Raw genomic sequence first — 227,732 nt, 5'->3', positions numbered from 1 at the left:
ATAGGACGGATCGACACAGGCGTTCACGGGGAAACGAGTCGAATAGGTATTCCCAGCGAGATGAGATGCCGATGAAAACGTATCGAAGGGGCGCTTCCAACCGGCGCACCCAAGTGACGGCGATATTCGCGGGATTGGTGGTGTTGAGCGGCGTGGCGGGCGCGGGGACCGCCTCGGCCGCGCCGACGCCATCGCCCACGCCAGGGTTCGGCAGGCCGTCGCCCACCGCGGGCTCGAGCCTGCGTCCGCAGCCGACCAGGCAGACGACGCGGCCGACCGCATCACAGCCGACTCGCAGCGGGAGCCAGCACGGCGCCGCGCTGCCCGGCGTGAACCTCGGCCCGTTCGGTGCCGATTTCATCGGCATCAACCAGGTCGACGTGCTCAAGCTGCTGCCGCCGGGGCCCAACGCCTCGACCGGCTCGGCCATCATCGACTGCGGCACCAACCAGGGCGGCCACCACAACGGCGACAACTTCATCGCCGCCCCCGGGAAGGTCAACGGCGCCGAGCACCTGCACGACTACGTCGGCAACGATTCCACCGACGCCTTCTCCGATGACGACAGCCTCGCCGCGGCGGGCACCACCTGCAACCACGGGGACAAGTCGGCCTACTTCTGGCCGGTCATCCGCGTGCTCGACGGGCAGGTGCAGTCCGGCAGCAGGCCGCGGTCCAACGACGACGAGGGCGGCATCGACAACAGCAACCCGCCGAGCTTGGACCACAACGTCGGGTCGTTGGTGAAGCCGAGCGTCGCCAAGATCGAGTTCCGCGGCAGCCCGGTGCAGAAGGTCAACGCCATGCCGCCGTTCCTCAAGATCCTCTACGGCGACGCCAAGGTCAACGAGAACGGCTTCGCCAACGCGCGGGCCGCGTGGACCTGCTCCGGCTTCGAGAACCGCATCTCCAACAAGTACGCGGTCTGCCCGAACAACTCCAAGGTCACCAGGATCCACGACTTCCCGAGTTGCTGGGACGGCCGCAACACCGACAGCGCCAACCACCGCACGCACATCGTCTACCCGCAGCGCAACGGCTTCTGCCCCAGCGGGTTCAAGGCCGTGCCGCAGCTGCGGATCACCCTGGTCTACGACCTGCCCGCGCAGGTCGTCGCCAACCGGACGTTCGCGGTGGACGGCTTCCCCTCCGCCAAGCACAGCCCGTTCTCCGATCACGACGACTTCGCCAACGTGATGCCCCGCGCACTCATGCAGCAGGTCGTCGACTGCATCAACAGCGGTCAGAAGTGCCGCTAGGAGAACACCCGACCCAAGGAAAGGGCCGACCATGATCGGTTCACGCGTGCGAGCGGCAGCGGCGTTGCTGCTGCTCGCCGTCGCGGTTCCGGTGGCCGCCCCCGTGGCCGCCACCGCTCAGCAGGAACAGACGCGGGAGACGCAGTGGGGCCCGCTCACCCCGGCCGATGCCGACCTGGTCAAGAAGGTCCGGCTGGCCGGACTGTGGGAGGGCCCGACCGCGCTGGAGGGCGCGCAGCGCGGCACCGCCAAGCGCATCCGCGAGGTGGGTGCCGAACTGCACTCCGACCACGCCGCGCTGGACGACGCCACCTTCAAGATCGCCTCGCAGCTGGGCATCGAACTGCCGACCGAACCCACCGGCGACCAGGCCGCGTGGATGGCCGAGATCACCTCTCACCAGGGTGAGGCCTACGACAAGGCCTGGACCAACCGGCTCCGCGCCGCGCACGGCCAGATCTTCGGCCTGATCGCGCAGGTGCGGGCCAACACCCGCAACGAGCTCATGCGCAGCTACGGGCAGACCGCGAACAAGTTCGTGGACAAGCACATGCTGCTTCTGGAGAGCACCAACGAAGTGGACTACGGCGCGCTTCCCGTGCCGCAGATCCCCAGCGCCGCCCCCGCCGCCAAACCGGCTGACCAGCAGCAGCCGGATGTGGCGCCGAAAGCGGTGTCCGAGGAGACCGATTCCAGCCTTGGGATGCGGATCTTCTTCGGCGTGCTGGTGATCGCGGCGCTCGGCTTCGCCGTCGTCATGCTGCTCCGCCGCGTGCGACGCAGCAGCTGAAACCACAGGACCCTTCGGCAATTTCCGCACACACATCGAGGTGAGCACGCATACCAAAACTCATCCACTCCCATGTAGTACAAAAACCTAGAGAGTAATATGCGCATCACACTGAACAGCCGATTAGCGGCGTTGCTGGTTGGCGTGGTGGTGGTCTCTACCGGTTCCGGCCATGCCGTTGCCGCACCACAACCGTCTCCATCACCAGGGAGCACGGTCACTTCGTCACCGTCACCGACCGCGGAGCCAACGTCCGTTCCGTCGACCACGGCGGAACAGCCCCAGCATTCCGAGCACACCGCTGCCGCGGGGTTCCCGGGATTGAAACTGGGGCCGTTCCTGAACGATTTCATCGGAATCGAGAACATCAAGCCGCTGCGTTTGCTGCAGCCGAACCGCAACGCGTCCCGTGGGGTCGCGACGATCCAGTGCGGGCGCAATGAGAATGGCCACCACAACGGCGATAACTTCATCGCCGCTCCTGGCAAGCTCAACGGCGCCGAGCACCTGCACGACTATGTCGGAAACCTGTCCACGGATGCCTTCTCCACCAACGGCAGCCTGGTCAGGGCAGGTACCACCTGCAACCACGGGGACAAGTCGGCCTACTTCTGGCCGGTCATCCGCGTGCTGGACAACAAGTCCAACCGCAGCCAGGGCCTCGACGCCCAGCGCCGCGGTGGCGGTGGGGGCAATAACAAGGGTGGGGGCAACAACGGTGGGGGCGTGGACAACAGCAATCCGCCAAGCCTCGACCACAATGTCGGAACGCTGATCAAGCCGAGCCAGGTGAAGATCGAGTTCCGGGGCAGCCCCGTGGAGAAGGTGCGGCCGATGCCCGCGTTCCTGAAGATCCTCTACGGCGATGCCAAGGTCAACGAGAACGGTCCGGCCAATGCCCGTGCGGCGTGGTCGTGCACCGGTTTCGAGAACCGCATCTCCAACAAGTACGCGGTCTGCCCGAACAACTCCAAGGTCACCAGGATCCACGACTTCCCGAGTTGCTGGGACGGCCGCAACACCGACAGCGCGAATCACCGAACCCATATCGTGTACCCGCAGCGAAACGGCTTCTGCCCGCGTGGTTTCCAGGCGGTGCCGCAGCTGCGGATCTCACTGGTCTATGACCTGCCCGCTCAGGTCGTGCGGAACAAGACGTTCGCGGTGGACGGTTTCCCCTCCGCCAAGCACAGTCCGTTCTCCGACCATGACGACTTCGCCAACGTCATGCCGAAGGCCCTGATGGACCAGGTGGTGAATTGCATTAACAGGGGCCAGCGCTGCCGATAGAGAAGCAGGTGACCAGAGCGGTGAACGGTCCCGCCGAGCGATGCGTATCTATTACCAAAGCCAACGTTTAGGAGGACACCAGTGATCCGACTCAGCTGGCTCGGGATCGCTCTGGTCATCGGCACAGTCGCGGCTTTCGCACTGGTCTGGGCCGGCTCAAGCATCATCGGAGCTGCCAACCCGAATCCCGTCGCTCAGTCCGACAGCCTCTCCTCGTCCGAGGAGGCCGCGGTCCCCCGGCTGGCGCCGGAGGGCGAAGGTGCCGCTGAGAGCCCAGCGGCGGATGCCCCCGCGGCCGACGCGCCCGCAGGCAATGCGGAGCAGACCGGCCAGGGCAAGCTGATCGTCAAGGACCTGCCGCAGATGGGCCAGGTTGTCACCGATGAAAAGGGTTGGGTGCTGTACCGGTTCGACAAGGACACCCCGAACCCGCCCAAGTCCAACTGCGCCGACAAGTGCGCGCAGATCTGGCCGCCCGTCCTGGCCGAGGGAGGCACCCCGCAGCTTGAGGGTGTCGACCCCAACCTGGTCGGCACGGTGGCCCGTGAAGACGGAACACAGCAGGTCACCATTGGCGGCTGGCCGATGTACCGGTTCGCCAACGACCCGAAGCCGGGGGCGTGGAAAGGTCAGGCCGTGGGTGGCACCTGGTGGGTCGCCTCCCCCGACGGCACCAAGAACCTGACCTGCGTGCCTTCAGTCGCACCGCCCGCTCCCACGGTTCCGACCGGCGCTCCCCCCGCCGGTGAAGCACCCCAGGGCGGTGACAGCGGTAGTTACGACTACTGACCCCTCCGCACCGCCCGAATGAGAAGCGGTGGACCGGTCGCACCACGGACGCGACCGGTCCACCGCTTCTCTTGTGTTCGGTGCCGCTGCGTCAGACGCCTGCGGTCTGCTGGATCCAGTTGCGGATGGTGGAGCTGACCACGGTGTTGTAGCCGCCGAAGCCGGAGCCGTCGGTCGGCTTGTTGCCGATGGCGCACACGCCGATGAGCTCACCCGCCGTGTTGATCATCGGGCCGCCGGAGTCGCCGCCCGAGGTGTCGCCGTTGTTCCTGATGCAGGCGATGTCACCGAAGTTGTCGGCGCAGTCCAGCTCGGTGACGGTGCCGTTGGAGGTCTTGAGGTTCTCCGGCAGGTTCGTCCAGTTGGAGTTCTCATAACCCCACCCGTACACGCGCTCACTGTCGCCGACCTGGAGGCTGCCCTGGGCGGCGACCTTGAGGTAGGTGGCGTTCACGCTGGTCGCCAGCCTCAGCAGGGCGACGTCGTTGTTGCCGGGGGCGTTGATGACCTGGGCGACGTTGGCGGTCTGACCACCCGAGGAGCGGGTCAGCGAGCCGATGCGCACGTTCAGCGAGGGAGAGCCGACGCAGTGCTTGGCGGTGATCACGTACTGCGGCGCGATGATCGAGGCGGTGCAGCTGAACCGCGACCCAGTGTGCAGTGCGGCGATGTAGGGCACCGGCTCGGTGACCCGCTGTCCGCCGACGATGTAGGGGGTCGGTCCGTTGGCGGGCCGGTCGCCCTCGGCTATCGGACGCGTGATGGTGTCGCCGGGGTTCGCGGTGGCGGCGCCGACGAGGGACCCGAGGCCGAACACTGCGCAGACGGCGACCGCCGCCATACGAGACAGGGACTTCTTCACAGCACATCACTCCTAGTGAGGAGAACTCGCGCACGCTCGATCAGGGTGTTGAGCACACACGATGCAGGGATGCGCCGACGATAAAATGGTTTGCGACTCCCACACCAGGGATGGCGGCAATAAACAGCCCGCGATTTTAATTGTTTAATTACTGTTTCATGTCATGTTCGATAAATGAATTGTGCGCGGGAAATCCCGATGCGGTGGGCTGAATCGCCCGGCCCACCGCATCGTTGGCTGTCACCAGATGAACTGGACGTCCGGATGCTTCGGCGACGGCCCGGTGAACATCCCGGTGGGACGTCCGCGCAGGAACTGGTCGAAGAACGCCCCCACGTAGGCGCTCTGAGCGGCCAGCGACCGCTGCGGATCGATCGTGCCGATCACCGGCTCCACCTTCTCCGGCGGCAGGTTCAGCTTCTTCGCCAACTGCGGGACGATCGCCTGTAGGTCGCTGTAGCCCAGGTGCGCGGCCCCGCGCAGCAGCAGGTCCCGCTTCCAGGATCGCTGCTTGCCCCAGAAATCGCCCCATGACCGGTCGAACGTGGTGCGGTGAGTGTGATCCACCAGCTTGCCGTCCTGCGGGATCTGGCTGCCCATCAGCAGGAACGGCCGGTCCAGCCCGTGCTGGGTGACCTCACCCGGCTCGTACTTCCCGCCGCCGAACTCGGAGGACCAGGACATCGCCCCGTCCAGGTTGATGCCCGCCCGGAGCCTGCGGTCGTGGTGCATGGTCTCCCCCGCGGTGAACCCGCCGTAGGAGTGTCCGAACATGCCGACCGCGCCCAGATCCAGCGAACCGCGCAGTCCGTCGGGCAGCGGGCGCTGCTCCGCGTCGGGGTTCTCGCCGCGGTTGAGCCTGCCGAGTGTGTCGAGCACGAAACGGCTGTCACCGACACGGGCGTCGATGAACTTCTTCATATCGGCGGGTGTGGGCTGGGCGACGGCGGGCGCCTCCACCCGGCCACCCGGGAACTGCACGGCGGTCTCGAAGGTGTGGTCGATGGTGACGACCGCATAGCCGCGGGAGGCCAGTTCCTCGACCAGCACCGTGCCGTTGGCCCGCGGCCCACCGAAGCCCGGCGAGTACAGCACGACCGGACGGCCACCCGGCCTGCGATCCACCGCGGAGCCGACCTGACCGTGAGTGCGCGCGCCGGCCCAGTCGACGGAGTCCGCGGGCAGGCCCATCTCCTCGCCGAACCCGTCCAGCAGAGGTGCGATCCCTGGCTGCACCCAGGGGGCGACGGAGCCACCGGTGTCCTTGGTCGGGTACCAGACGCTGACCATCAGCTCACGCGGCCGGTCCGGCTTCCACGGATCTGGCCGAGACTTGTCGACCAGATGCAGTTCGGTGGTGCCGACCCGGCTGTGCCCGCTCGGTGCGGGCAGTTCGAACCCCACCCGGCTCGGCGCCGAACTCGCGACCGGCGCCGCAACCAGCGCAACTCCCAACGCCAACGCACCCGCGAGCAGCTTCCTTCTTCGCAACAAGACGATCCTCCCCCTGGTTCGGTGATCCATCCTGTCGCAGGACGTCGTTCCCGCACATCGTCCTCCGGACCGAGCGTGGGTCACCCTGGAGAATGAAATCGCACTGGCTCCCGCCTTCCGTCATCCGCATCCAGTGGCAATAGGGATTTATACAAAAAATCCATGAGCTGTACCGCGACACCCGGACAATGGATCACCGAAACGAGAAGTAATTCCTAAACGTCACCAAGCGCGAAACGGGATACCAGATCAGGAGTCAGCCGCACTCATCTCGGCCAATGCTCGTCGAGAAATCGGCGACTGTCAGTAGTAGGCCTGCCCGGGGGTCGCGCAATCAGTTCGTTTGAGTCGACTCGCATTGACTCCGGGATTGCGCATGCCAACGCTATGACCCCGGGCGCTCATAACGGAAGCATTAAGGCTCCACCTGAGCGCTAAATATTATCCTCCAGGGAGATTGTGATGACGCTTCTCCGCAAGATCAGCCTGCTCATGTTCAGCGCGTGCCTGGTGATCGCGATGCACCCAGGCGCAAGCGCGAAGGAGAAGGGCGGTCCGAGCCGGGTAATGGACGGGATCGTCCCCAACGAGTCGTACCGACTTTACGTCTCGGAAACCAACCTGTTCATGCTGGCGAAGAGCTGGAATCGAGACGACCCGGGTGATATCGACATCTGGCCACCGCCCAATCGCAATCCGGGGCACCCGCCATTCGAACAATGGAAGTTCATCGCCGTTCAAGGCCACAAGGACACCTACCTGCTGAAGAACAACGGCAGCGGGTACTGCCTGATCCACGACACCCGACAGAGAGACGACGCCTATGTCGTGCAGAAGAGGTGCATGACCGGGAATCAAAGCATGTGGTGGGTCGTCAAAAAGCTGGACGCCGAAGACCAGACCATGCGGCTGAACTACCACTCGATACCGGATCAGTACCTGGCGCCGGTCACGAGTCCGGCGGCGCCTGCGACTCTGATCGGTCTCCGGCAAACGGGAATCGGGGGCACGACCTGGCGATTTGAACTGGTGCTATGAGGCCGTGGGAGTTCGGGCGATGTTCATCAAGCCATTCCTCCGCCTGTCCGCCGCGATCCTCGCCTCGGCCGTGCTGACCTCCTGGTCAGGCACGCAAGCAGTCGCGGACGCGAAGACCACGATCAAATCGGTGCACAGCAGCCTCTGCCTTCGCGTGGACGACGCCAACGAAGAAGAGGACGTACTCACCCAAGGATCCTGCGCCTCCAGACTCAGGTCCTCCGCACCGTCGTGGCGTCAGCGGCGCCGTCGGGCGTCGGAGGGGGTGTAGCCGAAGCGGCGGCGGAACGACCGGGCGAAATGGGCTTGGTTGATGAAGCCCCAGCGGTAGGCGACCTCCGCGATCGTGAGGCCGTAGGACGAAGGTCCGGTCAGCTGGGCGTGGGCGCCGGAGAGACGACGCTCCAGGATGTAGCGGGCGGGGGTGGTGCCCTCGGTGAGGAACACCCGGCTCAGATGGCGTGGCGACACGCCCACCAGTGAGGCCACCGCGGCGACGTTGAGAGACGGCTCGGCGAGCCTGCGGTCGATACAGGCCTTCGCCATGGCCAGGGCCGACAGCCGGGTGGCGGAGCCTTCACCGTCCAGTCGGCCACCGACGAGCACCCGGAGCAGGTCCAGCGCGGTGTCCTGGGCGCGGTCGACGTCCACGGTGGACTGCGTGGTGTCCAGCAGCAGGTTGCGCAGAGCCGCCACGGAAATGGCCTCCTGGGTGGTGGCCGTCGAGAAGCTCAACGCGCCGGGGAGCACCGAGGCGGCGCAGCGCTCGGTGAACAGCGAGCGCGGGATGTCCACCAGCAGCTTGCGCATGGGGGTCGGGCAGCCGAAGAGGTAGGGCCGCGTCGTATCGCACAGCAGGATGTCGCCCGCCCGGACCTTGGAGGCGCCGTTGTGGTCGAAGTAGAGCGCCTCGCCCTCCAGCATGACGCTGAGGAACATCGAGTCCTTGGGCAGTACCTTGCACGCGTGCGGGGTGCGCTGCACGACGTGCTCGTTGCCGCGGATATCGGTCACCTGAAGCTCGCTGACACCCAGCCGGGTGGCGCTGACCAGCAGACCGTCGTCGGAGAAGGAGGAGCAGACCAGGCCGACGATGTCGACGGCGTTGTAGGACTCCCAGAACTCGATCCGCTGCGCGGGCGGGATCGGTTCGGTCGACACCTTCGACAGCACGACGGGTCTACCTGCGCTCATGCAGCCTCCTTGCCCAGAGCCGGACAACGAGGTTAGCCAGAACTGTCAGAAAAGTGCAGGTTCAGACCCCAATAATGATCAAACGTATATTTCACGCATATCTTGAACTTCAAGAGACCCGGGAGCCGTAGTCCCCGAACGGGTCGTCACGCTCGCGGACGGCTTGGCGGATGCCCACCTGGGCAGAACGGGCCACGAAGTCGCGGCCCTCCTGGGTGTGCCGGGCGACGCCGTCGAAGAAGGTGCCCAGGGTGCGACTGCTGGCGAAGCCCATGTTCTCCGCGGGCTGGTTGCACAGCATCTTCAGCATCTCAAGCTGGTTGCCCGGCACCCGTGCCATCCGGCGGGCCAACGCCGTGGCGTGCTCCAACAGCCGCTCCGCGGGCACGGTCTCCAGGATCAGCCCCAGGTCGGCGGCCTTGCGGGCCGGGATCTCATCCCCGGTCAGCAGGTAACGCTTGGCCTTCTCGAACCCCATCCGGTACACCCACATGGCGGTGGTCGGCGTGCCCCAGACCCGGGACGGCGGGTAGCCGAACACGGCATCATCGGCAGCCACGATCAGGTCGGCGCACAGCACCATGTCGGTGCCGCCCGCGATGCACCAGCCCTGCACCGCCGCGATGGTGGGTTTACGGGCGTACCACAGCTTGAGATAGACGTCCACGAACCGGGACATCTCGCGGTGGTCCATCACCGAGTCCCAGGTGACCTCCAGCTTCTGCTCGGCGGCCTGCAACCGCGTCGACCAGTCCAGGCCGTAGCCCGCGCAGAACGCCTTGCCCTCGGCGCGGAGCAGGATCACCCGCACCTCGGGGTCGTCATCGGCCTCGTCGATGGCCTTCGCCAACGCGTCCCGAAGCTCGAAGGTGATGGTGTTGTACTCCTCGGGCCGGCACAGCACGATCTCCCGCACGCCCTCGGCGGTCTGGGTGCGAATCGGGTCGGTCACGGGGTGGCCCTTTCCAGGATCGCGCGGGTGTCGACGCCGGTGGGCAGGGTGCCGAAGGCCGCGCCCCAGTCGCCGCTGAGCCGCGACGCGCAGAACGCGTCGGCGACGGCGGTGTGGCCGTGGCGGACCAGCAGCGAACCCTGCAGGCATAGGGCCATCCGCTCCACCAGCCTGCGCGCCCGGTACTGGATGTCGTTCAGGTCGCCGAACTCCTTGCCCAGCAGCGCGATGGCGTTGTCCAGCCTGCGGTCGGCGCCCGCCGCGAGGTTCACCTCGGAGAAGAAGGCCTCCACGCTGTCGGGCTGCTTGGCCATGGCGCGCAGCGTGTCCAGGGCGGCGACGTTGCCGGAGCCCTCCCAGATCGACATCAGCGGGGCCTCCCGGTACAGCCGCGGCAGGCCCGACTCCTCCACATAGCCGTTGCCGCCAAGGCATTCCAACGCCTCGGCCGCGTGCACCGGGCCGCGTTTGCACAGCCAGTACTTGGTGACGGCCAAGCCGAGCCTGCGGAAGATGGCTTCCTCCGCGTCACCGCGCGCCGCCCGGTCGACCGCACCGGCCAGGCGCAGGGACACCGTCACCGCCGCCTCGGCCTCCACGGCGAGGTCGGCCAGCACGTTGGCCATCGCGGGCTGGTCGATGAGGCGCTCGCCGAACGCCTTGCGGTGGGCGGCGTGGTGCACGGCCTGCGCGACACCCTGCCGCATGCCCGCGGCCGAGCCGACCGCGCAGTCCAGGCGGGTCATGTTGACCATCTCGATGATGGTGCGCACTCCCCTGCCCTCCTCGCCGACGAGCCAGCCCAGTGCGTCGTCGTACTCGACCTCGGCGGAGGCGTTGGAGCGGTTGCCGAGCTTGTCCTTCAGGCGCTGGAGGAAGAAGCGGTTGCGAGTGCCGTCGGGCAGCATGCGGGGCAGCAGGAAACAGGACAGTCCGCTGTCGGTCTGGGCGAGGGTGAGGAAGAAGTCCGACATTGGCGCGGAGGTGAACCACTTGTGGCCGGTGATCCGGTAGCTGCCGTCGGGTGTGGCCGCGGCGCGGGTGGTGTTGGCCCGTACGTCCGAGCCGCCCTGCTTCTCGGTCATCGACATGCCCGCGATGAGGCCGCTCTTGTCGGCCATCGTGCGCAACCCGAAGTCGTAGTTCCGCGCCGCGAGTTGCGTTTCGTACCGCTGCGCCAGTTCGGGGGTGGTGCGCAGAGCGGGCACCACGGCGTAGGTCATGGAGATGGGGCAGATATGTCCCGGGTCGACCTGGCCCCACACGAATGTCTTCGCGGCGCGTGCGACGTGGGCGCCCGGGGTTTCGTCCTGCCACGGCGTGCCGTGCATGCCCTGCTCCACCGCGACCGTCATCAGCTGGTGGTAGGCGGGGATGTACTCGACCTCGTCGATGCGGTTGCCGTAGCGGTCGTGGGTGCGCAGCACGGGTGGGTGCTCGTTGGCCAGCCGTCCCCACTCCTGGGCCTTGGCGCTGCCCGCCAGCCTGCCGAGGTCGTGCAGGTCGGCGGCGGCCCAGCCCGCGCCCTCGCGGCGCAGCGCCTCCAGCAGCGGCGGGTAGGCGGCGACGTCATAGCCGACCAGCGGCGGCACCTGGTTGGTCACCTCATGCGTTGTCGACATGCTCCACTCCCACTGCGCGCAGACTGAACGAGATCAACGACGGAATCAGGTCGGGTTCGGCGTGCCCGGCGGCCAGCGGCCCGACCAGCACCTCGCCCACCGATCCGACCAGGGCGGTCGCGGTGAGCGCGGCGTTCTGCGGCGGGATGTCCCCACGCAGCATGGCTTCGGTGACGACCTCTGCGATGAGGTCGGAGAAGGACCGGCGGAACACCAGCCGCTCGTGGTCGACGGCCGGGTCGACGGGCTCGGCGAGCAACGCGTACGCCAACCGGGGCGCCTTCAACGCGCGGCCCGCGAAGGTCTCGACCACCGCGACCATCCGCCGGATCAGGGTGTCGTGCAGCACCACGGCTCGCGCGACCGCTTCCACCTCGCGCCGCACCACGACCCGGAACACCTCGGCGACGAGTTCGGCCTTGTTGGGGAAGTGCCCGTAGACGGTGCCGGTGGCCACTCCCGCCCGCTTGGCCACCGCGGCGACCGAGCAGCCCGCGTAGCCGGACTCCGCGAGCAACGCGAAGGTCGCGTCCACGAGTCGCTCTCGGGTGGCCGCGAGTTTCGCGTCCACCGCCGCCGTGCGCCGATACGCCATGCAAGAAGTGAACCTCAATTCATTTCTTCCCACAAGACTCGCGCCTTACATGCCGTTGCGTTCATATAGCCACAGCAGTATGTTCTGGATCGTGAGCGAGACACTGGGAACCCACGGCAGCCGCCCGATGGTGCGGATCGAACGACGGCTGCCTCATCCGCAGCAGAAGGTGTGGCGGGCGATCACCGAACCCGAACAACTCAGCAAGTGGTATCCGTTCACCGTCACGCATCTCGACCTGCGCCTGGGCGGCAAGCTGAGCCTGGTCGGCGACGGCATCACCATGACCGCCGACATCGTGGAGCTTGACCCGCCGCGCCTGTTCGCCTTCACCGAGCACGCACCCGAGGAAATGCCGCGGGAGAGCGACGACCTGGTGCGCATCGAACTGATCCCCGAGGGGGACGGCACTCTGCTGATCTTCAGCCACGTCTTCGACGATCACCCCGCCGCCGCCAGCTACACCACCGGGTGGACCGGCTGCCTCGACGCGCTCGAACTCCTGCTCGCCGACCGCCCGATCGAGATCGACAACGATTGGGTGGGACTGCATGAACACTTCGTCGAGCGCTTCGGCTTGGGAAAGCCCTCGGTCGAGCGGACCGGCGCAGGCTGGGAGATTCGGTTGGAGCGGCAGTTCATGCGGCAGCCGGTGGACAAGGTGTGGGAGGCCCTCACCGAGTCCGCGTCCCCGATCGCGGGCGAGAACCCACCTGCGCCCTTCGCCCCCGGCGAGATCCCGGCGGGCCCGATCACCACGGTCAACGCGCCGCACGCGCTCGAGTTCGGCACCGAGGGCGGCCACGTGCGCTGGGAACTCTCCCCCGGTCCCGGTGGCGCCCGGCTGGTCCTGACGCACACCGGAACCTCCGATCGGCTCGCACCCGCCGACACGTGGGAATCGCACGTGTCCCGGCTCGCGGCCCGGCTACGATGACCCGAACGTGACATTTCGGGGCGTCGGCAGGCAATTCGCACTATGACCGGCCGCCGCCCCCGGGTCCGGGGGCGGTGCAGGCTGAACTTCTTCGACTACCTTGCGGCCCATTCGGACCGCATCGGCTTCCTGTTCGTCCAACATCTCGAGGCGGTGCTGCTCGCGGTCGGCCTCGCCACCGTCATCAGCCTCGGCATCGTGATCGCCACCGAGCGGCTGCCCGGCTTGCGGGCAGCGCTGCTGGCGATCTCGGCCACCATGCTCACCGTCCCGTCCTTCGCGTTGTTCGGACTGCTGATCCCTGTGTTCGGCCTCGGCGTCGCGCCGACGATCCTCGCGCTCACGGTGTACGCGGTGTTCCCGATCCTGCGGAACATGGTGACGGGTTTGGACACCGTGGACGCCTCGGTGGTGGATGCCGCCCGGGGCATGGGGATGAGCGCCGCGCAACGCCTGCGGAGGGTCCGGCTGCCGCTGGCCTGGCCGGTGATCCTCAACGGCATCCGGGTGGCGACGATCATGGCGGTGGCCATCGCGGCGATCGGCGCGGCGGTGCGCGGACCCGGCCTCGGGCAGCTCATCTTCCGCGGGCTGGCGCGCATCGGCGGCGCCAACGCGCTCAACGAGGTAGTCAGCGGTGTCGTCGCGATCGTGGCCGTGGCGCTGCTGCTGGACGCGGTGTTCCTGCTCATCGGCAAACTCACCACTCCGCGAGGTCTGCATGTCTGAGCCCGTCATGATCAGCCTGCGCGGCATCACCAAGCGCTATCCCGGCTCGGCGGAGGACGCCGTGCGGCCGCTGAGCATCGACATCGCGCAGGGCGAGTTCCTCGTGCTGGTCGGCCCGTCGGGCTGCGGCAAGACCACCACGCTGCGCATGATCAACCGGCTGGTCGAACCCTCCGGGGGCGAGATCTGGATCGACGGCCGCGACGTCACCCATGTCGACCCCGACCAACTGCGCCGCCATATCGGCTACGTCATCCAGCAGGTCGGGCTCATCCCGCACATGTCGGTGGCCGAGAACATCGGTCTGGTGCCGAAGATGCTCGGCTGGGACAAAACCCGCATCCGCGACCGCGTGGACGAGCTTCTGGAGCTGGTCGGCCTGGACGGTGCGACGTTCCGCGGACGCTATCCGAAGCAACTGTCCGGAGGCCAGCAGCAGCGGGTCGGCGTCGCCAGAGCGTTGGCGGCCGATCCGCCGGTGATGCTGATGGACGAGCCGTTCGGCGCCATCGACCCGATCACCCGGGGCAGGTTGCAGGACGAGTTCCTCAAGCTCCAGCAGCGCATCCGCAAGACCATCGTGTTCGTCACCCACGACATCGACGAGGCCCTGCGTCTCGGCGACCGCATCGCGATCTTCGACAAGGGGTCGCGGCTCGCGCAGCTTGCCACGCCGCTGGAGATCCTCACCGAACCCGCCGACGAGTTCGTGCGGTCCTTCATCGGCGAGGGCGCCGCGCTCCGCAGGCTCTCGCTGCTACGGGTGGGCGACCTGCCCGTGGACCCCACAGCGCAGGGTGCGGACGGAATCGAGATCGAGCCCGACGAGACGGTCTCGGCCGCGCTGGACAAGCTGCTGGCCGCGGGCCGCGACGTCGCGAACGTGCGTGGTCGCGGCAGCCTGACCCTCCAGGAAATGCTGTTGGCCACGGCGCGGAGCGAGACGGCGGACCGGCCGTGACCCGTGCGTTGGGCGGCAGCCCGGTGCAGATGGAGGCCGCGCCGAAGGCGACTTGGTGGCTGCCGGTGGTCGCCGGACTGCTCGTGGTGGGCACCCTCGTCTACCTCCAGGTCGCCGACCTCGACGCATTGGAAGCCCGCGCGCTGGCCACCGACGAGTTGCTCGCCCGCCTGTCGGAACACATCCGGCTGGTGATCGTGTCGACCGTGGTGGTCATCGTCATCGGCGTGCCACTGGGGGTGCTGCTGAGCCGCCCGGCGGCCCGGCTGCTGCGGACCCCGGTGCTCGCGGTCGCCAACGCGGGCCAGGCCATCCCGTCCATCGGCATCCTGGTGCTGCTTGCCCTGATCTATGGCGTCGGGTTCACCATGGCGGTGGTCTCGCTGGTGGTCTACGCGCTGCTGCCGATCCTGCGCAACACCCTGGTGGGCATCGCGCAGGTCGACCGGGCCGTGATCGATGCCGCAAAGGGAATGGGGATGAGCGCGCGGCGCATCCTGTTCACCGTCGAACTGCCGCTGGCCGTGCCGGTCATGCTCGCGGGCATCCGGGTGGCGCTCATCCTCAACGTCGGGGTGGCCACACTGGCCACTTACACCAACGCGGGCGGCCTCGGCAATCTGATCGAACGCGGCATCGTGCTCTACCGCATGCCGATCCTGCTCACCGGCTGCCTGCTGACCATCGCCCTCGCCCTGGTGGTGGACTGGCTGGCCGCCCTCGCCGAACGCAGGCTCCTCCCGAAAGGCTTGTGACCCATGCGCTTCCTGGCCGTGCTGCTGGTCACCCTGCTCGCGGGCTGCACCCTGGGCAAGGCGCCGACCCCGGACGTGTCCGCCGGGTCCCTGGCCACGGCGGGAAACCTGGCAGGCCTTCGATTGTCGCTGGGCGGCAAGGAGTTCACCGAGCAGCTTGTGCTGTGTGAGCTGACCGCGCAGGCCCTGGAGTCGACCGGGGCCGAGGTCGAGCGTTCCTGCGGGCTCTCCGGCACCAACTCCGCTCGCGCGGCACTGACCAGCGGCGATGTCGACATGTACTGGGAATACACCGGCACCGCGTGGATCACCCACCTCGGCGAGACCAGGACGGTCGGCGACCCGAAGGCGCTGTATGAGGCGGTCGCAGCGGGAGACCGGGCGCGGCACGGCATCGTCTGGCTGGACCCGGCACCCGCCAACAGCACCTACGCGGTGGCCGTGAGCCGGGAGAAGGCCACGGAACTCGGTGTCCGCACACTGTCCGACTACGCTGCGCTGGCCAGACGCGACCCGGCCAAGGCCAGTTTCTGCGGAGCCGCGGAGTTCTTCGGCCGCAACGACGGCTGGCAGGGCCTACAGGCCGCCTACGGGTTCGAGCTTCCCCGGTCGGCGACGTCCGAACTCGCCGCGGGGGTGGTGTACGACTCCGTCGACAAGGGCAATCCGTGTGTGTTCGGCGAGGTCGTCACCACCGACGGCCGGATCAAGGCGCTCGACCTGGTGGTGCTGGAAGACGACCGGCGCTTCTTCCCCGTCTACAACCCCGCCGTGACCGTCCGTGACAACGTGATCGCCAAGTCACCGCAACTCGCCGCCATTCTGAGGCCGGTTGCCGTTGCGCTGACCGACGACACGCTCCGGGCGCTCAACGCCGAAGTGGACGTGGACGGTTTCACCCCGGAGCAGACCGCCAACAGGTGGCTGCTGAAGATGGGATTCATCGGCCCCGGCTGACCGAGAGCGGCCGAGATGCCCACGAGCCACACCTCGAAGGCGTCTCGGCCGACAATTACGACATCATTCGCTGGATTTCGGTTTCGTCGCTCAGGCCTTGAAACTGCCGCTGCCCGAGGGCGCATGTGCGCCATGGCCCGATTTCACGACCGTACTCGGACCCATACAGCGCGCACCGCCGAATATCTGCACATCACCTGCCGTGTCGTTGACCAGGACGTGGGCGGCGGGGTTCAACACCGTGCAGCCCTTGGGGTTTTCGTACTTGTCCACCTTTTGGTAGTCGATCGAGAACACATAGACGTTGCCGTCGACGGGAGCTGCCGACGCAGTGGAAACCGAAAGCGCAAGCGCCGCAGCGGAAACAGCCGCCACGGCGGAAGCAATGTATTTCATCCCCGTTCAAATCCCTTCCATGGAAAGAACTTGTGCCCAACGCAGATTACCGATCGACAGCCTCCGCACCACTCGGGAAAGCGCATACCACTCGAAAGAAGTGCAATCCCGATAGCTACTTCTTATTACTCAGAATTGCGTCGATAGGTGGTCGAAATCGTGAAGTCCTTGCGCGGTCCCGCCACGTCGTAGGACACCAGGAACGTGTCGTGGTCGGGCAGCGCGTAGTGGCCGGTGTAGGTGTCGGGTCCGCACAGGTGCACATCGGTGGCCTCGGCCCCGTCGGCGGACGGGCGAAGGGTGTGCATGAGGCGGCCGTCGGGAAAGCGGATGCTGAGCTCGTCACCGTCGAGGACGTAGCGGTACTCGCGATAGGCGGGACCGGTGTAGCCGGAGTCCAGTGTGAGGGTGCCGTCCTCGCGGTAGTGCAGCTCGCCTGCGTCGACCGGCGCGAATCGGGCGATACCGGTCATCCTGCCCTGACCCGTGATCACGCGGTCGAACCGCCACTCGCCGGGCAGCGCGGAGAACAGCTGCCTCGCCGTCACCATGACACCTGACTCCCGGATAGCCGGACCTGCACCGATCGTAGCTGTCGGGCGGCCAGGGCCGGGTTCGCGCCGGGGCCGACGAGCCGGTAGTGCCCGGCCAGGACGGGGCCGTTCCACAGCTGCTCGTACCACTCCCCTGCCGGGTCCAACGGTGGCAGCACGCCTAGTTCGGCGGCCAGCCGGTCGGCGAAGCCCACGTAGTCGCCGTGCGGGAACTGCGGGCGCGGGCGGGCCTGCCGGATCGCCCGCTCGGCCTCGATGCCCGCCAGCATCGCCTCCGGGGTGGGCGGCGGCGCCTCGCCGGACAGCACGGCGACCGCCCAGCGCGCCTGTAGCTCGATCACCGCGAAGAACGGCCCGCGGTAGACGCCGACGAAGGCCAGTCCGGGCAGAGCGGGATGGAAGGTGCAGCCGTGCAGCAGCACCGGCTGAAGCCAGTCGTCGGTGCAGGAGATCGCCGCCAGCAGGGCGTCCGGCAACGGCAGCGACGGCCGGTACCCGGTGCACCAGATCACCGCGTCGCAGTCCACCGTCGACCCGTCCGCGAGCACCAGGCCGCTCGGGGACAGCGCCGACACCCTGCCGACCGCGGGCCGCAGCGCACCCGAGGAGATCACGCTGGGCAGCCGGTCCGAGGTGACCACATGGGGCGGCTCGGTCGACGACGGGTCCAACTCGAGACGCGGATCGAGTCGGCCGGGATTCCCGCCAAGCTCGTGATAACGCCGGTTCGCCGCGCGATTGGCCTCCACCGATGACAGCTGCGTGCGTTCGTGGCGACGCCGTCGAGTCATGGCGCGGAGTTCACGCGGCACCCCCTGGTCATAACGCGGCAGAATCCAGAACGGCCTACCGATAACAGCGGTTACCGCAACGCCTGCTTCGGCGAGCTCGCCCGCGATTTCGGTGCCGCTGAACGACATTCCCACCACGGCGACCCGCTTGCCGAGAAACGCATCGACCCCGCGGTAGGCGCTGCTGTGCAGGGAAACACCGCCGAATTCACCGGGCAGGTCGGGAGTCCAAGGCCGGGAGAAAACCCCGGAGGCGATCACCGCCGCGTCGAAGACCTCGCGGTGGACCCGACCGGATTCCGCCCAGGTCACCGCCCATCCCCGACCAACGGGCGCCACCTCCATGACGGTGCAGCCGTAACGGGGTGAGAGGCCCCTCGAATAGGTGGACAGATAGTGGTGAACCTCCCCCTGCCGGGGGAAATCCCGCGTTTCCTCGGGCCACGATTCTTCGGAAAAGGAGCACATCTGATACGACAGGTTCGTGGACATGCCCGGCCAGGCCGCACCCGTTTCCGGCCGCCAGACGCCGCCCAGCTCCCCCGTCCGTTCGAACAGCACCGGGCGCAGACCGGCCGCCGTCGCCGCTTTCGCCGTGGCCAGGCCCGCGGGCCCCGCTCCAATGATCGCCAGCCTCGCAGCCACCGCCCGAACTCCCCATTCCGCCGAAGCGCCACCCAACGGTTTCCCTCTGCTTACTTGGCCTTGGCGTTCCGGAAACGTGGGGGAGCAAGCGTGATCCCCGTGTCGCTCAATCCGGCCCGCGCAGGCGAATCGGCGGTGCCCCCAGCACGCGACCCCAAACGCCTGATGGCGGTCGTGATCGTCAGCATCACGGTGTTGTTGTTCGACGCCGCCGCCAACGTGCTGCCCTACACCCCCCTGTTCAGCGTGATCACCGTACAGCGTCTTGTGGTGCTGGCGGGCCTGGTCGCGGTGGTCGTCGCGGGTGCGCGGCTGCCGCAGTTCCGGACCCGCCTGGACATCCCGATCGCGCTGCTCGTCGTCGCGGCCACCGCGACCACGGTGCTGGGCGGGCGCACCGGAGCGCCGCTGCGCACGCTGCTGACCGCCATCGCGATCTACTACCTGGTGGTCGCGGGCCTGCGGATGTACCGGGGTGCGTGGCGCGCGGTGCTGCTGCTGGCCACGCTGACCGTCACGATCGCCTCCGCGGTGGCGCTGAGCCAGGTCAGCGCGGGTACCCCGACCGGCTTCTGCCGCAGCGGCATCATCGGCGACACGGCCTGCGAGCCCGGCACGCTGGTCCGCGCCATCGGCACCTTCGCCAACCCGAACCTGCTGGCCGCGTTCCTGGTGCTGTTCGCACCCGCCGCGATCCTCGCCGTGCGGGCGGTCGCCGACCGCACCGCGCAGACGGTGTTCGCCCTGCTCGCGGGGCTGGCCTACCTCGGGGTGCTGCTCAGCTTCTCCCGCGCCGCCTACGTCGCGGCGGCGGCGGGTGCACTGGCCGTCGGCTGGTACCGGCTGGTGCCGGAGGACCTCCGCAAGAAGCACGCCAGGAAGCTGGCCATCGGCGGCATCGCCACCCTGGTCGGCGTCACGACGCTGCTGGCCGTGCTGTCCAAGGCGGGCGCGGCGCTGGGTGTGCGCAACGAGGCTTGGTCGACCGCGGTGACCATCGCCGCGAACAACCCGCTGGGCGTGGGTCTCGGCCGGGCGGGCGCGGTGGTCAACGCCCGGATCGACGGCACCGAGGAGTTCGTCCACACCCACAACCTGTGGCTGAACTGGCTGGTCGAGGCAGGGGTGCTCGGCCTGATCGCGATGGTGCTGATCACGGTGGGCACGCTCGTCACCGGCATGGCGTTGGCCCGCCGCCAGTCGACGCTGGGCTTGGCCGCGTTCGCCGGTCTGCTTGGTTTCTTCCTGGTCTGCCTGGTCGACCACCCGTCGAACCTGAGCCGCATCCTGGTGGCGTTCTGGATGCTGCTGGGCATCCTGATGGCCGTGGCAGCGCCGACGTGGCGGCAGGCGGCCGACGAGGAGGAGAACGAGCAGCCCGACGTGCCGGTGCAGACACGGTCGCTGCCGAAGGACCCGGAGGTCACCCGGCCCATCCCGGCCACCCACGACCGGCTCACCGCGGCCGTGGCGGGGACGGCCCGACCGCCCTCACCGCGCCCACGCCGAGGCGACGCTCACCGGATCGGTTAGCAGGCCCACCCGAACGGCGCGTACAGCAGGCGTTCGCTGTGGTCTGCCGCGAAGATCGGCCGAGGTCCGACCTTGCGCCGATTCTCTGGGAGATCTGATGCGTACGCGTCTTGTCCTCGGCTGGCTCACTACCGCCGTCGCTCTGTCGTTGGCCGGACCTCTCGCCGCAGCCGAGGTGAGCCCGGCCCTGGTGCGGCCCGGTGAGATCTTCATGATCACCGACGACAAGCGCTGCAAACCCAACGGCATCCCGATGGCGGAATCGGACGCCTTCGGCAACACCACGCTGCGATGGGTGCAGGTCCAGGCGGGCGGCTATTACTACGCCACGGTGAAGCTGCCTGACGCCACCGCATCCGGCAACTACCAGGTCACGCTCCGGTGCGAGGTCGGCGGCGTCACGTTCGACGCGGGCACTCTCCGCGTGGGCGCCTGAGCCCTGATTCAGGGTTTGCGGGCCACCGCGCCGAAGTCGTTGACCCACTCCGGATGCTCGCCCACGTCCGCAGGCGACTCGGGATGCCATTCCGGGAGGTAGACCAAGCCCGGTTCCACCAGGTCGAAGCCGTCCAGCAGGGCGGCGATCTCGGCTCGGGAGCGGAAGGTCAGCGGGGTGGGCGTGCTTTGGGAGATCTTCTCCATCCTCGCGGCGCGTTCCGGCGGGCCCTCGTTGCTGACGTGCGAGAGCACGAGGTAGGCGCCCGGTGGCAGCGCCTGCCGGATGCGTCCTATGACCTCGGCCGCACCGTCGGAGATGAAGTGCATGAGCGCCACCGTGAGCACGGCGATCGGCTGGGTGAAGTCCAGCATCTCCCGCACCTTGGTGTGCCGAAGCACGGCGTCGATGTCGCGCACGTCGGCGAGCAACGCGGTGGCACCGGTGTTGCCCGCCAGGATCGCCTCGCTGTGCGCGACCGCCACCGGGTCGATGTCGACGTAGACCACGCGTGCCGTGGGGTCGGCGCGCTGGGCGATCTCGTGCACATTCCCGGCGGTGGGAATACCGGAGCCGAGGTCCAGGAACTGCCGGACGCCTTGGCCGATGAGGTAGCGCACGGCGCGGCCGAGGAACGCGCGGTTGGCGCGCATCACCTGCGGCAGCTCAGGCCAAGCCGCCAGCGCGAGCTTGGCGTTCTCCCGGTCGACCGCGAAGTTGTGGGCGCCGCCGAGGTAGTAGTCGTAGATGCGGGCCACGCTCGGCCGGTCGATGTTGATCTCACTGGGCGCCCAGGCGGGCCGTTCCACGTTTGCTCCCCATCAGCTGATTGAGCATGCGGTCGATCTCGGTCGGTGCGACCGCCTTGGCGAAGTGCCAGCCCTGACCCGCGTCGCAGGCCAGCGCCCGCAGGCGGGTGGCCTGCTCGGCGGTCTCGATGCCCTCCGCCGTGACGGTCAGGCCCAGTGAGTGGGCCAGCGACACCATGGTGCCCACGATGCGGGTGTCGATGGCGCCGCGCTCCGGTCTGCGCAGGCCTTCGACAAAGTCGCCCGCCAGCTTCAGGTTGTGCACCGGCAGTTGGCGAAGCTGCGACCAGTTGGAGTAGCCGGTGCCGAAGTCGTCGATGGCCACCCGCACGCCCTTGTCGACCACCGAGCTGAGCATCGCCACCGGGCCCTCGGGGCTCTGCATGACGGCGCTCTCGGTGACCTCCAACTGCAACAGTTCGGGGCTCAGGCCGCTGGCGGCCAGGGCGTCCACGACGTCGTCCAGCAACGCCCCCTCGGCGCACTGCCGCATGGCCACGTTGACGCTGATGAACGGTGCCTCGGCGTAGTTGTCGTGCCAGCGCTTGGCCTGAGCGCAGGCCTCGTGCAGCACCCAGCGGCCGAGTTGGACGATGAAGCTGGTCTCCTCGGCGAGGGGAATGAACTTGTTCGGTCCCAGCAGCCCCAGCTCGGGGTGCTGCCAGCGGACCAGCGCCTCGGTGCCGATGATCCGGCCGTCGTTGAGCGACACCATGGGCTGGTAGTCCAGGATGAACTCGTTGCGCTCCAGCGCGGCGCCGAGTTGGCCGGCAAGCTGGTAGCGCAGGAGTTCGCTGGCGCTGCGGTCCTCGTCGAACACCACCCACCGGCCGCGACCGTCGGATTTGGCCCAGTACATGGTGGCATCGGCCGCCCGCATCAGCTCCTCGGGATCGCTCTCGGCCGCCGAGCGCTCCACAATGCCGACGCTGCCGGACACCGACAGCCGGTGCCCGTCGATCTGGAACGGGGTGGACAGCGCGGCCAGGATCGCGTCGGCCAGCACCGTCAGCGGGCGAACCCCGGTCGAGTCCGTGATCAGCACGACGAACTCGTCGCCACCGATGCGGGCCACCAGGTGCCCGAAGTGGGTCACGCAGCGGTGGATGCGTTCGGCGGCGGCGACCAGCAGGCGGTCGCCGACGCTGTGCCCGAGGCTGTCGTTGATGACCTTGAAACCGTCCAGGTCCAGGAAGCACAGCCCGACGCGGCGCCCGTCAACGCCGGAGGCGCATACCTCCTCCAGCCGCTGGAACAGCAGCGTGCGGTTCGGCAGGCCGGTCAGAGGGTCGTGCAGTGCCTGGTGCTGAAGCTGGTCCTGCAGTTCGTGGCGTTCGGTGACGTCCTCGCCCATGGCGATGACGTAGGCGGGTTCACCGGTCTCGTCGTGCACCGCGGAGATGGCCAGCCGGGTCCAGCCGTAGCCGCCGTGGGCGCGGGTGAACCGCTTCTCCAGGTGGACGTGGGTGCGCTCGCCGCCGGTGAGCTGGCAGTACACCTCGTGCAGGACGTCGGGCACGTCCTCATGGTGGATGAACTCGATGACCGGGCGGCCGCGCAGCGCCTCAACGGGCTTGCCGAGCATGTCCGCCAACGCGGGGTTGACGTCGATCAGGTTGCCGTCGGTGTCGCCGACGGCGATGGCGATGCCCGCGCCCTCGAACACGGCCCTGAATCGCTCCTCGCTGGCTCGCAGCGCCTGTTCGGCGTCGTCGCGCGCGGTCAGCACGGCGCAGCGAATGGCCTCCTGCTCCTCCAGGATGAGGTGCTGGAGCGCGTCGCAGAAGCCGGTCGAGAAGGCGCCGACCAGTTGGGCCAGTTTCAGCGGCTCACCGGGGAGTTTGCCGATGACGGCGGCGCTGGCGCGCAGCGCGGCGGTCTCGGTCAGGCGAATGCCGATCAGCGCCTTGCCCGCTCGGTATCCGGGTACGTCGGTGAATGGCTCGGCGGTCAACGCCGAGGCCAGTTCGGTCAGCTGCCCGGTGAGAAACTCGGCCAGGCCGTTGCGGCCCAGCTCGGAGAACCCTGTGCTCTCCACGGCTGCGGCCCATTCCCTGCCCAGCTCGGAAAGCGAACCGCCTCTTGAGCCTACGCGTGAGCGAGGGCCGTACCCCGAGTGCGACCCCACCTCGGGCGTACGCGAGGTTTGCACGCCATGATTACTATCAGCATCCGGTTAGTCGCACAACCGAAGTATGGGGTTCACGACTATGTGGGTACCGCCCCGTATCGATACACATCCCAGTCTCGCAATCGAATTGGTTAATTCGTACCACCATTTGTATTCGATTCCGTTGGTTCTTGCGTTGGGCTGTCTGTCGTAACCGGTGGCCGCTCCGCCGCAGTTGGCCCGGACTGGGCTCCGCCGGATGGCGCAGGCGCCTCGACGGTCGAAGGTGCCGGTTCCGGGGTCGGTTCGGGCGAGGACTGCGACGTCGGCTGAGGGGCTGGTTCGGACGAGGTGGGTGCGGGCTGTGACGGCTCGCCCGCGGACTCCTCACGGGGGCTTTCGGTCGGCTCGGGTGCCCCCGATTCCGTCGGTTCCGGCTCCGCGGCCACCGAGGCGCCGGGCGCGCTGGTCTGGGGCGGGGCGGGCTGCTCGCCCGCCTGCCGTTCGTCGGCGGGTTCCGGCTGCTCTCCGGTGACGGCCTCGACGACGCTGTCCCAGAGGCTGCCGAGCAGGCTCTTGCTCTTCGTAGGCTCCGTGGTGTCCGCCCCTGCTGTTTCGGCGGCTGCCGCGGTGTTGTCCGCGGCGATAAGGCCGCCGATGAGCTGCTGCTGGGCACTGGCGATGTGCTCGGCCACGCTGGGTGAGAGCACCGGCGCCAAGCCGAGCAGGCCTGCGGCGACCAGTCCGGTCGCGCCGATGGCGACGCGTGCTCTCGACGTGCCCTTCGAGCGGTCCACTGTCCGGGCTACCTGGTCGACGGAGAACTCGCCGAACGCCTGGGTCTGCGTGGGCGGCCGCACCGGGTTCGGCGTGGCGGTGGTGATGAGCGTGGCGATTTCCCGGTCCAGGGTGTCGGGACGCGCGGCCAGTGCGGCGCCGAGAGCGACCGCGGCCTTGGGATCGGTGTCCACGGCCACCGGCACGCCGAGTTCGGCCGACAGCAACTGCGTGACCAGCGGGATTCGGGTGGAGCCGCCGACCAGCAGCATCGCCTCCAGGTCGCCCGGCTCCAAGCCTGCGGAGCCGAGGGTGCGGCGGACGACGGCGATGGTGTCCAGCAGGGCCGGTCGGATCAAGCCCTCGAACTCGCCCCGGACCAGGCGTTCCCGCGCGCGGACATCGGCCAGCAGCACCGGGATCACGGCCTCGGTGTCGGCCGAGAGCGCTTCCTTGGCCTCGGTGCACTCGCGACGCAGCCGGGCCACCTCCGCCAGCGTGATCGGATCGTCCGGGTCGAGGGCGTCGATGCCGGTCCGCAGCCTGTCGCAGACGTGGGCGAACACGGCGTCGTCGAAGTCCACACCGCCGAGCCGCTCCATGCCATCGGGCGTGCCGAGCAGGTCGAAGCCCTGTTCGGTGCTGCGCAGCACGGCGGTGTCGAAGGTGCCGCCACCGAGGTCGTAGATGCCCAGCGACCGGCCCGCGGGCACCGGGTGCGCGTCGCGGTAGCTGTGCGCCGCGGCCTCCGGTTCGGTGAGCAGCATCGGTTCGGGCAGGCCGTGGGCGGCGAATGCCCCGAGCAGCAGGTCCAGCTTGTGCTCACCCCAGGTCGCGGGGTAGGCGAGCGCGATGCGGCCCGGTTCGGCGCCCTCCTGCTGCCGGACGCGGTCGAGCACCCAGGCGACGACGGTGGCGGCCAGGTCGTGGGCGTGGCGCGGGGTGCCGTCCACGACCATCGGCGTGGCGTCGCCGATACGGCGCTTGAACTCCCGCACCACAAGCTCGGGTTCGGCCACCGCCCGCCGGGCAGCCGCCTCCCCCACCAGGACGGAACCGTCGCGGCCGAGTAGCAGCACCGAGGGCACCAGCGCGGTGGAGTTGCCCAGGTGCACAAGACCGCAGGTGCCGTCCGCCCTGGCCACGGCTGCCGCCGTGAACGTCGTGCCAAGATCGATGCCCAGCTGGTAAGTCATCGGTTTCCCCTCGTCTCACCAGCAAGGATCGCGCGTCGAGGCCGCTTTCTTCACGTTCCGCCGCTCCCTAATCGGCAGGTTAGGGAGGCCCCCTAACGAGCGCCGCGCCGATCCCCGCACGGGGTGGTCGGCGGAGGGGCCTGATCCCCGATGGCACCGGCAGTAGGTCTGCTTAGCGTCGGTGGGCACGCGGCTTGCCACTGGGGCACCGCCGATCAAGGAGATGACCGCCATGGTGAGCCTGCTCGAGTTCATCCTGAACCTCCTGCGCAGCGTCGACGCGCGCCAGGACTTCGAAGCCGACCCCGAGGGCGCACTGCGCGAGGCGGGTCTGGACGACCTGTGCCTTGCCGATGTGCACGACGCGATGCCGCTGGTGGCCGACGCGGTACAGCAGTCGCACCCCGAGGCACCGGACTGCCCGCCCAAGGTGGAGGCCTGTCCCGACAAGTCCGATCTGGACTGCTGCGTCGAGCAGATCAAGGTGATTACCCAGGTGTGGTCCTACGACTCGCACGACACCTACATCGACAACTCGGTGAACCAGAACATCTGGGCGCTGGGCGATGTGTACCAGGACTTCGACAACGACGTGGTCACCGGCGACAACAACCTCCTCGGCGATGACAACGTGCTCGGTGACAACAACCTGGTCGGCGACGACAACGTCGTGGGCGACGGCAACGCGGTCGGCGCGGGCGCGGTGGCCAACAACGGGAACAACAACAACTCGGCGACCACCGGCGCCGAGGCCAATATGGTCGTCGCGGCGGCGGCCGACAACGGCGGCGCGATCTCCGTGGGCAGCGGAATGGCGACCGGCTCGGCCGACGACAATTCCACCGATGTCGCGGTGTGGGGCTTCGGTCAGGGCAATGTGGCCGTCGCGGGCAACGGCGGCACGGTGAACCAGACCGGGACGAACGTCGACTCCCACGACACGGACAACTCCATCAACGATTCGTTCAACGACAACTCAACCCACGACTCCCACGACACCACCGGTGCGGGCGCCCAGGGCGGCGAGAACAACACCAACTCCCAGGACAACGACGGCGTGGACGACTCGATTCAGGACAACGACGGAATCGACGACTCGTTCAACTCGCAGGACAACGACGTCAACTCCGACAACACAACCACGACGACGACCACGACCACCAGCCACAACCACACTCACTCGCATGACCACGTGAATTCGCACAACCACAACGACGTGAATTCACACAACCAGGACAACGATCTGTTCGACTTCGATACCAACATCAACTCGTTCAACCAGGACAACGATGGGATCGATGACTCGTTCAACGACACCACGACCCAGAACGGCCTGTTGAACCTCGACGACTCGCTGAATCTGAGCCTATGAGTCGCCGTCCCGCTGGGGTCCGTCGAGTGGCGCGTTCGCTGACCGTGCCGTTGTCTTGGCTCGACGACCAGCGGAAACCGCCGGTCCCGCCGCATCCGTCCCCCGCAGCGGGACCGGCCACTTCGCCGGTGTGAGGGAGGAGCGAGGGTGAGCATCGCCGAACCGGTCGACCCGGTGCGTGTCCTGGACATCGCGCTTCAGGCCACCACCGCCTACGGCCGCGCCGATCTGGGCGCCCGGCTGGGCAACGTCCGGCGCCGAGTGCTGGAGCCCGATGTGAAGGTGCTGGTGGCCGGCGAGTTCAAGCAGGGCAAGAGCCGCCTGGTCAACGCGATCGTCAACGCACCCGTCTGCCCGGTGGACGACGACATCGCCACCTCGGTGCCCACCGTGATCCGCCACTCCCCCATGCCCACCGCCATGCTGGTCCCCAGGCAGGGAGCGCCCTCGGCGGTGCCGCTGGACGACCTGGCCGCGCAGGTGTCCGAGGCGGGCAACCCCGGCAACCGCGCGGGCTGGCAGCACGCTGAGATCGGCCTGCCGCGTACGGTGCTGGCCTGCGGTCTCACGCTGATCGACACACCGGGGGCGGGGGGCCTCGGCTCCGTCCAGGGCGCCACCACGATGGCCGCGCTGCCCTGGGCGGACGCCGTGGTGTTCGTCTCCGACGCCGCCGCCGAGTACACCGCGACCGAACTGGAGTTCCTCCGCCAAGCCGTCCGGGCCTGCCCGACCGTCCTCTGTGTACTGTCCAAGATCGACCGCTATCCGGAGTGGCGGCGCATCGCCGACCTCGACCGGGGCCACCTCGCCTCGGCGGGCATCGAGGCCGAGCTGCTCCCGGTGTCGGCCTCGCTGCGCACACACGCCGCGGAAACCGGCGACGCCGAGCTCAACGCGGAGTCCGGTGTGCCGCTGCTGGTGAAATGCCTGCGCGAACAGGTGGTCGGCCAAGCCGATGCCCTGACTCGCCGCTCGGTGCGCCAGGACGTGCTGACCACGACCCACGAGCTGCGCACCATGCTGTCGGCGGAGCTGTCCGCCCACCGCGACCCCACCCGCGCCGCGGAGCTCATCGGTGAGTTGGAGGTGTCCCGCGAGAAAGCCAACGAACTCCGCCAACGCTCGGCCCGCTGGCAGCAGACGCTGAACGACGGCATCGCCGACCTCACCGCCGACATCGAATACGACCTGCGGGACCGCCTGCGTCAGATCATCCGCGACGCCGAGTCCGAATTGGACAGCGTCGACCCGGCCGCGGTCGAGGAGGAGTTCACCTCCTGGATGCAGCAGCGCATCTCCACCGCCGCGTCCACCACGTTCCTGTGGGCCAACCAACGCGCCGAGTGGCTGGCGGGACGGGTGGCCGACCATTTCGCCGAGGACGGCCGCCGCGCGCTGCCCGAGCTTCGCCTGAGCACGGCGAGCACCCTCACCGGTTTCGCCGAGGGCTTCGCCCTGCCCGGCTGGGACCGCTTCGGGGCCGGTCAGAAGCTGCTGACCGGCATCCGCGGCGGCTACGGCGGCACCCTGATGGTCGGCCTCGTCGGCACCCTGATGGGCATGGCCCTGATCAACCCGGTCTCCATCGCCGCAGGCGTCGCGCTGGGCGGCAAAACGGTGCGGGAGGAGAAGAAACGCCAGCTGGAGCGCAGACAGCTCGACGCCAAGACAGCGGTGCGCCGCTACATCGACGACGTCATCTTCGGCGTCGGCAAAGAATGCCGCGACATGCTGCGCGAGGTGCAGCGCACCCTCCGCGACCACTTCACCGAATGCGCCGAGGAGCTCCACCGTTCCCTCACCGAGTCCGTCCAGGCCGCCCAGCAGGCGGGCAAAGCCGCCGCGTCCGAACACAAGACCCGCATCCTCGACCTGGAGGCGGAGCTCGACCGCATCTCGGCCCTGGAGGAACTGGCCGACCGGCTCTCCGCCCAGCCCCTGGCGGCCGTCCGATGAGCGCCCCCAACCTGGCCGCCGCCGTCCGATCGCTGCTCCGAGAGGCGATCGAGTTCTATGCGGACCTCCCGGATCAGGCCACGCTGCTGCGCCGCCAGTTGGACCGCATGGACGCTCCGCTGCGAGTCGCCATCGCGGGCAAGATCAAGGCGGGCAAGTCCACACTGCTCAACGCGCTGGTCGGCGAACAGATCGCACCCACCGACGCGGGCGAATGCACCAAGATCGTCACCTGGTACCACGACGCCGCGACCCCGCAGCTCACCCTCCACCTGTCCGACGGCACGCGCCGCAACCTGCCCGTGACGCGCAGGCGGGGCGCGCTGGCGATCGACCTCCAAGGCGCTGCTCCCGGCGATGTCGAACGCCTCGCGGTGGGCTGGCCGACGACAAGCCTGCGCAGCACAACGCTGATCGACACGCCGGGCATCGCCTCGACGTCGACGGCGATCTCAGCCCGCGCCACTGGTTTCCTCCAGCCCGTCGACGAGCCCGCCGAGGCGGATGCGGTGATCTACCTGATGCGTCACCTGCACGCGGCCGACCTGCGCTTCCTGGAGTCCTTCCACGACCGCGGCGTGGCGCGTGCGACCGCGGTGAACACCATCGCCGTACTCTCGCGGGCCGACGAGGTCGGCGAGGGCCGTATCGACGCGCTGGCCTCGGCCCGCACCATCGCCAAGCGCTACCGCGCCAACCCCAAGCTGCGCACGCTCTGCCAGACCGTGGTGCCCGTGGCAGGCCTGCTCGCCCAAACCGGCCGCACCCTGCACCACAGCGAATTCGTGGCGCTGGGGTCACTCGCCGCCGCACCGCGAGTCGAGGTGGACCGCCTGCTGCTGTCGGTGGACCGCTTCGCAGGCGACGCCCCATCGACGCTCCCGTCCGCGGACGTGCGGTCGGGTCTGCTGGACCGCCTGGGCATCTTCGGCATCCGCCTGGCGATCACCCTGATCCGCCAGGGCTTCTCCGACCCAGGGCTGCTCGCGGCGGAACTCATCCGTCGCAGCGGTCTGGAGGAACTCCGCTCGGTGCTGTCCACTCAGTTCACCGAACGCGCCGACCTGCTGAAGGCCCGTTCGGCCCTGCTCGCCGTGGACGCCGTGCTCACCGAGCACCCGAACCGCGAACTCCGCTGCAGGCTGGAGGCGGTTCTGGCGGGCGCCCACGAGTTCACCGAACTCCTCCTGCTGCGCAGACTCCGTACCGGAGAACTCCGCCTGCCCCGCCAACTCGCAGGCGACGCCGAACGCCTGCTCGGCGGCACCGGCGGCCAACCCGCGCTGCGCCTCGGCCTGGACACGTCGGCGGACGAGGCCGAAGTCCGCTCGGCGGCCCTCGCCGCGGTCTCGCAATGGCGTCGAACAGCGGAAAATCCGCTGTCCAACCGCTCAGCGGTGGAGACCGCCACCGCGATCGTCCGGACCTGCGAAGGCATCCTCGCCGCCCTGCCGACACAGCGTCGGTGACCGCCGCTGGTCCACCAGATGTCTTCTGCCGCAACAGATCCAGGAATTGCGAGCTGAGTTCCTCGGGCGGCGTGATGGACAGCTTTGCCTCCACCGCCAGCGCATTGCCGGTCAGCGTGATCTCGACGTAGCAGGCGACCTCGGCATCCCGCATCGGCCTGACAAGCGGAATGAGCTTTGCCGATGTCTGTTTGGTGAGCTCGCCGATCCCGTTGCCCTCGATGCTGACGGCGACGACGTGATTCAGCGACCGTGGCCCTGTGCGTTCGACGATGTCCAGCGTGCCGTAGTACGCCGCTTTACCAGGGACGTAGGCCCGGTTGATCAGCGGAACGAGGACATCCAGGTGCTTGTCCTCACCGGTCAGCTGGTACATCTTGCCTGCGGGAACCAGAAGGTTCGGGACATGTGTATTCAGTGAGTTCAGCACGATCACCTGGGCAGGCTCCGCCACGTCGAGGGAAACGCTGGCGATGAAGTCGCCGTCCTCCCGTGACCACCACAGCCTGGCCCGACAGTGCGCGGCACGCCGCCAACTTTCCAGAAGGTTGAGCGGGTATTGGTACCGCTCAGCGTCTTCTCTCGGCAGGTACCCGACGGCCCGCCCCTCCATAGACACCTTCACGGCGTTGCTGTCGTATTTGTTGTTCGGCTCCCTGCACAGTGCGGCGACAGTCTCAAGCTCTCCTCGCTCGGCTCGTCCCGCCAATGTGCGGAGGTTCGCGAAGTAGTGCGATTCGCCCCGCACCTCCTGACAGAAGTGGCCTCGGCTGCGCAGCAGGTAAGGCTCGGTGCTCAATGTGGGTATCGGTTCCGCAGGAGCCGACTGCACCAGAATGGGGATGGTCGGCGGGCTGCTATAGCCGCTGTCCGCCATGGCAAGCGTCGCGTGCAGGGAGGCGAAATCGCTCTGCTGATGGCGGAGGAAGGGAAGCCGGTATCGCCTGCCGTCGTAGGTCACGATATCCAAGCGCCCGTTGCTGAACAGACCTGCGGCTTTCAGGTTGACCTTGCCGATGGTCGAGGTATCCAGCTCGATATCCCCGCCCGTTCCGAGTGCGGCGCAGGCCTCCGGAGTTCTGGCCCGCACCACGAGTCGGCGTCCGCGCATCTCGACCCAGATGCCATAACCGTCCATCCGACCCCACTCTGTTCGTTGGTTCGCCTGCGCTCCTGTGTCGAACCGCGCGTGGTGCCGTTAGCAGCACGGCATGGCCTTCTCTGGACCGGAACCATTCCCAAGCCCAGCCGTGACCGAGGGCCGCTCACCTTTCGGCGAGGCGGTTTCGAAGGTGCGTGAAGAGCTCGTCGCGGCTGAGGCAACCCAGCCGTTGGCGCATGCGAGCGACGTGGTGTTCAACGGTCTTGGCGGAGATGAACAGCCGTTCGCCTATTTGCTTGTAGGTCAGGCCCGCGATGACCAACTCCGCCACCTCCAGTTCGCGCTCGCTCAACGCGGCGGGCTCATCGGTTCGAGCGCGTTGGTCGGGAACCGCCGCGGTGGTGGTGTGCAAGGCTCGCGCGCAGTTGAGGAGCTTGGTCATGGCCTTGCGGTCAGCGGTGCGGATCGCGGCTTGGCCCGCGAGTTTCGCGGCGTCCCAGGCCAGCCCGATCGCGCCGAGGGCGTGAGCGGCCGATTCGACCTCGTCGGCTCGGGCAGCGCCCGCAAGCACGCGCAGCCAGCACTGACCTGCCTGGGCCAGCGCCGCGCAAGCGCCGTCCGCGCTGCGCGACCTGATCAGTGCCATCGCGTGCTTCTTCGCGGCAACAGGGTCGTCGGCGGCGATGGCTGCCTGCAGCCGCAGCCACTCCAGCGGTGCCGTCCACAGTGGTGGTCGGCCGAGTCGGTCCAGCAGCGCCTCTGCTTCGGCCAACTGATCGGCCATCCAGTCGAGTTCGCGGAGTTTCGCGGCAGCGACCGCCAACTCGCCGATGGCTTGGAGGTTGTAGAGGTTCGGGGTGTTGCGGACCAAGGCTTCGCGGACTCGCGGCCACAACGCGCGCAGAGCGGCAGTGTCACCCTGGCGGCGGGCCAGACCTGCCTCGACCGCTCCGTGCAGCAGTTCGTCCCTGGCTTCCAGCCGGGTGCCGGACAGGGCGTCGAGGCGCCGTCGGACCTGGGTTTCGTTGCCGCGCAGCAGATCGACCATGCACCTCAGCAGCGCGTGGTGATTGCGGTGTGGTTGGCCGCCGAGATCCTGCGCCAACGCGCGATCCAGCACTGATCCCGCGATGGACAATTCTCCGCTGTTCATCGCGATCAGCCCGGCCAGCGCGGCAGGCGTCTCCGCCAGCAACACGGAGCCGCCGACGGGCTCCAGCAACGCGGCGGCCCTAGTCAGCTGGGACAGCGCTTGAGTCGGTGAACCATGGATGCCCGCGTGGATGCCCTGCGCGGTCAGACTCCGCGCGGCGGCGGCCAGGGTCGGCGGCGCCTTGGCGGCATTGTGTGCGAGCGCTGCCTTCGCGGCGGCCGGATCGCCGATGCCGATCAGTGTCGGCACCCCGTCGACGATGGCCGGGCCGAGACGGGCGTACAACTCCCCGCTGGTCGCAGGCAACCCGCGATAGGTGAGGACCGCGGCGGCCACCGTCGCCGCCTCGGCGAACTCAGGGGCCTGTGGCTCGGACAACACCCGGTTGGCCAGACGCAGCGCACCGTCGAGGTCTCCGGACAGCGCTGCGGCGACGGCGAGCTTGCAGGTACCGCGCCCCGCTGCGGTCGCCAGGCGCTCCCGGAGGCGTTCGGTCTGTGGGCGCGGTGTGAGCGCGAGGATCGCCCGCTGGGCCAGCGGCACCAACGCGCCGTCGGTGCCCATGAAGCCGGAGGCCAGCGCGCCGTTCCAGGCGTCGGTCGTCGGGTTCACCTGGTCAGGTCCGGCACCGTGGGAGAGGGCCAGCAGCAGAGTCCGCACCAGCGGTTCAAGGCGGTCCAGGTCCTGGCGGAACTGTTCCAGCAGGCCATCGGGCAGCCAAGTCCGCAGGTCATGGTCGGCGCGCGAAGCGAGGATCGCCCCCAACAGCCGGTCCACCAGCGATGGGACGCCCGCGGTCTGCTCGTACAGGACGTCCAGCCGGGCGGTGGGCAGCATCGTGTCCAGCGCGGCGGTCGCGCGGACCGCGACGCTTGCCCGGTCCAGGCGACCGAGCACTAGCGGCGGTCGGGCGCGGGTCAGCACGGCGCCCAGTTCCGCCAGACCCGCTGGGCTGGGCCACGGCCGGTAGGCCACGATCAGCCGCACCTCACCGACTGCGGCCAGATCGCAAAGCCGAGCCAGCTCCTCGGGTGGCAGCAGGTGAGCGTCATCGATCAGGAGGACGGCATCCGGGTCGACAGGGCGGACCGGGGCGGCCCGGAGGATCCGGTGGCCCCGAAGTACGGCCGCCACCGAGTCGAGCAGCGCGGTCTTGCCGGTCCCCGCAGGACCCACGACCACCGCCGACACCGCTTCGGCGGCGAGTTCGTCGAGGAAGCGCTGCGCTCGTCCACATCCGGCGAGCGCGATGCGCTCCACGGTGACCCGGCTCATTGCGCCCCCTCATCCCGCCTTCGAAGCCCCGCCTTGCGAAACCGGTATCGGCAGAATCCGGCCATACGTTAGGCCGTTTGGCCCAATAGTTACCTGACCGCTTTCCTTTCTGGGGCAATGCGAAATTGGGTGGTGCTCGAATAGAGCAATTTCCGTGACCCGAACGTGATTAGGACCCCATCATGGAGATGCGGGCAATGGGGCGGCCCGTGATAACGCCGACGAGACCGGGGGAATCATGAGGCGTTGGATCGTGGCGGCCGGAGTGGCCGTACTGCTGACGGGCTGCACACCGGGCACCGGCTCGGACGTGCCCGCAGACGGTGAGGCGCGGCCCGCCTCCGCCGAGGACCTGCGCGGCGCGCGACTGGACTACACCTACTTCACCGACGGGGCCGATGAGCAGGCCACCCGCGACCTGCTGGCCCGTTTCGAGGCGGAGACGGGCGCGAAGGTGAACCTCCGCCTGGTCGCCTTCTCCGACCACGAGCGCACGCTCCAGGCGCAGCTGTCCGCGGGCGACCCGCCGGATGTCGCCAGGGTCCTCAACATCCACCCGTTCGCCGACGCCGTGCTGGACCTCCGCCCGTACCTGAAAGACCCGAGCCTGAACACGGCGTTTCTCGACGCCGCGATGGCCCAGGCCCGTGGCCCGGAAGGCAAGCTCCTCGGGGTACGCAGCGACCTGACCATGAACGGGCCGCTGATCAACTTGGACCTGTTCGAGCGGGCGGGCCTGACCGTCCCCAGCCAGTGGACCTGGCAGGAGCTGGTGGCGACCGCGCAGAAGGTGCAGTTGGCCACCGGCACGCCGTATGCCATCGCGATGGACAAGTCCGGGCACCGGCTGTCCACCATGCTCAGCCAGTACGGCACGACGTTCTTCGGCGCCGACGGCAAGCCCGCGCTCGACGTCGACCGCACCGTACGGGCGCTGTCCCTGTTCACCGAGTTGCACAACAACAACTCGATGCCCAAGGACTTCTGGCTGTCGTCCGGGACCAGGTACAAGGGCGCCAACGAAATCTTCCTCGCCGCGCACGCGCCGGTGTACCTCTCCGGCAACTGGCAGGTCAGTCAGTTGGCCAAGAGTGCGCCGTTCCGGTGGGCCGCCGTGCCCAACCCGTGTGCCGAACGCTGCGGCGGCTTCCCCGGCGGGAAGTACACCGTCGCGTTCGAGGGCTCCGACCGGCCGCGGGCCGCCGCCGCACTGGTCGAGTGGCTGAACACAGCGGAGCACCAGAGCCAGTACGCCGCTCAGTCCATGTTCCTGCCCACCCGCAAGGATCTCGCCGAGAAAGGCATCACCTACCCCCAGCGAGGCCAGGACATGCGGGTGTTCCTAGACGACGTAGGCCGCACGCCGCCCGAGTCCTACACCACCGAGAGCTCGCCACTGTTCGCCCGCTCCGCCGATGCGCTGGTTGAGGAGGTGAGCAAGGCCCTGGCAGGCCAGAAGGCGGTGCCGGACGCGGTACAAGCGGTACGTGACCGGGTCGACCAGCTCTACCGGGACGCCAACCGATGAATCGGCGCGGTCCTCGATCGAGCAAAGTCCGCTCGATCGCGCCTTACCTCTTCCTGGCGCCGAATCTCGCGCTGTTCGGCGTGTTCGTGCTGTACCCGGCGCTGAACGGCTTCAACATCAGCCTCTACGACAGCACCAACGCCCGCACCTTCCGCTTCGTGGGCACCGACAACTACCGGGATCTCGTCGGCACCGATGCCTTCCGCAACGCCATCATCAACACGGGCGTGTTCGTGGCGTGTTTCGTCGTGGCCGCCACCGCGGCCGCGGTCGGGATCGCAGTCCTGCTGCATCGGGGACTGCCCGGTAGCGGCTTCTACCGGGCAGTCTTCTTCATTCCGGTACTCCTCTCCCCCATCGCGGTGGGGCTGGTGTGGTCATGGTTGTTGGAGCGCCAGGGCGGCTTGGTCAACACCGCCCTGGGCACCATGGGGCTGTCCCAACCGGGTTGGCTGGTCGAGCCGAACCTGGCCATGGGTGTGTCCGTCTTCGTCGCGGTATGGCTGCATGTCGGTCTGTATGCGCTCATCGTGCTGGCGGCCTTGCGCGCCATCGACCCCCGCACGCTCGAAGCCGCCACCGTGGACGGGGCGAACACCCGTCAGCGGCTCTGGTTCGTCACACTCCCGCAGATCCAGCCCAGTGTGCTGGTCGTCGCGATCGTGTCCACAGTGGACGGCTTCAAGTCGTTCGACTTCCTGTACACGCTGACCGGCGGCGGTCCGGTCGGCGCGACAACATTGCTGCTGCAATACATCTACGAGCAGGCGTTCAAATCACCCATCAGGTATGGCCTCGCGGCCGCGGGTTCGGTGGTGTTGTTCAGCGTCATTCTGGCGGTCACGATCGCCCAACTCGCGGCAGCCCGGCGCCGGGAGCTGCTGTGAGCAGGGGGCGAATCCTGACCTACGTCGTCCTCACCAGCCTGGCGCTGCTGGTGATCGTCCCCATCGCTTGGACCGCGTTGTCGTCGTTCAAATCGCCTGCTGAGCTCGCCCAGCGACCACCGGGGCTACTGCCGGATTCGTTCGCACCTGACAACTACGTGGATGCCCTGGGCCGCTTCCGCTTCTGGCTGTATCTGCGCAACAGCACGGTCGTCACCGTGCTGGCGACACTGCTCACCCTGATACTCAACGCGATGGCCGCATTCGGACTGGCCAAGTACCGGTTCCGCGGCCGCACCTTCGTCTTCGTGCTGATCCTGTGCACAATGATGATCCCGCTACAGATCATCTTCATTCCTGTATACCAGGTCGCCGCCGATCTTGGCCTGGTGAACACACTATGGGGTCTGATCATCCCGACGGTGGCAACTCCGACCGGCGTGTTCCTGCTTCGACAGTACATGTTGAAGATCCCCGACGACCTCATCGAGGCGGCGCGTCTGGACGGAGCCGGTGAGGTGCGCATCTTCGTCAGGATCATCCTGCCGCTGTGCGCGCCCGCGCTGGCCGTGCTGACGATCTTCTCCGTGGTCTGGCGCTGGAACGACTTCCTCTGGCCGCTGGTCATCGCCCAGGACGAACGCACCTACACCCTCCAGGTCGCGCTCGCCCGCTTCGCCGCCGAGGAGGTCATCCCCTTCAACCTGATCCTCGCCATGAGCACCTTGACAATGCTGCCGGTGATCCTGGTGTTCCTGCTGATGCAGCGCCACATCATCCGCGGCGCGGTGGGATTCACCCCCTAGACGTAGACGGCGAGGTAGATGACCACGACGGCAAGGATGTACACCGGATAGCCGATGCGTGCCGCCTTGGCCAGCTTGCGCTCGGCGGCGCTGAGTTTGGCGCTTGCCAGTCCCTTGCGCAGCATCGCGATCAAGACGCACGAGACCGCCAGCAGGATGAACGCGTAGTAGCCCCATTCCAACGCCACGGTGTAGTTGACCGACGGAAGTTGCGAGGTGACGTTGTTCAGCAGCACCGCGGTGCTGAGGATTGCCGTGACGCCCATTGAGACCGGGGCGGCGCCCTCCTTGGGCTTGAAGAACAGAGAAAGGTAGGTGACGCAGATCAGCAGCCCCAGCGGCAGCAGGCTTTTGAACAGGAACGGCGGCACATCCCGCGTGACCTCGACTTCGGATACGTACTGGCTGTAGAAGATGCCGGTCGCGGCGCCCGCGGCCTTGGGATCGCCGAGTGCGTCGCTGCTGCCCACGGTCTGCTGAAAGAACCGCGCTGCCTTCGCCTCCCAGTTGGGTGCCTTGTTGATCGAGGCGTTCGCGTCGGCGCCGCTGCGGAGGTAGTCCTCGGGCCGCTGGTTCAAGATCTCCTTGTCGGTGGCGTACACGACCTGGCTGCTGGTCTGCGTGCGGTTCTGCATGATGACGGTCAGCCGCTGGTGGTCGAAGGGGAAACTGCGGAAGTCGAAGCTGTTCTTGAACCGGTCGGCCACCCGGTAGAGGCGGTAGGTGCTGCCGTTCTCGGTCACGTCGCGCAATGGTGTGCCCAGCTTCAGATCCGGCTTGACCGCGTTGACGAACTGCACATCGGAGGCGACGTGGTCCCCGGTGTATTTCAACCACAGGAAGAAGTCGACGAAGTACGTCCCGTCCCTGGTGTCGACATCCCGCACCTCGTTGAGGTTGATTCCGGTCGATACCACTTGGCGCCTGGTCAGATACCGGTCGTTGACGGCGATGACCTCCCCGCTCGCCAGATCGGCGCGCAGTGCTTCATTCGACAGCGGCTCGTAGCCGGTGAGTTGGATCGGTGCGGAAACCCACTTCGTGCCGTCGCTGGTCACCATCGATACCGGCATCTGCGCCGAGCCGTTCGCGGTGAAGTACAGGGGTCCGAGCAGCGCCTGGAAGGCGTTCTTCCTGTCCTTCAACGCGGCCATGGAGTCCCGCAGTCGCTGCCGGTTCTCCGCCAGATGTTGGGCATCGAGATTCAGACCGGTCGTGCAGTGCAGGCCGACGTTGACCGCCTGCCTCGCTGTCGCGGCGTACCACAGCGGACGTGCGCCGTAGCGCTGCTCATAGCCATCCGCCCAGGCCAGAGCGGTACCGGACAGCGAGTCCGCAGCGAGTGGCGTCGCCATGTGGAGGTTTCGGGTCAGCAGGCCCGGCTGCGCCGTTTCCGTCTCCGCCGCCAGCAGCGTGTCGTGCATCGTCCTGCCGCCAAGGGCGTCGGTGCCCAGGATCGGTGCGGTGACGCCCGCCGACCGCAGCTTGCGGATCAGTTCGGCACCCATCCGCTCACGCATGGAAAGTACGATCGGGGTGGCCGGATCAAGCGTTGTGAGCTGCCTGACGGCGGCGTCGAGCATGGCGGGCATTCGGTCCGGCTCGTAGGAAATGCCGATGTCGGCCACGACCGTGCCGAACTTGCCGAACGAATCGGCGATGGCCTGCCGACCGGAGCGGCCGCTCTCGCTGTCGCCGTGGACGATCGCCGCCTTCGACGAGCCGAGGATGCGCGAGAGGTAGACCGCGAGGTAGTCGCCTTGGGTGCGGTTGCCGAAGGTGCTCCTGAAGTACCAGTCGCTCTCGTCGGTGATGCGTGACGAGGAAGCGGCGGGTGTGATCGCCGGGATCTTGGCCTCTCGGTAGATAGGCATCGCCGTGAGGGCGGTGTCGCTGATCCCGTGGCCGATGACGAACAGCACCTTGTTCTCGCGGACGATCTCCTGGGCGATGCTCTTGGCCTTGTCGACCCGGTCGGCATCGTCGTACACGAGCAGTTCGACGGGGCGGCCGTTGACGCCGCCGCTGTCGTTGACCGTGTCCAGGTGCATGCGGATGCTGCGTTCCATATGCGCCGAGGAGGTGGCGGACTCCCCCGTCATGCCCGCAACCAGCGCGACATACACCGGGTCAGCCCAGCGTTTGCCTGTGGTCAGCCAAATGCCCAGGGTCGTGAGCAGGATCAATGCCACCGCCGCCAAGCCGATCCACGGGCGCCACGCCGGCCGCTCGGCGGCGTGATTCCGCTTCGCGCTGTGGTCGGGCCTTGGCGGCTTGGCCAGGTGCACCACCTCGGCAGGCGGGCTCATGGGGTGCTCGCGAAGCGAGTTGAGCGCCCTGCGCGTCCAGGGATCGGGCACCAAGTCGTAGGCCTTGTCCAGGCAGTATCGCCGCTCGCCCTCATCGGTGACGACCTCGGCGAGCCAGCGCCAGGCAGGCTCGTAGTCGATGTTCTCGGTCAGCGCGCGTCCGAGTAGGCGCCGCGCCTCCGCGGGATCGGAATCCCTCCGTTCGAGCGCCAGATTGGTAAGGGAGATGGCGATGGTGTCTGGCTGCTCCGACAAGGCATCCTCCGGAGTTGATCAAGCACTGCCCGGAACGCTAGTCGGCCCCACCCACCACGATCGATACTGCCAGCTACGGGTCCGGGCACCGTCCGTAGTCAGATCCTCGCCTGGAAGCGGTTTCGGGGCGATCTCCGTGTGCTACTCCGAGGTGGTTAGGGAGGAATGCAACGGACCATTCGCGCGCACCTGCACTCGAGGCATTGGCTGCGGTTCACGAGCAGGGCTACTCACCGTTCAACCCGCCCGCGCGAGGCCGATCCCAAAGCGGTGGCGGTGCTGGGTGAGGGCGTGTTCCGGTCGGACATCCTGGTGACCAGCGGGCTGGACGATCGGAAGGACAGCTAGGGCGTGCTATAAGAGGCGCAGAAGCTGATGGCCAACGCGGTGGACGCGGAGCACTGCTTCTTCTCGACCTGCGGAAGCTCGCTGTCGGTGAAGAGCGCGATCATTTCGGTGGCCGGGCCGGAGGAGAAGCTGCTGGTCTCCCGGAACACGTACAAGTCGGTGGTGTCCGGTTTGATCATCAGCGGCGTGCATCGATCTGGGTGCATCCGCACTGGGACCGCGAGCAGGGCATCGCCCATCCGCCGGGTTCGGATGGTGTGCGCGAACATCCAAGCCGCACGGCTGGAGTCCTCTGTATTGGTGCGCGACTCCAAGAACCAATCGGGTCCGATGCTGGAGTTCGGCAGATCGGCTTGGATTGCCTTCCTCCGATTCACTACACAGGAGCTGGGCTCCTAGCCAGCGCCACCGCCAAGCCCATGGTGGCGGCCATGATCAGCAACTCCGCGCCGGCGAACCACACGAACGTAGTCGGCGGACCACCTGCGAGCACCGGGGGCAATGTCCTCGTGCGGTGCCACCAGCCGAAGAAGCCCAGAATCACCAGCGCCAGCAACTTGAACAGCACCAGCGTCCCGTACGGCGTGGTCCACATCGTCGGCGAAAAGCCCAGCTTCGTCCACGCGTTGAGCACACCGCTGAAACCGCAGGCGGCATAACACAAGAAAGCCAATGCGCTGTACGGCACCACGACCGCGGCCAACAGACCTGGACTGCGCCGCAGGTACACGGCGATCGCCACCAGCCCGCCGATCCAGATCGTCGCCGAAACGATATGCATCGACAGCGACACCATCGCCAGCGTGGCGTGCTCGCTGGATGACGAGTGCCCGCTGAACACCATCGGCAGCAGTCCGGCAATGCCCATCACGAGCAGCATCGCCAAGTGCGCCCGCGTCACCGCCAGACCGGCCAGGGACGCCAGCATCCCCGCCGCCGACGCGATCAGGATCAACGACGTCACCAGCGGCACCGCCAGCAACTCGCCCAAACCGATGTTGCGGCTGAACAGCGTGCTCAGAGGTTCGCCGTAGAAGTCCGACGCGGCCAGCGGCACCGACGCGATCGCAGCGGCCGCCCACACGATGGCCCAGCCCTCAGCCGCCGCACGCAGTCGATTCTGCGTGGCCACCGCGGCGGGGGTGTCGGGGAGCAGCAGCACCACCGTGAGCATCCCGACGGTGGCCACCGCGGCGACGTCCAGCACCAGCCGAAGGACCGGCAGGCCCCAGCCGGTCAATGCTCCCGCATCGGGCAGCCCGTCGACCGCGGGCTGCGGGCCACCGCCGGAGAAGTCCAGCGACAGCCCCAACACACCGACCGCCAGCGCGGCCGCGGCGATCGCCAGCCGGACCGAGAGGCCGGGTCCGCGGACCCGGCCTCTTCCTACCACGACCAACGCGGGGATCTCGCCGGTCCGTTCGTCAACCAGCATTGCGGCTACCCCGCCGCAGACCCCACACCACGCCGCCGATCACGACCAGCAGCACGGCGCCACCGACGAAGTACCACAACGCGTTCCCGCCGCCGCTGTCCGTCGACTCGGACGACGCCGCGGGCGTGGTGTCGGCGCTGCCGGTCTGCGTCGGCGCCACTGAACTACTCACCGGGACGGCGTCGTTGCCCGCCGCGGCCACGGTGAAGGTGAGCTTCCCGGTGATCGGGTGGCCGTCCGAGGAGACCACCCGGTACACGATGTTGTAGCTGCCGTTGGCCAGCTTGGCGACCGGCTGGGTCACCACAGCGCCCGCCAAAGCGGCCGTGCCCTGCTGGAAGCGGGCGGTGTTGGCGGCGTCCGAGATGACGATCGTCGGGTTGCTCACCACGTTGCTGAACGTCAGCTTGATCTCGGTGGGCACGGTGTCGACCGTGGCCTTGTCGGCCGGGTTGCTGGACTCCAACGCGTCATGTGCGAGCGCCGGAGCGGACAGGCCGATCAGGCTGAGCATCGCCAGGGCGCCGGCGGTGAGCAGCGTGAACAGCCGGAAGAGTGCGGTTCCCGTCACTGGTTCTCCTTGTACGACATGGTGTGTCTACTTGCAGCATTGTCCGAGGCGCCCTGAGTGCTGCCTAGGAGGAAAGCGGTGGCCGGTGGTCGCCCCTGCATACGGCCGCCGGCCACCGCCGGTTCAGTGGTTCATCCGGTTGGATGAACGAAGGCGACGACGATACCCATCGCTCCGTTGTCGCCCTTGTGCATCTTGTAGTGCGAATCCAGCTCGATGGTTTCGCCCTTGCGAACTTTTCCGAGGCCTTCCTTCGAACAAACACTCATGCGATCGATATGTCCCATGTAGGCGGGATCGTTTCCGTAACCGGCCATCGATCGGCATATCTCCTGCCCGGTGGACTTGTTGCGGGTGTAGATGCCGATCCCGCCGTCGTGCACGTGCCCGCCCATGGCCACGAAGTCGCCGGTGATGTTGGAAACCCACCGCCAAGTCTTGTGCGTCTCGCCGGGTCCGACCGCGTACTCGGAGTTGCCGCAGTTGGCGACGTCCAGCCAGACCGGGACGACTTCCTTGATGGCCGGGGTCTTCTCCACGTGCGTGACGGTCATCGTCACGTACACCTGCTGCGCCTTGTCCGCGACGCTCATCAACTCGAACAGGCCGGTCACCGGGCTGTCGCCGAGCTTGAGCGCGTAACCGGGCGGCATCGCACCCGAGGTGCGCTCGTTGCCCGCGGCGAACAGCCTGCGTCCCGCCAGCCCGATGCCGCCGAAGCGACCACAGGTGGGGTCGGTCTTGAACGGCTCGAACAGCACCATGTGGTGCAGCATCACTCCGGTGTTGTAGTTGGCCTTCGACCCGTCGGCGTAAACGATGTCCGGCTTCACGCCCGTGACGTAACAGGCGTTGAGGCCACCGCACGGCGAGTTCAGCGTGCCGCTGACGTAGGTGGACATCGCTCCGTGGTGGCTGGGGTGGTCGCCGGGCTCGTGCGCGCCGCCCTTGAACGGCTGCACCCCGAACGGACCCCACTTGATCACCGAGGTCTTGGTGCCATCAGGCTGCCGCGGACCCTCGACAGGCGGTGCGGCCGGAACACTGGTCGGCACGCTCGTCGGCGTCGCCGTCGGTGCGGGCTCGCTGGTCGGAGCGGGCTGGGTCTCCGACGGCGGCTGCGTGGGGGCAGGCGCGGAACTCGGCGGCTGAGTGGGAGCCGGATGGCCGGGGTGGCCGGAGTCAGCGAGGGCATTGACCCCGAAAACAGCGGGCATGGCCAACGCGACCGCGCCCACAACACTGATCACAACACGTTGTCTCTTCGATAACGCCGAAAAACGCATATCCGCTCCTGGCTGCATTGACAGCTGATATCGCCCTCTCCGCACACAACGAGCGGACCGCCGTGAGGTTCCTCCTTTCGTTTACCTGCCGGTGACATATTCGCGCCATCCCAGGCTTGTTTGCGGCAAAAAGAACACACTGCCCCAACTCGCCGCAGAACGCGAAAACGGGGTGAGCGCGGACTCGCGCTCACCCCGTCTCGATGTGGTGCTTACAGCGCCTTGACGGCCGCCAGGAGCTTCGTGAGTGAGTCCTTGGCGTCACCGAAGAGCAGCGTGGTCTTCGGGTCGTACAGGAGCTCGTTCTCGATACCCGCGAAGCCGGGGCGCATGGAGCGCTTGAGGAACACAACCGCGCCCGCCTTGTCGACGTCCAGGATCGGCATGCCGTAGATGGCGCTGCCGGGCTGGTCGCGTGCGGCCGGGTTCACCACGTCGTTGGCGCCGACGACGATCGCGACATCGGTGCTCGGCAGCAGCGGGTTGACCTCTTCCATCTCCTTGAGCTGCTCGTAGGGCACGTCGGCCTCGGCGAGCAGCACGTTCATGTGGCCGGGCATGCGGCCCGCCACCGGGTGGATGCCGTAGGCCACCTGCACGCCCTCGGCGTCGAGCAGATCGACCAGCTCGCGGACCACGTGCTGGGCCTGGGCGACGGCGAGGCCGTAGCCGGGCACGATCACCACGTTGCGGGCGTACTTGACCATGATCGCGATGTCCTCCGGCGTGCCGCTGCGCACCGGACGCTGGTCGCCGGAAGCGGCGGCAGCGGCCTTCGCGGTGAACGCGCCGAACAGGATGTTGGTCAGCGGGCGGCCCATGGCCTTGGCCATGGCCTGCGTCAGGATCGTGCCGGACGCGCCGACGAGTGTGCCCGCGACGATCAGCAGCGTGTTGCCCAGCACATAACCGGTGGCGGTCACCGCGAGACCGGTGAAGGCGTTGAGCAGCGAGATCGCGATCGGCACGTCCGCGCCGCCGATGGGCAGCACGAACAGCACACCCAGCACCAAGCCGACCAGCGACAGCGCGACCACCAGCTCGGTCGATCCGGTCGGCACCACGGCGATCGCCAAGCCGATCGAGGCGGCCGCGACCACGATGCTCACCCAGCGGCCACCAGGGAAGGTGACCGGGCGGGTGGTCATGATCTCCTGGAGCTTGGCGAAGGTCAGCATGCTGCCGGAGAAGCTGACGACACCGATCAACACCGAGAACACAGTGGCCGCCAGGAAGCCCGCCGACCCGTTCTCCGTGCCAAGGAACTCCGTGATCGCCACCAGCGCGGCGGAGCCACCACCGACGCCGTTGAACAAGGCGACCATCTGCGGGATCGCCGTCATCTTCACGCCGCGTGCGGCGGGGATGCCCACGATGGTGCCGAACACCACCGCGGCGATGATCGCCCACAGGTTCTTCAGCTCACCGGATGCCAGCACGGCGATCACGGCGATGGTCATACCGGCGGCGCCCACCAGGTTGCCCATGCGGGCGTACTTCGGGGTGGACAGGCCCTTCAGCGCCAGAATGAAGCAGAGCGCGGCGATCAGGTACGCCGCGTGGACCGCGGTTTCGCTCACTTGCCCGCACCTGCCTTCTGCTTGCCCTTGAACATGCCCAACATCCGGTCGGTGACCACGAAGCCACCGACCGCGTTGATCGTGCCCAGCACGACCGCGATCAGGCCGAGCGTCAGCTCCACCGGGTTGTCGGCGTGACCGGTGATCAGGATCGCGCCGACCATGATGACGCCGTGGATCGCGTTCGCGCCCGACATCAGCGGCGTGTGCAGGATCGCCGACACCTTCGAGACCACCTCGAAGCCGACGAAGACCGCCAGCACGAAGATGGTCAGCAGGTCGATTCCGGAGGTCATGAGCCGCTCCCCTCGATCAGTTCCTTGGTGGGCTCATGCCGGATCTCGCCTGCGTGCGTGACACAACAGCCCGCGACGAGTTCGTCGTCGAAGTCGGGGGCGATGACACCGTCCTTGGTCATCAGCGTCAGCAGGTTCGCGACGTTCTTCGCGTAAAGCTGGCTGGCGTGCACCGGCAGGCTGCTCGGCAGGTTCTGCACGCCGTAGATGAGCACGTCGCCGTGCAGGATCTCCTTGCCCGCGACGGACAGCTCGCAGTTGCCGCCGGTCTCCGCGGCCATGTCGACCACGATGCTGCCCGGCTTCATCCGCTCGACCATCTCCTTGGTGACGAGCACCGGGGCCTTGCGGCCCGGGATCGCCGCGGTGGTGATGACCGCGTCGGACTGGGCGACGTGCTTGCCGATCAGCTCGCGCTGCTTGGTCAGGAAGTCCTCGGATTGGGCTCCCGCGTAGCCGCCGGTGCCCTCCTGGGTCTCCAGCTCAAGCTCGACGAACTTGGCGCCGAGGCTGCGCACCTCGTCGGCCGCGGCCGCCCGCACGTCATAGGCCTCCACGACGGCACCGAGCCGCCGCGCGGTGGCGATCGCCTGCAGGCCCGCGACACCGGCGCCCAGCACCAGCACCTTGCCCGGCGCCACCGTGCCCGCGGCGGTGGTGAACATCGGCAGGAAGCGGTCCAGCCGGTCGGCCGCGATGAGCATCGCCCGGTAGCCGCCGACCAGCGCCTGGGAGGACAACGCGTCCATCGCCTGGGCGCGGCTCAGTCTGGGCAGCAGTTCCAGACTGAAAGCGGTCACCTTGCGGTCGCGCAGCACCTTGATGGTGTCCAGCGTCGCGCTCGGTGGCAGGAAGCTGATGGTGATCGCGCCTTCCTTGAGCCTGCCTGCCTGTTCAGGGTTCAGCGGCTGTACGGAAAGCACGGCATCGGCGTCCGCAATGGGGTCGCCGTCGACGATGTTCACCCCCACTGCGCGGTAGGCGTCATCGTCCGCATGGATGTGGCGACCCGCGCCTGCCTGGACCTCAACGGTCAGGCCTGCGCCCGTGAGTGCCCGCGCCACCTCGGGGACGCAGGCGACACGGCGTTCGCCCTCAGTTACCTCTGCTGGTATTCCGACCTTCACGCGAGCAACCTAGCTGAGACAACATGCCTCAGACCACACTCCAGGATGGTGACCACAGTGTGACGCTGGGTGCAGCAACATCATGTGCCTGGGTACGAAAGCGCTGGTCCGCCAGTTGGCATCAGAGTTATGACATTTCGGCGAACGCCGACCAAAGGTATTCGGCAGGGCCATCGCATCTCGCTTCATGAGACACATGTGGTGCACGTCGCCGGCACTATGGGTACACGGGGTGTGTCAGTGCCGGAGTCGAGGAGGACTACGCCATGTCACTGGTCAACCGCATCAAGAGCTTCCTGCGCAGCCCTAAGGGTCAGCAGTTGGTTCGCAAGGCCGAGCGTGTCGCCCGCGACCCGCGGGCCCAACAGAAGCTTCGCGACATCGTCGCCCGCCGCCGCAGGCACTGAAATTTCACTCGCGGCCGATGATCACCCGAATGCGCGACCAGGCAACGGAGCGGAGCCAGGGTAGGCCCACGTAGCGCACGAGCCACGGCTGAAACAGGCATGTCCTGTTTCAGCCGTGGTCGGTTCGGGGTCGTCCGACACTCAAACCGCCCAGAAACACGTACTTCCGCAAAACCTCGCAATCTTGCCAATGTTTTGGCACCGAGAAAATCGAGTCGATCGCTTGTACGCCCTCTTCTCGTCGGGCTTGCTATCTTGCGCAACGCACGATCAAGGGGGATTCATGAACGCATCAAAGCCGGCCATTTCTCGCCGCGCTCTGTTGGGAATGGCCGCACTCGCGCCATTGGCGGGGTGCACGGAGGGCGCGACGACCACTTCGCCCTCCACCCCGCCGACGAGTGCTCGTCACGATCGGCTGGCCGAGCTGGAACGGAAGTTCGACGCCCGCCTCGGGGTGTACGCCCTCGCCACCGGCGGGGGCGCCACGATCGCCTATCGGGCGGATGAGCGATTCGCGTTCTGTTCGACGTTCAAGGCGCTGGCGACGGCGGCGGTCTTGCATCGCAATCCGCTGTCGCATTTGGATACGGTCATTTCGTACACCCAAGACGATCTGCTGAAACATGCCCCGGTGACCCGCGAACACGTAGCCACGGGAATGACGATCCGTCAGCTTTGCGACGCCGCGGTGCGCTACAGCGACGGCACGGCGGGCAATCTGTTGCTCCGCGATCTTGGCGGGCCCGCGCGCCTCACGGAGTACACGCGCGGACTCGGTGACACCGTGACCAGGATGGATCGGATCGAGCCCGCGATCACGGAGGCCACTCCGGGAGACCCCCGCGACACGAGTTCTCCGCGTGCGTTGGGCACCGACCTCCACAAGATCGTGCTGGGCGATGCCCTGCCTGCGGACAAGCGCGGTTTCCTTCGCGATCTGCTGGAACGCAACACCACCGGCGGCCAGCGCATTCGAGCGGCCATTCCGCAAGGTTGGACGGTGGCGGACAAGACCGGGACCGGTGACTACGGCACCCTCAACGACCTGGCGGTCGTATGGCCTCCCAACGCCGCGCCGCTGGTCATCGCGATCATGTCCAGCAAGACCGCCAAGGACGCCGCCTACGACCAGGCTCTCATCGCCGAGGCCGCCGGGTACGTCGTGGACACGCTCACCTGAGTCTCGGCGGGTCTGCTTCCGTCCTCGCGGGTCTGCTTCCGTCCTCGCGGGTTGGCGCCGACGGCTTTCGGTCTTATGCGCCAGCTGGCATGGGGTCCTCGCGTCCCGCATCTCGGTCGAGCCGGATGCCACCGGTGTTGAGGTCCCCATAGTGATCGGCGCCGGGCCGGGCGCGCCGCGTTTCGGCATACCGACTTCCGATCGGGGTGTCCGCCGGCGAGCCGGGCTGGATCGGCGTATGGTCGATCATGTTGATCCTGGCATTGATCGTCGTGCTGGTGGCGATGCGCTAGTCGGTCCTGGTCAGACCCGACTGATAGGCGAAGACGACGAGTTGGGCGCGGTCGCGGGCGCCAAGTTTGATCATCGCACGACTGACATGGGTACGTACGGTCGCCGGGCTGAGCACGAGGCGTTCGGCTATCTCCTCATTGGACAGTCCGGTCGCGACCCACGAAACGATATCGCGTTCTCGCTCAGTGAGTTCATGCAACCGAGGGTGCGGCTTTGGCGCGGGCGCACCCTGGGTGAAGCGGCTGATCAGCCTGCGGGTCACCGACGGCGACAGCAGCGAGTCGCCCGCGGCGGCGGCGCGGACGGCACGCAGCAGGTCGGCGGGTTCGGTGTCCTTCAGCAGGAATCCGCTGGCGCCGCAACGAAGTGCTTCGAAGATGTATTCGTCCAACTCGAAGGTGGTGAGCATAACGATCTTGACGTCGGCCAGCTCCGGGTCGGCGGTGACCTCGCGGAGTGCGTCGAGGCCATCGCGATCGGGCATGCGGATGTCCATCAGCACCACGTCCGGGCGCGTGCGGCGGATGACGTGGACGGCCTCGCGACCGTTCTCGGCCTCGCCCGCGAGCTCCAGGTCGTCCTCGGTGTCGATGAGCACTCGCAGCCCGATGCGGACCAGCGCCTGGTCGTCGGCCAGTACGACTCGGATCATCACTCCCCCAGCGGCAACCGGGCGGACACCCGGAATCCGCCGTCGGCGGCGGGCCCGGCGTCCAGTGTGCCGCCAAGGGCGGCGGCTCGCTCCCGCATGCCCGCGATGCCGTGTCCCTCGTCGGCGGGTGGGGCGGTGCCGTCGTCGGTGACCTCGACGGTGAGGGTGTCCGAGGCGTAGTCGACCTGGACGCGGGCGTGCCGGGCGCCCGCGTGCCGGACGATATTGGTCAACGCCTCCTGCACGATGCGGTAACCGGCGAGTTCGACGGCGGCGGGCAGCCTGCGAACGCTGCCGCGTTGTTGCAGGACCACGTCCAGGCCTGCCCGGCTGGTGCCGTCGACCAGTTCGGGCAGCCGGTCAAGGCCGACCTCGGGCATGCGTGGCGCGCCTTCCTCATGGAAGGTCGCCAGTGTCATGCGGAGTTCGTCCAGGCTGTCCTTGCTGGCCTTGCGGATGGCTTCCAGGGCCGGTTTGGCCTGGTCGGGGCGGCGGTCCAGCACGTGCAGGGCGACGCCTGCCTGCATGCTGATCACCGAGAGGCCGTGGCCGACCACGTCGTGCACCTCTCGGGCGATGCGCAGCCGTTCCTCGGCGCGGAACTGCTCGCGCTCATGTTCCCGCGCTCGAGAGCGGGACTGGCGGAGGGTGCGGACCAGCACGCCCACCGCCAGCGGCACGATCAGCCAGCCCAGCCAGGGCAGGACGGCTACCAGGCCGGAGACGCCCGCGACGAGTTGAGAGAGGAGGAGCACCGCGACCGAGCCCACCCAGGCGACGAGCGAGTGCAGGATCGGCCGGTGCGCGGCGACCGTGTACATGGCCACGACCATGAGGACCAGGATCGGGCCGTAGGGGTATTCGATGGCGAGGTAGACGGCGACGGCGGCCATCACCACGGCGAGGGTGGTGGTCGGTAGCCGCCTGCGCGCGATCAGGGCGAGGCCGGTGAGGGCGAGCAGGCCGTAGGCCAGGCCGTCCAGCGGGGTGCGGGTGAGCTGGAATTCGCCTGCGCGCAGGGTGCCGAATACGACGAAGAACACCGCGACCGCCGCGGTGACCAGGTCGACGGTTCCGATCCGGAGGCCGCGCCGATGGGGCCTCGACGCCGCTGTCCGTGCCCGGACCGCGGAGATCGGGGTTCGCTGACCTTGGCTGCCGACTGACCTCATGAGCAGCGACGCTACTGCGTCGGGAGTGGTCGCGAATCCGATCACGGCGGTATCCGGCGTACGCAGGATTGCGTAGTCCGGTGCCGTTCCGCATCCGACGACGCGGCGCGGGTTTTCTTCGAGGCTGATCGCCGTGAGTCGAATTCAGTTGTCCAAGAAGAGCAGGCTGGCGCTGGTCACCCTGCATGTGATCGTTTCGGTCGGCCTGCTCGGGTCGGCGACCTCCATGCTGATCCTGGCCATGACCAGCGCCCAACTGGAGGACCCTGCCCTGCTGCGGGCGTCTGACTACTTCGCCTCGGTGCTCGCCCACTACGCGGCGGTGCCGCTGACGGTCTCGACCCTGGTCAGCGGGGTGGCGCTGTCGCTGTTGACGCCGTGGGGCCTGTTCCGGCACGTATGGATCGTGATCAAGCTCGTGCTGACCCTGGCCATCGGTTTTACCGGTGCGGTGCTGCTGTCGGGGGCGACCGCGGAGCTGGCGGCGGCCACCGAGGCGGGCACTGCCACGATCGAGCTGGTTCAGGCGACGAAGTGGTATGTGGTGAGGCTGGAGATCTTCCAGATCAGCGCCTTGATCGCGGCCACCGCGCTGTCGGTGTTCAAGCCGAAGGGCAGGATCGGCAAGCCCCGAACTATTGTCAGGCGGGAGCCCGTGGGGGCTGCTCGCTGAAGACGACCGGGGGTCCGCTCGAGATGCGCACGAAGGATCTGGCCTACATCGCGCTGTTCGCGGCGCTGATGGTCGCCACCTCGGTGGTACCGCTGATTCCGGTGCCGGGTATTCCGGCACCGATCACCTTGCAGAGCCTGTGCGTCATCCTGACCGGAGCGGTACTCGGCGCCCGTCGCGGTTTCCTAGCGCTGCTGCTGTTCCTGCTGCTGATCGCCATCGGCCTCCCGGTCCTGCCGGGCGGCCGAGGCGGTCTGGGGGTCTTCCTGGGTCCGACCGGGGGCTTCCTGCTGTCCTTCCCGATCGCCGCGTTGCTGGTCGGCTGGCTGACCGAACGGTTCTGGAGCCGCTACAACGTGGCGGTGGGCTTCGCCTGCAACATCCTGGGCGGCGTATTCCCGCCCTACATCATCGGCATCCCCTGGATGGCGGTGGTGGCCGACCTTCCCCTGCACAAGGCCATCTACCCCTCGGCGGTCTTCCTGCCAGGGGACCTGATCAAGGCTTTGGTGGCCGCATTCGCCGCGGTCGCGGTGAAACGTGCCTACCCGCTCATTGAACGAGACGGCTGATGTTCCGACTTTCCGACGTCGTCCACCGCTACGGTGCCCGCGAGGTCCTGTCCGGCATCGACCTCGCCTTGGACGAGCCCAGGATCGGCATCATCGGCGCGAACGGCTCGGGCAAGAGCACGCTGGTGCGGATGCTGAACGGTTTGGTGCTGCCGACCTGCGGAGCCGTGCGGGTTGACGGCCTGGACACCCGGAAGCAGGGTCGAGCGGTCCGGCGGCTGGTCGGCTTTGTCTTCCAGGACCCCGACACCCAGATCGTGATGCCGACCGTCGCCGAGGACATCGCGTTCGGCTTGAAGAACCGCGGGCTTTCCCGACAGCAGGTCGCCGAGCGGGTCCAGGAGACGGTGGTCACCTACGGGTTGAGTGAACTGCGGGACGCTTCGGCGCATCTGCTGAGCGGTGGGGAGAAGCAACTGCTGGCGATGGCGGCGGTGTTGGCGACCCAGCCGCGCGCGGTCGTGTTCGACGAGCCGACCACGATGCTCGACCTGCGCAACAAGCGCCGGGTCTCCAGGCTCATCGGATCGCTGTCCCAGCAGGTCATCGCGGTGACTCACGATTTGGAGCTGCTCTCGGGATTCGACCGGGTGATCGTGATCGACGGTGGTCGGGTGGTTGCCGACACGGTTCCCTCGGCGGCCATCGCGACCTATCTGGAACTGATGGACGCATGCTGAGCCTGTACCACGACAGCCCCTCTCCCCTGCACCGCCTGCCCGCGGGCCACAAGCTGGTCGCGCTGGCCGCCGCATCTACGGGGCTGTTCTTCGTGGGTGATCCCGCAGTGCTCGCGTGCGTGTTGGTCGCGGTGCTCGGCCTGCACGCGCTCGGGCGAATCCCCGCGCGCTTGGCGTTCGCCGGGGTGCGGCCCGCGTTGGTGATCGCTGTGGTGATCTTCGCCGGTCAGTTGCTGATCGCCGATCTGCGACTGGCCACCGCCGTGCTGCTCCGGCTGGTGCTGCTGGTGTTGCTGGCCAATCTGGTCACGTTCACCAGCCGCACGTCCGACTTGGTGGAGTTCGTCGAGCGGCTGCTCTCGCCGCTGCGGCGGTTCGGGGTCGCGCCGGAACGCGTCGGGTTGCTCGTCGCCATGACGCTTCGGTTCGTGCCGCTGATCCAGGAGAAGCTGGCGGAGGTTCGGGATGCCCAGCGGGCCAGGGGCAGGGGGGCCAATCCACTCGCGGTGCTACTGCCGTTGTTGATCAAGGTGCTGCGGATGGCCGATTCGGTGGCCGAGGCATTGGATGCTCGTGGGGTCGCGGATGCTCCTTCACCGCAACCCCACGGCAACCGGCGTTAGGCCAGAGGGGCGGGGAAGGCCACCGGACTGCGGTGGCCCGCTGCACCGACGGCGCGGACGCCGAAGAACACGTTGTCCTTCGACAGCTTGATCACCGCGCTGGTGACATTCCCGACCGAGATGACGTTGGTCCACTCGGGCTCGGTGGTTTCCCGCCACACGATCTCGTAGCCCGCCAGGTCGGACTCGGGGCCGCGGTCCCAGAGTAGTTCGGTGTCGTTACTCAGGGCTTGGGTGCGCACCTTGACGTTCTTGGGGGTTCCCGGTGCCTGGGAAAGGGACCACAACGCCGCGCCGTTGACCTTGGCGACGCGTGCGATGAAGGGGTAGTCGCAGAACTCGGGCAGGTCTCCGTACTGCTTGCCGTCCTCCACCCGCACGTCTTGGTGTTGGTGGGCGAAGTCCTCGGCGGGCTCGGTGAACCGCACCGCCGGGTACCCCTGTTCCAGGAACGGGATGTGGTCACCGCCGCGCAGGTACCGGTCGCGGCGGTAGATCACCCGAACCCGCATACCGGTCGCGGAGTTCTCCGCGGTGGAGCGGATGAACCGCGCCAACTGCCTGGTGGGCGAGTCGTTCTCGCCACCGATCGACAGGCGGATCTTCGCCTGCTCCGGAGTCTCGGAGGTGGGCACGCCCTCGGCGAAGAGGCGGATGGTGCGCGGATCCCTGGTCCCGTCATCGGCGGTGCTGCTGCCGACGATGTCGTTGGTGAACATCGCCTGGACGTCGACCTTGGCACCCTTGTACTCGGTGGCCATGTGCCGGGCGCCGAACAGGCCCTGCTCCTCCCCCGCCACCGCGGTGAACACGATGGTGGCCTTGGGTTTGCGGGTGGCCATGATGCGGGCGAGTTCCATCGCCACCGCCACGCCCGAGGCGTCGTCGTCGGCACCTGGTGCGTCGCTGGTGTAGTCGACGGGGTCGGTGCAACGCGAGTCGTAGTGGCCGGAGACGACGTAGACGCGTTCCGGGTTCGCGGAGCCTTTTAGTACCGCGCGCACGTTGGTGATCTTCACCTCGAACGGGATGCGCGGCGGCACCGGCTGCTGCACATAGGACTGCAACTCCACGGTCATCCGGCCTTCCGAGGCCGCGGCGTAACCCCGCATCTCCTGGAAGATCCAGTCCCGTGCCGCACCGATGCCCCGTTTGGGGTCGGTCTGGGTGGAGAGGGTGTGGCGGGTGCCGAATGCCGCCAGGGTGCGGACGATGCGCTCGATCCGGTCGGGATCGATCTCGCGCAGGATGGCCAGCAGTTCGGGGTCCGGGCGCTGGGGGCGTTCGGGCTTGCCCGGGCCCGTCGACTCCTGTCCCGCGGCTGTGCCGGTGAAGACCACTCCCCCGGCGGAGATCGACACTACCGCGGCCGAAGCGGCGAGGAACGCGCGGCGGCTGGGATGCAGGGATGACATGGTCTCGGTCTACGCCTCGACCGGAACCGCCACCATCCCCCATTCAGGCGCACGGCTTTGCGCGCTATGCCGTCCTGACCAGCTGATGTTGCCGCCGGTAGGCCAGTGGCCAACTGCCGAGGTCCTGGATGGGAACGCTTCCCTCCTGCGTCGGAATCCGCCGGTCTGTCGAGGAGATCATCACCACCGGCTTGCGGCAGTGACGCAGCACGTAGCGTGCCGTGTTGCCGATCAGGGGTGTTCTCCGCCGCCCCGAGCCGCCTGCCCCGGACGAGCCGATCACCAGCAACCCCGCTTCGGCCGCCGCCGCGACCAGCGCGGGCCCCGGGGCACCCTTCAGCATTCGGAACGACGCGTCCACCGTGCCCAACCACGGCGCGATCAGCGCGCCCGCCTCTTCCATCAGCTGCGTCGAATCATCCCGCACCTGCTCTCGAAGCTCCGCCGCCCGTCTGCCCGACCGCACGCAGACGATCTCCACCTGCAACGACCGCTCCTCGGCCTCGGCAAGTGCCCAACGAAGGGCGTCCGTTGCCGTCGCTGACCCGTCCCATCCGACCGTTGCCAACATCGGCTTCGCCGCCCTCCATAAGCACTGTGGAGCTGATGGTGACAGCAGGTCAACGAGACGACCACTGCCGAAAGCCCTTGAAAGCTGAACAGTTACGCATGGAGCGCCCGCCCCGGAACACCGCCCGCTCTGCATGCGACTCCGCAGTTTTGAACGCGTTCAAAACTGCGGTAGCGTTCGGATATCCGACGAGGGGGACTGACGTGAAGGTGGTACTGCCCGGAGGCACCGGGCATGTGGGCGGATTCCTCAGCCGGGCGCTGGCCGAGCGCGGGCACGAGGTCGTGGTGTTGACCAGACAGGCCGATCACCGGGTGGGCTCCGGCGTCCGCTGCGTGAGTTGGGACGGCCGCACGCTGGATGGGTGGGCAACCGAACTGGACGGCTGCGACGCGGTGATCAACCTCGCCGGTCGCAGCGTGAGCTGCCGTTACACGCAGGACAACCTGCGGGAGATGATGGACTCCCGGGTGCGGTCCACCCGTGTCATCGGCGAGGCCATCGCACAGGCGGACTCGCCGCCGCGGGTGTGGCTCCAGATGAGCACCGCGACGATCTACGCGCACCGCTTCGACGCCCCGAACGACGAGGCGAGCGGCATCATCGGCGGGGCGGAGACCGGTGTCCCCGGCTACTGGGCGTTCAGCGTGGAGATCGCCAAGGCTTGGGAACGCACCCAGCAGGAAGCGCCCACCCCCGGCACGCGCAAGGTCGCGCTGCGGTCCGCGATGGTGATGAGCCCCGACCGCGGCAGCGTGTTCGACATGCTGCACCGAATGGTGCGGTTGGGTCTCGGCGGCCCGGTCGCGGGTGGTGGCCAGTACGTGTCCTGGATCCACCACCAGGACTTCCTTCGCGCGGTCGACTTCCTGCTCGACGAGGGGCTGACCGGCCCGGTCAACCTCGCCGCGCCGAACCCGCTGCCGCAGCGCGAGTTCATGCGCGCACTGCGTGCGGCGAGCCGGATGCCGGTGGGCCTACCCGCGACCCGGTGGATGGCGGGGATCGGCGCGTTCGTGCTCCGCTCGGACACCGAACTGCTGCTCAAGAGCCGTCGCGTGATCCCAGGACGGCTTCTCGACGCGGGCTTCTCGTTCACCTTCCCGGACTGGCCGCAGGCGGCCCGGGATCTGGTGGGAGGTCAGACGAATACCTCGTCGAACAGGTCCAGCATCGCCCGCCAAGAGCGTTCATCGGACAAACGGTGATACGCGACGCCCGGCAGCGATCCCACCTGTTCCGCCCTCGGGTGCGTGAAGCTGTGTCCGGTGAGCCCGTAGATGTTCATCCGCCAGTCCACGCCCGCGGCGCGCATGTCCGCCTCGAACGCGGCGCGGTGCTCGGCGGACACGATCGGGTCCTCGGTGCCGATGCAGACCAGCACCTTGCCGCGGATGTTGACGCTGTCCTTCGGGCGAGAAGCCGTCAGGCCGGGGTGGAATCCGACAATCGCTTTGAGGTCGGCGCCCGCGCGCCCCATTTCGAGCACCAGCGTGCCACCGAAGCAGTAGCCGATGGCGGCGATCCGGTCGGGGTCGGTACGGGGTTCGGCGGTGAGGATGTCGAGGCCCGCCTGACCCAGCCGGCGAACCAGATCGAGATCGTCGCCAAGCTCGTTGAGCCGGACCAGCATGTCCTGCGGATCGTCATAGACGTGCCCGCCACCGTGGTAGTCCAACGCGAAGGCGACATAGCCCAACTCGGCCAAGCGATCGGGCCGGGCTCGCTGGACCTCGTCCAAACCGTTGCCCTCGTGCGCGATCAGCACCCCTGCGCGCGGGCCGGTCCCGTCCGGCACCGCCAGCCTGCCCTTGTAGGTCGTTCCGTCCACTTCGTACTCGACGTCGTGCGCCGTCACCATCGCCTGTCCCCCATCGCTCGTCGAGATCAACGCTAGGGGACCGAGGCACTCGTCGCCCGGTGGGTTCGCTGTGGGCTAATTCGGGACCTCCAACGCGGCGAGGGCTGCGGCCACCGCGGCCTGGCGCAACTCTTCGGGCTCGGCGTGGGGGAACTGGAACGTGCAGTCTTGGATCCCACCGAGCGCCACCACCGCGGCGACCGACTGGTCCAGCGTCGGCTCCGGTCCGTACAGCAGAGCCGCGAGCCGGCCCCGCCAGGCCAAAACGCGGTCGAGCATCCCCAACTCGACCAGTGTGGTGAGCTCGGCGAGCAGGAGGACGATCTCCGCGCGGTGCTTGTAGTGGAAGTCGAAGTAGCCCGCCAGCAGAGTCCGCGGATCCGCGGTGCCCAGAGACTCGTGCCGCACGACGAAGTCCTCGCCCGCGTCGATCAGCGGCTGCACGATGCTGCGGACCAGTTCCTCCCGCGAGGCGAAGTGGTAGTACAGCGCGGGTTTGGTGATGCCCAGCCGCTGGGCGATCTCCTGCAGGCTGGTCCGGTGCACGCCTTTCTCCGCGAAGAGTTGGCGGGCGACCTCCTGGATGCGCTGCCTCGTATCGGACACAAACAGGGATGATATTCGACTTAACGATCGGTAAGCTGAACCTGGAGGCTTACCTACCGTTAAGTAAGGGGGACTGATGCGGGTTCTGATCTCCGGCGCGAGCATCGCGGGCCCGGTGCTCGCGTACTGGCTGACCAGGTACGGCTTCACCGTGACGGTGGTGGAACGCGCACCCACGCTGCGCAAGACCGGCGGGCACGCCGTCGACCTCTTCCGGCCCGCCATGGACATCTCGGAACGGATGGGCGTGCTGCCGCGTATCGAGGCGATGTCCACGGGCACAGAGCGGCTGACGCTCCACCGGCCGGGCGCGCGGCGGCCGGTCCGGGTGGATCTGACCAAGATCTTCCAGGCCGCCTCGGACCGACACGTCGAGATCATGCGCGACGACCTCAGCGAGATCTACTACGACGCGACCAGGGACGACGTCGAGTACGTCTTCGGCGACTCGATCACGGCGATCTCCGAGGACGGCGAGGTCACTTTCGACCACGGCGGACCGCGCCGGTTCGATCTGGTGGTCGGGGCGGACGGGCTGCATTCCAACGTGCGGCGCCTGGTGTTCGGCGAGGAGTCACAGTTCAGCTCGTTCATCGGCGCCTACCTGGCGGTCCTCTCGATGCCCAACGAACTGAAACTCGACGGCGAGATGATCAGCCACCTCGAGGTCGGACGGATGGCGGGACTCTACGGCGCCCGGCACCTGGGGGACGCCCGCGCGGTGTTCCTGTTCCGCAGCGAGCACCAACTCGACTATCACCACCGCGACATCCCGCGGCAGAAGGAACTGTTGCGTGCGGCGTTCGAGGGCATGTCTCCCGAGGTGGATCGGTGGTTGGGCGAGACGGAGCGGACACCGACGTTCTACTTCGACTCGATCACGCAGCTACTCATGGACAGCTGGTCGCGCGGCCGGGTCACGTTGGTCGGCGACGCGGGCTACTGCCCAGGACCGGCAGTCGGCGGCAGCACCAGCCTTGCCGTGTACGGCGCCTACGTGCTGGCAGGCGAACTGGCCACGGGGGGCGGCGACCACGAGCGGGCCTTCCCCGCGTACGAGCGCACGATGAGGCAGGCCGTCGAGTTGAGCCGGTCGTTCGCCCGCGGATCGGCGAAGACGCTCATTCCCAGCTCGCGTTTCGGAGTGTGGTCGCTGGCGCAGGGAGCACGACTGGTCACGGCGCTGCCCGCCGGTTTCGCCCGCACTTTCGCCAAACTGAACCCCGCGGGCAAGCGGCTGCACAACTCGATGCCCGTGCACGATTATGCGGCGCAGGCGCTGATCAGGCGGTAGCTCCGGTGCCGGTCCGCGGGTGGGCGACCACCCGCGGACCGGATCCAGCTCAAGACGAACGCCGTGGGAGGCTCGGGCGATCTCCGCAGGCTTGCATGTTTCGTCCTTGTCCTTCCATGTCACTCGCGAGTGACCACCTTAGGCCCGGCCGCGGCGATGAGTCGGGTGTCGATTGACTCGACCCGGTTGTCGGGAGAAGAGCAGGCCACAGTTCGCCATCGCTAGTTGTCGACAAGTCCGCACCCCTGCTCGTGTGGCGGACCCGCTCTGGTGCTCCTCACCCACGCGCGCACGGCCGCGGCAGATCAAACCAAGTACGGGATCCAATGCTGGTTGGCACCACCGTTGCAGGGCCAAGCCACCACCCTGGTGCCGCCGTTTCCTCAGCATCGAGACAGGTGTTTGCGATTCGAGGCAGGCGAGAACCAGCTGACACCGATCGCACCTTCCGGCGCCACCCCACCACCTCGAGGCCGCCACCGAACAAATCTGCGTAACTACCCGGCAATCGCACGCCCCGAATGGAACCGCTACTTCCCAGACCTGCCCCTACCAAACGCACTGCCCAACATCCTGAAAACGAGCACACCCCCCAGGAGCAGCAGGCGCGTCGATGCGCCGCCGCGTTGACGAAGAGCATCACCGAAATCGAGAGGAAGCCCCGGATACCGGCCCTCGCTCATGAGTCCAACCAGAATTCGCCGGTATCAGCGAAAACTTGAAGAAATGTCGCCGACCGTGGTCCTCGGCCTCTTTTCGGGCACAGATTTGACTGCTGGAGCATGTCCGGATTGATTTCATTTCACACTGAAGTCACAGTACCTATCGCACCGTGTGTGTGATTGGCCGAGATCGGGTAGAAAGCACTGGTGGAGCGCGTGCGAACGGAGCTCTCGGACGGCGGGACGACCGCGTGGTGGGTGGCGGGCAGTCCGCCGCCGGTGGTGTGTGTCTCCGGTGCCGGTGTTTCCAGCCGTGAGCTGTTCCCGCTGCTGCGGGCGAACATCCGGCACGAGATGTGGAGTGTCGATCTCCCCGGCTTCGGCAGAAGCGAGCGATCTTCGCTGCCGCCCTCCCCCACCAACCTGGCGAGCAGCCTGCTGGAGTGGATCAGGGCACGGGAACTCGACCGGCCGTGTCTGCTCGGGCTGTCCTACGGCTGCCAGGTCGTGGTCGAGGCCGCGGTGACCGAACCGGGCCTGCTCGGCTCGCTGGTGCTGGTCGGGCCCACGGTCGACCCGGCCGCACGCTCCCTGCCCGCTCAACTGGCGCGGTTCATCCGCAATGGCCGACACGAGCCGTCGAGGTTGAACGCCGAGGTGCTCAAGGACTACCGGGACGCCGGGCTCGGCCGGGTGCTCGCCTCCTTCCGGGAGGCGCTGCGAGACCGCATCGAGGACAAGCTGCTCAGGGTCGAGCAGCCCGTGCTGGTGCTGCGCGGTGAGAAGGACCGGCTGGTCCCGCAGGACTGGGCGCGGCGGGCCGCCGAGATGATTCCGGCGGGCAGGCTGGCCGTTGTGGACGGTGCCGCACACACCGCGACGTTCTCCCGGCCGAGCGAAGTCGCCGCACTGCTGACAGAGTTTCTGTCGGGAGTGACATCGTGAAGCCAAACAGGACAGTTGCCTCATTCGACTCGGCGTCGGCGATGCTGCGCACGCTGGCGGGTTTCCTCGCGGGCAAGCCTGCACCGGCGATGCCGCAGGTTCCCGGCCCGGCGGAGCCAGCCGTCGGCACGGCGTTGCGGCTGGTCAACCGGCTACCCAAACAGTGGTCGGAGAAGGCCTATGCGGCCGCGGGCTGGGCCGAGGCGGTGCCCGCGGAGCAGACCGGGGAGATCCAGTCGGAGGAACTGGCGCGCTGGGTGGTGCGCCACTACCCGCGCAGGCAATACCCGGTGATCTTCGTGGGTTCCTCCAACGGCGCGATGATCCACCTGGCGGCGGCACTGGGAGCGCCGTGGCTGCCGCAGACACTGCTGATCCCGGTCCGCCGCCCCGATCTGGCACCGGACAATGTGGAGGGTGATCTCAACGCCTCCAAGGAGGCGGGCCTGCGGCTGCTCGCGGCCAACCCCGATCTGGTGCTGCACCATATGCACGACCCGAACCAGGACCGGCTGATGATCGCCGGGATGACGTACTTCCGCGTCAAGTGGCGGCAACTGCCCGAGGCCTACCGCGAGTTCCTTGGCAGCTGCCTCGCCCCGCACGGCGCGATCGTGATCGTCGACTGTGGACAGAAGTGGCCGACGACCAAGGTGGCCGACCGCTACCTGTTCCAGTTCGGCGCGGTGGGCGGGCTGAGCGCCAACGAGTACCGCAACGGCGGCGCCAGGGTCGCCGGATTCCTGGCCCGCTACGGCTCTCCGCTGCGGGCGTGGCATCCGCCACCCGCCGACGGCGAGAGCCCGGAGGCCGAGTGGGGCTTCGAGCACAGCCTCCGGCCGCAGTTGCTGGAGTTGGCGCGGCAGCGGGAATGCCAGGTACGGACGCTGTCCTTCGACACCCCCGACCGGCTCAGCCCGTCGGTGGCCGAGCTGTACCGGGCCTGGTACGCGCAGAGCGGCATGCCGACGAACCGGCTGCTGGTGGAAACGTTCCTGCTGATGGACCCGTACTGGGCGCTCCGGACGGCGTCGGTGCCGTACTGGCTGACGTTCAACACCGAGAACTCGGCGAGCGCCCTGCGGTCATACCTGAACTCCGCGAAGGCCTTCGACGAGATCCGGCTGATGCTGTTCTCCCACGGCACCGACTCGATCGGGCTGGCGCCCGCGGAGCGCTGGACCAGCCTGGTGCACCGCGCCACCCGCAAAGGGGTGCTGCTGGGCACCGACCTCAAGGCCTATCCGCGCGACTTCGCCTCGATCGTGCGGGCCAAGCACGCGCTGAGCCGGATCAGCGAGAAGTTCCCGCTGCCCGAGCCGCTCTCGCTGTCGGACGTGGACGAGTTCCTGAAGAACCGGCCGCGGATCAGCTGGGAGATCGACCAGTGACCGGTCAGTCCTCGTTCGCCTTGTCCGCGGCGGTCCAGGCGTACTGGAGGTAATCGGACACGCTGAGCACGGCGAACACCGACGCCCCCATCCGCGCCGCCCTCGGCGCGAACAGGTAGGTCGCGACCATGCCGCCCGCGATCCACATGCCGATGCAGAACGGGCAGGTCAACAGTTCGCCGACGGCACGTCGGAGGCCCTTGCCGCGGGGCTTCTCCTCGACCTCCGCCGCGGCGCCCTGCGCACCCTCGTATCGGGTGAACGGCGCCCGCAGGAAGCTGGTCACCTTGGCCTTGGTGACCAGCCGGGCCGCCTTGTGCGTGGCCACGCCCAGCAGCACGAGGTCACCGGGTGAGATGCGTTCGGGCACCCGCCCGGTGCGGGTGGCGATGGTCGCCACGCCAGCCGCGCCCGCCAGATAGGTGCCAGCCAGGATCACCCGACCGCGCATCGGGAAGTCCTGTCCCGGCGCGTAGTCGGTCCGCAGCGGCGTGACCTTGCTCTGCCCGTCGCTCTTGGCGCCCTTGACCGCCTGCGGCTTCCGTTCAGCCATCACTGTCCTCTCGCAGAACGCAGAACTCGTTGACTTCCGGATCGGCCAACACGATCCACGGCAGGCCCTGCGCCTCGTCGATCACTCGCGCGCCCAAGCCGACCAGCCGGTCCACCTCGGCCCGCTGGTCGCCGACGGCACGCACATCCAGGTGCAGTCGGTTCTTGCCCGCTTTGTCCTCAGCCACCGGTTGGAACACCACGATGTGCTCCTCCCCGGACTGGAGCTGCACGTAGGTCGTGCCGCGCTCGTCGGGCCAGCTGCGCGGCTCCGGCCAGTCCAGCACCTGCTGCCAGAATCGGGCCAACCGCTCGGGGTCGCGGCAGTCCACCGCGGTCGCGATCAATCGGCTCACCATGACGACGGGATGCCCTGACCTCCTCGCGGGCAAACCGTTTGCCGCCCTGGTCCGCCTGCGGCCACGCTGAGCGGCGTGCATGAAAAGACTTCGGACCTTTGTGGAAGATCACTACCGGTGCAAGCTCGGCGAGGCTGAACCGATCCTGGACGCGGGCGACGACTGCCGGCTTTGGCGGGTGTCCGACCTGGTGGTGCGGCTCTCCCCCACCTGGCGCACGCTTGCCGAGCTGCGCTGGGCACACGGACTGGCCGCGGCACAGCAGGAGCACCTTCCGGAGCTGGTCGCCGCGCCGCTGGCGTCCGCCTCCGGTGAGCTGGTGCTCGAATCGCCGGACGGTCCCCTCACGGTGTGGCCGCATGTGCCGGGTGGGCACCTCGACCGGGAGAATCCGACGCTGCGTGACCAGGCAGCCGTCCTGCTGGCGAGGCTGCACCAGACCGGTGTCGACCCGGGTCCGAGGCCCGCGAGCAGCCCGGACGCGCCGTTCAACACACACGTCGAGGTGTCGTTGGACGACGTCGACGATCCCGACCTTGACGCCGAGTTGGCGGGCGGCACGGATGGCTGGCCGAGTGGGGCGCTGCACGGCGACTTCTATCGCCGCAACCTGCTGTGCGCCGACGGCCGGATTCGCGGGCTGATCGACTGGGACGAGGCGCACCACGCGCCGTACGTCACCGAGCTTGCGTTCGCGACGTGGGAGTTCGGCAAGCTGCCCAACCGGGACGGGCTGGTGCCCGAGCGCGCCGAACGGTTCCTGGACGCCTACCTGCGGGCGGGCGGGCCGGAGTTCCCGAGGGCGTTGATCGTGCCGCTGATCCGCGCCGGGCTGCGGGACGAGGTGCTGCACAGCCGCCAGTACAACGCCACCGGGCAGTACTGGGACGGCGAGTACGAGGCCTCGCTTGTCACGGCGTTCTGGTCGCTGAGGCGGGTGAGGCAGGATTGAGGGCATCATGACGCTCACCGACGCGATCCCAGCCGACGCCGACCCCGATGCCCTGTTCGACGCCTTCAGCCAGTGGACCGAGAGCCGCGGCATCAGCCTCTATCCCACGCAGCAGGACGCGTTGATCGAGTTGGTGTCGGGGGCACACGTCATCCTCAACACGCCGACCGGTTCGGGAAAGAGCCTGGTCGCGACGGGGGCGCACTTCGCGTCGATGGCCAGAAAGGGGCGGAGCTTCTACACGGCTCCGATCAAGGCGCTGGTGTCGGAGAAGTTCTTCGCGCTGTGCGAGACCTTCGGCGCGGCCAACGTGGGCATGCTGACCGGTGACGCGAGCGTCAACCCGGAGGCGCCGATCATCTGCGCCACCGCCGAGGTGCTGGCCAACATCGCGCTGCGCGAAGGCGACCGCGCCGCGATCGACTGCGTGATCATGGACGAGTTCCACTTCTACGCCGAGCCCGACCGCGGCTGGGCGTGGCAGGTCCCGCTGATCGAACTCGGGTCGACGCAGTTCCTGCTGATGTCGGCGACGCTGGGCGACGTCTCCCGCTTCGAGGAGGACCTCACCCGCCGCACTGGACGCCCCACCGCGGTGGTGAGCTCCGGCGACCGGCCGGTGCCGCTGGTGTTCAGCTACGTCAAGACTCCGCTGCACGAGACCATCGAGGAACTGCTGGAGACCAATCAGGCGCCGGTGTACCTGGTGCACTTCACCCAGGCCGCGGCGGTGGAGCGGGCGCAGGCGCTGATGAGCATCAAGGCCGCCAGCCGCACCGAGAAGGACGCCATCGCCGAGCTCATCGGTGGTTTCCGATTCAGCGCGGGCTTTGGCAAGACGCTGTCCCGGCTGGTGCGGCACGGTATCGGCGTGCACCACGCGGGCATGCTGCCCAAGTACCGGCGCCTGGTCGAGCGGCTGGCGCAGGCCGGGCTGCTCAAGGTCATCTGCGGTACCGACACCCTCGGCGTCGGCATCAACGTGCCGATCCGCACTGTCGTGTTCACCGGCTTGAGCAAGTACGACGGCGTGCGGACCCGGCTGCTCAAAGCACGCGAGTTCCACCAGATCGCGGGCCGGGCGGGCCGCGCCGGGTACGACACCATGGGCACCGTCGTGGTGCAGGCGCCCGAGCATGTTGTCGAGAACGAGAAGGCACTGGCCAAGGCCGGGGACGATCCGAAGAAGCGGCGCAAGGTGGTCCGCAAGAAGCCGCCGGAGGGCACCGTCGGGTGGGGCGAGCCGACCTTCGAGCGACTGATCGCCGCCGAGCCGGAACCGCTGACGTCCAGCTTCACGGTCAGCCACGCGATGCTGCTCAACGTCATCAACCGGCCCGGCGACGCGTTCCTCGCGATGCGCAAGCTGCTCACCGACAACCACGAAGACCGCAAGGCGCAGATCAAGCACATCCGGCGTGCCATCGCGATCTACCGCGCGATGCTGGCGGCCGGGGTGATCGAGCGGCTGCCCGAGCCGGACGAGGAGGGCCGTCTGGTCCGGGTCACCGTCGATTTGCAGTTCGACTTCGCCCTCAACCAGCCGCTGTCGCCGTTCGCGCTCGCCGCGGTCGACCTGCTGGACCCGGCGAACCCCGGCTACGCGCTGGACGTGCTGTCCGTGGTGGAGTCCACATTGGACGATCCACGGCAGGTGCTGTCCGCCCAGCAGTTCAAGGCTCGCGGCGAGGCCGTGAACCAGATGAAGGCCGACGGCATCGAATACGAGCAGCGGATGGAGCTGCTGGAGCAGATCACCCACCCCAAGCCGTTGGAGGAGCTGCTGGGGGTGGCGTTCGAGAGCTACCGGCGCGGCCACCCGTGGGTCGCCGACCACCGGCTGTCACCGAAGTCGGTGGCGCGGGACATGTTCGAACGCGCCATGACGTTCAGCGAGTACGTCGCGTTCTACGGCCTGGCCCGCTCGGAGGGGCTGGTGCTGCGGTACCTGGCTGACGCGTACAAGGCGGTCCGGCAGACGGTGCCGGACGAGGCCAAGACCGACGACCTCAACGACGTGATCGAGTGGCTGGGCGAATTGGTGCGGCAGGTCGACTCCAGCCTGCTCGACGAGTGGGAGAAGCTGCGCGAGCCCGGCGCGGAGATGCCGACCTCGGTGCCGGTGGACGACCGCCCGCCCGCGGTCACCCGCAACATTCGTGCGTTCCGGGTGCTGGTGCGCAACGCGTTGTTCCGCCGGGTGGAGTTGGCCGCGCTGCGCCGCTGGGACGAACTCGGCGAGTTGGACGCCGAGTCGGGCTGGGACGCCGAATCGTGGTCGGCGGCGATGGCGGAGTACTTCGCCGTGCACGAGGACCTCGGCACCGGGCCCGAGGCCAGGGGGCCGGAGTTGTTCATGGTGGAGCAGCAGCCGGGCAAGTGGCTGGTGCGGCAGATCCTGGACGACCCGGCGGAGGACCGCGACTGGGCGATCACCGCCGAGGTCGACCTGGCCGCCTCCGATGAGGCGGGCACGGCCGTGGTCCACCTTGTCGACGTGAGCCAGAGCTAGCGGTCGCAGGCGGCGAAAGCCCGCGACCGGTCAGGGCTCCACGAGGTCGGCGACCTGGAGATCCTGACGCACCCGGAGGTACCGCGGCGGTTCGCGGAAACGGCCGTGGCAGAACGAGGCCGAATCGGATTGGACCTCGACCACGATTCGCGGTGCCACCGGCACGTAATCGCCGACGAAATCGTTCGGCGAGATCTCCATTTCCACGCCCGAGCGACCGCGGGGGTCTCGCAATTGCCTGCTCAGCTCCATTTCGGAGCCCCTCGGCAATGGCAGCGACAGCCCGGCGACGCGCAGCCTGCCCGAGGAATCGGGCCGGGCCAACACCAGTTCGCGGGGGTTGGACACACTGCCGCGGACGCCGATCACCACCGCGTCGGTGGTGTGCCTGCTGCCGACCTCGATCCAGCCGCGGCGGCCAGCGCGATACGGCGAATCCAGTGCCTTCGCCATGACACCGCCGATACCGGCGGACTGTTCGTCGACCCAGCGCAGCGCGGCGCCACGGCGAACCGTCATGGGCATTACCCGAAGATGCGGTTCGAATCCGGAGACGACGGCCTCCACGATTCGCCGCCGATCACGGTATTGCCGGGGCCGGAGATCCTCGTTGTCGACCGCGAGGACATCGAATACGACGTAGCTCAGCACCACATCCTCGGACGGGGCCTGTAGGGCGGAGAAATCGGGACGACCATCCCGGAAAGCGACGATGATTCCGTCGCATACCACGTCGCCGAGGCGCCTGCCAGCGGAAACGATCGTAGGAAAGCGACCGGCGAGATTGCGTCCCGACCTGGCTTGCACCACGCCGGACCGGGAGAACAACACGGCGCGCCAGCCGTCCAGCTTGGGCTCATAGGCCCAACTGCCCAGCTCCGGAACAAGCCACTCCTCACGAGAGAGCGCGACCTGCACCGGCGGTGACAGAACCGCCATGCGTCTGTCCTCCTCACTGCCGCTTCGCCACAGTGTCACCCAACATCGGCCGCGCCGCCCGCAATGGCGCGATGATGCGTTCCAGCCGTGGGTCGACCCTCAACTGTTCCAGCGTTGCCCGCAGTGGGAATAGCCAATTTGGGTATTCCGCAACCGTGCCCGGCAGATTGGGCTGACGGCGTTGACCGATGACGTCGTACGGCGCAGCGAGCAATAGCCTGCACGGTGTTCTGCCGAGCAAACCGTGAATCGCCGTGATCACGGATTCCTCGTCGTCCTGGCCGTCGGCGAGCAATCCCTCAGCTCTAAGCAATTCGACCAGTTCCGCGACTTCGGACTCGGCCTTCGCCCGCTCCTTCTCGACGTCGTCGAGCAAATCAAGCTCCGCCCTGGCCCGAACCTGTTCGCCCGCCAGGAATCCCGGTGCCGTCGGCAGATCATGGGTGGAAATGCTCGCCACGGCCTGCTCCGGCCAGACCGTGGGCGGCTGGAGCTTTCCTTCGTCGTCCCGCTGGAACCACAGCACGCAGGAGCCGAGCATGTTCCGCTCGTGGAGGTCCTCGCGGACGCCGTCCTCCACGGTGCCGAGGTCCTCGCCGATCACCACGGCGTCCGCCTGCGCCGCCTCCAGCGCGAGGATGCCGAGCATCGCCTCGGCGTCGTAGCGGACGTAGGTGCCCCGGGTCGGCGGCTCGCCCGGCGGAATCCACCACAGCCGCCACAGGCCCATCACATGATCGATCCGGATGCCGTCGGAGTGCGCGAGCACCGCGCGCAGCATGTCGCGGTAGGGCGCGTAACCGGTGGCGGCCAACCGGTCGGGCCGCCACGGCGGCAGGTTCCAGTCCTGGCCCTTCTGGTTGAACCCGTCCGGCGGCGCGCCGACGGTCACGCCGCCCGCCAGCACGTCCTGCAGCGCCCAGGCGTCGGCGCTGTCCGGGTCGACGCCCACCGGCAGGTCGTGCACCACACCGACCGGCAGCCGCGACGCCGCCGCGCGCACGTCGCCGAGTTGGGCGCGGCACAGCTGCTGGAGCCAGCCGTGCAGGGCCACCCGCTCACCGAGTTCGCGCCGGGCCGCGGCGACCTCGGGCGAGGCCGGATCACGCAGTGCCACCGGCCAGTCCCGCCAGCGCCCGCCGTGGCGTTCGGCCAGCGCGCAGAAGGTGGCGAACTCCTCCAGCGACGGGTCCAGGTCCACCGCGCCGTCGAACAGCAACTCCAATGCGGACAGCTTGGCCGTCCACACCCGGTCGTAGTCGATCAGGTCCTCGGCGCCGACCGGCGGCACCCGCAGTTCGTCCACCTGCCGCCGCACCGCCTCGGGTGCGCGGCGATAGGCGTCGGTGTCCTCGATCCGCAGGTACAGCGGGTTGTGGAAGCGGCGGCTGGACGGCGAGTACGGCGAACGCTGCACGGGATGCACAGGAGTGACGGCGTTGAGCGGGTTGAGCAGCACGAGACCGGCACCCTGGTCGGCGGCGAGGCCGACGAACTCGCGGAGGTCGCCGAGATCGCCCATCCCCCAGGACCGTGCGGATTGCAGCGCGTACAGCTGGAGCATCCAGCCCCAGGCGCGGGGCGGCTGGGGCAGCGCCTTGGGCACCACCACGACGGTGTGATCACCGTGCTCGCTGTGTCCTCGGTACCAGCCCAGCGGCAGGTCCACGGTCGACACGGTTCCGACGCCGTCGATGTCCAACGGCGCGGGGAGCTTGCGCGGCACGCCGTCGGTGACGATCAGCGTGGGCGGCAGGCTGCGCTGCTTGCGGGCCCGGACCTGCGTCAATGCCTCGCGGATGGCGGCGGGACCGGCGGCGTCCACATCCAGTTGCGCCAGCACGGAGATCACGACGTCTTCTTCGACGTCCACCCGCTGTCGGTTGCCGTCCTCGTACCAGGTGGCCACCCCATGCGCGGCGGCAAGCTCGATCAGCCCCTCGTCCATGGCTGCCGATTGTGCCCGAGGTGTGCCCGCGAAGTTGGTCATCCGCCCGCCCGGTAGACTCTTTGCACTACGGCAAACAATAGGCCACCCACGGAGGAAACGCATGGTCGGACAGCGGTTTCGAGGTATGCCGCTAGTCGGATTTGCGATTCCCCGCGGCCTCGCCGAACTCCCGGAGACCACGCAGCAGGGCCTGCCTGCCCTCGTCGCTCATCTCGGCCAGCACGCCGACCAGTTCGTCGCGCCGCGCTTCCCCGAGCCGTTGCAGAAGCCGCTGGCCCTCCCTGGTCAGCGCCAACTCCACCTCGCGGCGGTCGGTCGCGCCGACGGAACGCAGCAGCAGACCCGCCGCCTCGAGCCGGTCGCAGAGCCTGCTCGCCGAGGAGGGGATGGCGCCGAGTTCATCGGCGAGGCCACCGAGGTTGATCGAGCCGTGCCGCTCGATCACCAGCAGCGCGCGCAACTGAGGCGGCGACACCTTGGGGTGCATGCTCTCGGAACTTCTGCCCCACAGGATGACGAGCGCCTCCGCAGCACCCTCCACGGCCGTCACCATGTCGGTTGCGAGGTCGTCCTGCCGTCCCAGGGCCATACTCCACTCAGGGGGCTGTGATGTCCAAGGTCGCACCCCAACGGGCACTAGCATCCGCAGCGGAGCGTGCCATGCTGACCGTTCCAGCGCACGATATTGCAGAGGCGCTGAAAGACATTCTCCATGTTCACTACCACGCAAGCGACGTCGAGGTGTACCTGGCAGATTACCGGCTCGCCGCTCTCGAACCGGTGATCGATCCCTCCAAGGGCCGCTGCTCGCCCGACGAAGGGCCTGCCGGCCAGGCATTTCGCGACCAGGTTCCGGTGGCGGAGGACGGCAATCGGCTCCATCTCCCGATCACCGTGCGTGGTGACCGGCTGGGGGTACTGCGCCTGACGCTGCCGACAGCGCGGCAGGACGCGGAACTTCTCGAGTTGGCCGATGCTGTCGGTCATGCCTTGGTCGTCGCGGAGCGTGGCACCGATGTGTTCCGCCGGGTGCGTCGGGCGCAGCGGCTGACGTTGGCCGCGGAGATGCAGTGGGAGCTGCTGCCCGGCCGCGGTCTGGAGTACCCGGAGTTCCGGCTGGCGGCGCATATCGAGCCCGCCTACGCGGTGCGGGGTGACAGCTTCGACTGGGCCTGCGATGCCGACCAACTCACGCTGACCGTCACCAACGGCATGGGCGAGGGTGTGGACGCGGCGCTGCTGTCCAGCCTGGCGATCGGGGCGATGCGCAACGCCCGCCGAGCCGGGGTGAGCCTGGCGGACCAGGCCGCGCTGGCGGATCAGGCCGTGTGGGCGCAGTACGGCGGCGAGCAGCACGTGTCCACGCTGCTGCTGCGCTTCGACCTGGCCACCGGCCGGGTGTCGGCGGTAGACGCGGGCTCGCCCGAGGTGTGGCGGATCCGCGGGGACCGCATCGACCAGCTCAGCCTGGACCGGCAGCTTCCGCTCGGCATGTTCGACAGCACCCTCTACGTCGAGCAGGAGCTCAACGTAGAACGCGGGGACCGGCTGTTCATCCTGACCGACGGTGTGTACGAGGCCGCGGTGGAGAGCGGACGCTACGGCGACCAGGCATTGGCCAAGGCGTTCACGGACACCAAGCTGCTGCCGCCCGGCGAGGCCGTCCGCAGACTGCTGTCCGACCTGATGTCCCAGCGCTCCGACACCGAACCCGAGGACGACGCGGTCGCGGTCTGCCTCGACTGGACCGGCAAGTCCGACTGACCACCGCAGGTCAGAGCCCGTGAGTAGGCACCGAGGTGAGGCCTCGGTACCTACTCACGGGCTCTGGCTCGTCGGAGGTCACTCCGAGCAGAGCGTGTCGAACAGTCCGGTGATCTCCATGACCCGCACGGCCTGGGGCCGCGGGTTGATCACGCGCATGCGCACGCCCGCCTCACCCGCCCGCTGGGCGCCCATCACCAGGGCCGACAGGCCGGTGGAGTTCAGGTAGGACACGCCTGCGAGGTCCACCCGAACGGCTTGCCCCTCGAGCAGCGCCTCCAGCAGAGCGGTCTGCAACTCAGGGGAGGTCTCCAGGTCGACCTCGCCCTCCACGGCCAGGAGAACACCATGACCGTTCGCCTGGCTCCGGCTGATTCTGATCACGTCGCACCCCTGTCGGTCCCAATATTTGCCTTGTGGCAACTACTTTGCCTTACCATCGAGGCTCCGGCCAAATTTTCAGGCGATTGGGCGCACTGGGATCGCTCCCATCACCCGGAAGCTCGGTTAGCGTTGGTCGGGCGGCCCGCAGCGAAGCGTGCCAACAACGCGAGACCAAGTCCTGAGAAGGAGCACGTCATGCGGCCGTGGCCTGGCCACGCGTACCCCCTCGGCGCCACCTACGACGGCGCAGGCACGAACTTCACGCTGTTCTCCGAGGTCGCCGAGCGGGTCGAGCTGTGCCTGTTCGACGAGGAGGACACCGAGTCCAGGGTCAACCTGTACGAGGTCGACGGCTTCGTCTGGCATGGCTACCTCCCCGGTGTCTCGCCCGGCCAGCGCTACGGCTTCCGGGTACATGGTCCCTACGATCCGGCCGCGGGCCACCGCTGCAATCCGAACAAACTGCTCATCGACCCGTACGCGAAGGCGACGACCGGCAAGCTGACCTGGGACGAGTCGCTGTTCGGCTACCACTTCGACGATCCGGGGAAACGCAACAACCTCGACTCCGCCCCACATGTACCGAAATCGGTGGTGATCAACCCCTTCTTCGACTGGGCGACCGACCGTCCGCCGCGGACGCCTTACCACGAAACGGTGATCTACGAGGCCCATGTCAAGGGCCTGACCATCAGCCACCCGGCCATTCCGGCGGAGATGCGCGGCACCTACGCGGGGCTGGCGCATCCGGTCATGATCGACCACCTGACCGCGATCGGTGTGACCGCGGTAGAGCTGATGCCTATACACCAGTTCATCACCGATCACCACCTACACGAACGTGGCATGTCGCAGTACTGGGGTTACAACACGCTGGGCTTCTTCGCTCCGCACGCCGATTTCTCCTCCACCGGAAGCCGTGGCAATCAGGTGCAGGAGTTCAAGGCCATGGTTCGCTCGCTGCACGAGGCGGGCATCGAGGTCATCCTGGACGTGGTCTACAACCACACCGCCGAGGGCAACCACATGGGCCCGACGCTGTCCATGCGCGGCATCGACAACGCCACCTACTACCGGCTGGTCGAGGACGACCCTCGCTTCTACATGGACTACACCGGCTGCGGAAACTCGCTGAACGTCCGCAGCCCGCACACCCTCCAGCTGATCATGGACTCGCTGCGGTACTGGGTCACCGAGATGCACGTCGACGGCTTCCGCTTCGATCTCGCCGCCGCGCTGGCCCGCGAGTTCTACGATGTGGACCGGCTGTCGGCGTTCTTCGACATCGTCCAGCAGGACCCGGTGATCAGCCAGGTCAAGCTGATCGCCGAGCCTTGGGACGTCGGCCCCGGTGGCTACCAGGTCGGCAACTTCCCTCCCTTGTGGACGGAGTGGAACGGGTTGTGGCGAGACACCGTCCGCGACTTCTGGCGCGGTGAACCGGGCACCCTTGGCGAGTTCGCCTCCCGGCTGACCGGCTCCTCCGACCTGTACCAGGACGACAGCCGCCGCCCCCACGCCTCGATCAACTTCGTCACCGCCCACGACGGGTTCACGCTGCGCGACCTGGTGTCCTACAACAACAAGCACAACGAGGCCAATGGCGAGGGCAACCGGGACGGCGCCGACGACAACCGCTCCTGGAACTGCGGCGTCGAAGGACCGACCGACGACGAGGCGGTCGTGCGGCTGCGGGAGCAGCAGTCCCGCAACTTCCTCGCGACGCTCTTCCTTTCCCAGGGCGTGCCGATGCTGCTGCACGGCGACGAGATAGGCCGCACCCAGCGGGGCAACAACAACACCTACTGCCAGGACAGCGAGCTGGCCTGGGTGGATTGGGAACACGCGCCCGACGGCAACGATCTGCTCGCTTTCACCGCCGCGGTGGCCCGCCTGCGGCGCGACCACCCGGTGTTCCGCCGCAGGCGGTTCTTCTCGGGCCGCCCCGTCCGCAGGCGCGAGGAGGAGACCAGGGACATCGCCTGGTTCATGCCCAACGGCGAGGAGATGAGCGACGAGGACTGGGAGTCGGGTTTCGGCCGGTGCATCGTGGTGTACCTCAATGGCGATGCCATGTCGGAGGTCGACACCCGAGGTGAACGGGTCACCGATGATTCTTTCCTGTTGTGTTTCAACGCCCACGATGGGGACATCGACGTGGTGGCGCCGGGAATCTCCTACGGCGAGAAGTGGACGGTCATGCTGGACACCGCGACCGGCGAGGTGCTTGGTGCGGGCGGTGGCGTCGTGACGGGCGTGATCGCGGGCGACCGGCCGACCGAGCCGAGGATCGTCGGCGCGGGTGGCAGATTCGTCGCGCCGGCTCGATCATTGGTCGTACTGCAACGCACCGACTGAAAGGTTCGGTTGTGCAACGGTCCGCTGTGCCCAGTTCCACCTACCGGTTGCAGTTCGGCGGCGAGACCGGGTTCGCCCGCGCCGCCGAACTCGCGACGTACCTGGACCGTCTCGGCGCGGGCGCGCTGTACGCATCGCCGCTGCTGCAGGCCTCCCCCGGCTCCACCCACGGCTACGACGCGGTCGATCCGACGAAGGCCTCCGACGAGCTCGGCGGGGAGTCCGCCCGCGCGGAGTTGGCGTCCCGGCTGCGTGAGCTGGGGCTGGGGTTCGTGGTCGATATCGTGCCCAACCACCTCGGCGTCGCGGTGCCCGCGGCGAACCCCTCGTGGTCGGATGTGCTGCGGCACGGCCGGGAGTCGCGATACGCGGGGCATTTCGACATCGACTGGTCACGTGGGCCGCTGCTGATCCCGATCCTCGGCGCCGACGATGACGAGTTGGCCGTCGAGGGTGATGAGCTTGTCTACCACGAGCACCGCTATCCGCTCGCTCCCGGCACCGGCGAAGGGTCCGCGCAGGAGGTGCACGAGCGGCAGCACTACCGGCTGGTGTCCTGGCGGCGCGGCAACACCGAACTCAACTACCGGCGGTTCTTCGACATCACCACGCTGGCTGCGGTGCGGGTGGAGGACCCCGCGGTGTTCGAGGACAGCCACCGCGAGATCTTGCGGTGGGTGGGCTCCGGCGAGGTGACGGGCCTGCGCGTGGACCACCCCGACGGCCTGTCCGACCCCGGCGCCTACGTGCGCCGCCTGCGGGCCGCCGCGCCATCGACCTGGCTGGTGGTGGAGAAGATCCTCGGCGCGGGCGAGTCGCTGCCCGCGTCCTGGCCGTGTGACGGCACCACCGGCTACGACGCGCTGCGCGAGGTGTGCGGGTTGTTCGTCGACCCGCTCGGTGAGCAGCCGCTGACGATGCTGGCGGAGGAACTGGGCGTGCCCACCGACCTCGGCGAGGTGGAGCTGACCGCCAAGGCGTTCATCGCCGAGCGCATCCTGCGTGCCGAGGTCGACCGCATCGCGCGGCTGCTGCCGTTCGAGGTGGACAGCGTGGAGGCCCAGCGCGCCGTCGCGGTGCTGCTGATCAGCTTCCCCGTCTACCGCAGCTACCTCCCCGAGGGCAGGGTCGACCTGGAGACCGCGATCGCAGGCGCCGTGGAGGAGTACCCGCACCGCGCGTCGCTGGTGCGTCGCATCGGAGAGGCCCTGCTGGCCGACCCGCACGGTGAGCTGGCGACCCGGTTCCAGCAGACCTCGGGCATGGTGATGGCCAAGGGCGTGGAGGACACCACGTTCTACCGCTACACCAGGTTCGCCGCGCTCAACGAGGTCGGCGGCGCCCCCGACCTGTTCGGCGTCGAGCCCGCCGAGTTCCACACGTTGGCCGCCGCCCGCGACGCCGGGTGGCCGCACGCCATGACCGCACTGTCCACTCACGACACCAAGCGCTCCGAGGACGTCCGCGCCCGACTCGCCGTGCTGTCGGAGCTGTCGGCGGAGTTCGCCGACGCCGTCGCGGGCTGGACGGAGCGGTGCGGGCTGAGCGAGCCGACGCTGAACCTGCTGGCCTGGCAGAGCCTGGTCGGGGCGTGGCCGATCAGCCCAGAGCGGATGACCGCCTATCTGGCGAAGGCCTCCAAGGAGGCCAAGCTCGCGACCTCCTGGACCGACGGCAACCCCGATTTCGACGCCGAGGTCGCGGGCTGGATGGACCGGGTGCTCGCCGACACCGACCTGGTCGCCGCCCTGGAGCGCTTCGTGGCGGCGATCCGCGTGCCGGGTTGGTCCAACTCGCTGGGCCAGAAGCTGGTCCAGCTCTGCTCACCGGGCGTGCCCGATGTGTACCAGGGCACCGAGCTCTGGGACTTCTCCCTGGTCGACCCCGACAACCGCCGTCCGGTGGACTTCGCCCTCCGCGAGGCCCTGCTGTCCCGCATCGACGAGGGCCTGCTGCCGCCGGTCGACGACACGGGCGCGGCGAAGCTGCTGGTCACCGCGCGTGCTCTGCGCTTGCGCCGGGAACGGCCAGAGCTGTTCACCGGCTACCGCCCGCTGCGCGCCGAGGGCCCGGCCGCCCGACACGCCGTCGCCTTCGCCCGCGGCGCGGGCAGCCAGCTGGTCGCGGTCGCCACCCGACTACCGGTACGCCTGGGCGCCACCGGCGGCTGGCGCGACACGGTGCTCCCGCTGCCATCCCCCACGGGCTGGACCGACCTGCTCACCGGCACCACGATCGACACCCCCGCACCGCCGCTCACCGAGTTGCTGGCCCGTTACCCCGTGGCGCTGCTCGTCCGCGCTTCCTGACCATTCACAGCTGTGTTGTGGCGCTGAACCGTTCGTGAACGGCCTGCCTGCTCACGCCGAGGGCGGCGCCGATGGCCGACCAGGAGAGGCCGCGTTCGCGGGCTGAGGAGACCGCGCGGGTGGTGAGCGCTCGTTGCCAGCCGTCGACCTCGGCGAGCAGTTTCAACGCCGCTTCCGGCTGGCTGGTCAGCAGGATCTCGAGCTGCTCCCGAAGGACGTCGGATTTGACCTGGAGCCAGCCTGGCGGCTCGGTGTTGAGCAGCGGCATCGCGTGGGCGCGCCACCACTGCTCCTCCGCAGCGCGACGGCCGTCCTCGTCGGCAGGCAGCCGGTGTTCGTCGACCCATCCGCATGCGCAGGCGGCGGCGTAGCCCTCGACCTGCCGGGTGTGTGGGGTTGCGCGGACTACGCCGTTCGGCACCAGCGCCGCGACGAAGCCTTCGTGTCCGGGCAGTGACTCGATGATTCCATCCATGCCGTCAAGGTAACCGAACATCCTTGTCAAGGAATCTTGACGCATAGGAGTTACGGTCAGGAGGTACTCCCAGCGGGCTTCGCGGCGGCGGTCAATCGATCGTCCGATGGTGGGTTGAGACCGGGGTGGGCAGGATGGAAGACGTGGATCTTCGGGTGTGGGCGCCGCACTGTGAGCGGGTGCGAATGCGCCTCAAGGGGCAGGATCACGACCTCTGGAAAACGCTGGACGGCTGGTGGCTGCCGCGCACCAGGATCTGGCCGGAGCACGGCGCCGACTACGGCTTTCTGCTGGACGACGACGAGCAGGTGCTGCCCGACCCGCGGTCGGTCTGGCAGCCCGACGGGGTGCACGGGCTGTCCCGGCATTACGACCACGCCCGGTTCGACTGGACCGACGACGGCTGGACGGGGCGGGCGCTGCCGGGTGCGGTGCTCTACGAACTGCACATCGGCACGTTCACCCCGGGCGGCACCTTCGACAGCGCGATCGAGCGGCTGGACCATCTGGTCGAACTGGGCATCACGCTGGTCGAGGTGATGCCGGTCAACGCCTTCGACGGGGACCGGGGCTGGGGCTACGACGGCGTGCTCTGGTACGCGGTGCAGGAAAGCTACGGCGGGCCGGACGGGTTCAAACGGTTCGTGGACGCCTGCCATGCTCGGGGCCTCGGAGTGGTGCTCGACGTGGTCTACAACCACCTCGGGCCTTCGGGCGCTTACCTGGACCGGTTCGGACCGTACTTCGCGGGCAGCAACATCTGGGGCAACGCGCTCAACCTGGACGGTCCGCACTCCGATGTGGTGCGCCAGTACGTGGTGGACAACGCGATGGGCTGGTTCCGGGACTTCCACGTCGACGGGCTTCGGCTGGACGCGGTGCACGCCCTCAAGGACAGCAGGGCCGAGCACATCCTGGAGGACCTCGCGATCGCCACCGACAGCATGTCGGTGCACCTCGGGCGGCCGCTGACGTTGATCGCGGAGTCCGACCTCAACGATCCGCGGCTGATCACCAGCCGGGATGGCGGCGGGTTCGGTTTGGACGCGCAGTGGTGTGACGACATCCACCACTGCCTGCACGTGGCGCTGACCGAGGAGCGGCACGGGTATTACGGTGACTTCTGGTCGCTGGACACGCTGATGCGCACCATGCGGCAGGCCTACTACCACGCGGGCGGCTGGTCCTCTTTCCGCAAGCGCTCGCACGGCAAGCCGGTGGATGTGCACAGCACGCCGGGGCACCGGTTCATCGCGTTCCTGCAAAACCACGATCAGGTGGGCAACCGGGCGGTCGGGGACCGGATGTCGGCCACCGTCTCGCCTGGCCTGCTCGCCTGCGGTGCGGCGCTCGTGCTGTGCTCGCCGTTCACGCCGATGATCTTCATGGGCGAGGAGTGGGGGGCGCGGACGCCGTGGCAGTTCTTTGCCGGGTTCGACGACCCGGAACTCGCCGAGGCGGTGCGCACCGGGCGGCGGAAGGAGTTCGCGGAGCACGGCTGGGGCGAGGCGGACGTGCCCGACCCGATCAGCAGGGACACCTTTGAGCGGTCCAAGCTGGACTGGTCGGAGCAGGACCAGGGCATGCACAAGTGGTTGCTGGACATCTACCGGTCGCTGATCGCGCTGCGACGCAGGCATCCCGAGTTGTCGGACCCCCGGCTGTTCCGGATGGACACCGACTTCGACGATGACGACCGATGGGTCATGCTGTTCCGCGGGCAGCTTCGGCTGATCTGCAACCTCGGCCCCTACACCCAGAACCACTCCCCCAACGGCAGCGATTCGGACCTGCTGCTGGGCTCCTCCGACGAGGTCGTGATCAACGACTCCGGGCTGTACGTGCCCGCCGAGTCGTTCGTGATCATCCGCGACTACTAGTTGGCTCCTTCGTCCGGTTTGACGTAGGTCGGGTGCAGGTGCACGGGCTGCTTGGCGGCCCGTGCTCGGGCTCGGAGATTGAGGAACTCCACGAAGATCGAGAAGGCGATGGGGCCGTAGACGTAGGCCTTGGGGATGTGCTGGTCGAAGCCTTCCGCGATGAGGCTGCCGCCGATCAGCAAGAGAAAGGCCAGGGCAAGCATCTTGACGGTGGGGTGGCGGCCGACGAAGTCGCTGATGGACCTGGCCGAGAACAGCATGACGATCATCGCGATGACCACGGCCGCGATCATGATGCCCAGTTCCTCCACCATGCCGACCGCGGTGATCACCGAGTCGAGGGAGAACACCACGTCGAGCAGCAGGATCTGCACGATCACGGCGGCGAACGAGGTGACCTTGCGGGCTGCGCTGTGTTCGGCGCCCTCAAGTTGTTCGTGGATCTCGTAGGTGGCCTTGACGAGCAGGAACAGTCCGCCCAGCACCAGGATCAGGTCTCGGCCGGAGATCTCGTGGCCGAACACCGAGAACAGCGGCGCGGTCAGGCCGATCACCCAGGACAGCGAAGCCAGCAACAGCAGGCGGGTGATCAAAGCCAGCGACAGACCGAGGACGCGCGCCCGCTGCTGTTGGTGCGTGGGGAGCCTGCCTGCGAGGATCGAGATGAACACGATGTTGTCGATGCCCAGCACGATCTCGAGCAACAACAGCGTTGCGAAGGCAATCCACAACTCGGGACTGAGCATCCATTCCATGACTGCGATCTACCCCATCATCGGTGGTTTCGCACGTCAAGGTCACCCTTCGGAGGTCAGTTACAGGCTTTGAGCAGGCGGCACACGGCGTTTTCGATCCGGACGCGGTTGTCCTCAGAGGACAAATCGGTGCTGCCGAGGCGGCGCAGGGTGCCCGCGATGCTCTTGCCGCGCTCCCACTGGCGGAACACTCTGGGGTCCACATAGGACTTCCGGCAGACCGCGGGGGTGTTGCCGAGGTGTTCGGCCACCTCCTTGATCACCGCGGTCTCGACCCGTTTCACTCCGCGTTTGGAGGTCGGCGGTTCGCCCGCGTCGGCGAAGGCGACGGCGGCGAGCACCGTGGCGTTCCAGGTGCGCAGGTCCTTGGCGGTGAACTCCTCGCCGACGCACTCCTTGAAGCGGGCGTTGATGTCCTCGGCGCGGACCTCGCACCAGCCGCGGTCGCCGTCCCGGTAGCGGAGCAGCCGGTCGCCGCCGTCCTGGTTGCGCAGCATCGCGGCCACCACCTTGGCGAGTTCGGCATCCTCCAGCCGCAGCACCCGGTCGATGCCGCTCTTGGCGGGGTAGGCGAACCGGATCGCGTCCCCGCTCACGGTGACGTGCTCGCGTTGCAGGGTGGCCAGCCCGTAGCTGCCGTTGTCCTCGGCGTACTCCTCACCGCCGGTGCGGAACACGCCACGGTCCAGCATCAGCAGCGCGGTGGCCAGCACGCGTTCCCTGGTGAGCCCGCGGCCCGATAGTTGTTCGCGGGCGGCAGCGCGGAAGTCGGCGAGCTTCGGCGCGAGTTGCAGCACCCGGTCGTGCTTCTCCTCGTCCCGTTCCTGCCGCCACCGCTCGTGGTAGAGGTACTGCCGCCGCCCGGCCACGTCGTAGCCGACGGCCTGGATGTGGCCGTTGGGGAACGGGCAGATCCACACCTTGCGCCAGGCGGGCGGGATGGCCAGCGACTGGACGCGCTCGATCACCTCGGGGTCGTCGACGGTGTCGCCGTCGGCGTCGAGGTAGCGGAACCCGCGGCCCTGGCGGCGTCGGAGGATGCCCGCGCCGGAGAGGTCGCTGCGCCTGAGTCGCATGCTGACCTGATACCCGGCGCGTTGAGCAGGCATTCCTGCTACAGGCGGCGGCCCGCGAGCCAGGTCTCCTCCACCTTGGTGGTCCAGAGAGGACGGGCACCCTGGGCGAAGATGTCGTTGTCGATGAAGGCGAAGTCGGCGTACCGCCCCGGCTCCAGCGAACCGATGAGGTGCTCTTGGTGGGCGGCGTGCGCGGCGTGCACGGTGTAGGCGCGGAACGCCTCCCGCACGGTGAGCCGCTGATCGGGCAGCCAGCCGCCGGGAGGCTGGTCGCCGTGGTCGGTGCGGGTGACGGCGGCGTGCATGCCGTGGAAGGGGTTCGCCGAGGAGGCGGTGAAATCCGATCCGGCGGCCAGCACGGCGCCCGCGTCCAGCAGCGCCCGCCAGGCGTACGCGCCGCGCAGCCGTTGCGGGCCGAGCCGGTCACCGGCCATGTTCATGTCGTCGGTGGCGTGGCCGGGCTGGATGGAGGCGATGACCCCGAGTTGGGCGAAGCGCGGGATGTCGGCGGGGTCGAGGACCTGGGCGTGTTCGATGCGGTGCCGCCGGGTGCCGCGCGGGATCGCGGCGAAGGCGTCGAGAGCGAGCCGGTTGGCGCGGTCGCCGATGGCGTGCACCGCCACCTGGTAGCCGGCGGCGATCACCTGCTCCATCTCGCCCCGCAGGGTGGCCGCGTCGGTGAGCAGCAGCCCTGAGTTGGCGGGGTCGTCGGTGTAGGGGGCGAGCAGCGCGGCGCCTCGGCTGCCCAGCGCCCCATCGGCGCGCAGTTTCACGGTCGCCACCCGCAGCAGGTCGGCGGCCATGCCTTCGGTGCGGGCCTGGGCGCCGAGTTCGGTGAAGGCCTCCATGCGCAGGAACGCGTTGATCCGCACGGTGAGCCTGCCCGCGTTGGCGCGGTCGCGCAGCACGCCGTAGTCCATGGCCGAGGTGGCGGCGTCGCCGACCGAGGTGATGCCCAGCGAGTTGAGGTGCTTCTGCGCCAGGTCGAGCCAGCGGCCCAGTTCCTCGGGTGTCTGGGCGGGCAGCTTCGCGGTGATCAACCTGGTGGCGTTGTCGACGAACACGCCGGTGGGGGTGCCGTCGGGCAGCCGCTCGATGTGGCCGCCTTCGACGTCCGGGGTGTCCTTGGTGACGCCCGCCAACCGCATGGCCTCGGTGTTGGCCCAGCCGGTGTGGTTGTCGATCCGCATCATCCAGGCGGGCCGGTCGGCCACCGCGGCGTCGAGTTCGGCGGCGGTCGGCGGTCTGCCGAGCTTCCACACGACCTCGTTCCAGCCGCGGCCGCGCACCCACGGGCCGCTGTCCTGGGCGGCGTAGCGCCGGATGATCTCCTGCGCCTCGGCGAGTGTTTTGGCCTGCGCGAGGTCGGCCTGGCTGAGTTTGGCGCCGAGGTTCATCAGGTGGCCGTGGGCGTCGATCAGCCCGGGGATCAGCACCCGGCCGCGACCGTCGATCCGCCTGATGTCGGTGGGCGGCGCGTTGTCCAGTGCGACCACGCGCCCGTCGGGTCCGACGTGCAGCCGGGAGAATTGGCGCAGTTCACCGCCCGCGAAGGTGTAGCCGCGCAGGTTGTCCAGGAACAGCCCCTCCGGTGGGGTCCCGCGGCAGCCCGCGAGCACGGTGGTGGCGCCGACGGCCTTCAGGAACTGGGCGCGTGTCCACATGCCACAGATCACCTCCCGGGTTACAAAGAGGGTGCCCACATCCCGGTGGCCGCGGCTACCGGCATACGGTGGTACCGCCGGGGAGGCGCGATGATCCTGCTGGCCCACCTGTCCGATTTCCACCTGGGCGCCACCGAGGAATCCGTGGGGCGAGCGGCGCGGGTGATGGACTTCGTCAACCGGCTGCCGGTGGACGTGGTGCTGGTGACGGGCGATATCGCCGACCATGGGGCGATCGCCGAGTACGAGCAGGCCAGGACGCTGCTGAACTCACCGCATCCGGTGCTCACCTGTCCGGGCAATCACGATGTGCGTGGCCCGTTCCGCAAGGCACTGCTCGGTGAACCGGAGGACGACTCGCCGGTCAACCGCATCCACCGCGTCGCCGGGGCGGTGTTCGCGATGTGTGACTCCAGCGTGCCCGGCGAGGACCACGGCCTGCTGGCGGACGAGACGCTGGAGTGGCTGTCACGGGAGTTGGCTGAGGTGCCGAGCGAGACGCCCGTGTTCGTGTGCTTTCACCACCCGCCGGTGCTGCTGCACAGCAACCGGCTGGACGCGATCCGGCAGCGGGGAGCGGATCGGCTGGCTCGGGTGGTCGACGGTGTTCCGAACATCGTGGCGTTGCTGTGCGGTCACGCGCACACGCCCGCCGCGACCACCTTCAGCGGCCGACCGCTGCTGGTGGCACCCGGTGTGGTGACCACGCTGCACCTGCCGTGGGAAGGCGACGAGGAACTGGACGCCGAGTTGCCGCCCGGCCTGGCGTTTCATGTCTTGGACGACGAGCGGCGCCTGACGACCCACTACCGGGTGGTGCCGTGACGTGGAAGAGCGCGGCACGTGACCTGCCCTGGTTGGCCACGTGCCGCGCTCGGACTCGGGTGTCAGTGCACTGAGCGCGGCATCGGCTGTGCCTGCCGCTGCTCGCCGACGCTCGTCTGCTGACCGGCGTGGCGGCCCTCTGCGAACTCTTCGACGAGCTTGGCGCAGAACGCGTCGAGGTCGGCGGGCTTGCGGCTGCTGACCAGGCCCTGGTCGGTGACGACCTGCTCGTCGACCCATTCGGCGCCCGCGTTGCGCAGGTCCGTCTTGAGGCTCGGCCACGACGTGATGCGGCGACCGCGGACGACGTCGGCCTCGATCAGCGTCCACGGCCCGTGGCAGATCACGGCGACGGGCTTGCCCTGCACGAAGAAGTCCTTGGTGAAGCCGACCGCCATCGGGTCGGTGCGCAGGAAGTCGGGGTTCGCCACGCCGCCCGGCAGCACCAGCGCGTCGAACTGCTCGACGTCGACTTGGCCGACGGTGCCGTCGACGGGGAACTTGTCGGCCTTGTCCAGGTGGTTGAAGGCCTGGATCTCGCCGGTCTTGGTGGAGATCAGCTTCGGGGTGCCGCCCTCGTCCTGGACGGTCTTCCAGGGCTGGGTGAGCTCTACCTGCTCGACGCCCTCCGGCGCGACGAGAAAGGCCACGGTGACGCCATCGAGTCGTCCGGCCACGGGAATCGTCCTCCTCGGATTCGTTACCACTTTCGGCCGCTGGGTACCCCGTTTAGATGGCTCAATCACCGGATCCCACACCTGAGACCACGCCCGGGCTGGAACCAGGCGGTGGGGTGCCGCCCGGCGAGACACCGCCCGCGGAGGGCAGCGTCTCGGGGCTGTCCCACCGCGAGGAACCGCCCCCGCCACGATGGGTGTCGCCGCTGGTCATCGGCCTGCTCGTGCTCCTGGCGCTGCTGGTGTCGGGCCTGATGCTGGGCAGCGCCGCAGGCTATTTCGGGTGGCCGTGAGGTCCGAATAAGGGGCAGTGGCTCGGGTAGCCGAGAAGGAAGCACATCAGCGATTGGGGTACGTCATGCGACTCACCCGGTTCCGTGAACTGGCCGATCTGGACGGCCCGTTCGCGAGTGTGTACCTGGATGCGACGCATGCCGGCGAGGACGCGGCCAAGGAGGACGAACTGCGGCGACGCAGCGTCCGCGAACAGCTCCGGGATCAGGGCGCCGACGAGTCCGCCATCGACGCGATCGAGGCGGCGTTGCGTGACAGCGACCCGCCCGAGGGAATCGCGGGCCGAGCGCTGGTGGCAGCCCAGGACCGCGTGCTGGTGGACGAGTTCCTGCCCGAGCCGCCGCCGGTGGCCTCCGCCGAGGTCGGGCCGCTCCCCCGGCTGCTTCCGCTGCTGCGCTCCGAGTTGGATCGCCCGCCCGCGGTGATCGTGGTGGTGGACCACCGCGGCGCCGACCTGTACACGATGAGCGGCAACGAGCCCGCGCACCGTGAGGGCGAGGTTGTCGGCGACCAGTACCCGGTGCACAAGACGCCGGGCGGCGGGTGGGCGCACCGCAGGGTCCAGCAGACCGTCGGGCAGACCTGGCAGCACAACGCCAGGCAGGTCGCCGAAGCGGTGGAGAAGCTGGTGCGGGAGATCGGCGCGACCATCGTCGTGCTGTCCGGACCCGCCGAGGCTCGCGCCCTGCTGCACGCCGAACTCGCCGAGGACCTCAACGTCACCGAGATCCCGGGCGGCGCCCGCAGGGAAGGTGGCGACCTCGACTCGGTACTCGCCAAGACGGCCGAGGTGGCGGGCAGGCAGGCGGGTCGGAACCGGGCTGCCGCCTTCGAAAAGTTCCGGGCTTCCCTCGGACGACACGATGGTCTGGCCGTAGAAGGTATGAAAGCCGTTTTGGGTGCACTGCGGGAAGCCAAGGTCGAGACCGTGCTCATCGACCCCGACCGCCTGCCCGATGAGGAAGCGGTCGTGGGCCCGCGTCCCGAGCAGCTGGCGGGTGACGCCGAGACACTCCGTCAGCTGGGCGTGGACCAGCCGGTCACCGCACCCGTCCAAGACGTGATCATCCGGGCGGCGGCCGGTACCGGCGCATCCGTGGAGGTCATGCGCAAGCAGGAACTCATCGATGGCGTCGGTGCGGTTTTGCGGCATTCCTGACCGGATGTGTAGCCCGGTTCGAGCCGCAGCCGGTTGCATGGAGAACCGGCGGTAGGAGGTTGACGATGGAACGAGGCAGCAGCAAGCACGGCCCTCGGCAGGACGAGGCCCTCAAGCACGACGTCGAGGGCATGATCCGGGCTAATCGCCCGATGACGAGGGAGGAGTGGAAGGACCCGGAGCCGCCCGCCGACGACGACCCCGACCTGTTCGCCGGTGACGGCAAGACCGTCTACCGCGGCTTGGACTAGTCCCCAGCCACCGACCGGCCGCCGCGCTTCCCGCGTGGCGGCATCGGTGGAGTGCTGAGCCCGATCAGCCCGCGGTCACCACGGGGTCGTGGTGGACGGGGAAGTTGACCGAGTTGGCGATGAAGCAGAGTCGATGCGCCTCGGCGTGCAGATCGCCTGCTTTGGCGACCATGCCGGGGTCCGCCACCGTCACGTGAGGGCGAAGGGTGACCGAGGTGAAGTGGCCGCCCGTCTCGCGGACCTCGACCATGGTGCCGCTCGCATCGTCGCGGTAGTCGGTGACGACCACGCCCCCGGTGGCGCACAGGTGCAGGTACCAGAGCATGTGGCACTGGGAGAGCGCGGCGACCAGCAGTTCCTCCGGGTTCCAGCGGCTGGGTTCGCCGCGCAACGCCGGATCGGATGAGCCGTCGATGGCAGGCTTCCCCTCGGCGGTGACGGCGTGGGCGCGGTCGTAGGAGCGATAGTCGCTAGTGCCCGTTCCCCGGTTGCCGGTCCAGGTGACAGTGAGCCGATAATTGTGCTCGCGTGGCATGCATTCCTCCAGGCCAGGCCGGTTTTCGGCCCCTTTTGGGTGACAGCTCCATCGGCTCACCCGATCGCCGCAGTGCCGTTCCCCGCACCAAACGTTACTTTCGTTGGACACAGGGTTATCCACGGCAACAACCCCCGTCGATACCCAGGCCATGGACAGTGTGAACGAAAGTGGCTCCTTGGTGCCCGAGGGTTTCTGGGAGCGGGACGATGTGAAGGCCGCGCTGGTCGTGCAAGACATCGGCGGGGTCTACCGATTGCTCGTCGCAGTCGGGGTTTCGCAGCGCAAGATCGCCGCGCTGACACAGCAGTCGCAGTCGGAGGTCAGCGAGATCATCAAAGGCCGCGCTGTGCAGTGCTACGCGGTGTTGGTCCGGATTGCCAAGGGTCTAGGCATCCCCCGCGGCTACCTCGGTGTTGGGTTCGATCCGGAGGTCGATCCGGACAAGGGGGGTGAAGAGGAGGACGAGGACGTGCAGCGACGCATGCTGCTGAAGGCTGCAACCGGCGCGGCATTCGGCGCCATGATCGACTTTGGCTCCGGTGATCTCCCGCCTTGGAAACACTCCACACCGGATACTCCCGTTCCCAACCGCATTGGGCTCTCCGACGTACAGCGAGTGGAAGCAACCATCAAGGCTGCTCGCGGAATCGACTTCGCACAGGGCGGCGGAGCGATCCGGCATGTCGCGCTGGCCCAAATGCGGCGAGCGCGAGCGCTGCTCACGGCGCACTGTTCCGATCCCGTCCGCCGCCACTTGCTGCATGCCACCATCGATGCACACCAGCTCGCAGGCTGGACCTCTTTCGACGTCGGTTACAACGGCGACGCGCGATACCACTACATGAGGGCACTTGAGCTCGCCAAAGAAGCGAACGACGACGGGTTGACCGGGTTCCTGATGTACTCGGCGGCACGCCTCGAACTGGACAACGGGGCACCAGGCGCAGCGCTCAAAATCCTGGAGCTTGGCGCTTATCCGGCCGAGGCCAGCGGAGACCGCAAGCTGCGGGCCATGATGGGCGCCTATCGAGTGCGTGCATACGCCCAACTCGGCAGACTTGATCTTGCCGGTGAAGCCCTCAAGTTCACCAAGATCTTGTTCGACAAACCCTGGCAGGAGTCGCGCTGGGGAGCGTTTTTCGATAGCGGCGAACTGTATGCCACGGAGGCGGCCTACCACTCCTACAGTTCGGAAGGCGATCCGGCCAAAGCAGTGATGCTGTATCAAACCGCAGTAGACATGAAAGCCGCGCCGCCGGGTCGAACTCAGATCTTCCTCAACATCAGCCTGGCTACAGCTTTGCTTCGCGCAGGCGAAATCCGCAAGGCGTTGATCATCGCGCAGCCAACCATCGAGGAATGCGAGAAGCTTCGATCCCATCGGGCGATCCGGCGTCTGGACAAACTTCGAGAAGAGGCCGCCAAGCGCCAGACTTCGGACTGTCAGGATCTGGTGTTCCAGATAGATCAGTTGCAGGCTTGAATCCCGTCAGGGCCGCACCAGGAGGGGGACCAATTCCTTCACGACCTGGGTCAGCGGCTCCGTGGTGCGTTGGGCGCGGCAGAGGATGACCGCGCCCTCGATCGCGGCGATGGCCAGCGTGGACAGCCGGGCGGCGCGGTCGCTGGCGAACCCCCGGCCAACAAGCAACTCGCGGAAGCTGGCCTGCCAGCGGGCGAAGATCTCGCGGACCGCCTCCGCCGCCTCCGGCACCTCGTCGCGGTTGTCGACCGACACCGCGACCACGGGACAGCCCGCCTGGTAGTCGGTGGCGACCAGCGACTGCTGCCAGAACTCGACGAACTGCCGCAGGGCGCCCGCAGGGTCGCCCTTCGCGGCCGCATCCTCCACCAACGCCGCGATGTAGTCACCTGCCAGCCGCACGGCGCTGACGATCAAATCGTTCCGGCCGCCAGGGAAGTGGTGGTACACCGAGCCGCGCGGCGCCCCGCTATGTGCGAGCACCGCGTCGACCGTGGTTCCCGAGACCCCGCGCTCGCGCAGCAGCGTGATCGCGCTGTCCAACATCCGGCGCCGCGTGTCCCCCGGCTTGCGACTCATGCCAATCCTTCCCGACCGCTCTTGACCAGGATTATGTCATACCCCATAGTTACCAGCGAGTAGCCAACTGTGGAGGGTGTCATGCCGCTGATCGATCTGACCGTGCCCGCCGGTGCACTTGAAGCCGGGGTGGTGCAGGAGTTGCAGGAGGAGCTCGCGGGCGTCCTGCTGGCCGCCGAGGGCGCTCCGGACACGGAGTTCTTCCGCGAGATCACCTGGGTCTACCTGCACGAGGCCAGGCTGTCCGTCGGCGGCCGGGCCGGTGCCGCGGCGCCACGCTTCCGGGTGGACATCACCGTCCCCGCGGGTGCGCTGTCCCAGCGCCGCAAGGAAAAACTGATCGCCGACGTGCACCAGGCGGTGGCCAAGGCGGCGGGCATCGAGGACAAGCCGGAGGCCCTGCTGCACATCTGGACGCTGATCCGCGAGGTGCCGGAGGGCAACTGGGGCGCGGGTGGCCAAGTGGTGCAGTTTGCGCAGCTCTTGGAGCTGTCGAAGGCTGAGCGGCACAAGGTCGCGGGCTGAGGTGGCATCGGGTCGTGAGTGCAATCGCTGCACGAAGCACTCACGGCTCGACGGGTGGCAGGGTGAGCAATACGGGACCTTTGGCCCCTCTTGCGTCACCAATGACACAGCCGCGTTCCTCCTCGGAGGCCGAGGACTAGCATCCTTGGCGACTTGAAGAATTCACGAGGAGGAGACACTCGATGGCCAAGGCCCCGGTCAAGGTCGCCGTCACCGGCGCAGCCGGACAGATCGGCTACGCCCTGCTGTTCCGTATCGCGTCCGGCCAGCTGCTCGGCGCCGATGTGCCGGTACAGCTCCGCCTGCTGGAGATCCCGCAGGCACTCAAGGCCGCCGAGGGCACCGCGATGGAGCTCGACGACTGCGCCTTCCCGCTGCTGTCCGGCATCGAGATCACCGATGACGCCAAGAAGGCCTTCGACGGCGCCAACGTCGCGCTGCTGGTCGGCGCACGCCCCCGCACCAAGGGCATGGAGCGCGGCGACCTGCTGGAGGCCAACGGCGGCATCTTCAAGCCGCAGGGCGAGGCCATCAACGCGGGCGCGGCCGAGGACATCCGGGTGCTGGTGGTCGGCAACCCCGCCAACACCAACGCCCTGATCGCCCAGGCGCACGCCCCCGACGTGCCCGCCGAGCGCTTCACCGCCATGACCCGCCTTGACCACAATCGCGCGCTGTCGCAGCTGTCGGCCAAGCTGAACGTGCCGGTCTCCGAGATCAAGAAGCTCACCATCTGGGGCAACCACTCCGCCACCCAGTACCCCGACCTGTACAACGCCGAGGTCGGCGGCCGCAACGCCGCCGAGGCCGTGAACGACGAGGCCTGGCTGCGCGACACCTTCATCCCCACCGTCGCCAAGCGCGGCGCCGCCATCATCGAGGCCCGCGGTGCCTCCTCCGCGGCCTCCGCCGCCAACGCCGCCATCGACCACATCCACGACTGGGTCAACGGCACCCCCGAGGGCGACTGGACCTCGATGGCCATCCCGTCGGACGGCTCCTACGGCGTCCCCGAGGGCCTGATCAGCTCGTTCCCGGTCACCTGCAAGGGCGGCAAGTACGAGATCGTGCAGGGCCTGGAGCTCAACGACTTCTCCCGCGAGCGCATCGACGCCTCCGTCGCCGAACTCGGCGAGGAGCGCGAAGCCGTCAAGCAGCTCGGCCTGCTCTAGGACACACCGGCGAGTGGTGACCGAAGTAGGAAAGTCGGTCACCACTCGCCGATAGAGCTGCCGCCCCGGCGACCGGACCAATATTGAGTGCTAACCACCCGAACGATTCCTGGCGTTCGGAGCAGTCAGCGGCTGCACTGGGAAGTGCCATTATCGGGCTAGGCGGAGGCGGCGATATGCTCGACATACAGGCCCTGGATGCTCTGAAATTCCAAGGCGATCCGCTCGCGGACGCTGTGATCGGCGACCTCGTGGCCAGTGGTCGAATCAGGGTGGTCAACGAGGTGCTGGCCCACTTCCGGGACAACGACCAACCCATCCCGGAGCAACTGCCGGATTCGGTGCGCGCCTACCTGATCGCGACCGACGCCCCACCCGCGTGGGCCGATCTCGACCGAGTGGCAGATGCCTACGAGTTCTTCGTCGACGACGGGATGCACGTCGCCTCGGTGCTGTCCTTCGGCGCGATGGTGAACTGCTACGCCCAACCCCGGCCCTCCCGGGTTCTGGCGCTGACCCATCGGCTCAACCAGCCGCACCGGCGGCTGTCGGAGACCTCCCAGTTCGTGCTCAACCTGATGGCCAGGGAACCGTTCGGCTCGGGTGGGGCGTTCGTGCCCACCGTCCAGAAGACCCGGCTGATCCACGCCGCGGTCCGGCACTTCATCACCGCGTCCGGCCAGTGGGATGTCGAGGCCGACGGCGTACCGGTGTGCCAGCAGGACATGCTCGGCGCGTTGCTGATCTTCTCGGTGCAGGTCGTCAACGGGATGCGGCGGATCGGCATCTCGGTGACCGACGCGGAGGCGGAGAGCTACTACTACGTGTGGCGGGTGACCGGCGCGATGCTCGGCATCCCGGCCGAAGCCATGCCGGAAACCCTGGCCGAGGCCGAACGGCTCAACGCCGAGTTGGTCGAGGCGAGCTACGGCCCCTCCCCGGACGGCATCGAACTGACCCGCAACCTGCTGGAGCTGTACCAGCGGATGGTGCCGGGAAAGGCGTTCGACGGGGTGGTGGCCGCGATGGTCCGCCAAGTGGTGAACCCCGAGGTCGCCGACTGGTTGCGGGTGCCGCGCTCGCGCGGCTGGAGCCGCACGGTCCGTGCGGGCACCCACCTGATGCGGTGGCTCGAACGCAGCGAGGACCGCAACCGCGTCGCGACCACCATCCTGGACAAGGCGAGCAGCATTCTGCTCGGCGGCAGCGTGCGCACCCTCACCAACGGCCAGCCGACCGCGTTGAACATCCCGGCCGATCTACGGGAGAAGTGGCTGGCGGCAGGTGTCTGCCCGGTCGCGCACTCGGCGGCCGCACAGCTGCCCTGACCGGATTCGGCAGCCTCAAGCACCTGCCGGGACGCGGTTCAGGAACCTGACCGGCTCAGGTTCCTGAACCGACCTCGGGTCAGGGGAGTTTGGGCTCGGCGAGAGTGGCGATCTCCTTGGCCGTCTGGCAGGCCTTGGCGGTGTCCTCGCCGTTCTTGGCGAAGAACTCGGCGTAGGTCTTGGCGCTGGTGGACAGCGAGATCGAGCAGGTGCCCTTCTGCTGGATCTCCTCCACCTGCTCGCCCTTGTGCTTGCCGATGCTGATCTCGGTGGTCTTCGGGTACTTCTGCAGGTCGGAGACGCCGCGCTTGTCGTCCAGGGTGATGATCACCAGGGTTTCGTCGGCGCCCCACTCGCAGGCACGGGTGCCGCCGTAGTCGGCGGCGGTCTTGCCCTTGAGGTTGCGCTTGGCGGCCTCCTCGTCGGACATCAGGTCGCAGGCCTTGAGCTTGCCGATCGGGCTGTCCTCCGGGCCGGGTTCCTCCGACGGGGGCGGCTGGATCGAGGTCTGCTCGGAGTCCGGCGGTGCGTCGGCCTGGTTCTGCCCGCAGCCTGCCATGGTCGCCGCGGCCAGGATCATGGCCAGCGCCGCAACTGTCTTTCTCACGGTCGTTCGAACCTCATGCTTCTCCCCCCGCTGCCTGTGGATGCCGGGTAGCCTGCGTGCCCGAGCGGCACAAATCAAGAAGCGGCGTCCAAATCGACCCTGGCCGCATTGAGCAACGCGGCGCCCATCGCGTCGAAATCCGCTAGTCCGACGGCATCCAGGGTGTCCTCCGGCAGGGCCAGCACAGTGACCGCCAACCCGAGGAAGAAGGCGTCCAGCAGCCCGGAGGCGCGGGGCATCTGGGCCAGTCCCGCCGCCTTCTGGAGCGCGACGGCGGACTCGGCGTTGGCCTTGGCCATCTCGCCGACGGCGTGCTGGAGGGTGGGCCTGCGCACGCCTTCGAGATACAGCTCGAACAACGCAAGGAACTGGGTACGGCCGATGCCGGTGGCGCGCATGAGCATCGCGCGGTACAGCTGCACGATCTCGGCGGTGGTGACCTGCTGGGGGGTGAGCTCGCGGAGCCGGTCCACCGCGACCCGGTGCTGGTCGGCCATCCGCCAGGCGACGGCCTCCAGCAGGGATTCCCGCGAGGGGAAGTAGTTCTTGGTGGTGCCCAGCGGGACGTCGGCCTCCCGGTCGACCGCGCGGTGGGTCAGGCCACGGCTGCCCTCACGGGCCAGTACCTCGATCGCGGCATCCGCCAGGAGCCCGCGTCTCGTGCCGCGCTCGGCCATCTATGCTGGTCACTCCCCAACTGTCACAACAGCCACACCAGGCACTCCAGTCCCACCCTAGCTTTGGTACCACATGTGTGGTGATTTGGGGTCGATCTTGGTAAAGACTCGCGCATATGCGTTCCGGGCAGCCGCGGGACACCAGTACGGTTATGCCCGAAACGCAACGCGTCGGGAGTTGATAGATGCACGATGGGCAGACGCCACGGCTGACCCGCCGCCTCGGCACCGTCGACGCAGTCGTGATCGGTCTGTCCGCCATGATCGGCGCAGGCATCTTCGCGGCCTTCGGACCCGCGGCCGCCGCGGCAGGTCCGTGGATGCTGCTCGCGCTCGCGCTCGCCGGTCTGGTGGCCTACTGCAATGCGACCTCGTCCGCCCGGCTGGCCGCGCTCTACCCGGTTGCGGGCGGAACGTATGTCTATGGGCGCCAACGGCTTGGTGACTTCTGGGGCTACCAGGCGGGCTGGTCGTTCGTGGTGGGCAAGACCGCAAGCTGCGCCGCGATGGCGCTCACGGTCGGGCACTACCTCTCCCCCACCAACTCCAAGCTCCTCGCGGCCTGCGCCATCACGGTGCTGACCGGCCTCAACTACTTCGGCGTCCGCAAGGCCGCCTGGCTGAGCAGGCTGCTGCTGACCCTCACCCTCGTCGCGCTGGCGGTGGTGGCACTGGCGACGCTGGGCGGCGGAGAGGTCGATCTCGGCAGGCTCGTCGGCGCGGGCCACCCCGACCCCGGCGGGCTGTACGGCCTGTTGCAGGCCGCGGGCCTGCTGTTCTTCGCCTTCGCGGGCTACGCGCGGATCGCCACCCTCGGCGAGGAGGTCCGCGAGCCGGAACGCACGATCCCGAAGGCGATCTCCCTGTCGCTGGGCATCGCGCTCGGCGTGTACGCGGTCGTGGGTGTCTCGACGCTGCTGGCGGTCGGCCCGGACGTGCTGGCGGTCGCCGATGCCCCGCTGGTGGCGGCGACGATCGCCGGTGAGTTGGGTTTCCTCGGCCCGGTGGTGGCCATCGGCGGCGCGATCGCGGCGCTGGGTTCGTTGTTGGCGCTGATCCTCGGCGTGTCCCGCACCGGTTTCGCGATGGCCCGCGACGGTCACCTGCCGCGCTGGCTGAGCGCGGTGCACCCGCGGCACGGGGTGCCGCACCGCGCCGAGTTGGTGGTCGGCGTGCTGGCGGTGGGGCTTGTGCTGATCGCGGACCTGCGCACGGCGATCGGGTTCTCCTCATTCGGGGTGCTGCTGTACTACGCCGTCGCCAACGCCGCCGCCCGCACGCTGACCGACGCCGAGAACCGGCCCGCACGGTGGGTGCCGGTCGTCGGTTTCCTCGGCTGCCTCACGCTGGCCGCCACGCTGCCGGTCAAGGCGGTCGTCGCGGGTGCAGCGGTTGCGGTGATCGGCGCAGCGGTGTGGTGGCTGCGATCGGCGAAGATCGAGCCGAACCAGTCCGAGCGCGGCGTGCCCAGCGCCTGAACGAGGAGCGACACATGTCCAACGGCTTCGGCGAGCACATGCGGGAACACCTGGCCAGGGTCGGCGAGCACAACGCCTCCGCCGTCGCGGCCGCCGCGAAGCTCGCCCTCCAGTCGATCACCTCCGACGGCCTGATCGTGGCCGCGGGCTCGGGTCACTCGCTGTGCGGCGCGGCCGACGCCTTCCACCGCGCGGGCGGGTTGGCCTGCATCTACCCGATCTACCACCCGGACCTGTGGCCGATGACCGGCGCGGCCGCCGCGACCGCCGCCGAGCGCCGCAGCGGAAAGGCCGCCGAGGTATTGGGGGACTTCACCTTCTCCGCCCGCGACCTGCTGGTGGTGTTCTCCAACTCCGGTGTGAACCCCTACCCCGTGGAACTGGCCGCTCTCGGCCGCGCCGCGGGTGCCGAGGTGATCGGGGTGACCTCGCTGCCCGCCGCCGCGGCCGCACCGCGCCGGTCGGACAGCACGCTGGCGGAGCAGTCGACCATCGTGTTCGACACGCTGGTGCCCGCGGGGGACGCCGCCTATCCAGCGGATCAGCCGGTCACCGGTTCGCTGTCGACGCTGAGCAACGCCTACCTCTGGAACCTGCTGCTGACCTCGCTGCACGACCTGGCCGCGGCGCAGGACGTGGTGCTTCCGCTGTGGCGCAGCTCGAACGTGCCCGGCGGTGACGAGTTCAACCAGTCGATGCTGGACCGCTATCGCCCGCGGATCCCGCAGTTGTAACCGTTCCGTGGCCCGCCACTGGATCGGTGAATGTCAATCTGGATGCATGAGGGATGACAGCTGCCTGTACCGAGGCGAGTTGGCCAACGTTTTCGAGCGGGCCGCGGACGAGCTGATCTGCCGGTTCCACCCGCGCCAGCCGCTGAACGACATCGTGCACTGCGTCGAGAGCCGCTATGCCGCCTTGGCGGCCTCGGCATCCATACACACCCACCTCGCGGTGCTGGCCCGCAGGCAGTGCGCGGAGCAGCTAGCCGCTGAGGGCGTGTGCGAGACGGGCTGAGTCTGCGGCGATCACCGATGGTCCGGCAGACTGTTCGCCATGGCGCTTTCCTATGCGAGCGGCGTGTCGGACACTCCCCTGCTGGGCGAGACCATCGGCGCGAACCTGGAACGCGCGGTCGCCCGCTTCGGTCACCGTGAAGCGCTGGTCGACGTGCCCAGCGGGCAGCGGTGGACCTACGCCCAGCTCGACCAGGCGGTCGACCGGCTGGCCAGTGGGCTGCTCGGGTTGGGCGTCGAGAAGGGCGACCGGATCGGGATCTGGGCGCCGAACTGCCCGGAGTGGGTGCTGACGCAGTACGCCACGGCGAAGATCGGCGCGGTCCTGGTCAACGTCAACCCCGCCTACCGCAGCCACGAACTGTCCTTCGTGGTCAACCAGTCCGGCATGCGGATGCTGATCAGCGCGGTGAGCCACAAGGGCAGCGACTACCGCGCGATGGTCGAGCAGGTCCGCGGCTCCTGCCCCGACCTGCACGAGGTGGTCTACCTCGGCTCGGATGCCTGGTCGGCGCTGAGCACCGCCGTGTCCGAGGACGCCTTGGAGCAGCGGGCGGAGACGCTGTCCTTCGACGACCCGATCAACATCCAGTACACCTCGGGCACCACGGGCTTCCCCAAGGGCGCCACCCTGTCGCACCACAACATCCTGAACAACGGCTTCTTCGTCGGCGAGCTGATCGGCTACTCGGAAGAGGACCGGGTGTGCCTGCCGGTGCCGTTCTACCACTGCTTCGGCATGGTGATGGGCAACCTCGGCGCGACCTCGCACGGCGCCTGCATCGTCATCCCCGCGCCGAGCTTCGACCCGGTGGCCACGCTGCGAGCGGTGCAGCAGGAGCGCTGCACCTCGCTGTACGGGGTGCCGACGATGTTCATCGGGCAGCTGGACCACCCCGAGTTCGCCTCGTTCGACACCAGCAGCCTCCGCACCGGGATCATGGCAGGCTCGCCCTGCCCGGTGGAGGTGATGAAGCGGGTGGTGCGCGATATGCACATGGCGGAGGTGGCGATCTGCTACGGCATGACCGAGACCTCGCCGGTGTCCACCATGACCCGCATCTCCGACGACCTGGGCCGTCGAACGTCCACCGTGGGCACGGTGATGCCGCATGTCGAGGTGAAGGTCATCGACCCGGCCACCGGAACCGTGGTGCCGCGCGGCGAGACCGGCGAGCTGTGCACGCGCGGGTACTCGGTGATGCTCGGATACTGGGACCAGCCCGACAAGACCGCCGAGGCCATCGACGCCGGGCGGTGGATGCACACCGGCGATCTGGCCACAATGGACGATGAGGGCTACGTCAACATCGTGGGCCGCAGCAAGGACATGGTGATCCGCGGCGGTGAGAACGTCTACCCTCGGGAGATCGAGGAGTTCCTCTACGGCCATCCCGACATCGCCGACGTCCAGGTGATCGGCGTGCCGGACACCCGCTACGGCGAGGAGCTCATGGCCTGGGTGATCATGCGCCAAGGCCGGACGCCGCTCACCGCGGAGGCGCTGCGGGAGTACTGCGCGGGGAAGCTGGCGCACTACAAGATCCCCCGCTACGTCCACGTGGTCGAGGCATTTCCGATGACGGTCACCGGCAAGATCCGCAAGGTGGAGATGCGCGAGGCCGCCGTGGACATCCTCGGCCTGCACGACGCCGCGGCGGTACGCAACGCATGAGCAGGCTCGGCCCGCCGATCGACGTCCGCCCGCTGCTGCCCACACAGCACAACGCTTTTCTCGACCTGCTGCGTGGGCTCGACCGGGAGGACTGGGCTCGGCCGACCGCCTGTCCGGGATGGACGGTGCGGGACATCGCGGCCCATGTGCTGGGCGACCAGCTTGGCAGGCTGTCGATTCACCGGGACGGCTTCCAGGCACTGCACCCGCGTGATGGCGAGGAGTTCCCGGCTTTCCTGCACCGGATCAACGACGAGTGGGTGACCGCCGCCCGCAGGCTCAGCCCATCGGTGCTGATCGAGTTGCTGTCCGCCAACGGCGCCATGGTGGTGGAGTTCCTGAGCGGCCTCGACCCGGACGGGACCGCGTGGCCGGTCTCGTGGGCAGGGCCGGAGCCCGCCCCGGTCTGGCTGGATGTGGCCAGGGAGTTCACCGAGTACTGGACGCACCACCAGCAGATCAGCGAGGCGACGCACCGGCCGGGGCTGGTCGACGCCGAGTTTCTCGGTCCGGTGATCGACACGTTCATGCGGGCGCTGCCACACACCCTGCGGAACGCCGACGCCCCGGTGGGCGCGGCCGTGGAGGTTCGGGTCACCGGACCGGGCGGCGGTGTGTGGAGCTGCCGCCGTACGCCGGCGGGCTGGTCGCTGGGGGACGCCCGAACCCCGATCGCGGTGGTGCGGTTGGACTCCGACACCGCGTGGCGCCTGTGCACCCGCGGGATCAGCCCGGCTCAGGCCGCGCAACGGGCCGAGACCAGTGGCGATGCGGGGTTGGTTTCGGCGGTGTTGGAGATCGTGTCGATCATCTACTGAGGCAGGCCTGCACATCCCACACCGGCGAACCAAGTGCGGCGAACTCGGTCCGCCAGGTGTTGATGGGCATCGGTTGCACCGTGCCCGGATTCGGGGCGGCCGACTTCGACAGAAGCGCTGCGGCGCAGGCAGTCAGCTCCCGATCGGCTTTCCCTCGCCTGCGAGGACCGAGCCGTCGGGCGGGATGAACGCCGGGCTCACGCGGACGTCCACCGGGCTGTCACCGAACTGGGTGGCATGCAGGTCGGCGTAGCGCCCACCCGCCTCGAGCAGTTCGGTGTGGGTGCCGCGTTCGACCACCTCACCGTGCTCCACCACCAGGATCTGGTCCGCGGCGCGGATGGTCGACAGCCGGTGGGCGATCACCAAGGCGGTGCGACCCGCGAGCGCCTCGTTGAGCGCTTCCTGCACGGCTGCTTCCGATTCGGAGTCCAGATGCGCGGTGGCCTCGTCCAGAATCACCACCCGCGGCTGGGCGAGCAGCAGGCGGGCGATGGTGAGCCGCTGGCGCTCACCCCCGGACAGGCGGTAGCCGCGCTCCCCCACCACCGTCTCCAGCTGATCGGGCAGCGAGCGGACCAGCGTCTCCAGCCGGGCCCGGCGCAGGGCGTCCCACAGGTCGTCGTCGGTGGCCGTCGGACGCGCGTAGCGGAGGTTGGCGCGGATGGTGTCGTGGAAGAGGTGTCCGTCCTGTGTCACCACCCCCACCGTGCGGCGGATGGTGTCGAAGGACAGGTCGCGAACATCCACGCCGGACAGGCGGACGGCACCGGAGTCGGCGTCGTAGAGCCTGGGCAGCAGCGCGCCCATGGTGGACTTGCCCGCGCCGGAGGAGCCGACGATGGCGACCAGTCGGCCGGGCTCCACGCGGAAGTCGATGCCGTGCAGCACCTCCTCGCCGCCGCGGCCGTCGAGGACGCGGACCTCCTCCAGCGAGGCGAGGGAGACCTGGGTGGCCGCGGGGTAGCTGAAGCGCACGTTGTCGAACTCCACCGACACGGGGCCGTCGGGAAGCGGCTTCGGGTCGGCGGGCTCGGCGATCGAGGGCGGGAGGTCGAGTACCTCGAAGACGCGCTCGAAGGACACCAGCGCCGTCATCACGTCCACCCTGGCGTTGGCCAGTGCGGTCAACGGCGCGTACAGGCGGGTCAGCAGCAGCGCCAGGGCCACCACGGTGCCGGTGGCCAGTTCGCCCTGGATGGCGTACCAGCCGCCGAGGCCGTACACCAACGCCAGTGCCAGCGAGGACACCAGGGCGAGAGCGGCCATGAAGACGCGGGTGGCCATGGCGGTGCGGATGCCGATGTCACGCACCTTCGCGGCCCGGTCGGAGAACTCGGTGACCTCTTCGTCGGGGCGGCCGAAGAGCTTGACCAGGGTGGCGCCGGGCGCGGAGAACCGCTCGGTCATCTGGTTGTTCATCGCGGCGTTGAGACCCGAGTGCTCGCGGGTCATCGACGCCATCCGCAGGCCGACCCAGCGGGCGGGCAGCACGAACATCGGCAGCAGGACCAGCGCCAGCAGGGTGATCCGCCAGGACAGGGTGAGCATCACGGCCAGCGACAGCGCCAACTGGATGACGTTGGTGACCACGCCGGACAGGGTGGAGGTGAAGGCGCGCTGGGCGCCGATCACGTCGTTGTTCAGGCGGCTGACCAGCGCGCCGGTGCGGGTGCGGGTGAAGAACGCCACCGGCATGCGCTGGACGTGCTGGAACACCGCGCGGCGCAGGTCGAAGATCACGCCCTCGCCGATATGCGCCGAGAACCAGCGCTCGACGAGGCTCAGCGCGGCGTCGGCCACCGCGATACCGGCGATCAGCAACGCCAGCGTGATGACCACGCCCGCGTCGCCGCCGACCTCGATCGCGGTCACCACGCGGCCCGCCAGCACGGGCGTGGAGACCGCGAGCACCGCCGACACGATGGTCAGCAGCAGGAACATGACCAGCGACCGGCGGTGTGGCCGAGCGAAGGCCAGCACCCGGCGAAACGTACCGGGCGCCACCCGCTGCGGTCCTTCTGCCCGCTGTGTGAGGCCGTACAGAAGCGACCAGTTGCCGGTCATGTCACGCCTTTCCCAGCTGAAGCTCTACAGCTGAGTAAACACCGGCAAACGGCGCGTTCTTCCCCGGGGCGCTACTCCCGCTTCGGCGCCAGGAGACTCGCGAGCTCACCCAGCCTGCGCAGCTGAGCCTGCCGTTCGGCAACCAACTGGTCGCCATAGGCCGAACCCGCGGCGGCCGCGTGCAGCAGCCGCAGCGTTTCCGACGTCGCGCCGGGCAACGGGGCGAGCACGCTGGTCACCAGTGCGTCCACCGCCTGGTCGAGTTCGGCGGCGGGGACCACGGAGTTCGCCAGACCGATGCGCAGTGCCTCATCAGCGGGCACCCGTCGTCCGGTCAGGCAGATCTCCACGGCGCGGGCGTACCCGACGAGGTGCACCAGCGGCAGCGTGCCGCCGAGATCGGGCACCAGGCCCAGCGTCGTCTCGGCCATCGAGAACTTGGCGTCCTCGGCCACGACACGCAGGTCGCAGGCCAGCGCGAGCTGGAAACCGGCCCCGATCGCGTGGCCGTGTACGGCCGCGATCGTGACCCGTTCCGGTGCGCGCAGCCAGCTGAACGCCTCCTGGAACCGCGCGATGGCCGCCTCGGCCTGTGCCGCGGGTTCCAGGGCCAGCGCCGCCAGACCCTTGTTGCCGTCGAAGCCGTCCAGGGTGAACAGCCGCTTGTCGAGACCAGCGGAGAACGCGCGACCCGCGCCCTTGACCACCACCACCCTCACCTCTGGACCCAGGCCGTGCCCGATGGCTCTCAGCGCCTCCCAGGTATTCGGCGTTTGGGCGTTGAGCACGTCCTGGCGGTCCAAGGTGATCGTGGCCCGCTGGTCCTCGACCTCTAGGCGGAGACCACCCCGGTCGAGCAGCTCCTGATCGACTATGTCGCCTGCCTGGGGTGCAGGCGTTGTGTGCTGAGTCAGTTGTGCCTACTTCTTCTTGGTCCTGGTGGCTCCGCCGCGGCCCCGCAGGGTCACGCCGGACTCAGTGAGGACCCGGTGGACGAAGCCGTAGGAACGTCCCGTATTCTCTGCAAGTGAGCGAATGCTCGCGCCCTTCTCGTACTTCTTCTTCAGGTCAGAGGCCAGCTTGTCTCTTGCGGCGCCGGTAATGCGGGCGCCCTTCTTGAGGTCAGCCACCATGCTCCGCCTTCCTACCGAGCAGGTTGGGCCACGAAAGCCCCTATCAGCCGCAATGATCGAACACGAACCGCAGAAACGCCAGACGATCACCCAAAATCACGCTAACTAGCTCGCGTGTCAGGCTGGCGTTACTGGCTGTCAGGATCAGTACGGGGCTGTTCGGCGGATACCGCAGGGCCAAGAAGACCTCGATCACCCTCTGTTGACCTGCACCGGGCGAGTTTCAGGCCAATTGGACCAACTCAAGGTAGTCGGCCGACCAGTGATCCTCCGTGCCATCCGGCAAAAGGATCACTCGCTCGGGTTCCAACGCCTCCACCGCACCCGGGTCGTGAGTGACCAAGATCACTGCACCTTCGTACCGGCGCAGGGCATCCAGCACCTGTTCGCGGCTGGCGGGGTCGAGGTTGTTGGTCGGCTCGTCCAATAGGAGGACGTTGGCCGCGCTGGACACCAGGCCTGCCAGCGCGAGCCTGGTCTTCTCGCCACCCGACAGGGTGCCCGCGGGCTGATCCAGCTGCTCGCCGGTGAACAGGAAGGTGCCCAGCAGGTTCCGCAGCTGCTGCTCCGGAGTGTCCGGGGCGGCGTGCCGGATGTTGGACCACACGCTGGCCTCATGGTCCAGGGTCTCGTGTTCCTGGGCGTAGTACCCGACCCGCAGGCCGTGGCCGGGAATGACCTCACCGGTGTCGGGCTTCTCCTTGCCGCCGAGCAGGCGGAGCAGGGTGGTCTTGCCCGCGCCGTTGAGGCCCAGCACCACGACCCGGCTGCCGCGGTCGATGGCCAGGTCAACGCCGGTGAAGATCTCCAGCGAGCCGTAGGACTTGGACAGGCCCTCCGCGGTGAGCGGGGTCCGCCCGCACGGCGCGGGTGAGGGGAAGCGGATCTTGGCGACCTTGTCGGCGACCCGCACCTCGTCCAGGTTGGACAGCATCTGCTGGGCGCGCCGCGCCATGTTCTGCGCAGCCACGGCCTTGGTGGCCTTGGCGCGCATCTTGTCGGCCTGCGCCATCAGCGAGGAGGCCTTCTTCTCGGCGTTGGCGCGCTCGCGCCGCCTGCGCTTCTCGTCGGTGGCGCGGGCGTCCAGGTAGCGCTGCCAGCCCATGTTGTACAGGTCCAGCTCGCTGCGGGTGGCGTCGAGGAACCACACCTTGTTCACCACGGCGGCCAGCAGCTCCACATCGTGGCTGATCACCACGAGGCCGCCGTCGTGGCCCTTGAGGAAGCCGCGCAGCCAGGTGATCGAGTCGGCGTCGAGGTGGTTGGTGGGCTCGTCCAGCAGCAGCGTGGTGCCGGATTTGCCGCCAGCGCCGGACTCGGAGGCGGCGAAGAGGATGCGGGCCAGCTCGATGCGGCGGCGCTGACCGCCGGACAGGGTGCGCAGGGGCTGGTTCAGGATGCGCTCTTCCAGGCCCAGGTTGGCGCAGATGCGCGCGGCCTCGCTTTCGGCGGCGTAGCCACCCAAAGTGGAGAAACGCTCCTCCAGGCGCCCGTAGCGGCGCACGGCGACGTCCCGCTCGTGGTCGTCCACGAGCTCGGCCATCGCGGTCTGCGCCTTCTCCATCTCACGGAGCAACTGATCCAGCCCGCGGGCGGAGAGCACGCGGTCCTTGGCGACGACGGAGAGGTCGCCCTCGCGGGGGTCCTGCGGGAGGTAGCCGAGCTCGCCGGAGCGACGCAGGTCACCGGCGTAGGGCTCGCCCTCGCCCGCCAGCACCCGCAGCGAGGTGGTCTTGCCCGCGCCGTTGCGGCCGACCAACCCGATGCGGTCACCCGGTTGGATGCGCAGGTTGGCGTCGGCGAGCAGAATGCGCGAGCCTGCGCGCAGTTCCAGGCCTGTTGCTGAGATCAAGGGAAGACTCCGGGGATCGCGTGGTCGGGGGCGGCGGCGTCCGGCCCACCGCCCGTAGACGGCGGGCGTGCTGGCGGCTTAGCTCGCACGGACCACGTGAAGAAGTATACGGGCATCCTTCGAGTGATTTTCCGGGCCGGGTTCCTCGATCAGCTCTGAGGTAAATGGGTGGCGGCATGCGCTTGCCCGCGAGGAGCATCGGGCGCATGGGGATCAAGGTCACGAAACTCAATCCGGCGGAGCTGCACAAGACACCGGGATATCACCACATCACGATCGTCGAGGCCGGTCGGACCGCGTATCTGGCGGGCCAGATGCCGCTCGCCGCGTCCGGCGAGCTGGTCGGCGGGGATCTCGCGGCGCAGATCGACCAGACGGTGGCCAACGCGGTGACCGCGCTGGCCGCGGTGGAGGCGGGACCGGAGGACGTGGTCCGCACCGTGATCTACGTCGTCAGCGGTGACGCCGACGTGTTGGGCGCGGCCTGGGACCGGTTGCTGGCCTCGCCGCTGGCGGCTGCGTTCACCTCGGCGAGCACGCTGCTCGGCGTTTCGGCGCTGGGTGTGCCGGGGCAGCTGTTCGAGCTGGACATCACGGCGGTCCTGCCGTGAGCGACGAGCTCTGCTACCTGCCCGCGCTGGAGGTGCGCGAGCTGATCGCACGCGGCGAGGTGACCTCGTATGAGGTGACGCGGACGCTGCTGGACCGCATCGAGGTGGTCAACCCGGAGCTGAACGCCATCGTCGCGGTCCGGGCCGAGTCGGCGCTGATGGAGGCTCAGGCCGCCGACGACACACCGGAGGAGCGGCGGGGCCCGCTGCACGGGGTGCCGTTCACGGCGAAGGACTTCCTGGAGACGGCCGACCTGCCCGCGACCGGCGGGTCGGCGGCGCTGGCCGGGCAGGTGCCGGGCTTCGACGCGGTGGCGGTGACGCGGCTGCGGGAGGCCGGGGCGATCCTGGTCGGCAAGACGAACATGTGCGAGTTCGGGCTGCGGCCGACCACGGAGAACCTCGTCTACGGCGCCACCCACAACCCGTGGAACCGCGCCTACAGCCCCGGCGGCTCCAGCGGCGGTTCCGCGGCGGCGCTGGCCGCGGGTCTGTCCTTTCTGGACCTCGCAGGGGATGGCGGCGGCTCCTGCCGGATCCCCGCCTCGGCCTGCGGCGTGGTCGGCCTCAAGCCGACACGGGGCCGGGTGCCCGCCGCGCCGTCGGCGTACGAACACTGGTCCGGCCTTGGCACGCTCGGACCGATCACGCGGACGGTGCGGGACGCGGCGCTGATGCTGGACGTGATCGCCGGTCCGGTGGTCGGCGAGCCGTACGGGCTGCCGCCCGCGGAGTCGTTCCTGTCGGCCTGCGACGACGAGGTGCGCGGGCTGCGGGTGGCGTACACGACGAAGGTGGAGCACCTGGACCCCGAAGTGCGGGCGATCTTCCTGGACGGGCTGGAGGTGTTCCGCGGGCTCGGGATCGACGTGGTGGAGGCCGATCCGGGGCTGGACGGGCTGCTGGAGCCGTTCACGACGGTGGCGGCGGGCAACGCGGCGGCGATCGGGATTCAGCTCGGCCCCGAGCTGCTGGGCAAGCTGGAGGACAGCACCGTCGCGCTGATCGAGCGGGGCCGCGAGCTGTCCGCGGGTGACTACTGCGCGGCGCTGCACCGGCTTCGGATGCGGGCGGCGCAGATCCTGTCGTTCTGGACGCGGTTCGACGTGCTGCTCACGCCGACGCTGACCCAGCCACCGCCGCTGAGCGGGGCGATGCCCTCGCGGCCGGACCTGGAGAGCCGCTGGCGGGAGTACGGGGAGTTCATGGCCTTCACCTATCCGGCGAACATCACCGGCCAGCCCGCGATGTCGGTGCCGTGCGGGCACACCCGCGAGCTGAACCTGCCGGTCGGCCTCCAACTGATCGGCGCACCCGCCAGGGAGGACCGGCTTTTCGCACTCGCCGCGGCCTTCGAGGCGGACAGCACAACACAAGGCTGACGCACGGTCGGCCCCGGCCAGGTTCGCCTGACCGGGGCCGACCGTCATTCAGGTGGTCAGACGCCCCACTTGGTGACGGTGAGGGTGTAGGTGGAGGTGCCCACCTTGCCGTCGGCCGAGGTGGCCTTGATCGTGATGGTGTAGGTGCCGGGCGCGGTCTGGAAGTTGGTGAACAGCCAGGCGTTGCTGGTGCCGCCCTGGGCGATGCTGCGCGGGTTGAAGCTGACCTGGGTGCCCGCGGGGGCGCCCTCGGCGGACAGCGTCAGGTTGCCGGTGCCGCCCTGGGCGGTCACCGAGAACTGCGCAAGCTGTCCCTGCTGGACGGTGCCCGAACTCGACGACGGCGTGACCGCGACGCCACCGCTGGGCGCTCCGTCGCCGACGGTCAGCGTGAGGTTGGCGGTGACCCGCTGGCCGCCCGCGTTGGTGCCGGACACGGTGACCGCGTGGTTGCCCTTGGGTGTGTCGGCGGCGGTCTCGAAGGTCACCTTCGCGGTGTCACCGGAGTTGATCTCGGCGGGCTGGAAGGTCGCCTTGGCGCCGGTCGGGAGGCCCGCGGCGGACAGGGTGATCTTCTCGGCGCCACTGGCGCCCTGCGTCGTCTTCACGGTGGCGGAGATGTGCTGACCGGGCTCCACCTTCAGCGTGCCGGGTTCGACGGTGACCTTGTACTCGCCGGGGGCCGGGTCGGTGCCGCCGACCTGCTGCTTGACCCAGTCGCCCATGTCGTTGTCGAGACGGCCGTAGATGGAGTACCACTTGAAGTCCGAGCGGCTCCACGAGCCGACGCCGTAGACCTTGCCGTCCACGATGAACGGACCGCCGCTGTCGCCCTGGAGGATGGTGACCCGTCCGTCGGAGTAGCCGGAGCAGATCATGGTGGCGGACTTGAACCCGGCGCCGACACCCTGGCACTGCTTGTCGCCGTCCACGATGGGCAGGCTCGCCTTGTCGACGGTGACATCGCGAGTGTTGTCGGCGTGGTCCTTCTTGCCGTAGCCGACGCCTACGCCGGTCTTGCCGGGCGCGGCGCCGCCCTTGTCGGCGGAGGTGGCGAAGCTTGCGTATTTCCCGCCGCGGACCGGGATGTCGTCGGCGGTGGTGATCACGGCGACGTCGTAGCCCTGGTCGAAGTTGACGTACTTCGGGTGCTTCTTGTACTCGACCACCTTGGTGTCGAAGGCACCGGTGGTGATCTTCAGGTCGTCGGTGCCGTACCGCATGGACTTCTCACCGGCGGCGTCGGCGCAGTGCGCGGCGGTGAGCACCTTCCGCGGCGCGATGACAGCGCCGGTGCAGGACTGGCCTTCCGGCCGAGTGCCGCCCGCGCGCAGGCCCGCGATGATGAAGGGGAACTCGTCTACCGAGGAGTTCTCGCCCTTCCAGTAGTAGGGGATCGGGCCGGTCTCCTTCGGCGACTCGCTGCCCTCGAAATTCGCCGCGGGCGCATTGGCCTCGGGCATTGCGGTGGCGATGGTGGCGACGAGCGGGGCAATCAGCGCGGCGGTGAGCGCGGCGATGCCCAGATAGCGCTTGCTGGGTTTCACGAGTTGTTCCTCTTCTCGTGGCAGGGGTGATCGCGGTGGTGCGACAGGGGCGCGATGTGCTGCCACTCTCCGATGGAGACGGTGGGGGAACAATCCGGATATCTATCCGTAGGGATACGCGTTTGTGGGTTTCTGGTCCACTCGGCAAACCGGGCGATTTGTTGACTGCCGAGGGTTGTCTGTTTAAGGGTTTGCCTTTGTGAGTGGCGGGCTCGACTTCGTGTTGATCGCGGGGCAGGACACGGTATCGCCCGATCCCGGATCACCGGACGACGATCTCCACGGCGCGAGCCCGGACAGCGGCGTCGTCGAGGATGGACCGGCGAGGCTCCGGCACGTCGAGGACTCGAGTCTCCGCCCGGTCGAACACCGGCGCCAATCGTCGGTCTTCCCGCAGGGAATCCAGTGCCGCTCGATCTCCGCCCAGCACAACGGCGTCCAGTGCGGGCAACTCGGGCAGCAGAACTCGGGCGGCGGTGTCGGCGGCGGCCTGCAGCGCCTGTCGTGCCTGTCCCTCGCGTCGCCGGGCGAAGCGCTGCTGGGACCAGCCGCCCGCCTTGTTGCGGCCGTGGACCTGGCGGCGGTCCGTTGAGGAGGCGATCACCTTCGCGCCCTGGCAGATCCCGACGCTGAAACCGCCCAGGCGCACCAGCAGCAGGCCCAGGCGGCGTTCCACCAGCGCGTGGGCGATCAGAGCGTCCACGGTGGCTGCAGGCTCGTCCGGAAGCGGAGCGAAGGGGACGTCCACAGTGGCGGTCGCGCCATCGGCGGCGGTGACCACGACACGATCGGGTGTCCGGGAGGTGGAGACCACTCCCCCGTGCCCGTCGGCGAATCGGGTGAACCAGCCGTGCAGGCGCTCGGGTTCCACCTCGACGGCCCGGCCGCCGCCGGAGACCGTGCGCACTCGTGCCATCAGCGCATCATGCCGGCGCCACTGCCACCCAGACCGGGAGCGGGTGGCCGCTTTCCTCGGGGGCCAGGCGTTGCACCGCGGCGAAGCCCGCGGCCAGCAGGGACTCCGAAACCTCGTCGGCGGTGAGGACGCGATGTCTGGTGGAGACCGAGCCCGCGACCTCCCACTCCCCCTGGTGGCGCACCAGCTGCACGACCTCCAGGCCGTAGCAGCTGCCGTCCTCGTCCCAGTCCCACAGCTGGACCGTCACCTGCTGTTGTTCGCCGCGGCCCACGACCTTCGGCGGCGGCGCGGTGGGGCGGAGTTTGCGCAGGCCCTCCAGTTCCGGTACGGCGGCGATCAGCAGGCCACCAGGGCGCAGGGAGCGCCAGGCCACGCTGAGGGCGGTGTCCAACGCGCCTTCGTGAGCGAGCCGCGGGAGCAGGTCGTCACCGGCTCTGACCACGTCGTAAGGGCCTTCGGGGGCGCCTTCCAAGAGATCCAAGAGCTCCACGGTGGCGTGTTCGCCAACGCCCAGTACCGCGTTGGCCACCTCGCCCAGGACGTCCTCTGTCGGTGGCGTGGCGACCAGTACCCCGGCTCCCTGCGCGGGGAATCCCTGCGGACCTGTCACTTGAGAGAGACTAAGCCTTCACGGTCCGTTACCGGCGCAACACCCCCTGTTCAGAGCATCGCGCCGGTGTCCGGTGCCGGTCCTACCTGACCCTCAGCAGCTTGTTCGGACTGTTCGGGCCGGGGGCGCGGACCTTGTCGTTGACCGCGTTGTTCACCAGTGCGTCGCGCACCTGCTGCGGAGTGGCGCCCGCGTTCGCGGACAGGTACAGCGCCGCCACTCCCGCTACGTGCGGGGCGGCCATCGAGGTGCCGCTGATGGCCTTGCTCGCGGTGTCGTTGTCCTTCCACGCCGAGTTGATGTTCACCCCGGGGGCGAAGATGTCGACGCAATTTCCGTAGTTGCCGAAGGTCGCGCGCTTGTCGGTGTTGTCAGTGGCGCTGACGGTCATCGCCTCACCAACCCGCGCCGGGGAGGTGTTGCACGCGTTGACGGCGATGCCGAGGAAGTTCCCGTTGCCTGCGGCGATCGAGTAGGTGATGCCGGTCGTGATCGACTTGCGGACGGCCTGGTCGATGACGGTGTCCCGCCCGCCGCCGAGGCTCATGTTGGCCACCGCGGGCTTCTTGGCGTTCTGGGTCACCCAGTCGATGCCCTTCACGACCTGAGCGGTGGTGCCCGCGCCGCTGCAATCCAGCACACGGACCGCGTAAAGCCGCACGGCCTTGGCGACGCCGAACTTGTTGCCGCCCACCGTGCCCGCGACGTGCGTGCCATGGCCGTGGCAGTCGTTGGCGTTGTCGGTGCTCTTCACGGCGTCGAAGCCTGGCTTGGCACGGTCGCCGAAGTCATCGTGCGAGACACGGATACCAGTGTCGATCACGTACGCCGACACGGTGGCCGCGGTGTTGGGGTAGGTGTACTTCTTGTCCAGGGGCAGGGCGTCCTGGTCGATGCGGTCCAGGCCCCAGGACGGCGGGTTCTCCTGCGTTTCACCGATGCGCAGCACCTGGTTCTGCTGGACGTACTGCACCGAGGGGTCGACTGCCAGGCGCTTGGCGGTGGCCTCGGACATGCGGCCCGCGAACCCGGTCAGGGCCGCGGTGTAGGTGTCGAGGACGGTGCCGCCGCCCGCCGCCTGAACCATGTCTGCCGGGGCTGCGCCCTTGCCGTCCTTGAGGACCACGATGTACTCGCCCGCTACCGCGGTCGGCGAGTCGGCCAGTTCGATCTGACCTTCAGCGGCGGCTGAGGTGGCCGCTGCGATCGACGCGGCGACCATCGCCGCGATGGTCGCGGTGACGGCGCACAGCCGCCTCAGTCGTTGCTTCGTACCCACGTCGACCTCCCAGACCGATGCGCCCCTTTTTGGTGCCTGCGATCACTTTCCTTACCGATGAGTATCTCTTACAAAAGGTGTCAAACCGGAACACCCGATAGAGTGCACACTCTGTGGGGCGGCACTAATACCCAAAAGTTTGCCCAGGTCAACCGCCCGACTCGTTACCAAAAGTGAACCCGAAGAGTTGTGATCCATCAGGTTTAGTGATCAGTATTCAAGTATCGGCAAAAGAAACGGGCGGCGCCGCAGTGCGCGGTCGCCGCCCGTTTGGGGAAACGATTTCTAGAATGGCCAGATCTGCTCGAGCAAGCCGCGGTTGCGGGGCTTGCTCGCCCCGTTGCCGGGGTCCTTCTTCGCGCCCGGCACCTGCAACAGCCGGTTCGGCGACTGCCGTCCGGGGTTGCCGATCTGGTTGGTCGCCGCGAGAGCGGTCAGGCCCGCGCTCACCTCGGCCGGGGTAGCGTCCGGCTTGGCCGACAGCAGCAGCGCGGCGACGCCCGCGACGTGCGGGGTGGCCATCGACGTTCCGCTGATGGTGTTGGTGGCGGTGTCGCTGTCCAGCCAGGACGAGGTGATGTCCACGCCCGGCGCGAAGATGTCGGTGCAGCGGCCGAAGTTGGAGAACCGGGCCCGCTGGTCCCGCTCATCGGTCGCGCCGACGGTGATCACCTCGGGCACCCTGGCGGGCGAGCTTCCGCAGGCGTCGACGCCGATGCCCGCGGCGTTGCCGTTGCCGCCTGCGATCGCGTAGGTGACGCCCGCCGCGACGGAGCGCTTCACGGCCTCGTCCAGCACCGCGTCCGCGCCGCCGCCCAGGCTCATGTTCGCCACCGCGGGCTTCTTGGCGTTCTCGGTCACGAAGTCCACGCCCGCGACGACGCTCTCGGTGCTGCCCGCGCCCTCACAGTCCAGCACCCGGACGGCCATCAGCTGCGCGCCCTTGGCGACGCCGAAGGTGTTGCCGCCGACAGTGCCCGCGACGTGGGTGCCGTGGCCGTTGCAGTCCACGGCCTTGCCGCCCTGGGTCACGGCGTCGAAGCCGGTCTTGGCGCGGCCGCCGAACTCCTTGTGCGTCAAGCGGATGCCGGTGTCGATGACCCACGCCTGCACGTTCGCGGCCTTGGTGCTGAAGGTGTACTTCTTGTCCAGCGGCAGCGCCGCCTGGTCCAGTCGGTCGAGGCCGTAGGACGGCGGGTTGGCCTGCGTCTCCAGGATCTGGTGCCGCTGGCTCTGCTGGACGTACTTCACCGAGGGGTCGGCGGCGAGCCTGCGGGCCTGCTTCTCGGAGGTCTTGACGGAGAAGCCGCGCACGGCCGAGGTGAAGTAGCGGCGGATGTTGCCGCCACCGGCTTTGCTGACCATGCCACCAGCGGCGCTGATCAGGTTGTCGACGCTTTCGGCGCCGAAGCTGGGCTTGTCCTTCATCACGACGATGTAGCGGCCGGGAATCGCGGTGGCGGTGTTCGCCTGGACAACGTTGCCTTCGGCCTGCGCCGGGACCGCGGCGGCGAGCGCGCTGATCAGCACGCCCGCGGATACGCCGGCGACAGACCGCCAGCCGAGCCATGTCTTCGGACCCACTCAAACCTCCTCATGCGACCGCGGCAGGGGGACCGCGGTCGGTCACGGCAAAAGGTGGGCAGGCGGTCTGAGAAGCCGCCGGCGCACTCGTACTCCCTCTTACGGGGGGAGGGGACCGTCAGTTCATTCACAGCGCTGTCTCAGTTGGGCAAGTTGGGAACCGCTTGCCGGCGCGTTGTGGCCCGCCGCGGGTGACGGTCGCCACTCGCAGCGGCCGTCACCTGCGGTTTCGTCATTCGTTTGGCACGCCCGGTACCTGGAGGAGCTTGTTCGGCGAGTTCTGCCCGACCGCCTTGACCTGGTCGGCGCTGGTCAGTCCGTCCAGCGCCGCCGCGACGTCGGCGGGGCTCGCCTCGGGGTTGTCGGCCAGCACCAATGCCGCGGCGCCCGCCACGTGCGGGGTGGACATCGAGGTTCCACTCAGGACAGCGGTGCCGTCATCGCTCAAATTGGACAGCGACACGATGTCCACGCCGGGCGCGAACAGGTCGACGCAGGAGCCGAAGTTGGAGAACCGCGCCTTCAGGTCGGTCTCGTCGGTCGCGCCGACCGTGATCACCTCGGGCACCCGCCCCGGCGAGTCGTTGCAGGCGTCAACGCCGATGCCGACCTCGTTGCCGTTGCCCGCGGCCACCGCGTAGGTGACGCCAGCGGCCACGGAGCGCTTCACGGCCTCGTCCAGCGCCGCGTCGGCGCCACCGCCCAGGCTCATGTTCGCGACCGCGGGCCGCACCGCGCTCTCGGTCACGAAGTCCACGCCCGCCAGCACGGTCTCGGTGCTGCCCGCGCCGTCGCAGTCCAGCACCCGGACGGCGATCAGTCGCACGCCCTTGGCGACGCCGACGTTGCTGCCGCCGACCGTGCCCGCGACATGCGTGCCGTGGCCGTTGCAGTCATCGGCGTTGCCGCCCTGGGTGATCGCGTCGAAGCCGGGTTCGGCGCGCGTCTCGAAGTCCTGGTGGGTCTGCCGGATGCCGGTGTCGATGATGAACGCCTGCACGTTCTCCGCGCGGCCTGCGAAGGTGTAGGAGTTGTCCAGTGGGAGCGCCGCCTGGTCGATGCGGTCCAGGCCGTAGGACGGCGGCGCGGCCTGCACCTCGCTGATCCGGTGCCGCTGGCTCTGCTGGACGTACTTCACCGAAGGGTCGGCCGCGATTCGACGCGCCTGCTGTTCGGTGAGCTTGGCTGAGAAGCCGGTCACCGCGCTGGTGAAGTAGCGGCGGACGGTGCCGCCGCCCGCCTTGGTCACCAGCCTGCCGGAGGTGTTGATCATGCTGTTCAGCGAGGGGCCGTCCTTGAGCACCACCACATAACGCCCGGGTATGGCGTTGGCGGTGTTGGCCTGGCGGATGCTGCCCTCGGCGGCCTGCGCGGGAACGGCCACGGCCAACGCGCCCATCAGCAGGGCGGTGACCGAGGGCAGGCTGAGCCTTCGGTACGGAATCACGGGTTGCCTCCTTGGTGGACGCTGTATCCCGAGTTACCGAGGTCACAGCGCGGAGGTTCAGCCGTGGAGGCGACGCACTTGAGACAGCGGATCACCGTGGTCCCGCGTCGACCACGAAGCCGCCAGGCAACCGCACCGCGCGGCATGGGCGGCGACCTCAGGTACGGGGGTCCTCCGCCATCGCCTGGGCGGCTTCGATGATGATCTCGCGCATGGCCTGCGCGGCGGCGTCCTCATCGCCCGCCTGGACGGCCTGCGCGACATCGCCGTGCAGCCGGATGGCGGCCGGGTTCGGGTGGTGCGGCATCAGGTCGTGCCGGGTGCGACCCTTGAGCACTTCGCCGACCACCTCGGTCAGGCCGGCGAGCATCTCGTTGCCGGAGGCCTCCAGCAGGGTCCGGTGGAAGCGGATGTCGGCGTCCAGGAACGCCTCGAGGTCGCCGGACTTGCCGTGCACGGCCATCTCCATCACGGCGCCGGTCAGCAGACCGCACTGATCGGGCGTGGCGTTGCGCGCGGCCAGGCCCGCCGCCACCGGCTCCACCCCGCGGCGAAGCTCGGTCAGCGACTTCAGCTGCGCCTCCCGCTCCCGGCCGTCCAGGCGCCAGCGAATGATCCGCGGGTCGAAGACGTTCCACGAGGAGCGGGTCGCCACCGTCACGCCGACCCGCCTGCGGCTGCTGAGCATGCCCATCGACTCCAGCACGCGGATGGCCTCGCGGACCACCGACCTAGATACCTCGAAGCGGGCTTCCAGCTGCTCGATCCGCAGCACCTCGCCCGCGGCCAGCTCTCCCCCGGTGATCAGCATGCCGAGCTGGTCGAGCACCCCGACGAAACCACCACTGGTCAGCTCTGTAGGCCTCACAGCGGCCAATACTCGCATGATGTGAGGTCAAAGCCAGCCCTGAACGATAAAGAGCAGACTTTCCAGAGTTGTGACTTGTTAAAAGCAGATTATTGGGTGCACTCTGGCGAGGACGCTTCGGGAGGCCACATGTTGCTCGTCGTGATGGGCGTGACGGGGTCGGGCAAGACGACGCTGGGTGCGGCGCTGGCCAGGCGGTTGCAGGTGCCGTTCGCGGACGCCGATGACTTCCACCCGAGGGCCAACATCGCCAAGATGTCGGCCGGTGTCCCACTCGACGACGCCGATCGCCTGCCGTGGCTGCACGCCATCGGCGAGTGGCTCGCCGCGGCACCCGGCGCGGTGGTCGGCTGCTCGGCGCTGCGCCGCCAGTACCGTGACCTGCTGCGGCGGATGGCGCCCGGCACCACCTTCATCCACCTCGACGGCGACCCCGCCGTCGTGGCCAGGCGGGTGGCCGCGCGCGCCGCGCACTTCATGCCCGAGTCGCTGGTCGCTTCCCAATTCAGCACCCTGGAGCCGCTGGCATCCGATGAGCACGGCCTGGTGCTCGACCTGGATCGCTCCGTCGACGAACTGGTCAGGGACTGCTTGATCCACCTCAGCCGAGGAGTGACGACATGAGCACCGTTCTGCTCGCCCAAGCCGCCGAGCTTTCCGCCGGGCGGCTGGTGTCCGCCGCGCTGATCGGCATCGCCCTGATCGTCCTGCTCATCACCACGTTCAAGGTGCATCCGTTCCTTGGCCTCACCATCGGCTCGCTGACCGTGGCCGCGATCGCCGGGCTGCCGATGGACACCGCGATCGGCAGCTTCACCAAGGGCTTCGGCGACACCGCCGCGGGCGTTGGCACGCTGATCGCGCTGGGGGCGATGTTCGGCAAGCTACTGGCCGACTCCGGCGGGGCCGACGAGATCGTGGACACCATCGTCGGGCGGTCCAGCCGCCGCTCGCTGCCCTGGGCGATGGCGGCGGTGGGCGCGTTGATCGGACTGCCGATGTTCTTCGAGATCGGCTTGGTGCTGTTGATGCCGGTGATCTTCCTGGTGTCCCGGCGTTCCGGCCTGTCGCTGATCCACGTCGGCATCCCTGCCCTGGCGGGACTGTCGGTGATGCACGGCCTGGTGCCGCCGCACCCCGGGCCGCTGGTGGCGATCAACGCGCTGCGCGCCGACCTCGGCATCACCCTCGGCCTTGGCGTGCTGATCGCGCTGCCCACCGTGGCGCTGGCCGGACCGGTGTTCGCCAGGTACGCGGGCCGGTGGGTGGACGTGCCCGCGCCGGAGTTGTTCGAACCCCAGCCGGTCGAGGACAGGCGGCGGCCCTCGTTCGGGGTCACCGTCGCAACGGTGCTGCTGCCGGTGGTGCTGATGATGGGCAAGGCGGTGGCCGATCTGCTGGTGGACGAGGGCACCCACCTGCGTGCCGTGCTGGACTTCCTGGGCACCCCGGTGATCGCGCTGCTGCTCGCCACCGTCCTGGCGATGTTCACTCTCGGCCGCGGCGCGGGTATGAACGCCAAGGCCATCGCCAAGTCGCTGGAGCAGTCACTGCCGCCCATCGCGGGCATCCTGTTGATCGTGGCCGCGGGTGGCGGCTTCAAGCAGACGCTGATCGACACCGGTATCGGCAAGCTCATCGCGGGCTGGGTCGCGGGCAGCGGCGTCTCGGTCCTGCTGCTGGCCTGGTTCGTCGCCGTCCTCATCCGGCTGGCCACCGGCAGCGCCACGGTCGCCACCGTGACCGCCGCGGGCATCCTGGTGCCGCTGACCGCGACCCTCAGCCCCGGCGAGACCTCCCTGCTGGTGCTGGCAATCGGCGCGGGCTCGCTGTTCTTCTCGCACGTCAACGACGCGGGCTTCTGGCTGGTCAAGGAGTACTTCGGGCTGTCCATCACCCAGAACATCAAGACGTGGTCGATCATGGAGACGATCATCTCCGTGGCAGGTCTGGTCTTCGTGTTGGCGGCGTCCCTGGTGATCTAGAGGACGAAGGAGTCGGTCCAGAGGCGGGAGGAGCGGCCCGAGAGGGAGTCCAGGAGGGCGGCGGCCTGGGCGTCGGTGAGGGAAGCCACGAAGTCGATCACGGCCCGTCCCCTGGCCAGGCCGTGCAGTTCCTCACCGCGGAGTTGGCCCAGGCTTTCCAGGGCTTCGGGCAGGGCGCGGGCCAGGCGGGTGTACTCGGCCTCGGCGAGGGCGACCAGATCGTGCAGGCGCCGTGGCAGACGGTCGGCTTCGTGCCGGTCGGACAGCCACTGCTCCAAGGCCTCCACCAAGGCGGTGAGCAACCGGGCCTGGCCGCGTTGGTGCAGCGCGAGGTCGGGGCGGAGCAGCACGAAGCGGTGGTGCACGAACTTGAGCACCGCCACCTCGTGCCACTGCTGCGGCGCCAACGCGACGTGCGCGCTGCGGGGATGCGGGTGGGCGATGGCGCCGACGCCCCCGATGAGCCTGCTGGTCCAGCGGGTGGTGAACGCGCTGAGGGCCTGCTCGGCCTCGGCGGAACCGTCGAAGGGCACCGCCAACAGGCCGTCCACCAGGTCGCGGTGCACCAGCGCCACCGCGGCGGCGAAGGCCTCGTCGTCGACCTGCCAGGAGTCCTTGCCGTGCAGCCTGCGCCGCAGCAGTTCCAACGACCGGCCTGGCAGCCTTTGCTGTTCCCGCAGGTCGGCGGTGGGGATCTCGGCGAGGGTGAACGCCTCCCGCTGCCAGGTGCCCAGTTCCGCGGCGACCGTGGCGTGTTGCAGCACCCCGGCGCGGTGGAAGTCCTCAAGGTCGTGGATGGCGTAGGCGACGTCGTCGGCGGTGTCCATCACCGCGGCCTCGACGGTCTGCTGGAACGGCTCGATCCGGCCGTCGAAGTAGGCCCGCGCCTGCACCAGGTCGTCCAAATCGGACAGATACGCGGAGAACTTCGCCGAACCTGCCCCGCGGGCGTCGGGTGTCTCACCCGCTCCCCTGGGCAGCACCGCGAGCGTGCTGGGATGCGGCCGCGGGTAGAACCGGCGGCACCACGGGTACTTCAGCGTCGCCGCGCGCACCGCGGCGGTCAGGTCAAGTCCAGCGCCCTCGGGGCCGCGCACGTCGGTGGTGGTGACGATGCGGAAGGACTGGGCGTTGCCCTCGAAGCCGTCGGGCAGGCCGAACCGGTTGCGGGCGATGCGGTCCAGCACCTGCTCGCCGAGGTGCCCGAACGGCGGGTGGCCGAGGTCGTGGGCGAGCGCGGCGGCCTCGGCTACGTCGGGGTCGCAGCCGCCCACCTTGTCCAGCAGTGCCGCCGTGTCGGCGCTCGCGTTCAACCGCTCGGCGATGGCGCGGGCCACTTGGGCGACCTTGAGGCTGTGGGTGAGGCGGTTGTGCACCAGCAGGCCGGAACCCGCCGGGCTGATCACCTGGGTGACGCCCGCGAGGCGGGCGAAGAACGGGGAGCCCGCGATGCGGTCGCGGTCCGCCCGGAACGGGCTGCTCACCAGATCGTCCCCTGGCACATCGGCCCGCCGCGCCGCCCTCGGATCAAGCTCCGCCATGGTCGCAACCCTAGCTGCGCGATGATGGCACCGTGCTGGATGTGCTGGTCGTCGGCGCGGGCCCCGCGGGCCGCGCGCTCGCGGCCGCCTGTGTGGACGCGGGCCTGCGGACGGGGTTGGTCGACCCCGCACCGGAGCGGGTGTGGCGGCACACCTATGCGGCGTGGGCCGACGAACTACCCGATCTTCCCGATGACGCGGTGGGCTTCCGCAGCGCGCGCAGCCGCTGCTTCGCACTCACCGAACACCGCATCGAGCGGGGTTACGCCGTCCTGGACAACGCCGGGCTGATGCGTCACCAGCACCGGGACGCCCTGGAGGTCGTCACCGGGCGGGCGCGGCTGGTCAGCCACGAGGACCGCTGCTCGGTGCTGGCGGGTGAGGGGTTTCGCCCGCTGCGGGCGCGACTGGTCGTGGACGCCACCGGCGCGGCCAGGACGCTGCTTCCCGCCCGGCCCGCGGGGGCGCCCGCGGTGCAGAGTGCCTACGGCGTGATCGTGCCGCGTCCCGTCGCGGAGCCGCTGCTGCCCGATGGCGAGCCGGTGATCATGGACTGGCGACAGCCGTGGGGCTCGGGCCTGCCGACCTTCCTGTACGCGGTGCCGCTGGATGCCGACCGGGTGCTGTTGGAGGAGACGTGCCTGGCGAGGCGGCCGGGGTTGCCGATGCCGGTGCTGGCGGCACGGCTGCGGGAGCGGCTGCGCGGCGTCGGCATCAGCGTCGGAGACCGGCCGGTCGAGCGGGTGTGGTTCACCTTGGACGACCCCATACCGCCCCGGGGTCGGGTGCTGGGGTTCGGTGCGGCGGCCGGGCTGATCCACCCGGCGACCGGGTACAGCGTGGCGACGTCATTGGGATTGGCGGAACGTGTGGCGCAGGCCATTGCGCGGTCACTCTTGGAGAGTTCAGTGACGGCCGCCACGGCGGGATGGGGCGAGCTGTGGCCCATTGGTGCCCGATTGACCCATTTCACCCGCCGCCGTGGGCTGAGTGCGTTATTGGCTTTACCGCCGAAACAGGTACGCGTCTTCTTTGAGACCTTTTTCACCCTGCCCGTCGAACAGCAGCGTTCCTACCTCTCGGATCGCGCGCACGCAGCCCCCACGTTGGCAACCATGTACCGTCTGTTCAGGCAGGCGCCACCTCGGCTTCGGTTACAGCTCGCATTTGGCGCTGTGCAAGCAAGGCTCTTTTCGGGTGTCAAGCAAGGGGTGCTTACTATTGGATAAAGGGCACGGTCTCGTATTCCGAACCAGTGCCTTAATACATAGAGTGAGGCACTAGGCCAATCGGGGGGTTAGCCCACCAGGTTCGATGAACAACTCGTGAAACCACTCGAAGTGAGGGACACTGCCGTGCACGATCGAGCCGTGCCCGCGCTGGATGATGTTCGATTTGCCTTTCAGCCGCTCGTGAATATCAACACCGGCGGCATTATTGCGGTGGAGGCAGTTGCCCGGCCCACCCGAGGCAGCCTTCACGAGGTGTTCCGCGCCGCTGCACGCGCCGGACAGCTCACCGAACTGGACACCTCCCTGGCCGAATTCGCCGTGCGCTCGGCAGCCGAACACGAGACGCTGCTGCCGCTGCACATCAACCTGCTGGCAGGCACCGTCGCCAGAGACCCCGACGGCGTCGAGCGCTTCCACGAGACGCTCCGCGAGACCGGTCGCCGCCCCGGCGAGGTCATGCTGGAGATCGGCCCGCCGTTCTCCCGCATCGAGCCGAACGCGCTGATGATGGGCTTGCAGTGGCTGCGGGAGGCGGGCTACGGCATCTGCCTCGACGGCCTCGGCTCCGGCGACGTCCCGCTCACCCTCATCACCGAAATCGCGCCGCAGATGGTCAAGCTGGACCGCAGCGTCGTGCACGGCCTCACCCGAGGGCCGCAGCAGGAGGCGCTGCTGGAGTCGATCGCGCTGCTCTGCGAGCGCACCGACACCCAGCTTGCCGCCGAGCACGTGGACTCCGACCGGCACCTGATCGCGCTGCGCCGCCGCGGGGTGCACCTCATGCAGGGCGACCTGATCGCGCCCGCCGCCCGCCGCCCGCCGACCCGGCGCACGCTGGGCAACGTGCTCAACGAGATCACCGACCCCGACCTGCCGGTGGTGCCCGCGCAGAACGCCGGTCCGCGCGTGATCGACTACCTGCACCCGGCCGTGACGCTCCCGGTGGACACCACCGCGGAGGAGGTCCGCAACATTCTGGCCAACGAGCAGGTCTCCGGCATCGTGCTGCTCGACGAGGACGGCCGCCCGGAGTGGACCATCGACCGCAACCGCTTCCTGCTCGCGGTCACCGGGCCCTACGGCCACGCGCTGCACGCCAAGCGCGCCGCTGCCCGGCTGGCCGACAAGCCGCGCATCGTCAGCACCGATGTCACCGCCATCGAGGCGTTCGAGCTGATCGCAGGCGCCGACCCGACCCGGATGTATGACGACGTGATCGTGGTCGACGGAGCGGGCCGCTGTTTGGGCGCGGTGCGGATCAGCGACCTGTTCCGCAGCATCGCGGAAATGAAGGTCGAGCAGGCCGCCGCGCTCAACCCGCTGACCCGACTGCCCGGCAGTGACACCGTCGGCGAGGACGTCGCGCACCGGATCACCGCGGGCGAGCTGTTCGCGGTGAGCTGGCTGGACATCGATGGGTTCAAGCTGGTCAACGACAGCGCGGGCTTCGCCGCCGGTGACGATCTGATCCGCGATATCGGACAGCGGCTCGGCGACGCCTCCGCCGCGCTGCGCTCGGTCTACCTGGGTCACGTCGGCGGTGACGACTTCCTGTTCGTGACCGACCTGGACGACCTGCTACCGCTGGCCGCGGCGCTGGTGGACGTCGACCACATGGTGGCGGATATGAAGATCACGCTGTCGCTGGCGACGCTGCAGTGCATGCCGGGATCGGTGGCCGACTACTCCGAGGTGTCCCGCCTGCTCGCCCCGCTCAAGCGGCACGCGAAGGCGCTGCACGGCAACAGCTGGGTGTTCGGACGGCCGGGAACCGACCGGGTCGACGTGCTGCGCGGCGGCAACCCCCGCAACATCCCGGGCCCCCGACCGATGCAGCGCACCGGCTGAGCCGTTAAATCACCCGGATAACGTCTCCCCGTGAGCCGCGCACTCGCCCGTAGCATGGGGTGGATGACCTCAGATAGCTACGGTACGTAGCCGGTCATCATGTGGGAGGCGTCGTGGCGTCGATTGAGGTTCCCGAACGGCCGGCCGCTCCAAGCAGAACGACAGTCGCACTACCCGATGATCCGCTGACGGTCGGTGTCGAAGAAGAGTTTCTCCTGGTCAACGGCAATGGTGAGCTGGTGCCGCTTGCCGAGGACATCATCGAGGACCCCGCATTGGGCGAGCTCGACCTCCAATATGAGATCACCCAGTTCCAGGTCGAGACCAACAGCCCGGTCTGCACCAGCCTTACCCAGCTTTACGAGGTCATCACCGCAGGTCGCAGGCGGTTGGCGGCGGCCGCGGAAGCGCACGGGTGCAGGCTCGTGGCCGCGGGTGCCCCGGTGCTGCCGTACGCGGTACCGCCGCCGATGGTGAGCACGCCGCGTTACGTCCGACTGGTGGACTACTACGGCGCCCTTTTCGATCATCAGACGATCTGCGGCTGCCACATCCACCTCGGCGTGGACGATGAGGAACAGGCCATCCAGCTGTGCAACTTCCTGCGTCCGTGGCTGCCGGTGTTCCTCGCCATGAGCGCCAACTCGCGGTTCGCGGGCGGCCGGGACACCTGCCACGCCAGTTGGCGGTATCTGACCTGGTCGCGGTGGCCCACCTCCGGGCCCCCGCCGCTGTTCGGCTCGGTCACCGCGCACCGGAACACGGTGGCAAATCTGATCAACTCCGGCGCGGCGCTGGACCAGAAGATGATCTACTGGGATCTGCGGCCCTCCGCCCGCTGGCCGACCGTCGAAATGCGGGTCTGCGACACTCCCGCCACCGCGGGCGAGACGGTGTTGTTCTCCGCGCTGGCCAGCGCGCTGGCCCGGACCGCGCTGCGGGAGATCCGCGTCGGGCGGCCCGCGCCGCCGGTGGACCGCGAGTTGCTGCGGGTGGCGTTGTGGCGGGCCGCGCACGACGGCATGGAGGGCAGCGGCATCGACGTGTTCAGCGGCAGGTTGGCGCCTTTCGACACCCTCGTCGACCGGCTGCTTGGCGTGGTGCACCCGGTGCTCGCCGACAGCGGCGAGCTCACCATGGTCACCGATCTGCTCGCTGAGCTGCGCGCACGCGGTTCGGGCGCCCGCAGGCAGGTCGAAGCGTTCACCGCGGGCGGTTCATTGCACAGCGTTGTGCAGATGCTGGCGGATCAAACACCGTCGTGAGGTTTAACCGGTTCAGGTTTGGGAACCGGCCAAACCGGGCAAGTGTCGCTCATGAAGCTGACCGTGGTCCTGGACGTCGACGGCACCCTGGTGGACACCAACTACCACCATGCGCTGGCCTGGTCCCGAGCCTTTGCCCGCAACGGAATGACGGTGCCGCTGTGGCGCATTCACCGGGCCATCGGGATGGGCGGGGACCAGCTTGTGGCGCAGGTCGCGGGCAGCAGGGCCGAGCAGCAGCACGGGGACGCGGTGCGGGAGGCGTGGACGGAGGAGTTCAAGCCGCTGCTGGAGGAGGTCGTGCCGTTCGAGGGCGCCCGCAGGCTGCTGGCCGATATCAAGCAGCGCGGCTGGAACCTGGTGCTGGCCAGTTCCGGCAAGCCGGAGCACGTCGAGCACTACCTGGACCTCTTCGACGGTCGGGAACTGGCGGACGCGTGGACCACGGAGGCCGATGTGGACCGCACCAAGCCCTCGCCGGAGCTGATCGAGGTCGCACTGTCCAAATCGAACGGCGAGCACGCCGTCGTCATCGGGGACACGGTGTGGGACTGCGAGGCCGCCCGCCGGATCGGGCTGCCCGTCGTGGGCATGCTGACCGGCGGCGTCGCCGAGAGCGAGTTGCTGTCGGCGGGCGCGACCTCGACCTATTACAGCCTGGACGGCCTGCGCGCGGACCTCGACGACATCCCGTTCGCGCGCAGACCGTCCTGACCTGTCCGTGATTACTTTTCTTCCAGAATCGCCTCGATCATGGCGTCCCGGCTCGGCAGGTTGAACGGTTTGCCGAGGGTGCGCATGAGGGAGTCCTGGCTGGGTCGGTACATGCCGGTCTTGCAGTAGCGGGAGCCCTCGATGGCGCCGATGACGCCGCCGTCGGGAGTGGACTGGCCGAGGTAGCGGTACCACTTGGCCTTGCGCGCCGCCAGTTGCTGGGCGTTGTAGGTGCTCGAGTTGATCTCGCGGTGCTCGCGGCGGTCGCAGGTGCCGTAGTCGTACTCGTCGGCAAGGCCGCCGATGGAGTGGCCGAGTTCGTGGATGGCCACCTGGTAGGACTTGGCGTTGCCGCCGGAGGATGTGGCGACGCCGCCGCCCGCCCCGCCGTACTTGGTGGAGTTGCCCAACGCCAGCACCTGGTCCACGTCACGCGCGGCCGAGGCGTACTGCCGGGCCTTGGTTTCGTTGACGCAGAGCAGGCGTTCGATGTTCCCGCACCAGAAGTACATGTCCAGCGCGGTGTTGCGGCGGACGCCCTGGCTGGGGTCATTGTCCACACCGGACTGGGCGGAAATAACGTTGACCTGCCAAATATTGAACTGTGTGCGATAGGACTTGAAAGGTTCCACCGCGAACAGAGCGGCCACGCTGGCACGCACCTGTTCGCCGTAACGGGTCAGCTCCGACTGGGTGTATCCGTCTCCGACGTAAACCAAATCAAAATGGTTCTCGCTGGGCCCGTTCACCTCGATCGGCACCACCTCGGCGGTGGCCGCGGCCGCCCGCGAGGCGGGCGTGCGGTCGGAGGCAGGCCTGCTGACCTGGGCACGGGTGATCTCACCGCTTTCGGAGAAGACCTCCATCTGAGTGGTGTTCGATTCGTAATCCGCACTCGCGGTGGGGGTGACGTACAGCAGGGTCGAGACGATCGCGGTCGCGATCATCGTGGGCAGCACAGAGGAAATTCGCATTGTTTACTCCCGCAGGGGTGGGAATGCAGAAGACGATGACGAATTTCGGAGGGCTTGGGGAACCCCACGGTTATCCATAAGCTCCCGGTGATGGAAGTGGAGTTACGGCACCTGAGGACGATCTGCGACCTGGCCGACGCGGGCAGCATCAGCCGGGCCGCGGTGGCCATGGGCACCACGCAGCCCGCGCTGACCGCGACCCTGCAGCGCATCGAGCGGCGGCTCGGCGGCGTCCTGTTCGCCCGCAGCCGCGAGGGCATCGCGCCGACCGCGTTCGGTGATCTCGTGCTGCGGCACGCCCGAACCGTGTTGGCCGCGGCGGACGATCTGACCTACCGGATCGCGGGTTGGCTGGCCGACGGCTCGGCGCGCCCGGTGGGCCTCGGCGGGATCGCAGGCTCCGTGGTGGTGGAGTTGGCGGACAAGCTGACCGCGCTGCTGCCGGACTCCGCGCTGTCCATCACGATCGACAACTCGCCCCGGCACCTGCTCGACCTGCTGGCGGGCGGTCGACTGGACGCCGCGGTGCTGGTGGACTACCCCGGGCATGAGTCGGAGCCGCCACCGGGAATCCGCATGCACCCGTTGGCGACCGAGCCGGTCTTCCTCGCGCTGCCCGCCGACCACCCGGCCGCGGCCTCGGCCGAGGTGGAGCTTGCCTCGCTGGCCCACGAGCCGTGGGTGCTCAGCGACTCCGACGGCGCGGGCTGGCCGGAGTGCTTCGAGGCGGCCTGCCTGCGCGCGGGCTTCCTGCCGAGGGTGGCGCACCGGATCGCCGATCTGCGTCCGTTGCAGGAGATCGTCGCCGCGGGCCGGGCCCTCTCCCCCTGCCAGGCCACGTTCACCCCGGTGCCGGGCATCGTGGTGCGACCGCTGGTCGGCGACCCGGTTCGGATGCGCTACCTCATCGCCTGGCACACCGACGGCGCCTTCGGTGCCCAGGCGGAAACCCTGGTCGCGAAGGCGGAGGAGGTCTACCGCCGGGACAGCGACCGCAGTCCGCACTACCGCGCCTGGCGGGTCCTCCGCAGTGGTGACGCGCCTTGACCTTCGAGTCGAGTGGAAGGTTTACCGTCGAGGCGTGACGACCTATCGGATATCGCAACTCGCCGAACGAGTCGGGATGCGACCGACCACGCTGCGGTTCTACGAACAGGCCGGGCTGTTGCCCGCGCAGCGCTCGGAGTCCGGCTACCGGCTCTATGACGAGGCTGCCGTCGAACGGTTGGGGTTCATCGCCTCCGGCAAGCGGCTCGGCCTGCCGCTGGAGGAGATCCGCGACCTGCTGGGAGTCTGGGAGGACGGCCTGTGCACCGATGTGCGCAGGCACCTTCGCCCGCTGCTTGTGGAGCGCATCGCCCAGGTTGAACAACGCGCCGCCGAACTGGACGCCTTCGTCGACCGACTGCACGAGGCGTTGTCCGAACTCGACGGGCCGCCCCGGCCCGGCCGCTGCGACGAGGAATGCGGGTTCCTGCACCACGAGCCCGACCCGCGGCCCGTGCCCGCAGAGTTGAGCCCGCGCCGACCCGACGAGGACGAGCCGGTACCGATCTCCTGCACCCTCAACGGCGACGACCAGCCCGAACGCGTCCGGCACTGGCACCGTCTCTTGGGTCACGCGCAGCGCCGCGAGCCCATCGATGGCGGTCTGCGCATCCACCTGCCTTCACACCTGGCGGGCGAGGTGGCCGCTCTGGCGACGGCCGAGCAGGAGTGCTGTGCCTTCTTCACCTTCACGCTGCACCTCTCCGCCGCGAGCGTGCTACTCGACGTGCGCGCCCCCGCCGAGGCCGCCCCGCTGCTCACCGAGATGTTCGGCGGTTGCTCGTGCTCGTCCTGAAGTCGATCGCGTTGTTCATACTGGCCGCGCTCGCCGAGATCGGCGGCGCGTGGCTGGTTTGGCAGGGAGTCCGCGAACACCGCGGCTGGATCTTCATCGGCGCCGGGGTGATCGCACTCGGCCTCTACGGGTTCGTGGCGACCCTGCAACCCGACGCGCACTTCGGCCGCATCCTGGCCGCCTACGGTGGGGTCTTCGTCGCGGGTTCGCTGGGCTGGGGCATGGCACTCGACGGCTACCGCCCGGACCGCTACGACGTGATCGGTGCCATGGTCTGCCTGGCGGGCGTCGCCGTGATCATGTACGCGCCACGCGGCTGAACCCTGGAGTCCGCACGTCACGAACTCCAGGGAAACCGACGGTCAGCCCTCGTGGGGGCAGGTGTTGCGGTATTCGGAGATGGTGCTGTCAGGCGCCGGGGGCGGGCAGAGGAACTGCTCGTATCGGGTGTCGTTGTCGATGAAGCGTTTCAGCCAGGAGATGCTGAACTTCGCGATGGTGGTGTGCGGGGAGTTGGTGACGAAGTGGTCGCCCTTGACTTCCAGGTACGCCTTCTCCGCGGCGGCGGGGAGGCTGCCGTAGAAGGGCTCAGCGTGCGAGCCGACCGGCGCGATAGCGTCGGCCTCCGCGCCGACGACCATGGTGGGCGTGGAGTTGCCCGACCAGTTCTGGTTGAGGTGCCAGGGTGCCAGCGGGATCGCGGCCTGCATGGTGGGGCGCTTCTTCGACGCCGCCAGCGAGCCCCCGCCGCCCATGCTGTGGCCCATCACGCCGAGGCGGCTGCCGTCGATGCGATCTTTAACCGCGCTGGACTTGGTGAGGTAGTCCAGCGCGGCCAACAGCTGATCACCACGTTGGTCCGGTTGATCGAACGGAGCCGTGGTGTCGATGGTGATGACGACGAAGCCCTGTGAAGCAATGCGTGGGCCGTACCAGGAAATCGCCGACTGGTTCTCGGTGAAACCGGGCGAGATCGCCACTGCGCCGAAGGTTCCCTGGCTCGTGTCGGTTGGATAATAGACCGTTCCGCCTGCGAATCCAGTCCCCGCGGGCACTTTTGTCTGCGTAATCGCGAACGGGCCGGTGGACGCCTCCACGCTCTGCTTCGTCGGCGCAGGTCCGCGCTCGTAGGGGTTGTTCGCCGCGGCCGGTGTCGCGGTGACCAGCGCTGTGGTCAGCGCGAGTGCCGCGGTCAGGCCGAGCCTGCGTCGTGTCATCACTTGTCCTCGGCAATCCAGGCGATCATGATCGACATGGCGTGGTCGTCGGCGTAGTGCGAGTGGTACACGCTGTGCAGGCCCAGCTTCTGGCCCACGGCCACCTTGCCGAGGTCATCGCCGATACAGGTGCTCATCGACTCGATGTGGCCCTTGTAGGCCGGGATCTTGTCGTAGCCTGCCTTGGAATTGCACAACACGGCGCCGGTGTCCAGATTGGACAGAGTGATCTCGGAGCCGCCGTCGTGGACGTGCCCGCCCGCGGCCTTCACGGTGCCGCTGATCGTGGACGGCCACTCCCACTTGGTGTGGGACTCCCCCTTGGGGATGGGGTGCTCGGAGTTGCCGCAGTTGGCCGCGTCCAGCCAGACCGGGGTGACCTCCTTGGCCGCGCCCGCGGGGACGTGCGTCATGGTCATGTCGAAGAACACCAGCTGGGGCGCCGGGGTCATGCTCATCAGCTCCACCATCGTGCTGGTGACCGGCAACCCACCGAGGTGCATGCCGTACCCGGCGGGCAGCACGCCGCCGCTGCGCTCGTTGCCGGAGGCGAAGAGACGGCGGCCGAGCTTGCCGACACCCTTGTCCGGGCAGGTGATGTCCTTCTTGAACGGGTCGAAGACCACCGCGTGGTGCAGCATCACGCCGGTGTCGTAGTTGGCGGGCTTGCCGTCGAGGTAGGTCAGGTTGGGCTTGACCGAGGTGACCAGACAGTTCACACACGGGTTGACGGTCGGCAGGAACAGCGTGGTGTGCGTGCCGTGCATGGGCTCGTGCGGTCCGTGGAACGGCTGCACCGCACCGTGCTCGTGGCCGCCGTGATCGTGGCCGCCACCGAGGTGCGGCGTGGTGAGGATCGGACCGATGCGCACGACGGTCTTCGTCTCACCGCTCGCCAGCCGCTCCTGCTTGAGGATCTTCGACGGAATGGCGCTGGTCAACTGGGGAAGTGCCGGTTCGGTTTCCGCCGCGGCGGGGATGACGCCGCCCGTCATCGCGGCGGCCGTGGCGAACGTCAGTGCGGCCGCGGCAATTCTTCGCGGCAAGGCAAACCTGGGCATGGGAGACAGCTCCGTTCACAGGGAGGAATTGGTGCTGTCTCGGGAAAGTAGCGCCGGGGACTGCCCGTGTCCAGGAACACATTCGGTCGCCACTGCGACTCGGGCCAAGCCCTGCGCAGCTGCACCGAAACTGTCATCCCGCGATGATCGCCGAAACGGATTTCAGCATCAGGATTCGTATTGTCAGGCGGATGACAAATTCGACGCCCCCGCGCCTGCCGATTCGGGTTGCGAGCGAAAACCGATCGCCGACATTAGGATGGCGGCGACCCACGGCCACGCGGGCAAGTCTGCCGCGAGCGTACCCATGGCCTGCGTGCCCGCCAGGCCTAAGACGGACCCGGCGGCGAAGCCCGCGTCGACCGACTGGTCGAATTCCCACCGGAAGGCCGCGGTACCCCGTGAGGGTCGCATCCGCCACCGGGATTCGAGTCGATCAGCACGAACCAAGAATGGGCGTTCGACTTTCCCGATCGTTGCGAAATATGTCGAAAAGCGGGCCGGAAAAGGAGCGCGCGGCCACATCCGAAGATGTGACCGCGCGACTCTTTTCCGCGGGAGTTACTTCTTGGTCACCGTGACCTTGATGGTGTTACCGGGTCCGGCGGTCATTCCGTTGATGACGCTGCCGAAGAGACCGCAGCCGCTGAACGGCGGGATCTCGTAGGTACCGGTCAGCACTCCGCCCTTGAAGGGGTCGAAGCCGGGGCCGGACTTCAGCGGAATCGTGGCCGGGACCTTGGTCGCGCAGCTGCTGCCGCACACCACCGGCAGGCCGAACACCGTGACCTGAGTCAACACGATCTGGACCTTCGCGGTGGCGTTCACAACACCGCCGGAGAAGGTGCCTGCCACCTTGTCCGTGGAGACCAGCTTGACCTTCGCGGCGCCCGGGAGGAACCCGAACGCCTTGAAGTTCACCGAGGTCGGCGGCAAGGACAGGTCACCGGCCACCTTGCCGGTGACCAGGTCCACATTCGTGTTGAGGCTGCCAGGGCCGATCTTCATGTCGGCGTTCAGCTTCTTGATGTGGGTGGAGCCCGCGACCCCGTAGTTGATGTTGACGCCCTGGTTCGGCGGGGTCGTCGTCGTGGTGGTCGGGGGCACCGTGGTCGTGGTGGTGGTCGGCGGCAGCGTCGTCGGCACCGTCGTGGTGGTCGGCTCCGGAGTCGTTGTCGTGGGCTCCGGGGTCGTGGTGGTGGGCTCGACCGTCGTGGTGGTCGGCTCGGCCGTGGTGGTCGTCGGCTCCACCGTGGTGGTGGTCGGCGGCACCGTCGTGGTCGGCTCCGTGGTCGTCGTCGGCGCCGTGGTGCTCGTCGGCGGGACCGTGGTTCCGTTGCCCGGCTTGATCTCGAACTCGGCCAGCAGGTTGTTCTGGCCGGGGTCCTGCGTGCACGCCGAGGTGAAGGTGCCAAGGCCGGTCGGCTGGCCGTCGGCGGTCTTCGGGGTCAGCGTGGTCGAGTAGTCGCCCACCAGGATCTTGGCCTGGCCCGCCTCGGTGAAGGTCAACGACGGGGCCTGGCCGGAGGCGATCACCTCGAAGGTGCCCGAAGCGGGAACCGGGGTCGAGGGGATCGTCATCGGCACCTTCACGTCCAAGTTCGTGTTCGGAGCCTGGAGCGAGGACTTCGCCTCGGCCGAACCCTCGACGGTCTTGGCGCCGACCAGCGCGAGACCCTGGGTCGCGGTCTCGGGCACGGTCACGGTCGCCTTGATGTCGAACTTCGGCGTCGGCTCACCGACAACGGCGTGCGAAGGCAGCGTCGCGTTGATCTTCGTGACGAGCTTCTGGTTGCCGATCAGCGGGAACGGGCAGGTGTAGGTCAGCGTCAACTCGCCCGGGTTCGGGTTCGGGGGAGTCGACGTCGGCGGGGTGGTTGTCGTCGTCGGCGGAGTCGTCGTCGGGTCCGTCGTCGGCGGCGTTGTGGTCGGTTCCGGAGTCGTCGTCGTGGGCTCCGGGGTCGTTGTCGTCGGCTCGGGAGTCGTGGTGGTCGGCTCCGGAGTCGTCGTCGTGGGCTCCGGGGTCGTCGTGGTCGGCTCGGGAGTCGTGGTGGTCGGCTCCGGAGTGGTGGTCGTCGGCTCCGGGGTCGTGGTGGTGGGCTCCGGGGTCGTGGTCGTCGGCTCCGGAGTGGTGGTGCTGGTCGGCGGCGTGGTCGTGCCGTCGCCCTTGATCTCGAACTCCGCGAGCACGTTGTTCTGACCGGCCTCCAACTTGCAGGCCGAGGTGAACGTGCCGAGGCCGGTCGGCTGGCCGTTGGCGTCCTTCGGGGTCATCGTGGTCGAGTAGTCATTGACCAGGATCTTCGCCTGACCCGGGTTGGTGAAGGTCAGCGATGGCGCCTGGCCGCTGGCCACCACCTGGAACGCGCCCTCGGCCGGAACCGGGGTGGACGGGATGGTCATCGGGACCTTCACCGGCAGGGTCAGACCCGGCGACTCCAGCGTGGACTGCGCCTCGGCGGAGCCCTCGATGGACTTGCCACCCACCAGGGCGAGGCCCTCGGTGGCCGTGCTCGGCACCTTCACCGTCGCCTTGATGTCGAACTTCGGCGTCGGCTGGCCCACCTGCGCCGATTCCGGAACCGTCGCGTTGATCTGGGTGATCAGGCGCTGCGTGCCGATCAGCGGGAACGGGCACAGGTAGCTCAGGGTGAGCTGACCGGGCGGGTCGTTCGGCTGCGGCGGGGTGGGTGTGGTCGGCGGCGGGCTGGACTGCGGCTTGATGTCGAACTCGGTCAGCACATTGTTCTGGCCGGGGTCCTGCGTGCAGTCCGAGGTGAAGGTGCCCAGGCCGGTGGGCTGGCCGTTGGCGTCCTTCGGGGTCAGCGTGGTGGAGTAGTTGCCCACCAGCAGCCTCGCCTTGCCCTCCTTGGTGAAGGTCAGCGAGGGAGCACTGCCGCTGGCGACCACCTCGAAGGTGCCCGACGGCGGGACCGGTGTCTGGGGAAGCGGAAGCGGGAGCGTCACCGGGAGGTTGAGCTCCGGCGATTCGACGGTGGACTGCGCCGCGGCCGAGCCCTCGATCGTCTTGGCGCCCACCAGGTTGAGGCCCTGGGTGGCGGTCTCCGAGACCGTCACCGTGGCCTTGATGCCGATCCGCTCCGTGGGGTGGCCGACCTCGGCCCCGTCCGGAACGGTCGCGTCGATCTTGGTGATCAGCTTCTGGTTGCCGATCAGCGGGAACGGACAGGTGTAGGTCAGGGTCAGGCTGGCATTGACGGTGGCGGCCGAAGCGGCGCCAACGCTGACCAGACCCATGAGTCCGGCGACCATGGCCGTGACGGTTAAGCCCGCCAGGGCTCTGGTCGCCGATCTCGGCTTCCAGGGAATCTTCATCTGTTAGGTCTCCTGCAATAATGGACACGCACGGACGCAGAGATGCAGGGTAAGGAGCCGGTCACGTTATTCCGTGCCCTTTCCACACCCGCGGGAGACGGAAAAACATCCCCGTTTATCAGTCGGCACAGGGAAATTAACCTGTGTTACCGCGGAGTAAGCTAACTCCGAGGTCAGCGAGCGGCAAGACCCCCGTACAACGCACGTCACAGCCCGCACGGACCGTCGGATAGCCGTCTTTCAGTACACTCAAGAATTCTTAGCATCGATGTGCCAAAGAGCTTGAACGTATTTGTCACCGAGCGCAGTTCGGTGTCTCCCAAGCGCCACGCCGGGCGACATGATCGGTTCCGTGATAACGGATAGGCAACTTGAGCTGCGGGGAGAGTTCCAGGTGCCAGGGTTGTCACCGGGCGACAGAAGTCGCCTACCTGGGCGTTCGACCTGCCGCGAGCCGGGGCCCAACCCTCAGCGTATCGACAGGCGGATTGCCACGGCCTGGCGGCCCCCGCAATTAGGGGATTGTCACAACCGGCGACCACCGTAATACTCACCGAACCACAAACTTTGGGATCCGTGGCGAAACGCGCCAGAATCCCTGCTGCCCACTTGATGCCCGCTTGTATTGTGCTTGGCTGGCACTTGGGTGCCCGCACCAGGAGCCAACCGGACTAATCGAAGCATTGACGCCGCACACTTTTAGCGTTTCACTGAAGATCCCTGCCATCTCATACTGTGGCAACCATGATGTGAGACAACAAATTCCGGTTAATCGAGTCGCCAGGTCCGGTGAATCATGACTTTCCCCCTGCACACCCCTGAGCTCGTTGGAATCAGTCCGCTGGGACGGCCCAACGCGCGGCTGGTCGCCGCCGTGTGCAGAGCCGGTGGTCTCGGCGTGCTGGACCTTGGCTCCGGCGATCGACGCGCTGCCCAGCAGCTCGCGCTGGCCGCGGAGTGGATCGACGGGTCGTTCGGTGTGCGTATCCCCCACGACTGTGTCCTCGCGCTGCCCGACAACGCGACCACCGTGATCGTGCCCGCGGGTGCCCGACTGGATGCCTACGGTGACCGCCGGGTGTTGGTCGAGGTGACCGGCCTGGACGAGGCACGTGCCGCCGCGGGCGCGCACGGCCTGATCGCCAGAGGCCACGAGGCAGGCGGCAAGGTCGGGGAGCTGAGCACCTTCGTGCTGCTCCAGCAGCTGCTGGCCGAGGTCGACCTGCCGGTGCTGGCGTGTGGCGGGATCGGGCCGAACACCGCGGCGGCGGCCATCGCGGGCGGCGCGGCCGGTGTCGTGCTGGACACCCAGCTCGCGTTGCTCGCCGAGGCCGCGCCGACAGCGGAGGTTGTGGCCGCGCTGTCCGGTATGGATGGTTCGGAGACGGTTGTCCGGGACGGCATTCGCGTGTTGGAGCGCCGCGGCCGGGTGTCGGGGCTGCCCGTCGGGCAGGACGGCTTCCTCGCCGAGCGCTTCGCCGACCGCTGGGGCTCGGTGGGCGCCGCGGTGCGCGGCGTCCGCGAGGCGATGGCGGTTCGGGCCTCGGCGGTGGACACGCTGCGCCCGAACCCGGCGTTCGGCTCGCCGCTGCCGGTGGCGCAGGGACCGATGACCCGGGTGTCCGACCAGGCCTCGTTCGCGGCGGCGGTGGCGGAGGGTGGCGGGCTGCCGTTCGTTGCGCTGGCGCTGTCCCGCGGCCCGCAGACCCGGACGCTGCTGGAAGAAACCCGCGACCGGCTGGGTGAGCGCCCGTGGGGTGTCGGCGTGCTGGGGTTCGCCGCCGAGGAGACCCGCGCCGAGCAGCTTGAGGTGATCCGGGAGATCCGGCCGTCGCACGCCATCATCGCGGGCGGGCGGCCCTCGCAGGCCGAGACGCTGGAGGCGGTGGGGATCAGCACCTTCCTGCACGTGCCCTCCCCCGGTCTGCTGTCGCAGTTCGTGGCGGCGGGCGCGCGGAAGTTCATCTTCGAGGGCGCCGAGTGCGGCGGGCACGTGGGGCCGCGGGCCAGCTTCCCGCTGTGGGAGGCGCAGATCCAGGTGCTGCTGGACGCCCTGCCCAACGGCGCGGGCTGCCAGGTCCTGTTCGCGGGCGGCATCCACGACGAGCGGTCCGCGGCGATGGTGGCGGCGGCCGCCGCCCCGCTGTCGGAGCGCGGTGTGGCGGTCGGCGTGCTGATGGGGACTGCCTACCTGTTCACCGAGGAAGCCGTCCGCAACGGCGCCGTTGGCTCCACCTTCCAGCAGCAGGTGATCGCCGCCTCGCGGACTTCACTGCTGGAGACCGCCCCCGGCCATGCGACCCGCTGCGTGGACAGCCCGTTCACCGAGGAGTTCAGCTCGATCAAGCAGCGGCTCTCCGCCGACGGCGTCGCCGACCGCGAGGCCTGGGAGCAACTCGAGCAGCTCAACGTGGGTCGGCTGCGGCTGGCCAGCAAGGGGATCGAGCGCATCGGTGATGAGCTGCGCTCGGTCGACGAGGACCGCCAGCTCTCCGAGGGCATGTTCATGGCGGGCGAGGTGGCGGTGCTGCGCGACGCGGTGACCACCGTCGCCGCCCTGCACGCCTCGGTCACGACCGGCGCCGCCGAGTTCCTGGCCGCCGCCGTCGACACGCCGGTGCGGGACGAGGCACCGCGTCCGGAGGCGATGGACATCGCGATCGTCGGGATGTCCTGCATGTTCCCGCAGGCGCCCGACCTGGCCACGTTCTGGGCGAACGTGTTGGACGGCGTGGACTCCATCACCGAGGTGCCCGCCACCCGGTGGGACACCTCGGTCTACTACTCCCCCGACGGCGGCACCGACAAGACGCCGTCGAAATGGGGCGGTTTCCTGCCGGAGATCCCGTTCGACCCGCTGAAGTACGGCATCCCGCCGTCCTCGCTGGCCAGCATCGAGCCCGTCCAACTGCTGGCGCTGGAGGCAGCGGCGCGGGCGCTCAAGGACGCGGGCTATGCCGACCGGGCGTTCAACCGGGACCGGGCGAGTGTGGTGTTCGGCGCCGAGTCCGGCAGCGATCTGTCCAACGCCGGTGTGCTGCGCACGACGTTGCCCGCCTATCTCGGCGAGGTGCCCGGCGAGCTTGAGGAGCAGCTTCCGGGGCTGACCGAGGACTCCTTCCCCGGGGTACTGGCCAACGTGATCGCGGGCCGCATCGCCAACCGCCTCGACCTCGGCGGCGCGAACTACACCGTGGACGCGGCGTGCGCGTCCTCGCTGGCCGCGCTGGATGTGGCGTGCAAAGAGCTGGTGACCGGTTCCAGCGACCTGGTGCTGTGCGGTGGCGGGGACCTGCACAACGGCATCAACGACTACCTGATGTTCGCCTCGGTCGGCGCGCTGTCGCGCACCGGCCGCTGCGCCACGTTCGACGCCACCGCCGACGGCATCGCGCTCGGTGAGGGCGTGGCCTGCGTGGTGCTGAAGCGGCTTTCCGACGCCGAACGCGACGGCGACCGCGTGTACGCCGTGATCAAGGGCGTGGGCAGCGCCTCCGACGGCCGCTCGCTCGGCCTGACCGCGCCGCGGCCGGAGGGCCAGCGCCGCGCCCTGGACCGGGCCTACGCCCAGGCAGGGGTGTCGCCCGCGCAGGTCGGCATGGTGGAGGCGCACGGCACCGGCACGGTGGTCGGCGACCGCACCGAGCTGTCGGTGCTGACCACGCTGTTCACCGATGCGGGCGCCGAGCCCGCCTCCTGCGCGGTGGGGTCGGTGAAGTCGCAGATCGGCCACACCAAGTGCGCCGCCGGTCTGGCGGGCCTGATCAAGGTGGCGCTCGCGCTGCACACCGGCGTGCGGCCCCCGACGCTGCACGTCGAGCGGCCCAACCCGGCGTGGGAGGCCGACACCAGCCCGTTCGTCTTCCACGCCAAGGCGACCCCGTGGGCGGTGCCGGTGCACGAGCGGATCGCGGGCGTCAGCGCCTTCGGCTTCGGCGGCACCAACTTCCACGCCGTGCTCACCGCCTACGACGCGGGCCCGCCGCCCGCGCACACCAGGGACGAGTGGCCCGCGGAGCTGTTCACCTTCCGCGGCGCCGACCTGCCCGCCGCCCAGCGCGACGCGAAGTGGCTGCTGGAACTGGCCGCCGCGGGTGACTGGCGGCTGCGTGACCTCGCGCTGGCCGCGGCCCGCCGCCCGAGCACCGGCCCGGTTCAGCTGGCCGTGGTGGCGGGCAGCGTCGAGGAGCTCGCAGGCCAGTTGGAGCAGGCACTGGCCGGACAGGCCAACCCGCACCGCGGCGTGTACGTCGCCGTCGGCGGACCCGCGCCGAAGGTCGGGGTGCTGTTCCCCGGCCAGGGCAGCCAGCGGCCTGGCATGCTGGCCGAGCTGTTCGTGGCGTTCCCCGAACTCCAGCGGTACCTCAAGCTGGGCCGCGAGTGGGCGGACCGCATCTACCCACCCGCCACCTTCGATGAGGACGCCGCGCAGCGGCAGCTCACGTCGATCACCGACACCCGCATCGCGCAGCCCGCGCTGGGCATCGCGGGACTGGCGGTGTTCGACCTGCTCGGCAGGGCGGGCGTGCGGCCCGACCTGGTCGCGGGGCACAGCTACGGCGAACTGGTCGCGCTGGCCGCGGCCGGGGTGTTCGACGCCGAGACGCTCATCGAGTGCAGCGCGGGCCGCGCCGAGGCGATCCTGTCCAGCCTGGGCACCGACCCCGGCGCGATGGCGGCGGTGACGGCCGACGCGCGGCGGATCGAGGAGACGCTGAGCACCGCGGGCCTGGCGGGCGAGGTGGTCACGGCGAACCGGAACTCGCCGAAGCAGACGGTGATCTCCGGGCCGACGCCCGCGATCGAGCGGGCCGTGGAGGTGCTCAAGTCGGCGGGCTTGGGCGCCAAGCGGATCCAGGTGGCCTGCGCGTTCCACAGCCCGCTGGTGAACGAGGCGCAGGAGGCGTTCGCGAAGGTGCTGCAGGCCGCCCCGCTGCACCCGGCCGAGCTGACCGTGCTGTCCAACCGCACCGCGCGGGCCTACCCCGCGCCGCCGGACGCCATCCGCGCCGAGTTGGCGGCGCAGATCATCTCGCCGGTGCGCTTCGCCGACCAGATCGAGGCCATGTACGACGCGGGCGTGCGGGTCTTCGTGGAGGCCGGTCCGGGGTCGGTGCTGACCAAGCTGGTCGGCGACGTCCTCGGTGACCGTCCACATCAGAGCATCGCCTGCGAACCCAAGCCCAAGGACGGGCTGCGCGGATTCCTGCAGGCGCTGGCCCAACTCGCCACCGCGGGCCTCGACGTACGCACCGACTGGCTGTTCGCGGGCCGGGACGCCGTGGACGCGGGTCGCCGCAAGGCGCCCAAGCGGGCCGGGTGGACGGTCGACGGCCACCTGGTGCGGACCGCGAGCGGCGACATCCCCTCCGGCGCGCTGACGCCGGCCCGACGCATCGAACTGAACCTGGAGGCACCGGTGGCCCGCGACGCATCCGCACAGGAGGCGCTGATCTCGGAGTTCCTGCGCAACAGCCGGGAACTCGTCGCCGCCCAGCGTGACGTGCTGATCAGCTACCTCGGCACCCCCGGCCAGGTGGTCACGATGTCACCGCAGGTCGTCATGGCCGCGCCCCAGGAGATCCAGGCTCCCCAGCTCGCGGCGCCGCAGGTCGAGATGCCCGCCGCGCAGCAGGCCCCGGTCGAGGAGTCCGGGCGGCTGGGCGCCGACGAGACGCTGCAGGTGGTGCTGGACGTGATCAGCGCCCGCACCGGCTACCCGGTGGACATGATCGAGGCCGACCTCGACCTGGAGGCCGACCTCAGCATCGACTCGATCAAGCGGGCGGAGATCGCGGGCGAGCTCAACGTGCGGCTGAACCTGGCCGACGCGGGCTCCACGCTGTTGGAGAGCCTGGCCAAACAACGCACCGCCGCGGGCATCACCGAGGTGGTGACCGGTCACGTCGGCGGGGCAGTCGTCGACGTGATCGAGGCCCCCGCCGAGCCTGCCCCCGCTGTGTCCACTGTGGATGAGCCGGCGCCGTTGGTGGCGGCCCCGCGGCGGTGCACCGTGCGTGAGGTGGAGCTGCCCGACATCACCGCTCCCGCCGCCGGCCTGGCGGGCAAGCGGTTCGCGGTGCACGGCGACGGCCCGCTGGCCGAGGCGGTGGCCGCCCGGCTGGCCGCGGCGGGCGCGGAGCTTTCCGACGGTGCCTACGACGGGCTGATCCACCTCACCGTTCCCGCGCTGCCCGAGGCCTATCCCGACTTCCGGCGTGCGCTGACCGACGGTGCGCGCTGGCTGATCGCGGTGGCGCCCAAGCAGAACTCGGGCGGTCTGCGCGGATTCTTCCGCACCGTGGCCCGCGAATACCCCGACACGGTCGCCAGGCTCGTCGAGCTGGACGCGGGCACCGCGCCCGAGCTCGCGGCCGGGTTCATCGTCGCCGAACTGCTCGCCGCGGACGCACCCGTTGTGGTGCGCGACGCGATCGGCAGGCGCGGCCTTGAGCTGGTCGAAGCACCGCCGAACCTGCTGGCGGGCAGCGGAGCGGGCCCCGCCGGGGACGGCGCGGCCGAAGCCGCCGCCCTGGGCCTGGACAGCGAGTCGGTGGTGCTGCTGGTGGGCGGCGCGAAGGGCATCACCGCCCGGTTCGCCGCCACCCTGGCCTCCGCGAGCCGCTGCCGCATCGAGCTGTTCGGCCGCACCGCCCGTCCGGAAGGCGCCGAGGAAGCGGTCATCGCCGCCGCGGGCGATGCCACGGCGCTGCGTGGCGCGTTGATCGCGGGCGGCATGCGCTCCCCCGCCGAGGTGGAGCGCAAGGTCGCGTCGATCCTGGCGCAGCGGGAGGTCACCCAGACGCTGCGCGAACTGGAGGAGCTGGGCAGCCAGGCCCGCTACCACTCGCTGGACGTCCGCGACGCCGAGGCCGTCGAGCGGGCGGTGAAGGAGATCTACGCCGAGCACGGGCGGCTGGACGGCGTCATCTACGCGGCGGGCATCATCTCCGACCGGCTCATCGCGGAGAAGGAGCAGGACGAGTTCCTGCGGGTGTTCGAGACCAAGGTGGAGGGCGCCCGCTCGGTGCTGTCCGCGATGGACCACCTGCCCGACGGCAAGCGGTTCGCGGTGTTGTTCGGCAGCATCGCCGCGGTGCTCGGCAACCGCGGCCAAGCCGACTACGCCGCAGCCAACGACGCGCTGGAGGAGATCGGCCGGGCCTGGGCGGGCACCGACCGCCGTGCGCTGACCGTCCACTGGGGACCGTGGGCGCCGACCGGCAAGCACGACGGCATGGTCTCGCCGGAGCTGATGCGCTCCTACGCCAAGCGCGGCATCAAGCTGATCGACCCCGAGGAGGGCACGCTGGCGCTGCTGCGCGAGCTGGCCTGGGGCGCGAGCACCGAGGACGCCGTCACCTACACCGCGTCGGGCTGGTGAGGTAGCGCGTGGAGCCCATCGCGATCGTCGGGATGTCGGTACTGCTGCCGGGCGCACCTGACCTGGCGGCGTACTGGCGCAACCTGATCGAGGGCGTCGACGCGATCAGCGACGTCCCGCCGGGCCGGTGGGACGCGGAGTTCTACGCCCCCGAGGAGACCCGCGCCGATCGCGTGTACTGCCGCCGCGGCGGTTTCGTATCCGCCGAGGTGGACGTGACGGAGTTCGGGATCATGCCGAACTCGGTGGCGGGCGCCGAACCGGATCAGCTCATCGCCCTGAAGGTGGCCGCCTCGGCCATCGCGGACGCGGGCGGCAAGCTGCCCGAGGACCGCCAGCACGTGGGCATCGTGCTGGGCCGCGGCGGGTACCTCACCCCCGGTCTGGTGCGGCTGGACCAACGGGTCCGGACCGCGAGCCAGCTGGTGCGCACGCTGGGCGAGCTGGTGCCCGGTCTCGGCGCGGAGCAGTTGGAGAAGGTCCGGGAGGCGTTCACCGAGGAACTCGGGCCGCACTCCCCCGAGTCCTCCATCGGACTGGTGCCCAACCTCGCCGCCTCTCGCGTCGCGAACCGGCTCGACCTGCGCGGACCCGCGTACACAGTGGATGCCGCCTGTGCGTCCTCGCTGGTGGCGGTGGACCACGCGGTGCGGGAGCTGGAATCGGGGCGTTGCGATGTGATGCTGGCGGGCGGGACGCACCACTGCCACGACATCACCTTCTGGAGTGTTTTCGCCCAGTTGCGCGCGCTGTCACCCAGCCAGCGGATCAGGCCGTTCCACCGCGATGCCGATGGGATTTTGATCGGCGAGGGCACCGGAGTCGTGGTGCTCAAGCGACTGGCCGACGCGCAACGCGACGGCGACCGGGTTTACGCGGTGATCCGCGGCAGCGGAGTGGCCAGCGACGGCCGCACCGCGAGCCTGTTCAACCCCGACCCCGGCGGTCAGGTGCGGGCCGTCCGCCAGGCCTGGCAGGCCGCGGGCCTGGATCCCACCGACCCGCACGCCATCGGTCTGCTGGAGGCCCACGGCACCGCGACGCCCGCCGGTGACACCGCGGAGTTGGCGACGCTGGCCGAGGTGTTCGGTCCGCCCAACGGGCACCGGACCGCGATCGGCTCGGTGAAGTCGATGATCGGCCACGTGATGCCGGCGGCGGGCGTCGCGGGGCTGGTCAAGGCGGCACTGGCCGTGTACCACGGGGTGCTGCCGCCGACGCTGCACTGCGATGACCCGCATCCCGACCTGGCCAAGACCCGGTTCGCGCCGCTCGCCACGGCGACGCCGTGGGAGACCGACGGGGTGCGCAGGGCGGGCGTGAACGCCTTCGGCTTCGGCGGGATCAACGCGCACATCGTGTTGGAGCAGGCCGCCTCCGCGCCGCCCGCCGTCGTGGTCACCGAGCCGGAGCGGGTACTTCGACTGGCCGCGCACAGCGTAGCGGAGCTGTCCGCTCTGCTGGACGCACCGGACTCACAGGTACTCACGTCCACTGTGGACGAAAGCCCGCCGGTTCGCCTCGGCATCGTGGACCCCGGCGAGAAGCAGCTCGCCAGGGCGCGGCGGATCGTGGCCAAGGGCAAGTCGTGGCGAGGGCGCAACGACATCTGGTTCACGCCGGAGCCGCTGCTAACCCAGGGCAAGGTGGCGTTCATCTTCCCCGGGTTGGAAAACGAGTTCTCCCCCGACGTGACGGACGTGGCCGCGCACTTCGGCCTGCGGGCCCCGGAGCAGGCCGCGGTCGGCGACATCATCGGGCACGGCGCCGCCGCGGTCCGGCTTGGAATCCTGCTCGACAGGGCGCTGCAACAGCTGGGCGTGGTGCCGAACGCGGTCGCCGGGCACAGCGTCGGCGAGTGGACAGCGATGGCCTGTGGTGGCATCCACACCCCCGAGCAGGTCGACTCGCTGATCGAGTACTACGCGCGGCACGCGATGAGCGTGCCGGGCGTGGTGTTCGCGGTGCTCGGCGCCCCGGCCGAGCAGGTGGAGCAGGTGCTGGCGGGACACCCGGATGTGGTGCTCTCGCATGACAACGCGCCCAACCAGTCGATCATCTGCGGTCCGTCCACCGAGGTGGACGCGGTGGTGCTGGAGTTCCGCGGCCGCAACGTCCTCGGCCAGGTGCTGCCGTTCCAATCCGGGTTCCACACGCCCATGCTGGAGCCGTACCTGGAGCCGATCGCGAAAGCGATGGCCCGCCACGAGCAGCACGCCCAGCGGATTCCGGTCTGGTCGGCCACCACCACCGAGGTCTACCCCGCCGACCACGCCGAGGTGCAGCGGCTATTCGTGCGGCACCTGCTGGAACCGGTGCGCTTCCGTCCACTCATCGAGGCCATGTACGCCCGGGGCTTCCGCGCGTTCCTCCAGCTGGGAGTCGGGCAGGTCAGCTCGTTGATCACCGACACCCTCAGCGGGCGGGAACACCTGGCGATTCCGGCCGCCGTCAACGGCCGCCGCGGCATGGCGCAGCTCAGCCGCGTCACCACGGCGCTGTGGGTGGACGGGCATCCCTCACTGTCGGCCGGGGCCAAGGCAGTGTCCGGCGCCCACCAGCGCTCGCGGATCGACCTGGACCTCGGTGGTGCGCTGGTGTCGCTCAGCGAGGATGCGCGACGCACGCTGACGCCGATGCTGGGCGCCTCCAGCGGCACGGCCTCCGCACTGGACAAGCTCGTCGGCGGAAATCCCCTGGCGGCCGAGCTGTCGGCGATGATGCGCGACACCGCCAACACCGCGGCGGAGCTGATCACGGCGGCACGCAATGCCACACCCGCCCGAAATGGCGCCGCAGGCAACGGGGTCGCCGTAGCGCCGCCCGCCCCCGCACCACGCTATGCCGGTACCGCGCACACCGTGCTGCGGGTGTCCACCGAGACCATGCCGTACCTGCTGGACCACTGTTTCTTCCAGCAGAAGCCGGGATGGCCGGACGATGCCGACAGGTGGCCGGTGGTGCCCGCGACCACGCTGATCGAGCACTGCATGGACTTCGCCCAGCAGGCCGTGCCCGGCAGCACCGCGATCGCCGTGGAGGACGTGGTGTTGCACCGCTGGATCGCGGCGATCCCCTCCGTGGACGTGCCCGTCACGGTCACGGTCGATGGCGACCGCGCCGCCGTGACCATGGGGGACCGCGCCACGGCGGTCGTCCGACTCGCCGCGAACCACCCGCGACCGCCCGCGGTGTGGGACTGGCCCTTCGCCGAGGAGCGCAGGCCGGAGATCGCCGCTGAACAGCTCTACACCGAGCGGTGGATGTTCCACGGACCGCGGTTCCAGGCCGTCACCGAACTGAACGGCATCGGCGAGAACTTCGTCCGCGCCACCCTGACCACCCCGTCGGCGCCCGGGGCGTTGATGGACAACGTCGGGCAGGTGCTCGGCTACTGGATCATGTCGACCGAGCGGGAGCGCACCACGGTGTTCCCGGTGCAGATGTCCAAGCTCCGCTTCTTCGGCCCGCATCCGGCGGTGGGCGAGAAGCTGGAGTGCCGGATACGGATCACCGCGTTGACCCATGACAGCCTCGAAGCCGATATGCAGCTCATCAAGGACGGTCAAGTCTGGGCGGATTGCACCGGATGGGCCGACCGGCGGTTCGACAGCAACCCCGACATCCGCCGGATGGACCGCTTCCCGGGCCGCAACACCCTGTCCCGCAGGCAGGACGGCGACTGGTTCGCGGTGTTCGAGCAATGGCCGGGGCTGGCCTCCCGCGACTTGGTCTCCCGCAACTTCCTCGGCGGAAACGAGCGCTCGGCCTATGAACTGCACCCGCCGCGCGAGCGCCGCCAGTGGCTGCTCGGCCGGATCGCGGTCAAGGACGCCGTGCGCAGCCACCTGTGGGACAGCGGCGAAGGCGAGGTCTTCCCCGCGGAGGTCATCGTCGGCGACGACCACAATGGACAGTCCTGTGTGACGGGACGCTACGACAGGAAGCTTCCGGACCTGGCCGTGTCGTCGACGCATTGCCGTGAACTCGGCGCGTCGATCGTCCGGTCGGGACCGGCGAGGGTGGGCATCGACGCCCGCGAGGTCACAGGCAGCCCCGATGAGGCGCTGCTGATGGCGGTGCGGACGGCGGCGGCCAAGGCCGAGGGCGAGCCGACGCGCTCGTACCCGGTGACCGAGGTGAACGAGGAAGAACTGCTGGTCGTGACCGGCGGACATGAGTACCGAGTGCGTCACCGGACCGTGCGAAACCCGCAGGGCCTGCCGGATCGGCGCTATGTCGTGGCCTGGACGGTGCACGGCGAAGGAAAAGGAGAACCCAGGTGAACAACGGTGAGCTGGTACAGGGCGTTGCTCCGCACGCCGTCCTGTCCGAGGTCGAATCACTGCTGCGCGAGCTGCTCGCCGAGTACGACCTCGGGGACGACGTGGACGTGATCGACATGGACACCAAGTTCCACGAGGACCTGGAGCTGGAGAGCATCGACCTCGTGGCGTTCGCGGCCAAATTGCAGGGCCGCTACGGCGAGCGGGTCAACTTCGCCGAGTTCATCGCGGGCATGGAACTCGAGGAGATCATCGACATGACCGTCGGCGACATCGTGCACTTCATCGCCCGCTCCCTGAACGAGGCGGGCGCATGAAGCTCAGCGTGAACGGTATGTCGCTCAACGTGGTGCGCATGGAGCAGCCCACGGAGGCGCCGATCGTGGTCTGCGTCCACGGCATCGTCGTGGACAGCCTCGCCAGCTACTGGCTCACGCTGGCGCCCGCCTTCCACGAGGCGGGTTTCGACGTGATCATGTATGACCAGCGCGGGCACGGTCGCAGCACGCATCCGGTGAGCGGCTATTCCCTGCAACACTTCATCGACGACCTCAAGGGCGTGCTGGACCAGCTGGGCATCGACCGGCCCGTGCACCTGGTCGGCAATTCCTTCGGCGGCTGCGTCGTGTTCGGCTTCGCCGCCGAGTACCCGGAGCTGACCGCCAGCGTCGTGCTGATCGAGTCCGAGCCGCCGCAGCAGGACTGGGAGCCCAAGTGGGCGAAGAACTTCGCCGAGGCTCGCGTCGCCTTGCTCGAGGAGGACGCGATCAAGGTGCTGGGCAAGAACAACGAACACATGATGCGGCTGCTGCGCAGTGGCGCCAAGAAGCTGCACTCGAACGACTTGCACCTCGAGCTGCCCAAGAGCCGCACGCTGACCGACGACGAGATCGCCGCTGTGGACCGCCCGGTGCTGGCCCTCTACGGCGAAGCCTCCGATCTGCGCGAGCAGGCACCCAAGCTGGCCAACCTGATGCCCCACTACCGGCACGTGACGCTGCCCGGTGAGGATCACTCGATCCTGGTGGAGGCCACCGCGCAGGTCCGCGAGCTGACCCTGAACTGGATTCTCGAACACTCCGCCCCGAAGACAACCGGTTTGGTGACAACGCCATGACACGTTTCCTGTTCGTCGTCCCGCCGCTGCACGGCCACATCAACCCGGCCGCCAGCGTCGCCGCGGAACTCCGCGACCGCGGCCACCAGGTGGCCTGGGCGGGACAGCCGGAATTGATCGCCGCGCTGGCGGGCGACGAGCAGGTCTTTCCCGCCGACGTGCCCGAGGTGACGCCCCGCCCGCCGGAGCTGCGTGGCCCCGCGGCGCTGAAGTTCCTGTGGGAGAGCTTCATCATCCCGTTGGCCGACGCCATGGCGCCGGGCGTGCGGGCCGCGGCCGAGCAGTTCCGCCCCGAGGTGATCGTCACCGACCAGCAGGCACTGGCCGGCGGGCTGATCGCGGAGACCCTGGGCCTGCCGTGGGCGACCTCGGCGACGACCTCGGCCGAGCTGATCGACCCGCTGACCGCCACGCCCAAGGTCGACGCCTGGGTCCGGGAGCAGATTCAGGGCCTGCGCGACCGCATCGGCGACCCGGCGAGTGGCACCGATCCGCGGTTCTCGCCGCATCTCGTGCTCGCCTTCACCACTCCGGAGCTGCTGGGCTCCGACCTGCCCGGCGTCAGCTTCGTCGGTCCCGCCATCACCCACCGCCCGTCCACGGCGGACTTTCCGTGGGACTGGCTGGACCCCGCCCGGCAGCGCCTGCTGATCAGCCTCGGCACCGCCAACGCCGATGCGGGCTCGCGCTTCCTGCGCGAATGCGTCGCCGCGGTGCGCGAACGGTCCTCGGAGGTGCAGGCGGTGGTGGTGGACCCGACCGGCGAGCTGGCGGGCGAATCCGACCGGGACGTCCTGGTCCGTGAGCGGGTGCCGCAGCTGGAGCTGATCCCCCAGGTGAACGCCGTGGTCTGTCACGCCGGACACAACACCGTCTGCGAATCCCTGTGGCACGGCGTGCCTTTGGTGGTGGCCCCTATCCGCGACGACCAGCCGGTGGTAGCAAGTCAGGTGGTCGAAGCCGGTGCGGGCGTTCGTGTCCGGTTCGGCCGGGCGACCGCGACCCATCTGGGCTCCGCGATCGACACGGTGCTGGACGAGAACAGCGGACTGCGCGCGGGAGCGGCACGCATCGCCGAGTCTTTCCAGTCGGCCGGAGGTGCCGCCGCGGCGGCGCAGGCCGCCGAGCGGCTTGCCATACTGGAAGGAGCAGCGCGATGAGCGAACTGTCGAAGAAGGCCAAGCGACAGGCGCATGCCGCCGCCGTCGAGAAAGCCCGGCCCGCCTACCGCGCGGACCTGGCCAAGGGCATCGACCGCTTCTTCCACCCCAAGCGTCCCGACTGTGCGTGGTGCGGCAGCGTCCTGGTCCGGGAGTACCAGCGCATACCGGACCTGTACCAGCGCAAGCCCGGCACGTTCGTGCTGGACGAGTGCACGGAGTGCGGCACGATCTTCCAGAACCCCAAGCTCACCATCGAGGGGCTGGAGTTCTACTACCGCGACTTCTACGACGGTCTCGGCCAAGAGAAGATGGACAAGCTGTTCGGCACCGCCGAATTCGGCTACCGGGCGCGGCACAGCATCGTCCCCGACGAGCTGGCCCCCCGCGAATGGCTGGACGTGGGCTGCGGTCACGGCCACTTCTGCAAGGTGGCGGGCGAGCGCTTCAAAGACACTGTCTTCCACGGCCTCGACCTCAGTGCGGGCGTGGAGATCGCCAAGGAGAACGGCTGGATCGAACGCGGCTACCGCGGCCTGTTCGTCGAGTTGTCCGATGAGCTCAAGGACAGTTACGACCTGGTGAGCATGTTCCATTACCTGGAACACGCCTACATTCCCGCCGAGGAGCTGGAGGCCGCGCACAAGGTGCTGCGCACCGGCGGCCACCTGCTCATCGAGGTGCCCGACGCCGAGTCCCGCTGGAGCCGCATCCTCGGCCGCTGGTGGCTGCCCCACTTGCAACCGCAGCACCTGCACTTCATCCCCATGCGTGAGCTCAACAAGCGCCTGAAGGCACTCGGTTTCACCGTCGTCGACACCCACCGCAAGGAAGCCCACGGCGCCATCGATCTGGCGTTGGCCTGGTACAACCTCGTCAACTACCTCGCCCCCGGCGAAGACTTCGCCTGGCGCCCCAAGCCCCCGAGCAGGTTCGCCAGGGCGCTGCGCTCCGCGGTGATCGGCGCGGCCATCCCCGTCTTCTTCCTGGCGCTGGCCGTCGACTTCGCGTTGAACCCCTTCTCCGCCAAGCTGAAGATCACCAACGCCTACCGGGTACTCGCCCGCAAGGACTGAACGAATCCGCGCCGCGGCAGCGGCTCAGGTGATGTTGACCGGGCGCCATCAACGGTGATCTAGCCCCGCTAAAGGGAGCACCGTGATGCGCGAACTGTCCACGAGAGAAAAGAAGCGGGCGTATGCCGCCGCCGTCGAGAAGGCCAGGCCCGCTTATCGGGAGGAACTGGCCAAGGGCGTCGACCGGTTCTTCCATCCCGAACGCCCCGACTGCGCATGGTGCGGCGGCGCCCGGCTGGTCGAACACGCCCGCATCCCCGACCTGTACCAGCGCAAACCGGGCACCTTCGTGCTGAACAAGTGCCTGGAATGCGGCACCGTCTTCCAAAACCCCAAACTCACCGTCGAGGGGCTGGACTTCTACTACCGGGACTTCTACGACGGTCTCGGCCAAGAGCGAATCGACAAGCTGTTCGGCACGGGTGAGTTCGTCTACCGCCTCCGGGCGGCCATTGTCCCGGACGGGTTGGCCCCCCGCGAATGGCTGGACGTGGGCTGCGGACACGGCCATTTCTGCAAGGTCGCCTCGCGGCGCTTCACCGGCACCGTCTTCCACGGCCTGGACCTCAGCGCGGGCGTGGATGCCGCCAAGGACAAGGGCTGGATCGAACGCGGCTTCCGCGGTTTGTTCGTCGAACTGGCGGACGAACTGGAGGACAGCTACGACATGATCAGCATGTTCCACTACCTGGAGCATGCCGTCACGCCCCAAGATGAGTTGGCGGCGGCACACAAGGTGCTGCGCACCGGAGGGCACCTGCTGATCGAGGTGCCGGACGCGGAATCACGGTGGAGTCGCATTCTGGGGCGCTGGTGGGTGGCTCATCTTCAGCCTCAGCACCTGCACTTCATCTCGATGGCGCAGCTTCGCAGTCGGCTGGAGTCGCTGGGGTTCACCGTCGTGGCGGCCCAGCGGAAAGAGGCGCACGCACCGGTCGATCTGGCGCTGGCCACCTACATGTTCTTCCAACGGATCAGCCCTGCCGAGGATCTCCCCTGGCGGCCCAAGCCACCCGGGATGCTCGCCAGGGTAGCCCGGTCCGCGCTGGTCGCCGTCGGCTACCCGATCGTCGTCGCGGCGTTTCTCGTCGACTTCGCGGTCGGCAGTTTCTCCGAGCGGCTGAAGATCAGCAACACCTACCGGGTACTCGCCCGCAAGGACTGACCGAGCGTGGATCAGCAGGTGTGGACGGCGGCGGCCGCGAGGCGGATAAGCGGGGACATGCGGTAATACAGCTCCGGGGAGTTGGGCTCGGACGTGACGTCCAGTAGCTGGTGCTCGACCAGCAGCTCCAGCGACTCCTCCACCGTGCATTCCGGGAGCACGCAGACCGTGGCGGCGGAGGCAACCGTGACCGTGTCGGTCTGGCTGCCCGCCAGCCGCAGCAGCACGTCCAGTACCTCGTGGTCGAGGTGTTCCAGGCTCTTGCGGATGCTGTCGCGGAGGTCGAAGCGGCCGCTGGTGAGTTCGCGGAGGCGGTCGCCGAGCGGGCGGAGTTGCTCGACGGCGCGGGCGACCGTCCAGTGCGGGCGCATGGCGAGCCTGCCCGCGATGGCGCTCAGTGCCACCGGGAGGCCTTCGCACAGCCAGGAGAGCTCCAGCGCCGCCTCGGGTGCCTCCTCGATGCGGCGGCCGGCGATGGAGGCCATCACGCGGGCGGAGTCGTTGGCGGACAGCGGCTTGAGGCGGATCGGGAGGCCGCACAGCGGATCGGCGATGGCCCTGCGGGTGCCCGCGACGACCGCGGAGCCGGAGCCGGTGGGCAGCAGCGGGGTGAGCTGCTCCACGGAACTGACGTTGTCCAGCAGGACCAGCACCCGGTGCTTGGCCGTCCAGCTCCGGAACAGGTCCAGTCGCTGCGGGGCGCTGACCGGGAGGATGAACTCCGCGCCGTAGATGCCGCGCAAGAAGCCGCCAAGCGCGGCGCCGGTGTCGATTGCGGCCAGGTCGGCGTAGAACTGGCCGTCCGGGAAGTCCTCGCGGACGCGGTTGGCGATATGCGTGCAGAAGGCGGTGACACCGCTGCCGGGGGCGCCGGTCACGGTGACCACGGCGGGGCCCTGGCCGCCGGCGCGCAGCGACCTGGCCACCTCGATCGCCTCGGTCGCCCTGCCAACCAGCGGCTGCGGGGACGGGGGCAGCTGGGCGGGGCGCGGGACCAGCGAGATCGCTGTCCTGGCGTGGCCACCCGCGTCGGGCTGGCCGTCCAGCAGTTCGCTGTGCAGCCGCTGGAGCGCCTCGCCGGGCTCGACGCCGAGTTGTTCGATGAGGTTGGCGCGGAGCCTGCGGAACACTGTCAGCGCCTCGGAGCGGCGGCCGGTGTGCTGGAGGGCGCGCATGAGCTTCTCGTGCAGGCCCTCGTGCGCGGGGTGGGCGTCGATGAGGCCGCTGAGTTCGGCGATGAGCTCCTGGTGCCTGCCCAGCACGAGGTCGGCCTCGATGCGCTGTTCCAGCACGGTGGTGCGGTCCTCGGAGAGGCGGCGGATGTGCTCGCTGAGCATCGGGCCCGCGTCGACGTCGCAGAGTGCGGCGCCCCGCCAGATGTCCAGCGCGGAGCCCAGCGTGTCCGAGGCCTCCTCCCAGCGCCCGCCCCGCAGCGCGGAGCGGCCCTGGGCGGCCAGGTCGCTGAAACAGGCGGCGTCGAGCCGCTGCTCGGGCAGTTGCAGCACGTAGCCGACCTTGGGCTTGTGCAGCAGCGCTATGCGGCCGGGCTCGTCCGCCCCCACGGGGGCCAGCAGCCTGCGCACGTTGGAGACGTAGGCCTGCAGGCTGGCGTGCATTTTGTGCGGCGGCGTGTGCCCCCACAGTTCGGTGCACAGTGCGTCGGTTCTGACGATGGTGTTCCGGCTGAGCGCGAGCAGGGCCAGCAACTGGCGCAGTTTGGGTTGCGACGGGGTTGCGACGTCGCCGCCCCGGAACACCTCGAACTCGCCAAGCACCCGGACCTGAACAGCCACCTGCACCTCCACCACACCGGGATCGTTGCCCGGAGAAACGACAGACAGGCGACAGGGTGACGGTCGGGGCGGTAACGGCGGGGTAACTTGTCATCCAGATTATAAAAATCGGCGGTGACCCTTAGCGGACGATCCACCTCCACCTGTGAAAGCTTTTTCATGATTCACGGGCTTCGCGGAGTTGTCACAGCGCACACGCCGCCGTTAGGAGATTCGCGCATCCTCAGACAAATATGCGGCGGGGCATGTTATCGGGGTAACACCTGCGCAATAGTCACTCCAAACACCTGCACCTGCGAGGGAGAACAATGCGTAAGATCGGCTTGCTGGCCGCCGGAATCGCGGCTGTGGGGCTGCTTGTCGGATGTAGCAGCGGCTCCGGACCCGAACCGAAGACGTACGAGTCGGTCGACGAGCTGTTGACGAAGACTTCCGAGGCCGCGAAGCAGAAGCAGACCGCCGTCGTCGACGTGGAAATTCAGGGCACCGGAAGTGGGCCCTGCAAAATCCGGTTCGCCGAATCCGCCGCCTCCTGCGACCTGAAGCCCTCCGCCGAGGGCGCGGATCCGCTGGCCTACGTGATGACCGCCGACACGCTGTTCATCAAGGTGCCGCAGCCCCAGCAGCTGCAGGGCAAGCCGTGGATCAAGCTCAACGCGGGCGCCAACGACAACCCGCTCGGCCAAGCCATCGCCGATGTCGCGATCCGGCTCAAGAACTCCACCAGCCTGGCGACCACGGTGCCTCCGACCTCGAAGATCGAGGAGAAGACCGAGGAGACGGTCGACGGTGTGCAGGCGCTGAAGTACAAGATCACCGCCAACGTCAAGGAAGCCCTGGCCGCCGCCAAGGACCCCGCGCAGAAGCGTCAGCTTGAGCAACTGTCGAGCGCGGGCCTGGAGACCTACACGGTCACGGCCTGGGTCGACGGCAACGACCTGCCGATCAAGACCGCGGTCGACGCGCAGCTTCCCACCGGCGGTTCGGTGAAGATCGACGCCAAGTACCACGACTGGGGCCAGCCGGTGGAGATCACCACTCCCGCGGCGGACCAGCTGGGCGTGCTCCCGGTTATTCCCGGCAACTGATGCCCGTTTCCGGGCAAGCGGCTAATTCACCCGCTTGCCCGGAAGCCTGTCATTTCGATGCTAGATCCACTATAGTCGTTTATAACGTTCGCAACACAAGTGATATTGCCCCCCTTATACGACCTGGCCATTCAATCGTCTGTAAAATGTGCCGCCAGTCGACGTTTTGTCGGGCCTATTAAGAGGCCCGCTCCGCCGAGCCTTCCGCTTCAGCGTAGAAGCACTCTCTTTCCTCGGGGTTGCCGTCGACTGCGCCACGCCACAGCGACCCGATAGGCCAGTGAAGACGATGAATTCGCTCGAACCGGTTCGACGCGGCAAGTCCAACTCGACCGCCATGCTCCCGGCACGAGCGGAGGACACCCGACGGGCCGACCCGGCCAGCGACCTCTTCGCCAGGCTGCCCCGCGAGCTGGCCCCGCGATTCCGCGCATTCGCATCCGACCTGGCAGACGAGCTGCTGAGAGAAATCCAGCACAAGATTCCCGAGTACGCCCGCCCCGTGGAAGGCGCATTCGGCAAGGTCATCACCAATGGCGTGGAACAGGCCATTCAGCTGTTCATCGACCGCATGGTCGACCCTTCCATCCGCCACGACGACCGCGTGAAACTATTTCGCCTTTTGGGCCGCTGCGAAGTTCTGGAAGGCCGCAGCCTCGATACATTGCAGACCGCCTATCGCGTCGGCGCCCGCGTCGCCTGGCGCAAGATCTCCGAATACGGCCTCCGCGAGCGGCTGCCGATGCCCATCATGTGCCTGCTCGCCGAGGCGATCTTCGCCTACATCGACGAGCTGTCCTGGCTGTCACTCGAGGGCTACACCGAGGCCCAGGCCAGGGAGAGCGGCGCAACCCAACGCCGCCGCAAACGCCTGCTCGACCTGATCCTGGCCAATCCCCCGGCTTCCCCCATGATGATCGCCGACCTGGCCGCGGCGGCCCAGTGGCCACTGCCCGACCGCGTCACGCTGGTAGCCCTGGAGTACCGCAAGGACCAGCACCACCTGCCGCTGCCCGCGTTGGACGAGGACATCCTGGTGGACCTGGAGGGCGGCGAGCCCTGCGTCCTGCTCACAGATCCCGACAGCCAGCTCCCCCAGCTTGAGCGCGAACTGGCAGGCTGGCGCGGCGCCGCGGGCCCGCACGTCCCGCTCATCGAGGCCCGCCGCTCCCTGCGCTGCGCCCGCCGCACGATCGTCCTGATGCAACGCGGCATCATCGACAACACCGCGATCATCCGCGCCGACCGCCACCTCTCCACCCTGATGCTGTTGACGGACGAGTTCCTGGCCCGCGAACTGGTCCAACGCACCCTGGAACCCCTCTCGGCGCTGACCCCCAAACAACGCAACCGCATGCACGAAACCCTCTTCGCCTGGCTCGAAACCCGCGGCAGCGCCCCCGAGGTCGCCGCCCACCTCGACGTCCACCCCCAGACCGTCCGCTACCGGCTCCGCCAACTGGAAGAACTCTTCGGCGACCGCCTCCAGGACACGGATTGGCTCTTCGACGCCACCATGGCACTGAAAGCTCTCCGCCTCCTGGAGCCCATCGCCAACTAACCCCAACACCGCGGACACCGCATAGGCCGCGTGTCCGCGGTGCCGATGGCGACCGCCCCACAGGCGGCGAACCACAGGTTCAGGCCACGAAACCTGATGCCGTAACTGCCCGCGGGGAGCCGGTGCAGGAGATTCCGGAATACCCCGGCGCCAACCCCCTCCCGGTTCAGGGTGTCCACAGCACGGGGGCGCTGCCGATGATCAGGCGAGGCGCGGTCCGGCTGCCCGGCGCGGGCAACACAAGGAGTTCGGCGATGACGTCGGCAAGCCCGCCGCAGCGCTCCCACACGATTCCCGGCGGCTCTCCCCCATCGCACCGAATCGCCAGCACGTCGTCGGCCGACCGAATGCGAATCCCATCCACCCAGCCGTCCGGCCACGGCTTGAACCCATTGACTTCGACCACCGACCCGCTTTCATCAGCGACCGGCGCAAGAAATACCCAGCCGGCCTTCCGAAGCTCAACCAACCGCTCCAACTGCGGAAACGCGTCAATCGCCAACCGATCAGCATCATCCTGCGAAATACCCATACTGCCCAGATCGGCTGAAAAGAGGGACGGGGGCACCACGCAGCGGGACATCTAGAGACGTCTTCGCTAAGATCAAGACGTCCCTCAAGAGCCGTAGGTCATCGAGATGCCGAACGAGCGACTGCGAGAAGCGCTGTTGCGCAACGGTTTGACATACGACGGGGTAGCACGGACCGTCGATGTCGATCCCAAATCTGTCGAGCGATGGGTAACGCAGGGGCGCATTCCCTACCGCAAGCATCGCCGCGCCATCGCGATGATGGTCAAAGAGTCAGAGAACTACCTCTGGCCAGACGCGCACGGACCGCACGACAAGGCACAAATCAGCAGCTCAGAGCTGGTGAAGCTTTACCCACACCGCAACGACACACCGGTGGCCCTTTGGGACAGGCTCATCGGCTCGGCAACTCACCAGATCGAGATACTCACTCACGCCGCGCAGTTTCTGATCGAACGGCCGACCTACATCAGAACCCTCGCGCAGAAGGCCACCGCCGGAACCCGAATCCGAATCGCTTTCGGAGATCCCATGAGCCGCGAAGTCGCCAAACGAAGCGAGGAAGAACAACTAGGCAAAGGGACCCTGGCAGGACGAATCCGTTACACCCTCAGCCAGTACCGCGCCCTTGACGGACATGCCGGCATCCAGATGCGGTTCCACAGGACAACGCTCTACAACTCGATCTTCCGCTTTGATGACGAGATGGTTGTCAACACCCACGTCTACGGCATTCCAGGGCCTCATGCTCCTGCTCTACATATCCGCAGGTTGTCCGCAGGGGACCTCTTCGAGACCTATGCGGAGAGCTTCGAGACCGTCTGGCATGCATCCAAACCAGCGATCTTCTAGGGGGCATCATGGCCCGTGTCGACTACTTCCACGATCCGAACGCACCCAAGCCCAACAGCATCGCCGTCGCCGTCACCGCGTTCGTTCTGGACGAGCAGGACAGACTGCTAATGATTCGGCGGACCGATAACAAGCTGCACTCGATACCGGGCGGGCAGCTCGAGCTTGGAGAAACGCTGAGCCACACCGTCGTGCGGGAGGTGCGAGAAGAAGCGGGTATCGACGTGGAGGTGACCGGGCTGATCGGCGTGTACTCCGACCCCAACCACGTCGTGGCCTACAGCGATGGCGAAGTACGGCAGCAGTTCTCGATCTGCTTTCGGGCTCGGCCGGTTGGCGGTGAGCTTCGGGGCAGTTCCGAGTCGACCGAGGTTCAGTGGGTCGCCCGCGAGGATCTGGCGAGGCTGAACATCCATCCTTCGATACAGCTGCGGATCGAGCACGGGTATTCCGAGCGGAGCGAGCCGTACTTCACCTAGTCGCGGCACCTCTAGCTGGTGCGGCGGGCGGTTCTCACGCCGTAGACGACCGCGCCGACGACGATGGCGGCGCCGAGGAGTTGGGCGCCTGGTGAGTCGTCGTACCCGCCGTACACGAATATCGCGACGCCGAGGGCGATGGCGAGAACGGCGGCGAAGGCTGGGAGGTATTTCATGAGGTCTGCCCTCCGGGCGAATCGGTCGGTGCGGAAGGGTCATCGACCCATTCAAGGAGGTCGCCGGGCTGGCAGTCGAGCACCCGGCACATGGCTTCGAGGGTGCTGAAGCGGACTGCTTTGGCCCGGCCGTTTTTCAGGACTGCCACGTTCGCCGGGGTGAGGCCGACGCGTTCGGCGAATTCGCCCACGCTCATTTTGCGTTTGGCCAGTTCGACGTCGATGCGGACCACGATGGGCATCAGATCACCGCTTGCATGTCGGTGCGCAGGGTCGTCGCCTGCCGGAGCAGTGCGCGCATGACCACCATCAGCAGGCCCAGCACGGTGACGGCGATCAGCATCAGGAGCAGCAGCATCGGCATGCCGGGGTCGTCGGCGTTGAAGCCGACCCAGAGGAACACGCCGAGCAGGACCAGCCAGCCCGCGGCGATCGCCCAGACGATCGCGTTCACCCAGATCATGGAGGCCTCGCTGAAGATGCGGTCCTTCTTGACCAGGGTGAGCAGTTTCCAGGTCGAGACGACCACTACTTGGACGCACAGCACCAGGAATACGGCGATGGCGGTCAAGGGCCACCTGAGGTGGGCGTCGTTCGGGGACTCCTTGGCCATGTGTGCGAACTGGCCCGGCAGGGACAGGGTCTGAAACACGACCAGGATCCCGAACAACAGCACGAGGAAGACTCTGAGCGGCGCCACCGCTCGATGTTCAGCCAACATAGATCGACTATCGCTCGCATGCTATCGAATGTCAATAGATCAGCTTGGAGTGGTAGGTAACGGTTCGGGGTATGCCGATGGGCATTCGGACGATCACAGGGGGGTGGTTTTGGGCTGGGTGGGGGATAGCGTTCGGGGGCATGAAGATCTTGCCGTTTGAGGAGTACGCGGCCTCCCTGAATCGGAAGCGGACCTCGGGCGGGGTGGTGTTTCGGGACGAGCGGGGCCGGGTGCTCCTGGTCGAGACGACCTACAAGCAGCCTGCCTGGGAGTTGCCCGGTGGGGCCGCCGATGACGACGAGGCGCCGTGGGCGGCGGCCGCGCGGGAGGTGCGCGAGGAGTTGGGGATTTCGCCGCCGCCGTTGGGGGCACTGCTGGTGGTGGACTACATCCCGGCCGAGGATGTGATGGCCGAGGCGCTGGCGTTCGTGTTCGACGGCGGGGTCATCGGCGACAGCACCTACCGGGCGATCAAGCCGTGTGAGACCGAGATCCGGTCGTTGGGGATGTTCACGCCCGCGGAGGCGCGCGGGCTGGTGAAGCCGCGGCTGGGACGGCGGATCGAGGCGGCCTTGCGGGCCGTCCGCGACGGCCGACCGGTGTTGTGTGAACTGGGGCGTCCGATCGCCGGGTACTGACAGATCGACCCCGCACAGGGTCGCCCATCAGGCGAACCTCGCGCGCGTGCTGGGTATGGCCGCTGGTCGCCCGCACCCGATAGCTCTGGCTGCGCGGGGCGGGCGGTGAGCGGGTCAGAGGATCGTGAGGACGACCGCCCAGATCAGCGCGGCGATCAGGGCCGCGGCCACGCAGATCCGGACGCCCCGCGTGGTCGTGTCCGCGCGGTCGCGGGCGACCCGGTCGAGTACACGCTCGAACTCGTCCGGGCCGATCCGCTCCTGATCGTTGAGACCCAGCGGGGGCAGCATTTACCTGCCCGCTCCCGCGGTGCTGCCCGCGAAGCTGTCCAGGATGGCCTGCTGCGCCGCGGGGGGCAGCGTGTGCAGACCGCTGAGGACGCGGTCACGGCGGCGGCGCTCGGCCCAGCGGACCGGCAGGCCGGGGGTGGGGGTCAGCTGCTGCATGATCGCCGGGAGGCCGACCCGCCTGCTGTCCAGGGTGGCCATCTCGGCTGCGACCAGGGCGGCGTCCTTCTCCTCGCTCATGCCGATCGGGCCTTCGCAGCGGCCGTTGAGGAACTGCTCCACGACCGGCTCGGTGGAGGTCAGCAGGACCTCGCGGGGTCCGAACATGACCAGTTCCCTGCGGAACAGCATGCCGATGTTGTCCGGCACCGTTCGGGCGGTGCCGATGTCGTGGGTGACGATGAGGAACGTCGCGTCGATCTGGGCGTTGAGGTCCACGATCAGCTGGTTGAGCAGCGCCGTGCGGACCGGGTCCAGACCTGAGTCGGGCTCGTCGAAGAGGATGATCTCCGGGTCCAGCACCAGCGCGCGGGCCAGACCGGCTCGCTTGCGCATGCCGCCGGAGATCTCACCGGGGAGCTTGCGCTCCGCGCCGATGAGGCCGACCATCTCCATCTTCTCCATGACGATGCGCCGGATCTCCGCCTCGCCCTTCTTCGTGTGCTCGCGCAGGGGGAAGGCGATGTTGTCGAACAGGTCCATCGAGCCGAACAGGGCGCCGTCCTGGAACAGCACGCCGAACAGCTTGCGGATCTCGTAGAGCTTGCGCTCCGAACAACGGAGGATGTCGGTGCCGTCGATGACGACCCGGCCCTCCTCCGGCTTGATCAGGCCGATCAGCGACTTCAGGAACACCGACTTGCCGGTGCCCGACGGTCCCAGCAGGACGCTGATCTCGCCTGGCGGCAATGTCAGCGACACATCGCGCCAGATGTTCTGCCGCCCGAAAGTCTTGGACAGCCCCTCGACGACTACCTCGACGCCCACCGCACCTCCCGGAGCGACCTATTGCCGCGGTGTCGCGAGAGAGGCGGAGAGGACGGCGGAGGCCGAGTTGGAGCGGCTCACCGCCGCCGTCCTCTTTATACGGACGAGACCCGGTGGCGGTACCAGGCAAGGCCTTCCGAATGCCGGGCCGCTAGGCCCGGTGCCGGAGATACCTCCACAGATGCCTGGTTTGAGCCGAGGTCCACGTCCGGGCTCCTTTGTCCGCATCCTGTTCGGTCCGACGATCACTTTAGACCTCAACAGAACCGACTCGCGAATTCGCGGAAATACGTTCAGATTCAATTACCTGGACAAAACGTTACTTACGTGTGACGGGTCACGCAACCGGCTGGTTCTCGAAAGTGTTGTCACCCAAAAAGACTGCTGTTTTCTTATCACCGGGGTTATGAGCGGGAGCACCGTTTTTGCTTCGGAGCTCCCGCTCATCACCCCCCTGCTAGGCCGAGCAGTTGTTGGACGGCTGGGCGCCTGCGACGCGGTCCTTGATGAACTGGAGCGCATCGGCGTTGCCCTGGTAGACACCGGTGATGTGGTTGGTGTCGTAGGTCTTCCAGGTCAGGTTCACGCCCGCCTTGCAGTAGGTGGTGCGCAGGGTGGACGCCTGGTTGAAGTCCACGATGTCGTCCTTGGACGCGTGGTACTGGAAGACCGGCACCTTGATGGGCATGGTGCCGACCTGGTTCTCGTTGACCCGGTCCAGCCAGGCCTTCGTGGCCAGCGGGTTGGTCTTGAAGTACTCGGAGAGCTTCTTGCCCTTGTAGTTCACGATCAGTTCGACCGTGCAGACCTCGCGGGCCATCCTGGCGAACTGCTCGGTGCCCGCCTCGTTGAGGTAGGTCTCCAGCTTGAGCTCGGGGTATGCGTTGCTCAGACCCAACAACGCGTACGCCAGGAAGCCGAACCCGAACTGTCCGTCCAACTTCAGCGCCACCGAGGCCAAGTTGCCGGGCACGCCACCCGCCACCACGCCCACCAGGTTCAACTCGGGGGCGTACTCGGGCTGAAGCTGACCGGCCCAGGCCGCGGCGCCGCCGCCCTGGGAGTAGCCGCGGAAGAGCACCTTGGCCTTGGGGTCCAGCTTCGTCTCGGGCAGCTTGGTCGCGGCACGGACCACGTCGATCACCGCGTGGCCCTCGGAGCGGCCGGTGACGTAGGTGGTCTTCGGGTCCTGCTTGTAGCCCTCGTAGTCGGTCATGGCGACGGCGTAGCCCGAGTTGACCAGGTCGCTGATGGCGGGCTGCTCGTAGTGCGCGCCGACGCTGAACATCTTCGACGGCGCGCAGCGGAACGCCGGGCCGTGGGTGCCTGCCGCGAAGCTGACGATCGGCACCGTCGCCGGGTCCTTGCCCTTGGGCACCAGGATGGTTCCGGTGACGGCGTTGGGCTGGTTCAGGGCGTCCTTGGAGAGGTACATGACCTCCCAGGCGGTCGCCTTCTGCCGCTGGTAGGGGTCGCCGATCCGGCTCGGGCGCCAGCGGATGACATCACCGGGCGCACCGCCGGGCAGCGGCGAGGGCGGGGTGTAGAAGGAATCGTCATTCGGACCGGGCTCGACGGCGGCTTGCGCTTCCGTGTTTGGCGCCGAATATGCCGTTGCGCCCACCACGGAAACCGCCGCGGTGAGCACCGCGACAACGGGTACGAGGATACGGAAACGTTTGAGTCCAGTCAGCACGCGCACACCGTAAGCAGACGGCGGCCGGCTCACCCAGAAGCGTTTATAAACGTCAACGAGTCTTGTCAGCAATCACCAGAAATTGCCGCGAAGCCGGTTCACCCGGGTGAGTCCCGCGTTACACGTGTCCGTAACGCACCGATCAGCAGAGCAGCACGCAGGGCGGCTTGGTCTTCGTGGTCGGCGGCGGCTGCGTCTGGGTCGGCCGTGGGGTCTGCGGCGGGGGCGGCGGGGCCTGCGTCTTCGTCGCCGAGCGGGGGGCCGAGGAGGACGTCGGCGGATGGTGGGCCGCGCTGTGCGAGGTGGTGGTCGGCTCCGCGGTGGTGGTCTCGGTCGGCGTCAGCGACATCTGCTCGGTGGTGGTCGGCGTCGTCGTTGGGTGGGAGGACTCGGTGCCGCTGAAGCCCAGCGGCTCCGGGGTGACCGGCTTGCGCTCGGTGTCGGTGGTGAGCGCATAGCCGACCGGGATGCCCACGACCACCAGCGCGGCCACCGCGCTGACCTTGGCCAACGTGCGCTTCTTGCGCCGCGGCGGCGGGGCGGCGACCACGGCGATCTCGTCGTCGTCCTCATCCTCGTCCGCCTCGCGCTCGTCCTCGTCGAGGTCGGCGTCGATCACCTCGTCGGTGTCGCCGACGGGCTCCGGCACGAACATCGGCTCCGGCTCGAACCAGGGCTGCGGAAGCTCCTGCTCGTAGTCCTGCTCCTGATCGGCGGCCGCCGCGTATCGCAGGTGCTGGGCGAGCACCGCGAGCTCAAGCTGGTCAGTCGGCGCGTAGAACGGCACCGTCGGAGACTCGTCGGCGGCGTAGACCTCGTACTCGGGCCGCACGTCGGGCAGCTGCCCGTGCATCGCCAGAAGGTCGTGCACGGAGATCCCGGCGGAGTGCCGACCGCGTTCGCCCCCTTGACTATGCACTCATCGCCTCCCACAGCATGGCCCGGGTTTTGTCAACCGACACTCTGTCAGAACGCGGCTGCGCGTGGTTGTAAAACTCCGGTTTCCTCGCACACACAGTGTCCGCTCGTCGTCGAGTAGACGCTCCAACGTCGCATCTAGGCCGGCGGAACACCACTTCGGCGTAGCGCGATAGCCCACCAGAGCCAGTGTTTTAGCATCCCGCTACGGGTTCCCCGAGGGCGGGTACAACCGGATCTGCGCCCTCCTGACAGGCGAGCGTTTCCCACGGCCGCTACTTTCGTCGAGCCGCGCGCCTTCCGGAGCTACTTTGGTCACCCTGGGCCAGGCCCTTCGATCGATGCCTCCGCTCCCCTATCTCGGCAGGCTGGCAGCGACACAGCTGTCCGTGTGGGGAGATCATGAGTTTCAGCCGAGCCACGTTCCTGAAGGGCGCCGCGGCTGCCGGGGTGCTGGCCGGGGTGTCAGCAAGTCCGGCCGCGGCCGGGAACCGGCGACGGCATCGGGGGATCTGCTACAACACCGGCACCTACATCGCGCCGGGTGAGAACACCCGGCCGGTCTGGAGCAACACCCTGATGCGCAAGGAGATCCGGGCGGTCAGCGACGGGCTGCGCTGCAACTCGATCAGCATCTACGGCATGGAGTTGGACCGGCTCAAGGCCACCGCCGACGAGGCGTTGGAGCGGGGGCTGCATGTGTGGCTTCAGCCGCGGCTGACCGATTACTCGCAGCAGGACATCCTCGACCACGAGGCGGAGGCCGCCCGATACGCGGAGAACGCGCGACGCAACGGGGCGCGGATCGACTTCAACATCGGCTGCGAGTTCCTCATGTTCACGCCAGGGATCGTGCCCGGCGACCACTGGTACGAGCGGTTCAAGAACCTGATGGAGGGCAAGGTCGACATGCCCGCGGCCATGCGGAGGTTTCAGGAGTACCTGCCCAAGGCCGTCAAGGTGGGCCGGGCCAACTTCCGCGGCAGGCTGGCCTACGGTGCCTCGCACGCCGAACCGGTGGACTGGAACCTGCTGGACTTCGTGAGCCCCGACTACTACTCCTACCACAAGGAGGACTCGGGATACCTGCGTGAGCTGGCCGAGTTCCGCAAGTGGGGGAAGCCGATCGTGATCTGCGAGTTCGGCTCCTGCACCTTCGAGGGCGCTCCGGAGAAGGGCGGGTTGGGCTTCACCGTCGTCGACTGGGAGGCGACGCCGCCGGTGGTCGTCGGCGACTGGGTGCGCAGCGAGCGGACGCAGGCCGAGCACGTCACCCGCATGCTGGGCATCTTCGACCGGGCGGGCGTCTACGCGGCCAACGTCTTCGAGTTCATCAGCGTGGACAGCCCGCATTCGACGGAGTGGGAGTACGACTACGACCTGGCGAGCTTCGCCGCGGTGAAGACGATCCGCCAGGAGCACCAAGACCCGCTGTCGCCGTACCGGTGGGAGCCCAAGGAGGTGTTCGGCGCCATCGCGGCGTACAACCGGCGCTAGCGGAGCAGTTCGGAGACCGTTACGAAGCGGTAGCCGCGCTCGCGCAGCCGGTCGATCATCGGGCCGATCGCCTCGCGGGTCTGCTCGCGGCCCCGGTACATGGGGTGCAGCAGGATGATCGAGCCGGGCCGCACGGTGTCGACGGTGTGCGCGACGATCTTCGCGGCGTCGGAGTCGACGTCGGGGTGGGTGTTGGGCTCGACATCCCACATGACGGTCTTGCGCTGGTGTTGGTCGAGGTAGCGGGGCAGGGCGATCAGCTTCTTGCCGTTGGGCGGGCGGAAGGTGATCTCGCCGCGGTAGCCGGTGGCGCGGATCAGGGCGTCGGTCCGCTCCACCTCCTCGGCGGCGAATCTCGGCGTCACGAACATCATGCGCTGGTGGGAGTAGGTGTGGTTGCCCAGCTCGTGACCGGCCTCGGCGAGCGCCCGGCCCAGTTCAGGGTGCTTCGTGAGCTCCTCGCCGATGACGTAGAAGGTCGCGCGGACGTCTTTGGCGCGCAGGGTGTCGAGCACGGCGGCGGTTCCATCCGGGTCGGGGCCGTCGTCGAAGGTCAGCGCCACGACCTTCTCGGCGGTGTCCACCCGCGCGGTCAAGCCGCCGTAGAACTGGAAGGTGCGTGAACTCGCCAGCGTCAACAGGCCGTATCCGGCGAGCGGCAGGGCGAGGACGACGATCACGGCGGCGATCAGCCACCTGCGGGTGCGCCGGGAGAGACGTGGCATGCGCACAGTCTCTCCCGGCGTTCACCTCAGCCGGTCATCAGCACGGCTCGTTGCCCGGCGGCACCGCACGTCAACGCATTGGTGGAGGTACTGGAATATCGGCCTCGCCAAAGTTGAGCGCTGAGGCGTTGCATGGCCTCCCCTGGGGTGGGTAGCCGAGGAGAGGACTGCGACAGAGGTGAAGGAGGCACAACGTCGATGACTGCGTCGACTGAGGCCGGTCACGTCACCGGCACGAAGGACAAGAACTACAACATCATCTGGTTCGTCGAAGCCTGTCTGAGCAACGCGCTGCGCCTGGAGACCTACATCCAGGACGCCGAGCGCGATGGCGACGCCGAGTTGGCGGACTTCTTCCGCAAGGCCCAGGCCGAGAGCCGCAAGGGCGCCGAGCAGGGCAAGGGCCTTCTCCGCGCACGGCTCCAGTAGGCCGTCACCGCAGAGGGTTGAGTGCGGCACCTGGTCCGAGTCCAGGTGCCGCACTCATTTTTGTCGGGGACTCAGCCGATCTGTGGGTTGTCGACGGCCCAGTACCAGTTGTTGTCGCCGTTGGCCAGCGTCCAGCGGACGACCAGGCTGCGGGCGCCGGAGGGGACGTTCACGGTGAGGCGTTCCTGTTTGGCGATGGCGTTGCCCGTGTAGGTCAGGACGGTGGTCTGGGCGCCGCCGTCGAAGGAGACGGTGACGGTGGCGGTTTCGGAGCCTTCCTTGAGGTAGTGGGAGCCGAAGCCGATCGTGGCCGTGGACTTGCCGGTCACGTCGCGGGTGGGCGAGGTCAAGGTGCTGGTGAACGTACCGCTGAAGGACTTGTCGGCCCACTCGTCGGAGTCGGCGACGGCGAAGACGCCGCGGGCCCGGACGTTGCTCTCCCGCTGCTGGTCGCGTTGGGTCTTGGTCCAGAAGTCGTCGTTGGTCAGCGTCCAGCCGCGCCATTCGGTCATCCCGCCGGTGCCCATGCGCGCGTTGTCGATGCTCCATCCCGACGGGGTGGATTTGGTCCAGCCCACCACGCCCGCCGGGATGCCGGTCTCGTCCACTCTGGACTTCAGGGCGCCTGCCATGGTGTCCAGCGGGTCGGGTGACGCGGTGCCGAGGACTTGGCCGTCGAGGTCGGCGCTGACCCCGAAGTGGGACAGCACGGTGGTGGCGATGTCGGTGTTTTTGGGCTTCACGGTCGGGGTCTCGTGGGGCACACCGGGGCCGGTCTGGATGATGAACGAGGAACGCTCGGGCGGGGTGCTGCCCCCGTGCCCACCGGCCGGGGTGTGGCCGTGGTCGGTGGAGACGATGAACGTCCAGGTCTCGTTGGCGTAGGTCGGCCGGGACTTGATGGCGTCGATGACCTTGCCGATGTTCTGGTCGGTGTGCTCGATCGCGGGCCGGTAGCAGGAGCCCGCGGTGCCGCAGTTGTGGCCCGCGATGTCGACCTCGCCGAAGTACACGAAGGACGCGTCGGGACCGGTGGTGCGCAGGTGGTCGGCCGCTTTGGTGGCGATGGTGCGGTCGGCCTCCTCGTAGCCGGGGGCGTCGCTGACCGTTTCCTTCTTGTCGATGCGGTCACTGAAGATGGCCTGGCCCGCGCTGTTGGTGGTCAGCGGGGACCAGTCGGCGATGGCGTAGGTGGACAGCGCGCTGTTGGCGCTCTCCAGGCGGGTCAGGAAGTCGGGGTAGCTGGACAGGTTGGTGCTCGAACCCCAGTTGTTGCTGGTGACTTTGTGCTTGTCGGGCCAGACGCCGGTGGCGATGGTGGCCCAGCCGGGGCCGGACAGGGTGGGCGCCATCGGCGGGGCGTAGAGCCAGGTGGTGCTGGAGCGGCCGGAGCCGATCAGGGCGTCGAGAGTCGGGGTGTTGGCAGGGGCGATCTGGTCGAAGTTGAGGCCGTCGATGCCGAAGACGACCACCTTCTTCACGGGGGCGGCGGAGGTGGCGGGGAGGTTGGCCGCGGTGAGCAGCGCGGCCGCGGCCAGGGTGCTGATCAACGCGAGCTTCCGGGACGGAAACTTCATCCTGTATTCCTTTGGGAGGGTGTGCAGGACTAGCCGCCGATACGGCGGCGGACCAGCGCGGACAGCTGGTCGACTGCGATGACCAGGACGAGCACCACGAGGATGTGGGTGACCATCTGGTCGAAACGGAACAGCTTGATGGACTGGTTGATCAGGAAGCCGATGCCGCCCGCGCCGACCAGGCCAAGCACCAGCGAGGACCGCACGTTGACGTCCAGGCGGTACAGCAGCAGGCCGGTGAGCTGCGGCAGCACCGTGGGCAGCACGGCGTTGGCGGCGACTTGGATGGTGGAGGCGCCGCCGACGCGCAGCGCGTCGCGTGGGCCGGGGTCGCTGTCCTCCATGGCCTCCGCCCACAGCTTGCCCATCACCCCGGTGTTGTGGAACACCAGCGCCAGCACACCGGCGAACGGGCCGAGGCCGACGGCGGTCACGAAGATCAACGCGAAGACCACGTCGGGCACCGAGCGCAGGAAGGACAGCAGCGACCGGGCGAACTGGTAGGTGACGGCACCGGGCGCGGTGGGCCGGGCGGCCAGCAGGGCCAGCACGATCGCGAAGGGCACCGAGAAGGTGGTGCCGAGCAGTCCGATGTAGAGGGTGACGAGCGCGGCCTCCAGGCTGGGGGCCAGCACGGTGTCCCGGGTCAGATCCGGCGGCAGGGCCTGGGTGAGGAAGTCGGCCATCCCCCGCCAGCCCTCCACCAGGGCGGCGGGTGAGAACTCCGTGGCATCCCAGGCCAGCACGTGGACCGCGACCACCGCGACGATCAGCCCGAACTGCCAGGCCGCGAGGCGGTGGCGTCGCGGCGGCGCGAGGGTGCTCATGCGGGGCCTCCCGGCACATACAGGGCGTCGATTCGGGCCGGGTCGAGGTCGTCGGGCGCTGCGTCGATGGCGACGCGACCGTGCAGCAGGCCGATGATGCGGTCGGCGTAGCGGCGGGCCAACTGCGGCTGGTGCAGCACGGCCGCCACCGCCAGGCCCTCGCGGGCGAGTTCGGCGAGCAGCGCGACGACCTGCTCGGCCGCGCTGGGGTCCAATGCCGACACCGGCTCGTCGGCCAGCAGCACCTTCGCGCGCTGGCACAAGGCCCGCGCGATGGCCACGCGCTGCTGCTGGCCACCGGACAGCCGCCCGGCCCGCTCGGCGGCCCGGTCGGCGAGGCCCACCCGGTCGAGGCAGGCCATCGCCTCGGCGCGCAGGGCGGGCGGGAACAGCAGCGGGCTCAGCGAGCGGTGCAGGGGCAGCCTGCCCAGCGCTCCCGCGCAGACGTTGTCCAACACGGTGCGCCTGCGCACCAGGTGGATGTGCTGGAACACCATGGCGGCGCGGCCCTGCACGCGGATCTCGCCGGCGTCCGGGGTCTCCAGGCCCACCACGCAGCGCAGCGCGGTGGACTTGCCGGACCCGTTGGCGCCCAGCAGGGTGACGAATTCGCCGGGACGCACTGTCAGGTCGAAGCCCGCCAGCGCCTGTCGGGTGCCGAAGGCCTTGTGCAGCCCGCGGATTTCCAGCGGTGCGGTGTCCAGCTCGGACGCCGGCATCAGACGTCCTTCTCGGTGAGGCCGAGGGTGGTGGCCAGGTCGAACAGCGGGCGGTAGGTGTCGCGGGTGACGGTCACCATCGGGCCGGGCGGTTCGACGTCGAGCAGCGCGCCGACCTTGGCGACATCGGCGGGCGGCAGGCCGAGCAGCGCGTCGCGGACCTTGTTCTTGAACTCCTCCGGTAGCCCGCCGCGCACGGTGATCGGGTCGTTCGGGATCGGGTCGGAAGCCCAGATCTTGCGGAACTTCGTCGGGTCGAAGCTGCCCGCGGCCTGGGCGGTGGCCAACTGCTGGGTGTTGATCTCGGCGGCCTCGACCTTGCCGTTGGTCAACGCCAGCAGCGCCTCCGGGTGGCCGCCCGCGTAGTCGAGCTTGACGTCCTTCTCCTCGATGCCCGCCTTCTTCAGCGCGAACCGCGGCAGCGCGTCGCCGGAGGTGGAACCGGGGCTGGACAGCGCGAGCGACTTGCCGCGCAGGTCGGTCACCGACCGGATGGGTGAGTCGGCGGGCACCCAGATGCCCGCGGTGTAGGTGGTGAGCTTGCCTTCGGCGTCGGCGAAGGAGGCGACCGGTTGGGCGTCGGCCTTGGTGCTGGCGAAGACGTAGCCGAGCGGGCCGAACTGGGCCAGTTCAAGCTGGTTGTTGCGCATGGCGAGCACCTCGGCCGAGTAGTCCTCCACGACCTTCAGCTCGACGGGGCACCCCAGCTTCTTCTCCAGCGCCCCGGCCAGCACCTGGTAGGCGGGGGTCAGCTTGGCGGGGTCCTCGTACGGCTCGACGCCGAAGCGCACCTTGCCGTCGGGACAGCCGCCCGCGTCGGCTGTTCCACCCCCGCCGCAGGCGGTGAGCGCGAGACAGAGCAGGGACACGGCGGCGAGTGCGGTCTTGATACGCATGGCGAAGCTCCAGGGGTGTGGCGGGTGTCAGGTCAGGAGGTCGTCGAGGACCCGCGGCGCGAGGCCGAGGGCGGTGGTCATGCCGATGCCCGAGGTCACGGACACGGCCCGGACCCCGTCGGCGGGCGTCGCGGTGAGGAAGGGCTGCGGGGCGGAGGCATAGATGCCGCGCCAGCGTTCGCGGACGGTGAGAGCCGGGACGCCGAGCAGGCGAGCGGTCTCGGCGAGCACCAGTTCGTCTAGGCGCTCTGGCCGGAACGGCGCCAGCGTCCGTCCATAGTGGTGGGTGTCGCCGATGATCAGGTCGCCGTTCGGGGCCTGGGTGAACATCAGGTTCAGGCCCGCGTCGACCAACTCGGCGTGGTTCTGCTCGAGTCGCCCGCGGAGAGCGGTCAGGGTCGGGCTGACGCCGAAGCCCTCGTAGCGCAGCATCGAGAAGCCGGTGAGCACGGCGGGCTCGATGTCGCGGGCGTGCGGGGCGGCGACCCGGAGCATGCTCAGTTCGCAGCGCCGGACCCCGGCCTTTTCGGCGAGGTCGGGGAAGTGCCGGTCGACATCGTGGCCCGCGGCGAGCACGATGCGCTCGGCGCGGATGGTGCCGCGGCTGGTGACGACGGTGCCGGGTTCGATCAGGTGCGCGGTGGTGGCCCAGTGGAAGCGCACTCCCCGTTCCGCCAGCCACTCCGCGATGGTGCGCACCGCGCTGCGGGGGTCGACGCGGACGTCCAGTGGCAGCCACGCGCCGCCCACCACCCCGTCGGCGACGGGGACACGGTCGGCGACCTGCGCGGCGTCCAGCAGGACGGCGTGGCCGTCGCGGGCGGCGGCGAACTCGGACAACACGGCGTACTCGTCGTCGGCGCGGGCCGCCACCACGGTGCCGCCCTCGCGCAGCCACAGACCGGTCTCCTTGGCCAGCCGCAGCCAACGCCCCCGGGCGGCCAGCGCGTACTCCAAGGCCGGGCCGGCCTGGGCCGTGAAGCATCCGTGGCCGAAGTTGCGGACCGAAGCGCCGACGGCGTGGTCGTCGCGTTCCACCACCACGACCGACAGGCCGCGTTCCACCGCCTCGTAGGCGTGGGCGAGACCGACGATGCCCGCTCCGACCACCACCAGATCGGCGGTGTCGAGCGGACCGAAAGAACTTGTCATGACAAGAACGATGTAAGCCGTGTATACCGACTGTCAACCAGAGCCGCAGACAGCCAGCCCCTGTTCACTTCTGGTTCATTTTCGCTGTTCAAGCCGTTACCAGCAAACTTGGCAGTCGAGGCAGAACCTGTATAGTCAGGTTTTGTGCAAGAGCCGCTGCATGAACGTATCGCCGCCGATGTGCGGGCCAGGATCTCCTCGGGTGAGCTGCCGACGGGTGCTGCCGTGCCCTCGGAGTCCCAGCTCTGCGCGCAGTGGGACGCCTCGCGCGGACCCGTTCGCCAGGCGCTGGCCGCGTTGCGCGCCGAGGGGCTGATCGGGGGCGGGCGCGGGAAGCCGCCGGTGGTGTTGCGGCAGGCTCTGAGCCAGCCGTTCGAAACGTTCCTGTCCTTCAGCAGCTGGGTCGCGGGCATGGGCCGGGTGCCCGGTCAGCGCACCCTGGAGGTCGCCCGCAGGCCCGCCTCCGCCGAGATCGCGGGCGCGCTGGACCTGGAGGAGGGCACGCCGGTCGTGCAGCTGCTGCGGCTGCGGCTGATCGACGACCGGCCGACCATGATCGAGCGGACCACGTTCATCGAGTCCGTCGGCAGGCTGCTGTTCGACTTCGACTGCGACTCCGGTTCGATCTACGCCCACCTCGCCGAGCAGGGCGTGGACATCCGCACTGCCCGCCACCTCATCGACGCGGTGGCCGCCGACCCGACCGACAGCGAACTGCTGGAGATCCCGGCTGGTGCGCCGCTGCTGCGGGAGCGGCGGCGGGCAACCAGCGTCAGCGGTGAGCCGGTCGAGTACTCCGACGACCGCTACCGCCCCGACCTGGCGAGCTTCAGCATCGAGAACGCCCAGCAGTCCCGGCCCGCGCTGGTGCGCAACTGGCAGCCGGGCACCACGAGAAGGAAGACCGCCTCATGATCGAACTCGTCGTGTTGGACATGGCGGGCACCACCATCGAGGAGCACCAGGCCGTCTACGCGGCGCTCGCGGACGCCGTGACGGCCGCGGGCGGCTCCCCGACGGCCGAGGACATCTCGCGGTGGATGGGCGCGGACAAGCGGGAGGCGATCAGCGCGCTGCTCGGCGACCCTGAACCGTCCACTGTGGAATCGATCTATGTGGACTTCCGGGGCAGGCTGGCCGCCGCTTACGACACCACTCCCCCGGTCCCGCTGCCCGGTGTGCCGGAAGCGCTGGCCAAGTTGCGGGCCGCGGGGGTGAAGGTCGCGCTCACCACCGGTTTCGACCGCGAGGTCACCGACGACCTGCTGGCCAGGATCGGCTGGGATGCCGGTGTCCTGGACGCCAGCCTCTGCGTGGACGACGTGCCCGCGGGCAGGCCCGCGCCGTACATGATCTTCCGCGCGATGGAGGCGACCGGCACGACCGACGTGTCGAAGGTGCTGGTCGCGGGCGACACCACTCGCGACCTCCAGGCGGGAACGAACGCGGGCGCCGCCATGGTCGTCGGAGTGCTCACCGGCGGACAGTCCGCGGAGACGCTGGGGCGTTCGCCGCACACCCATCTGCTGCCCTCGGTCGCGGAACTGCCCGCCCTGGTACTGCGGTAGGGTGTGGCTTCCGATCCGATCGAGGAGGTGAGACCCATCAACGCCATGTCAGGCCGGGTGCGCTCACCTCGCGGATTCCCGCGCGGTTGATGCGGGAGGGCGCCCTCTTGCGAAAGGCGCTCGCCATTACCGCTTCACCTGTCGCTTCCGTTTTTTCCGCTGTCGCCGCGCGGCTGCGTGCCGCGGGCTGCGTGTTCGCCGAGGACGAGGCGCTGCTGCTCCTCGAAGCCACCTCCGACACCGCCGAACTCGACGACCTGGTGGCCCGGCGTATCGCCGGGACGCCGCTGGAACACGTGCTGGGCTGGGCCGAGTTCTGCGGGCTGCGGGTCGCGGTGGACCCCGGCGTCTTCGTGCCCCGCCGCCGCACCGAATTCCTCGCCCGGCACGCCGCCATCCTGGCCCGGCAGGGCGCCGTGGTGGTCGATCTGTGCTGTGGTTCCGGCGCGGTCGGCGCCGCGCTGCTGGCCGCCCGGCAGGTCACGCTGCACGCGGTGGACATCGACCCCGCCGCGGTGCGGTGCGCGCGGCGCAACCTGGGCAAGCACCCCGTGCACGAAGGCGACCTGTACGAGCCGCTGCCCGCCGAACTGCGCGGACGGGTCGACGTGTTGGTCGCCAACGCGCCCTATGTGCCGTCCGAGGCGATCTGCCTGCTCCCGCCGGAGGCCCGGCTGTACGAGCCGCTGGTCGCCCTCGACGGCGGCCCAGACGGCCTGGACGTGCAGCGCAGGGTGTCCGCGGCGGCGACGACGTGGCTGGCGCCCGGCGGTCACCTGCTGGTGGAGACCAGCGAACACCAGGCGCCGCTGACCGCCGCCGTGTTCGCGGGCGACGGCCTCGTCCCTCAGCTGGTCAGCTACGGCGACGCGACGATCGTCATCGGCACCTGGTCGTGATCAGGTGTGCTGCAGGCACTTCTGCATGCTGGCCAGCAGCTGTTCGGCGTCCACCGGCTTGGTCACGTAGTAGTTGGCTCCCGAGGACAGGCTCTTCTCCCGGTCGCCCTGCATGGCCTTGGCGGTGACGGCGATGATCGGGATGGCGGCGAAGCGCGGCATATCGCGGATCGCCGCCGTCGTGGCGTAGCCGTCCATATCGGGCATCATCACGTCCATCAGGATCAGGTCGATGTCCGGGTTCTCCTGGAGCACCTGGATGCCCTTGCGGCCGTTGGGCGCGTGCAGGGCCGTCATGCCGTGCAGCTCGAGGATGCCGTTGATGGCGTAGACGTTGCGGTCGTCATCGTCGACGACCAGCACCTTGCGGCCGCTCAGCCCGGTGTAGACGGTCGGAGCGGCTTCGACCGCCGCGGGCGGGCGAGTGCGCGCGTCATGCTCGCCGGACAACTGCAGCAACAGGTGTTCCCGCACCGCGTCCAGGGTGGGCAGGACATCGGTTCTGGCCTGGATCAGGCGCTCGGAGGCGAGGTTCAGCTTGCGCACGGGGTGCACCAGCACCGGCAGGCCTTGCAGCTCCTCCTGCTCGGCGGCCTGGTCCAGGAACGCCACCGCACCGTCGCCCGCGAGGCTGGCGTCCACGACCACGCAGTGATGCGGCTGGGCCAGCAGCTCCTGCATGGCCTGGGCGGGCGAACCCGCCGTGAAGATGCGGATCGGCCCGTCCCGGTCGGGTAGCTCGCTCGCGGCGGTGCGGGCCAGCAGCGTGAGCAGGCCGCCCGCCTGGTCCTCCAGCACCAGCAGCCTGCGCACCGGGCTGCGCTGTGCCGAGGGCAGTTCCGGCAATATGCCGGGCCGCTCGACGTCCATTGTGGACACCGGGAGGTACAGGGTGAACGTGCTGCCGTGGCCCAGCTTGCTCTGCGCGCGGATTTCACCCTGGAGCAGCCAGGCCACCTCGCGGCTGATGGACAGGCCGAGGCCGGTGCCGCCGTACTTGCGGCTGGTGGTGCCGTCGGCCTGCTGGAAGGCGCCGAAGATGGCGTCCAGGTTGTCCTCGTCGATGCCGATCCCGGTGTCCACCACCGAGAACGCGACGGTGGGGCCGTGCGCGAGTTCCACCTCGGAGGACACGTGCACCCGAAGCTCCACATTGCCGCGTTCGGTGAACTTCACCGCGTTGGACAGCAGGTTGCGGAGCACCTGCCGGACCCGCTGCTGGTCGGCGAAGAGCTTGCGCGGCACGTCCTCGGCGGTGGTGACCCGGAACTCCAGGCCCTTCTCCGCGGTGAGCGGCTGGAAGGTCGACCCCAGGTCGTCGAGCAGGCTCCGCAGCGAGAACCACTCGGGGTTGATGTCCATCTTGCCCGCCTCGACCTTGGACAGGTCCAGGATGTCGTTGATCAGCTGAAGCAGGTCCGAACCCGCGGAGTGGATCACGTTGGCGTACTCGACCTGCTTGGGCGTGAGGTTGCCGCCAGGGTTCTGGGCCAGCAGCCGCGCCAGGATCAGCAGGCTGTTGAGCGGGGTGCGCAGCTCGTGGGACATGTTGGCCAGGAACTCGGACTTGTACTTCGAGGCCAGCGCCAGCTGCTGGGCGCGTTCCTCGATCTCCTGGCGGGCCTGTTCGATCTCGAAGTTCTTGATCTCGATATCGCGGTTCTGCCTGGCCAGCAGCGCCGCCTTGTCCGCGAGTTCGGCGTTGGAGGTCTGCAGCTTCTCCTGCTGGGCCTGAAGCTCCTCCGACCGAGTCTGGAGTTCGGAGGCCAGCCGCTGCGACTCGTCAAGCAACGCGTCGGTGCGGGCGTTGGCGATGATGGTGTTGACGTTGACGCCGATGGTCTCCATCAGTTGCTCCAGGAAGTCCTGGTGCACCTGGGTGAACTGGTTGAACGAGGCCAGTTCGATGGCGCCGAGCACCTGGTCCTCGAACAGGATCGGCAGCACGATCAGGTTCGCGGGCGAGGCCTCGCCGAGACCGGAGGAGATCTTGACGTAGTCCGGCGGAGTGCGGTCGACCACGATGGGCTTCTTGGTGCGGCCGACCTGCCCGACCAGCGACTGGCCGATGTTGAACTCGATGTCGTCACGGCCGTCGAGACCGCCGTAGCAGGCCAGCAGCCGCAGCTTGTTGTCGCTGGTCAGGAAGAACGCGCCGTACTGGGCGCGGACCATCGGCACCAGCTCATCCATGATCAGCTCGGCCACGGCGCGCAGATCGCGGTGGCCCTGCATGAGGCCCGAGAGCCGGGCCAGGTTGGTCTTGAGCCAGTCCTGCTCCTGGTTGGCCATCGTGGTCTCGCGCAGGGACTGCACCATCGAGTTGATGTTGTCCTTGAGCTCGGCCACCTCGCCCTGGGCCTCCACCGAGATGGAGCGGGTCAGGTCGCCGGTGGCGACCGCGCTGGTGACCTCGGCGATCGCGCGCACCTGCCGGGTCAGGTTGCCCGCCAGTTCGTTGACGTTCTCGGTCAGCCGCTTCCAGGTGCCGGAGACGCCCTCGACCTCGGCCTGGCCGCCCAGCCGTCCCTCCCGGCCCACCTCGCGGGCCACGCGGGTGACCTCGGCGGCGAAGGCGGACAGGGTGTCGACCATCGTGTTGATGGTGGTCTTGAGCTCCAGGATCTCGCCGCTGGCGTGCACGTCGATCTTCTTGGACAGGTCGCCGCGGGCCACCGCGGTCGTCACCAGCGCGATGTTGCGGACCTGCGCGGTCAGGTTGTTGGCCATCGAGTTGACGACCTCGGTGAGGTCCTTCCAGATGCCCGCGACGTTGGGCACGATGGCCTGGCCGCCCAGCCGTCCCTCGGTGCCGACCTCGCGGCCGACCCTGGTCACCTCGCCCGCGAACGAGTCCAGGGTCTCGACCATCGTGTTGATGGTCTGCGCCAGCGCGGCGACCTCGCCCCTGGCCTCGATGATGATCTTCTTCTGGGACAGATCGCCCTTGGCGACGCCGGTGGCCACCGCGTAGATCGAGCGGACCTGGCTGGTCAGGTTGCCTGCCATCACGTTCACGCTGTCGGTGAGGTCCTTCCACACCCCCGACACGCCCGGCACGATGGCCTGGCCACCCAGCTTGCCCTCGGTGCCCACCTCGCGGGACACGCGGGTGACCTCGTCGGCGAAGCCGGAGAGCTGGTCGACCATCGTGTTGATGGTCTCCTTCAGCTCGAGGATCTCGCCGCGGGCGTCCACCCGGATCTTCTGCGACAGGTCGCCCTTGGCGACCGCGGTGGTGACCTCGGCGATGGAGCGCACCTGGTCGGTCAGGTTGTCGGCCATCACGTTCACCGATTCGGTGAGCGCCTTCCAGGTGCCGGACACGCCCTGGACGTCGGCTTGGCCGCCCAGCCTGCCCTCGGTGCCCACCTCGCGGGCGACCCTGGTCACCTCGCCCGCGAAACCGGAGAGGCGCTCGACCATGGTGTTGATGGTGTTCTTCAGCTCCAGGATCTCCCCGCGGGCATCCACCCGGATCTTCTGCGACAGATCACCCTCGGCGACCGCGGTGGCCACCTCGGCGATGGAGCGCACCTGGACGGTCAGGTTGCCCGCCATCGAGTTCACCGATTCGGTGAGGTCCCGCCAGGTGCCGCCGACACCGGGCACCTGCGCCTGGCCGCCGAGGATGCCGTCGGTGCCCACCTCGCGCGCCATGCGGGTGACCTCGTCGGCGAACGCCGACAGCTGGTCGACCATGGTGTTGATGGTGTTCTTCAGCTCCAGGATCTCCCCGCGGGCGTCCACGGTGATCTTCTGCGACAGATCGCCCTTGGCGACCGCGGTGGTGACCTGGGCGATGTTGCGGACCTGGCTGGTCAGGTTGCCCGCCATGAAGTTCACCGAGGTGGTGAGGTCCTTCCAGGTGCCGGACACGCCGGGGACCTCTGCCTGGCCGCCCAGGATGCCCTCGGTGCCGACCTCGCGGGCCACGCGGGTGACCTCGTCGGCGAACGCGGAAAGCTGGTCGACCATCGTGTTGATGGTGTCCTTGAGCTCGGCGACCTCTCCCCTGGCCTCCACCGAGATGGCCTTGGTCAGGTCGCCGCCCGCGACCGCGGTGGCGACCTGGGCGATATCGCGGACCTGGCCGGTGAGGTTGCCCGCCATCGCGTTCACCGAATCGGTGAGATCTTTCCAGGTGCCGGAAACCCCGGGGACCTTCGCCTGGCCGCCGAGTTTGCCCTCGGTGCCCACTTCGCGGGCCACCCTGGTCACCTCGGAGGTGAACAGGGCAAGCTGGTCCACCATGCCGTTGAAGACGGTCGCGATCTTGTCCACGAGCTCGTCGCCAACCTGCGGAAGCCGGGTGCCGAAGTCCCCGTCGCGCACCGCGGTGAGGCCCGCGAGCAGCTGTTGCAGGCCCGAATCGTCCAGCGCTCTGTCGCCGGCCGGGCCGGCCTTCCGGACCGGGGTTTTCTCGCCACTCACCACGAGCACACTTCCCCTCACGCGCCCGCGCGCGCTCTTCCGTCAGAGTTGCCTGGAGGCAACTATTTCATCGCTGCCGCTCCACGGCCACGACACGGGCTCCCGCACCAGCCATCTGGCGGCTACATCGCCCAGCGGGGGCTCTTACACTGCGCCATGCTCGTCACGTAATAAATCAAGGCAGAACGAGACCACGAGTGGATGACCAGCAGCCCACCGAGCCACCCGCCGACGCTGTGGGGCGGCTGGCCGACGTCGTGGCCAGGCAGGAACAAGAGCTGGAGCGGCTGCGAGCCCGCGACCTGGAGCGCGAAGCGGTCTCGGTGGCCAGGGGTGTGCTCATCGGCCAGCTGGGGTGTACCGCGGCCCAGGCCACCCAGCACCTGAGGCAGCTGTCGGCCGGGGCTAGCGTGTCGGCTGCGGAGTTCGCCGCCGACGTGATCGCCCAGGCGGGTGGCCTTGACGTGACGATCCCGACCACGACCGAAGGCGCGGACAACCGTCGGTTGCGGCTGGTGGAGACGGTGGCCGAGCTACCAGCCGATGGTGCCGAGTTCGCCAAGGCGGTGCTCGACGAGGTGCTCGCCGACCTCGGCGTGGTCGGCGTGATCCTGTGGACGCTGGTACCAGACGGGTCGCTGCGGCTGATCGGCCAGAGCGGCCTGACCAGCGGTGAGGCCGAGCGGTGGCGGTTCATTCCCGCCGACTTGGACACTCTGGCGCAGCGCACGCTGCGAGAGGACCGGGCGCACTGGATCGCCACCGGCACCGACGAGCCCAGGGCGGTGCCGGTGATCAGCCGCTGGCGCCGCGGGGCCCGCGCGGTGCTGCCGCTGCGGGGCGGCAGGCAGGCGGTCGGCGCGATGGAGATCTTCTGGCCGGGTTCGCAGGACTTCCCGCTGGGGTTGCGCCGCCAACTCAGCGGTCTGGCGCACGCCGCGGGCCAACTGCTGGCCGGCGATGACGACACGCCGGAGACCCGCAACTTCTGGGTCGGCGACCTGCTCGACGGCATCCTCTACAACGGGCTGGCCGCCTACCCGGTGCGGGACAGCCACGGCACGATCATCGACTTCGAGATCGACTTCGCCACCGCGAACCTGGTGGACCCGACGGGCCGGGTGGGTTCCGACCTGGTCGGGCGGCGCCTGCTGCAGGTGTATCCGCTGATGAGCGCCGAGGACGGGCTGTTCGACCGGGCGGTGGAGGTGCTGCGCTCGGGCACCACGTACCGGACGGAGCGGCTGCACACCCGGTGCCTGTCCGGGCCGGACGCCAAGCCGAGGGTGGTCAGCGTCGGCATCTCCCGCTGGTTGGACGGGGTGCTGCTGCGCTGGCGGGTCACCGACGACCTGGACACCGTGATGTCGCTGCTGGACACCGTGGGTCGGATGGGCCACATCGGCGGCTTCGAGCAGAACCTCGTCAACGGCTCGGTCACCTGGACCGAGCAGGCCTTCCGGCTGTTCGGTCTGACCGCGGCGAGCCAGGGCCTCGGGGTGGACGAGGTGCGGTCGCTGGTGCACCCGGCGGACCTGCCCGCCTTCCGCCGTTTCCGGGACCAACTGCTGGACGGGGGGCGGGCGGCGGGTGCGACGTTCCGGATCCTGCGCGAGGACGGCGCGATCCGGCAGATGCGTGCGTTCGCCGAGCCGGACGTCAGCCCGATCGGCAACGTCATCGCGCTGCGCGGCACGTATCAGGACATCTCGGGGCAGTACCACACCGAGGTGGCGCTGGAGGCGACTCAGGACCAACTGGCCAGCACCGAGCAGCGGGCGCTGGAGCAGTACCAGGTGGCCCGGCAGCTTCAGCACGCGATCCTGCCGGGCACGGAGGGCCCGATCACGGCGGGCGGCCTGCGGATCGCCGTGCGGTACCGGCCCGCGGAGAAGGAGCACAAGGTCGGCGGCGACTGGTACGACGCGGCGATGCTGCCCAGCGGCCACGTCCTGCTCGTGGTCGGCGACGTCGCGGGCCACGGCATCAGCGCCACCACCGGGATGGTGGCGCTGCGCAACTCGCTGCGCGGCCTGTCGATCACCGGCGCCCCACCCGCCCGACTGATGTCGTGGCTGAATACGACCGTGCTGCACCTGACGAAGAACACCACCGCGACCGCGATCTGCGGCCTGTACGACCCTCGCGAACGGATGCTGCGCTGGTCGCGGGCGGGGCACCTGCCGCCCGTCCTGGTCCGCAAGGGACAGGGCGAGTTCCTGCCGCTGCCCGAGGGCATCCTGCTCGGCGCGGACCCCGCGGCGGCGTACGAGGAGGCGACGCAGAAGCTCGAGCCGGGCGACACGGTGGTGCTGTTCACCGACGGGCTGATCGAGCGGCGCGACACCGACCTGGACGAAAGCCTGCGGCAACTGGTGCGCAACGCCAGCACCCCGGTGGACGATGTGGAGGGCTACACGGACCGGCTGCTGAGCACGGGGACGGCGAACACCGACGACGACATCTGCGTGGTGACCATCCACGTGCCCGACTAGGCGCGGTGACGCGGCAGCACGGACCACACCGTCTTCCCACCGGGGTGTGAACGCACCCCCCAATCGGTGGAAAGGTTGTCCACGATCAGGATGCCCCGACCGCCGGTGCGCGTGGCCGAGGGCGGCCGAAGCTCGGGCGGCGCCGGATCACCGTCGGTGACCTCGACGCGGATCTGACCGTTCACCCGCCGGAGTTCCAGCCGCTGTGGGCTCGCGGTGTGCACGTAGGCGTTGGTAACCAGCTCGGCGACCACGAGCTGGACGTCGAAGAGGCTGTCGTCGTCGATGGTGTCGGAGAGTCGGCTGCGGACCCATCCGCGGACCTTCGCGACCTCGACCTGCCCGTGCAGGGGCAGGGACCAAGCCGAGTCCGCCGGATCTGTCATCACGGTTCCCGCGTAAGGTCTTCGGACAAGCACAAATGGCCGCGCTGGGACACACTGACTCCTTCGTCATCGGGCCACGGATGGTTCACGTCCGCGACACCCGATGAGCACACCGTAGAGCACCGGCTCGAACATCACGTCTCAGCGCCGATGACCGCATGAGCCGCGGGTGTTGAGGAAGGATGGGCACCATGAGCGAGGAACCCCTGCTCATCGTGAGCACGGCCCGTCGCCTTGCCGACCAGCTGGTCGCCGCCGTGGCGGGCGAAATCGACTACGGCAGCGCGGACGACCTGCACGACGAGGTTCTACGCTTGGTGGACGACGCGGTTCGGCATGTGGTGCTCGACTTCTCCGAGGTGCGGTTCTGCGACTCCTCCGGCATGGCGGCGTTGCTGACGATCTGGCGGCGGCTGAAATCCGACGGCAGCACCTTGGCTATCGCGGGAGCGTCCGCCAATATCCGCCGGGTGCTTCAGTTGGGTGGGGTGGATCAGCTCGTACCGATACATGCGGCGGTCGAGGACGCGATGCTCGACGGCGCACCACAATGCACCGAAAGCTGACGGCTTACCAAACCGGAACCCGCTCGAGTCCGGTTAACCCAATCACCCATTACCCAAATACTGCTCAAAAGTAACAACCCCATCAGCACAAAGGGGAGCAAGGTGCCCCCCATCCCGATACCCCCGAAAGGTCGCTCCAGGCAACCGCACAGCCACCACCCACCGCCGAAGCCCCACAGCATTCAGATAAGCACCCGCCAGATCAACCGCATGCCGAACCTCCGGCCCCGCCAAGTCGCGCACCCGCCCCCGCGGCAACCCCACCGCCAATGCAACCAGCCGATCAGCTACTTCCCCGACATCCACCGGCTGAAACCGCAAGCTAGGCACAAACATCACCGGAAGCCTGGCGGCAATACCAAATACCTTCCCCAGCAAATCGTGGAACTGCGTAGCACGCAGAATCGTGTACGACACACCGCTCGCCTCAATAAGCCGCTCAGCCGCAAATTTGCCCTGGTAGTACGGAAACGGCACACGGTCAACGCCGACGATGGAGATATAGACGAGATGGCGCGTACCCGCGCGCCGAGCCGCGGCGATGAGGTTCTCAGTCGCCCGAACCTCCTTCTTCCGGAGCCCAGGCAGCGCACAGTGGATGATCGTGTCGACCCCGGCGACAGCCGCGTCGAGCCCCTCACCGGTCACCACGTCAAGGGTGACCCACCCAGGCTCACCGGACCGCCTACGGCTCGCGGGTCGCACGTCCTGCCCCACGGCCCGCAGCCGGGCCACCACCTGGCTGCCCAGCGTCCCGGTCGCCCCTGTCACCAGCACTGTCATCGAATCCTCCTCCGTTCTCAGGAGGGACGAGACAGCTCCGGGTGATGTGACACGGCCTCGTGAAGCGCGTGGGTGATCTCGGCCAGCCGCGGACGAGCCATATCTCAGAAGCTCAGGCCCATACGAGCCCCGTCTACCGGGTTCGCGGGTGCCCATACTGCCGAAAGTATGCCTGGATGTGACGTCCGGGCGTCTTTGCGCCTGACGCGGAAGGCCACCCTCGCCCGCGACCTACGGTCGCTGCGGCACGCGACTTCCAACCCTGCGGAAGTCGCTTTCCGTGCCGTCCCTGTGTCCCTTTGGAGCAACCATGGGAACCTTCCAGCGAATCCTGCGCACGGCCGTGTTGTCCGTCGCGTTGGCGGCGGGCAGCCTCGCCGCGCCCGCTGTCGCGGCCACCCCCGATGCCCAGCCCTACATCGTGGGCGGTGGCGTGGTCAAAGACGCCAAACCGTGGATCGCCGCCCTGCACCGCAACAACTCCTTCAACTGCACCGCCGCCCAGATCGCGCCCCAGTGGGTGCTGACCGCGGCGCACTGCGCGACGAGCAACTCCGGCTACTCGGTGCGCATCGGGTCGCTCAACCGGTCCAGCGGCGGAACCATGGTGGCGGTGTCCCAGGTGGTCCGGCACCCCAGCTACAACTGGCCTGCCTACGACATCGCGCTGCTGAAGCTGTCGCAGGCGCACACCAATACCTACGCCAAGCTGGCGGAGGACGCCGACATCAAGGTCCGCCAGGACGCCACCATCTACGGCTGGGGCTCCGAGCGCGCCGACTGGGGCGGGCCGCTGCCGCAGAACCTGAAGTTCGCCGACGGCTACGTAAGCGGACTGGACTGCCAGGGCAGCCGGGCGCCCATGGTGTGCACGCAGACCAACGGCACCGTGGCGGGCGGCGACTCCGGCGGGCCGGTGTTCGTACGCAGCGCGGCGACCGGTGAGCTCGTGCACGCGGGTGTGTGCGCGATCGGCCGCCGCCCAGCCACCGGCGGGTGGGCGGGCTACACCTCGGTGGCCAAGACCCGAGCCTGGATTCGCCAGACCACCGGCACCTGAACCGGCGCCGGGTGAGGGGCGTCCTCCCCGCTCCTCACCCGGGGCGAAACTCATCGTGACGGACTGACCTACGGGGTTCCCGCGGGTCCGCTACGGATGTGGCCGCACCCGGCCCGCCGTGAGGCTGGGAGGTATGCGACTACTCATGGCGAGTGTGCTGGTGGCGGGCGTTCTGGCCACCGGCACAGCGGCGGCCCAGCCCGCCGCGTTCGAGATCCAAAGCCTGGACGGCAGCGGCAACAACCGCGCGCATCCCGAGTGGGGCCGGGCGGGCACCGCCTATCAGCGGCTGGCCCCCGCCCACTACGCCGACGGCGTCGGTGCCCCGGTCGCGGGTCCGAACGCCCGCCGGATCAGCAACCGGGTGTTCGACAGCGGGGGCCAGAACCTGTTCTCCGAGCGCCGGACCAGTCAGTGGGCCGCCGCGTGGGGCCAGTTCGTTGACCACACCGTCGGCCTGCGGATCGGCGAGCCGGGACCGGCGCAGGGCATCCCGTTCGACAACGACGACCCGATGGAACGCTTCCACAGCGACATCGGCCTCATTCCCTTCGGCCGCAGCGCCGCCGCGGCGGGCACCGGGGTGACGACGCCGCGGGAGCAGCCCAACATCGTGAGCTCGTACCTGGACGCGTGGGCGGTCTACGGCGGGGAGGGCAAGCGGCTGGAGTGGCTGCGGGAAGGACCCGTCGACGGGAACCTCGCCAACAACGGCGCCCGGCTGCTGATGCCCGAGCAGTACCTGCCGCGGCTGAACACCCGCGGCAACGCCACCGAGGCGCCGGGGATGGACGATGCGTCGGGGTCCATGGGCGAGCGCGCCGCGGTCGCGGGTGACCTGCGGGCCAACGAGAACCTGGGGCTGCTGGCCACGCAGACGCTGTTCGCCAGGGAGCACAACCGGATCGTGTCGCTGCTGCCGAAGGAACTGGACGAGGAGCGGAAGTTCCAGCTCGCGCGGCGGGTGGTGATCGCCACCCAGCAGTGGATCACCTATCAGGAGTTCCTGCCCGCGCTGGGCGTGCGGCTGCGCCCGTACCGGGGTTACGTCCCGAACGTAAACGCCAACCTGGGCAACGAGTTCGCCACCGTCGGCTACCGGCCGCACAGCATGCCCTTCGGCGAGTTCACGGTGCGGACCGCCAAGGACCGCTACTCCCCCGCGCAAATCCAGGCGTGGCGGGCCAAGGGGTTCACGGTGACGGAGCAGGACGGCCAGGTGACGGTGCGGGTGCCGCGGTCGCAGGCGCTGTTCAACCCCGACCTGGTGGAGCAGCTTCACCTCGGCCCGCTGCTGGCGGGGCTCGGCGGGCAGGCGCAGAGCAACAACGACGAGCAGATGGACGACGTGGTGCGCAGCATCGAACTCAGCGCTTGTTTCCCCGAATGCCAGACCGCGGTCTTCGACATCACCGCGATGGACATCGAGCGCGGCCGCGACCACGGCATGCCCGCCTACAACGACCTGCGCCGGGCCTACGGGCTGGCGCCGAAGGCCTCGTTCCAGGCGATCACCGGGGAGGCGAGCGAGCAGTTCCCGGTGGACGCCGAGCTCACACCGGGCAAGGAGATCGACGACCCGGACTCGCTGGACTTCCTGCGGCTGCGCGACATCCGCGGCCACGATATTCCGCTGGGCAGCGAGGCCGCCAGGACCGACGCTGTGTCGGGTGACCGGCGCACGCCGATCGCGGCGCGGTTGAAGGCGGTCTACGGGGAGGTGCCCAAGCTGGACGCGTTCGTCGGCATGGTGGCCGAGCCGCATGTGGCGGGCACCGAGTTCGGTGAGCTGCAACTGGCGATCTGGACGAAGCAGTTCGAGGCTTTGCGGGACGGGGACCGGTTCTTCTTCGGCAACGACCCCGCCCTGAGCATGATCAAGCAGCGGTACGGCATCGACTTCCGGCGCGGCCTCGGTGACCTCATCGCGCTCAACACCGACATCCCGCGGTCCGAGCTGGCCCGCGACGTGTTCCGTTCGTAGCAGGATGGACGAATGCACCTGGGGACGCGTTGGCTGGTGGCGCTCGGCTGCTTCGGGCTGGTTCTGCTCGGCTGGCTGGTGTGGGCGGTGAAATACACCAGGATGCCGGACCTCCCGGTCGTGATCGCCGACCTGGTCGCGGTGATGGGCCTGGCGGTCGGGCCGTGGCTGATCCTGGTCGGCAGGCAGCTGGTCCGCTCGCTGCCCGCCGGGTCCACCGCCGGGGTCGTGTTCTCCAGGGCGATCGTGGTGGCCGGGTTCATCGGTATCGGTGGCCCGGTCATCGCGGCGCTGGTCATCGGCGACCCCACGCTGATGATCTACCTGGTGCTCACCTCCGTGGTGGCGGCGACGCTGCTCGCGCTGGTCGGCGGCGTCGTCCTGCCTTGGGGGTACCTGCTGACCCGCACGATCACCAGGGAGCGGGCGGCGCGCATCCGCGCCGAGGAACGCACCGAGATGGCCGCGCACCTGCACGACTCGGTGCTCCAGGCGCTCACCGTGATCCAGAAGCGGACCGAGGAGCCGGGGGTGCGCACGCTGGCCCGCAGCACCGAACGCGAGCTGCGGGCCTGGCTCAACGGCGGCCAGCCTGGCGGCGACGACTTCGCCGCCGAGCTGTCCAGGGTCGCCGAGGAGGTGGAGGACCGGTTCGCGGTGCTGGTAGAGCTGATCACGGTGGGCACCTGCCCGCTGGACTCCAGGGCCCGTGCGGTGGCGGGTGCGGTCCGGGAGGCGCTGACCAACGCGGCGAGACACGCCGGCGTCCGGCAAGTGTCGGTGTTCGCGGAGGTCGCCGACGGGGAGGTATTCGCGCTGGTGCGGGACAGGGGAACCGGTTTCGACCCGGAGGCGACCGCGGCGGACCGACGGGGCATCGCCGAGTCGATCGAGGGACGGCTGCGTCAACAGGGCGGTTCGGCGGCGATCCGCTCGGTGCCGGGCGAGGGCACCGAGGTCGAACTGCGCGTGCCGGTGGAGGTGTCATGAGCATCCGGGTGTTCCTGGTGGACGATCACACCGTGGTCCGGTCGGGGGTGCGCGCCGAGATCGGTGACCAGGTGGACATCGTGGGCGAAGCCGTGGACGTGGCCTCGGCGGTGGAGGGGATCACGGCGACGCGCCCGGATGTGGTGCTGCTGGACGTGCACCTGCCGGGAGGCGGGGGCCGCGCGGTGCTGGACGCGCTGGTGCCGGACCGGCCGACGCTGCGGTTCCTGGCGCTGTCGGTGTCGGATGCGGCGGAGGACGTGCTGGACGTGATCCGCGGCGGCGCGCACGGCTATGTCACCAAGGCTATCTCCGGTGCGGAACTGGGCGAGGCGGTCCGGCGGGTGCATGCCGGGGACGCCTACTTCTCGCCGCGGCTCGCCGGTTTCGTGCTGGATGCCTTCCGCGGCAACGCCCCGAAGGGCTTCGATCCCGAGCTGGATCAGCTCACCCGCCGCGAGCGGGACGTGTTGCGGCTGGTCGCGGCGGGCTACACGTACAAGGAGATCGGCGTGCGGCTGTCCATCTCCGCCCGCACCGTGGAGACCCATGCCGCCGCCGTGCTGCGCAAACTCCGGCTCTCCAACCGTCGCGAACTGTCCCGCTGGGCGACCGCCCGGCGTCTGGTTTGAGTGTCCACAGTAGACTTGAACACCACGGTCACTCCGGCCTGCTCGCCAAAGAAAGCTGCCGGGACCAAGATCGAGTGGCCGCCCGACTGGGCCGGGGACGGGCAGCAGTGCATCGCGCTGCCGTTCACCGCGAAGTCGGTGAAGAACAGCAGCAACCAACGCCAGTGGGGTTACGCGTCCGCCGACGGCACCGGCACCGGCACCGGCAAAACGATCATGCAGCACCAGGGTGGCGCCATCCAGGCGGCCACAATCAACGCCTACATCCACACCTGAGGGGTCAGAACGGCAGCCAGGCTCGCTGGCTGAGTGTGGCCGGGTCGCTGACCTGGAAGCCCGCGTCCGAGAGCGTCCAGAGGTCGTCGCCGATCACCATTGCCCGGCGCAGCGACGGCCGATAGCCGTTGCGGTCCGCGGGGTGGGTGGCTTCGCCGATGGAGCTGAACCCGCCCTCGGCGACGCGCAGGACCAGCGCGGACTGGCCCGCCGATTTGGCGATCGGGACGACCAGCAACCCGGTGCGGGGCCAGTAGAGGAAGGCATGCGGATCGTATTCGGCCTCGGAATGCGCCCCGGGAACCTGGTGCTGGGCCAGCCGACGCGGGGCCGCGGGGTCGCTGACGTCGAACAGGGACACCTGGGCGCCGAGCACCCTGCCCTGGTCGTTGGCCTCCTGGCCGACGCCGATCAGCCTGCCCTCGCCCGCGGGATGCAGGTACGCCGAGTAGCCGGTGATCTTCAGCTCGCCGGTCACCCTCGGTTTCGCCGGGTCGCGGAGGTCCACCGTGTACAGCGGGTCGGTCTGCCGGAACGTGACCACGTAGGCGGTAGGCCCGATGAATCGGACCGAGTAGATCCGCTCGCCGGGGCCGAGGCCGGTCACCTTGCCGATCGGGGTGAGGGTCCGGTCGCGGTGGGCCAGCACGGTGACCATGCTCTGCGACCGCGGCACATCGGGGCGGGCGCCGGGGAACGCGTCGGTGGTGGTGGCCACGCGGAGGTGGCCGTCGTGCTCGGACATCGAGTACTGGTTGAGCAGGTGGCCGTCCACGCTGCCGGAGGCCACATGGCGGGGTGGGCCGGGCTGGGACACGTCGAACCGGTGGATCTCGGTGCGTTGCGCCGCGGCCACCCGCGAACCGGTGGCGGGTCGGGCTATCGCGGACCCGTCATCGGCGACGTAGAGGTTGCCGGCGTTGCCGTAGACGGTGTTGCCGTCGCCCACGATGGACACCGGGTCGCCGGTGCCCAGCTTGTCCTTGAGGTTGATGCTCAGCACGGTCAGCATCGACATCGCCGAGTAGTTCTCGGAGTGGCTGATCCGGCGGCAGTCGGTCAGCCTGCCCTCGCTGCGGGCGCCGTCCTGCTCCAGCGTGTACCGCGGCACCCAGTCGTCGATCACCGAACGCCGGATCGCCTCGCCTGCCAATGGCATCCGCGGGACGGGCAGGTGCAGGCGCGGCGTCGAGCGGACCACCACGCGGGCGATGTCGCCGGTCTGCCGGGCGTCCAGGTAGCCGCCGTCCAGCGCCAGCGTGCCCAGCACGCGCGGGCTCTCCGCCAGGTCCACGAGCACCAGCTTGGACTGCATCGGGATCAGGCCGTCGGTGAGCTCCTGCGGATAGTCGACGTTGCTGCCCGACACCACCAGTGCCCGGTCACCCGCGGTGAGCAGGCCGGTGGGGGCGCCATCCAGTTCCAGGGTGCCGGTGACGCGGCGGGAGGCCACGTCCACCACGCGCAGCGTGCTGTCCACGATGCTGACGATGCGGCGGCCGTCGGTCTTGACCAGGTCCGGCTCGTCCACTCCGGACTCGTGGGTATTGGTCGTGGAGTGATCCGGTGTCGCCGCGGTGTCCTGCCTGCCCGCGGCACCTTCGGCGCTGAGCGGGACCGGGAAGCCCCAGCGGCTCGGAAAACCGTAGGAGCCGATATGGGCGGTGGCGGCGGTTTTGAGGCCGCTCAGCAGGTCGTCGCAGGAGTCGAAGGCGACCAGTTCGACCGGCTGCGCGGACGACGGTGGCGGCGGTGCCTGCGCGGGCCAGGTGGAGGTGACCGCCGAGCCCGTGCACAGGCCCGCGACCACGAGAACGGCCATTCCCGTGCGCACCCACCGTGATCCGTTGTCCGACAGCATGTCCTGAGGACGTCGGAGATGTCCTGTTCGGTTGCACGCAGGAATGAAGCAATCGGACCGAAGTCCGGTGGGTTTTTACAGGAAACACCGCAGACAATAAGGTCGCATTGCTCAGCGGACGATAACGAGCAGGTCTCGGGTGTTATACCTCAACAGAGAACACTACTCCGAAAGAGTGAAGCAAACTCGCGGTCGAGCCGTGCCCTGGGCCTGGTTGCCATTTTTGATACCGTTTTTCCAACGGCGGAGACAAAGGTTGCCCCCCTCGACTTTGTTTCCGCCGTCGGGACCGGTGGCCCTCCTCCCCCTGGCCACCGGTCCCACACCCATAAAATTGAGCGCTCATCCCCGATCGCCGAATGAGCTTCCGTGCAGAAGATCGGAGCACACTCACCGTGCCGAGAACGGAACACCATTCCCCATCGAGAGCGAACAGGACAGCACGACGGCACATATGGGAGCTGGATTCGACCAGCGGCTTCGCACATGCCTTTCCCCGCCACGAAGTCGAGCGGGACGACGTCGATCTGACCACCACGATCACCAGCGTATGCGGGATCACCCTGTCGCTCTGGCTGGGTCTCGCCATCGCGGGCGAGGACGCCCGGCGCTGCCTTTCGTGCAGGTTGGCGGTGGACCTGCCGGACTCCTACGCACCTGGCGGAAACCCGCCATTCGACTGGCTTCCAGCCTTCCTCAGCGGCGAGACCTGATATCGGAGGAAGTTGCTCTCCGACAATGGTTTCACGCCTTTCCAGTGGAACACCATCGTCGAGAGCGCACATCTTGGAGAGTTCAAGCTTTTCCTGCCGAATGCGAGCCCGAGCATTTTCCGGCGTGGTGAATCATTTTCCACATGCCTGATGAAGATGCCACCGACGCACTGATGCGTCGTTCCACCTGCACCGTTCTTCACGTGTCTCGGTGCGATGAATCAAACCGAATAGTCGCCATTACCCGCAGATCACGAATCGGTATTGTTGCGCCATGTCGAATCATCGAGACATCCCGCATCGTCCCGCCCATATCCGGACACAGGTAACGAGCGGACGACTCAAACCTGTGCAGCCGGACCCGGCGATGAGCAGGGCCAGCAAGCTGTGGGCCGCGCTGCCGCCCGATCTGGCCCCGCTCTACCGGGCCCACTCGCAGCGGATCGTCCACGACATGGTGCGCGAGGTGCAACGCAACGTACCCGAGTACAACCGGCAGTCCACGAGCTACCGAGAGACGATGCTGACCGTCGCCGAGCAGGCGGTGCTGCACGTGCTGGACAACTTCGGCAACCCCGAACAGGACCAGGACGGCTGGCAGGAGTTCGTGCGCGGTATCGGGCGAATCGAGTTCGCCGAGGGCCGCAGCCTGGAGGCCTGGCGGCGCGGGTGCCGGATCGGCGGGCGGGTCGCCTGGCGGCATGTGGTCGCCCTCGGCCGGGCCGTGGGTGCTTCCTCGGACCTGCTGTTCCTGATCGGCGAGGCGATCTTCATCTACATCGACGAGCTCACCGCGCTGGTGGTGGACGGATACGCGGGCGCGGAGGCGACGGCGGCGGCCTCCAAGGAGCGCCGACGTCGGCGACTTCTGGAGGTGCTGGTCGCCGAGCCACCGGCCGACCCCTCGTCGCTGGCCGAGCTTGCCGAGGAGGGCCGCTGGGAACTGCCCGCGACGATCACGGTCGTGGCGTTGGAGCCGCCCGCCGACCGCGTCACCGTGCAGGGGCCGCTGCTGCCCGACGAGGTGCTGCCGAACCTGGACGGTCCCGAGCCATTCCTGCTCACCCCGCATCCGGAGCGCCTGTTACCCCTGCTGGCCGAGGAGTTACCCGGCTGGCGGGCCGCGGTCGGCCCTGAGGTCGCGCTGGCCGAGGCGGCGCGGTCGCTTCGCCTGGCCCGTCGCGCGCTTTGCCTCGTGCGCCGCGGGATCATCGGTGAGGTGCCGGTGGTCCGCTGCGCCGACCACTTCGTCACCATCTGGCTGTTCACCGACGAGTGCCTGACCACCCAGCTGTCCCAGCGCAGCCTGGCCCCGCTGTCGAAGCTGCCCTTCAACCAGCGCAAACGCCTTTCCGACACGTTGCTGTGCTGGTTGCAGAACCGCGGCAGCGCCCCGGAGATCAGCAAGAACCTCGGCGTGCACCCGCAGACGGTGCGGTATCGGATGAACCAGCTTCAGGAGATCTTCGGCGAGCGCCTGAACAACCCGGACGACCGCTTGGAGTTGGAGATCGCTCTCCGTGCTCAGCGTCTGCTCGCAGGCGTTCTTTGACGCCGCGGCTTTCGCCACCGGAGGCCCGGAATCGGAGCTTCCGGTGGCGAAAGCTCCTCAGATCAGCGAGCGAAGGCGTTCGATCAGCCTGACCCGGCCCTCTCGGTCGGCGGCCAGCGGCGTGACGTTGAGCGTGGTGACACCGGCCTCGGCGAAGGCGGCGATGCGTTCGCGCACATAGCTTTCGGGGCCGATCAGCGAGGTGGAGCGCACCAGGTCGTCGGGTATCGCGGCGGCGGCCTCGTCCTTCTTGCCGTCCAGGTAGAGGTCCTGGACCGTTTTGGCCTCGGCCTCGAAGCCGTAGCGGCAGGCCAGGTCGTTGTAGAAGTTCTTGCCGCGGGCGCCCATGCCGCCGATGTAGAGCGCGAGCATCGGCCGCACCCCGTCCAGCAGCGGGTCGACGTCATCACCGATGGCCAGCGGGGTGCCCGCGTAGATGTCCAGTTCGCCCAGCGCGGGGTCGCGCTTGGCCTTGCCCTCGGCGAGCGCGTCGCCCCAGGCGGCGGCGGCCTTCTCGGGGTAGAAGAAGATCGGCTGCCAGCCCTCGGCGATCTCGGCGGTGAGCGCCACGTTCTTGGGACCGATGGAGGCGAGCACGATCGGAATCCGCTCCCGCACCGGGTGGTTGATCAGCTTGAGCGGCTTGCCCAGCCCGGTGCCCTCCTCTGCTGGCAGCGGAATACGGTAGTGCTTGCCCTGGAAGTTCACCCGCTCCCGCCGCCACACCTGGCGGCAGATCTCCACGATCTCCCTGGTGCGACCCAGCGGGGCGTCGTAGCGGACGCCGTGGAAGCCCTCGATCACCTGCGGCCCTGACGCGCCGAGGCCGAGGGTGAACCGGCCGTTCGAGACGTAGTCCAACCCGGCGGCGGTCATCGCGGTGAGTGTGGGGGTGCGGGTGTAGATCTGGAGGATGCCCGAGGCCAGTTCGAGGCGTTCGGTGCGGGCGGCGAGGTAGCCGAGTTGGCTGACCGCGTCGAAGGAGTAGGCCTCCGGCACGAACGCGATGTCCAGACCGGCGCGTTCGAGGTCCCCGGCCTCATCGGCGGTCTCGGCGAATCCGCCGCTGTAGCTGAGCATGGTCCCGATGCGCATATCGGCCTTCCCTTTACTGACGTTCATTGGGGCACTCGCGGTGACTGTCGTTGACGGAGCACGCCCGCGGCCCAGCGGCACCATTCGGCGTTCTCCTGCTCGAAGCGCCTGCCGCGCAGGCAGGTCAGGTACGGACCGATGCGGCGGCCCGCCCGCAGGAACTCGTCCTCGTCCATCTCGCCCCGCAACCGGCGCAGCAGCGCGTCCAGCACCTCCACCCTGCCCGCCGCGATCTCGGCGCGCTCGGTGAGCTGGGCGATCACCTTTGCGGCGTCGACGAGGTCGACAGCCTGCACCTTGACCAGCAGGTCGTCCCGGACGAATGACGGCTTGGCGGCGGTCGCGGCGAAGCGCTCCAACTCGGCGAGGCCCGCCTCGGTCACGGTGAAGACGCGCTTGTTGGGGCGGTTCTCCTGGATCACCTGCCGCCCGGCGACCAGGCCTTCCTTCTCGAGTTTCGCCACCTCGAGGTAGACCTGCTGCGGCAGGGCGTGCCAGAAGTTGGACACGCCCGCATCGAACGCCTTGGCGAGCTGGTAGCCGCTGTACTCACCGTCCAGCAGCGCCGCCAGCACGGCATGCCGCAATGCCATCGCAGATCCTCCGGTGGAGACTATAGTCAATTTCATGACTAGTCGCATCGTTGACTAAGGAGAGCGTCATGAGCACCGTCGACCACTTCCGGACCGCCGTCGAGCAGCGTGACCAGGCCGCGCTGGAGCCGCTGTTCACGCCGGATGTCCGGTTCTTCAGCCCGGTGAAGTTCACCCCGTTCGAAGGCCTGCCGATGGTGCTCGGCGTCTTCGACGTGCTGCTGCGGCGGGTGTTCGAGGATTTCCGCTACGTCGGCGAACTGGGCGGCGCCGTCGAGGGGTCGGACGCGCACATCCTGGTGTTCCGGGCGACCGTGAACGGCAAGGAGATCCACGGGATCGACCTGCTGCGGCTCAACGAGCAGGGACTGATCAAGGAGTTCACCGTGATGGTGCGCCCACTGTCGGCGGTGACGGCGCTCAGCGACGCGGTGCTGGCGGGCCTGATGGCCGAGGGCCTGGTGCCGAACTAGCGCAGCACCGGCAGCGGAGACGCCCCTCGGCCGGTGGCGGCCTCGATCAACTCCACCGCGGGCGCGATCTCGGCGAGCAGCAAGACGGTGTCGGTGAGCGCCGCCGTCGGCACCTCGGGCGCGAGCCCGAGTGCGCGTTGCGCGTCGAGCAGGTGCACGACGCTCTCCATCAGCACGATCCGCAGGGCCTCGACGAGAGTGATCACCTTGCCGGACATCGGCCACGGGAAGACCAGATCCGCGCGGGTGCGGCGGAACTGCTCCAGCGCGCGGGCGCCCTGCACCCGGAAGCGGGCGACGAGTTCGGGGCGGTCGGTTTCGGCCGCCGCCGCGGTCATCTGCTCCGCGATCGTGTCGGCCTCGGTGTGCGCGGCACCGCCGGGGGCGTTGAAGCCGCGGAGGACGTCCACCGCGGTCACCGGGGTGCCCGGCGCGTCCTCCCGCGGCCAGTCCCCGGACATGAACAGCGGGAAGCCCGAGGCGTGCGCGAAGACCGCCGACACGTCCCAGCCCTCGCAGCGGGTCGGCGTCCGCCACTGCTTCTCGGTCAGGCCCTCCCCCAACTCGGCCCAGACCTGCCAGGTCTCCTCGAGCGCGGTCACCCTCGCGCGGTACACCTCGTCCACGAAACCGAATGTGCCACATCGGGGCCTGCAGCGTCGGCGATTTTCGCCTCCCCTGGGCACGGTTGCTACTCACTGGTTAAGTTGAGGTCCCCGGTGTGAGAGGCAGGCGGATGCGCGCGGTACAGATCACCAGGCTGGACGGCCCGGCGGCCGTGGAGATCGCCGAGGTCCCGGAGCCCGAGGGTGCGGACGCGGTGATCGTCGAGGTGCACGCGGCGGGTGTCGCGTTCCCCGACGCGCTGCTGTCCCGAGGCCTCTACCAGTACAAGCCGGAGCTTCCCTTCACGGTGGGCAGCGAGTTGGCCGGGGTGGTGCGCAGCGCGCCGGAGTCCTCCGGGTTCTCCGCGGGCGACCGCGTGCTCGGCCTGACCGGGTTTGGCGGCGGCATCGCCGAGGTGGCGGCCCTGGCGCCGCAGATGGTGTTCGCCCTTCCCGACAGCGTGTCGTTCACCGCGGGCGCGGGCCTGCTGTTCAACGACCTCACCGTGCATTTCGCGCTGGTCCAACGTGGACAGTTGCAGCAGGGCGAGACGGTGCTCGTACACGGCGCGGCGGGCGGCATCGGCACCTCGACCCTGCGGCTGGCCGGTCCGCTCGGTGCCGGGCGCACGATCGCGGTGGTCAGCACGGAGGAGAAGGCCGAGGTGGCGCGGAAGGCGGGCGCCTCCGATGTGGTGCTCACCCGCAACTGGCTGGCCGAGGTCAAGGACCTGACCGAGGGGCGCGGGGTGGACATCGTGGTGGACCCGGTCGGCGGCGACCGCTTCACCGACAGCCTGCGGTCGTTGGCGCCAGGTGGGCGGGTGCTGGTGCTGGGCTTCACCGGCGGCGAGATCCCGACCGTGAAGGTCAATCGCCTGCTGCTGAACAACGTCGATGTGCGCGGGGTGGGTTGGGGCGCCTGGTGGCTGACCCGGCCCGGTTACCTGGCGGAGCAGTGGTCGCAGGTGGAACCGCTGCTGGCCTCGGGCGCGATCGCCGCGCCGGACCCCGTGGTGTATCCCTTCGACCGCGCGTCGGAGGCCATCGCGTCACTGGAAGAACGGGCCGCGCTGGGCAAGGTCGTGGTTCAGGTTCGCTGATCGCTACACGCTGGGGGAAGGCATGCGCGTCCGGATCGGGATGCTGTTGTTGGCGCTGGGTCTGTCTGCGACGGTGATCACCGCGTCGGCCCAGGAGGGCACCAAGCCGGTGGTCACGCAGCTTGCCACCGGTGTGCAGGACGAGAAGGTGAAGGTCAAGGTCGATGGACCGGTCCAGGTCGACCTGCGCAAGCTGGTCTTCCCGCCCGGATCGTCGACCGGGCTCCACTGCCACCACGGACAGCTGATCGCGGTGCTGGAACGCGGCACGCTGACGGTGTACGCACCGATATTCCCCGGCGGGTCACGGGTATTCCGGGCGGGCGAGAGCCTGGTGGAGGGCCGCGGGTACATCCACGAAGGCCGCAACGAAGGCACCGGGGACGCGGTCCTGTGGGTCACCTACGCGACACCGCTGGGTAAACCGCAGGCGGAGACCGACCTCAGCCGCTGCGCACGAGGTGATTGATGGTCGCGACGTCGACCGAGAACAACTCGGCGAGTTCCGCGACGGAGTACTCGGCGGTGCTGTACATGCGCAGCAACTGCTGCCGCTGCGCACGGCCGAGTTCGGACTCGGCCGTGCCCGGCAGATAAGCGGGCGGCGCGAGGTAACCCGCCGGATCTTCGACGTCGGGTGGTTCGCTCAGGACGACCTCCAGGATGGACCCGCTCATCATGGACCCCCGGACGTCATCGCCTTGGATCGGCTGACATAACGCTCCGGCCTCGCAACAATCATTCCCCCAAATACGTAGGCCACGTACGTAGTTCTCACGATGGCCGGATACGGCATTTGGGGCAAGGTTTCGGTGCTGTTACAAGGTGGCCAACGTTGGTCGCCTCAGTCGGAAACCCCGGGAGACGAGCCATGACGAGCACGATTCCGATGGTCGCCGGGCAAGGCGTCCAGGCGATGAGCGCGACCGGTCCGCTGCCCAGGGCGCTGGCCCAGGGTTTCCGTCCCCATGCCGGGCAGCTTGCCCGCAACATCATCACCGGTGTCCGCCAGTCGGTGCCCGAGTACGCGTCCCCGCTGGATGGACCGTTCGCGGAGGTGCTGATCGCGGCGGTGCAGGCGGCGATCCTGCGGTGTATCGACTCGATCGTGATTCCCAACGCGCCGCGCGAGGACTCCACCCCGATGTTCCGCGACCTCGGCCGCTCCGAGTTCCACGAGGGCCGGTCGATGGACGCGCTGCGCGCCGCGTACCGGGTTGGCGGTCAGATCACCTGGCGCCACCTGTCGGCCTACGCACGGCACCACCGCGTGACACCTGATGTTCTTTCACGTTGTGCTGAGGCGATTTCCGCTCACGTCACGAAGCTTTCAGAGCTCTCCGCCGAGGGCTACGCGCTGGCCGCGTCCGAGCCGACCGGTCCGTTGGCGTCCCGCCGCGAGCAGCTTCTGCGGCTGCTGCTGGCCGAGCCCTCGGTCAGCGACAGCACCCTGACCAGCGCCGCACAGGCCGCGAACTGGCAGGTGCCCGATATCGTCACCGCGGTCGCGCTGCGTCCCATGCCCGGCAAGCAGCCCACCGCGACCCACCTGGGCGGCGCGATCCTGATGGATCTTGGCGGCCCGCAGGCCTGCCTGGTCGCCCCGGCCGGTGACCCGGCGCTGGAGACCCTCGCCGAGACGCTGCCGGGCTGGCACATCGCGATCGGCCCGTCCGTCCCGCTGGCGGAGGCCCCGGCGTCGCTCCGCCTGGCCAACCGCGCGCTGGACCTGGCGGGCCGCGGCCTGATCCCGGACCAGGCGGTGGTCGACTGCGCCGAGCACGCCACCACTCTGACGCTGTTCACCGACCACTCGCTGATCGACCAGCTCATCGAGCAGCGGTTGGCGCCGCTGGACGAGGTCACCGAGCGCCAGCGGCACCGGATGCTGGTCACGCTGCGGGAATGGCTGGCGACCAGGGGCCGGGTGGCCGACATCGCGGCCAGTCTCGACGTGCACCCCCAGACCGTGCGGTACCGGATGCACAAGCTGGTTGAGCTGTTCGGCGACCAGCTCAACGACCCCCAGGCCCGTTTCGAACTGGAGATCGCCGCGCGGGCCAAGCTGATGCTGGGCACCCGCGCCGTCGCCTCGGCCTGAGACCCCACAGTTCAAGTAGGTGCATACTGTTGCACCATGAGCAACAGCATGGCCGGCGGTAGCTCGATTCAGTCCGTGGATCGAGCACTGACGGTGCTGACCCTGCTGGCCAAGCACGGCGAACTGGCCATCACGGAGATCGCCAAGAAGCTGGACGTGCACAAGAGCACGGCGTTTCGCCTGGTGGCCACGCTGGAGCAGCACGCACTGGTGGAGCAGCGCACCGACCGGGGCAAGTACCGCCTCGGTGTCGGTGTGCTCCAGTTGGCGGGGGCCACCACGGCGAAGCTGGACCTGGTGCAGCAGGCCAGCCCGGTGGCGCAGCGGCTGGCCGAGGTGGTGGGCGAGACGGTGAACGTCACCGTCCTGTCCGGCCACGAGGCCCTCTATGTCGACCAGGTGGCGGGCTCGGCGGCCCTGCACCTGCACAACTGGGTCGGCCAACGCATCCCCCTGCACGCCACCTCCAACGGCAAGGTCCTGCTGGCGGGACTGTCCGACGAGCGCCTTGGCGAACTCACCGCCCGTCCCCTGCGGCGGTTCACCGAGCGGACAATCACCAGCCCGGATCTGCTGCGCGCCGAGATCGGGCAGGTCAGGCGCGACGGCCACGCCACCGCGGTGGACGAGTTGGAGATCGGCCTGACCGCGGTCGCGGCGCCGATTCGATCCGCCGACGGCAAGGTGACCGCCTCGATCAGCGCCTCGGGGCCATCGTTCAGAATTCCCAGGGACCGTGTTCCGCTGGTGGCGGCGCAGGTGCGGGCGGCGGCCGCGCAGGTCTCCGCGCGCCTGGGCTGGCACGGTGAACCCGGTGACGAGTAACCGGAACGCAACATCGCGCAGGCTTGACTGTGACCTGAAGCTCAATAATCCTGTTTCACGTACAGAGTCATAGTGCGCAATACGCAACAATGCGTGGTTGGCTCACCGGTTCGCCAGACCACTCCTGAAGAGGTGACCGTGGCCGCACCGAGTTCGGTTGTCGAGACGTTGACCAGCGACGATACCTGCCCGGCCATTGCCGTCCGCGGCCTGTCGAAGGTCTTCGGGTCCGTCACAGCGGTCCGGGACATCAGCTTCGAGGTGGCGCCGGGGGAAGTGTTCGTGGTGATGGGGCTGTCCGGCTCCGGCAAGTCCACGCTGGTGCGCTGTCTGACGAGGCTGATCGAACCGACCGCGGGTGAGGTGCTGTTCGACGGCGAAGACATCCTGCGGGTCAATCAACGGCGGTTGCGGGAGTTGCGCCGCGCCAAGTTCTCCATGGTGTTCCAGCATTTCGGGCTGCTGCCGCACCGCAGGGTGATCGACAACGTCGCCTATGGGCTGGAGATCCGCGGTGTTGGCCGGGCCGAACGGAACCGGCGGGCCGGGGAGGTCATCGACCTGGTGGGGCTGGCGGGCAACGAGCAGTCCTATCCGGATCAGCTGTCCGGCGGGATGCAGCAGCGGGTGGGTCTGGCGCGGGCGCTGGCGGGTGACCCCGATGTCTTGTTTTTCGACGAACCGTTCTCCGCACTTGATCCCCTGATCAGGCGAGAGATGCAGGCCGAGGTGATCCGGCTGCACCACGAGGTGGGCAAGACGATGGTCTTCATCACCCACGACCTGTCCGAGGCGCTCAAGCTCGGGGACCGCATCCTGATCATGCGCGACGGGCAGCCGGTGCAGTTGGGCACCGGGGCCGAGTTGGTCGGGGCGCCCGCGGACGACTACGTACGTGACTTCGTCCGCGATGTGCCCCGCTCGCATGTGCTCACGCTGAAGTGGATCATGCGCCCCGTGCGGCCCGACGATCTGCTGGACGGGCCCGAACTGGGGCCGGAAGTCGTGGTGCGGGAGGCGATCCGGGCGGTACTCGCCGCCGACCGGCCGGTGAAGGTCGTGCAGGAGGGGCAACTGCTGGGCATCGTCAGCGACGAGGAGATCCTCGCCATCGTCGCCGGTGGCGCCTCATGACCAGCGCCCCCGCGCTCTCCCGCGTGGTGGCCCGCCCCACCCGCGGCGCGGTGGTGGCCCTCATCGTGGCGGCGTGGCTGCTGCTGTGGCCGCTGCTGCGCGGGATCAACACGCTGCCGCTCGGCGCCGCCGAACTCACCGCGCTGCACCACGCCCTGAACGACCTCAACGACGCGATCGGCGCCGGCCGCAACAGCAATCCGCTCTTCCTCTACTTCTTCAACGAGATCCGGCTCGTCATCGACGAGTTCGTCACCCTCATCCAGGCGCTGATCTCCGAACCGTCCTTCGGCCGCCCTCTGCCGCTCATCGGCTGGCTGGGCGTGCTGGCGCTGGTCGGCTACATCTCCTACGCGGTCGCGAACCTGCGCGCCGCGCTGCTCGCCGTCGCGGGCTTCGCCTTCCTCGGACTCCAGGGCCTGTGGGTGGAAAGCATGGACACCCTCGCCCTCACCACCGCGGCCGTGGTGATCGCGCTGCTGATCGGCATCCCGCTGGGCATCTGGGCCGGGCTGTCCGACCGGTTCAACCGACTGGTCACCCCGCTGCTGGACTTCATGCAGACGATGCCCACCTTCGTCTACCTCGCGCCGCTCACGCTGTTCTTCCTGATCGGACCGGCCTCGGCCACCATCGCGACGCTGATCTACGCCGCGCCGCCCGCGATCCGGCTCACCGCCCACGGCATCCGCTCGGTGCCGAGGGAAACCGTGGAGGCCAGCGAGTCGCTGGGCGCCACCGGCAGGCAGACGCTGGTGAAGGTGATCCTGCCCGCGGCCAAGCGCACGATCGTGCTGGGCGCCAACCAGACGATCATGGCCGCACTCGCCATGGTCACCATCGCCGCCCTGATCGACGCACCAGGCCTGGGCAAGACCGTGATCAAGGCACTGCAAACGCTGGATGTGGGCACGGCGTTCAATGCGGGCCTCGCGATCGTGGTGCTGGCGATCGTGCTGGACCGCGTCACCACCGCCGCGAGCAACCGCGCCGAGCAACGCCGTCCGGACAACCGTTGGGTGCTGCCTGCGGCCGCGGCGCCGGTCGGGGTGGCGGTGTGGTTCTCGCACACCTACGTCTGGGCCGCTGAGTTCCCGGCCGACTTCTCCGTCGGCCCGGTGATCGCGCAGGTCACCACGCAGGTCACCGACTGGGTGCAGAGCAACCTCTCCCCCCTCACCACCGGCCTGAAGGACGCCGTCACCGCGGTGTTGATCGACCCGCTGCAAGCGTTGCTCACCGAGTCGCCGTGGTGGCTGGTCGCCGCGGTGATCGTTGCGGTCTCCGCCGTCCTCGGCTCGGTCCGCGCCGCGATCGTCTCCGCCGCGTGCCTGGCGCTGCTGGTCGGCACCGGGCTGTGGTCGGACAGCATGGCCACTCTGGCCGCGACGCTGGTGGCGACCGCGCTGGTGATGGTGCTCGGCGTCGCGGTCGGCGTGTGGATGGGCCGCAGCAGCCGGGCGGACCGCCTTGTCCGGCCCGTGCTGGACGCCGGTCAGACCATGCCCGCCTTCGTCTACCTGGTGCCGTTCCTGGCGTTGTTCGACGCCAGCCGGTTCACCGCGATCGTGGCCGCCATCGTGTACGCGGCCCCGGTGGCGATCAAGATTGTCGCCGACGGGGTGCGGGCGGTCTCGCCGACCACCGTTGAAGCGGCGACCGCCGCCGGGTCCAGCCCGTGGCAGACGATCACCAAGGTGCAGCTTCCGATGGCGCGGCGGGCGCTGACGCTGGCCACCAACCAGGGGCTGATCTACGTGCTGTCCATGGTCGTGGTGGGTGGCCTGGTCGGCGCCGGGGCGCTGGGCTACCACGTGGTCGCCGGGTTCTCCCAGGGACAGCTTTACGGAAAGGGCCTGGCCGCGGGCCTGGCGATCGTGCTGCTCGGCGTAATGCTGGACCGCATCACGCAGTCGGCGGCACAACGGGAAATGGAGGTCCGATGATCAGGTGGCTGCGCACGGGCGTCGCCCTGGCGACCGCACTGGCACTGGCAGGCTGCTCCGGCGCGAAAGTCGGCGACACCGGTGGCGGCGCCGCGGGGCAGTGCGGGGAGTTCAACCTCGCCGTGAACCCCTGGACCGGCTACGAGGCCAACGCCGCGGTGCTCGCGCATATCGCGGAGACCAAGTTGGGCTGCAAGGTGACGAAGAAGGATCTCAAGGAAGAGGTCGCCTGGCAGGGCTTCGGCACCGGCGAGGTGGACGCCGTGGTGGAGAACTGGGGCCACGACGACCTCAAGAAGAAGTACATCGACGACCAGAAGACCGCCGTCTCCGCGGGGTCGACGGGCGTGAAGGGCGAGATCGGCTGGTACGTCCCGCCGTGGCTGGCGCAGGCCCACCCCGACATCACGGACTGGACCAAGCTGAACTCCTATGCGGCGATGTTCCGCACCTCCGAATCCGGCGACAAGGGCCAACTGCTCGACGGTGACCCGTCCTTCGTCACCAACGACGAGGCGCTGGTCAAGAACCTCGGTTTGAACTACAAGGTGGTCTACGGCGGCAGCGAGACCGCGTTGATCCAGGCCTTCCGCCAAGCCCAGGAGCAGCGCAAGCCGGTGATCGGCTACTTCTACTCCCCGCAGTGGCTGTTCGTGGAAATCGACCTGGTCCGGGTGAAACTGCCGCCCTACACCCCCGGCTGTGACTCCGATCCCGCGAAGATCGCCTGCGACTACCCCGAGTACGACCTGGACAAGATCGTCAGCAAGAAGTTCGCCGACGCGGGCGGGCCCGCGTTCCACCTGGTGCAGAAGTTCCGCTGGACCAACGAGGACCAGAACGCGGTCGCGCGGTCGATCGCCGTGGACAAGCTCTCCCCCGAGGCCGCGGCCAAGAAGTGGGTCGACGCCAATGCCGAGAAGGTCAAAGCCTGGCTCCCATAAACCCTGCTGTCCCTGCCTCGGCGGCCGCGCGAATCCTCGTGCGGTCGCCGAGTTCGTTTGTGACCTGTCAGCCGCTTGACACCGGACAGAGCGACAGCCACGCTTGTTGCGTCAGATGAGTGGTGTTGCGAATAGTGCACCATTGGAGGATGGCGATGGCCGGACCGCGGGTCGTGATCGTCGGGGCGGGGGTCGTCGGGGCAGCACTGGCCGACGAGCTTTCCGCGCTGGGCTGGACGGACCTCACCGTGGTGGACCAGGGACCGCTGCCCGCCCCCGGCGGCTCGTCCTCGCACGCGCCGGGGCTGGTGTTCCAGACCAACCCGTCCAAGACCATGGCCGAGATGGCGCGCTACACCGTCGAGAAGCTGTGCTCGCTCGACGTCGACGGCGACCCGTGCTTCCTCCAGGTGGGCGGGCTGGAGGTGGCGACCACCCCGGAGCGGCAGGCCGAACTGCACCGCAGGCACGGCTGGATCACCGCCTGGGGAGTCGACGCCCGCGTGATCGACCCCGCCGAGTGCCACCGGCTGTTCCCCCTGCTGGACCGCGACGGTGTGCTGGGCGGTCTGCACGTCCCGAGCGACGGGCTGGCCAAAGCGGTCCTCGCGGTCACCGCGCAGCTTCGACGCGCACGGGACCGCGGCGTGCGGGTACTGGACCGCACCGAGGTCACCGACATCCGCACCGGCAACGGCCGCGTCACCGCGGTGGTCACCGACCGCGGCGAACTGCCCGCCGACATCGTGGTGTGCTGCGCCGGCATCTGGGGCCCCAAGGTCGCGGGCATGATCGGCATGACGTTGCCGCTCACCCCGCTGGCCCACCAACTCGCCTGGACCGGTCGAGTCGCGCCGCCGACGAGCCAGGAGGCGGTTCACCCGATCCTGCGGCACCAGGACGGGGACCTGTACTACCGGGAGCGCTTCGACACCCTCGGCATCGGCTTCTACGGCCACCGCCCGATGCCCGTGGACGCGGCCGACATCCTCGGCGTCGACGCCGCCGAGGTGATGCCCTCGGTGCAGCCGTTCACCGAGGAGGACTTCGCCGAGGCCTGGCACCTGACCCGACGGCTGCTGCCCGCCACCCGCGAGGCCAAGATCGAGGAGGGCATCAACGGCCTGTTCTCCTTCACCCCCGACGACTTCCCGCTGCTCGGCCAGTCCCCCGAGGTGCAAGGCTTCTGGGTGGCCGAGGCCGTGTGGGTCACCCATTCCGCCGGCGTCGGCCGCGCCATGGCGGAGTGGCTGTTCGACGGCTACTGCTCCTCGTTCGACCTGCACGAATGCGATGCGAACCGCTTCGAGCCGCATCAGCTCGCGCCCGACTACGTGCTCGCCAGGGACTGCCAGAACTTCGTCGAGGTCTACGACATCAAGCACCCGCTGCAACCCATGGAGCACCCGCGCCCACTGCGCACCAGCCCCTTCTACCCGCGTCAGCGGGAACTGGGCGCGTTCTTCCTGGAGGCAGGCGGCTGGGAGCGCCCGCACTGGTACGAGTCCAACGCGGGGTTGGTGGCGGGCCGCGAGATCCCCACACCTGACGAGTGGGCGGCCCGCTACTGGTCGCCGATCGTGGCGGCCGAGGCGCAGGTGACCCGTGAGCGGGTGGCGCTGTACGACATGAGCGCCCTGAAGCGGCTGGAGGTGTCCGGTCCCGGCGCCGCCGCGTTCCTGCAGACCATGACCACCGGCGATGTGGACAAGAGCGTCGGTTCGGTGGCCTACTGCCTGCTGCTCGACCACGACGGCGGCATCCGCGGCGATGTGACGGTGGCGCGGGTGGCGCGCGAGGAGTTCCAAATGGGCGCCAACGGGAACCTGGACCTGGACTGGCTGCGCAGGCACCTGCCCGAGGACGGCTCGGTGCAGGTCCGCGACATCACGGCGGGCACCTGCTGCCTCGGCGTCTGGGGACCCCGCGCCCGCGACCTCGTGCAGCCCCTCACCCGGATGGATCTCACCCGGCTGAAGTACTTCCGCGGGGCCCGCGGTCACATCGGGCACGTACCGGTGACCGCCCTGAGACTGTCCTATGTGGGCGAACTCGGCTGGGAGCTCTACACCACGGCGGACCTGGGCCTGAAGCTGTGGGACACGCTGTGGGAGGCCGGGCAGGAGCACGGCGTGATCGCCGCGGGTCGCGGCGCGTTCAACAGCCTGCGCCTGGAGAAGGGCTACCGGTCCTTCGGCACCGACATGACGTATGAGCACGACCCCTACGAGGCGGGGGTCGGCTTCGCGGTGAAGCACGCCAAAAGCCATTTCCTCGGCCGCACCGCCGTGCTCGACCGGCAGGAGCGCGTCGAGCGCAGGCTGACCTGCCTGACCCTGGACGACCCGAACGCCGCGGCGCTGGGCCGCGAACCGGTGTTCCACGACGGGGCCTGCGTCGGCTACGTGACCAGCGCCGCCTACGGCTACACGGTCGGCACCGGCATCGCCTACGCCTGGCTCCCCGCCCGGCTGGCCACACCCGGCACCGGCGTCCACATCGGATATTTCGACCGGCGCCTGGCCGCGACGGTCGCGGCAGAGCCCCTGTTCGACCCGACGATGACACGACTGCGGGGGTAGGCGATGAAGCTGCCCGAACACCCGGATTGGCTGTGGCGCGACCTCCCCGAGCCGCGGGCCTCCTACGACGTGGTGATCGTCGGCGCGGGCGGCCACGGCCTGGCCACCGCCTACTACCTGGCCCGCAACCACGGCATCACCGACATCGCGGTGCTGGAGAAAGGGTGGCTGGCGGGCGGGAACATGGCCCGCAACACCGCGATCATCCGCTCCAACTACCTGTGGGACGAGAGCGCCGCGATCTACGAGCACGCCCTCAAGCTGTGGGAGGTGCTGCCCGCGGAGTTGGACTACGACTTCCTGTTCAGCCAGCGCGGGGTGCTCAACCTGGCGCACACCCTCCAGGACGTTCGCGAGGGCAACCGCAGGGTCAACGCCAACCGCCTCAACGGGATCGACGCCGAGTGGCTGACGCCCGACGAGGTGCTGAAGGTCTGCCCGATCGTCAACACCTCGACCGACGTCCGGTACCCGGTGCTCGGCGGCACCTGGCAGCCCAGGGCGGGCATCGCCAAGCACGACCACGTGGCGTGGGCGTTCGCCCGCGCCGCCGACGCCCGCGGCGTCGACCTGATCCAGCACTGCGAGGTGACCGGCTTCCTCCGCGACGGCGACCGCGTGGTCGGGGTGCAGACCGACCGCGGCCCCATCCGCGCGGGCCGGGTCGCGCTGGCCGCGGCGGGCCATTCCAGCGTGCTGGCCGACACGGTCGGGCTGCGGCTGCCGCTGCAAAGCCACCCGCTGCAGGCGCTGGTGTCCGACCTGCTGGAACCGGTGCACCCCACCGTGGTGATGGCCAACCATGTGCACGCCTATGTCAGCCAGGCGCATAAGGGCGAGTTGGTGATGGGCGCGGGCATCGACGCCTACAACTCCTACGGGCAGCGCGGTTCGGCGCACGTCATCGAGAACCAGATGGCCGCCTCGCTGGAGCTGTTCCCGATCTTCGCGCAGGCCCATGTGCTGCGCACCTGGGGCGGCATCGTGGACGTCACGCCCGACGCCTCTCCCATCATCGGCCCCGCGCCGCTGGAGAACCTGTTCCTCAACTGCGGCTGGGGAACCGGCGGTTTCAAGGCCACCCCCGCCGTCGGCTGGGTATTCGCGCACACCATCGCCACCGGTGAAACCCATCCGCTGGCCACACCGTTCGGCCTGGAGCGCTTCACCACCGGCGCGCTCATCGACGAACACGGCGCCGCTGCCGTCGCCCACTGAAAGGGAGGCACTTCGATGCTGTTGATCACCTGCCCCTGGTGCGGTGCGCGCGAGGAAACCGAGTTCCGCTACGGCGGCCAGGCCCACGTGCCCTACCCCGCCGACCCGGAGGCGCTGTCCGATGAGGAGTGGGCGCGGTACCTGTTCTTCCGCGACAACCCCAAGGGCCGCTTCGCCGAGCGCTGGGTGCACACCGCGGGCTGCCGCCGCTGGTTCAACACCGTGCGCGACACCGTCACCAGCGAGTTCCTGACCGAGGGGGCGTCATGAGACTGCCTTCCGGGGGCCGCATCGACCGGTCCGCGCCGCTGCGCTTCCGGCTCGACGGCACCGACTACACCGGCTACCGCGGCGACACGCTGGCCTCGGCGATGATCGCCAACGGCCTGCTGCGGGTGGCGCCCTCGCTGTACCGCAGGCGGCCCCGCGGCATCTTCTCCGCAGGCGTGGAGGAGCCCTGCGCGTTGGTGCGGGTGGACGGCGAACCCTCGTTGCCAGCGACCACGGTCGAGCTCACCGACGGGCTGAGCGCCGCCACCCAGGGCGCCATCGGCCGTCTGACCAGCACCGATGTGGGGCGCTACGACAAGATGCACGTACACACCGACGTGCTGGTGATCGGCGGTGGCCCCGACGGTCTGCGCGCCGCGCTGGCGGCCTCGGAGGACGGTTCGCGGGTGATGCTGATGGATGACCAGCCCGAACTCGGCGGCGGCCTGCTGGCCGAGCCCTCCCCCGGCGACTGGCTGCCCGAGGCGGTGGACGTGGTGTCATCGCGGCCGGAGGTGCGCATCCTCAACCGCGCCAGCGCGTTCGGCTATTACGACAGCAACTATGTGGTGATCGCGCAGCGCACGCGCCTGTGGCACGTCCGGGCCCGACAGGTCGTGCTGGCCACCGGGGCGCATGAGCGGCCGATGGTGTTCGCCGACAACGACCGCCCCGGCATCATGCTGGCGGGCGCGGTGCGCACCTACGTCAACCGCTACGCCGTACTGCCCGGCCGCGACGCGGTCGTCTACACCACCAACGACAGCGCCTACGCCGCCGCGTTCGACCTGGCCCGCGTCGGAGCCTCCGTCGCCGCGATCATCGATACCCGCCCCGAGCCGCCCGCGGACCTGGCCGAACAGGCCGCCATGCTGGGTATCGCGGTGCTCTCGGGTGTCGTGGTCGGCACCGAGGGCACCGACCGGATCACCGCGGTGTCCACACCGGACCGCACGATCCCCTGCGACCTGCTGGCCGTGTCGGGCGGCTGGAACCCGGCGGTGCACCTGTTCAGCCAGTCCCGCGGCACCCTGCGCTGGGACGACACCCGCGCCGCGTTCGTGCCCGACCGGGCGGCCCAGGCCACCCGGTTCGTGCTGCCGGGTCGGCGGGAGTCGCCGCAGCGCCCGGTGTGGCTGGTGCCCGGCGATCCGCACACCCAGTTCGTCGACCTCCAGCGCGACGCCACCGTCGCCGACGTGCGACGCGCCATCGGGGCGGGCATGCGCTCGCCCGAGCATGTCAAGCGCTACACCACCATCGGCACCGGCGCCGACCAAGGCCGCACCTCCAACGTGCTCGCACTGGGCGTGATCGCCGAAACCCTGGGCCTGGCCTCCCCCGGCGAACTGGGCCCCACCACGTTCCGACCGCCGTACGTGCCGGTGTCGTTCGCGTTGATGGCGGGCCGCGACCAGGGCACGATGCTCGACCCGATCCGGGTCACCCCCATCCACCCGTGGCACGTCGCGGCGGGCGCGGTGTTCGAGGACGTCGGCCAGTGGAAGCGGCCCCGCTACTACCCTCGTGCCGACGAGGACATGGAGGCGGCGGTCCTGCGGGGATGCCGCGCCGCCAGGACCGGTGTCGGCATCCAGGACGCGTCCACCCTGGGCAAAATCGAGGTCGTCGGCGCCGACGCGGGCGAGTTCCTCAACCGCATGTACACCAACGCGTTCAAGAAGCTGCCAGTCGGCTCCTGCCGCTACGGGCTCCTGTGCAAGGCCGACGGGATGGTGTTCGACGACGGCGTCACGCTGCGGCTGGCGCCGGACCGCTTCCACGTCACGACCACGACCGGCGGCGCGGCGCACGTGCTGGACTGGTTCGAGGAGTGGGCGCAGACCGAGTGGCCTGACCTGGACGTGCGGTTCACCTCCGTCACGGAGCGGTGGAGCACCATCGCCGTCGTGGGCCCCGGCTCACGGCGGGTCATCGCCGAGTTGGCCCCGGACCTCGACGTCACTGTCGAGGCGTTTCCGTTCATGACTTTCCGCGACACCGTGCTGCACAACGGCATCCCGGCGCGGATCGCGCGGATCTCCTTCTCCGGGGAACTCGCCTACGAGGTCAACGTCGCCGGTTGGTACGGCCTGGCCACCTGGGAGGCCCTGCTGGCGCTCGATCCCGGCATCACCCCGTACGGCACGGAGACCATGCACGTGCTGCGGGCCGAGAAGGGCTTCCCGATCGTCGGGCAGGACACCGACGGCACAGTCACCCCGCACGACCTCGGCATGTCGTGGATCGTGTCCCAGCGCAAGGAGTTCGTCGGCAAACGCTCCCTGCGCCGTCCCGACACCGCGCGCTCCGACCGCAGGCACCTGGTCGGCCTGCTGCCGCTGGACCCCGACGAACTGCTGCCCGAGGGCGCGCAACTGGTCGCCGAGGCGGCGCCGCGCGTCCCGATGCTCGGTCACGTCACCTCCAGCTACCGCAGCGCGGTGCTGAAGCGCACGTTTGCCTTGGCGCTCATCGAGAGCGGCCGCGAGCGCATCGGCGAGACGGTGCTGGCGCCGCTGACCGACCGCACGATCGCCGCGCGGATCACCGAGCCGGTGTTCTACGACCCCGAAGGAGCCCGCCGTGACGGTTGACTCGCTGCGCCGCAGCCCCTTGGCCGACCATCCGCTGGCGCCCGGCATCACCGAGATCCCGTTCCTGCCCATGGTCGTCATCCGCACCGGCACCGACCTGCCCGGCCCCGGCACGGCGGTGACGGACGGCGCCTGCTCGGTGCTGTGGCTGGGCCCCGACGAATGGCTGGTCGTGGGCGACCAGGGTGCCGTCGCACTGGACGGCGCGGTGGACGTCTCGGCGAACCGCACCGTCATCGAGTTGCGCGGCCCGCACGCCAGGGAGGTGCTGGAGAAGGGCTGCACCCTCGACCTGCACCCCAGAGCGTTCCACAGTGGACGGTGTGCGCAGACCAATCTGGCCCGCGCACACGTCATCCTCTGGCAGACCGCCGACGACCCGGTGTACCGCCTGCTGGTCCGCGGCTCCTTCGCCTGCTACCTCGCCGACTGGCTGGTCGACTCGGCGCAGGAGTACCTCACATCGTGAACGTGGTCAACACCGCGAGGTGGTCCGACGGCCAGTCCGACCGGCCCTGCCCGAAGGTGGTTGACGCGGTGGCGTCCAGGGTGGAGCCCTTGTACATGATGAAGTCGATCCGGTCCTGCGGCTCGGCCTTGTTGTAGTCGTCGTTCCATTTGTAGACCGGCGACCAGGTGTTGCCGGGGCTGTTGACCTCGCTGGGGTTCACCTCGCGGTAGGAGTCCCAGTACCCGCCGTCCCAGAACACCTTGGTGGCAGGCCACTGCACCACGGACTGGCAATGCACGCTCTTGGTCTTCTCGGTCCAGTCCAGCTGCGACGGCGTGTTCAGGTCACCGGTGATGATCGCCGCGCTGGAGCCCGCCCACCGCACGATGTCCTCCGCCTGCTTCTTGCGGGTCTCCTCATCGGCGTAGATCACCGGGTAGCTGTCCCAGTCGAAACAGGCGTTGTACGGCCCGTACTTGCGGTAGTCCAGGTGCACCGAGTACATCCAGACACCCTGGATCTTCGCCGCGATGGCCTGCGCCCCACTGGCCCAGGACCCCTTGTCCACACTGGTGATCGCGAACCGGCTGATCACGTCGATGTCGTAGCCGCTCTCGGTGTAGTTCCAACCCAGCTTCTGGGCGATGGTCTTGGCCTCGCCGTTGCGGACCTCTTGGAGCCCGACCACATCGGCGCCCGAGTCCTGGATCGCCCGGACGATCTTGTTGATCCCGTCCGGCACCTGACTGCCGCCATGCCAAGCGTTCAGGCTCATCACCTTGAAGGTGGTGGCCGCGCCCGACGACGCGGGCAGCACCAGGCTCGCGGCCAGCGCCATCACCAGCGCCACCAGCCCACTTCGCTTCATGTCTCAACTCCTCAGCAGGGGGATGCGAAGATTTACCCGCATTCGTGTACAAATGTCCACACTTGTGCACGATGCGGAACAGACCGGGGATGGACGGCCAACACCAGGCAAAGGAACACTGTCGCCATGGCGAAGATCGCGGGCAGACGGCTGCGCGGCCCCAACGACCCGGAGCGGCGCGACCGCATCGCCCGGGCCGCCATCGCCGTGGTCGCCCGCCACGGCGTCGAGGGCCTCACCCACCGCAAAGTGGCCGCCGAGGCAGAGGTCCCCCTCGGTTCGACCACCTACCACTTCGCCACCCTCGACGACCTGCTCGCCGTGGCCCTGCAGGAAGCCGCCGAGGAGAACATCCGCCAACTCCGCGAGTGGGAACGGACCCTCGCCGAGGACGCCGACTTCGCCCGCGCGATGACCGACCTGACCCTCACCTCGGTCACGGACCAGCACGAGAAGACCCGAGTCGGCTACGAGCTGTACGTCGCCGCCCTGCACCGCCCAGCCCTGCGCCCCGCGGGCGCCGCGTGGGACGAGGCCCTCACCGACATCTTCTCTACCCGCACCGACCCCCTGACCGGCCGCCTACTCTCCGCCCTCTTCTGCGGCCTCCTCGTCCAAGCCGCCCTCAGCGACCCGCTACCGACCCCCGCCGCAATGGAAACCCTGTTCCGCCGCGCGATTCACGGACCTGAAAAACACACGCGATAACCTCAAAGCCCAGCGATCTTCGCTGAGCTCACCCACTGACAAGCTGGTGGGGTGATCACTTCCGAAGAGCTGGTTGAGGTGGCGGAGCGGTGTTGTCGGGAGGCGGCGGGGCTGCTGCGTGAGCCGGTGGCTGTGGCGGCGAAGGGGCGGTTCGACCAGGTCAGCAGCGCGGATGTGCGGGTCGAGCGGTATCTGCGGGACGCGTTGCGGCAGGCGGTGCCCGGGTCGGCGGTGGTGGGTGAGGAGCTTGTGGCGGCCCCCGGGCAGGGCGTCACCTGGTATGTGGACCCGATCGACGGGACGCGCAACTTCGTGCGGGGCCTGCCGATCGCCTGCATTTCGGTGGCGGCGGCGGTCGGTGGGGAGCTTGTCGCGGGCTGTGTGCTGGACCCGTTTCGGGATGAGGTGTTCACCGCCGGGCGCGAGGTGCCAATGCGGGTGCGGTCGGGTGGGCTGCGCCTGGTGCCGGGCGGCAGTCCGCGGCCGATTGTGTTGACTGATATTCCGTTGCCGGACAGTGACCGTCACGGCGAGATGGAGTTTCTGGGCGAGTTGCTGGCGCGGGCGGATGTGCGGCGGCTGTACTCGACCGCGCTGGCGTTGGCGTGGGTGGCGGCCGGGCGGGCGGATATCGCCTGCAACCTGGGCATCAAGGCCTGGGATGTGGCGGCGGGCGCGGTGTTGGTGCGTGCGGCGGGCGGGGTGTTCACCCCGGTGGGTGGGGACGAGACGGTGGTGGGGGCGCCGGGGTTCGTCGCATCAGGACCCGGCGCTGGGCCGCTTACGGGGTGGATCACCGAGCGGACGCGCGGGATCATGCGGCGGGACTAGGCGAGGAGGCGAAGATGGACCGCGGACGGTTGGCGGACAGGGTCTGTGTGATCACGGGTGCTGCCAAAGGGATCGGCCGCGCCACGGCGGAGTTGTTCGCCCGCGAGGGCGCGAGCGTGGTGGCGACCGATGTGGACGAGGAGGGCCTTGGCACGCTCCCCGAGGGAGTGACCACCGTGGTCGGCGATGTGAGTGATCCGCAGGACGCGCAGCGGATGATCAGCACCGCGGTCGAGTTGCACGGCGGGCTGGATGTGCTGGTGGCCAATGCGGGCGTGATTCCGCTGATGGACGTGTTGGAGGCCGAGGCGGAGGACTGGGACCGCGTGATGGCCGTCGATGGCCGCGGCATGTTCCTCACCTGCAAGTACGCGATCAAGGAGATGGTGGCAGGCGGTGGCGGGTCGATCGTGTGCGTGTCGTCGATTTCCGGGGAGGCTGGTCAGCGTCGGCAGGCCGTGTACGGGCCCGCGAAGTTCGTGGCCTCCGGTCTGACCAAGCACCTGGCCATCGAATGGGCGGACCGCGGCATCCGCGTCAACGCGGTGGCGCCGGGAACGATCCGAACCGACCGGGTGCGCAGGCTTCCCGATGAGCCGGGCGGGTCGGAGTACCTGGCGGCCATCGAGCGACTGCACCCGATGCAGCGCATCGGCGAGCCCTCGGAGGTCGCCGCCGCGATCCTGTTCCTGGCGGGCGACGAGGCCTCGTTCATCACGGGCGCGGTGCTTCCGGTGGATGGCGGGTACCTGGCGCAGTAGAGCAGAATGCGCCGTATGCGCCCTGCCCGGCGGGAGTGGCCATTGCTGATCGTCGTCGCAGTCACCGTGGTGACGACGGCCGTGGTCGTCGCGCTCATCATGACCCACGAGCCCGACAAGACCGCGGCGGTGACGACCGCTCCCCGGGTCTTATTGCCGCCCGAGACCCCCGGCCAGCCGCCGCGCACCGTCGAGTGCCCTGACGAGGTGATGGTCTTCGTCGACTCCGATCAGTCCATGCTGCTGATCGCCGAGAAGTTGCGTGCGGACAGCAGGATTCGCGAGGTCACGGCGGAGACCCGGCAGGAGAGCTACGAGCGGTTCAAGGTTCTGTTCCGGGATGACGTGGAGCTGCTGAGAAAGGTTCGGCCGGAGCACCTGCCCGCCGCGGTGCGGGTGCGGCCTGCGCCGGGGGTGGATCGGACAGACCTTGCGGGCGAGCTTCGTCGGGAGATTCCCGAGGCGCGGGAGGTCAAGACGCAGCCCTGCTGAAGTCAGCGCAGGCCGTGGCGGCGGGCGACCATCCGCTCCACGAACGACCGCGGCAGCAGCCTGCGCAGGGTGAACACCACCGGCGCGTTGCTGCCCACCGCGTAGAGCGGCTTGGGGTGCTCCGCCTCGATCGCCTTCACGACGGTGGCGGCGACCTTCGCCGCGGAGACGCCGCCTGCCTCGTTGGCGTTCATGGCTTTGATCATCGTGTGGTACTCGGCGGCGAACGGGGAGTCCGCCGCGACGTAGTGGGTGCGGCGGTCGCTGATGCCGGTGCTGATCGAACCCGGCTCCACCGTCGTGATGCCCACGCCGAACGGGCTGAGCTCGCGGCGGGCGGCGCTGGCAAAACCCTTGATCGCGGCTTTAGAGGCCACATAGGACGACCGGTAGGGCATGGGGAAGCTGGCGTTCATCGAGCCGACCATGACCACCCGGCCGTAGTGGCGGGCCCGCATACCGGGCAGCAGCAGTTGGGTCAGGCGGACGGCGCCGAAGACGTTGAGCTGGAACAGGCGTTGGATCGCGTCCATCGGCAGTTCCTCGATCGGCCCGTTCTGGCTCTCCCCCGCGTTGTTGACCAGCACGTCCACCTCGCCCACTTCGGCGGCGAAGGCCTCGACGGCGGCGGTGTCGGTGAGGTCCAGGGCGCGGTAGTCCACGCCCGGCACCGGGTCGGCAACCGCGGACGGGTTGCGGCTGGTGCCGATCACCTTGTACCCGCGGTCGACCAGCGCCGCGGCCACAGCGGCGCCGATACCGGAGGAGGCGCCGGTCACCAGCGCGGTGCGCGTCATGCCAGCCTCTTGGCGAGTGCGCGGCCCGCGGCGCGGCCGGAGAAGATGCAGCCGCCGAGGAAGGTGCCTTCCAACGCGTTGTAGCCGTGGACGCCGCCGCCGCCGAAGCCCGCGACCTCGCCCGCCGCGTACAGGCCGTCGAACGGGGTGCCGTCGGTGCGCATGAGCTGGGAGTCCAGGTTGGTTTCCAGGCCGCCCAGGGTTTTGCGGGTCAGCAGGTGCAGGCGCACCGCGATCAGCGGGCCGTGCGCCGGGTCGAGCAGGCGGTGCGGCTTGACCACGCGGGTGATCTTGTCCGGCCAGAACGAGCGGGCGTTGTTGATCGCCATGAGCTGCAGATCCTTGGAGTAGGCGTTGGCCACCTCGCGGTCGCGGGCCACCACCTCCCGCTCGATCTGCGCGTAGTCCAGGGCGGGGCCGGTGGCGATGGCGTTCATGCCCTCGACCAGTTCGCGCAGGTTGGGGCGCACCACGAAGTCCTCGCCGTGGTCCAGGAACGCCTGGATCGGGCCGGGCGCGCCCTTCTTGACTCTGGACAGCACCAGTTTGAGGTCCTTGCCGGTGATGTCGGGGTTCTGCTCGGACCCGGACAGGGCGAACTCCTTCTCCACAATGGAGCGGGTCAGGATGAACCACGAGTAGTCGTGCCCGCCGCGCACGATGTGCTTGAGCGTGGCCAGCGTGTCGTGACCGGGAAACAGCGGCGGCGGCAGCCGCCTGCCGGTGGCGTCCAGCCACATCGAGGACGGGCCGGGGATGATCCGGATGGCGTGGCCGGGCCAGATCGGGTCCCAGTTCTTGATGCCCTCGGTGTAGTGCCACATGCGGTCCGGGTTCACGATGGACCCGCCCGCCTTCGCGGTGATCTCCAGCATCCGCCCGTCGACATGCGCGGGAACACCGCAGATCATCGACTTCGGCACCGGCCCGAGGCGGTCCACCGGCCAGTTGCGGCGCACGATGTCGTGGTTGCCGCCGATGCCGCCGGAGGTCACCACCACCGCCTGCGCGCGCAATTCGAACTCGCCTGCGGCCTCTCGTGAGGATGCGACGCCGCGTGGCTCGGCGGAGGGCACCAGCACGGTCCCGCGCACCCCGACCGCGGCGCCGTTCTCGACGATCAGCTCGTCCACCTGGTGCCGGTGTCGGAACGTCACCAGGCCGCGCTCGGCCGCCTCGAGCACCGGCTCCCGGAACACACGCACCACCTCGGGGCCGGTGCCCCACACGAGGTGGAACCGCGGCACCGAGTTGCCGTGCCCGGTCGCCGTGCCGCCACCGCGTTCGGCCCAGCCGACGGTCGGCGTGACCCGCAGGCCCAGGTCGTAGAGGTAGCGGCGCTTCTCGCCGCAGGCGAAGTCCACATAGGCCCTGGCCCACTGCCGCGGCCAGTGGTCGTCGCGTTCCCGATCGAAGCCCGCCGAGCCCAGCCAGTCGGCCAGCGCGAGTTCGTAGGAGTCCTTGATGCCAAGGCGCCGCTGCTCGGGTGTGTTGACCATGAACAGCCCGCCAAGCGACCAGAACGCCTGCCCGCCGAGGTTGGCCTCGTTCTCCTGGTCCAGCACGACAACGCGCTTGCCCGCGCGGGTGAGCTCATAGGTGGCGACCAGTCCGGCCAAGCCGGCCCCGACCACGATCACATCGGCGACGTCGTTCACTCACTTCTCCTCGGTGATCGGTGTGCTGTAGGCGTCGAGTACCTGGCGGAACAACTCCTGGCGACGCAACCACACCGCGGGGTTGTCCGGTTCCAGCAAGACCTGCACGGTGGTGCCGTCGTGCACGGCCACCAGCGCGTGGCCGAGCGCGGTCCGGTCGGTGACGCGGCGTCCGGAGCGCTCCAGCGCGTCCACGATGATCGGCAGGATGGTGTCCTGGATGGACGCCTCGCGGGCGGCCATCACCCGCCGCAGCGGCGGATTGCGCAGGGCGTGGGCGGTGAACTCCGCGGTAACCCGATACCAGGCGTCGTCGACGGGGGCAGCGGCAAGCGCGGCACGCAAGGCATCCTCCGGCGAGGCCTCGGAAGCATCGGCCACCGCCGCCTTGAGGTCGGCCAGCATGCGGCCCGACCGCTGCTCCCACATGGCGAGGAACAACTCGTCCAGTGAGGAAAAGTTGGAATAGAACGCGCCGCGAGAAAACCCAGCCCGCTCGCAGACCTGCTCGACAGTGGAGCGGCCGAAACCCTCCTCAGCGAACACCGCCAACGCCCCGTCGAGCAGCCGCTGCCGAGTCTTGGCTCGGCGCACGCTGACCGCCGCAGTCGCCGACATGTCCATCACCTCACCCGGCGACGGTATTGGATACACCGATGTATCCGCAAGGGACTCACTCGTCCGAACGGCCCCGTCCACCAGCCCGGTCAGCGTCCGCACGCAGATGCCGGCAAGTTCCTCACGGGAGACCTCCCGACTATCCAGCCATTCCAGCGCCAACACCCTGGTCATCTCGACCCACCCCCGCACCGCCAAGCGCAATGCCGGGGAAGGCCGCACTCCGGTGTGGCGAAGCGCGTCCAGAACACGGTCCTCGTGCAGGCGGTTGGTGCGTGCGATGACGGCGCGCACCTCCTCGTCCGCCGAGGCGGCATAGGCGGCCCGGACCAGGGATTCGTTGACCTCCACCTGTGCCAAGAACGCGGTCACCCCGGCGCTGAGCCGCTCATGGGGAGGCAGGTCGGGGTCGGGCACCGTGGCCAGGGCGAGCCGGTCGGCTGCCAGCGCCACGATCGCCCGGAAGAGATCGCGCTTGGTGGCGAAGTAGCGGTACATCAGCCCACGCGAGACGCCCGCCCGCGAGGCGAGGTCGTCGATGGAGACGTCCTCGTAGGCCTGCTCGGCGAACAACCGCGCGCCAACGGACAGCAACTGTTCGCGGCGCTGCTCCGGGGTCAGCCTGGTGCGGGACACCAGCTCAGCTTAGTAGACGCTTGTTCACTAGCGCCTCGTCTGGGTATCAGGGGGCGTGAATGAGGTTCGGGCTGCTATGGCTTTGCGTGGGGATGATTGAGGGTTTTGCTGGTGGCTTTTGGGTTTCGCTTGGTTGGTGTTCGCCGGCGGGATTTTTTGATGATTTTATGTGGGGCCCCTAGCGGTGGTGCGGAGGGGCTTTTCCGGGGCAGGCTTCGCATGCCCCTCTCGCGGACGAGCTTAGCACCACCGCTCCCCCCACAGAAAATCATCAAAAAATCCCGCCTTGGTCAGCGGTTACCAGTGGGCGATTTCGGGTGGGGTTCGCACAGGGTTTCGCGATGGGGGAAACCGGCAATTCCGGATGCCGTGCCGACACCCTCCATTCTGGAGGCGTGCCGATACCGCGAGTTCGGCAGGAAGACGCCCATCAGTTCTGGATAGCGTGCTGAGGTCGCCACTTCAGAAGGGCGTTCTGATGTCCTCAGTTCAGGAAACCCGCTGCCGACCGTCACTTCGGGAAGGCGTGCTCACGCCGTCAGTCCAGAAGGGGCACACTTCCGCCAGTTCAGAAGGCCTGCCGAGCGCATCGCTTTAGGGGGCGTGGTGAGGGCGGCAGTTCAGAAGGGTGCTCTGATGTCGTCAATTCAAAAGATCTGTCAATAACTCAGGAGACCCTCGGCGAACGCCAGCTCACGAGGCGTGCTGACATAGCCAGCCCAGAAGGGCACGCCAATGTCATTGGATCAGAAGGGTGAACTGAACCCGTCAGTTCGGAAGGCCCGCCGAGCGCATCACTTCAAGAGGGCGCGCTGAGGACACCAGTTCAGAAGGGCGCTCTGATGCCGCCGGTTCAGGAGGCCTGCTGACGCCGCCACAACAGGGAGGGAGGGCGTGCTGAGAGCACCAGTCCAGAGGGGACGTGCTGGCGCCAGCACTCCAGGATGACGCGCTGACACCGTCAATCCAGAAAAGCACCGAGGGCGACGATTCAGAAGGGTGGAGGTCCTTCACTTTCACCGCAATTACCGGATCCGGATATGGATATGGGCGTGGTTATGGGCGTGGGCGTGGGTGTGCGTCGGCTTCGGTGGGTGGGGTGGGTGCTTTTCGGCATGCGTTGTACGAGTGGTGGGGTGGCGCGGTTCGGTGGTGCGGTCGGCGGGTGTTTGGGGTGGTGTGCCACTCGGGTCGGCCGCTTGCCGAGGTGCGGGTTGTTCGGGTTGTCGTTGGTCGGGTTGTTGTGTGGTGGGTGCGGGTTGTTGTTCGGGTTGGTGTTGTGGGGTGGGTGCGGGTTGTTGTGGGGTGTGGGGTCGAGCAAGGGTTGTGGGGGGACTTCATAGGTGCGTCCGGTGGGGCTGGTCCAGTGCAGGGTGCCGGGGTGGGGTTGGGTTGCTGTCCAGCCGCCTCGGTGTTTGGTGTGGTGGTGGCGGGCGCATAGGGGTGCGAGGTTGGTGTGGCTGGTGGGGCCGCCTTGGCTGTATTGGTGGGTGTGGTCGAGTTCGATTCCTGTGCTGCGGGATTTGCGGGTGCAGCCGGGGAAGCAGCATCTCGGGTTGCGGGTTTTGACATAGCGGGTGAGTTCGCGGCCCGGGCGGTAGACCTTCTGCCTGAGGGGGAGTGCGATGCCGGCGTCGTCGACCAGGACGCGTTTGTAGACGACGGTGTCGCGGTGGGTGTCGATGATGGTCCGCATCACCGACGCGGGCAGCATGCTCCCGTCGGCCAACTCCACCGGCACGTCATCGGCGCCGATCAGGGTCGTGAAGGGCGTGATGATGTGCAGGACCGCCGTGGTGGAGGCGGCGAGGTGGCGGGTGCGTTCATCCAGGCTGCCGGCGAGCAGGCCAAGAGCGACATCCGAGCGGAGTTGGTCGAGGGTGCGCTCATCCCCGTCGCGCCTGAGTGCCCGGGCGATCTTGTCGACCCGGTCGTCGACCACGGAGATCTTTTCGGTGGCGCCGCCGATGATGTAGTGGGCGAACCCGTCCTCACCGGGCTTCTTGGAGGCGTAGGTGTCCCTGCGACGCTGCTCGGAGCGTTTCTCACACCCCTGCGGGTCCACCCGCGACACCGTGCGGCGCAGGATGCTCGCCAACTGTTGCGCGGTCCGACCGGAAGCCTTCACCAAGGCCTCCTGCTCGACTCGGGTTCGGATCTCGGGCTCGAGAATGGTGGTGGCGTGGGCGATGGCGTAGGCATGCCCGATGTCGATCCGCCCCTCTTTCAGGGCGGCGTGGGTGGCGGGCAGGTCCCCGAAGATGGTCACCGCGTCGCTGAGGACCCGGTCGGCCGCACGCGGGGACAGCTTCGCCGCCGAGGCGATCTCGGTGTCGCAGAACGAGCCCCACGACACCTCCGGTTCGGCCTTGCGGATCTCCCACAACCGGTAGGCGGCCTCCCATTCCACCGCTTTGGCGAAGCTCTGCAACCGGCGGGCCAACACCACCACCGACAACGCCTCATCATCGGAGACCGCCGAGATGTCGGTGGCCAGCACGGCCTCCAACACCTCACCCACCGGCGAGGTGTGACGGAGCTCCCCCAAAGAAGTCATACCCCCATGATATCGAATACCTGTTCGATATCGCATCACCCGAAAGGGCTGGACAATCAATCACGCAAGGTCACCGAAAAGGCGACACTCGACCGGACGCCAACAAATTGTATCGTGGGATTTGTTGTTTTACATGGGGTGGCGGTGCCGCTAAGCTCGCCGCGAGGAAGGGCATGCGAAGCCTGCCCGGTAAAGCCCTTCCGCGGCACCGCAGGGGCCCCATGTCAAACAACAAATCCCACCAAACCCAACCGAAAAACCCACCGCACCAGCGGCACATAAAAATCGCTAAACCAAGCACCCGCATCCGCAAAACACCCCACACCGAGGCGCATCAAACCGGTTCCGCATAAAACCCAGCGAGCACCTCCGCCGCAGCGCCGACGGCGACCACGTCCTCCCCCACCTCATCCACATCCAGCCGCACCTGCGTCCACGGTGGAGCAACAGCAAGCCCGGCACCCACCGCCTCGATGTAGAGCCGAGGCCGGGCCCGAACGCCCCGGCCCGCCAACACGATGCGGTCCAGGTCCAGCACCCGAACCAGGTCAGCGAGCCCGATACCCAACAACCGCGCCGCTTCCCGGTGATCCGCCCTCGCAGCAGCCGCGTTGTGCAGCACCTCCACACAGCCGCGCCGCCCGCAGGCACAACGCGGACCGTCGAAGGCAAGCGTGGTGTGCCCGAACTCCCCCGCGTTAGTGCGCGGCCCCCGATAGACGTCGCCGCCAATCAAAAACCCCGCACCGATACCCGTACCCACCAGCACCACCGCAGTCGCCGACGCAGCGGCCGACCGCCAGCGGTGCGCATACGCCGCAGCGTTGGTGTCCTTGTCCAACACCACCGGCAGTGCCGTGGCCTCGGCGATCAGGTCGCGCAGCGGCACTTCGTGCCAGCCGGGCAGGTTCGTCGCGTCGTGCAGCACCCCGGTCCGGTGGTCGAGCGGACCGAGCACGCCGACGCCCAGCCCGAGCACGGTGTCCGTGGACAGTTCAGCGACGCAGCCCGCGATTGCCTCGACCGCCTCGGCCGGGCCGAACCCGGCGGGCAGCGCGGTCCGAACGCAGGCACACACCTCGCCCGCCAGGTCCATGCGGACGGCGCGCACCTCATCCCTGTCCAGGTGCACTCCCAGTGCGTGCCGCGCCTCGCCTCGGATCGCCAGGCGGGTACGGGGTTTGCCGACGCCTGCGGCGGGCTGGCGCTGTTCGGTCAGCAGGCCGGCGGCCAGCAGTTCCGGGACGATCTTCGATACAGCCTGCTGGGTGAGGCCGCTGCGCTGCGCCAACTCGGTCCGGCTGAGGCCGCCCGCGCGGCGGATCTCGGCGAGCAACAGGGCCCGGTTGTGCTTCCGCACGCCACGCAGGTTGACCCCGGTCTCCGTCACGGCGGCATCCTAGCAATTACTCAACAGTGTTGTATTATTGAGCGCATGGTTCTTCGCGTGGGCATCCTGGGCTACGGCGTCGGTGGGCGGGTTTTTCACGCTCCCCTGGTCCAGGCCACCTCCGGCCTCGCGGTGGCCGCCATCGTGACCGCCAACCCCGAGCGCGCCGGTCAGGCCGTCGCGGACTACCCGGGTGCCGCCGTGCTGCCCGACGCGGACGCGTTGTTCGCCCGCGAAATGGACCTGGTGGTGGTCAGCACGCCGAACCGCACCCACGTCCCGCTCGCCCTGCGCGCGATCGAGGCGGGCATCCCGGTGGTGGTGGACAAGCCGTTCGCCCCCACGGTGGCCGAGGCGGAGCAGGTGGTGAGCGCCGCGGCCGCGGCGGGGGTCGGGTTGACGGTGTTCCAGAACCGCCGGTTCGACTCGGACTTCCTGACGGTTCGTTCGGTGCTGGAGTCGGGGCGGCTGGGCGAGGTCTTCCGCTTCGAGTCCCGCTACGACCGCTGGGTGCCGAAGCCCAAGGACAACTGGCGGGAGTTCGGCGACCCGGCCGAGGCGGGCGGCATCCTCTACGACCTCGGCGCCCACATCGTCGACCAGGCGATTCAGCTTTTCGGACCGGTGGCCGAGGTCTACGCGGAACTGGACGGCCGCCGGGCGGGAGTGGCCGTCGACGACGACATGTTCGTCGCGCTGCGCCACGTCAACGGGGTGCGCTCGCACCTGTGGGCCTCGGCGCTGGCGGCGACCCGGAACCCACGGTTCCGGGTGCTCGGCGACCAGGCGGCGTTCACCAAGTACGGCCTCGACGTCCAGGAGCCACAGGTGCTGGCCGGGTTGCGGCCCGGCGAACCGGGCTGGGGCGTGGAGCCGGAGGCCGACGCCGGTGTGCTCGGCGATGGCGTCGACACCGTCCGCGTGCCCACCGAAACCGGCTGCTACGAGCGCTTCTACACCCAGGTACGCGACGCGCTGCTCGGCAAGGGCGCGTTTCCCGTCGACCCGGCAAGCGCCGTGGAGCCGCTGCGCGTCATCGAAGCCGCCCGCTCCTCGGCGACCGAACACCGGGTGCGCACGCTGCACGGCGCCTAGCACCTGCGACGAATCTTTCCTCTGTTGATTCGATGTTGCGCGACGATCGCTCCGTGAGCTAACCTCGGTGGCGTCTCGTTCTTGTGGATGCAGACCACGTTCTCCCACAAGATCTTTTCCAGATCCCTTTCGCACCGCCCGACCTGGGCCGTTGTGGGATCAGTTCCGCGGCATGCGCTCTCAGCGCGGTCACCGCACCTCTCATTGATCAACAAAGGAAGAAACTCCATGAACACCAACGACATTCCTGTCGAGGAGCGGCTGACCGCCGGGATCCTCGACATCGTGCACAACCGCGCCGTCGTGCGCACCGACGGCTACCTGTCCGGCCCGGACGACGCGGTCGTCCCGCAGCGGCTGGTGCGGGAGCACGGCCTGCGTCGCGGCGACACCATCACCGGCCGCACCCGCCCGGCCAACAAGGGCGAGAAGCAGCTGGTGCAGGTGGACACCGTCAACGGGCAGCACCCCCGCCACGCGGCATCCCGGCCGGACTTCTCCGAACTGGTGCCGCTGTACCCGAACGAGCGGCTCCGCCTGGAGACCGAGCCGCACATCCTGACCACCCGCGTCACCGACCTGCTGATGCCGGTCGGCAAGGGCCAGCGCGCGTTGATCGTGGCGCCGCCCAAGGCGGGCAAGACCTCGGTCCTGCAGTCGATCGCACACGGCATCGCCAAGAACCACCCCGAGTGCCACCTGATGCTGGTGCTGGTCGGCGAGCGGCCGGAAGAGGTCACCGACCTGGCGCGAGCCGTGCCCGCCGAGGTGGTTGCCTCCACCTTCGACCATCCGCCGCACGAGCACACCGCGATCGCCGAGTTGGCCATCGAACGCGCCAAGCGCCTGGTCGAGGCAGGCCAAGACGTCGTGGTGCTGCTCGACTCCCTGACCAGGCTGGGCCGCGCCTACAACCTGGCCGCCCCTGCCTCCGGGCGCGTCCTGTCCGGCGGTGTCGACGCGAGTGCGCTCACCCCGCCCAAGCGGTTCCTCGGCGCCGCACGCAACATCGAGAACGGCGGTTCGCTGACCATCTTCGCCACCGCGCTGGTGGAGACCGGTTCGGTCGGCGACACGCTGATCTTCGAGGAGTACAAGGGCACCGGCAACGCCGAACTCAGACTGGACCGGAAGATCGCGGCCAAGCGCGTCTTTCCCGCCGTGGACATCGCTCAGACCAGCACCCGCAAGGAAGAACTGCTGCTGGTCCCCGAGGAGTTGGCGGCCACCCGCGCCCTCCGCCGCGCCCTGGACGGCCGCGACATCGAATCGCTGCTCGACGGCCTGCGCAAGACCCGCACCAACATCGAGTTCCTCACCCAGCTCAACCGCTGACGGCGTACTCCAACAGCCGATCCAGCACTTCCTTCGGCGGCGGCATGGCCGCGATCCGCCCCGCGATGACCGCCGCGGACCGCCGCGGTGACGCGTCGTCCCTGACGGAGCGAAATGCCCTCCGGATGGCATCCTCGGTCGGCGCCACGTTGAAGCCGACGCCTGCCGCCGCGATCTGGGCGGCCATGTCGAACTGGTCGGTGGCCAGTGGGGATGCCACCAGCGGCTTCCCGTGGGCCAGTGCTCCGAGCACCGAGCCCGCCCCCGCGTGGCAGACCACCGCGTCCACGTGCGGTAGCAGCCGCTGCTGCGGCACGAAGTGCTCGATGCGCACGTAGTCGGGCTGGGTGCCGAACCGCTGCCGGTCACCGTTGTATCCAATCGTGGCGATCACATTGACGCCCTCGCCGTGCAATGCGGCGATCATGGCCTCCAGCACGCCCGGCCGGGTGTTGTGAGTGGTGCCCAGTGTGACGTACGCGGTTCGCTCGTGGGGCAGCCCGTCCAGCACCGGGGGCCGTTCGCCGGGAACCGGGATCACGTTCTCCGGTCGCAGCGGCCACAGGTTCGGGTACTCCCACGCGGTATCGCGCGGCCGCAGGCCATCGGGCCAGATGTCCAGGTACGGGACGGTATCGCGGGCGCGCAGTTCGCTCGGCCCGTTGCGCCGCACGATCTCACCCGCGATCCGCCATCCCTCGGCCATCACCGAGGCCGATTTCGGCGGACCGATGGCATGCATCGCGTACGGCACGCCCGCGATGGCGGCGGCCATCACCGAGGCTTGCTCGGCGAGGTTGGAGATCACCAGGTGCGGCCGGAACTCTCGCAGGTAGGTGAGCATGTCCGGGAGGCGCTCCGCCGCGCCGATCCCGATCATGCAGTGCGCCACCAGGTGCGACAGCCGCTCGTCCATGCTCAACGCCTGGAGGGTGTCCATCGGATGTTTCCGCAGGTAGCGGTCGACCATGTCGGTGGTCGGCGGGCCCAGTGTCACCGTTGTCAGGCCCGCGCCCTCGGGGTACTGCTCGGCGCCGGGGCCGGTCACGAACACCACGTCATGCCCGGCATTTCGCGCCGTGACGGCCAGCGGAAGCATCGGCGCGATGTGGCTGTGACCCGCCCCGGAGGAGAACAACAGTCGCATTCACCCGACCGTAGCCGGGCTGATCACGCTGTTGTCACGCAGGCAAACGCCCTCGGGCGCTCAACTGTGCGAAAGCACGTTGATGACGTGGCCATCGGGGTCTTTGACGAAGAAGCGGCGCACGCCCCACGGCTCGTCCGTGAGGCCGTGCACGGTCTCGGCTCCTCGGGGCGTTCGGGGTCGGCGAGCGTCACGATCCAGCCGTGGTCCATGACCACCTTCAGCCCGAGGACCCGACCGTAGAAGGCCGCAGAGTACGCAGGCGATGCGCTCTCCAGGTCCGCCACCACTCTGTGGACCGCCACGTTGAGCACCTTTCCAACACGGTCGCTTCACTTTCGTATTACGGCGGGCTCGATCCTGTCATCGACACTGGACACTGGCGCACACGGTTCACGTGATCTCCGAGGTATCCATGACCACTGCGCAGCTCTGGCTTCAGCACTTCCACCTCGCCCGGCCGGAACACTGGACCAAGGTCCCGCTGCCGTGCACGACGCGCAACTCGCAGGCGTTCGCCGACGAGGAGCTGTCGCCGAAGTCTCGGGCCCGCGAGGGTGGAATGTACTCGCATGCGGCCACCGTCCGCTGCGAGACCTGCGGCGAGCTGATCGAGGTCCGCAGGCTCTCCGATGAGGCGTTCGACCGGAAGCGGGCGGGCCGGTTGTTCCGGGACACCGTCTCCCAGCACGTGGTGTTCCTCAAGCGCGGTCAGGCCCACCACGACGTCGTCGTGGAATAACGCGATCCGCGTGCCGTCCCTCGGTGGGTTCAGCACGCGGATCGGCGCTGTGGTTATCGCGGGTGCTTCTCGGCGTCGCCCTGGTTGTCGCTGCCCGCGCTGCCGTGGCCGTCGTTGGCGTTGAGCGTCCGGTCGACCTCCAAGACGCTGTCGCCCATCACGGGTTGGACGTGGACGAGGGAGCAGCAGTTCGGGTTGCGCTCGATGTCTCGCAGTTCCGAGGGTTCGGCCATCGCGGCCCCACCGGGGAGCAGCGACAGGAGCGCGAACGGCCCTGCGAGAACGGCTTCACGTAACACTGGGGGCTCTTTCCTAAGTGGCTGATGTCGTTGTCGCTGTTGACGATGCCCGCTGCGGCGCGGCCAGACGCCTGGTGAGCCAGGCACAGACGATGAGCTGTAGCTGGTGATACAGCATCAGCGGCAAGACGATCAAACTGACGGCTTGCCCGGAAAAGAGCACCGTGGCCATGGGCAGGCCACTGGCCAGGCTTTTGTTGGAACCGCAGAACAAGATCGCGATTCGGTCCTCCCGATTGAACCCGAACCAGCGACCCGTCGCGTAGGTCATGCCGAGCGCGACGGCGAGCAGTGCCGCGCTCGCCACGGCGAGCAACATGATGCGCATCGGGGTGAGCTGGTGCCAGACGCCCGCGACGGCGCCCTTGCTGAAGGCGGAGTACACCACGGCCAGGATCACGCCGCGGTCCATCAGCGACAGTTGTTTGCTGTTGCGGTGTGCCCACTCGGCCAGCCAGGGCCTGACAAGCTGGCCGACCACGAACGGAGCGAGCAGCAGGAGCGCGATCTGGCCAAGGGAAGCTCCCGACAGCCCGCTACCGTCCGTGGTCACCAGCATGCTCACCAGCGCGGGGGTGAGCAGCACTCCGAGCATGTTCGAAAACGAGGCGCTGCAGATCGAGGCGGCGACATTGCCGCCCGCGGCGGAGGTGAACGTGATGGACGACTGCACCGTGGACGGCAAGACGCAAAGGAAGAGCAGTCCGATGTAAAGGGGCTCGCTCAGCACGGTCGGAACCAGCACGGCACAGGCCAGTCCCAACAATGGAAAAGCCGCGAACGTGCTGAGCAGGATCACGAGGTGCAGGCGCCAGTGTTGGAGTGCGGCCCAGGTCGACTTCGTTGACAACCTGGTTCCGTAGACGAAGAACAACAAGGCGATCGCCACCTTGATTCCCAGGTCCACAATTCCGGTGAATTCGCCGCGAATGGGAAGTATCGTGGCGGCCACTGCCACGAAAAGGATAGCAAGGACATAAGGGTCAATCCGGAGACGCATACGTCGCTTCCCAGTTCTTCGTCCACGTCTGGAATGATCAGACGAGCAAATCGACAGGCTTCGGGTGGTGTCGGCTCATATTGCGCTCCAACAGCGCGATCGATTCGGCCACACCTACGCTGCCCGCGGTGACCGGGGGCAGCTTGCCCTGGTCTTCGCGAAGCTGGTGCAGTGTCGTGTCGATCGCGGTCTGCGCGGCGAACAGGCATGGCGTGCTGTAGATCGCGACGTTCACACCAAGCTGCTGGAGCTCGGGCAGCGAGATGCGGGGTGATTTGCCGCCCGCGATCTGGTTGAACAGCAGCGGCTTGTCACCGACCACCCCGCGCACCGCCCTGATCCATTCCACGCTGCGCACCCCGTCCACCAGCAGCACATCGGCGTCGGTTTCCGCGAGGATCTTGGCGCGACGGAGGATTTCCTCCTCCTCGGTGGCATCGGTGCGGGCGACCACGACGAGGTCGCGGCGGGTCTGCAACACGAGTTCGAGTTTCTCCAGGTACTCCTCCAGCGGAAGGATCTGCTTGCCGTCCACGTGCCCGCAGCGGCGGGGTCGCTTCTGGTCCTCCAGGATCACCCCGGAGGCGCCGATGGCTTCGAGGTGCTCGATGACGTGACAGGCGACCTCGGGGTCGACGTAGCCGTCGTCGATGTCGACCAGCAGGTGGTTACCCGGAAACGCCAGCCGCAGCCGCTGCACGAAATTAACAATATCGGGCCACGCGATGAACCCGATATCCGGAAGCCCGTAATGCGAAGCGGCGAACCCGAACCCGGAAATGAACATGCCGTTGAAGTGTTTGGCGGCGATGGACGCGGAGAACATGTCGTAGATGCCGATCAACGGAGTGATCTCACTGCCGTTGATATCGTCACGCAGGGCAGTTCCGTATCTCATATAACCCTCCCGAGAGATCGCTTTCTGGTAAGCGATTACCCGTGATCAGACTAAACGGTCCGATCTTTATTCCGCAAAACCTCGGTCGGGTGGACTCTGCGTGGTGGAGAAAGGTGGCGGAAAGAAGACACGATTTGCATTCCCGTTCCCACGTGGTGGACTCTCCGCTTTCTTGAGACGTGGACCCCGCCCCGTCAACGGCTAGACCAATCGGTGGCACGCAATCAGAGGGGGCAAAGCTACGGCTCTCCTGTAGCACTAGCCCCGCCACCGCCGGCCCATTCGCCGACCAACCGAGATTCCGACTACTCTCCGTGAAGCTCAGACCGGATGCCACACCCGCATCCTGGACTGGGATCCCAGCCGGGTGTCATGGCTCCTTGACGGCCCAAGTTTCTGCAAAGCGGATCCGGCAACCTGATGTCGGCGCCCGGTCAGGGGGACGCGAAGCGGGTACCGGATCACACCGATCCGGTACCCGCCTGGGTCAGCCGAGGTGATCAGTTGCTAGCACATGGTCGGGCCCATGACGTTGCTCCAGCTCGCACAGCCCGAGGTGTGGCCGTACCAGTCGTGGCCGAACTCGTGCGCGGCGAGCAGCGCGACGTCCCGGACGCCACCCGGGTACAGCGCGATCCGCTGTCCCATGCCCCAGTTGCAGCCGACGACCCTGGAGCCACCGCCGCAGTTGGAGATGTAGCTGTTCTGGCAGTAGACCGGGGTGCCGCCGCCTTCGCTGAGCGAGGCGCCCCAGTGCCGGGCGCCCTGTCGGATCTGGCTCGCCCAAGACGAGCAGGACGAGGTGATGGTGAACTTGCGGGGGTCACGGGCCATCGCCTGGTAGTTGACCGGGTTGGCAGGGGCAGGGCCTGCTTCCTCGGCCGTGCCCACCGAGGTTCCGTGGGCCTCCACGTTCGCGACGAGCGCGTCGGTCTGCGGAACCGATTCGCCGGTCCCGACCGGCATGGCCAGCAGGCTCGCGACGGCCACGACGCCGATCATGATCCTTTTCACCAGGGACGACGGGGATTTCCGCGGAATCGCTGGGAATTCGCGCATGATTAACTCCATCAAGCAGGGCAATACTGTTTCCGAGAAAGTGAAAGCAGTATTGATGGGCAGGGTTCCCGTCAATGCCAGGGTGCACCAACGGTGCAATCACTCAAACACAGACCACGCTGAAAGTGAAGAGGACGAAACCCAATCGAATAGCCCGAACGGAGCTGTGCCCCAGGGGCTCTGGCAGGCCACGACCCCTCACCGGGTCACCATACGGTTATGGAGCGGCCACACTGCGTGTTCGTGGCCGCAACTACCCTATCGATATTGGCAAGTGGTGAACCCAGAAGGCCATTAACTGTCAACGGACCACTCGCCGAGTCTGCCTGAATCGGGATGAGCGTCAGACAGTTCATTCAAATGTAGAATCTCCCGCCGAATGCGTGGCCCACGTGAGATGAGCCATGCCCGCATACGCTGTTCCCGCTCCGCGCGGGCCGATCAGCGGGTACCTCGCCGAACCGGCGGGCAAGGGCGAGGCATCCCCCGGCGTGGTGGTGCTGCACGATATGGGCGGGCTCACCGCGGACATTCGGCGGCACACCGACCGGTTCGCCGCCGCGCCCCACTACGGCCATCTGCCCAAGGACCTGTCCAGGCTGGACCAGGCGTGCCCCATCGTGGCGAGCTTCGGCCGCCGCGACCCCCTCCTGCGCGGTGCCGCCGGGAAGTTGGAGGTCGCGCTGAGCGAGCGGAACATTCCGCACGATGTGAAGGAATACCCGGAGACCGGGCACAGCTTCGCCAACCGGCTCCCACTCAGTGACGAATCGTTGCTCGGGCGGCCGGACGGGCGTAGATTCATAACAACCCTGTAACGCAGATCATCCGCCGACTAGCGCATTCGCGATTAATATAGTTAGCGAATCTATCGATCCGCCTCGGGAGCGACGGATCGTCGAGGGGAGGACCGGAGATGTCCAAGAGCCTGGCGTCCGAAGACCTGGCGCGGCACGAGCAGCTGCGCATCAGCGAGTTGATCACCACCGACCCGCAGCTCAAGGCGGCGTTCCCGAGCGAAGAGGTCGCCGCGGTGGTGACCGACCCGAAGGCGACCCTGGCCAGGATCGTGGCCGCGGTGATGGACGGTTACGCCGACCGGCCCGCGTTGGCCGAGCGAGCGAGCGAACAGGTCACCGATCCCGCGACCGGCCGGACCTCGCGCAGGCTGCTGCCCGGCTTCGCGACCATCACCTACCGGCAGGTGTGGCAGCGGGCCCGCGCGGTCGCCGCGGCCTGGCACCAGGACGGGGTGCGGGCAGGCGACTTCGTGAGCACCGTCGGGTTCACCAGCAGCGACTACGCCGTCCTTGACCTGGCCTGCGTGCACGCGGGCGCGGTCACCGTGCCGCTGCAGTCCAGCGCCACCGCGGCCAATCTGCGGCCCATCATCGAGGAGACCGCTCCCCTGGTGCTCGCCACGAGCGTCGAGATGCTGGGCACCGCGGTGGAGGTGGCCGCGGCAAGCGACACACTGCGGCAGCTGATCGTGTTCGACTACCACCCCGAGGTGGACGAGGAACGCGAACGGTTCGACGCGGCACGCGCCCGACTGGGCGAGGCGATCGCGGTCGAGTCGCTGGCCGAGGTCATCGCGCGGGGCGAGGACGCGCCGCCCGCTCCCCTGTTCGACCCACCTCCGGCGCAGGACCGGCTGGTCACGCTGATCTACACCTCGGGCAGCACCGGAACACCCAAGGGTGCGATGTACACCGAACGCCAGGTCACCGGCCAGTGGCGGGGGTGGATGAACCGGTGGGGCGATGTCCCGGTGATCTCGCTGAACTTCCTGCCGCTGAGCCACATCGCCGGTCGGGCCACCCTGCTCGGCACGTTGGGCCGGGGCGGCACCTGCTACTTCACCGCCGCGAGCGACCTGTCCACCCTGTTCGAGGACATGGCGCTGACGCGGCCCACCGAGGTCGTGTTCGTGCCCCGTGTCTGCGAGATGGTGTACCAGCGGTTCCACAGCGAGACCGACCGGCGCCTGCTCGCGTCCGACGGGGCGGCCAACCAGGTTGAGGTCGAGGACGCGGTGAAGACGGAACTGCGGGAGGACCTGTTCGGTGGGCGCCTGCTGACCGTGCTGTGCGGCAGCGCCCCGCTCTCGCCCGAGATCGAGGCGTTCATGGAGTCCTGCCTCGAGCTGCCGCTGCACGACGGCTACGGCTCCACCGAGGCGGGCGTGCTGCTGCTGGACACGGTGGTGCAGCGCGCGTCGGTGCTCGACTACAAGCTCATCGACGTGCCCGAGCTTGGCTACTTCGGCACCGACTCGCCGCATCCGCGGGGTGAGTTGCTGGTCAAGACGACGAACCTGATCAGCGGCTACTACAAGCGCCCCGAGATCGCCGCGGAGATCTTCGACGAGGACGGGTTCTACCGGACCGGCGACATCATGGCCCAGATCGGGCCGGACCGGCTGGTCTACGTGGACCGCAGGAAGAACGTGCTGAAGCTGTCGCAGGGCGAGTTCGTCGCCCTGTCCAAGCTGCAGGCCGTGTTCGCGAACAGCCCGCTGGTGCGGCAGATCTTCATGTACGGCAGCAGCGAGCGCTCCTACCTGCTCGGCGTTGTCGTGCCCACCGAGGAGGCGCTGGAGCGGTTCGGTGCGGGCGCGGAGCTGAAGGCGGCGCTCGGCGAGTCCCTCCAGGACATCGCCAGGGAGACGGGCCTGAACTCCTATGAGATCCCCCGCGACCTGCTGATCGAGACCACACCGTGGACGGTGGGCAACGGGTTGTTGTCGGATGCCGGGAAGCTGCTGCCGCCGCGGCTGCGGGAGCGTTACGGCGAGCGGTTGGAGCAGCTCTACGAGGAGCTCGCCACCGGCCAGGAGAACCTGCTGCGTGAGCTGCGGCGCACCGGGCGGGACCGGCCCGTGCTCGACACGGTCGGCAAGGCCACCCAGGCCCTGCTGGGCTGCGCGGGCTCGGACCTCGGCCCCGACGTGCACTTCACCGACCTTGGCGGCGACTCGCTGTCCGCGCTGACGCTGTCCAGGCTGTTCCAGGAGATCTTCGGCGTCGAGGTGCCCGTCGGGGTGGTGACCAGCCCGGCCACCGACCTGCGCGGGCTTGCGGCCTACATCGAGGACGCCTTGGCCTCGGGGGCGAAGCGGCCGACTTTCGGCGCCGTGCACGGCGCCGACGCGGGCGAGGTGCGCGCCGACCAGCTCACTCTGGACAAGTTCATCGATACCGAGACGCTGGAGCTCGCTCCTGGGCTGCCAGGCCCAGCGGAGACGGTGCGCACGGTGCTGCTCACCGGGGCGAACGGCTACCTCGGCCGGTTCCTGTGCCTGGAGTGGCTGGAACGCCTCGCCGCACGCGGCGGCAGGCTGATCTGCCTGGTCCGGGGTACCGACGCGGAGGCCGCCCGCAGGCGCTTGGACGCCGCGTTCGACAGCGGCGACGAGGACCTGCTGCGGCACTACCGCGAACTGGCGGGCTCGCTGGAGGTGCTGCCGGGCGACATCGGTGAGCCGCAACTGGGCTTGGACGAGCAGACCTGGCGCAGGCTGGCGTCCGAGGTGGACCTGGTGGTGCACCCGGCGGCGCTGGTCAACCACGTGCTGCCCTATGACCAGCTGTTCGGGCCCAACGTGGTGGGCACGGCCGAGATCGTCCGGCTGGCCCTGACGAGCAGGCTCAAGCCGGTGACCTACCTGTCGACGGTGGGTGTGGCGGGCCAGGTGGCGCCGTCGGACCTGGACGAGGTCACCGACATCCGGGTGATCAGCCCGGTGCGCAAGCTGGACGACAGCTACGCGGCGGGTTACGGAACCAGCAAATGGGCGGGCGAGGTGCTGCTGCGGGAGGCGCACGAGAAGTACGGGCTGCCCGCCGCGGTGTTCCGCTCCGACATGATCCTCGCGCACAGCACCTACACCGGGCAGCTCAACGTGCCGGACATGTTCACCCGGCTGCTGTTCAGCCTGCTGGCGACCGGGATCGCGCCGCGCTCCTTCTACCGGACCGACGGCGGGCAGCGCCCTCGGGCGCACTACGACGGCCTGCCCGGTGACTTCACCGCCAAGGCGATCACGGTCCTCGGCGAGCGGGCGACGGCCGGGTTCCACACCTACAACGTGGTGAACCCGCATGAGGACGGCATCTCGCTGGACACCGTCGTGGACTGGCTGGTGGAGACAGGCAGGCCGCTCGAGCGGCTGGACGACTACGGCCAGTGGTTCGACCGCTTCGAGACCGCGATCCGCGCGCTGCCCACCGGCAAGCGGCAGCACTCCCTGCTCCCGCTGCTGCACGCCTTCGCCGCACCCGGCGAACCGGTCGACGGTTCGGTGATCCCCGCCCAACGGTTCCGCGCCGCGGTGCGGTCCGCCGGGATCGATGAGGACATCCCGCACCTCACCTCGGCGCTGATCCGCAAGTACGTCACCGACCTCCGGCAGCTCGACCTGCTGTGAACCGCGGGCGGCTAGAACGCGACGGCTTTGGGGTTGCGTTCGAACTTCGACCAGATCGGCGCGGTGCACTGGACGCAGTTCGGGCCGAAGAACTCGGGGCGTGCCTGTTGGTCGCCCATGAGGTGGAAGCGGAACCAGGCGGTGGCCGGACCGCGGAAACGGCCACCGTCGCTGCTGGGCTCGAAGTGGCCCGCGCCTGCCAGTTCGGCGTAGATGGCGGGCACTTGGGAGGCCTGTTCGTAGCGGTCGAGGACGACCGTGGGCCAGACGATGAGGTCGGACTGGGACGCGAAGAACAGGGCGGGGCCGTGGAGGCGGGCAGGGTCGTTGAACGGACCGCCCAACAGGGGCGCCACGGTGTCGACCCTGGGGTCCGCGCCCGCGCCGACCGCCGTGCCGCCGCCCAGCGAATGGCCGGTGGCGCCGACACGGTTGAGGTCGACTTTGCCGAAGTAGACGCTGCCCTGGGTGCTGTTTTCGCGGCTGAGGAAGTCCAGTCCGGCCAGCGCCTGGGTGGGGTCGGCGGACCGCCCTTCGGCCGCGGCCACGATGAAGCCGTGCGAGGCGAAGTGCGTGAGCAGCGCGGTGTAGGACGACACGGTGGCCGCGGCGCCGTTGGCCCAGAGGATGACGGGGTGGCTGCCGCAGCCAAGGCCGCCGAGTGCGGTCGGGCGGAAGATCGTGTTGCCCGCCCCGGTGGATCCCGAGGTGACGGCGAACGGCCCGGGGCTCGCCCAGTTCCGGTTCACCGACGGGCACGCCAGTGCCCCGTTTTCGCCCGCGGGCGCCTGGGCTGCGGGCAGGATCAACACCGCGGCGAACGCCGAGCCCACCAGCGCGCCGATCCGTCTGCGACTCGTCCAGAACCTCATGGCTCTCCCTTTTGTCGTGGTCACAGGGTGAATGCTGAACGTGGCGGTGCCAAGTCCTGTCGACACCTTGTGAACGCCGCCGCGAGCCGCCCGGAGCGCAGTACCCTGGCGGGAAGGTCACCGTCGAGGTCTGGGGAGTCCCACCGTGCCCAAGGGAAAGCAGGGTAAGCGCGGAGCGCGGCCCGTCCTGATCGTTCTGGCCGTGTTGTTCTTCCCGCTGTACTTCCTCTACAAGTGGGCCAAGGACTTCATGGGGTCGTAGTGTCGGCGGGCTCGTCCTCGGTGACGGTCGCCTTGGCACGCCTGCGCATCGCCGCGGCGTAGAGCCGGGGTGCGAACTTGAGCAAGAGCACGGCGGCGAGGTTGGTGAGGAACACCAGCACGGTGTAGGCGAAGCAGATCACCAGCAGCGTCGTGGGCAGCCGGGTGAACACCCCGACGAACAGGCAGGTGAACGGGAACAGCACGCCGATCGCGTTCAGCACCACCAAATCGAACAGGAGTGAGCGGATCGCGCGGGCGAATCCCTGCTCGACGCTCTCCCCCGACTTCCGCTCGACCAACTCGGCCGGATCGCGCGGCAGTCCGCTGATGAGCGCACCCGCCGCGACCGTGAGGAAGATCGTGAACAAGACGGCGGCGGTGGAGAGGAACTGTGTCGCGTCGGTCGCTCTGGCCAGCACCCGTCTCCTCGATCCGTATCGGCGGCGCCTCCGATCAGGTTAGTCCGCGCCCTCACGGAGTCTCCGCATCGAACCCGCGGCGCCGCCCACGCGGTGTGCGGCGCGGATCAGGTGCTGCGCATGCTGCCAATCCGCGATGATCTTGCGGGCGGTGCGCAGCAGGGCCTCGCCCGCGGCGGTCGGGTGGACGTCACGGGTGGTGCGCTCGAGCAATACGACGCCGAGGTCCTTCTCCAGCCTGCGAATACGGCGGCTCAGCGCGGGTTGGGACACGTAGAGCCGCTCGGCGGCGCGGGTGAAGCTGCGCTGCTCGGCGACGGCGACGAAGTGCCGCAGCACCCGGATATCGACATCCACGCCCAGACCCCTCTCCCGAGCGGTGCGGGCACGGCTGGCGGCCGTGCCCG

General features: G+C 68.5%; 202 protein-coding genes and 2 pseudogenes (1 of these 204 running past the window's edge). 109 read left to right on the top strand and 95 right to left on the bottom strand.

What is annotated here, in order from left to right; translation table 11 throughout:
- The 5 genes from ACU6XJ_RS23205 to ACU6XJ_RS23185 form a co-directional block, all read left to right on the top strand.
- A protein-coding gene (locus ACU6XJ_RS23205; RefSeq protein WP_476315564.1) for a DUF4142 domain-containing protein crosses the window boundary here: on the top strand, window positions 1–4 show its final stretch. Its footprint begins 797 nt before the window's first position; the window shows 4 of its 801 coding nt (coding positions 798–801); its start codon lies beyond the left edge, outside the window; the stop codon is at window positions 2–4.
- Window positions 5–140: 136 nt separating this feature from the next.
- Complete coding sequence (locus ACU6XJ_RS23200) at window positions 141–1,259, top strand: DUF1996 domain-containing protein (protein WP_476315561.1); 1,119 nt, start codon at window positions 141–143, stop codon at window positions 1,257–1,259.
- 31 nt (window positions 1,260–1,290) lie between these two features.
- Window positions 1,291–2,049: a DUF4142 domain-containing protein gene (locus ACU6XJ_RS23195; protein ID WP_476315558.1), complete on the top strand. Its 759-nt coding sequence runs from the start codon at window positions 1,291–1,293 to the stop codon at window positions 2,047–2,049.
- A 321-nt stretch (window positions 2,050–2,370) separates the two neighbouring features.
- On the top strand, window positions 2,371–3,339 hold the full coding sequence (locus ACU6XJ_RS23190) for a DUF1996 domain-containing protein (protein ID WP_476315556.1): 969 nt from the start codon (window positions 2,371–2,373) through the stop codon (window positions 3,337–3,339).
- An 81-nt stretch (window positions 3,340–3,420) separates the two neighbouring features.
- Window positions 3,421–4,128, top strand: coding sequence for a hypothetical protein (locus ACU6XJ_RS23185; RefSeq protein WP_476315553.1), 708 nt, complete (start codon window positions 3,421–3,423; stop codon window positions 4,126–4,128).
- A gap of 91 nt (window positions 4,129–4,219) precedes the next feature.
- Here ACU6XJ_RS23185 and ACU6XJ_RS23180 read toward each other — a convergent pair whose 3' ends face one another.
- Entirely contained in the window at window positions 4,220–4,990 is a 771-nt protein-coding gene (locus ACU6XJ_RS23180; RefSeq protein ID WP_476315550.1) for a S1 family peptidase, read from the bottom strand.
- Window positions 4,991–5,230: 240 nt separating this feature from the next.
- Complete coding sequence (locus ACU6XJ_RS23175; RefSeq protein ID WP_476315547.1) at window positions 5,231–6,484, bottom strand: alpha/beta hydrolase family protein; 1,254 nt, start codon at window positions 6,482–6,484, stop codon at window positions 5,231–5,233.
- A 462-nt stretch (window positions 6,485–6,946) separates the two neighbouring features.
- Between ACU6XJ_RS23175 and ACU6XJ_RS23170 the strand changes: the two genes are divergently transcribed.
- Window positions 6,947–7,522: an RICIN domain-containing protein gene (locus ACU6XJ_RS23170; protein ID WP_476315544.1), complete on the top strand. Its 576-nt coding sequence runs from the start codon at window positions 6,947–6,949 to the stop codon at window positions 7,520–7,522.
- A 237-nt stretch (window positions 7,523–7,759) separates the two neighbouring features.
- On the opposite strand, the gene ACU6XJ_RS23165 is transcribed toward ACU6XJ_RS23170, so the two are convergent.
- The 4 genes from ACU6XJ_RS23165 to ACU6XJ_RS23150 all read right to left on the bottom strand — a co-directional run bounded on the left by ACU6XJ_RS23165 (window position 7,760) and on the right by ACU6XJ_RS23150 (window position 11,885).
- Entirely contained in the window at window positions 7,760–8,716 is a 957-nt protein-coding gene (locus tag ACU6XJ_RS23165; protein ID WP_476315541.1) for a helix-turn-helix domain-containing protein, read from the bottom strand.
- Window positions 8,717–8,825: 109 nt separating this feature from the next.
- Window positions 8,826–9,668 (bottom strand): crotonase/enoyl-CoA hydratase family protein, encoded by an 843-nt coding sequence (locus ACU6XJ_RS23160; RefSeq protein ID WP_476315538.1) that lies wholly within the window; start codon window positions 9,666–9,668, stop codon window positions 8,826–8,828.
- On the bottom strand, window positions 9,665–11,290 hold the full coding sequence (locus ACU6XJ_RS23155; RefSeq protein ID WP_476315535.1) for an acyl-CoA dehydrogenase family protein: 1,626 nt from the start codon (window positions 11,288–11,290) through the stop codon (window positions 9,665–9,667). The genes ACU6XJ_RS23160 and ACU6XJ_RS23155 overlap by 4 nt, the downstream gene beginning before the upstream one ends.
- Window positions 11,274–11,885 (bottom strand): TetR/AcrR family transcriptional regulator, encoded by a 612-nt coding sequence (locus ACU6XJ_RS23150; protein ID WP_476315532.1) that lies wholly within the window; start codon window positions 11,883–11,885, stop codon window positions 11,274–11,276. Before ACU6XJ_RS23150 ends, ACU6XJ_RS23155 begins: the two co-directional genes overlap by 17 nt.
- Window positions 11,886–11,976: 91 nt before the next feature.
- Between ACU6XJ_RS23150 and ACU6XJ_RS23145 the strand changes: the two genes are divergently transcribed.
- Genes ACU6XJ_RS23145 through ACU6XJ_RS23125 form a run of 5 tightly spaced genes read left to right on the top strand, consistent with a single transcriptional unit; the run spans window position 11,977 to window position 16,224 of the window.
- Window positions 11,977–12,822: an SRPBCC domain-containing protein gene (locus tag ACU6XJ_RS23145; protein WP_476315529.1), complete on the top strand. Its 846-nt coding sequence runs from the start codon at window positions 11,977–11,979 to the stop codon at window positions 12,820–12,822.
- Window positions 12,823–12,864: 42 nt separating this feature from the next.
- Window positions 12,865–13,551, top strand: coding sequence for an ABC transporter permease (locus ACU6XJ_RS23140; RefSeq protein ID WP_476315526.1), 687 nt, complete (start codon window positions 12,865–12,867; stop codon window positions 13,549–13,551).
- Window positions 13,544–14,512 (top strand): ABC transporter ATP-binding protein, encoded by a 969-nt coding sequence (locus ACU6XJ_RS23135; RefSeq protein WP_476315524.1) that lies wholly within the window; start codon window positions 13,544–13,546, stop codon window positions 14,510–14,512. Before ACU6XJ_RS23140 ends, ACU6XJ_RS23135 begins: the two co-directional genes overlap by 8 nt.
- Window positions 14,509–15,267 carry an ABC transporter permease gene (locus ACU6XJ_RS23130; RefSeq protein WP_476315521.1) on the top strand — a complete coding sequence of 253 codons (759 nt, stop codon included), beginning with the start codon at window positions 14,509–14,511 and terminating at the stop codon, window positions 15,265–15,267. The genes ACU6XJ_RS23135 and ACU6XJ_RS23130 overlap by 4 nt, the downstream gene beginning before the upstream one ends.
- A 3-nt stretch (window positions 15,268–15,270) precedes the next feature.
- Window positions 15,271–16,224 carry a glycine betaine ABC transporter substrate-binding protein gene (locus ACU6XJ_RS23125; protein WP_476315518.1) on the top strand — a complete coding sequence of 318 codons (954 nt, stop codon included), beginning with the start codon at window positions 15,271–15,273 and terminating at the stop codon, window positions 16,222–16,224.
- A 90-nt stretch (window positions 16,225–16,314) separates the two neighbouring features.
- Here ACU6XJ_RS23125 and ACU6XJ_RS23120 read toward each other — a convergent pair whose 3' ends face one another.
- From ACU6XJ_RS23120 to ACU6XJ_RS23110, 3 genes are all read right to left on the bottom strand, one after another.
- On the bottom strand, window positions 16,315–16,620 hold the full coding sequence (locus ACU6XJ_RS23120) for a hypothetical protein (RefSeq protein ID WP_476315515.1): 306 nt from the start codon (window positions 16,618–16,620) through the stop codon (window positions 16,315–16,317).
- A gap of 125 nt (window positions 16,621–16,745) precedes the next feature.
- Entirely contained in the window at window positions 16,746–17,168 is a 423-nt protein-coding gene (locus ACU6XJ_RS23115) for a DUF6314 family protein (protein ID WP_476315513.1), read from the bottom strand.
- Window positions 17,165–18,610: a flavin-containing monooxygenase gene (locus ACU6XJ_RS23110; protein WP_476315510.1), complete on the bottom strand. Its 1,446-nt coding sequence runs from the start codon at window positions 18,608–18,610 to the stop codon at window positions 17,165–17,167. The genes ACU6XJ_RS23115 and ACU6XJ_RS23110 overlap by 4 nt, the downstream gene beginning before the upstream one ends.
- Window positions 18,611–18,700: 90 nt before the next feature.
- Between ACU6XJ_RS23110 and ACU6XJ_RS23105 the strand changes: the two genes are divergently transcribed.
- Window positions 18,701–20,143 (top strand): O-antigen ligase family protein, encoded by a 1,443-nt coding sequence (locus tag ACU6XJ_RS23105; protein ID WP_476315507.1) that lies wholly within the window; start codon window positions 18,701–18,703, stop codon window positions 20,141–20,143.
- Between the two features lie 97 nt (window positions 20,144–20,240).
- The gene (locus ACU6XJ_RS23100; RefSeq protein WP_476315504.1) at window positions 20,241–20,579 is read left to right on the top strand and encodes a hypothetical protein; all 339 of its coding nucleotides are present in this window, start codon (window positions 20,241–20,243) and stop codon (window positions 20,577–20,579) included.
- A gap of 8 nt (window positions 20,580–20,587) precedes the next feature.
- Here the strand turns inward: ACU6XJ_RS23100 and ACU6XJ_RS23095 are convergent, their stop codons facing one another.
- The 3 genes from ACU6XJ_RS23095 to ACU6XJ_RS23085 all read right to left on the bottom strand — a co-directional run bounded on the left by ACU6XJ_RS23095 (window position 20,588) and on the right by ACU6XJ_RS23085 (window position 25,471).
- Complete coding sequence (locus ACU6XJ_RS23095) at window positions 20,588–21,388, bottom strand: SAM-dependent methyltransferase (protein ID WP_476315501.1); 801 nt, start codon at window positions 21,386–21,388, stop codon at window positions 20,588–20,590.
- Window positions 21,360–23,426, bottom strand: a complete 2,067-nt coding sequence (locus ACU6XJ_RS23090) for a putative bifunctional diguanylate cyclase/phosphodiesterase (protein WP_476315498.1) — start codon at window positions 23,424–23,426, stop codon at window positions 21,360–21,362. The genes ACU6XJ_RS23095 and ACU6XJ_RS23090 overlap by 29 nt, the downstream gene beginning before the upstream one ends.
- Window positions 23,427–23,650: 224 nt before the next feature.
- On the bottom strand, window positions 23,651–25,471 hold the full coding sequence (locus ACU6XJ_RS23085; protein ID WP_476315495.1) for an Hsp70 family protein: 1,821 nt from the start codon (window positions 25,469–25,471) through the stop codon (window positions 23,651–23,653).
- Between the two features lie 181 nt (window positions 25,472–25,652).
- Here ACU6XJ_RS23085 and ACU6XJ_RS23080 point away from each other — a divergent pair, with 181 nt between their 5' ends.
- From ACU6XJ_RS23080 to ACU6XJ_RS23070, 3 genes are all read left to right on the top strand, one after another.
- Window positions 25,653–26,843: an IniB N-terminal domain-containing protein gene (locus tag ACU6XJ_RS23080; protein ID WP_476315492.1), complete on the top strand. Its 1,191-nt coding sequence runs from the start codon at window positions 25,653–25,655 to the stop codon at window positions 26,841–26,843.
- A 147-nt stretch (window positions 26,844–26,990) separates the two neighbouring features.
- A complete protein-coding gene (locus ACU6XJ_RS23075) occupies window positions 26,991–28,802 on the top strand; it encodes a dynamin family protein (protein WP_476315489.1) in 1,812 nt (603 codons plus the stop codon).
- The gene (locus ACU6XJ_RS23070) at window positions 28,799–30,271 is read left to right on the top strand and encodes a dynamin family protein (protein ID WP_476315486.1); all 1,473 of its coding nucleotides are present in this window, start codon (window positions 28,799–28,801) and stop codon (window positions 30,269–30,271) included. Before ACU6XJ_RS23075 ends, ACU6XJ_RS23070 begins: the two co-directional genes overlap by 4 nt.
- Before the next feature lie 577 nt (window positions 30,272–30,848).
- Here ACU6XJ_RS23070 and ACU6XJ_RS23065 read toward each other — a convergent pair.
- Window positions 30,849–31,148, bottom strand: a pseudogene (locus ACU6XJ_RS23065) (HIRAN domain-containing protein); the annotation flags it as partial.
- Between the two features lie 388 nt (window positions 31,149–31,536).
- A complete protein-coding gene (locus ACU6XJ_RS23060) occupies window positions 31,537–33,801 on the bottom strand; it encodes a LuxR C-terminal-related transcriptional regulator (RefSeq protein ID WP_476315483.1) in 2,265 nt (754 codons plus the stop codon).
- Between the two features lie 238 nt (window positions 33,802–34,039).
- Here ACU6XJ_RS23060 and ACU6XJ_RS23055 point away from each other — a divergent pair, with 238 nt between their 5' ends.
- From ACU6XJ_RS23055 to ACU6XJ_RS23045, 3 genes are read left to right on the top strand one after another with little or no spacing between them, the layout of a single operon-like run.
- Window positions 34,040–35,329 carry an ABC transporter substrate-binding protein gene (locus tag ACU6XJ_RS23055; RefSeq protein ID WP_476315480.1) on the top strand — a complete coding sequence of 430 codons (1,290 nt, stop codon included), beginning with the start codon at window positions 34,040–34,042 and terminating at the stop codon, window positions 35,327–35,329.
- Entirely contained in the window at window positions 35,326–36,216 is an 891-nt protein-coding gene (locus ACU6XJ_RS23050) for a carbohydrate ABC transporter permease (protein ID WP_476315477.1), read from the top strand. Before ACU6XJ_RS23055 ends, ACU6XJ_RS23050 begins: the two co-directional genes overlap by 4 nt.
- Window positions 36,213–37,022 (top strand): carbohydrate ABC transporter permease, encoded by an 810-nt coding sequence (locus ACU6XJ_RS23045; protein ID WP_476315474.1) that lies wholly within the window; start codon window positions 36,213–36,215, stop codon window positions 37,020–37,022. Before ACU6XJ_RS23050 ends, ACU6XJ_RS23045 begins: the two co-directional genes overlap by 4 nt.
- Here the strand turns inward: ACU6XJ_RS23045 and ACU6XJ_RS23040 are convergent.
- The gene (locus ACU6XJ_RS23040) at window positions 37,019–39,586 is read right to left on the bottom strand and encodes an ABC transporter substrate-binding protein (RefSeq protein ID WP_476315472.1); all 2,568 of its coding nucleotides are present in this window, start codon (window positions 39,584–39,586) and stop codon (window positions 37,019–37,021) included. The genes ACU6XJ_RS23045 and ACU6XJ_RS23040 overlap by 4 nt on opposite strands.
- A 165-nt stretch (window positions 39,587–39,751) precedes the next feature.
- Here ACU6XJ_RS23040 and ACU6XJ_RS23035 point away from each other — a divergent pair, with 165 nt between their 5' ends.
- Together ACU6XJ_RS23035 and ACU6XJ_RS23030 are read left to right on the top strand one after the other, a co-directional pair.
- Entirely contained in the window at window positions 39,752–39,934 is a 183-nt protein-coding gene (locus ACU6XJ_RS23035) for a hypothetical protein (protein ID WP_476315469.1), read from the top strand.
- Window positions 39,935–39,961: 27 nt separating this feature from the next.
- Window positions 39,962–40,333, top strand: coding sequence for a DUF397 domain-containing protein (locus ACU6XJ_RS23030; RefSeq protein ID WP_476315467.1), 372 nt, complete (start codon window positions 39,962–39,964; stop codon window positions 40,331–40,333).
- On the opposite strand, the gene ACU6XJ_RS23025 is transcribed toward ACU6XJ_RS23030, so the two are convergent.
- The 6 genes from ACU6XJ_RS23025 to ACU6XJ_RS23000 form a co-directional block, all read right to left on the bottom strand.
- A complete protein-coding gene (locus ACU6XJ_RS23025) occupies window positions 40,311–41,369 on the bottom strand; it encodes a copper resistance D family protein (protein WP_476315464.1) in 1,059 nt (352 codons plus the stop codon). The genes ACU6XJ_RS23030 and ACU6XJ_RS23025 overlap by 23 nt on opposite strands.
- Window positions 41,359–41,940, bottom strand: a complete 582-nt coding sequence (locus tag ACU6XJ_RS23020; protein ID WP_476315461.1) for a copper resistance CopC family protein — start codon at window positions 41,938–41,940, stop codon at window positions 41,359–41,361. Before ACU6XJ_RS23020 ends, ACU6XJ_RS23025 begins: the two co-directional genes overlap by 11 nt.
- 131 nt (window positions 41,941–42,071) lie before the next feature.
- Complete coding sequence (locus tag ACU6XJ_RS23015; protein ID WP_476315458.1) at window positions 42,072–43,190, bottom strand: hypothetical protein; 1,119 nt, start codon at window positions 43,188–43,190, stop codon at window positions 42,072–42,074.
- Between the two features lie 248 nt (window positions 43,191–43,438).
- Window positions 43,439–44,806 carry an NAD(P)(+) transhydrogenase (Re/Si-specific) subunit beta gene (locus ACU6XJ_RS23010; RefSeq protein ID WP_476315455.1) on the bottom strand — a complete coding sequence of 456 codons (1,368 nt, stop codon included), beginning with the start codon at window positions 44,804–44,806 and terminating at the stop codon, window positions 43,439–43,441.
- Window positions 44,803–45,102, bottom strand: a complete 300-nt coding sequence (locus tag ACU6XJ_RS23005) for an NAD(P) transhydrogenase subunit alpha part 2 (protein WP_476315452.1) — start codon at window positions 45,100–45,102, stop codon at window positions 44,803–44,805. Before ACU6XJ_RS23005 ends, ACU6XJ_RS23010 begins: the two co-directional genes overlap by 4 nt.
- Complete coding sequence (locus ACU6XJ_RS23000; protein ID WP_476315449.1) at window positions 45,099–46,229, bottom strand: Re/Si-specific NAD(P)(+) transhydrogenase subunit alpha; 1,131 nt, start codon at window positions 46,227–46,229, stop codon at window positions 45,099–45,101. Before ACU6XJ_RS23000 ends, ACU6XJ_RS23005 begins: the two co-directional genes overlap by 4 nt.
- 266 nt (window positions 46,230–46,495) lie before the next feature.
- Between ACU6XJ_RS23000 and ACU6XJ_RS22995 the strand changes: the two genes are divergently transcribed.
- Both ACU6XJ_RS22995 and bla read left to right on the top strand, forming a co-directional pair.
- The gene (locus ACU6XJ_RS22995; protein ID WP_476315446.1) at window positions 46,496–46,636 is read left to right on the top strand and encodes a hypothetical protein; all 141 of its coding nucleotides are present in this window, start codon (window positions 46,496–46,498) and stop codon (window positions 46,634–46,636) included.
- Window positions 46,637–46,919: 283 nt separating this feature from the next.
- The gene (bla, locus tag ACU6XJ_RS22990; protein WP_476318589.1) at window positions 46,920–47,819 is read left to right on the top strand and encodes a class A beta-lactamase; all 900 of its coding nucleotides are present in this window, start codon (window positions 46,920–46,922) and stop codon (window positions 47,817–47,819) included.
- A gap of 289 nt (window positions 47,820–48,108) precedes the next feature.
- Here bla and ACU6XJ_RS22985 read toward each other — a convergent pair whose 3' ends face one another.
- Window positions 48,109–48,765: a response regulator gene (locus ACU6XJ_RS22985; protein ID WP_476315444.1), complete on the bottom strand. Its 657-nt coding sequence runs from the start codon at window positions 48,763–48,765 to the stop codon at window positions 48,109–48,111.
- Window positions 48,765–49,937 carry a sensor histidine kinase gene (locus tag ACU6XJ_RS22980; RefSeq protein ID WP_476315442.1) on the bottom strand — a complete coding sequence of 391 codons (1,173 nt, stop codon included), beginning with the start codon at window positions 49,935–49,937 and terminating at the stop codon, window positions 48,765–48,767. The genes ACU6XJ_RS22985 and ACU6XJ_RS22980 overlap by 1 nt, the downstream gene beginning before the upstream one ends.
- A gap of 133 nt (window positions 49,938–50,070) precedes the next feature.
- Between ACU6XJ_RS22980 and ACU6XJ_RS22975 the strand changes: the two genes are divergently transcribed.
- From ACU6XJ_RS22975 to ACU6XJ_RS22960, 4 genes are read left to right on the top strand one after another with little or no spacing between them, the layout of a single operon-like run.
- Window positions 50,071–50,610, top strand: a complete 540-nt coding sequence (locus ACU6XJ_RS22975; RefSeq protein WP_476315439.1) for a DUF2269 family protein — start codon at window positions 50,071–50,073, stop codon at window positions 50,608–50,610.
- 23 nt (window positions 50,611–50,633) lie between these two features.
- Window positions 50,634–51,182, top strand: coding sequence for a biotin transporter BioY (locus ACU6XJ_RS22970; RefSeq protein ID WP_476315436.1), 549 nt, complete (start codon window positions 50,634–50,636; stop codon window positions 51,180–51,182).
- Complete coding sequence (locus tag ACU6XJ_RS22965) at window positions 51,182–51,862, top strand: energy-coupling factor ABC transporter ATP-binding protein (protein WP_476315433.1); 681 nt, start codon at window positions 51,182–51,184, stop codon at window positions 51,860–51,862. The genes ACU6XJ_RS22970 and ACU6XJ_RS22965 overlap by 1 nt, the downstream gene beginning before the upstream one ends.
- On the top strand, window positions 51,856–52,485 hold the full coding sequence (locus tag ACU6XJ_RS22960; protein WP_476315431.1) for an energy-coupling factor transporter transmembrane component T family protein: 630 nt from the start codon (window positions 51,856–51,858) through the stop codon (window positions 52,483–52,485). The genes ACU6XJ_RS22965 and ACU6XJ_RS22960 overlap by 7 nt, the downstream gene beginning before the upstream one ends.
- Here the strand turns inward: ACU6XJ_RS22960 and ACU6XJ_RS22955 are convergent.
- Together ACU6XJ_RS22955 and ACU6XJ_RS22950 are read right to left on the bottom strand one after the other, a co-directional pair.
- Window positions 52,482–53,900, bottom strand: a complete 1,419-nt coding sequence (locus ACU6XJ_RS22955; protein ID WP_476315428.1) for a M20/M25/M40 family metallo-hydrolase — start codon at window positions 53,898–53,900, stop codon at window positions 52,482–52,484. The two genes, ACU6XJ_RS22960 and ACU6XJ_RS22955, sit on opposite strands and share 4 nt — an antisense overlap.
- Before the next feature lie 64 nt (window positions 53,901–53,964).
- Entirely contained in the window at window positions 53,965–54,471 is a 507-nt protein-coding gene (locus ACU6XJ_RS22950; protein WP_476315425.1) for a universal stress protein, read from the bottom strand.
- Between the two features lie 203 nt (window positions 54,472–54,674).
- Here ACU6XJ_RS22950 and ACU6XJ_RS22945 point away from each other — a divergent pair, with 203 nt between their 5' ends.
- Complete coding sequence (locus ACU6XJ_RS22945; protein WP_476315422.1) at window positions 54,675–55,679, top strand: TIGR01777 family oxidoreductase; 1,005 nt, start codon at window positions 54,675–54,677, stop codon at window positions 55,677–55,679.
- Here the strand turns inward: ACU6XJ_RS22945 and ACU6XJ_RS22940 are convergent.
- Both ACU6XJ_RS22940 and ACU6XJ_RS22935 read right to left on the bottom strand, forming a co-directional pair.
- Window positions 55,613–56,332 carry a dienelactone hydrolase family protein gene (locus ACU6XJ_RS22940; RefSeq protein ID WP_476315420.1) on the bottom strand — a complete coding sequence of 240 codons (720 nt, stop codon included), beginning with the start codon at window positions 56,330–56,332 and terminating at the stop codon, window positions 55,613–55,615. The two genes, ACU6XJ_RS22945 and ACU6XJ_RS22940, sit on opposite strands and share 67 nt — an antisense overlap.
- A gap of 75 nt (window positions 56,333–56,407) precedes the next feature.
- Window positions 56,408–56,938 (bottom strand): TetR/AcrR family transcriptional regulator, encoded by a 531-nt coding sequence (locus tag ACU6XJ_RS22935; protein WP_476315418.1) that lies wholly within the window; start codon window positions 56,936–56,938, stop codon window positions 56,408–56,410.
- A gap of 76 nt (window positions 56,939–57,014) precedes the next feature.
- Here ACU6XJ_RS22935 and ACU6XJ_RS22930 point away from each other — a divergent pair, with 76 nt between their 5' ends.
- The 3 genes from ACU6XJ_RS22930 (at window position 57,015) to ACU6XJ_RS22920 (ending at window position 61,230) form a co-directional block, all read left to right on the top strand.
- The gene (locus tag ACU6XJ_RS22930) at window positions 57,015–58,232 is read left to right on the top strand and encodes an FAD-dependent monooxygenase (RefSeq protein ID WP_476315415.1); all 1,218 of its coding nucleotides are present in this window, start codon (window positions 57,015–57,017) and stop codon (window positions 58,230–58,232) included.
- An 878-nt stretch (window positions 58,233–59,110) separates the two neighbouring features.
- Window positions 59,111–59,839 (top strand): alpha/beta fold hydrolase, encoded by a 729-nt coding sequence (locus ACU6XJ_RS22925; RefSeq protein ID WP_476315413.1) that lies wholly within the window; start codon window positions 59,111–59,113, stop codon window positions 59,837–59,839.
- A complete protein-coding gene (locus tag ACU6XJ_RS22920; protein WP_476315410.1) occupies window positions 59,836–61,230 on the top strand; it encodes a hypothetical protein in 1,395 nt (464 codons plus the stop codon). Before ACU6XJ_RS22925 ends, ACU6XJ_RS22920 begins: the two co-directional genes overlap by 4 nt.
- A 4-nt stretch (window positions 61,231–61,234) precedes the next feature.
- Here the strand turns inward: ACU6XJ_RS22920 and ACU6XJ_RS22915 are convergent, their stop codons facing one another.
- Together ACU6XJ_RS22915 and ACU6XJ_RS22910 are read right to left on the bottom strand one after the other, a co-directional pair.
- Window positions 61,235–61,783 (bottom strand): DUF1360 domain-containing protein, encoded by a 549-nt coding sequence (locus ACU6XJ_RS22915; RefSeq protein ID WP_476315407.1) that lies wholly within the window; start codon window positions 61,781–61,783, stop codon window positions 61,235–61,237.
- A complete protein-coding gene (locus ACU6XJ_RS22910) occupies window positions 61,776–62,141 on the bottom strand; it encodes a VOC family protein (RefSeq protein ID WP_476315404.1) in 366 nt (121 codons plus the stop codon). Before ACU6XJ_RS22910 ends, ACU6XJ_RS22915 begins: the two co-directional genes overlap by 8 nt.
- Window positions 62,142–62,220: 79 nt before the next feature.
- Here ACU6XJ_RS22910 and ACU6XJ_RS22905 point away from each other — a divergent pair, with 79 nt between their 5' ends.
- Together ACU6XJ_RS22905 and ACU6XJ_RS22900 are read left to right on the top strand one after the other, a co-directional pair.
- Window positions 62,221–63,093, top strand: a complete 873-nt coding sequence (locus tag ACU6XJ_RS22905) for a phosphotransferase enzyme family protein (protein WP_476315401.1) — start codon at window positions 62,221–62,223, stop codon at window positions 63,091–63,093.
- Between the two features lie 7 nt (window positions 63,094–63,100).
- Window positions 63,101–65,605, top strand: a complete 2,505-nt coding sequence (locus ACU6XJ_RS22900) for a DEAD/DEAH box helicase (RefSeq protein ID WP_476315398.1) — start codon at window positions 63,101–63,103, stop codon at window positions 65,603–65,605.
- A 30-nt stretch (window positions 65,606–65,635) separates the two neighbouring features.
- On the opposite strand, the gene ACU6XJ_RS22895 is transcribed toward ACU6XJ_RS22900, so the two are convergent.
- The 3 genes from ACU6XJ_RS22895 to ACU6XJ_RS22885 all read right to left on the bottom strand — a co-directional run bounded on the left by ACU6XJ_RS22895 (window position 65,636) and on the right by ACU6XJ_RS22885 (window position 69,036).
- Window positions 65,636–66,544, bottom strand: coding sequence for an ATP-dependent DNA ligase (locus ACU6XJ_RS22895; protein ID WP_476315396.1), 909 nt, complete (start codon window positions 66,542–66,544; stop codon window positions 65,636–65,638).
- 13 nt (window positions 66,545–66,557) lie between these two features.
- Window positions 66,558–68,492 carry a 4-alpha-glucanotransferase gene (gene malQ / locus ACU6XJ_RS22890; RefSeq protein WP_476315393.1) on the bottom strand — a complete coding sequence of 645 codons (1,935 nt, stop codon included), beginning with the start codon at window positions 68,490–68,492 and terminating at the stop codon, window positions 66,558–66,560.
- A gap of 133 nt (window positions 68,493–68,625) precedes the next feature.
- Window positions 68,626–69,036 carry a MarR family winged helix-turn-helix transcriptional regulator gene (locus ACU6XJ_RS22885; RefSeq protein ID WP_476315390.1) on the bottom strand — a complete coding sequence of 137 codons (411 nt, stop codon included), beginning with the start codon at window positions 69,034–69,036 and terminating at the stop codon, window positions 68,626–68,628.
- A 119-nt stretch (window positions 69,037–69,155) separates the two neighbouring features.
- On the opposite strand from ACU6XJ_RS22885, the gene ACU6XJ_RS22880 reads away from it, so the two are divergent.
- A complete protein-coding gene (locus ACU6XJ_RS22880; protein WP_476315387.1) occupies window positions 69,156–70,259 on the top strand; it encodes a PP2C family protein-serine/threonine phosphatase in 1,104 nt (367 codons plus the stop codon).
- 78 nt (window positions 70,260–70,337) lie between these two features.
- Here ACU6XJ_RS22880 and ACU6XJ_RS22875 read toward each other — a convergent pair whose 3' ends face one another.
- The gene (locus ACU6XJ_RS22875) at window positions 70,338–70,643 is read right to left on the bottom strand and encodes an STAS domain-containing protein (RefSeq protein ID WP_476315385.1); all 306 of its coding nucleotides are present in this window, start codon (window positions 70,641–70,643) and stop codon (window positions 70,338–70,340) included.
- 195 nt (window positions 70,644–70,838) lie between these two features.
- Here ACU6XJ_RS22875 and glgX point away from each other — a divergent pair, with 195 nt between their 5' ends.
- Both glgX and treY read left to right on the top strand, forming a co-directional pair.
- Entirely contained in the window at window positions 70,839–73,001 is a 2,163-nt protein-coding gene (gene glgX, locus ACU6XJ_RS22870; RefSeq protein WP_476315382.1) for a glycogen debranching protein GlgX, read from the top strand.
- 11 nt (window positions 73,002–73,012) lie between these two features.
- A complete protein-coding gene (gene treY, locus ACU6XJ_RS22865; RefSeq protein ID WP_476315379.1) occupies window positions 73,013–75,310 on the top strand; it encodes a malto-oligosyltrehalose synthase in 2,298 nt (765 codons plus the stop codon).
- Window positions 75,311–75,314: 4 nt separating this feature from the next.
- Here treY and ACU6XJ_RS22860 read toward each other — a convergent pair whose 3' ends face one another.
- Window positions 75,315–75,785: a hypothetical protein gene (locus ACU6XJ_RS22860; protein ID WP_476315376.1), complete on the bottom strand. Its 471-nt coding sequence runs from the start codon at window positions 75,783–75,785 to the stop codon at window positions 75,315–75,317.
- A gap of 143 nt (window positions 75,786–75,928) precedes the next feature.
- Between ACU6XJ_RS22860 and treZ the strand changes: the two genes are divergently transcribed.
- A complete protein-coding gene (gene treZ, locus ACU6XJ_RS22855) occupies window positions 75,929–77,665 on the top strand; it encodes a malto-oligosyltrehalose trehalohydrolase (protein WP_476318587.1) in 1,737 nt (578 codons plus the stop codon).
- On the opposite strand, the gene ACU6XJ_RS22850 is transcribed toward treZ, so the two are convergent.
- The 3 genes from ACU6XJ_RS22850 to ACU6XJ_RS22840 all read right to left on the bottom strand — a co-directional run bounded on the left by ACU6XJ_RS22850 (window position 77,662) and on the right by ACU6XJ_RS22840 (window position 81,160).
- The gene (locus ACU6XJ_RS22850) at window positions 77,662–78,411 is read right to left on the bottom strand and encodes a TerC family protein (RefSeq protein WP_476315373.1); all 750 of its coding nucleotides are present in this window, start codon (window positions 78,409–78,411) and stop codon (window positions 77,662–77,664) included. The two genes, treZ and ACU6XJ_RS22850, sit on opposite strands and share 4 nt — an antisense overlap.
- Before the next feature lie 65 nt (window positions 78,412–78,476).
- Window positions 78,477–79,496, bottom strand: a complete 1,020-nt coding sequence (locus ACU6XJ_RS22845; protein ID WP_476315370.1) for a DNA topoisomerase IB — start codon at window positions 79,494–79,496, stop codon at window positions 78,477–78,479.
- Window positions 79,497–79,534: 38 nt separating this feature from the next.
- Window positions 79,535–81,160 carry an amidohydrolase gene (locus tag ACU6XJ_RS22840; RefSeq protein WP_476315367.1) on the bottom strand — a complete coding sequence of 542 codons (1,626 nt, stop codon included), beginning with the start codon at window positions 81,158–81,160 and terminating at the stop codon, window positions 79,535–79,537.
- A gap of 90 nt (window positions 81,161–81,250) precedes the next feature.
- On the opposite strand from ACU6XJ_RS22840, the gene ACU6XJ_RS22835 reads away from it, so the two are divergent.
- The gene (locus ACU6XJ_RS22835) at window positions 81,251–81,985 is read left to right on the top strand and encodes a metallophosphoesterase (protein WP_476315364.1); all 735 of its coding nucleotides are present in this window, start codon (window positions 81,251–81,253) and stop codon (window positions 81,983–81,985) included.
- 62 nt (window positions 81,986–82,047) lie between these two features.
- Here ACU6XJ_RS22835 and ACU6XJ_RS22830 read toward each other — a convergent pair whose 3' ends face one another.
- Window positions 82,048–82,668, bottom strand: a complete 621-nt coding sequence (locus ACU6XJ_RS22830) for a type 1 glutamine amidotransferase domain-containing protein (RefSeq protein WP_476318585.1) — start codon at window positions 82,666–82,668, stop codon at window positions 82,048–82,050.
- 50 nt (window positions 82,669–82,718) lie between these two features.
- Here ACU6XJ_RS22830 and ACU6XJ_RS22825 point away from each other — a divergent pair, with 50 nt between their 5' ends.
- The 3 genes from ACU6XJ_RS22825 to ACU6XJ_RS22815 all read left to right on the top strand — a co-directional run bounded on the left by ACU6XJ_RS22825 (window position 82,719) and on the right by ACU6XJ_RS22815 (window position 84,366).
- On the top strand, window positions 82,719–82,955 hold the full coding sequence (locus tag ACU6XJ_RS22825; RefSeq protein WP_476315362.1) for a DUF6480 family protein: 237 nt from the start codon (window positions 82,719–82,721) through the stop codon (window positions 82,953–82,955).
- Window positions 82,956–83,020: 65 nt separating this feature from the next.
- Window positions 83,021–84,115, top strand: coding sequence for an Rv2629 family ribosome hibernation factor (locus tag ACU6XJ_RS22820; protein WP_476315359.1), 1,095 nt, complete (start codon window positions 83,021–83,023; stop codon window positions 84,113–84,115).
- A 65-nt stretch (window positions 84,116–84,180) separates the two neighbouring features.
- Window positions 84,181–84,366, top strand: a complete 186-nt coding sequence (locus tag ACU6XJ_RS22815) for a hypothetical protein (protein ID WP_476315356.1) — start codon at window positions 84,181–84,183, stop codon at window positions 84,364–84,366.
- Between the two features lie 64 nt (window positions 84,367–84,430).
- On the opposite strand, the gene ACU6XJ_RS22810 is transcribed toward ACU6XJ_RS22815, so the two are convergent.
- Entirely contained in the window at window positions 84,431–84,901 is a 471-nt protein-coding gene (locus ACU6XJ_RS22810) for an OsmC family protein (RefSeq protein ID WP_476315353.1), read from the bottom strand.
- A 151-nt stretch (window positions 84,902–85,052) separates the two neighbouring features.
- Between ACU6XJ_RS22810 and ACU6XJ_RS22805 the strand changes: the two genes are divergently transcribed.
- On the top strand, window positions 85,053–86,387 hold the full coding sequence (locus ACU6XJ_RS22805) for a helix-turn-helix domain-containing protein (RefSeq protein ID WP_476315350.1): 1,335 nt from the start codon (window positions 85,053–85,055) through the stop codon (window positions 86,385–86,387).
- 6 nt (window positions 86,388–86,393) lie between these two features.
- Here the strand turns inward: ACU6XJ_RS22805 and ACU6XJ_RS22800 are convergent, their stop codons facing one another.
- Window positions 86,394–86,966: a TetR/AcrR family transcriptional regulator gene (locus ACU6XJ_RS22800; RefSeq protein ID WP_476315347.1), complete on the bottom strand. Its 573-nt coding sequence runs from the start codon at window positions 86,964–86,966 to the stop codon at window positions 86,394–86,396.
- An 81-nt stretch (window positions 86,967–87,047) separates the two neighbouring features.
- Between ACU6XJ_RS22800 and ACU6XJ_RS22795 the strand changes: the two genes are divergently transcribed.
- From ACU6XJ_RS22795 to ACU6XJ_RS22785, 3 genes are all read left to right on the top strand, one after another.
- Entirely contained in the window at window positions 87,048–87,491 is a 444-nt protein-coding gene (locus ACU6XJ_RS22795; protein WP_476315344.1) for a tautomerase family protein, read from the top strand.
- Window positions 87,492–87,673: 182 nt separating this feature from the next.
- Window positions 87,674–88,663, top strand: coding sequence for a malate dehydrogenase (locus ACU6XJ_RS22790; RefSeq protein WP_476315341.1), 990 nt, complete (start codon window positions 87,674–87,676; stop codon window positions 88,661–88,663).
- Window positions 88,664–88,839: 176 nt separating this feature from the next.
- Window positions 88,840–89,991 carry an oxygenase MpaB family protein gene (locus ACU6XJ_RS22785; protein WP_476315338.1) on the top strand — a complete coding sequence of 384 codons (1,152 nt, stop codon included), beginning with the start codon at window positions 88,840–88,842 and terminating at the stop codon, window positions 89,989–89,991.
- 79 nt (window positions 89,992–90,070) lie between these two features.
- Here the strand turns inward: ACU6XJ_RS22785 and ACU6XJ_RS22780 are convergent, their stop codons facing one another.
- Both ACU6XJ_RS22780 and ACU6XJ_RS22775 read right to left on the bottom strand, forming a co-directional pair.
- Window positions 90,071–90,598, bottom strand: coding sequence for a DUF3558 family protein (locus tag ACU6XJ_RS22780; RefSeq protein ID WP_476315335.1), 528 nt, complete (start codon window positions 90,596–90,598; stop codon window positions 90,071–90,073).
- 74 nt (window positions 90,599–90,672) lie between these two features.
- Window positions 90,673–91,275, bottom strand: coding sequence for a TetR/AcrR family transcriptional regulator (locus tag ACU6XJ_RS22775; RefSeq protein ID WP_476315332.1), 603 nt, complete (start codon window positions 91,273–91,275; stop codon window positions 90,673–90,675).
- Between the two features lie 185 nt (window positions 91,276–91,460).
- On the opposite strand from ACU6XJ_RS22775, the gene ACU6XJ_RS22770 reads away from it, so the two are divergent.
- The 5 genes from ACU6XJ_RS22770 to ACU6XJ_RS22750 are packed head-to-tail and all read left to right on the top strand — an operon-like array spanning window position 91,461 to window position 96,262.
- Window positions 91,461–92,753, top strand: coding sequence for an APC family permease (locus tag ACU6XJ_RS22770; RefSeq protein WP_476315329.1), 1,293 nt, complete (start codon window positions 91,461–91,463; stop codon window positions 92,751–92,753).
- Window positions 92,754–92,767: 14 nt separating this feature from the next.
- Window positions 92,768–93,487, top strand: a complete 720-nt coding sequence (locus ACU6XJ_RS22765; protein ID WP_476315327.1) for a sugar isomerase domain-containing protein — start codon at window positions 92,768–92,770, stop codon at window positions 93,485–93,487.
- A gap of 46 nt (window positions 93,488–93,533) precedes the next feature.
- Window positions 93,534–93,770, top strand: a complete 237-nt coding sequence (locus tag ACU6XJ_RS22760; protein WP_476315324.1) for a three-helix bundle dimerization domain-containing protein — start codon at window positions 93,534–93,536, stop codon at window positions 93,768–93,770.
- 39 nt (window positions 93,771–93,809) lie between these two features.
- Complete coding sequence (locus ACU6XJ_RS22755; protein ID WP_476315321.1) at window positions 93,810–95,444, top strand: AMP-binding protein; 1,635 nt, start codon at window positions 93,810–93,812, stop codon at window positions 95,442–95,444.
- Complete coding sequence (locus tag ACU6XJ_RS22750; protein WP_476315318.1) at window positions 95,441–96,262, top strand: maleylpyruvate isomerase family mycothiol-dependent enzyme; 822 nt, start codon at window positions 95,441–95,443, stop codon at window positions 96,260–96,262. The genes ACU6XJ_RS22755 and ACU6XJ_RS22750 overlap by 4 nt, the downstream gene beginning before the upstream one ends.
- A gap of 132 nt (window positions 96,263–96,394) precedes the next feature.
- Here the strand turns inward: ACU6XJ_RS22750 and ACU6XJ_RS22745 are convergent, their stop codons facing one another.
- From ACU6XJ_RS22745 to ACU6XJ_RS22730, 4 genes are all read right to left on the bottom strand, one after another.
- The gene (locus ACU6XJ_RS22745) at window positions 96,395–98,329 is read right to left on the bottom strand and encodes an ABC transporter ATP-binding protein (protein WP_476315315.1); all 1,935 of its coding nucleotides are present in this window, start codon (window positions 98,327–98,329) and stop codon (window positions 96,395–96,397) included.
- Window positions 98,330–98,400: 71 nt separating this feature from the next.
- Window positions 98,401–99,132 (bottom strand): enoyl-CoA hydratase/isomerase family protein, encoded by a 732-nt coding sequence (locus tag ACU6XJ_RS22740; protein ID WP_476315312.1) that lies wholly within the window; start codon window positions 99,130–99,132, stop codon window positions 98,401–98,403.
- Between the two features lie 117 nt (window positions 99,133–99,249).
- Window positions 99,250–99,459 (bottom strand): helix-turn-helix domain-containing protein, encoded by a 210-nt coding sequence (locus ACU6XJ_RS22735; RefSeq protein WP_476315309.1) that lies wholly within the window; start codon window positions 99,457–99,459, stop codon window positions 99,250–99,252.
- A gap of 226 nt (window positions 99,460–99,685) precedes the next feature.
- The gene (locus tag ACU6XJ_RS22730) at window positions 99,686–101,314 is read right to left on the bottom strand and encodes an ABC-F family ATP-binding cassette domain-containing protein (RefSeq protein ID WP_476315306.1); all 1,629 of its coding nucleotides are present in this window, start codon (window positions 101,312–101,314) and stop codon (window positions 99,686–99,688) included.
- 206 nt (window positions 101,315–101,520) lie between these two features.
- On the opposite strand from ACU6XJ_RS22730, the gene ACU6XJ_RS22725 reads away from it, so the two are divergent.
- Together ACU6XJ_RS22725 and ACU6XJ_RS22720 are read left to right on the top strand one after the other, a co-directional pair.
- On the top strand, window positions 101,521–101,925 hold the full coding sequence (locus tag ACU6XJ_RS22725) for a RidA family protein (RefSeq protein ID WP_476315303.1): 405 nt from the start codon (window positions 101,521–101,523) through the stop codon (window positions 101,923–101,925).
- Window positions 101,922–103,307 (top strand): amidase, encoded by a 1,386-nt coding sequence (locus ACU6XJ_RS22720; RefSeq protein ID WP_476315300.1) that lies wholly within the window; start codon window positions 101,922–101,924, stop codon window positions 103,305–103,307. Before ACU6XJ_RS22725 ends, ACU6XJ_RS22720 begins: the two co-directional genes overlap by 4 nt.
- A 56-nt stretch (window positions 103,308–103,363) precedes the next feature.
- Here ACU6XJ_RS22720 and ACU6XJ_RS22715 read toward each other — a convergent pair whose 3' ends face one another.
- From ACU6XJ_RS22715 to ACU6XJ_RS22685, 7 genes are all read right to left on the bottom strand, one after another.
- A complete protein-coding gene (locus ACU6XJ_RS22715) occupies window positions 103,364–104,854 on the bottom strand; it encodes a trypsin-like serine protease (protein WP_476315297.1) in 1,491 nt (496 codons plus the stop codon).
- 262 nt (window positions 104,855–105,116) lie between these two features.
- The gene (locus tag ACU6XJ_RS22710; RefSeq protein WP_476315294.1) at window positions 105,117–105,770 is read right to left on the bottom strand and encodes an acVLRF1 family peptidyl-tRNA hydrolase; all 654 of its coding nucleotides are present in this window, start codon (window positions 105,768–105,770) and stop codon (window positions 105,117–105,119) included.
- A gap of 7 nt (window positions 105,771–105,777) precedes the next feature.
- Window positions 105,778–106,383 (bottom strand): class I SAM-dependent methyltransferase, encoded by a 606-nt coding sequence (locus ACU6XJ_RS22705; protein ID WP_476315291.1) that lies wholly within the window; start codon window positions 106,381–106,383, stop codon window positions 105,778–105,780.
- Window positions 106,384–106,465: 82 nt separating this feature from the next.
- A complete protein-coding gene (locus ACU6XJ_RS22700) occupies window positions 106,466–107,662 on the bottom strand; it encodes a S8 family peptidase (RefSeq protein ID WP_476315288.1) in 1,197 nt (398 codons plus the stop codon).
- A 285-nt stretch (window positions 107,663–107,947) separates the two neighbouring features.
- Window positions 107,948–109,246, bottom strand: a complete 1,299-nt coding sequence (locus ACU6XJ_RS22695) for a S8 family peptidase (RefSeq protein WP_476315285.1) — start codon at window positions 109,244–109,246, stop codon at window positions 107,948–107,950.
- Window positions 109,247–109,478: 232 nt separating this feature from the next.
- Window positions 109,479–110,693 carry a S8 family peptidase gene (locus tag ACU6XJ_RS22690; RefSeq protein ID WP_476315282.1) on the bottom strand — a complete coding sequence of 405 codons (1,215 nt, stop codon included), beginning with the start codon at window positions 110,691–110,693 and terminating at the stop codon, window positions 109,479–109,481.
- A 157-nt stretch (window positions 110,694–110,850) separates the two neighbouring features.
- Window positions 110,851–111,561: a FadR/GntR family transcriptional regulator gene (locus ACU6XJ_RS22685; RefSeq protein ID WP_476315279.1), complete on the bottom strand. Its 711-nt coding sequence runs from the start codon at window positions 111,559–111,561 to the stop codon at window positions 110,851–110,853.
- Between the two features lie 129 nt (window positions 111,562–111,690).
- Here ACU6XJ_RS22685 and ACU6XJ_RS22680 point away from each other — a divergent pair, with 129 nt between their 5' ends.
- On the top strand, window positions 111,691–112,185 hold the full coding sequence (locus ACU6XJ_RS22680; protein ID WP_476315276.1) for a gluconokinase: 495 nt from the start codon (window positions 111,691–111,693) through the stop codon (window positions 112,183–112,185).
- Window positions 112,182–113,546 (top strand): GntT/GntP/DsdX family permease, encoded by a 1,365-nt coding sequence (locus ACU6XJ_RS22675; protein WP_476315273.1) that lies wholly within the window; start codon window positions 112,182–112,184, stop codon window positions 113,544–113,546. Before ACU6XJ_RS22680 ends, ACU6XJ_RS22675 begins: the two co-directional genes overlap by 4 nt.
- Here the strand turns inward: ACU6XJ_RS22675 and ACU6XJ_RS22670 are convergent.
- The gene (locus ACU6XJ_RS22670; RefSeq protein ID WP_476315270.1) at window positions 113,543–115,087 is read right to left on the bottom strand and encodes a deoxyguanosinetriphosphate triphosphohydrolase family protein; all 1,545 of its coding nucleotides are present in this window, start codon (window positions 115,085–115,087) and stop codon (window positions 113,543–113,545) included. The genes ACU6XJ_RS22675 and ACU6XJ_RS22670 overlap by 4 nt on opposite strands.
- 32 nt (window positions 115,088–115,119) lie before the next feature.
- Between ACU6XJ_RS22670 and ACU6XJ_RS22665 the strand changes: the two genes are divergently transcribed.
- From ACU6XJ_RS22665 to ACU6XJ_RS22650, 4 genes are all read left to right on the top strand, one after another.
- Window positions 115,120–116,316, top strand: a complete 1,197-nt coding sequence (locus tag ACU6XJ_RS22665; RefSeq protein ID WP_476315268.1) for a lycopene cyclase family protein — start codon at window positions 115,120–115,122, stop codon at window positions 116,314–116,316.
- 96 nt (window positions 116,317–116,412) lie between these two features.
- Window positions 116,413–118,167 (top strand): EAL domain-containing protein, encoded by a 1,755-nt coding sequence (locus tag ACU6XJ_RS22660; RefSeq protein WP_476315265.1) that lies wholly within the window; start codon window positions 116,413–116,415, stop codon window positions 118,165–118,167.
- Window positions 118,168–118,280: 113 nt separating this feature from the next.
- The gene (locus ACU6XJ_RS22655; RefSeq protein ID WP_476315262.1) at window positions 118,281–119,432 is read left to right on the top strand and encodes a carboxylate-amine ligase; all 1,152 of its coding nucleotides are present in this window, start codon (window positions 118,281–118,283) and stop codon (window positions 119,430–119,432) included.
- Between the two features lie 51 nt (window positions 119,433–119,483).
- Window positions 119,484–120,146, top strand: coding sequence for an HAD family hydrolase (locus ACU6XJ_RS22650; protein WP_476315259.1), 663 nt, complete (start codon window positions 119,484–119,486; stop codon window positions 120,144–120,146).
- Window positions 120,147–120,157: 11 nt separating this feature from the next.
- Here ACU6XJ_RS22650 and ACU6XJ_RS22645 read toward each other — a convergent pair whose 3' ends face one another.
- Window positions 120,158–121,120, bottom strand: coding sequence for a M64 family metallopeptidase (locus ACU6XJ_RS22645; RefSeq protein WP_476315256.1), 963 nt, complete (start codon window positions 121,118–121,120; stop codon window positions 120,158–120,160).
- Window positions 121,121–121,210: 90 nt separating this feature from the next.
- Here ACU6XJ_RS22645 and ACU6XJ_RS22640 point away from each other — a divergent pair, with 90 nt between their 5' ends.
- From ACU6XJ_RS22640 to ACU6XJ_RS22630, 3 genes are read left to right on the top strand one after another with little or no spacing between them, the layout of a single operon-like run.
- Window positions 121,211–122,167 carry a LysR family transcriptional regulator gene (locus ACU6XJ_RS22640; RefSeq protein WP_476315253.1) on the top strand — a complete coding sequence of 319 codons (957 nt, stop codon included), beginning with the start codon at window positions 121,211–121,213 and terminating at the stop codon, window positions 122,165–122,167.
- A 34-nt stretch (window positions 122,168–122,201) separates the two neighbouring features.
- Window positions 122,202–122,963: a MerR family transcriptional regulator gene (locus ACU6XJ_RS22635; protein WP_476315250.1), complete on the top strand. Its 762-nt coding sequence runs from the start codon at window positions 122,202–122,204 to the stop codon at window positions 122,961–122,963.
- Window positions 122,951–123,283 carry a YnfA family protein gene (locus ACU6XJ_RS22630; RefSeq protein ID WP_476318583.1) on the top strand — a complete coding sequence of 111 codons (333 nt, stop codon included), beginning with the start codon at window positions 122,951–122,953 and terminating at the stop codon, window positions 123,281–123,283. The genes ACU6XJ_RS22635 and ACU6XJ_RS22630 overlap by 13 nt, the downstream gene beginning before the upstream one ends.
- A gap of 42 nt (window positions 123,284–123,325) precedes the next feature.
- On the opposite strand, the gene ACU6XJ_RS22625 is transcribed toward ACU6XJ_RS22630, so the two are convergent.
- The 3 genes from ACU6XJ_RS22625 to ACU6XJ_RS22615 all read right to left on the bottom strand — a co-directional run bounded on the left by ACU6XJ_RS22625 (window position 123,326) and on the right by ACU6XJ_RS22615 (window position 128,577).
- A complete protein-coding gene (locus ACU6XJ_RS22625; protein ID WP_476315247.1) occupies window positions 123,326–124,180 on the bottom strand; it encodes a poly(ethylene terephthalate) hydrolase family protein in 855 nt (284 codons plus the stop codon).
- Complete coding sequence (locus tag ACU6XJ_RS22620; protein ID WP_476315244.1) at window positions 124,180–125,241, bottom strand: hypothetical protein; 1,062 nt, start codon at window positions 125,239–125,241, stop codon at window positions 124,180–124,182. Before ACU6XJ_RS22620 ends, ACU6XJ_RS22625 begins: the two co-directional genes overlap by 1 nt.
- A gap of 561 nt (window positions 125,242–125,802) precedes the next feature.
- Window positions 125,803–128,577 carry a DUF6801 domain-containing protein gene (locus tag ACU6XJ_RS22615; protein ID WP_476315241.1) on the bottom strand — a complete coding sequence of 925 codons (2,775 nt, stop codon included), beginning with the start codon at window positions 128,575–128,577 and terminating at the stop codon, window positions 125,803–125,805.
- A gap of 796 nt (window positions 128,578–129,373) precedes the next feature.
- Between ACU6XJ_RS22615 and ACU6XJ_RS22610 the strand changes: the two genes are divergently transcribed.
- The 7 genes from ACU6XJ_RS22610 to ACU6XJ_RS22580 all read left to right on the top strand — a co-directional run bounded on the left by ACU6XJ_RS22610 (window position 129,374) and on the right by ACU6XJ_RS22580 (window position 144,765).
- On the top strand, window positions 129,374–135,961 hold the full coding sequence (locus ACU6XJ_RS22610) for an SDR family NAD(P)-dependent oxidoreductase (RefSeq protein ID WP_476315238.1): 6,588 nt from the start codon (window positions 129,374–129,376) through the stop codon (window positions 135,959–135,961).
- Window positions 135,962–135,969: 8 nt separating this feature from the next.
- A complete protein-coding gene (locus ACU6XJ_RS22605; protein WP_476315235.1) occupies window positions 135,970–140,247 on the top strand; it encodes a beta-ketoacyl synthase N-terminal-like domain-containing protein in 4,278 nt (1,425 codons plus the stop codon).
- Complete coding sequence (locus ACU6XJ_RS22600) at window positions 140,244–140,564, top strand: acyl carrier protein (RefSeq protein WP_476315232.1); 321 nt, start codon at window positions 140,244–140,246, stop codon at window positions 140,562–140,564. The genes ACU6XJ_RS22605 and ACU6XJ_RS22600 overlap by 4 nt, the downstream gene beginning before the upstream one ends.
- A complete protein-coding gene (locus ACU6XJ_RS22595) occupies window positions 140,561–141,364 on the top strand; it encodes an alpha/beta fold hydrolase (protein ID WP_476315229.1) in 804 nt (267 codons plus the stop codon). Before ACU6XJ_RS22600 ends, ACU6XJ_RS22595 begins: the two co-directional genes overlap by 4 nt.
- Entirely contained in the window at window positions 141,361–142,524 is a 1,164-nt protein-coding gene (locus ACU6XJ_RS22590; protein ID WP_476315226.1) for a glycosyltransferase, read from the top strand. The genes ACU6XJ_RS22595 and ACU6XJ_RS22590 overlap by 4 nt, the downstream gene beginning before the upstream one ends.
- Window positions 142,521–143,600, top strand: coding sequence for a class I SAM-dependent methyltransferase (locus ACU6XJ_RS22585; RefSeq protein ID WP_476315223.1), 1,080 nt, complete (start codon window positions 142,521–142,523; stop codon window positions 143,598–143,600). Before ACU6XJ_RS22590 ends, ACU6XJ_RS22585 begins: the two co-directional genes overlap by 4 nt.
- Window positions 143,601–143,685: 85 nt before the next feature.
- Entirely contained in the window at window positions 143,686–144,765 is a 1,080-nt protein-coding gene (locus ACU6XJ_RS22580; RefSeq protein WP_476315220.1) for a class I SAM-dependent methyltransferase, read from the top strand.
- A gap of 11 nt (window positions 144,766–144,776) precedes the next feature.
- On the opposite strand, the gene ACU6XJ_RS22575 is transcribed toward ACU6XJ_RS22580, so the two are convergent.
- A complete protein-coding gene (locus ACU6XJ_RS22575; RefSeq protein ID WP_476315217.1) occupies window positions 144,777–146,558 on the bottom strand; it encodes an AfsR/SARP family transcriptional regulator in 1,782 nt (593 codons plus the stop codon).
- A 308-nt stretch (window positions 146,559–146,866) separates the two neighbouring features.
- On the opposite strand from ACU6XJ_RS22575, the gene ACU6XJ_RS22570 reads away from it, so the two are divergent.
- On the top strand, window positions 146,867–147,646 hold the full coding sequence (locus ACU6XJ_RS22570; protein ID WP_476315214.1) for an SCO4651 family lipoprotein: 780 nt from the start codon (window positions 146,867–146,869) through the stop codon (window positions 147,644–147,646).
- Window positions 147,647–147,935: 289 nt separating this feature from the next.
- A complete protein-coding gene (locus tag ACU6XJ_RS22565) occupies window positions 147,936–149,207 on the top strand; it encodes a PucR family transcriptional regulator (protein ID WP_476315211.1) in 1,272 nt (423 codons plus the stop codon).
- A gap of 166 nt (window positions 149,208–149,373) precedes the next feature.
- Here the strand turns inward: ACU6XJ_RS22565 and ACU6XJ_RS22560 are convergent, their stop codons facing one another.
- Window positions 149,374–149,739, bottom strand: a complete 366-nt coding sequence (locus ACU6XJ_RS22560; RefSeq protein ID WP_476315208.1) for a hypothetical protein — start codon at window positions 149,737–149,739, stop codon at window positions 149,374–149,376.
- A 106-nt stretch (window positions 149,740–149,845) separates the two neighbouring features.
- Here ACU6XJ_RS22560 and ACU6XJ_RS22555 point away from each other — a divergent pair, with 106 nt between their 5' ends.
- Window positions 149,846–150,589, top strand: coding sequence for a DUF5919 domain-containing protein (locus ACU6XJ_RS22555; RefSeq protein ID WP_476315205.1), 744 nt, complete (start codon window positions 149,846–149,848; stop codon window positions 150,587–150,589).
- 8 nt (window positions 150,590–150,597) lie between these two features.
- On the top strand, window positions 150,598–151,068 hold the full coding sequence (locus ACU6XJ_RS22550; protein WP_476315202.1) for an NUDIX hydrolase: 471 nt from the start codon (window positions 150,598–150,600) through the stop codon (window positions 151,066–151,068).
- A gap of 11 nt (window positions 151,069–151,079) precedes the next feature.
- Here the strand turns inward: ACU6XJ_RS22550 and ACU6XJ_RS22545 are convergent, their stop codons facing one another.
- The 3 genes from ACU6XJ_RS22545 to ACU6XJ_RS22535 are packed head-to-tail and all read right to left on the bottom strand — an operon-like array spanning window position 151,080 to window position 151,965.
- Complete coding sequence (locus tag ACU6XJ_RS22545; RefSeq protein WP_476315199.1) at window positions 151,080–151,244, bottom strand: hypothetical protein; 165 nt, start codon at window positions 151,242–151,244, stop codon at window positions 151,080–151,082.
- Window positions 151,241–151,486 carry a helix-turn-helix domain-containing protein gene (locus ACU6XJ_RS22540; protein WP_476315196.1) on the bottom strand — a complete coding sequence of 82 codons (246 nt, stop codon included), beginning with the start codon at window positions 151,484–151,486 and terminating at the stop codon, window positions 151,241–151,243. Before ACU6XJ_RS22540 ends, ACU6XJ_RS22545 begins: the two co-directional genes overlap by 4 nt.
- Complete coding sequence (locus ACU6XJ_RS22535; RefSeq protein WP_476315193.1) at window positions 151,486–151,965, bottom strand: DUF2975 domain-containing protein; 480 nt, start codon at window positions 151,963–151,965, stop codon at window positions 151,486–151,488. The genes ACU6XJ_RS22540 and ACU6XJ_RS22535 overlap by 1 nt, the downstream gene beginning before the upstream one ends.
- A gap of 140 nt (window positions 151,966–152,105) precedes the next feature.
- Here ACU6XJ_RS22535 and ACU6XJ_RS22530 point away from each other — a divergent pair, with 140 nt between their 5' ends.
- The gene (locus ACU6XJ_RS22530; RefSeq protein ID WP_476315190.1) at window positions 152,106–152,603 is read left to right on the top strand and encodes an NUDIX domain-containing protein; all 498 of its coding nucleotides are present in this window, start codon (window positions 152,106–152,108) and stop codon (window positions 152,601–152,603) included.
- Window positions 152,604–152,717: 114 nt separating this feature from the next.
- Here ACU6XJ_RS22530 and ACU6XJ_RS22525 read toward each other — a convergent pair whose 3' ends face one another.
- The 4 genes from ACU6XJ_RS22525 to ACU6XJ_RS22510 all read right to left on the bottom strand — a co-directional run bounded on the left by ACU6XJ_RS22525 (window position 152,718) and on the right by ACU6XJ_RS22510 (window position 156,445).
- Entirely contained in the window at window positions 152,718–152,894 is a 177-nt protein-coding gene (locus ACU6XJ_RS22525; protein WP_476315188.1) for a hypothetical protein, read from the bottom strand.
- The gene (locus tag ACU6XJ_RS22520; RefSeq protein ID WP_476315185.1) at window positions 152,895–153,878 is read right to left on the bottom strand and encodes an ABC transporter ATP-binding protein; all 984 of its coding nucleotides are present in this window, start codon (window positions 153,876–153,878) and stop codon (window positions 152,895–152,897) included.
- 457 nt (window positions 153,879–154,335) lie between these two features.
- Window positions 154,336–155,574: a lipase family protein gene (locus ACU6XJ_RS22515; RefSeq protein ID WP_476315182.1), complete on the bottom strand. Its 1,239-nt coding sequence runs from the start codon at window positions 155,572–155,574 to the stop codon at window positions 154,336–154,338.
- Window positions 155,575–155,716: 142 nt separating this feature from the next.
- The gene (locus ACU6XJ_RS22510; RefSeq protein WP_476315180.1) at window positions 155,717–156,445 is read right to left on the bottom strand and encodes a hypothetical protein; all 729 of its coding nucleotides are present in this window, start codon (window positions 156,443–156,445) and stop codon (window positions 155,717–155,719) included.
- Between the two features lie 449 nt (window positions 156,446–156,894).
- Here ACU6XJ_RS22510 and ACU6XJ_RS22505 point away from each other — a divergent pair, with 449 nt between their 5' ends.
- A complete protein-coding gene (locus ACU6XJ_RS22505; protein WP_476315177.1) occupies window positions 156,895–157,989 on the top strand; it encodes an abortive phage infection protein in 1,095 nt (364 codons plus the stop codon).
- On the opposite strand, the gene ACU6XJ_RS22500 is transcribed toward ACU6XJ_RS22505, so the two are convergent.
- A complete protein-coding gene (locus ACU6XJ_RS22500; RefSeq protein WP_476315174.1) occupies window positions 157,986–158,714 on the bottom strand; it encodes a polysaccharide deacetylase family protein in 729 nt (242 codons plus the stop codon). The genes ACU6XJ_RS22505 and ACU6XJ_RS22500 overlap by 4 nt on opposite strands.
- A gap of 198 nt (window positions 158,715–158,912) precedes the next feature.
- Here ACU6XJ_RS22500 and ACU6XJ_RS22495 point away from each other — a divergent pair, with 198 nt between their 5' ends.
- Entirely contained in the window at window positions 158,913–159,143 is a 231-nt protein-coding gene (locus tag ACU6XJ_RS22495; protein ID WP_476315171.1) for a hypothetical protein, read from the top strand.
- Window positions 159,144–159,214: 71 nt separating this feature from the next.
- Here ACU6XJ_RS22495 and ACU6XJ_RS22490 read toward each other — a convergent pair whose 3' ends face one another.
- From ACU6XJ_RS22490 to ACU6XJ_RS22470, 5 genes are read right to left on the bottom strand one after another with little or no spacing between them, the layout of a single operon-like run.
- A complete protein-coding gene (locus ACU6XJ_RS22490; protein ID WP_476315168.1) occupies window positions 159,215–160,720 on the bottom strand; it encodes an alkaline phosphatase family protein in 1,506 nt (501 codons plus the stop codon).
- 29 nt (window positions 160,721–160,749) lie between these two features.
- A complete protein-coding gene (gene phnE / locus ACU6XJ_RS22485; RefSeq protein ID WP_476315165.1) occupies window positions 160,750–161,547 on the bottom strand; it encodes a phosphonate ABC transporter, permease protein PhnE in 798 nt (265 codons plus the stop codon).
- Window positions 161,544–162,266, bottom strand: coding sequence for a phosphonate ABC transporter ATP-binding protein (locus ACU6XJ_RS22480; RefSeq protein WP_476315162.1), 723 nt, complete (start codon window positions 162,264–162,266; stop codon window positions 161,544–161,546). The genes phnE and ACU6XJ_RS22480 overlap by 4 nt, the downstream gene beginning before the upstream one ends.
- Entirely contained in the window at window positions 162,266–163,162 is an 897-nt protein-coding gene (locus ACU6XJ_RS22475) for a phosphate/phosphite/phosphonate ABC transporter substrate-binding protein (protein WP_476315159.1), read from the bottom strand. The genes ACU6XJ_RS22480 and ACU6XJ_RS22475 overlap by 1 nt, the downstream gene beginning before the upstream one ends.
- Window positions 163,163–163,189: 27 nt before the next feature.
- On the bottom strand, window positions 163,190–164,314 hold the full coding sequence (locus ACU6XJ_RS22470; protein ID WP_476315156.1) for a TIGR03364 family FAD-dependent oxidoreductase: 1,125 nt from the start codon (window positions 164,312–164,314) through the stop codon (window positions 163,190–163,192).
- Window positions 164,315–164,458: 144 nt separating this feature from the next.
- Between ACU6XJ_RS22470 and ACU6XJ_RS22465 the strand changes: the two genes are divergently transcribed.
- From ACU6XJ_RS22465 to ACU6XJ_RS22455, 3 genes are all read left to right on the top strand, one after another.
- A complete protein-coding gene (locus ACU6XJ_RS22465) occupies window positions 164,459–165,229 on the top strand; it encodes a GntR family transcriptional regulator (RefSeq protein WP_476315153.1) in 771 nt (256 codons plus the stop codon).
- A complete protein-coding gene (locus tag ACU6XJ_RS22460; protein WP_476315150.1) occupies window positions 165,226–165,882 on the top strand; it encodes a phosphonatase-like hydrolase in 657 nt (218 codons plus the stop codon). Before ACU6XJ_RS22465 ends, ACU6XJ_RS22460 begins: the two co-directional genes overlap by 4 nt.
- Window positions 165,883–165,989: 107 nt before the next feature.
- Window positions 165,990–166,781, top strand: coding sequence for a putative protein N(5)-glutamine methyltransferase (locus tag ACU6XJ_RS22455; protein ID WP_476315147.1), 792 nt, complete (start codon window positions 165,990–165,992; stop codon window positions 166,779–166,781).
- On the opposite strand, the gene ACU6XJ_RS22450 is transcribed toward ACU6XJ_RS22455, so the two are convergent.
- Window positions 166,782–171,218 (bottom strand): HAMP domain-containing protein, encoded by a 4,437-nt coding sequence (locus tag ACU6XJ_RS22450; protein ID WP_476318581.1) that lies wholly within the window; start codon window positions 171,216–171,218, stop codon window positions 166,782–166,784.
- 194 nt (window positions 171,219–171,412) lie between these two features.
- On the opposite strand from ACU6XJ_RS22450, the gene ACU6XJ_RS22445 reads away from it, so the two are divergent.
- Window positions 171,413–173,710 (top strand): SpoIIE family protein phosphatase, encoded by a 2,298-nt coding sequence (locus ACU6XJ_RS22445; RefSeq protein WP_476315144.1) that lies wholly within the window; start codon window positions 171,413–171,415, stop codon window positions 173,708–173,710.
- On the opposite strand, the gene ACU6XJ_RS22440 is transcribed toward ACU6XJ_RS22445, so the two are convergent.
- Complete coding sequence (locus ACU6XJ_RS22440) at window positions 173,707–174,096, bottom strand: ATP-binding protein (protein WP_476315141.1); 390 nt, start codon at window positions 174,094–174,096, stop codon at window positions 173,707–173,709. The genes ACU6XJ_RS22445 and ACU6XJ_RS22440 overlap by 4 nt on opposite strands.
- 191 nt (window positions 174,097–174,287) lie before the next feature.
- Here ACU6XJ_RS22440 and ACU6XJ_RS22435 point away from each other — a divergent pair, with 191 nt between their 5' ends.
- Complete coding sequence (locus ACU6XJ_RS22435; protein ID WP_476315138.1) at window positions 174,288–174,662, top strand: STAS domain-containing protein; 375 nt, start codon at window positions 174,288–174,290, stop codon at window positions 174,660–174,662.
- 42 nt (window positions 174,663–174,704) lie between these two features.
- Here ACU6XJ_RS22435 and ACU6XJ_RS22430 read toward each other — a convergent pair whose 3' ends face one another.
- A complete protein-coding gene (locus ACU6XJ_RS22430) occupies window positions 174,705–175,445 on the bottom strand; it encodes an SDR family oxidoreductase (RefSeq protein ID WP_476315135.1) in 741 nt (246 codons plus the stop codon).
- Between the two features lie 310 nt (window positions 175,446–175,755).
- Here ACU6XJ_RS22430 and ACU6XJ_RS22425 point away from each other — a divergent pair, with 310 nt between their 5' ends.
- From ACU6XJ_RS22425 to ACU6XJ_RS22405, 5 genes are all read left to right on the top strand, one after another.
- Window positions 175,756–176,505, top strand: coding sequence for a S1 family peptidase (locus ACU6XJ_RS22425; RefSeq protein WP_476315132.1), 750 nt, complete (start codon window positions 175,756–175,758; stop codon window positions 176,503–176,505).
- Between the two features lie 133 nt (window positions 176,506–176,638).
- Window positions 176,639–178,489: a peroxidase family protein gene (locus tag ACU6XJ_RS22420; protein WP_476315129.1), complete on the top strand. Its 1,851-nt coding sequence runs from the start codon at window positions 176,639–176,641 to the stop codon at window positions 178,487–178,489.
- A 12-nt stretch (window positions 178,490–178,501) separates the two neighbouring features.
- Entirely contained in the window at window positions 178,502–179,479 is a 978-nt protein-coding gene (locus ACU6XJ_RS22415; RefSeq protein ID WP_476315126.1) for a sensor histidine kinase, read from the top strand.
- Window positions 179,476–180,111 (top strand): LuxR C-terminal-related transcriptional regulator, encoded by a 636-nt coding sequence (locus ACU6XJ_RS22410; protein WP_476315123.1) that lies wholly within the window; start codon window positions 179,476–179,478, stop codon window positions 180,109–180,111. The genes ACU6XJ_RS22415 and ACU6XJ_RS22410 overlap by 4 nt, the downstream gene beginning before the upstream one ends.
- On the top strand, window positions 180,112–180,387 hold the full coding sequence (locus tag ACU6XJ_RS22405; RefSeq protein ID WP_476315121.1) for a hypothetical protein: 276 nt from the start codon (window positions 180,112–180,114) through the stop codon (window positions 180,385–180,387).
- A 4-nt stretch (window positions 180,388–180,391) separates the two neighbouring features.
- Here ACU6XJ_RS22405 and ACU6XJ_RS22400 read toward each other — a convergent pair whose 3' ends face one another.
- A complete protein-coding gene (locus ACU6XJ_RS22400; RefSeq protein ID WP_476315118.1) occupies window positions 180,392–182,209 on the bottom strand; it encodes a beta-propeller domain-containing protein in 1,818 nt (605 codons plus the stop codon).
- Window positions 182,210–182,643: 434 nt separating this feature from the next.
- Here ACU6XJ_RS22400 and ACU6XJ_RS22395 point away from each other — a divergent pair, with 434 nt between their 5' ends.
- Window positions 182,644–182,961 (top strand): hypothetical protein, encoded by a 318-nt coding sequence (locus ACU6XJ_RS22395; RefSeq protein ID WP_476315115.1) that lies wholly within the window; start codon window positions 182,644–182,646, stop codon window positions 182,959–182,961.
- A gap of 367 nt (window positions 182,962–183,328) precedes the next feature.
- Window positions 183,329–184,513: a PucR-like N-terminal domain-containing protein gene (locus tag ACU6XJ_RS22390; RefSeq protein WP_476315112.1), complete on the top strand. Its 1,185-nt coding sequence runs from the start codon at window positions 183,329–183,331 to the stop codon at window positions 184,511–184,513.
- 57 nt (window positions 184,514–184,570) lie between these two features.
- Here ACU6XJ_RS22390 and ACU6XJ_RS22385 read toward each other — a convergent pair whose 3' ends face one another.
- Window positions 184,571–185,608 carry an LLM class F420-dependent oxidoreductase gene (locus ACU6XJ_RS22385; protein WP_476315109.1) on the bottom strand — a complete coding sequence of 346 codons (1,038 nt, stop codon included), beginning with the start codon at window positions 185,606–185,608 and terminating at the stop codon, window positions 184,571–184,573.
- A 23-nt stretch (window positions 185,609–185,631) separates the two neighbouring features.
- The gene (locus ACU6XJ_RS22380) at window positions 185,632–186,201 is read right to left on the bottom strand and encodes a PadR family transcriptional regulator (protein WP_476315107.1); all 570 of its coding nucleotides are present in this window, start codon (window positions 186,199–186,201) and stop codon (window positions 185,632–185,634) included.
- Window positions 186,202–186,269: 68 nt separating this feature from the next.
- Between ACU6XJ_RS22380 and ACU6XJ_RS22375 the strand changes: the two genes are divergently transcribed.
- Window positions 186,270–186,674 (top strand): nuclear transport factor 2 family protein, encoded by a 405-nt coding sequence (locus ACU6XJ_RS22375; protein ID WP_476315104.1) that lies wholly within the window; start codon window positions 186,270–186,272, stop codon window positions 186,672–186,674.
- Here the strand turns inward: ACU6XJ_RS22375 and ACU6XJ_RS22370 are convergent.
- On the bottom strand, window positions 186,671–187,300 hold the full coding sequence (locus tag ACU6XJ_RS22370) for a maleylpyruvate isomerase family mycothiol-dependent enzyme (protein WP_476315101.1): 630 nt from the start codon (window positions 187,298–187,300) through the stop codon (window positions 186,671–186,673). The two genes, ACU6XJ_RS22375 and ACU6XJ_RS22370, sit on opposite strands and share 4 nt — an antisense overlap.
- 110 nt (window positions 187,301–187,410) lie before the next feature.
- Here ACU6XJ_RS22370 and ACU6XJ_RS22365 point away from each other — a divergent pair, with 110 nt between their 5' ends.
- Window positions 187,411–188,382, top strand: coding sequence for an NADPH:quinone oxidoreductase family protein (locus ACU6XJ_RS22365; protein ID WP_476315098.1), 972 nt, complete (start codon window positions 187,411–187,413; stop codon window positions 188,380–188,382).
- A gap of 22 nt (window positions 188,383–188,404) precedes the next feature.
- Window positions 188,405–188,851 carry a cupin domain-containing protein gene (locus tag ACU6XJ_RS22360; RefSeq protein WP_476315095.1) on the top strand — a complete coding sequence of 149 codons (447 nt, stop codon included), beginning with the start codon at window positions 188,405–188,407 and terminating at the stop codon, window positions 188,849–188,851.
- Here ACU6XJ_RS22360 and ACU6XJ_RS22355 read toward each other — a convergent pair.
- Window positions 188,826–189,059 (bottom strand): hypothetical protein, encoded by a 234-nt coding sequence (locus tag ACU6XJ_RS22355; RefSeq protein WP_476315092.1) that lies wholly within the window; start codon window positions 189,057–189,059, stop codon window positions 188,826–188,828. The genes ACU6XJ_RS22360 and ACU6XJ_RS22355 overlap by 26 nt on opposite strands.
- Before the next feature lie 194 nt (window positions 189,060–189,253).
- Between ACU6XJ_RS22355 and ACU6XJ_RS22350 the strand changes: the two genes are divergently transcribed.
- From ACU6XJ_RS22350 to ACU6XJ_RS22305, 10 genes are all read left to right on the top strand, one after another.
- Window positions 189,254–190,483 carry a PucR-like N-terminal domain-containing protein gene (locus ACU6XJ_RS22350; RefSeq protein WP_476315089.1) on the top strand — a complete coding sequence of 410 codons (1,230 nt, stop codon included), beginning with the start codon at window positions 189,254–189,256 and terminating at the stop codon, window positions 190,481–190,483.
- Window positions 190,484–190,519: 36 nt separating this feature from the next.
- The gene (locus ACU6XJ_RS22345) at window positions 190,520–191,308 is read left to right on the top strand and encodes an IclR family transcriptional regulator (protein ID WP_476315086.1); all 789 of its coding nucleotides are present in this window, start codon (window positions 190,520–190,522) and stop codon (window positions 191,306–191,308) included.
- Between the two features lie 138 nt (window positions 191,309–191,446).
- On the top strand, window positions 191,447–192,442 hold the full coding sequence (locus tag ACU6XJ_RS22340) for a quaternary amine ABC transporter ATP-binding protein (RefSeq protein ID WP_476315083.1): 996 nt from the start codon (window positions 191,447–191,449) through the stop codon (window positions 192,440–192,442).
- On the top strand, window positions 192,439–194,388 hold the full coding sequence (locus tag ACU6XJ_RS22335) for an ABC transporter permease (RefSeq protein ID WP_476315080.1): 1,950 nt from the start codon (window positions 192,439–192,441) through the stop codon (window positions 194,386–194,388). The genes ACU6XJ_RS22340 and ACU6XJ_RS22335 overlap by 4 nt, the downstream gene beginning before the upstream one ends.
- The gene (locus ACU6XJ_RS22330) at window positions 194,385–195,332 is read left to right on the top strand and encodes an ABC transporter substrate-binding protein (RefSeq protein WP_476315077.1); all 948 of its coding nucleotides are present in this window, start codon (window positions 194,385–194,387) and stop codon (window positions 195,330–195,332) included. The genes ACU6XJ_RS22335 and ACU6XJ_RS22330 overlap by 4 nt, the downstream gene beginning before the upstream one ends.
- 155 nt (window positions 195,333–195,487) lie before the next feature.
- On the top strand, window positions 195,488–197,914 hold the full coding sequence (locus tag ACU6XJ_RS22325; RefSeq protein WP_476318579.1) for a GcvT family protein: 2,427 nt from the start codon (window positions 195,488–195,490) through the stop codon (window positions 197,912–197,914).
- A 3-nt stretch (window positions 197,915–197,917) separates the two neighbouring features.
- Window positions 197,918–199,132: a sarcosine oxidase subunit beta family protein gene (locus tag ACU6XJ_RS22320; RefSeq protein ID WP_476315074.1), complete on the top strand. Its 1,215-nt coding sequence runs from the start codon at window positions 197,918–197,920 to the stop codon at window positions 199,130–199,132.
- 15 nt (window positions 199,133–199,147) lie between these two features.
- On the top strand, window positions 199,148–199,402 hold the full coding sequence (locus ACU6XJ_RS22315; RefSeq protein WP_476315071.1) for a sarcosine oxidase subunit delta: 255 nt from the start codon (window positions 199,148–199,150) through the stop codon (window positions 199,400–199,402).
- On the top strand, window positions 199,399–201,999 hold the full coding sequence (locus tag ACU6XJ_RS22310; protein ID WP_476315068.1) for a 2Fe-2S iron-sulfur cluster-binding protein: 2,601 nt from the start codon (window positions 199,399–199,401) through the stop codon (window positions 201,997–201,999). Before ACU6XJ_RS22315 ends, ACU6XJ_RS22310 begins: the two co-directional genes overlap by 4 nt.
- Entirely contained in the window at window positions 201,989–202,468 is a 480-nt protein-coding gene (locus ACU6XJ_RS22305; RefSeq protein ID WP_476315065.1) for a sarcosine oxidase subunit gamma, read from the top strand. The genes ACU6XJ_RS22310 and ACU6XJ_RS22305 overlap by 11 nt, the downstream gene beginning before the upstream one ends.
- Here ACU6XJ_RS22305 and ACU6XJ_RS22300 read toward each other — a convergent pair.
- Window positions 202,458–203,318: an endonuclease/exonuclease/phosphatase family protein gene (locus tag ACU6XJ_RS22300; RefSeq protein ID WP_476315062.1), complete on the bottom strand. Its 861-nt coding sequence runs from the start codon at window positions 203,316–203,318 to the stop codon at window positions 202,458–202,460. The genes ACU6XJ_RS22305 and ACU6XJ_RS22300 overlap by 11 nt on opposite strands.
- A 126-nt stretch (window positions 203,319–203,444) precedes the next feature.
- On the opposite strand from ACU6XJ_RS22300, the gene ACU6XJ_RS22295 reads away from it, so the two are divergent.
- The 4 genes from ACU6XJ_RS22295 to ACU6XJ_RS22280 are packed head-to-tail and all read left to right on the top strand — an operon-like array spanning window position 203,445 to window position 206,110.
- The gene (locus ACU6XJ_RS22295) at window positions 203,445–204,026 is read left to right on the top strand and encodes a TetR/AcrR family transcriptional regulator (protein WP_476315059.1); all 582 of its coding nucleotides are present in this window, start codon (window positions 203,445–203,447) and stop codon (window positions 204,024–204,026) included.
- Window positions 204,027–204,077: 51 nt separating this feature from the next.
- Window positions 204,078–204,857 carry an inositol monophosphatase family protein gene (locus ACU6XJ_RS22290; protein ID WP_476315056.1) on the top strand — a complete coding sequence of 260 codons (780 nt, stop codon included), beginning with the start codon at window positions 204,078–204,080 and terminating at the stop codon, window positions 204,855–204,857.
- Between the two features lie 14 nt (window positions 204,858–204,871).
- Window positions 204,872–205,618, top strand: a complete 747-nt coding sequence (locus tag ACU6XJ_RS22285; RefSeq protein ID WP_476315053.1) for an SDR family NAD(P)-dependent oxidoreductase — start codon at window positions 204,872–204,874, stop codon at window positions 205,616–205,618.
- 15 nt (window positions 205,619–205,633) lie between these two features.
- Window positions 205,634–206,110: a permease-like cell division protein FtsX gene (locus ACU6XJ_RS22280; protein ID WP_476315050.1), complete on the top strand. Its 477-nt coding sequence runs from the start codon at window positions 205,634–205,636 to the stop codon at window positions 206,108–206,110.
- Window positions 206,111–206,112: 2 nt separating this feature from the next.
- Here the strand turns inward: ACU6XJ_RS22280 and ACU6XJ_RS22275 are convergent, their stop codons facing one another.
- From ACU6XJ_RS22275 to ACU6XJ_RS22255, 5 genes are all read right to left on the bottom strand, one after another.
- Window positions 206,113–206,907, bottom strand: coding sequence for an SDR family oxidoreductase (locus ACU6XJ_RS22275; protein WP_476315047.1), 795 nt, complete (start codon window positions 206,905–206,907; stop codon window positions 206,113–206,115).
- Window positions 206,904–208,565, bottom strand: a complete 1,662-nt coding sequence (locus ACU6XJ_RS22270; protein WP_476315044.1) for an FAD-binding dehydrogenase — start codon at window positions 208,563–208,565, stop codon at window positions 206,904–206,906. The genes ACU6XJ_RS22275 and ACU6XJ_RS22270 overlap by 4 nt, the downstream gene beginning before the upstream one ends.
- Window positions 208,566–209,819: a TetR/AcrR family transcriptional regulator gene (locus ACU6XJ_RS22265; protein WP_476315041.1), complete on the bottom strand. Its 1,254-nt coding sequence runs from the start codon at window positions 209,817–209,819 to the stop codon at window positions 208,566–208,568.
- Between the two features lie 991 nt (window positions 209,820–210,810).
- Window positions 210,811–212,376: an HNH endonuclease gene (locus ACU6XJ_RS22260; protein WP_476315038.1), complete on the bottom strand. Its 1,566-nt coding sequence runs from the start codon at window positions 212,374–212,376 to the stop codon at window positions 210,811–210,813.
- 334 nt (window positions 212,377–212,710) lie between these two features.
- Window positions 212,711–213,766 carry an ROK family transcriptional regulator gene (locus tag ACU6XJ_RS22255; protein WP_476315035.1) on the bottom strand — a complete coding sequence of 352 codons (1,056 nt, stop codon included), beginning with the start codon at window positions 213,764–213,766 and terminating at the stop codon, window positions 212,711–212,713.
- A gap of 45 nt (window positions 213,767–213,811) precedes the next feature.
- Here ACU6XJ_RS22255 and ACU6XJ_RS22250 point away from each other — a divergent pair, with 45 nt between their 5' ends.
- The gene (locus ACU6XJ_RS22250) at window positions 213,812–214,861 is read left to right on the top strand and encodes a Gfo/Idh/MocA family protein (RefSeq protein WP_476315033.1); all 1,050 of its coding nucleotides are present in this window, start codon (window positions 213,812–213,814) and stop codon (window positions 214,859–214,861) included.
- Window positions 214,862–215,128: 267 nt separating this feature from the next.
- Window positions 215,129–216,196: pseudogene (locus ACU6XJ_RS22245) on the top strand (transcription termination factor Rho, short form); the annotation flags it as partial.
- Here ACU6XJ_RS22245 and ACU6XJ_RS22240 read toward each other — a convergent pair.
- A complete protein-coding gene (locus ACU6XJ_RS22240) occupies window positions 216,186–217,343 on the bottom strand; it encodes a glycosyltransferase (protein ID WP_476315030.1) in 1,158 nt (385 codons plus the stop codon). The pseudogene ACU6XJ_RS22245 and the gene ACU6XJ_RS22240 overlap by 11 nt on opposite strands.
- Before the next feature lie 415 nt (window positions 217,344–217,758).
- Between ACU6XJ_RS22240 and ACU6XJ_RS22235 the strand changes: the two genes are divergently transcribed.
- A complete protein-coding gene (locus tag ACU6XJ_RS22235; protein ID WP_476315027.1) occupies window positions 217,759–218,085 on the top strand; it encodes a hypothetical protein in 327 nt (108 codons plus the stop codon).
- Window positions 218,086–218,138: 53 nt separating this feature from the next.
- Here the strand turns inward: ACU6XJ_RS22235 and ACU6XJ_RS22230 are convergent, their stop codons facing one another.
- The 4 genes from ACU6XJ_RS22230 to ACU6XJ_RS22215 all read right to left on the bottom strand — a co-directional run bounded on the left by ACU6XJ_RS22230 (window position 218,139) and on the right by ACU6XJ_RS22215 (window position 221,341).
- Complete coding sequence (locus ACU6XJ_RS22230) at window positions 218,139–218,384, bottom strand: hypothetical protein (protein WP_476315024.1); 246 nt, start codon at window positions 218,382–218,384, stop codon at window positions 218,139–218,141.
- A gap of 13 nt (window positions 218,385–218,397) precedes the next feature.
- Entirely contained in the window at window positions 218,398–219,384 is a 987-nt protein-coding gene (locus ACU6XJ_RS22225) for a bile acid:sodium symporter family protein (protein ID WP_476315022.1), read from the bottom strand.
- 37 nt (window positions 219,385–219,421) lie between these two features.
- Entirely contained in the window at window positions 219,422–220,282 is an 861-nt protein-coding gene (locus ACU6XJ_RS22220) for an isocitrate lyase/PEP mutase family protein (protein ID WP_476315019.1), read from the bottom strand.
- A 507-nt stretch (window positions 220,283–220,789) separates the two neighbouring features.
- Window positions 220,790–221,341, bottom strand: a complete 552-nt coding sequence (locus ACU6XJ_RS22215; protein ID WP_476315016.1) for a hypothetical protein — start codon at window positions 221,339–221,341, stop codon at window positions 220,790–220,792.
- Window positions 221,342–221,745: 404 nt separating this feature from the next.
- Here ACU6XJ_RS22215 and ACU6XJ_RS22210 point away from each other — a divergent pair, with 404 nt between their 5' ends.
- Complete coding sequence (locus ACU6XJ_RS22210; RefSeq protein WP_476315013.1) at window positions 221,746–222,159, top strand: dienelactone hydrolase family protein; 414 nt, start codon at window positions 221,746–221,748, stop codon at window positions 222,157–222,159.
- Between the two features lie 98 nt (window positions 222,160–222,257).
- The gene (gene car / locus ACU6XJ_RS22205; RefSeq protein WP_476315010.1) at window positions 222,258–225,770 is read left to right on the top strand and encodes a carboxylic acid reductase; all 3,513 of its coding nucleotides are present in this window, start codon (window positions 222,258–222,260) and stop codon (window positions 225,768–225,770) included.
- An 11-nt stretch (window positions 225,771–225,781) separates the two neighbouring features.
- On the opposite strand, the gene ACU6XJ_RS22200 is transcribed toward car, so the two are convergent.
- The 3 genes from ACU6XJ_RS22200 to ACU6XJ_RS22190 form a co-directional block, all read right to left on the bottom strand.
- Window positions 225,782–226,642, bottom strand: a complete 861-nt coding sequence (locus ACU6XJ_RS22200) for a poly(ethylene terephthalate) hydrolase family protein (RefSeq protein WP_476315007.1) — start codon at window positions 226,640–226,642, stop codon at window positions 225,782–225,784.
- A 248-nt stretch (window positions 226,643–226,890) separates the two neighbouring features.
- Entirely contained in the window at window positions 226,891–227,325 is a 435-nt protein-coding gene (locus tag ACU6XJ_RS22195; RefSeq protein WP_476315004.1) for a hypothetical protein, read from the bottom strand.
- A gap of 39 nt (window positions 227,326–227,364) precedes the next feature.
- Window positions 227,365–227,732: LysR family transcriptional regulator (locus tag ACU6XJ_RS22190; RefSeq protein WP_476315001.1), on the bottom strand; the 368-nt coding region annotated here is incomplete at its 5' end.

The organism is Actinorectispora metalli (assembly GCF_056323685.1).
Note: the sequence above shows the minus strand (reverse complement) of the source record. Positions and strands in the feature narration are given on the sequence as shown.

Excerpts from the sequence above, each read along its gene's own strand:
- ACU6XJ_RS22905 (WP_476315401.1), top strand. The coding sequence starts at position 62,221 with ATGAAAAGACTTCGGACCTTTGTGGAAGATCACTACCGGTGCAAGCTC.
- ACU6XJ_RS22410 (WP_476315123.1), top strand. The coding sequence starts at position 179,476 with ATGAGCATCCGGGTGTTCCTGGTGGACGATCACACCGTGGTCCGGTCG.
- ACU6XJ_RS22745 (WP_476315315.1), bottom strand. The coding sequence starts at position 98,329 with ATGACCGGCAACTGGTCGCTTCTGTACGGCCTCACACAGCGGGCAGAA.
- ACU6XJ_RS22620 (WP_476315244.1), bottom strand. The coding sequence starts at position 125,241 with ATGCCCAGGTTTGCCTTGCCGCGAAGAATTGCCGCGGCCGCACTGACG.
- ACU6XJ_RS22420 (WP_476315129.1), top strand. The coding sequence starts at position 176,639 with ATGCGACTACTCATGGCGAGTGTGCTGGTGGCGGGCGTTCTGGCCACC.
- ACU6XJ_RS22380 (WP_476315107.1), bottom strand. The coding sequence starts at position 186,201 with ATGGCATTGCGGCATGCCGTGCTGGCGGCGCTGCTGGACGGTGAGTAC.
- ACU6XJ_RS22785 (WP_476315338.1), top strand. The coding sequence starts at position 88,840 with ATGCTCGACATACAGGCCCTGGATGCTCTGAAATTCCAAGGCGATCCG.
- ACU6XJ_RS22505 (WP_476315177.1), top strand. The coding sequence starts at position 156,895 with ATGAGTTTCAGCCGAGCCACGTTCCTGAAGGGCGCCGCGGCTGCCGGG.
- ACU6XJ_RS22225 (WP_476315022.1), bottom strand. The coding sequence starts at position 219,384 with ATGCGTCTCCGGATTGACCCTTATGTCCTTGCTATCCTTTTCGTGGCA.
- ACU6XJ_RS22965 (WP_476315433.1), top strand. The coding sequence starts at position 51,182 with ATGTTCCGACTTTCCGACGTCGTCCACCGCTACGGTGCCCGCGAGGTC.
- ACU6XJ_RS22820 (WP_476315359.1), top strand. The coding sequence starts at position 83,021 with ATGCGACTCACCCGGTTCCGTGAACTGGCCGATCTGGACGGCCCGTTC.
- ACU6XJ_RS22280 (WP_476315050.1), top strand. The coding sequence starts at position 205,634 with ATGCGCCCTGCCCGGCGGGAGTGGCCATTGCTGATCGTCGTCGCAGTC.
- ACU6XJ_RS22275 (WP_476315047.1), bottom strand. The coding sequence starts at position 206,907 with ATGACGCGCACCGCGCTGGTGACCGGCGCCTCCTCCGGTATCGGCGCC.
- ACU6XJ_RS22955 (WP_476315428.1), bottom strand. The coding sequence starts at position 53,900 with ATGTCATCCCTGCATCCCAGCCGCCGCGCGTTCCTCGCCGCTTCGGCC.
- ACU6XJ_RS23025 (WP_476315464.1), bottom strand. The coding sequence starts at position 41,369 with ATGCTGGTTGACGAACGGACCGGCGAGATCCCCGCGTTGGTCGTGGTA.
- ACU6XJ_RS22915 (WP_476315407.1), bottom strand. The coding sequence starts at position 61,783 with ATGGCTGAACGGAAGCCGCAGGCGGTCAAGGGCGCCAAGAGCGACGGG.
- ACU6XJ_RS22750 (WP_476315318.1), top strand. The coding sequence starts at position 95,441 with ATGAGCAGGCTCGGCCCGCCGATCGACGTCCGCCCGCTGCTGCCCACA.
- ACU6XJ_RS22470 (WP_476315156.1), bottom strand. The coding sequence starts at position 164,314 with ATGACAAGTTCTTTCGGTCCGCTCGACACCGCCGATCTGGTGGTGGTC.
- ACU6XJ_RS23055 (WP_476315480.1), top strand. The coding sequence starts at position 34,040 with ATGAGGCGTTGGATCGTGGCGGCCGGAGTGGCCGTACTGCTGACGGGC.
- ACU6XJ_RS22350 (WP_476315089.1), top strand. The coding sequence starts at position 189,254 with ATGACGAGCACGATTCCGATGGTCGCCGGGCAAGGCGTCCAGGCGATG.
- ACU6XJ_RS22250 (WP_476315033.1), top strand. The coding sequence starts at position 213,812 with ATGGTTCTTCGCGTGGGCATCCTGGGCTACGGCGTCGGTGGGCGGGTT.
- ACU6XJ_RS22525 (WP_476315188.1), bottom strand. The coding sequence starts at position 152,894 with ATGCTGCCCCCGCTGGGTCTCAACGATCAGGAGCGGATCGGCCCGGAC.
- ACU6XJ_RS22650 (WP_476315259.1), top strand. The coding sequence starts at position 119,484 with ATGAAGCTGACCGTGGTCCTGGACGTCGACGGCACCCTGGTGGACACC.
- ACU6XJ_RS22795 (WP_476315344.1), top strand. The coding sequence starts at position 87,048 with ATGCCGCTGATCGATCTGACCGTGCCCGCCGGTGCACTTGAAGCCGGG.
- ACU6XJ_RS22645 (WP_476315256.1), bottom strand. The coding sequence starts at position 121,120 with ATGCGAATTTCCTCTGTGCTGCCCACGATGATCGCGACCGCGATCGTC.
- ACU6XJ_RS22790 (WP_476315341.1), top strand. The coding sequence starts at position 87,674 with ATGGCCAAGGCCCCGGTCAAGGTCGCCGTCACCGGCGCAGCCGGACAG.
- ACU6XJ_RS23085 (WP_476315495.1), bottom strand. The coding sequence starts at position 25,471 with ATGACTTACCAGCTGGGCATCGATCTTGGCACGACGTTCACGGCGGCA.
- ACU6XJ_RS22560 (WP_476315208.1), bottom strand. The coding sequence starts at position 149,739 with ATGGGTATTTCGCAGGATGATGCTGATCGGTTGGCGATTGACGCGTTT.
- ACU6XJ_RS23195 (WP_476315558.1), top strand. The coding sequence starts at position 1,291 with ATGATCGGTTCACGCGTGCGAGCGGCAGCGGCGTTGCTGCTGCTCGCC.
- ACU6XJ_RS22285 (WP_476315053.1), top strand. The coding sequence starts at position 204,872 with ATGGACCGCGGACGGTTGGCGGACAGGGTCTGTGTGATCACGGGTGCT.
- ACU6XJ_RS22775 (WP_476315332.1), bottom strand. The coding sequence starts at position 91,275 with ATGGCCGAGCGCGGCACGAGACGCGGGCTCCTGGCGGATGCCGCGATC.
- ACU6XJ_RS22530 (WP_476315190.1), top strand. The coding sequence starts at position 152,106 with ATGAAGATCTTGCCGTTTGAGGAGTACGCGGCCTCCCTGAATCGGAAG.
- ACU6XJ_RS22625 (WP_476315247.1), bottom strand. The coding sequence starts at position 124,180 with ATGACACGACGCAGGCTCGGCCTGACCGCGGCACTCGCGCTGACCACA.
- ACU6XJ_RS22940 (WP_476315420.1), bottom strand. The coding sequence starts at position 56,332 with ATGGTGACGGCGCACGACGTCGAGTACGAAGTGGACGGAACGACCTAC.
- ACU6XJ_RS22840 (WP_476315367.1), bottom strand. The coding sequence starts at position 81,160 with ATGTGGACACGCGCCCAGTTCCTGAAGGCCGTCGGCGCCACCACCGTG.
- ACU6XJ_RS22640 (WP_476315253.1), top strand. The coding sequence starts at position 121,211 with ATGGAAGTGGAGTTACGGCACCTGAGGACGATCTGCGACCTGGCCGAC.
- ACU6XJ_RS22615 (WP_476315241.1), bottom strand. The coding sequence starts at position 128,577 with ATGAAGATTCCCTGGAAGCCGAGATCGGCGACCAGAGCCCTGGCGGGC.
- ACU6XJ_RS22375 (WP_476315104.1), top strand. The coding sequence starts at position 186,270 with ATGAGCACCGTCGACCACTTCCGGACCGCCGTCGAGCAGCGTGACCAG.
- ACU6XJ_RS22810 (WP_476315353.1), bottom strand. The coding sequence starts at position 84,901 with ATGCCACGCGAGCACAATTATCGGCTCACTGTCACCTGGACCGGCAAC.
- glgX (WP_476315382.1), top strand. The coding sequence starts at position 70,839 with ATGCGGCCGTGGCCTGGCCACGCGTACCCCCTCGGCGCCACCTACGAC.
- ACU6XJ_RS22220 (WP_476315019.1), bottom strand. The coding sequence starts at position 220,282 with ATGAGATACGGAACTGCCCTGCGTGACGATATCAACGGCAGTGAGATC.
- ACU6XJ_RS22725 (WP_476315303.1), top strand. The coding sequence starts at position 101,521 with ATGGGGATCAAGGTCACGAAACTCAATCCGGCGGAGCTGCACAAGACA.
- ACU6XJ_RS22295 (WP_476315059.1), top strand. The coding sequence starts at position 203,445 with ATGGCGAAGATCGCGGGCAGACGGCTGCGCGGCCCCAACGACCCGGAG.
- ACU6XJ_RS23150 (WP_476315532.1), bottom strand. The coding sequence starts at position 11,885 with ATGGCGTATCGGCGCACGGCGGCGGTGGACGCGAAACTCGCGGCCACC.
- ACU6XJ_RS22960 (WP_476315431.1), top strand. The coding sequence starts at position 51,856 with ATGCTGAGCCTGTACCACGACAGCCCCTCTCCCCTGCACCGCCTGCCC.
- ACU6XJ_RS22930 (WP_476315415.1), top strand. The coding sequence starts at position 57,015 with ATGCGGGTTCTGATCTCCGGCGCGAGCATCGCGGGCCCGGTGCTCGCG.
- ACU6XJ_RS22360 (WP_476315095.1), top strand. The coding sequence starts at position 188,405 with ATGCGCGTCCGGATCGGGATGCTGTTGTTGGCGCTGGGTCTGTCTGCG.
- ACU6XJ_RS22310 (WP_476315068.1), top strand. The coding sequence starts at position 199,399 with ATGAGACTGCCTTCCGGGGGCCGCATCGACCGGTCCGCGCCGCTGCGC.
- ACU6XJ_RS23035 (WP_476315469.1), top strand. The coding sequence starts at position 39,752 with ATGCAACGGACCATTCGCGCGCACCTGCACTCGAGGCATTGGCTGCGG.
- ACU6XJ_RS22585 (WP_476315223.1), top strand. The coding sequence starts at position 142,521 with ATGAGCGAACTGTCGAAGAAGGCCAAGCGACAGGCGCATGCCGCCGCC.
- ACU6XJ_RS22385 (WP_476315109.1), bottom strand. The coding sequence starts at position 185,608 with ATGCGCATCGGGACCATGCTCAGCTACAGCGGCGGATTCGCCGAGACC.
- malQ (WP_476315393.1), bottom strand. The coding sequence starts at position 68,492 with ATGGACGAGGGGCTGATCGAGCTTGCCGCCGCGCATGGGGTGGCCACC.
- ACU6XJ_RS22440 (WP_476315141.1), bottom strand. The coding sequence starts at position 174,096 with ATGACAGATCCGGCGGACTCGGCTTGGTCCCTGCCCCTGCACGGGCAG.
- ACU6XJ_RS22430 (WP_476315135.1), bottom strand. The coding sequence starts at position 175,445 with ATGACAGTGCTGGTGACAGGGGCGACCGGGACGCTGGGCAGCCAGGTG.
- ACU6XJ_RS22765 (WP_476315327.1), top strand. The coding sequence starts at position 92,768 with ATGTCCAACGGCTTCGGCGAGCACATGCGGGAACACCTGGCCAGGGTC.
- ACU6XJ_RS23155 (WP_476315535.1), bottom strand. The coding sequence starts at position 11,290 with ATGTCGACAACGCATGAGGTGACCAACCAGGTGCCGCCGCTGGTCGGC.
- ACU6XJ_RS22805 (WP_476315350.1), top strand. The coding sequence starts at position 85,053 with ATGGACAGTGTGAACGAAAGTGGCTCCTTGGTGCCCGAGGGTTTCTGG.
- ACU6XJ_RS22415 (WP_476315126.1), top strand. The coding sequence starts at position 178,502 with ATGCACCTGGGGACGCGTTGGCTGGTGGCGCTCGGCTGCTTCGGGCTG.
- ACU6XJ_RS22425 (WP_476315132.1), top strand. The coding sequence starts at position 175,756 with ATGGGAACCTTCCAGCGAATCCTGCGCACGGCCGTGTTGTCCGTCGCG.
- ACU6XJ_RS22950 (WP_476315425.1), bottom strand. The coding sequence starts at position 54,471 with ATGTTGGCAACGGTCGGATGGGACGGGTCAGCGACGGCAACGGACGCC.
- ACU6XJ_RS22895 (WP_476315396.1), bottom strand. The coding sequence starts at position 66,544 with ATGGCGGTTCTGTCACCGCCGGTGCAGGTCGCGCTCTCTCGTGAGGAG.
- phnE (WP_476315165.1), bottom strand. The coding sequence starts at position 161,547 with ATGAGCACCCTCGCGCCGCCGCGACGCCACCGCCTCGCGGCCTGGCAG.
- ACU6XJ_RS22860 (WP_476315376.1), bottom strand. The coding sequence starts at position 75,785 with ATGGATGGAATCATCGAGTCACTGCCCGGACACGAAGGCTTCGTCGCG.
- ACU6XJ_RS23050 (WP_476315477.1), top strand. The coding sequence starts at position 35,326 with ATGAATCGGCGCGGTCCTCGATCGAGCAAAGTCCGCTCGATCGCGCCT.
- ACU6XJ_RS22355 (WP_476315092.1), bottom strand. The coding sequence starts at position 189,059 with ATGAGCGGGTCCATCCTGGAGGTCGTCCTGAGCGAACCACCCGACGTC.
- ACU6XJ_RS22910 (WP_476315404.1), bottom strand. The coding sequence starts at position 62,141 with ATGGTGAGCCGATTGATCGCGACCGCGGTGGACTGCCGCGACCCCGAG.
- ACU6XJ_RS22545 (WP_476315199.1), bottom strand. The coding sequence starts at position 151,244 with ATGAAATACCTCCCAGCCTTCGCCGCCGTTCTCGCCATCGCCCTCGGC.
- ACU6XJ_RS22710 (WP_476315294.1), bottom strand. The coding sequence starts at position 105,770 with ATGGCACGAGTGCGCACGGTCTCCGGCGGCGGCCGGGCCGTCGAGGTG.
- ACU6XJ_RS22555 (WP_476315205.1), top strand. The coding sequence starts at position 149,846 with ATGCCGAACGAGCGACTGCGAGAAGCGCTGTTGCGCAACGGTTTGACA.
- ACU6XJ_RS22490 (WP_476315168.1), bottom strand. The coding sequence starts at position 160,720 with ATGAAGTTTCCGTCCCGGAAGCTCGCGTTGATCAGCACCCTGGCCGCG.
- ACU6XJ_RS22210 (WP_476315013.1), top strand. The coding sequence starts at position 221,746 with ATGCCCGCATACGCTGTTCCCGCTCCGCGCGGGCCGATCAGCGGGTAC.
- ACU6XJ_RS22595 (WP_476315229.1), top strand. The coding sequence starts at position 140,561 with ATGAAGCTCAGCGTGAACGGTATGTCGCTCAACGTGGTGCGCATGGAG.
- ACU6XJ_RS22500 (WP_476315174.1), bottom strand. The coding sequence starts at position 158,714 with ATGCCACGTCTCTCCCGGCGCACCCGCAGGTGGCTGATCGCCGCCGTG.
- ACU6XJ_RS22800 (WP_476315347.1), bottom strand. The coding sequence starts at position 86,966 with ATGAGTCGCAAGCCGGGGGACACGCGGCGCCGGATGTTGGACAGCGCG.
- ACU6XJ_RS22550 (WP_476315202.1), top strand. The coding sequence starts at position 150,598 with ATGGCCCGTGTCGACTACTTCCACGATCCGAACGCACCCAAGCCCAAC.
- ACU6XJ_RS22215 (WP_476315016.1), bottom strand. The coding sequence starts at position 221,341 with ATGCGCGAATTCCCAGCGATTCCGCGGAAATCCCCGTCGTCCCTGGTG.
- ACU6XJ_RS22495 (WP_476315171.1), top strand. The coding sequence starts at position 158,913 with ATGACTGCGTCGACTGAGGCCGGTCACGTCACCGGCACGAAGGACAAG.
- ACU6XJ_RS23070 (WP_476315486.1), top strand. The coding sequence starts at position 28,799 with ATGAGCGCCCCCAACCTGGCCGCCGCCGTCCGATCGCTGCTCCGAGAG.
- ACU6XJ_RS22480 (WP_476315162.1), bottom strand. The coding sequence starts at position 162,266 with ATGCCGGCGTCCGAGCTGGACACCGCACCGCTGGAAATCCGCGGGCTG.
- ACU6XJ_RS22260 (WP_476315038.1), bottom strand. The coding sequence starts at position 212,376 with ATGACTTCTTTGGGGGAGCTCCGTCACACCTCGCCGGTGGGTGAGGTG.
- ACU6XJ_RS22675 (WP_476315273.1), top strand. The coding sequence starts at position 112,182 with ATGAGCACCGTTCTGCTCGCCCAAGCCGCCGAGCTTTCCGCCGGGCGG.
- ACU6XJ_RS22300 (WP_476315062.1), bottom strand. The coding sequence starts at position 203,318 with ATGAAGCGAAGTGGGCTGGTGGCGCTGGTGATGGCGCTGGCCGCGAGC.
- ACU6XJ_RS22980 (WP_476315442.1), bottom strand. The coding sequence starts at position 49,937 with ATGAGGTCAGTCGGCAGCCAAGGTCAGCGAACCCCGATCTCCGCGGTC.
- ACU6XJ_RS22610 (WP_476315238.1), top strand. The coding sequence starts at position 129,374 with ATGACTTTCCCCCTGCACACCCCTGAGCTCGTTGGAATCAGTCCGCTG.
- ACU6XJ_RS22815 (WP_476315356.1), top strand. The coding sequence starts at position 84,181 with ATGGAACGAGGCAGCAGCAAGCACGGCCCTCGGCAGGACGAGGCCCTC.
- ACU6XJ_RS23125 (WP_476315518.1), top strand. The coding sequence starts at position 15,271 with ATGCGCTTCCTGGCCGTGCTGCTGGTCACCCTGCTCGCGGGCTGCACC.
- car (WP_476315010.1), top strand. The coding sequence starts at position 222,258 with ATGTCCAAGAGCCTGGCGTCCGAAGACCTGGCGCGGCACGAGCAGCTG.
- ACU6XJ_RS23135 (WP_476315524.1), top strand. The coding sequence starts at position 13,544 with ATGTCTGAGCCCGTCATGATCAGCCTGCGCGGCATCACCAAGCGCTAT.
- ACU6XJ_RS22970 (WP_476315436.1), top strand. The coding sequence starts at position 50,634 with ATGCGCACGAAGGATCTGGCCTACATCGCGCTGTTCGCGGCGCTGATG.
- ACU6XJ_RS22200 (WP_476315007.1), bottom strand. The coding sequence starts at position 226,642 with ATGAGGTTCTGGACGAGTCGCAGACGGATCGGCGCGCTGGTGGGCTCG.
- ACU6XJ_RS23165 (WP_476315541.1), bottom strand. The coding sequence starts at position 8,716 with ATGAGCGCAGGTAGACCCGTCGTGCTGTCGAAGGTGTCGACCGAACCG.
- ACU6XJ_RS22240 (WP_476315030.1), bottom strand. The coding sequence starts at position 217,343 with ATGCGACTGTTGTTCTCCTCCGGGGCGGGTCACAGCCACATCGCGCCG.
- ACU6XJ_RS22755 (WP_476315321.1), top strand. The coding sequence starts at position 93,810 with ATGGCGCTTTCCTATGCGAGCGGCGTGTCGGACACTCCCCTGCTGGGC.
- ACU6XJ_RS22335 (WP_476315080.1), top strand. The coding sequence starts at position 192,439 with ATGACCAGCGCCCCCGCGCTCTCCCGCGTGGTGGCCCGCCCCACCCGC.
- ACU6XJ_RS22760 (WP_476315324.1), top strand. The coding sequence starts at position 93,534 with ATGAGGGATGACAGCTGCCTGTACCGAGGCGAGTTGGCCAACGTTTTC.
- ACU6XJ_RS22985 (WP_476315444.1), bottom strand. The coding sequence starts at position 48,765 with ATGATCCGAGTCGTACTGGCCGACGACCAGGCGCTGGTCCGCATCGGG.
- ACU6XJ_RS22565 (WP_476315211.1), top strand. The coding sequence starts at position 147,936 with ATGAATTCGCTCGAACCGGTTCGACGCGGCAAGTCCAACTCGACCGCC.
- ACU6XJ_RS22315 (WP_476315071.1), top strand. The coding sequence starts at position 199,148 with ATGCTGTTGATCACCTGCCCCTGGTGCGGTGCGCGCGAGGAAACCGAG.
- ACU6XJ_RS22900 (WP_476315398.1), top strand. The coding sequence starts at position 63,101 with ATGACGCTCACCGACGCGATCCCAGCCGACGCCGACCCCGATGCCCTG.
- bla (WP_476318589.1), top strand. The coding sequence starts at position 46,920 with ATGAACGCATCAAAGCCGGCCATTTCTCGCCGCGCTCTGTTGGGAATG.
- ACU6XJ_RS22850 (WP_476315373.1), bottom strand. The coding sequence starts at position 78,411 with ATGCTCAGTCCCGAGTTGTGGATTGCCTTCGCAACGCTGTTGTTGCTC.
- ACU6XJ_RS22995 (WP_476315446.1), top strand. The coding sequence starts at position 46,496 with ATGTCACTGGTCAACCGCATCAAGAGCTTCCTGCGCAGCCCTAAGGGT.
- ACU6XJ_RS22235 (WP_476315027.1), top strand. The coding sequence starts at position 217,759 with ATGACCACTGCGCAGCTCTGGCTTCAGCACTTCCACCTCGCCCGGCCG.
- ACU6XJ_RS22570 (WP_476315214.1), top strand. The coding sequence starts at position 146,867 with ATGCGTAAGATCGGCTTGCTGGCCGCCGGAATCGCGGCTGTGGGGCTG.
- ACU6XJ_RS23100 (WP_476315504.1), top strand. The coding sequence starts at position 20,241 with ATGCGTACGCGTCTTGTCCTCGGCTGGCTCACTACCGCCGTCGCTCTG.
- ACU6XJ_RS23140 (WP_476315526.1), top strand. The coding sequence starts at position 12,865 with ATGACCGGCCGCCGCCCCCGGGTCCGGGGGCGGTGCAGGCTGAACTTC.
- ACU6XJ_RS23120 (WP_476315515.1), bottom strand. The coding sequence starts at position 16,620 with ATGAAATACATTGCTTCCGCCGTGGCGGCTGTTTCCGCTGCGGCGCTT.
- ACU6XJ_RS22770 (WP_476315329.1), top strand. The coding sequence starts at position 91,461 with ATGCACGATGGGCAGACGCCACGGCTGACCCGCCGCCTCGGCACCGTC.
- ACU6XJ_RS22325 (WP_476318579.1), top strand. The coding sequence starts at position 195,488 with ATGGCCGGACCGCGGGTCGTGATCGTCGGGGCGGGGGTCGTCGGGGCA.
- ACU6XJ_RS23005 (WP_476315452.1), bottom strand. The coding sequence starts at position 45,102 with ATGACCTCCGGAATCGACCTGCTGACCATCTTCGTGCTGGCGGTCTTC.
- ACU6XJ_RS22880 (WP_476315387.1), top strand. The coding sequence starts at position 69,156 with ATGCTGACCGTTCCAGCGCACGATATTGCAGAGGCGCTGAAAGACATT.
- ACU6XJ_RS22435 (WP_476315138.1), top strand. The coding sequence starts at position 174,288 with ATGAGCGAGGAACCCCTGCTCATCGTGAGCACGGCCCGTCGCCTTGCC.
- ACU6XJ_RS22580 (WP_476315220.1), top strand. The coding sequence starts at position 143,686 with ATGCGCGAACTGTCCACGAGAGAAAAGAAGCGGGCGTATGCCGCCGCC.
- ACU6XJ_RS22845 (WP_476315370.1), bottom strand. The coding sequence starts at position 79,496 with ATGCGACTCAGGCGCAGCGACCTCTCCGGCGCGGGCATCCTCCGACGC.
- ACU6XJ_RS22590 (WP_476315226.1), top strand. The coding sequence starts at position 141,361 with ATGACACGTTTCCTGTTCGTCGTCCCGCCGCTGCACGGCCACATCAAC.
- ACU6XJ_RS22320 (WP_476315074.1), top strand. The coding sequence starts at position 197,918 with ATGAAGCTGCCCGAACACCCGGATTGGCTGTGGCGCGACCTCCCCGAG.
- ACU6XJ_RS22330 (WP_476315077.1), top strand. The coding sequence starts at position 194,385 with ATGATCAGGTGGCTGCGCACGGGCGTCGCCCTGGCGACCGCACTGGCA.
- ACU6XJ_RS22540 (WP_476315196.1), bottom strand. The coding sequence starts at position 151,486 with ATGCCCATCGTGGTCCGCATCGACGTCGAACTGGCCAAACGCAAAATG.
- ACU6XJ_RS22365 (WP_476315098.1), top strand. The coding sequence starts at position 187,411 with ATGCGCGCGGTACAGATCACCAGGCTGGACGGCCCGGCGGCCGTGGAG.
- ACU6XJ_RS22670 (WP_476315270.1), bottom strand. The coding sequence starts at position 115,087 with ATGGCGGAGCTTGATCCGAGGGCGGCGCGGCGGGCCGATGTGCCAGGG.
- ACU6XJ_RS22475 (WP_476315159.1), bottom strand. The coding sequence starts at position 163,162 with ATGCGTATCAAGACCGCACTCGCCGCCGTGTCCCTGCTCTGTCTCGCG.
- ACU6XJ_RS23030 (WP_476315467.1), top strand. The coding sequence starts at position 39,962 with ATGGCCAACGCGGTGGACGCGGAGCACTGCTTCTTCTCGACCTGCGGA.
- ACU6XJ_RS22680 (WP_476315276.1), top strand. The coding sequence starts at position 111,691 with ATGTTGCTCGTCGTGATGGGCGTGACGGGGTCGGGCAAGACGACGCTG.
- ACU6XJ_RS22825 (WP_476315362.1), top strand. The coding sequence starts at position 82,719 with ATGGCTCAATCACCGGATCCCACACCTGAGACCACGCCCGGGCTGGAA.
- ACU6XJ_RS22345 (WP_476315086.1), top strand. The coding sequence starts at position 190,520 with ATGAGCAACAGCATGGCCGGCGGTAGCTCGATTCAGTCCGTGGATCGA.
- ACU6XJ_RS23060 (WP_476315483.1), bottom strand. The coding sequence starts at position 33,801 with ATGAGCCGGGTCACCGTGGAGCGCATCGCGCTCGCCGGATGTGGACGA.
- ACU6XJ_RS22460 (WP_476315150.1), top strand. The coding sequence starts at position 165,226 with ATGATCGAACTCGTCGTGTTGGACATGGCGGGCACCACCATCGAGGAG.
- ACU6XJ_RS22400 (WP_476315118.1), bottom strand. The coding sequence starts at position 182,209 with ATGGCCGTTCTCGTGGTCGCGGGCCTGTGCACGGGCTCGGCGGTCACC.
- ACU6XJ_RS22835 (WP_476315364.1), top strand. The coding sequence starts at position 81,251 with ATGATCCTGCTGGCCCACCTGTCCGATTTCCACCTGGGCGCCACCGAG.
- ACU6XJ_RS22535 (WP_476315193.1), bottom strand. The coding sequence starts at position 151,965 with ATGTTGGCTGAACATCGAGCGGTGGCGCCGCTCAGAGTCTTCCTCGTG.
- ACU6XJ_RS23170 (WP_476315544.1), top strand. The coding sequence starts at position 6,947 with ATGACGCTTCTCCGCAAGATCAGCCTGCTCATGTTCAGCGCGTGCCTG.
- ACU6XJ_RS22390 (WP_476315112.1), top strand. The coding sequence starts at position 183,329 with ATGAGCAGGGCCAGCAAGCTGTGGGCCGCGCTGCCGCCCGATCTGGCC.